The sequence below is a fragment of the Sphingomonas sp. HMP6 genome, assembly GCF_013374095.1.
Lineage (GTDB): Bacteria > Pseudomonadota > Alphaproteobacteria > Sphingomonadales > Sphingomonadaceae > Sphingomonas.
In genome coordinates this window covers 1,659,055-1,886,889 of the sequence record NZ_AP022672.1, presented here as the reverse complement: position 1 = coordinate 1,886,889, position 227,835 = coordinate 1,659,055, and the positions used below count along the sequence as shown (strand labels likewise).

Annotated in this window: 217 protein-coding genes, 3 tRNA genes and 1 riboswitch (2 of these 221 cut by a window edge); of the genes, 98 read left to right on the top strand and 122 right to left on the bottom strand. The window is 65.1% G+C overall.

Annotated elements, in window-relative coordinates:
- Positions 1 to 881, top strand: partial view of an NAD(P)/FAD-dependent oxidoreductase gene (locus HMP06_RS09370; RefSeq protein ID WP_176496852.1) — the 3' portion only. Its footprint begins 298 nt before the window's first position; only the last 881 of its 1,179 coding nucleotides appear in the window; its start codon lies beyond the left edge, outside the window; the stop codon is at positions 879 to 881.
- Here HMP06_RS09370 and HMP06_RS09365 read toward each other — a convergent pair.
- The gene (locus tag HMP06_RS09365) at positions 878 to 1,318 is read right to left on the bottom strand and encodes an HAD family hydrolase (protein WP_232089955.1); all 441 of its coding nucleotides are present in this window, start codon (positions 1,316 to 1,318) and stop codon (positions 878 to 880) included. The genes HMP06_RS09370 and HMP06_RS09365 overlap by 4 nt on opposite strands.
- 279 nt (positions 1,319 to 1,597) lie before the next feature.
- Between HMP06_RS09365 and HMP06_RS09360 the strand changes: the two genes are divergently transcribed.
- The 3 genes from HMP06_RS09360 (at position 1,598) to HMP06_RS09350 (ending at position 5,344) form a co-directional block, all read left to right on the top strand.
- Positions 1,598 to 3,340 (top strand): DEAD/DEAH box helicase, encoded by a 1,743-nt coding sequence (locus HMP06_RS09360; protein WP_176496851.1) that lies wholly within the window; start codon positions 1,598 to 1,600, stop codon positions 3,338 to 3,340.
- Between the two features lie 199 nt (positions 3,341 to 3,539).
- Positions 3,540 to 4,631, top strand: a complete 1,092-nt coding sequence (gene hisC / locus HMP06_RS09355) for a histidinol-phosphate transaminase (RefSeq protein WP_176496850.1) — start codon at positions 3,540 to 3,542, stop codon at positions 4,629 to 4,631.
- The gene (locus HMP06_RS09350) at positions 4,628 to 5,344 is read left to right on the top strand and encodes a haloacid dehalogenase type II (protein WP_332103034.1); all 717 of its coding nucleotides are present in this window, start codon (positions 4,628 to 4,630) and stop codon (positions 5,342 to 5,344) included. Before hisC ends, HMP06_RS09350 begins: the two co-directional genes overlap by 4 nt.
- A 135-nt stretch (positions 5,345 to 5,479) precedes the next feature.
- On the opposite strand, the gene HMP06_RS09345 is transcribed toward HMP06_RS09350, so the two are convergent.
- Both HMP06_RS09345 and HMP06_RS09340 read right to left on the bottom strand, forming a co-directional pair.
- Positions 5,480 to 6,724, bottom strand: a complete 1,245-nt coding sequence (locus HMP06_RS09345; RefSeq protein WP_176496849.1) for an NAD(P)/FAD-dependent oxidoreductase — start codon at positions 6,722 to 6,724, stop codon at positions 5,480 to 5,482.
- 30 nt (positions 6,725 to 6,754) lie between these two features.
- Positions 6,755 to 7,768, bottom strand: coding sequence for an NAD(P)H-binding protein (locus tag HMP06_RS09340; RefSeq protein WP_176498453.1), 1,014 nt, complete (start codon positions 7,766 to 7,768; stop codon positions 6,755 to 6,757).
- Positions 7,769 to 7,868: 100 nt separating this feature from the next.
- Here HMP06_RS09340 and HMP06_RS09335 point away from each other — a divergent pair, with 100 nt between their 5' ends.
- The 4 genes from HMP06_RS09335 to HMP06_RS09320 all read left to right on the top strand — a co-directional run bounded on the left by HMP06_RS09335 (position 7,869) and on the right by HMP06_RS09320 (position 13,711).
- Positions 7,869 to 9,539 (top strand): hypothetical protein, encoded by a 1,671-nt coding sequence (locus HMP06_RS09335; protein WP_232089573.1) that lies wholly within the window; start codon positions 7,869 to 7,871, stop codon positions 9,537 to 9,539.
- 106 nt (positions 9,540 to 9,645) lie between these two features.
- A complete protein-coding gene (locus HMP06_RS09330; RefSeq protein WP_176496848.1) occupies positions 9,646 to 10,677 on the top strand; it encodes a ferritin-like domain-containing protein in 1,032 nt (343 codons plus the stop codon).
- Positions 10,674 to 12,491, top strand: a complete 1,818-nt coding sequence (locus tag HMP06_RS09325) for a hypothetical protein (RefSeq protein ID WP_176496847.1) — start codon at positions 10,674 to 10,676, stop codon at positions 12,489 to 12,491. The genes HMP06_RS09330 and HMP06_RS09325 overlap by 4 nt, the downstream gene beginning before the upstream one ends.
- 77 nt (positions 12,492 to 12,568) lie before the next feature.
- Positions 12,569 to 13,711 carry an aminotransferase gene (locus HMP06_RS09320; protein WP_176496846.1) on the top strand — a complete coding sequence of 381 codons (1,143 nt, stop codon included), beginning with the start codon at positions 12,569 to 12,571 and terminating at the stop codon, positions 13,709 to 13,711.
- On the opposite strand, the gene HMP06_RS09315 is transcribed toward HMP06_RS09320, so the two are convergent.
- The 6 genes from HMP06_RS09315 to HMP06_RS09290 form a co-directional block, all read right to left on the bottom strand.
- Positions 13,668 to 14,960: a glycosyltransferase family 39 protein gene (locus HMP06_RS09315; protein WP_176496845.1), complete on the bottom strand. Its 1,293-nt coding sequence runs from the start codon at positions 14,958 to 14,960 to the stop codon at positions 13,668 to 13,670. The two genes, HMP06_RS09320 and HMP06_RS09315, sit on opposite strands and share 44 nt — an antisense overlap.
- On the bottom strand, positions 14,957 to 15,988 hold the full coding sequence (gene mtnA / locus HMP06_RS09310) for an S-methyl-5-thioribose-1-phosphate isomerase (RefSeq protein ID WP_176496844.1): 1,032 nt from the start codon (positions 15,986 to 15,988) through the stop codon (positions 14,957 to 14,959). Before mtnA ends, HMP06_RS09315 begins: the two co-directional genes overlap by 4 nt.
- An 88-nt stretch (positions 15,989 to 16,076) precedes the next feature.
- Positions 16,077 to 16,733: an acireductone synthase gene (gene mtnC / locus HMP06_RS09305; protein ID WP_176496843.1), complete on the bottom strand. Its 657-nt coding sequence runs from the start codon at positions 16,731 to 16,733 to the stop codon at positions 16,077 to 16,079.
- On the bottom strand, positions 16,730 to 17,266 hold the full coding sequence (locus HMP06_RS09300) for a 1,2-dihydroxy-3-keto-5-methylthiopentene dioxygenase (RefSeq protein WP_176496842.1): 537 nt from the start codon (positions 17,264 to 17,266) through the stop codon (positions 16,730 to 16,732). Before HMP06_RS09300 ends, mtnC begins: the two co-directional genes overlap by 4 nt.
- Positions 17,263 to 17,877 carry a methylthioribulose 1-phosphate dehydratase gene (locus tag HMP06_RS09295; protein ID WP_176496841.1) on the bottom strand — a complete coding sequence of 205 codons (615 nt, stop codon included), beginning with the start codon at positions 17,875 to 17,877 and terminating at the stop codon, positions 17,263 to 17,265. Before HMP06_RS09295 ends, HMP06_RS09300 begins: the two co-directional genes overlap by 4 nt.
- An 8-nt stretch (positions 17,878 to 17,885) precedes the next feature.
- Positions 17,886 to 17,959: transfer RNA gene (locus HMP06_RS09290), tRNA-Gly, on the bottom strand.
- A gap of 116 nt (positions 17,960 to 18,075) precedes the next feature.
- Here HMP06_RS09290 and rutB point away from each other — a divergent pair.
- The 11 genes from rutB to HMP06_RS09235 all read left to right on the top strand — a co-directional run bounded on the left by rutB (position 18,076) and on the right by HMP06_RS09235 (position 28,632).
- Positions 18,076 to 18,804 carry a pyrimidine utilization protein B gene (rutB, locus tag HMP06_RS09285; protein ID WP_176496840.1) on the top strand — a complete coding sequence of 243 codons (729 nt, stop codon included), beginning with the start codon at positions 18,076 to 18,078 and terminating at the stop codon, positions 18,802 to 18,804.
- 120 nt (positions 18,805 to 18,924) lie between these two features.
- Positions 18,925 to 19,308 (top strand): pyrimidine utilization protein C, encoded by a 384-nt coding sequence (gene rutC / locus HMP06_RS09280; protein ID WP_197940674.1) that lies wholly within the window; start codon positions 18,925 to 18,927, stop codon positions 19,306 to 19,308.
- The gene (rutD, locus tag HMP06_RS09275) at positions 19,301 to 20,101 is read left to right on the top strand and encodes a pyrimidine utilization protein D (RefSeq protein ID WP_197940672.1); all 801 of its coding nucleotides are present in this window, start codon (positions 19,301 to 19,303) and stop codon (positions 20,099 to 20,101) included. Before rutC ends, rutD begins: the two co-directional genes overlap by 8 nt.
- Before the next feature lie 3 nt (positions 20,102 to 20,104).
- Entirely contained in the window at positions 20,105 to 21,175 is a 1,071-nt protein-coding gene (gene rutA / locus HMP06_RS09270) for a pyrimidine utilization protein A (RefSeq protein WP_176496838.1), read from the top strand.
- A gap of 95 nt (positions 21,176 to 21,270) precedes the next feature.
- On the top strand, positions 21,271 to 22,278 hold the full coding sequence (locus HMP06_RS09265) for a polysaccharide deacetylase family protein (protein WP_176496837.1): 1,008 nt from the start codon (positions 21,271 to 21,273) through the stop codon (positions 22,276 to 22,278).
- Positions 22,279 to 22,328: 50 nt separating this feature from the next.
- Complete coding sequence (locus HMP06_RS09260) at positions 22,329 to 23,486, top strand: acyl-CoA dehydrogenase family protein (protein ID WP_176496836.1); 1,158 nt, start codon at positions 22,329 to 22,331, stop codon at positions 23,484 to 23,486.
- Positions 23,487 to 23,604: 118 nt separating this feature from the next.
- Positions 23,605 to 24,648: an enoyl-CoA hydratase/isomerase family protein gene (locus HMP06_RS09255; RefSeq protein WP_176496835.1), complete on the top strand. Its 1,044-nt coding sequence runs from the start codon at positions 23,605 to 23,607 to the stop codon at positions 24,646 to 24,648.
- Positions 24,645 to 25,418 (top strand): enoyl-CoA hydratase, encoded by a 774-nt coding sequence (locus tag HMP06_RS09250; RefSeq protein ID WP_176496834.1) that lies wholly within the window; start codon positions 24,645 to 24,647, stop codon positions 25,416 to 25,418. Before HMP06_RS09255 ends, HMP06_RS09250 begins: the two co-directional genes overlap by 4 nt.
- Before the next feature lie 103 nt (positions 25,419 to 25,521).
- Positions 25,522 to 26,397, top strand: a complete 876-nt coding sequence (mmsB, locus tag HMP06_RS09245; RefSeq protein ID WP_176496833.1) for a 3-hydroxyisobutyrate dehydrogenase — start codon at positions 25,522 to 25,524, stop codon at positions 26,395 to 26,397.
- Between the two features lie 202 nt (positions 26,398 to 26,599).
- Positions 26,600 to 27,904 (top strand): methyltransferase family protein, encoded by a 1,305-nt coding sequence (locus HMP06_RS09240; RefSeq protein WP_176496832.1) that lies wholly within the window; start codon positions 26,600 to 26,602, stop codon positions 27,902 to 27,904.
- A gap of 62 nt (positions 27,905 to 27,966) precedes the next feature.
- On the top strand, positions 27,967 to 28,632 hold the full coding sequence (locus tag HMP06_RS09235) for an HPP family protein (protein ID WP_176496831.1): 666 nt from the start codon (positions 27,967 to 27,969) through the stop codon (positions 28,630 to 28,632).
- On the opposite strand, the gene HMP06_RS09230 is transcribed toward HMP06_RS09235, so the two are convergent.
- The 3 genes from HMP06_RS09230 to HMP06_RS09220 all read right to left on the bottom strand — a co-directional run bounded on the left by HMP06_RS09230 (position 28,629) and on the right by HMP06_RS09220 (position 31,112).
- The gene (locus HMP06_RS09230) at positions 28,629 to 30,017 is read right to left on the bottom strand and encodes a glutamate--cysteine ligase (RefSeq protein ID WP_176496830.1); all 1,389 of its coding nucleotides are present in this window, start codon (positions 30,015 to 30,017) and stop codon (positions 28,629 to 28,631) included. The genes HMP06_RS09235 and HMP06_RS09230 overlap by 4 nt on opposite strands.
- Positions 30,018 to 30,067: 50 nt before the next feature.
- On the bottom strand, positions 30,068 to 30,808 hold the full coding sequence (locus tag HMP06_RS09225) for a 16S rRNA (uracil(1498)-N(3))-methyltransferase (protein WP_176496829.1): 741 nt from the start codon (positions 30,806 to 30,808) through the stop codon (positions 30,068 to 30,070).
- A gap of 148 nt (positions 30,809 to 30,956) precedes the next feature.
- Positions 30,957 to 31,112, bottom strand: coding sequence for a hypothetical protein (locus tag HMP06_RS09220; protein ID WP_176496828.1), 156 nt, complete (start codon positions 31,110 to 31,112; stop codon positions 30,957 to 30,959).
- 127 nt (positions 31,113 to 31,239) lie between these two features.
- Here HMP06_RS09220 and ubiA point away from each other — a divergent pair, with 127 nt between their 5' ends.
- The 4 genes from ubiA to HMP06_RS09200 are packed head-to-tail and all read left to right on the top strand — an operon-like array spanning position 31,240 to position 34,779.
- Positions 31,240 to 32,157 (top strand): 4-hydroxybenzoate octaprenyltransferase, encoded by a 918-nt coding sequence (gene ubiA / locus HMP06_RS09215; protein WP_176496827.1) that lies wholly within the window; start codon positions 31,240 to 31,242, stop codon positions 32,155 to 32,157.
- A 42-nt stretch (positions 32,158 to 32,199) separates the two neighbouring features.
- Positions 32,200 to 33,558 carry a TldD/PmbA family protein gene (locus HMP06_RS09210; protein WP_176496826.1) on the top strand — a complete coding sequence of 453 codons (1,359 nt, stop codon included), beginning with the start codon at positions 32,200 to 32,202 and terminating at the stop codon, positions 33,556 to 33,558.
- Positions 33,551 to 34,330: a 3'(2'),5'-bisphosphate nucleotidase CysQ gene (locus HMP06_RS09205; RefSeq protein WP_176496825.1), complete on the top strand. Its 780-nt coding sequence runs from the start codon at positions 33,551 to 33,553 to the stop codon at positions 34,328 to 34,330. Before HMP06_RS09210 ends, HMP06_RS09205 begins: the two co-directional genes overlap by 8 nt.
- A gap of 23 nt (positions 34,331 to 34,353) precedes the next feature.
- Complete coding sequence (locus HMP06_RS09200; protein WP_176496824.1) at positions 34,354 to 34,779, top strand: hypothetical protein; 426 nt, start codon at positions 34,354 to 34,356, stop codon at positions 34,777 to 34,779.
- A 45-nt stretch (positions 34,780 to 34,824) separates the two neighbouring features.
- On the opposite strand, the gene HMP06_RS09195 is transcribed toward HMP06_RS09200, so the two are convergent.
- Both HMP06_RS09195 and HMP06_RS09190 read right to left on the bottom strand, forming a co-directional pair.
- Positions 34,825 to 35,523 (bottom strand): hypothetical protein, encoded by a 699-nt coding sequence (locus tag HMP06_RS09195; RefSeq protein WP_176496823.1) that lies wholly within the window; start codon positions 35,521 to 35,523, stop codon positions 34,825 to 34,827.
- 4 nt (positions 35,524 to 35,527) lie between these two features.
- Positions 35,528 to 36,727, bottom strand: a complete 1,200-nt coding sequence (locus tag HMP06_RS09190; RefSeq protein WP_176496822.1) for a toxic anion resistance protein — start codon at positions 36,725 to 36,727, stop codon at positions 35,528 to 35,530.
- Between the two features lie 172 nt (positions 36,728 to 36,899).
- Between HMP06_RS09190 and HMP06_RS09185 the strand changes: the two genes are divergently transcribed.
- From HMP06_RS09185 to HMP06_RS09175, 3 genes are all read left to right on the top strand, one after another.
- Positions 36,900 to 39,275 (top strand): TonB-dependent receptor, encoded by a 2,376-nt coding sequence (locus HMP06_RS09185; RefSeq protein WP_176496821.1) that lies wholly within the window; start codon positions 36,900 to 36,902, stop codon positions 39,273 to 39,275.
- 120 nt (positions 39,276 to 39,395) lie between these two features.
- Positions 39,396 to 41,237 carry a translational GTPase TypA gene (gene typA, locus HMP06_RS09180; RefSeq protein WP_176496820.1) on the top strand — a complete coding sequence of 614 codons (1,842 nt, stop codon included), beginning with the start codon at positions 39,396 to 39,398 and terminating at the stop codon, positions 41,235 to 41,237.
- A gap of 259 nt (positions 41,238 to 41,496) precedes the next feature.
- Positions 41,497 to 41,970, top strand: a complete 474-nt coding sequence (locus HMP06_RS09175) for a DUF2269 family protein (protein WP_176496819.1) — start codon at positions 41,497 to 41,499, stop codon at positions 41,968 to 41,970.
- Here HMP06_RS09175 and HMP06_RS09170 read toward each other — a convergent pair.
- The gene (locus tag HMP06_RS09170) at positions 41,967 to 42,374 is read right to left on the bottom strand and encodes an EVE domain-containing protein (protein WP_176496818.1); all 408 of its coding nucleotides are present in this window, start codon (positions 42,372 to 42,374) and stop codon (positions 41,967 to 41,969) included. The genes HMP06_RS09175 and HMP06_RS09170 overlap by 4 nt on opposite strands.
- A gap of 143 nt (positions 42,375 to 42,517) precedes the next feature.
- Here HMP06_RS09170 and HMP06_RS09165 point away from each other — a divergent pair, with 143 nt between their 5' ends.
- Positions 42,518 to 42,910 (top strand): hypothetical protein, encoded by a 393-nt coding sequence (locus tag HMP06_RS09165; RefSeq protein ID WP_176496817.1) that lies wholly within the window; start codon positions 42,518 to 42,520, stop codon positions 42,908 to 42,910.
- Between the two features lie 94 nt (positions 42,911 to 43,004).
- Positions 43,005 to 43,280 (top strand): DUF3297 family protein, encoded by a 276-nt coding sequence (locus tag HMP06_RS09160; RefSeq protein WP_176496816.1) that lies wholly within the window; start codon positions 43,005 to 43,007, stop codon positions 43,278 to 43,280.
- Positions 43,281 to 43,299: 19 nt separating this feature from the next.
- On the opposite strand, the gene HMP06_RS09155 is transcribed toward HMP06_RS09160, so the two are convergent.
- Positions 43,300 to 44,097, bottom strand: coding sequence for a LytR/AlgR family response regulator transcription factor (locus tag HMP06_RS09155; RefSeq protein ID WP_176496815.1), 798 nt, complete (start codon positions 44,095 to 44,097; stop codon positions 43,300 to 43,302).
- On the bottom strand, positions 44,094 to 45,230 hold the full coding sequence (locus HMP06_RS09150; protein WP_176496814.1) for a sensor histidine kinase: 1,137 nt from the start codon (positions 45,228 to 45,230) through the stop codon (positions 44,094 to 44,096). Before HMP06_RS09150 ends, HMP06_RS09155 begins: the two co-directional genes overlap by 4 nt.
- A 168-nt stretch (positions 45,231 to 45,398) precedes the next feature.
- On the opposite strand from HMP06_RS09150, the gene HMP06_RS09145 reads away from it, so the two are divergent.
- A complete protein-coding gene (locus HMP06_RS09145; RefSeq protein ID WP_176496813.1) occupies positions 45,399 to 45,995 on the top strand; it encodes an HD domain-containing protein in 597 nt (198 codons plus the stop codon).
- Between the two features lie 82 nt (positions 45,996 to 46,077).
- Here HMP06_RS09145 and HMP06_RS09140 read toward each other — a convergent pair whose 3' ends face one another.
- The 6 genes from HMP06_RS09140 to HMP06_RS09115 all read right to left on the bottom strand — a co-directional run bounded on the left by HMP06_RS09140 (position 46,078) and on the right by HMP06_RS09115 (position 54,840).
- Positions 46,078 to 48,927, bottom strand: coding sequence for a TonB-dependent receptor (locus HMP06_RS09140; RefSeq protein WP_176496812.1), 2,850 nt, complete (start codon positions 48,925 to 48,927; stop codon positions 46,078 to 46,080).
- A gap of 181 nt (positions 48,928 to 49,108) precedes the next feature.
- The gene (gene ligA / locus HMP06_RS09135) at positions 49,109 to 51,181 is read right to left on the bottom strand and encodes an NAD-dependent DNA ligase LigA (protein WP_176496811.1); all 2,073 of its coding nucleotides are present in this window, start codon (positions 51,179 to 51,181) and stop codon (positions 49,109 to 49,111) included.
- 169 nt (positions 51,182 to 51,350) lie between these two features.
- Entirely contained in the window at positions 51,351 to 51,590 is a 240-nt protein-coding gene (locus HMP06_RS09130) for a hypothetical protein (RefSeq protein ID WP_232089571.1), read from the bottom strand.
- A 61-nt stretch (positions 51,591 to 51,651) separates the two neighbouring features.
- Positions 51,652 to 51,858 carry a cold-shock protein gene (locus tag HMP06_RS09125; protein WP_176496810.1) on the bottom strand — a complete coding sequence of 69 codons (207 nt, stop codon included), beginning with the start codon at positions 51,856 to 51,858 and terminating at the stop codon, positions 51,652 to 51,654.
- Positions 51,859 to 52,162: 304 nt separating this feature from the next.
- The gene (recN, locus tag HMP06_RS09120; RefSeq protein WP_176496809.1) at positions 52,163 to 53,827 is read right to left on the bottom strand and encodes a DNA repair protein RecN; all 1,665 of its coding nucleotides are present in this window, start codon (positions 53,825 to 53,827) and stop codon (positions 52,163 to 52,165) included.
- Positions 53,828 to 53,889: 62 nt separating this feature from the next.
- Positions 53,890 to 54,840: an outer membrane protein assembly factor BamD gene (locus HMP06_RS09115; protein WP_176496808.1), complete on the bottom strand. Its 951-nt coding sequence runs from the start codon at positions 54,838 to 54,840 to the stop codon at positions 53,890 to 53,892.
- 126 nt (positions 54,841 to 54,966) lie between these two features.
- On the opposite strand from HMP06_RS09115, the gene HMP06_RS09110 reads away from it, so the two are divergent.
- Positions 54,967 to 55,791, top strand: a complete 825-nt coding sequence (locus tag HMP06_RS09110; protein ID WP_176496807.1) for a class I mannose-6-phosphate isomerase — start codon at positions 54,967 to 54,969, stop codon at positions 55,789 to 55,791.
- On the opposite strand, the gene HMP06_RS09105 is transcribed toward HMP06_RS09110, so the two are convergent.
- Positions 55,788 to 56,015, bottom strand: coding sequence for a hypothetical protein (locus tag HMP06_RS09105; protein WP_176496806.1), 228 nt, complete (start codon positions 56,013 to 56,015; stop codon positions 55,788 to 55,790). The two genes, HMP06_RS09110 and HMP06_RS09105, sit on opposite strands and share 4 nt — an antisense overlap.
- A gap of 19 nt (positions 56,016 to 56,034) precedes the next feature.
- Between HMP06_RS09105 and HMP06_RS09100 the strand changes: the two genes are divergently transcribed.
- Entirely contained in the window at positions 56,035 to 57,201 is a 1,167-nt protein-coding gene (locus HMP06_RS09100; protein ID WP_176496805.1) for a glycosyltransferase, read from the top strand.
- A gap of 93 nt (positions 57,202 to 57,294) precedes the next feature.
- On the opposite strand, the gene HMP06_RS09095 is transcribed toward HMP06_RS09100, so the two are convergent.
- The 5 genes from HMP06_RS09095 to yajC all read right to left on the bottom strand — a co-directional run bounded on the left by HMP06_RS09095 (position 57,295) and on the right by yajC (position 61,880).
- Positions 57,295 to 58,392 carry a DUF3089 domain-containing protein gene (locus HMP06_RS09095; RefSeq protein ID WP_232089570.1) on the bottom strand — a complete coding sequence of 366 codons (1,098 nt, stop codon included), beginning with the start codon at positions 58,390 to 58,392 and terminating at the stop codon, positions 57,295 to 57,297.
- 193 nt (positions 58,393 to 58,585) lie between these two features.
- Positions 58,586 to 58,981 carry an Mth938-like domain-containing protein gene (locus tag HMP06_RS09090; RefSeq protein ID WP_176496803.1) on the bottom strand — a complete coding sequence of 132 codons (396 nt, stop codon included), beginning with the start codon at positions 58,979 to 58,981 and terminating at the stop codon, positions 58,586 to 58,588.
- Positions 58,981 to 59,937 carry a protein translocase subunit SecF gene (gene secF, locus HMP06_RS09085; protein WP_176496802.1) on the bottom strand — a complete coding sequence of 319 codons (957 nt, stop codon included), beginning with the start codon at positions 59,935 to 59,937 and terminating at the stop codon, positions 58,981 to 58,983. The genes HMP06_RS09090 and secF overlap by 1 nt, the downstream gene beginning before the upstream one ends.
- Before the next feature lie 13 nt (positions 59,938 to 59,950).
- Positions 59,951 to 61,531, bottom strand: a complete 1,581-nt coding sequence (gene secD, locus HMP06_RS09080) for a protein translocase subunit SecD (protein WP_176496801.1) — start codon at positions 61,529 to 61,531, stop codon at positions 59,951 to 59,953.
- 4 nt (positions 61,532 to 61,535) lie between these two features.
- Positions 61,536 to 61,880, bottom strand: coding sequence for a preprotein translocase subunit YajC (gene yajC / locus HMP06_RS09075; RefSeq protein WP_176496800.1), 345 nt, complete (start codon positions 61,878 to 61,880; stop codon positions 61,536 to 61,538).
- Positions 61,881 to 62,037: 157 nt separating this feature from the next.
- On the opposite strand from yajC, the gene HMP06_RS09070 reads away from it, so the two are divergent.
- The 3 genes from HMP06_RS09070 (at position 62,038) to HMP06_RS09060 (ending at position 63,219) form a co-directional block, all read left to right on the top strand.
- Entirely contained in the window at positions 62,038 to 62,349 is a 312-nt protein-coding gene (locus tag HMP06_RS09070) for a putative quinol monooxygenase (RefSeq protein ID WP_176496799.1), read from the top strand.
- A gap of 55 nt (positions 62,350 to 62,404) precedes the next feature.
- Complete coding sequence (locus tag HMP06_RS09065; protein WP_232089568.1) at positions 62,405 to 63,076, top strand: hypothetical protein; 672 nt, start codon at positions 62,405 to 62,407, stop codon at positions 63,074 to 63,076.
- A gap of 66 nt (positions 63,077 to 63,142) precedes the next feature.
- Positions 63,143 to 63,219 (top strand) — tRNA-Pro (locus HMP06_RS09060).
- Positions 63,220 to 63,262: 43 nt separating this feature from the next.
- On the opposite strand, the gene HMP06_RS09055 is transcribed toward HMP06_RS09060, so the two are convergent.
- Positions 63,263 to 63,793 carry a GAF domain-containing protein gene (locus HMP06_RS09055; RefSeq protein ID WP_176498450.1) on the bottom strand — a complete coding sequence of 177 codons (531 nt, stop codon included), beginning with the start codon at positions 63,791 to 63,793 and terminating at the stop codon, positions 63,263 to 63,265.
- 501 nt (positions 63,794 to 64,294) lie between these two features.
- On the opposite strand from HMP06_RS09055, the gene HMP06_RS09050 reads away from it, so the two are divergent.
- Positions 64,295 to 64,918 carry a response regulator transcription factor gene (locus HMP06_RS09050; protein ID WP_232089565.1) on the top strand — a complete coding sequence of 208 codons (624 nt, stop codon included), beginning with the start codon at positions 64,295 to 64,297 and terminating at the stop codon, positions 64,916 to 64,918.
- Here the strand turns inward: HMP06_RS09050 and HMP06_RS09045 are convergent.
- Together HMP06_RS09045 and HMP06_RS09040 are read right to left on the bottom strand one after the other, a co-directional pair.
- Positions 64,894 to 65,625 carry a response regulator gene (locus HMP06_RS09045; protein WP_176496796.1) on the bottom strand — a complete coding sequence of 244 codons (732 nt, stop codon included), beginning with the start codon at positions 65,623 to 65,625 and terminating at the stop codon, positions 64,894 to 64,896. The genes HMP06_RS09050 and HMP06_RS09045 overlap by 25 nt on opposite strands.
- 1 nt (position 65,626) lies before the next feature.
- Positions 65,627 to 69,553: a PAS domain S-box protein gene (locus tag HMP06_RS09040; protein ID WP_176496795.1), complete on the bottom strand. Its 3,927-nt coding sequence runs from the start codon at positions 69,551 to 69,553 to the stop codon at positions 65,627 to 65,629.
- Positions 69,554 to 69,698: 145 nt separating this feature from the next.
- Between HMP06_RS09040 and HMP06_RS09035 the strand changes: the two genes are divergently transcribed.
- The 4 genes from HMP06_RS09035 to HMP06_RS09020 all read left to right on the top strand — a co-directional run bounded on the left by HMP06_RS09035 (position 69,699) and on the right by HMP06_RS09020 (position 76,174).
- Positions 69,699 to 72,971, top strand: coding sequence for a S41 family peptidase (locus tag HMP06_RS09035; RefSeq protein WP_176496794.1), 3,273 nt, complete (start codon positions 69,699 to 69,701; stop codon positions 72,969 to 72,971).
- 197 nt (positions 72,972 to 73,168) lie between these two features.
- Positions 73,169 to 73,708 carry a glycoside hydrolase family 108 protein gene (locus tag HMP06_RS09030; protein WP_176496793.1) on the top strand — a complete coding sequence of 180 codons (540 nt, stop codon included), beginning with the start codon at positions 73,169 to 73,171 and terminating at the stop codon, positions 73,706 to 73,708.
- Between the two features lie 53 nt (positions 73,709 to 73,761).
- On the top strand, positions 73,762 to 74,175 hold the full coding sequence (locus tag HMP06_RS09025; RefSeq protein ID WP_176496792.1) for a holin family protein: 414 nt from the start codon (positions 73,762 to 73,764) through the stop codon (positions 74,173 to 74,175).
- Positions 74,176 to 74,278: 103 nt separating this feature from the next.
- On the top strand, positions 74,279 to 76,174 hold the full coding sequence (locus HMP06_RS09020) for a S9 family peptidase (protein ID WP_176496791.1): 1,896 nt from the start codon (positions 74,279 to 74,281) through the stop codon (positions 76,172 to 76,174).
- Positions 76,175 to 76,178: 4 nt separating this feature from the next.
- Here the strand turns inward: HMP06_RS09020 and HMP06_RS09015 are convergent, their stop codons facing one another.
- The 12 genes from HMP06_RS09015 to HMP06_RS08955 all read right to left on the bottom strand — a co-directional run bounded on the left by HMP06_RS09015 (position 76,179) and on the right by HMP06_RS08955 (position 91,366).
- Positions 76,179 to 77,198 carry a cell wall hydrolase gene (locus tag HMP06_RS09015; RefSeq protein ID WP_176496790.1) on the bottom strand — a complete coding sequence of 340 codons (1,020 nt, stop codon included), beginning with the start codon at positions 77,196 to 77,198 and terminating at the stop codon, positions 76,179 to 76,181.
- Positions 77,199 to 77,286: 88 nt separating this feature from the next.
- Positions 77,287 to 80,127, bottom strand: a complete 2,841-nt coding sequence (locus tag HMP06_RS09010) for a M16 family metallopeptidase (protein ID WP_176496789.1) — start codon at positions 80,125 to 80,127, stop codon at positions 77,287 to 77,289.
- Between the two features lie 246 nt (positions 80,128 to 80,373).
- Positions 80,374 to 80,571 carry a hypothetical protein gene (locus HMP06_RS09005; RefSeq protein WP_176496788.1) on the bottom strand — a complete coding sequence of 66 codons (198 nt, stop codon included), beginning with the start codon at positions 80,569 to 80,571 and terminating at the stop codon, positions 80,374 to 80,376.
- Complete coding sequence (tgt, locus tag HMP06_RS09000; protein ID WP_176496787.1) at positions 80,571 to 81,716, bottom strand: tRNA guanosine(34) transglycosylase Tgt; 1,146 nt, start codon at positions 81,714 to 81,716, stop codon at positions 80,571 to 80,573. Before tgt ends, HMP06_RS09005 begins: the two co-directional genes overlap by 1 nt.
- A gap of 48 nt (positions 81,717 to 81,764) precedes the next feature.
- Entirely contained in the window at positions 81,765 to 82,448 is a 684-nt protein-coding gene (locus tag HMP06_RS08995; RefSeq protein ID WP_232089934.1) for a DUF1013 domain-containing protein, read from the bottom strand.
- A 107-nt stretch (positions 82,449 to 82,555) separates the two neighbouring features.
- Positions 82,556 to 83,593, bottom strand: a complete 1,038-nt coding sequence (locus HMP06_RS08990; RefSeq protein ID WP_176496786.1) for a glycosyltransferase family 4 protein — start codon at positions 83,591 to 83,593, stop codon at positions 82,556 to 82,558.
- A 5-nt stretch (positions 83,594 to 83,598) separates the two neighbouring features.
- Positions 83,599 to 84,498 (bottom strand): UDP-2,3-diacylglucosamine diphosphatase, encoded by a 900-nt coding sequence (locus HMP06_RS08985; protein WP_176496785.1) that lies wholly within the window; start codon positions 84,496 to 84,498, stop codon positions 83,599 to 83,601.
- Between the two features lie 429 nt (positions 84,499 to 84,927).
- Positions 84,928 to 86,619 carry an AMP-binding protein gene (locus tag HMP06_RS08975; protein WP_176496784.1) on the bottom strand — a complete coding sequence of 564 codons (1,692 nt, stop codon included), beginning with the start codon at positions 86,617 to 86,619 and terminating at the stop codon, positions 84,928 to 84,930.
- A gap of 38 nt (positions 86,620 to 86,657) precedes the next feature.
- Entirely contained in the window at positions 86,658 to 86,855 is a 198-nt protein-coding gene (locus tag HMP06_RS08970; protein ID WP_176496783.1) for a hypothetical protein, read from the bottom strand.
- A 54-nt stretch (positions 86,856 to 86,909) separates the two neighbouring features.
- Entirely contained in the window at positions 86,910 to 88,592 is a 1,683-nt protein-coding gene (locus HMP06_RS08965; protein ID WP_176496782.1) for a GGDEF domain-containing protein, read from the bottom strand.
- Positions 88,593 to 88,711: 119 nt separating this feature from the next.
- Positions 88,712 to 91,042, bottom strand: coding sequence for an ATP-dependent Clp protease ATP-binding subunit ClpA (gene clpA / locus HMP06_RS08960; protein WP_176496781.1), 2,331 nt, complete (start codon positions 91,040 to 91,042; stop codon positions 88,712 to 88,714).
- A 126-nt stretch (positions 91,043 to 91,168) separates the two neighbouring features.
- Positions 91,169 to 91,366 (bottom strand): DUF1192 domain-containing protein, encoded by a 198-nt coding sequence (locus tag HMP06_RS08955; RefSeq protein WP_176496780.1) that lies wholly within the window; start codon positions 91,364 to 91,366, stop codon positions 91,169 to 91,171.
- Between the two features lie 80 nt (positions 91,367 to 91,446).
- Between HMP06_RS08955 and HMP06_RS08950 the strand changes: the two genes are divergently transcribed.
- The 3 genes from HMP06_RS08950 (at position 91,447) to HMP06_RS08940 (ending at position 95,873) form a co-directional block, all read left to right on the top strand.
- Positions 91,447 to 92,445 carry an NAD(P)H-quinone oxidoreductase gene (locus tag HMP06_RS08950; protein ID WP_176496779.1) on the top strand — a complete coding sequence of 333 codons (999 nt, stop codon included), beginning with the start codon at positions 91,447 to 91,449 and terminating at the stop codon, positions 92,443 to 92,445.
- A gap of 145 nt (positions 92,446 to 92,590) precedes the next feature.
- Positions 92,591 to 93,943 (top strand): IS1380 family transposase, encoded by a 1,353-nt coding sequence (locus HMP06_RS08945; protein WP_176495742.1) that lies wholly within the window; start codon positions 92,591 to 92,593, stop codon positions 93,941 to 93,943.
- Positions 93,944 to 94,499: 556 nt separating this feature from the next.
- Positions 94,500 to 95,873 (top strand): IS1380 family transposase, encoded by a 1,374-nt coding sequence (locus HMP06_RS08940; protein WP_176496778.1) that lies wholly within the window; start codon positions 94,500 to 94,502, stop codon positions 95,871 to 95,873.
- Between the two features lie 786 nt (positions 95,874 to 96,659).
- On the opposite strand, the gene HMP06_RS08935 is transcribed toward HMP06_RS08940, so the two are convergent.
- Positions 96,660 to 98,006: an NAD-dependent succinate-semialdehyde dehydrogenase gene (locus HMP06_RS08935; RefSeq protein WP_176496777.1), complete on the bottom strand. Its 1,347-nt coding sequence runs from the start codon at positions 98,004 to 98,006 to the stop codon at positions 96,660 to 96,662.
- A 93-nt stretch (positions 98,007 to 98,099) separates the two neighbouring features.
- Here HMP06_RS08935 and HMP06_RS08930 point away from each other — a divergent pair, with 93 nt between their 5' ends.
- From HMP06_RS08930 to HMP06_RS08885, 10 genes are all read left to right on the top strand, one after another.
- Positions 98,100 to 98,339, top strand: a complete 240-nt coding sequence (locus tag HMP06_RS08930) for an exodeoxyribonuclease VII small subunit (protein WP_176496776.1) — start codon at positions 98,100 to 98,102, stop codon at positions 98,337 to 98,339.
- Between the two features lie 37 nt (positions 98,340 to 98,376).
- Positions 98,377 to 99,243, top strand: a complete 867-nt coding sequence (locus tag HMP06_RS08925) for a polyprenyl synthetase family protein (protein ID WP_443026511.1) — start codon at positions 98,377 to 98,379, stop codon at positions 99,241 to 99,243.
- The gene (gene coaD / locus HMP06_RS08920; RefSeq protein WP_176496774.1) at positions 99,240 to 99,758 is read left to right on the top strand and encodes a pantetheine-phosphate adenylyltransferase; all 519 of its coding nucleotides are present in this window, start codon (positions 99,240 to 99,242) and stop codon (positions 99,756 to 99,758) included. Before HMP06_RS08925 ends, coaD begins: the two co-directional genes overlap by 4 nt.
- Positions 99,759 to 99,889: 131 nt before the next feature.
- Complete coding sequence (locus HMP06_RS08915) at positions 99,890 to 100,639, top strand: peptidylprolyl isomerase (RefSeq protein ID WP_176496773.1); 750 nt, start codon at positions 99,890 to 99,892, stop codon at positions 100,637 to 100,639.
- Positions 100,640 to 100,664: 25 nt separating this feature from the next.
- Positions 100,665 to 101,693, top strand: a complete 1,029-nt coding sequence (gene queA, locus HMP06_RS08910; protein WP_176496772.1) for a tRNA preQ1(34) S-adenosylmethionine ribosyltransferase-isomerase QueA — start codon at positions 100,665 to 100,667, stop codon at positions 101,691 to 101,693.
- A gap of 9 nt (positions 101,694 to 101,702) precedes the next feature.
- Positions 101,703 to 102,209, top strand: coding sequence for an EF-hand domain-containing protein (locus HMP06_RS08905; protein WP_176496771.1), 507 nt, complete (start codon positions 101,703 to 101,705; stop codon positions 102,207 to 102,209).
- A gap of 9 nt (positions 102,210 to 102,218) precedes the next feature.
- The gene (locus HMP06_RS08900) at positions 102,219 to 102,863 is read left to right on the top strand and encodes an HAD hydrolase-like protein (RefSeq protein ID WP_176496770.1); all 645 of its coding nucleotides are present in this window, start codon (positions 102,219 to 102,221) and stop codon (positions 102,861 to 102,863) included.
- 43 nt (positions 102,864 to 102,906) lie between these two features.
- On the top strand, positions 102,907 to 103,998 hold the full coding sequence (locus HMP06_RS08895) for an MBL fold metallo-hydrolase (protein WP_176496769.1): 1,092 nt from the start codon (positions 102,907 to 102,909) through the stop codon (positions 103,996 to 103,998).
- Positions 103,999 to 104,046: 48 nt separating this feature from the next.
- On the top strand, positions 104,047 to 104,928 hold the full coding sequence (locus HMP06_RS08890; protein WP_176496768.1) for a dienelactone hydrolase family protein: 882 nt from the start codon (positions 104,047 to 104,049) through the stop codon (positions 104,926 to 104,928).
- A gap of 67 nt (positions 104,929 to 104,995) precedes the next feature.
- Entirely contained in the window at positions 104,996 to 105,619 is a 624-nt protein-coding gene (locus tag HMP06_RS08885) for a glutathione S-transferase family protein (protein ID WP_176496767.1), read from the top strand.
- Between the two features lie 240 nt (positions 105,620 to 105,859).
- Here the strand turns inward: HMP06_RS08885 and HMP06_RS08880 are convergent, their stop codons facing one another.
- The 3 genes from HMP06_RS08880 to HMP06_RS08870 form a co-directional block, all read right to left on the bottom strand.
- The gene (locus HMP06_RS08880; RefSeq protein ID WP_176496766.1) at positions 105,860 to 106,051 is read right to left on the bottom strand and encodes a DUF1289 domain-containing protein; all 192 of its coding nucleotides are present in this window, start codon (positions 106,049 to 106,051) and stop codon (positions 105,860 to 105,862) included.
- 3 nt (positions 106,052 to 106,054) lie between these two features.
- Positions 106,055 to 107,557, bottom strand: a complete 1,503-nt coding sequence (locus HMP06_RS08875) for a DEAD/DEAH box helicase (RefSeq protein ID WP_176496765.1) — start codon at positions 107,555 to 107,557, stop codon at positions 106,055 to 106,057.
- A 97-nt stretch (positions 107,558 to 107,654) separates the two neighbouring features.
- Complete coding sequence (locus tag HMP06_RS08870; RefSeq protein WP_232089932.1) at positions 107,655 to 108,110, bottom strand: hypothetical protein; 456 nt, start codon at positions 108,108 to 108,110, stop codon at positions 107,655 to 107,657.
- A 96-nt stretch (positions 108,111 to 108,206) separates the two neighbouring features.
- On the opposite strand from HMP06_RS08870, the gene HMP06_RS08865 reads away from it, so the two are divergent.
- From HMP06_RS08865 to HMP06_RS08855, 3 genes are read left to right on the top strand one after another with little or no spacing between them, the layout of a single operon-like run.
- Positions 108,207 to 109,679 (top strand): FAD-binding oxidoreductase, encoded by a 1,473-nt coding sequence (locus HMP06_RS08865; protein ID WP_176496764.1) that lies wholly within the window; start codon positions 108,207 to 108,209, stop codon positions 109,677 to 109,679.
- A 58-nt stretch (positions 109,680 to 109,737) separates the two neighbouring features.
- Entirely contained in the window at positions 109,738 to 110,508 is a 771-nt protein-coding gene (locus HMP06_RS08860) for a SapC family protein (protein WP_176496763.1), read from the top strand.
- 1 nt (position 110,509) lies between these two features.
- Positions 110,510 to 111,070: a cytochrome b gene (locus tag HMP06_RS08855; protein WP_176496762.1), complete on the top strand. Its 561-nt coding sequence runs from the start codon at positions 110,510 to 110,512 to the stop codon at positions 111,068 to 111,070.
- Positions 111,071 to 111,244: 174 nt separating this feature from the next.
- Here the strand turns inward: HMP06_RS08855 and HMP06_RS08850 are convergent, their stop codons facing one another.
- Positions 111,245 to 112,093, bottom strand: coding sequence for an N-formylglutamate amidohydrolase (locus HMP06_RS08850; protein WP_176496761.1), 849 nt, complete (start codon positions 112,091 to 112,093; stop codon positions 111,245 to 111,247).
- Between the two features lie 107 nt (positions 112,094 to 112,200).
- On the opposite strand from HMP06_RS08850, the gene cpdR reads away from it, so the two are divergent.
- The 6 genes from cpdR (at position 112,201) to HMP06_RS08820 (ending at position 115,840) form a co-directional block, all read left to right on the top strand.
- A complete protein-coding gene (gene cpdR, locus HMP06_RS08845; RefSeq protein WP_176496760.1) occupies positions 112,201 to 112,578 on the top strand; it encodes a cell cycle two-component system response regulator CpdR in 378 nt (125 codons plus the stop codon).
- Between the two features lie 81 nt (positions 112,579 to 112,659).
- Positions 112,660 to 112,734, top strand: a tRNA-Val gene (locus tag HMP06_RS08840).
- Positions 112,735 to 112,792: 58 nt separating this feature from the next.
- Complete coding sequence (locus tag HMP06_RS08835; protein WP_176496759.1) at positions 112,793 to 114,085, top strand: Hsp70 family protein; 1,293 nt, start codon at positions 112,793 to 112,795, stop codon at positions 114,083 to 114,085.
- Positions 114,073 to 114,693, top strand: a complete 621-nt coding sequence (locus HMP06_RS08830) for a glutathione S-transferase (RefSeq protein ID WP_176496758.1) — start codon at positions 114,073 to 114,075, stop codon at positions 114,691 to 114,693. The genes HMP06_RS08835 and HMP06_RS08830 overlap by 13 nt, the downstream gene beginning before the upstream one ends.
- A gap of 243 nt (positions 114,694 to 114,936) precedes the next feature.
- Complete coding sequence (locus tag HMP06_RS08825) at positions 114,937 to 115,488, top strand: hypothetical protein (RefSeq protein WP_176496757.1); 552 nt, start codon at positions 114,937 to 114,939, stop codon at positions 115,486 to 115,488.
- Positions 115,463 to 115,840, top strand: coding sequence for a hypothetical protein (locus HMP06_RS08820; protein ID WP_176496756.1), 378 nt, complete (start codon positions 115,463 to 115,465; stop codon positions 115,838 to 115,840). Before HMP06_RS08825 ends, HMP06_RS08820 begins: the two co-directional genes overlap by 26 nt.
- Positions 115,841 to 115,852: 12 nt before the next feature.
- Here HMP06_RS08820 and HMP06_RS08815 read toward each other — a convergent pair whose 3' ends face one another.
- From HMP06_RS08815 to HMP06_RS08785, 7 genes are all read right to left on the bottom strand, one after another.
- On the bottom strand, positions 115,853 to 116,941 hold the full coding sequence (locus HMP06_RS08815; RefSeq protein ID WP_176496755.1) for a helix-turn-helix transcriptional regulator: 1,089 nt from the start codon (positions 116,939 to 116,941) through the stop codon (positions 115,853 to 115,855).
- 167 nt (positions 116,942 to 117,108) lie between these two features.
- Positions 117,109 to 117,642, bottom strand: a complete 534-nt coding sequence (locus HMP06_RS08810; RefSeq protein ID WP_176496754.1) for a hypothetical protein — start codon at positions 117,640 to 117,642, stop codon at positions 117,109 to 117,111.
- 87 nt (positions 117,643 to 117,729) lie between these two features.
- Positions 117,730 to 118,830 carry a sigma factor-like helix-turn-helix DNA-binding protein gene (locus HMP06_RS08805; protein WP_176496753.1) on the bottom strand — a complete coding sequence of 367 codons (1,101 nt, stop codon included), beginning with the start codon at positions 118,828 to 118,830 and terminating at the stop codon, positions 117,730 to 117,732.
- A 177-nt stretch (positions 118,831 to 119,007) separates the two neighbouring features.
- Entirely contained in the window at positions 119,008 to 120,009 is a 1,002-nt protein-coding gene (locus HMP06_RS08800; protein ID WP_176496752.1) for a peptidoglycan-binding protein, read from the bottom strand.
- The gene (locus HMP06_RS08795) at positions 120,006 to 120,461 is read right to left on the bottom strand and encodes a hypothetical protein (protein WP_176496751.1); all 456 of its coding nucleotides are present in this window, start codon (positions 120,459 to 120,461) and stop codon (positions 120,006 to 120,008) included. The genes HMP06_RS08800 and HMP06_RS08795 overlap by 4 nt, the downstream gene beginning before the upstream one ends.
- Entirely contained in the window at positions 120,458 to 121,783 is a 1,326-nt protein-coding gene (gene fliI / locus HMP06_RS08790) for a flagellar protein export ATPase FliI (protein WP_176496750.1), read from the bottom strand. The genes HMP06_RS08795 and fliI overlap by 4 nt, the downstream gene beginning before the upstream one ends.
- Positions 121,780 to 122,196 carry a flagellar biosynthesis repressor FlbT gene (locus HMP06_RS08785; protein ID WP_176496749.1) on the bottom strand — a complete coding sequence of 139 codons (417 nt, stop codon included), beginning with the start codon at positions 122,194 to 122,196 and terminating at the stop codon, positions 121,780 to 121,782. Before HMP06_RS08785 ends, fliI begins: the two co-directional genes overlap by 4 nt.
- Before the next feature lie 166 nt (positions 122,197 to 122,362).
- Here HMP06_RS08785 and HMP06_RS08780 point away from each other — a divergent pair, with 166 nt between their 5' ends.
- From HMP06_RS08780 to HMP06_RS08765, 4 genes are all read left to right on the top strand, one after another.
- Positions 122,363 to 123,664, top strand: coding sequence for a flagellar hook protein FlgE (locus HMP06_RS08780; protein WP_269473420.1), 1,302 nt, complete (start codon positions 122,363 to 122,365; stop codon positions 123,662 to 123,664).
- A 53-nt stretch (positions 123,665 to 123,717) separates the two neighbouring features.
- A complete protein-coding gene (flgK, locus tag HMP06_RS08775; RefSeq protein ID WP_176496747.1) occupies positions 123,718 to 125,817 on the top strand; it encodes a flagellar hook-associated protein FlgK in 2,100 nt (699 codons plus the stop codon).
- Positions 125,818 to 125,828: 11 nt separating this feature from the next.
- Positions 125,829 to 126,737 carry a flagellin gene (locus HMP06_RS08770; protein WP_176496746.1) on the top strand — a complete coding sequence of 303 codons (909 nt, stop codon included), beginning with the start codon at positions 125,829 to 125,831 and terminating at the stop codon, positions 126,735 to 126,737.
- A 136-nt stretch (positions 126,738 to 126,873) separates the two neighbouring features.
- A complete protein-coding gene (locus HMP06_RS08765; protein ID WP_176496745.1) occupies positions 126,874 to 127,455 on the top strand; it encodes a hypothetical protein in 582 nt (193 codons plus the stop codon).
- 54 nt (positions 127,456 to 127,509) lie between these two features.
- On the opposite strand, the gene HMP06_RS08760 is transcribed toward HMP06_RS08765, so the two are convergent.
- Complete coding sequence (locus tag HMP06_RS08760) at positions 127,510 to 129,336, bottom strand: hypothetical protein (RefSeq protein ID WP_176496744.1); 1,827 nt, start codon at positions 129,334 to 129,336, stop codon at positions 127,510 to 127,512.
- Positions 129,336 to 129,572, bottom strand: a complete 237-nt coding sequence (locus HMP06_RS08755) for a hypothetical protein (RefSeq protein ID WP_176496743.1) — start codon at positions 129,570 to 129,572, stop codon at positions 129,336 to 129,338. The genes HMP06_RS08760 and HMP06_RS08755 overlap by 1 nt, the downstream gene beginning before the upstream one ends.
- A 110-nt stretch (positions 129,573 to 129,682) precedes the next feature.
- Between HMP06_RS08755 and HMP06_RS08750 the strand changes: the two genes are divergently transcribed.
- The gene (locus HMP06_RS08750) at positions 129,683 to 130,063 is read left to right on the top strand and encodes a hypothetical protein (RefSeq protein ID WP_176496742.1); all 381 of its coding nucleotides are present in this window, start codon (positions 129,683 to 129,685) and stop codon (positions 130,061 to 130,063) included.
- Positions 130,064 to 130,190: 127 nt separating this feature from the next.
- On the opposite strand, the gene HMP06_RS08745 is transcribed toward HMP06_RS08750, so the two are convergent.
- From HMP06_RS08745 to HMP06_RS08730, 4 genes are read right to left on the bottom strand one after another with little or no spacing between them, the layout of a single operon-like run.
- Positions 130,191 to 130,733 (bottom strand): MotE family protein, encoded by a 543-nt coding sequence (locus tag HMP06_RS08745; protein ID WP_176496741.1) that lies wholly within the window; start codon positions 130,731 to 130,733, stop codon positions 130,191 to 130,193.
- Positions 130,730 to 131,122, bottom strand: a complete 393-nt coding sequence (locus HMP06_RS08740) for a hypothetical protein (RefSeq protein WP_232089931.1) — start codon at positions 131,120 to 131,122, stop codon at positions 130,730 to 130,732. Before HMP06_RS08740 ends, HMP06_RS08745 begins: the two co-directional genes overlap by 4 nt.
- Positions 131,119 to 132,132 carry a flagellar motor switch protein FliM gene (gene fliM / locus HMP06_RS08735; RefSeq protein ID WP_176496740.1) on the bottom strand — a complete coding sequence of 338 codons (1,014 nt, stop codon included), beginning with the start codon at positions 132,130 to 132,132 and terminating at the stop codon, positions 131,119 to 131,121. The genes HMP06_RS08740 and fliM overlap by 4 nt, the downstream gene beginning before the upstream one ends.
- Complete coding sequence (locus HMP06_RS08730) at positions 132,129 to 132,656, bottom strand: flagellar basal body-associated FliL family protein (protein ID WP_176496739.1); 528 nt, start codon at positions 132,654 to 132,656, stop codon at positions 132,129 to 132,131. The genes fliM and HMP06_RS08730 overlap by 4 nt, the downstream gene beginning before the upstream one ends.
- A 144-nt stretch (positions 132,657 to 132,800) precedes the next feature.
- Between HMP06_RS08730 and HMP06_RS08725 the strand changes: the two genes are divergently transcribed.
- From HMP06_RS08725 to HMP06_RS08695, 7 genes are all read left to right on the top strand, one after another.
- The gene (locus HMP06_RS08725; protein WP_176496738.1) at positions 132,801 to 133,547 is read left to right on the top strand and encodes a flagellar hook-basal body complex protein; all 747 of its coding nucleotides are present in this window, start codon (positions 132,801 to 132,803) and stop codon (positions 133,545 to 133,547) included.
- A gap of 37 nt (positions 133,548 to 133,584) precedes the next feature.
- Positions 133,585 to 134,367, top strand: coding sequence for a flagellar basal-body rod protein FlgG (flgG, locus tag HMP06_RS08720; protein ID WP_176496737.1), 783 nt, complete (start codon positions 133,585 to 133,587; stop codon positions 134,365 to 134,367).
- Between the two features lies 1 nt (position 134,368).
- A complete protein-coding gene (gene flgA, locus HMP06_RS08715) occupies positions 134,369 to 134,839 on the top strand; it encodes a flagellar basal body P-ring formation chaperone FlgA (protein ID WP_232089930.1) in 471 nt (156 codons plus the stop codon).
- Between the two features lie 20 nt (positions 134,840 to 134,859).
- Positions 134,860 to 135,624: a flagellar basal body L-ring protein FlgH gene (gene flgH / locus HMP06_RS08710; RefSeq protein ID WP_176496736.1), complete on the top strand. Its 765-nt coding sequence runs from the start codon at positions 134,860 to 134,862 to the stop codon at positions 135,622 to 135,624.
- A gap of 181 nt (positions 135,625 to 135,805) precedes the next feature.
- Positions 135,806 to 136,657: a flagellin gene (locus HMP06_RS08705; protein ID WP_176496735.1), complete on the top strand. Its 852-nt coding sequence runs from the start codon at positions 135,806 to 135,808 to the stop codon at positions 136,655 to 136,657.
- 137 nt (positions 136,658 to 136,794) lie between these two features.
- Complete coding sequence (locus tag HMP06_RS08700; protein WP_176496734.1) at positions 136,795 to 137,199, top strand: hypothetical protein; 405 nt, start codon at positions 136,795 to 136,797, stop codon at positions 137,197 to 137,199.
- A gap of 221 nt (positions 137,200 to 137,420) precedes the next feature.
- Positions 137,421 to 137,768 carry a hypothetical protein gene (locus tag HMP06_RS08695; protein ID WP_176496733.1) on the top strand — a complete coding sequence of 116 codons (348 nt, stop codon included), beginning with the start codon at positions 137,421 to 137,423 and terminating at the stop codon, positions 137,766 to 137,768.
- 696 nt (positions 137,769 to 138,464) lie between these two features.
- Here HMP06_RS08695 and HMP06_RS08690 read toward each other — a convergent pair.
- Together HMP06_RS08690 and HMP06_RS08685 are read right to left on the bottom strand one after the other, a co-directional pair.
- Positions 138,465 to 139,136, bottom strand: coding sequence for a flagellar hook assembly protein FlgD (locus HMP06_RS08690; protein WP_176496732.1), 672 nt, complete (start codon positions 139,134 to 139,136; stop codon positions 138,465 to 138,467).
- Positions 139,137 to 139,148: 12 nt separating this feature from the next.
- Positions 139,149 to 140,705: a flagellar hook-length control protein FliK gene (locus HMP06_RS08685; RefSeq protein WP_176496731.1), complete on the bottom strand. Its 1,557-nt coding sequence runs from the start codon at positions 140,703 to 140,705 to the stop codon at positions 139,149 to 139,151.
- Positions 140,706 to 141,244: 539 nt separating this feature from the next.
- Here HMP06_RS08685 and HMP06_RS08680 point away from each other — a divergent pair.
- Positions 141,245 to 142,228, top strand: coding sequence for a hypothetical protein (locus HMP06_RS08680; protein WP_176496730.1), 984 nt, complete (start codon positions 141,245 to 141,247; stop codon positions 142,226 to 142,228).
- 18 nt (positions 142,229 to 142,246) lie between these two features.
- On the opposite strand, the gene flhA is transcribed toward HMP06_RS08680, so the two are convergent.
- From flhA to fliG, 6 genes are all read right to left on the bottom strand, one after another.
- Entirely contained in the window at positions 142,247 to 144,328 is a 2,082-nt protein-coding gene (flhA, locus tag HMP06_RS08675; RefSeq protein WP_176496729.1) for a flagellar biosynthesis protein FlhA, read from the bottom strand.
- A gap of 10 nt (positions 144,329 to 144,338) precedes the next feature.
- A complete protein-coding gene (locus tag HMP06_RS08670; protein ID WP_176496728.1) occupies positions 144,339 to 145,598 on the bottom strand; it encodes a sigma-54-dependent transcriptional regulator in 1,260 nt (419 codons plus the stop codon).
- Positions 145,599 to 145,674: 76 nt separating this feature from the next.
- Positions 145,675 to 146,031 (bottom strand): flagellar motor switch protein FliN, encoded by a 357-nt coding sequence (gene fliN, locus HMP06_RS08665; protein WP_176498445.1) that lies wholly within the window; start codon positions 146,029 to 146,031, stop codon positions 145,675 to 145,677.
- Positions 146,032 to 146,048: 17 nt separating this feature from the next.
- The gene (gene fliF / locus HMP06_RS08660; RefSeq protein WP_176498444.1) at positions 146,049 to 147,617 is read right to left on the bottom strand and encodes a flagellar basal-body MS-ring/collar protein FliF; all 1,569 of its coding nucleotides are present in this window, start codon (positions 147,615 to 147,617) and stop codon (positions 146,049 to 146,051) included.
- 143 nt (positions 147,618 to 147,760) lie between these two features.
- Entirely contained in the window at positions 147,761 to 148,450 is a 690-nt protein-coding gene (locus HMP06_RS08655; protein ID WP_232089929.1) for a FliH/SctL family protein, read from the bottom strand.
- A 7-nt stretch (positions 148,451 to 148,457) separates the two neighbouring features.
- Positions 148,458 to 149,492 (bottom strand): flagellar motor switch protein FliG, encoded by a 1,035-nt coding sequence (gene fliG / locus HMP06_RS08650; protein ID WP_176496726.1) that lies wholly within the window; start codon positions 149,490 to 149,492, stop codon positions 148,458 to 148,460.
- 99 nt (positions 149,493 to 149,591) lie between these two features.
- On the opposite strand from fliG, the gene HMP06_RS08645 reads away from it, so the two are divergent.
- Both HMP06_RS08645 and HMP06_RS08640 read left to right on the top strand, forming a co-directional pair.
- Complete coding sequence (locus HMP06_RS08645; RefSeq protein WP_176496725.1) at positions 149,592 to 152,357, top strand: hypothetical protein; 2,766 nt, start codon at positions 149,592 to 149,594, stop codon at positions 152,355 to 152,357.
- A gap of 2 nt (positions 152,358 to 152,359) precedes the next feature.
- Positions 152,360 to 152,779: a flagellar basal body protein gene (locus HMP06_RS08640; RefSeq protein WP_176496724.1), complete on the top strand. Its 420-nt coding sequence runs from the start codon at positions 152,360 to 152,362 to the stop codon at positions 152,777 to 152,779.
- 115 nt (positions 152,780 to 152,894) lie between these two features.
- On the opposite strand, the gene HMP06_RS08635 is transcribed toward HMP06_RS08640, so the two are convergent.
- The 3 genes from HMP06_RS08635 to HMP06_RS08625 are packed head-to-tail and all read right to left on the bottom strand — an operon-like array spanning position 152,895 to position 154,703.
- Positions 152,895 to 153,317 (bottom strand): flagellar biosynthesis protein FlgN, encoded by a 423-nt coding sequence (locus tag HMP06_RS08635; protein ID WP_176496723.1) that lies wholly within the window; start codon positions 153,315 to 153,317, stop codon positions 152,895 to 152,897.
- Entirely contained in the window at positions 153,307 to 153,612 is a 306-nt protein-coding gene (locus tag HMP06_RS08630) for a rod-binding protein (protein WP_176498443.1), read from the bottom strand. Before HMP06_RS08630 ends, HMP06_RS08635 begins: the two co-directional genes overlap by 11 nt.
- Complete coding sequence (locus HMP06_RS08625) at positions 153,612 to 154,703, bottom strand: flagellar basal body P-ring protein FlgI (RefSeq protein ID WP_176496722.1); 1,092 nt, start codon at positions 154,701 to 154,703, stop codon at positions 153,612 to 153,614. The genes HMP06_RS08630 and HMP06_RS08625 overlap by 1 nt, the downstream gene beginning before the upstream one ends.
- 106 nt (positions 154,704 to 154,809) lie before the next feature.
- Between HMP06_RS08625 and HMP06_RS08620 the strand changes: the two genes are divergently transcribed.
- Positions 154,810 to 155,211: a flagellar assembly protein FliX gene (locus HMP06_RS08620; RefSeq protein WP_176496721.1), complete on the top strand. Its 402-nt coding sequence runs from the start codon at positions 154,810 to 154,812 to the stop codon at positions 155,209 to 155,211.
- Between the two features lie 17 nt (positions 155,212 to 155,228).
- Here the strand turns inward: HMP06_RS08620 and flhB are convergent, their stop codons facing one another.
- Genes flhB through flgC form a run of 5 tightly spaced genes read right to left on the bottom strand, consistent with a single transcriptional unit; the run spans position 155,229 to position 158,055 of the window.
- The gene (gene flhB / locus HMP06_RS08615) at positions 155,229 to 156,290 is read right to left on the bottom strand and encodes a flagellar biosynthesis protein FlhB (protein ID WP_176496720.1); all 1,062 of its coding nucleotides are present in this window, start codon (positions 156,288 to 156,290) and stop codon (positions 155,229 to 155,231) included.
- A 4-nt stretch (positions 156,291 to 156,294) separates the two neighbouring features.
- Positions 156,295 to 157,047, bottom strand: a complete 753-nt coding sequence (fliR, locus tag HMP06_RS08610; protein ID WP_176496719.1) for a flagellar biosynthetic protein FliR — start codon at positions 157,045 to 157,047, stop codon at positions 156,295 to 156,297.
- 1 nt (position 157,048) lies between these two features.
- Positions 157,049 to 157,312 (bottom strand): flagellar biosynthetic protein FliQ, encoded by a 264-nt coding sequence (locus HMP06_RS08605; RefSeq protein WP_176496718.1) that lies wholly within the window; start codon positions 157,310 to 157,312, stop codon positions 157,049 to 157,051.
- Between the two features lie 6 nt (positions 157,313 to 157,318).
- On the bottom strand, positions 157,319 to 157,636 hold the full coding sequence (locus HMP06_RS08600; RefSeq protein ID WP_176496717.1) for a flagellar hook-basal body complex protein FliE: 318 nt from the start codon (positions 157,634 to 157,636) through the stop codon (positions 157,319 to 157,321).
- A gap of 11 nt (positions 157,637 to 157,647) precedes the next feature.
- Positions 157,648 to 158,055, bottom strand: coding sequence for a flagellar basal body rod protein FlgC (flgC, locus tag HMP06_RS08595; RefSeq protein ID WP_176496716.1), 408 nt, complete (start codon positions 158,053 to 158,055; stop codon positions 157,648 to 157,650).
- A 114-nt stretch (positions 158,056 to 158,169) separates the two neighbouring features.
- Between flgC and HMP06_RS08590 the strand changes: the two genes are divergently transcribed.
- From HMP06_RS08590 to fliP, 3 genes are read left to right on the top strand one after another with little or no spacing between them, the layout of a single operon-like run.
- The gene (locus HMP06_RS08590; RefSeq protein ID WP_176496715.1) at positions 158,170 to 158,406 is read left to right on the top strand and encodes a FliM/FliN family flagellar motor switch protein; all 237 of its coding nucleotides are present in this window, start codon (positions 158,170 to 158,172) and stop codon (positions 158,404 to 158,406) included.
- A complete protein-coding gene (locus HMP06_RS08585) occupies positions 158,406 to 159,422 on the top strand; it encodes a flagellar biosynthetic protein FliO (protein ID WP_176496714.1) in 1,017 nt (338 codons plus the stop codon). Before HMP06_RS08590 ends, HMP06_RS08585 begins: the two co-directional genes overlap by 1 nt.
- The gene (gene fliP, locus HMP06_RS08580) at positions 159,415 to 160,143 is read left to right on the top strand and encodes a flagellar type III secretion system pore protein FliP (RefSeq protein WP_176496713.1); all 729 of its coding nucleotides are present in this window, start codon (positions 159,415 to 159,417) and stop codon (positions 160,141 to 160,143) included. Before HMP06_RS08585 ends, fliP begins: the two co-directional genes overlap by 8 nt.
- Here the strand turns inward: fliP and HMP06_RS08575 are convergent.
- From HMP06_RS08575 to HMP06_RS08505, 15 genes are all read right to left on the bottom strand, one after another.
- Positions 160,118 to 160,768: a PilZ domain-containing protein gene (locus HMP06_RS08575; protein WP_176496712.1), complete on the bottom strand. Its 651-nt coding sequence runs from the start codon at positions 160,766 to 160,768 to the stop codon at positions 160,118 to 160,120. The genes fliP and HMP06_RS08575 overlap by 26 nt on opposite strands.
- Before the next feature lie 47 nt (positions 160,769 to 160,815).
- Positions 160,816 to 161,259: a hypothetical protein gene (locus tag HMP06_RS08570; protein WP_176496711.1), complete on the bottom strand. Its 444-nt coding sequence runs from the start codon at positions 161,257 to 161,259 to the stop codon at positions 160,816 to 160,818.
- An 11-nt stretch (positions 161,260 to 161,270) separates the two neighbouring features.
- On the bottom strand, positions 161,271 to 162,140 hold the full coding sequence (locus tag HMP06_RS08565) for a flagellar motor protein MotB (RefSeq protein ID WP_176496710.1): 870 nt from the start codon (positions 162,138 to 162,140) through the stop codon (positions 161,271 to 161,273).
- A gap of 6 nt (positions 162,141 to 162,146) precedes the next feature.
- The gene (locus tag HMP06_RS08560; protein WP_176496709.1) at positions 162,147 to 162,440 is read right to left on the bottom strand and encodes a hypothetical protein; all 294 of its coding nucleotides are present in this window, start codon (positions 162,438 to 162,440) and stop codon (positions 162,147 to 162,149) included.
- Positions 162,441 to 162,487: 47 nt separating this feature from the next.
- Entirely contained in the window at positions 162,488 to 163,009 is a 522-nt protein-coding gene (locus tag HMP06_RS08555) for a chemotaxis protein CheD (protein ID WP_176496708.1), read from the bottom strand.
- Positions 163,010 to 163,013: 4 nt separating this feature from the next.
- The gene (locus HMP06_RS08550) at positions 163,014 to 163,403 is read right to left on the bottom strand and encodes a response regulator (RefSeq protein WP_176496707.1); all 390 of its coding nucleotides are present in this window, start codon (positions 163,401 to 163,403) and stop codon (positions 163,014 to 163,016) included.
- Between the two features lie 15 nt (positions 163,404 to 163,418).
- On the bottom strand, positions 163,419 to 164,447 hold the full coding sequence (locus HMP06_RS08545) for a protein-glutamate methylesterase/protein-glutamine glutaminase (protein WP_176496706.1): 1,029 nt from the start codon (positions 164,445 to 164,447) through the stop codon (positions 163,419 to 163,421).
- A complete protein-coding gene (locus HMP06_RS08540) occupies positions 164,444 to 165,334 on the bottom strand; it encodes a CheR family methyltransferase (protein ID WP_176498442.1) in 891 nt (296 codons plus the stop codon). The genes HMP06_RS08545 and HMP06_RS08540 overlap by 4 nt, the downstream gene beginning before the upstream one ends.
- Positions 165,334 to 165,828 (bottom strand): chemotaxis protein CheW, encoded by a 495-nt coding sequence (locus tag HMP06_RS08535; protein WP_176496705.1) that lies wholly within the window; start codon positions 165,826 to 165,828, stop codon positions 165,334 to 165,336. The genes HMP06_RS08540 and HMP06_RS08535 overlap by 1 nt, the downstream gene beginning before the upstream one ends.
- Entirely contained in the window at positions 165,825 to 167,981 is a 2,157-nt protein-coding gene (locus HMP06_RS08530) for a chemotaxis protein CheA (RefSeq protein ID WP_176496704.1), read from the bottom strand. The genes HMP06_RS08535 and HMP06_RS08530 overlap by 4 nt, the downstream gene beginning before the upstream one ends.
- Positions 167,978 to 168,343 (bottom strand): response regulator, encoded by a 366-nt coding sequence (locus tag HMP06_RS08525; RefSeq protein WP_176496703.1) that lies wholly within the window; start codon positions 168,341 to 168,343, stop codon positions 167,978 to 167,980. The genes HMP06_RS08530 and HMP06_RS08525 overlap by 4 nt, the downstream gene beginning before the upstream one ends.
- Positions 168,340 to 168,645: an STAS domain-containing protein gene (locus HMP06_RS08520; protein ID WP_176496702.1), complete on the bottom strand. Its 306-nt coding sequence runs from the start codon at positions 168,643 to 168,645 to the stop codon at positions 168,340 to 168,342. The genes HMP06_RS08525 and HMP06_RS08520 overlap by 4 nt, the downstream gene beginning before the upstream one ends.
- Positions 168,646 to 168,694: 49 nt before the next feature.
- Complete coding sequence (gene motA, locus HMP06_RS08515; RefSeq protein WP_176496701.1) at positions 168,695 to 169,579, bottom strand: flagellar motor stator protein MotA; 885 nt, start codon at positions 169,577 to 169,579, stop codon at positions 168,695 to 168,697.
- An 84-nt stretch (positions 169,580 to 169,663) separates the two neighbouring features.
- Complete coding sequence (locus HMP06_RS08510) at positions 169,664 to 170,476, bottom strand: class I SAM-dependent methyltransferase (RefSeq protein WP_176496700.1); 813 nt, start codon at positions 170,474 to 170,476, stop codon at positions 169,664 to 169,666.
- Positions 170,473 to 172,893, bottom strand: a complete 2,421-nt coding sequence (locus HMP06_RS08505; RefSeq protein WP_176496699.1) for an HAD family hydrolase — start codon at positions 172,891 to 172,893, stop codon at positions 170,473 to 170,475. Before HMP06_RS08505 ends, HMP06_RS08510 begins: the two co-directional genes overlap by 4 nt.
- Before the next feature lie 142 nt (positions 172,894 to 173,035).
- On the opposite strand from HMP06_RS08505, the gene HMP06_RS08500 reads away from it, so the two are divergent.
- A complete protein-coding gene (locus HMP06_RS08500) occupies positions 173,036 to 173,395 on the top strand; it encodes a flagellar biosynthesis regulator FlaF (protein ID WP_176496698.1) in 360 nt (119 codons plus the stop codon).
- A gap of 107 nt (positions 173,396 to 173,502) precedes the next feature.
- Here the strand turns inward: HMP06_RS08500 and HMP06_RS08495 are convergent, their stop codons facing one another.
- From HMP06_RS08495 to HMP06_RS08485, 4 genes are all read right to left on the bottom strand, one after another.
- A complete protein-coding gene (locus HMP06_RS08495; protein WP_232089928.1) occupies positions 173,503 to 175,089 on the bottom strand; it encodes a methyl-accepting chemotaxis protein in 1,587 nt (528 codons plus the stop codon).
- A 1-nt stretch (position 175,090) separates the two neighbouring features.
- Positions 175,091 to 175,360: a hypothetical protein gene (locus HMP06_RS17905; protein WP_232089927.1), complete on the bottom strand. Its 270-nt coding sequence runs from the start codon at positions 175,358 to 175,360 to the stop codon at positions 175,091 to 175,093.
- A gap of 74 nt (positions 175,361 to 175,434) precedes the next feature.
- On the bottom strand, positions 175,435 to 177,303 hold the full coding sequence (locus HMP06_RS08490; RefSeq protein WP_176496696.1) for a methyl-accepting chemotaxis protein: 1,869 nt from the start codon (positions 177,301 to 177,303) through the stop codon (positions 175,435 to 175,437).
- A 64-nt stretch (positions 177,304 to 177,367) separates the two neighbouring features.
- Positions 177,368 to 178,924, bottom strand: a complete 1,557-nt coding sequence (locus HMP06_RS08485) for a globin-coupled sensor protein (protein WP_176498441.1) — start codon at positions 178,922 to 178,924, stop codon at positions 177,368 to 177,370.
- A 787-nt stretch (positions 178,925 to 179,711) separates the two neighbouring features.
- On the opposite strand from HMP06_RS08485, the gene HMP06_RS08480 reads away from it, so the two are divergent.
- Positions 179,712 to 180,107: a hypothetical protein gene (locus HMP06_RS08480; protein WP_232089926.1), complete on the top strand. Its 396-nt coding sequence runs from the start codon at positions 179,712 to 179,714 to the stop codon at positions 180,105 to 180,107.
- On the opposite strand, the gene HMP06_RS08475 is transcribed toward HMP06_RS08480, so the two are convergent.
- From HMP06_RS08475 to HMP06_RS18025, 4 genes are all read right to left on the bottom strand, one after another.
- Positions 180,091 to 180,711, bottom strand: coding sequence for a response regulator transcription factor (locus tag HMP06_RS08475; protein WP_176496695.1), 621 nt, complete (start codon positions 180,709 to 180,711; stop codon positions 180,091 to 180,093). The two genes, HMP06_RS08480 and HMP06_RS08475, sit on opposite strands and share 17 nt — an antisense overlap.
- Entirely contained in the window at positions 180,708 to 183,338 is a 2,631-nt protein-coding gene (locus HMP06_RS08470) for a PAS domain-containing sensor histidine kinase (protein ID WP_232089925.1), read from the bottom strand. Before HMP06_RS08470 ends, HMP06_RS08475 begins: the two co-directional genes overlap by 4 nt.
- Before the next feature lie 389 nt (positions 183,339 to 183,727).
- Complete coding sequence (locus tag HMP06_RS18030; RefSeq protein WP_332103031.1) at positions 183,728 to 184,585, bottom strand: NAD(P)/FAD-dependent oxidoreductase; 858 nt, start codon at positions 184,583 to 184,585, stop codon at positions 183,728 to 183,730.
- 18 nt (positions 184,586 to 184,603) lie between these two features.
- A complete protein-coding gene (locus tag HMP06_RS18025; protein ID WP_332103030.1) occupies positions 184,604 to 185,350 on the bottom strand; it encodes a Crp/Fnr family transcriptional regulator in 747 nt (248 codons plus the stop codon).
- Between the two features lie 383 nt (positions 185,351 to 185,733).
- Positions 185,734 to 185,939: riboswitch (cobalamin riboswitch) on the top strand.
- Between the two features lie 124 nt (positions 185,940 to 186,063).
- Between HMP06_RS18025 and HMP06_RS08460 the strand changes: the two genes are divergently transcribed.
- From HMP06_RS08460 to HMP06_RS08435, 6 genes are read left to right on the top strand one after another with little or no spacing between them, the layout of a single operon-like run.
- Positions 186,064 to 188,016, top strand: coding sequence for a TonB-dependent receptor plug domain-containing protein (locus HMP06_RS08460; protein ID WP_176496694.1), 1,953 nt, complete (start codon positions 186,064 to 186,066; stop codon positions 188,014 to 188,016).
- Complete coding sequence (locus tag HMP06_RS08455; RefSeq protein ID WP_176496693.1) at positions 188,016 to 188,840, top strand: ABC transporter substrate-binding protein; 825 nt, start codon at positions 188,016 to 188,018, stop codon at positions 188,838 to 188,840. The genes HMP06_RS08460 and HMP06_RS08455 overlap by 1 nt, the downstream gene beginning before the upstream one ends.
- On the top strand, positions 188,837 to 189,799 hold the full coding sequence (locus HMP06_RS08450) for a FecCD family ABC transporter permease (RefSeq protein WP_176496692.1): 963 nt from the start codon (positions 188,837 to 188,839) through the stop codon (positions 189,797 to 189,799). Before HMP06_RS08455 ends, HMP06_RS08450 begins: the two co-directional genes overlap by 4 nt.
- Positions 189,790 to 190,578: an ABC transporter ATP-binding protein gene (locus HMP06_RS08445; RefSeq protein ID WP_176496691.1), complete on the top strand. Its 789-nt coding sequence runs from the start codon at positions 189,790 to 189,792 to the stop codon at positions 190,576 to 190,578. Before HMP06_RS08450 ends, HMP06_RS08445 begins: the two co-directional genes overlap by 10 nt.
- Positions 190,579 to 190,634: 56 nt before the next feature.
- On the top strand, positions 190,635 to 192,248 hold the full coding sequence (locus HMP06_RS08440) for an MFS transporter (RefSeq protein WP_176496690.1): 1,614 nt from the start codon (positions 190,635 to 190,637) through the stop codon (positions 192,246 to 192,248).
- Positions 192,249 to 192,275: 27 nt separating this feature from the next.
- Positions 192,276 to 193,304 (top strand): alanine racemase, encoded by a 1,029-nt coding sequence (locus HMP06_RS08435; protein ID WP_176496689.1) that lies wholly within the window; start codon positions 192,276 to 192,278, stop codon positions 193,302 to 193,304.
- 281 nt (positions 193,305 to 193,585) lie between these two features.
- Here the strand turns inward: HMP06_RS08435 and HMP06_RS08430 are convergent, their stop codons facing one another.
- The 3 genes from HMP06_RS08430 to HMP06_RS08420 all read right to left on the bottom strand — a co-directional run bounded on the left by HMP06_RS08430 (position 193,586) and on the right by HMP06_RS08420 (position 199,351).
- Positions 193,586 to 196,858 carry a TonB-dependent receptor domain-containing protein gene (locus HMP06_RS08430; protein ID WP_176496688.1) on the bottom strand — a complete coding sequence of 1,091 codons (3,273 nt, stop codon included), beginning with the start codon at positions 196,856 to 196,858 and terminating at the stop codon, positions 193,586 to 193,588.
- Positions 196,859 to 197,046: 188 nt separating this feature from the next.
- Complete coding sequence (locus tag HMP06_RS08425; protein ID WP_176496687.1) at positions 197,047 to 198,243, bottom strand: acetyl-CoA C-acetyltransferase; 1,197 nt, start codon at positions 198,241 to 198,243, stop codon at positions 197,047 to 197,049.
- A 28-nt stretch (positions 198,244 to 198,271) separates the two neighbouring features.
- Positions 198,272 to 199,351 (bottom strand): alpha/beta fold hydrolase, encoded by a 1,080-nt coding sequence (locus tag HMP06_RS08420; RefSeq protein ID WP_176496686.1) that lies wholly within the window; start codon positions 199,349 to 199,351, stop codon positions 198,272 to 198,274.
- Positions 199,352 to 199,370: 19 nt separating this feature from the next.
- Between HMP06_RS08420 and phaR the strand changes: the two genes are divergently transcribed.
- Complete coding sequence (gene phaR / locus HMP06_RS08415) at positions 199,371 to 199,931, top strand: polyhydroxyalkanoate synthesis repressor PhaR (protein ID WP_176496685.1); 561 nt, start codon at positions 199,371 to 199,373, stop codon at positions 199,929 to 199,931.
- An 11-nt stretch (positions 199,932 to 199,942) separates the two neighbouring features.
- Positions 199,943 to 200,122 (top strand): hypothetical protein, encoded by a 180-nt coding sequence (locus HMP06_RS08410; protein WP_176496684.1) that lies wholly within the window; start codon positions 199,943 to 199,945, stop codon positions 200,120 to 200,122.
- Here HMP06_RS08410 and HMP06_RS08405 read toward each other — a convergent pair.
- The 9 genes from HMP06_RS08405 to HMP06_RS08365 all read right to left on the bottom strand — a co-directional run bounded on the left by HMP06_RS08405 (position 200,116) and on the right by HMP06_RS08365 (position 209,006).
- On the bottom strand, positions 200,116 to 201,267 hold the full coding sequence (locus tag HMP06_RS08405; protein ID WP_176496683.1) for an aspartyl protease family protein: 1,152 nt from the start codon (positions 201,265 to 201,267) through the stop codon (positions 200,116 to 200,118). The two genes, HMP06_RS08410 and HMP06_RS08405, sit on opposite strands and share 7 nt — an antisense overlap.
- Positions 201,268 to 201,510: 243 nt before the next feature.
- Positions 201,511 to 203,037 carry a CpaF family protein gene (locus HMP06_RS08400; protein WP_176496682.1) on the bottom strand — a complete coding sequence of 509 codons (1,527 nt, stop codon included), beginning with the start codon at positions 203,035 to 203,037 and terminating at the stop codon, positions 201,511 to 201,513.
- A gap of 95 nt (positions 203,038 to 203,132) precedes the next feature.
- Positions 203,133 to 203,384, bottom strand: a complete 252-nt coding sequence (locus HMP06_RS08395; RefSeq protein WP_176496681.1) for an ATP synthase F1 subunit epsilon — start codon at positions 203,382 to 203,384, stop codon at positions 203,133 to 203,135.
- Positions 203,385 to 203,525: 141 nt separating this feature from the next.
- Positions 203,526 to 205,055, bottom strand: coding sequence for a F0F1 ATP synthase subunit beta (atpD, locus tag HMP06_RS08390; protein WP_443026501.1), 1,530 nt, complete (start codon positions 205,053 to 205,055; stop codon positions 203,526 to 203,528).
- A 3-nt stretch (positions 205,056 to 205,058) separates the two neighbouring features.
- Complete coding sequence (locus HMP06_RS08385; RefSeq protein ID WP_176496680.1) at positions 205,059 to 205,736, bottom strand: hypothetical protein; 678 nt, start codon at positions 205,734 to 205,736, stop codon at positions 205,059 to 205,061.
- Positions 205,737 to 206,618, bottom strand: coding sequence for a F0F1 ATP synthase subunit gamma (locus tag HMP06_RS08380; protein WP_176496679.1), 882 nt, complete (start codon positions 206,616 to 206,618; stop codon positions 205,737 to 205,739).
- A 1-nt stretch (position 206,619) separates the two neighbouring features.
- A complete protein-coding gene (locus HMP06_RS08375) occupies positions 206,620 to 206,913 on the bottom strand; it encodes a putative quinol monooxygenase (protein ID WP_176496678.1) in 294 nt (97 codons plus the stop codon).
- Between the two features lie 5 nt (positions 206,914 to 206,918).
- A complete protein-coding gene (gene atpA, locus HMP06_RS08370; protein WP_176496677.1) occupies positions 206,919 to 208,448 on the bottom strand; it encodes a F0F1 ATP synthase subunit alpha in 1,530 nt (509 codons plus the stop codon).
- A gap of 3 nt (positions 208,449 to 208,451) precedes the next feature.
- Positions 208,452 to 209,006, bottom strand: a complete 555-nt coding sequence (locus tag HMP06_RS08365) for a F0F1 ATP synthase subunit delta (RefSeq protein WP_176496676.1) — start codon at positions 209,004 to 209,006, stop codon at positions 208,452 to 208,454.
- A gap of 223 nt (positions 209,007 to 209,229) precedes the next feature.
- Here HMP06_RS08365 and HMP06_RS08360 point away from each other — a divergent pair, with 223 nt between their 5' ends.
- The 5 genes from HMP06_RS08360 (at position 209,230) to HMP06_RS08340 (ending at position 214,652) form a co-directional block, all read left to right on the top strand.
- Positions 209,230 to 211,011 (top strand): methyl-accepting chemotaxis protein, encoded by a 1,782-nt coding sequence (locus HMP06_RS08360; RefSeq protein ID WP_176496675.1) that lies wholly within the window; start codon positions 209,230 to 209,232, stop codon positions 211,009 to 211,011.
- A 55-nt stretch (positions 211,012 to 211,066) separates the two neighbouring features.
- On the top strand, positions 211,067 to 211,744 hold the full coding sequence (locus tag HMP06_RS08355; protein ID WP_176496674.1) for a dienelactone hydrolase family protein: 678 nt from the start codon (positions 211,067 to 211,069) through the stop codon (positions 211,742 to 211,744).
- 1 nt (position 211,745) lies between these two features.
- A complete protein-coding gene (locus HMP06_RS17810) occupies positions 211,746 to 212,570 on the top strand; it encodes a hypothetical protein (protein ID WP_197940730.1) in 825 nt (274 codons plus the stop codon).
- Positions 212,571 to 212,628: 58 nt separating this feature from the next.
- Positions 212,629 to 213,672, top strand: a complete 1,044-nt coding sequence (gene ada, locus HMP06_RS08345) for a bifunctional DNA-binding transcriptional regulator/O6-methylguanine-DNA methyltransferase Ada (RefSeq protein WP_176498436.1) — start codon at positions 212,629 to 212,631, stop codon at positions 213,670 to 213,672.
- 98 nt (positions 213,673 to 213,770) lie between these two features.
- Entirely contained in the window at positions 213,771 to 214,652 is an 882-nt protein-coding gene (locus HMP06_RS08340) for a CPBP family intramembrane glutamic endopeptidase (protein ID WP_176496673.1), read from the top strand.
- Between the two features lie 2 nt (positions 214,653 to 214,654).
- Here HMP06_RS08340 and HMP06_RS08335 read toward each other — a convergent pair whose 3' ends face one another.
- From HMP06_RS08335 to HMP06_RS08325, 3 genes are read right to left on the bottom strand one after another with little or no spacing between them, the layout of a single operon-like run.
- Positions 214,655 to 216,187, bottom strand: coding sequence for a S1C family serine protease (locus tag HMP06_RS08335; protein WP_176496672.1), 1,533 nt, complete (start codon positions 216,185 to 216,187; stop codon positions 214,655 to 214,657).
- Positions 216,184 to 217,851 carry a hypothetical protein gene (locus HMP06_RS08330; RefSeq protein ID WP_176496671.1) on the bottom strand — a complete coding sequence of 556 codons (1,668 nt, stop codon included), beginning with the start codon at positions 217,849 to 217,851 and terminating at the stop codon, positions 216,184 to 216,186. Before HMP06_RS08330 ends, HMP06_RS08335 begins: the two co-directional genes overlap by 4 nt.
- Complete coding sequence (locus HMP06_RS08325) at positions 217,826 to 220,006, bottom strand: primosomal protein N' (RefSeq protein WP_176496670.1); 2,181 nt, start codon at positions 220,004 to 220,006, stop codon at positions 217,826 to 217,828. The genes HMP06_RS08330 and HMP06_RS08325 overlap by 26 nt, the downstream gene beginning before the upstream one ends.
- Before the next feature lie 184 nt (positions 220,007 to 220,190).
- On the opposite strand from HMP06_RS08325, the gene HMP06_RS08320 reads away from it, so the two are divergent.
- Positions 220,191 to 221,075, top strand: coding sequence for a tyrosine recombinase XerC (locus HMP06_RS08320; RefSeq protein WP_176496669.1), 885 nt, complete (start codon positions 220,191 to 220,193; stop codon positions 221,073 to 221,075).
- Between the two features lie 39 nt (positions 221,076 to 221,114).
- Here HMP06_RS08320 and HMP06_RS08315 read toward each other — a convergent pair whose 3' ends face one another.
- From HMP06_RS08315 to HMP06_RS08300, 4 genes are all read right to left on the bottom strand, one after another.
- Positions 221,115 to 221,792, bottom strand: coding sequence for a type 1 glutamine amidotransferase domain-containing protein (locus tag HMP06_RS08315; RefSeq protein ID WP_176496668.1), 678 nt, complete (start codon positions 221,790 to 221,792; stop codon positions 221,115 to 221,117).
- Between the two features lie 87 nt (positions 221,793 to 221,879).
- Positions 221,880 to 222,479, bottom strand: a complete 600-nt coding sequence (locus HMP06_RS08310) for a DedA family protein (protein WP_176496667.1) — start codon at positions 222,477 to 222,479, stop codon at positions 221,880 to 221,882.
- A gap of 105 nt (positions 222,480 to 222,584) precedes the next feature.
- Positions 222,585 to 223,541 carry a glutathione synthase gene (gshB, locus tag HMP06_RS08305; protein WP_176496666.1) on the bottom strand — a complete coding sequence of 319 codons (957 nt, stop codon included), beginning with the start codon at positions 223,539 to 223,541 and terminating at the stop codon, positions 222,585 to 222,587.
- 130 nt (positions 223,542 to 223,671) lie between these two features.
- Positions 223,672 to 224,076: a YraN family protein gene (locus HMP06_RS08300; RefSeq protein ID WP_176496665.1), complete on the bottom strand. Its 405-nt coding sequence runs from the start codon at positions 224,074 to 224,076 to the stop codon at positions 223,672 to 223,674.
- Between the two features lie 398 nt (positions 224,077 to 224,474).
- Between HMP06_RS08300 and HMP06_RS08295 the strand changes: the two genes are divergently transcribed.
- The gene (locus HMP06_RS08295; RefSeq protein ID WP_176496664.1) at positions 224,475 to 224,849 is read left to right on the top strand and encodes an endonuclease domain-containing protein; all 375 of its coding nucleotides are present in this window, start codon (positions 224,475 to 224,477) and stop codon (positions 224,847 to 224,849) included.
- A gap of 68 nt (positions 224,850 to 224,917) precedes the next feature.
- Here HMP06_RS08295 and rsmI read toward each other — a convergent pair whose 3' ends face one another.
- Entirely contained in the window at positions 224,918 to 225,775 is an 858-nt protein-coding gene (rsmI, locus tag HMP06_RS08290) for a 16S rRNA (cytidine(1402)-2'-O)-methyltransferase (protein WP_176496663.1), read from the bottom strand.
- Positions 225,776 to 225,786: 11 nt separating this feature from the next.
- Between rsmI and HMP06_RS08285 the strand changes: the two genes are divergently transcribed.
- Positions 225,787 to 226,995 carry a penicillin-binding protein activator gene (locus tag HMP06_RS08285; protein WP_176496662.1) on the top strand — a complete coding sequence of 403 codons (1,209 nt, stop codon included), beginning with the start codon at positions 225,787 to 225,789 and terminating at the stop codon, positions 226,993 to 226,995.
- A gap of 130 nt (positions 226,996 to 227,125) precedes the next feature.
- Here the strand turns inward: HMP06_RS08285 and hemW are convergent, their stop codons facing one another.
- Positions 227,126 to 227,835 carry the 3' portion of a radical SAM family heme chaperone HemW gene (gene hemW / locus HMP06_RS08280; RefSeq protein ID WP_176496661.1) on the bottom strand. The gene runs 445 nt beyond the window's last position, so only the last 710 of its 1,155 coding nucleotides appear in the window; its start codon lies off the right edge, out of view; it ends in the stop codon at positions 227,126 to 227,128.

Below are 227,835 nucleotides of genomic sequence, written 5' to 3'. Positions count from 1 at the left end.
TCGGGCAACTCTTCTGCGACGGCTCGGCCAAGCAGATCGTCGCGATGTTGCAGGACGAATGTGACCGGGGAGCGGTCGAGATCGCGCTCGGCCACCCGATCCGCGATGTGGCGCACGCCGACGGCCAGTATCGCGTCACCGCGGGGGACCGCACCGCCACTGCGCCGAAACTCGTCATCGCGACCGGCGGTCCATCGATCCCGCAAATGGGCGCGACCGGTTTTGCCTATGATCTGGCGCGGAAATTCGGCCTGAAAGTGGTCGAGCCGCGCCCCGCTTTGGTGCCGCTGACGCTGGGCGGCGACGAAACGCTGTTCCGCTCGCTCTCGGGCGTCGCGGCGGAGGTCGTCGCTAAGGCGGGCAAGGCCAAGTTCCGCGAGGCCGCGCTGTTCACGCACAAAGGGCTGAGCGGCCCGGCGATCCTGCAAGTGTCGTCTTACTGGCGGCACGGCGAGCCGGTCGGGATCGATTTTCTGCCGGATCTCGCCCCCGGCTGGCTCGTCGCGGTCAAGCACGCCCGTCCGCGGGCGCGACTCGACAATACGCTCGGCAATCATCTGCCCGCGCGGCTTGCCGATACGTTGGCCGACCGGATCGGCATTGACGGCGAACTCGGCACCCACACCGACAAGGCGGTCGCGGCGGCGGCGGCGCAACTCGCCGATTGGCGCTTCACCCCCAACGGCACCGAAGGCTTCGCCAAGGCCGAGGTGACGGCGGGCGGCATCTCGACCGCCGAGCTATCGTCGCAGACGATGGAGGCTCGTAAGGTGCCGGGCTTGTACGCGATCGGCGAGGCGGTCGATGTTACGGGCTGGTTAGGGGGCTACAATTTCCAATGGGCCTGGGCGAGCGGCTGGGCGGCGGGAATGGTGGTTTAGGTCGGTAAGACGAAGTCACGCCAGCGGCGCTTCTCCAGTCGCCGCACGTTTGCTTCGTCCTTCAGGGTTTTGAGATAGGCAGTTAGTAATCTTAGCTCGTTGTCCTCGAGAGACCCTTCGAAGGGTTTAGGATAGATGGCGTTTCCGAAGTTTTGGACGCACTTTTCCGGCGTATCGTCGACGATCAACACCCGCTCCAAATTCCACCCCCCTCGTCGAACCTTTGACAGTGGCTTCCGATAGTGAAGGTGGTCCCATGGATCGAAGAAATTCCCATCGTCGTAAGGAGAGGTTCGTCGCAACGAGGCGCGGCTTCTTCCCCAAACGAAATGGAGTAAAGAAGGATCAGGGAAAATGCTCTCAACGACAGACCTGACATATTCATCCGACGCAGACGACCAGACAGCGATCTCAAAATTGCGTGCGCACTCCTCCAGGAATTCGTGGAGGAAGGGGCGCCGATATACGTGATAGCCATACGTCGTAAAATCGGCTGCTCGGTCTCCGAGGCATAGATCAGGGTCTCATCGAGATCGAGGATGAGTAAGATTCTATCGTATGGCTTTTTCTGGCGGTCCACTCGCTAGCCATAGCTTCCGACAACCCCAATTTTCAATGCTGGGCTGTAGCGCAAACCTCCCCCGTGCATTTCCCGCACACCCGTGCTAAAGGCTCGCTTTGGCGCGCGCCCCCGCCGCCCCCAGATCCGGAATATCATGCCCTTTTCAAATCTCCCAACGCTTCTCGGTGAAGCGCTCTCTGCCCGTGGCTATGCCGCGCCCACCCCGGTCCAGGCGGCCGTTATCCAGCCCGAGGCGGAAGGCCGCGATCTGATCGTTTCGGCGCAGACCGGCTCCGGCAAGACCGTCGCCTTCGGTCTCGCCATCGCGCCGCAATTGCTTGGCGAAGACGGTCTCTTGCCCCCGCCGCGCGCGCCGCTGGCACTCGTCATTGCGCCGACGCGCGAGCTCGCGCTGCAGGTCAGCCGCGAACTCGAATGGCTGTACGGAAAGGTCGGCGCGCGCATTTCGACGTGCGTCGGCGGCATGGACGCCAGCCGCGAGCGCCGCAGTCTGGCGCACGGCACGCATATCGTGGTCGGTACGCCGGGCCGCTTGCGCGACCATATCGAACGCGGCGCGCTCGATCTGTCGAACCTCAAGGCGGTCATTCTCGACGAAGCCGATGAGATGCTCGACATGGGCTTCCGCGAGGATCTCGAACTGATCCTCGACGCCTCGCCGGACCAGCGCCGCACGCTGATGTTCTCGGCAACGATGCCAAAGTCGATCGTCGCGCTCGCCAAGCGCTATCAGAAGGATGCGTTGCGCATCTCGACGGTGGGCGAGGATCGCGGGCATGGCGACATCAGCTATCAGGCTGTCACCGTCGCGCCCGCCGATATCGAGAATGCCGTGGTCAACCTGCTGCGTTTGCACGAGGCGGAGACCGCGATGCTGTTCTGCGCGACGCGCGACAATGTGCGGCATTTGCATGCCGGGCTGATCGAACGCGGTTTCGCGGCGGTCGCGCTGTCGGGCGAGCATAGTCAGAATGAGCGCAACGCCGCGATGCAGGCGCTGCGCGACAAGCGCGCCCGCGTTTGTGTCGCGACCGACGTTGCCGCGCGCGGGATCGATTTGCCCTCGCTTTCGCTGGTTGTTCACGTCGAATTGCCGCGCGATGCCGAGACACTGCAGCATCGCTCGGGCCGCACCGGTCGTGCGGGCAAGAAGGGTACGGCGATCCTGATCGTGCCGTATCAGCGCAAGCGTCGCGTCGAAATGATGCTGCGCGGCGCACGCATCGCGGTCGAATGGATGAACGCGCCGACCGTCGACGACATCCGCCATGCCGACAAATCGCGGCTGATGACGATGTTGATGGAAGACGTCGAAGTTGACGAGGACGATCGCGCGCTGGCGCAGCAATTGCTCGAGAAGAAGACCCCCGAGGATATCGCGGCAGCATTGGTGCGCAGCTATCGCGCGCGGATGCCCGCGCCTGAGGAAATGATCGAGCAGAGCAGCGCGGGCGGATCGCAGCGCGAGGCGGGCAAGGAGCATCACCGCGAGGGCTTTGACGATACGGTGTGGTTCCGCATGGACATCGGCCGTCGCCAGAATGCCGATCCGCGCTGGATCCTGCCGCTGATCTGCCGTCGCGGTCACATCACCAAGAATGAAGTCGGCGCGATCCGCATCGCCGCGAACGAGACCATGTTCCAGGTGCCACGCGGCATCGCGGCGAAGTTCATGGCGGCGATCAAGCGCACCGTGGGCGAGGAAGCCGAAGGTGCCGTACAGTTCGAGCAAGTCCAGGGCGGCCCGGCAGATGCCGAGCGGCCCAGCGCCGGACGTCGCCCCAACGGGCCTGCGCCGGTGCGGCATCAGCGTCCGACGCTGCGCCCATCGGGGGCTGGCGCTGGCGCTGGCGGGCACAAGCGGCCGCGGGGGTAATCTTCTTACTCCTCCCTCGCGAAGCGGGGGAGGGGGACCATTTGCTTCTTCAGCAAGTGGTGGAGGGGTAGCCGCAAGCGTTGCGCTCCGTAACTACCCCTCCACCACCAGCCTGAAGAAGGCTGGCGGTCCCCCTCCCCCGTTGGGGGAGGATTTGCAGGAATTGAAGGCGACGGCTTTCCCCGCTAAGCGCTCTGCCATGAACGCACCCCAACCCAAATCGTGGATCATGGACATCGCCCCGTACGTACCGGGGCGGTCGAGCAGCGACAGCGGCGCGCCCGTGGTCAAACTCTCGTCCAACGAAAATCCGCTCGGCACCAGCCCGCAGGCGCAGAGCGCGTTCGCGGCGCATTCGACCGACCTCGCGCGCTATCCCGATGCGGGCGCGGCGCTGCTGCGCGAGGCGATTGCGGCGCATCACGATCTAGATCCCGCCCGCGTGATCTACGGCACCGGGTCGGACGAGATTCTGCACCTCATCGCCGGGGCTTATGCCGGGCCGGGCGATGAAGTGATTCAGGTCCGTTATGGCTTCGCGGTCTATGAAATCGCGACTCGCCGCGTCGGCGCGACGCTGGTGATTGCGGACGACCGCGATCATGCGACGGATGTTGATGCGATCCTTGCCGCGGTGACCGACCGCACCCGCATCGTGTTCGTCGCCAACCCCAACAACCCGACCGGAACCTATGCCCCGGCCAGGCAGATCGCGCGGCTCCACGCCGGTTTGCCGTCGCACGTGATGCTGGTGCTCGATCAGGCTTATGCCGAATATCTGTCGCCCGAGGAGGATGACGGCGGTCTAGACCTCGCACGCACCCAGCCGAACGTGATCGTCACGCGCACCTTCTCCAAGATCCACGGTCTTGCCGCCGAACGGGTCGGCTGGGGCTATGGCTCGGCCGAGGCGATTGGCGCGATGCATCGCATCCGCGCGCCCTTCTGCTGCACGACGGCGGGGCAGGAAGCGGCGGTCGCGGCGCTGGGCGACGCGGCCTTCATCGCCGCCTCGCGTGAGCATAACCGCGTGTGGCGGGCGTGGTTCAACGACGAAATCGCCAAGCTTGGCAATGCGGGCCTGCGCGCCGTGCCGAGTGCGGCGAACTTCGTGCTGGTTCTGTTCGAAGGCGCGGTGACCGCCGAGACGGCGTATAAGGCGCTGATGGAGCGCGGCTATATCGTGCGCTGGTTGCCGGGACAGGGGCTTGGCAATGGCTTGCGCATCACGATCGGCACCGAGGAAGAGACGCGCGGCGTGATGGCTGCGCTGCGCGAGATCGTCGGCTGATCCCCACGCCCGACATCAAGGCGCTCGCCTTCGACGTGTTCGGCACGGTCGTCGATTGGCGCAGCAGCATCGCCCGCGAAGCGGCGGCGTTCTTTGGCGTGATCGGACGGAGCGATATCGACCCCGCCGCCTTCGCCGATGCGTGGCGTGGTTTGTATCAGCCCGCGATGGAGGAGTGCCGCTCGGGCCGCCGCTCCTATACGCGGCTGGATGTGCTCAATCGTGAGACGCTCGATACTTTGTTGGGGCAGCATGGCGTCCACGCGGAAGACGCGGCGGTCGCCGATCTGGCGATGGCATGGCGCAGGCTCGATCCCTGGCCCGATGCGGTTGCGGGGCTGACGCGGCTGAAGACGCGCTTTCCGATCGTCACTTTGTCCAACGGCAATGTCGCGTTGATCCTGGAGATGGCGCGGCGCGGCGGTCTGCCGTGGGATGCCATCCTCGGGGCCGAGGCGACCGGAGTCTATAAGCCGCTGCCGCAAGCCTATCTTAGCACGGCGGATATTCTGGGGCTCGCGCCGGGTGAGCTTTGCCTTGTCGCTGCGCACCACAGCGACCTTGCGGCGGCACGCGCGTGCGGGTTGCGCACCGCCTATGTCGATCGCCCGATGGAATATGGTGGCCGCCCGGCGCCGGACCGGGCGATGGCGCAGGATTGGGAGTATAGCGCGGGCTCGCTTGTCGAACTGGCGGCGCAGATGGGCTACTGACTTGTGCTGCCGTTCCCCGGCGAAGGCCGGGGCCCAGCAGCATTGGTGGTGGCAGGTGCGCGAACCGCTCAATAATCGAACGCCCGCGACTGGGCCCCGGCCTTCGCCGGGGAACGCCAGCGGGGGAGATAAGACTCAGCTCGCCCCCACCATCTCCTTCAGCGGCACACCCGCATCGCTCAGCAACGCCGGATCGACCACCGCGCGCGCCAGCACCAACGCACGCCCCTGCACGTAATCGCGCGTGGCATTCACGCAATCCAGCGCGATCACGTGGCCGTGTTTCAGATAGATCACCGAGAAGCTCCGCGCGGTCATATCCCCCCGCACGACCAGCGCATCGTATCCAGTCGAAAGGCCGACGGTCTGCAGCTTCAGATCATATTGGTTCGACCAGAACCACGGCACCGCGTCGTAGGGCACTTCCTCGCCGGTCAGCAGCTTCGCCACGGTAGTCGCCTGATCGTTGGCATTCTGCACCGATTCTAGCCGGATCGTTGCGCCATCGGCAAAGCCGTTGGCATGCGCGGCGCAATCGCCGATTGCGAAGATATCGGGCAGGCTGGTGCGGCACAGCGCATCAACCTCCACGCCATTGCCGCCGGCCGCACCCGCCGCCAGCAGCGGGGCGACCGCCGGGATGATCCCGATCCCGACGATCACCAACTCGCCGCGCAGCACGGTGCCGTCCGCCAGTCGCACGCCGCACGCCGCGCCGTCCTGGCCCATGATCGAATCGACCGCCACATTGGTGCGTAGGTCGACGCCATGCGCGCGGTGTTCGGCCTCGTAGAAATGCGAGAGCGGTTCGCCCGCCACGCGCGCCAGCACGCGCGGGGCCGCCTCCAGCACGGTGACATGCTTGCCGAGCTTGGTCAGCACGGCGGCCGCCTCCAGCCCGATATACCCGCCGCCGACGACGATCGCCCGCGTCACATGCGGCAGCTCGGCGATTATCCGGTCGACATCGGCGCGGGTGCGGACCCCGTGGACGCGGCGCAGATCGTGCCCCGCACAGGTCAGCCGTCTGGGACTCCCCCCGGTCGCCCAGATCAGCGTGTTATAGCCGATCATCGCGCCGTCCGCCGTCGTCACGCTATGGGCGGCGGCATCGACCGACACTACGGTGCGCCCGGGTAGCAGCGTCACGTCGCGCTCTGTCCAGAAGGCCGCAGGTCGGATCAGAATCCGTTCGAACGGCTTGTCCCCGGCCAAATACTCCTTCGACAAAGGCGGGCGTTCGTACGGCAGTTCGGGTTCGTCGCCGAGCAGCGCGATGCTCCCGGAAAATTTACGCTGGCGTAAGCCGATCGCGGCTTGCGCGCCGCCGTGGCCGGCACCGACGATCAGGACATCGTATGGTGTGGAAATTTCAGTCATTTGCCCCTTGCCCGCTGCACGGTTACCGGTTCAGAAAACCGCATGGTCGCCGCGATCGACCGACGCCTCGCCCTTGACGGCCTTGGCATAGAAATCGAACAGCGTCTCCGTGCCCGTAGAGGGCGTCGCCGCCGCATCGTAGCGCCCCGTTGCGGGATCGAGCACAAGCATCGATTCGGTCGCATAATAGCGTCCGATCCGCGCAAGCTCGGCTTTGTCGGCCAGTTTCGGTACGACGTGGCCCAGCGTGCCGAGCACCGCGATGATCGTATCGAGCAGCTTCACCGGCACCGCTTTGAAGCGCGGCTCGCGCCCCAGCAACGCGAACAAGCGCTGGCCTTGCTCGCGTGGCGTGATCGCGTCGCCGGGCCCGCCGATCGGCAGAACGCGATTATACCGCTCGTGCAGATCGATACACTGCGCCAGATACCGCCCGAGATCGTCGTCGCTGATCGGCTTGCACGCGGTCAGCGTGCCGTCACCGAACAAAAGGAACGGCTTGCCGCGCCGAACGCGCTCGATCTGGCCCGAAAGCGATTTGAAGAAGGCGGTCGCGCGGACGATCGAATAGGTCATGCCCGAGGCGATCAACGCTGCTTCGAATGCCAGCTTCGCGCGCTGAAACTCCAGCAGCGGCTTCTGTACGCAGATCGCCGAGAGCAGCACCATCTGTGTCACGCCCGCCGCCTGCGCCGCGGCCAGCGCGTCGACATGCGCGCGGTGGTCGATCGCCCAGGCGTCCTTAGGCGCGCCGGTGCGCGAGGCGAGGCAGGAGACCAGCACATCGAACCGTTCCCCGCGAAATCCGTCGCCCGCCAGCGATGCCGGATCGGTCACGTCGCCGAAACGCAATTCCGCGCCGGGCAAAGTCGCTGCAATATCGGCGCTCGACATCTTGCCGCCCGCCTCGGCCCTCGGGCGCACCAGGCACACGACGTGATGCCCGCGTTGCACCAGCGCCCGCACCGTCGCCTGACCGATCGTGCCGGTCGCCCCAAGCATGAACACGCGGCGCGGCGGGGCAGGGGTGCTTGTTTCCGACATCGTTACGCGGTGTTGCCGCAGCGATCGATCGGGCGCAACGCCGGTCGGCCGTGTGATCAAGTTTTTGCGCGATGGCGTTGGCGTCACTAGGGCTTCGGGCATGAGCGTTGAGGGGGCACCGTCAAAACCAGTGTGGCGTGGCCTTGTGCTCGTTGCGCTGACCTATGTCGTCGCCGTGTCGCTGTTTTTCCGCAAGGTGATCGCCAGTGGCTTCGATCGCGGGTTCAGCGACCGCGCGGACGGAATCATCGAGATCAGCATTCTGGAGCATTGGCGCAACGTGCTGGCGGGCGCGTCGACATGGAACGTTACCAACTACTTCCACCCCTATCCCGCGACGCTGGGGTATAATGACGGCTATTTCCTGTACGGCCTGGTCTATGCGTTCTGGCGGCTGCTCGCTGATCCGTTCCTGGCGGACACGCTCAACATCGCGACGTTCAAGACGATCGGTTTCTTCGCGGCCTATCTGCTGGTCGCGCGGTCGCTGCGCTGGGGGCGTGGCGCGGGACTGCTCGTCGCGTTCCTCTTCACCAACGCCAATGGCCTGATGGTGCAGGCGGGCCATGCGCAATTGCAGAGCATCGCGCTGTTGCCGGTGGCGCTGCTGCTGGCGGTGGCGATTCCGCGGGCCGAGCGGGAAGGGCGGCGTATGGCGGCGTGCGCGGCCGCGGCGGGTCTCGCGCTGCTGCTGGCGGCGTGGCTGTTCACCGCTTTCTACATGGCGTGGTTCACGATCTTCTTTGGCGCGGTGTTCGCGGTGTGTTGGGCGGTGACGGGCGGGCGGTGGCGGCCGATCGCGCTGCTGCGGGTGATCGTGCGGCACCATCTGGTGCTCGAGGTCGGCGGCATCGTCTTCGCGATCGCAGTCATCCCGTTCCTGACCGTCTATCTGCCCAAGGCCCGCGAGACTGGCGGACAGATGTATCAGGCGGTGCTGCATTACCTCGTCCGGCCGCTCGATCCGATCAATGTCGGGACGTCCAACTACGTTTGGGGCTGGCTGATCCGGTCGCTCGGCGATGCGATGACGGAGGGCGAACATAATACCGGGCTCCCGTTGCTGCTGTTCACGCTCGGGGTAGCCGCATTGTGGCAGGCGATCGTCCGGCGGCGCGCGCTCGGTGGCGCGCCGGTCGATCCGGCCTTTCGTGCCTTTGCGGCGGCGATCCTGCTGTGCTGGCTGCTGACGATCCGGATCGGCAGCGTTTCCGCCTGGTCGCTGGTGTATGACCTTGTGCCGGGCGCGAAGGGGATGCGCGTCGTGCTGCGGTTCCAGTTGTTCCTGATTCTGCCGGTGCTGCTGCTGGTCGTCGGGGCGTGGCGCAGGCGGGCGATGGATTGGAGCAAGCGGCGACCAATCATGCTGGCGGGCGCGCTCGCACTGCTGATCGCCGAGCAATTCGGCAGCGACGTGCCGGTGCAAGTCAGCCGTAGTCTCGACGGTGCGGCCTTATGGTCGATCCCGGCCCCGCCGAAGGACTGCGCCAGTTTCTTCGTCGTCACCGCGCGGCGGAACGAGCCGCCCTATATCAATGCCGAGCATATCGCGCTGTATCCGCATAATGTCGATGCAATGTTGCTGGCCGAACATTGGCGCTTGCCCACGATCAACGGTTTTTCGACCTTCAACCCACCCGACTGGAATTTTGCCGATCCCGCCGCCCTCGACTACGATTCGCGTATCGCCGTCTATGCGGTGCGGCATGGGCTGACTAAAATATGTCGCCTCGATGTTCGGGCGCAACAGGTCTGGAGCCTTTTACGCTGAGCCAAGCCGTGTGTTACTTGGAATTTACTCCAATCCGACCGGATTTTTGCTTCCACGAATCGTCAAAGAGTGCTTTCTTGTCGGAAAGACATCGGGGGGATGCGCTATGATCCGACTGCAGGCCAGGCCGCTCGAAACGCTGCAGGATGCGTACGATCTGCTCCAGACCGCGATCGGCGTCGAGTTCGGCACGCTGCCGCCCTATCTCTATGCGCTCTTCTCGATCCCGCCGGGCAAGAACCCGGCGGCGGGCGCGCGTATCCGGTCGGTGATGCTGCAGGAAATGGTCCACATGTGCCTGGCCTGCAACATTTTGAATGCGCTGGGGGGGGCGCCCAAACTCACCCCGCCGACCTATCCCGGTCCGCTGCCCGGCGATATCGGCCCGCACGGCACACCGCTCGATATTCACCTGCTGCCTTTGTCGCGCGATGCGATGCAGCAGGCGATGAAGATCGAGGAACCCGAGAAGGTGCCCGACTTTCCGGTGCTCAAGGCGTCGCTCGCCGCCGGGCCGCAGGCGATGACGATCGGGCAATTCTACACCATGCTCGACGCCTATCTCGCCACTCTGCCCCCTGCTGCATGGCATGTCGATCGCAACCAGATCACCGACAGCCAGTTCTTCGCCGGACAGATTTTCGCGGTGAACAGCTATGCCGATGCCAATCTGGCGATCACGCAGATCATTTCCGAAGGTGAAGGCGCGCCCGACAATCCGCTCGATTTCCAAAACGACATCGCGCATTTCTATCGCTTCGGCGAAGTGTTCTATGATCGCGTGCTGACTAAGGCACCGGGGACCGAGACGGGCTATACTTGGGGCCCCGAGCCGCTCGGCGTGGATTGGGACGCGGTGTATCCGGCGATCTCCGATCCCGGCGAGCATGATTTCTCCAACGATCCGCCCGAGGCGCAGGCGGCACAGGCCGCGTGCGATGCCGCTTATGCGGAGATGGTCGATGAATTGCAGCGCGCGATTTCGGGCGAGCCGGGGCGGATGGGCAATGCGGCGCAGGCGATGTTCGATCTGCGCATGGCGATGCTGGTTGCGTTCCGCAGCCCGCTTGCCGATCCGACCAAGGTTTCCGGCCCGACCTTCCTCTACAAACCCACCACGGAAGGAGCAGTGCTGTGAGTGTGCTCGAAACCCCGCACATCCTGTTCCGTGGCAAGGTGGCGTGGGACCCGATCACCACCAACAATTACAGCACGATGTATGACGAGGCGACCGCCTCCTGGGCGCAGATCCCGGCCGAAACCGCGCAAGGCTTTCGCGATGAGGCGATTACCGCGGTCGAGAATGGCAATTGGAACCCCGGCGGCACGCACCGATCGAGCTTTTTCGACACGCAGATCAGTGGCGTCGATACCGGCGGTGGCGTCGCCACCGTCGATCCGTTCGTCGGCGCGCCCGTTGGGTTTCAAGGCATGCTGGTCGATTGCGAGCCGTATGGCGCATTCAGTTCGCAGCTGTTTTTCGACACGCTGAGCCTGGGGATCGCCGGGGGATGCCGGATCTATGCGCCGCGCACCACGCGCTTCACCGCGCGCTACATCAATTTCCGCCGCAACGGGGCCAATCGGATGATCGCAGGCGTGGCGTCGGTCATCTGGCAGACCGCCTTCGCCAAGACTGACGGGCTGCAGATCGACGCGTTCGATTCGCCAGCGCTTCAGGCGCTCGCCACGGCGATCGAGGATCCCGACGTGCTCGGCCTGACGGTGCGGTGGAATTCCTATTTCACGGTCTATTATGACGATCCGACGCTTGGCGACGCCAGCGATCCGGTCAGACAGAAGCAGCGTCAGGCCGCGAGCGCGGCGGCGCTGCAGTCCAAATTGCGCGGCGGCGGGTTCCAGCCCAATCCCGCGCGTAGCGATGTGGTCGGCGTGGTCGGGTTGTGGCGCAAGGGCGAGCCGATCCACGAGCCGGGCGACCGCGCCTTGTTGTCGAGCGAAGGGGCGACCGCGTTCGGCACGGCCTTCGCGCGGATCGACGGCGACACGCTGACGCTCGATCTGGGCAACAGCGTCAGCGAAGTCGATCAGGCGCTGACCAAGCAGGATCTCGGGTCGATCGACGTGGTCGCGCTCGATTCCGACGGCAAGGATCTCGCCACGCTCGGCAGCCTGACCTATGCCGATTACGATCAGGCCGCGTACGAAAGTGCGTCGGGGCTGGTGACGCTTAAGCTCGATCCTGCCGCTGCGAAAATCGCCGCCGATGCCGATCTGTGCCTGCGCCAGAGTAACGGGACCGTGCTCGCCACCGAAGCCGCACTGCGCGCGATTCCGCTCGTCCCCAACCTCTATCTCGATCAGGGCGACACCGCGACTGCGGTGGCGCAAGTCTATGCGCGCGGTGTTCCCGTGGGGGCAGGGGTTCCGGTGACGATCGCGGCGTCGGCGTCGAGCGTGACGGTCACCTCGGTCAGCCAGACCGATGCCAACGGCCAGGTCTCGTTCGACGTGATCGGCAGCCAAGGGCAGGTCAACGGCTTCGTGTTCGTGCCAGGCGCGGACGCAGTGGTGCCGGTCGGCGGGATCGACCCGCAAGTCACCACCTATATGTACGCGCGCACGCTGCCCGATAACGGACTCGACCAGGCGCCCGCGACCTGGGCGAACGTCTACAATGCGGTGCTGATCAATTGGTACGCGATGGCACCGTGCATGGACAATTGGCTGCGGCTCGACGATCCGGCGCAAGTCCATGCTTATGGACCGATGCTCAAGACATTGACCGATCCGGTGAATTTCGAGCTGTTCCGCTATATGCCGGTGGTGCGCGACATGACCGCGGATTCGCGGCGGCTGCTGTATCGCTTCCTCGACGGGCCGGCTCCCGGCGCGATGAAGGTCGCGGCGATGGCGACCGCAACGCTCGTCGCGGAACCGGAGCACGAACCGACCAATGCCGAGCTCAGCCGCGCGATGCGGGGCAATTGAGCGCGGGGAAGGCCTGACGCATAGAGTTCGGTGTGATACGGCACGGGGCGAGATCAGCTTTCCCCGGGCGCTACACGATGAATCCAATTTACACCGCGCTCGGCACCACGATCTTCGAAGCGATGTCGGCGCGCGCGCGGGCGACCGGGGCGATCAACCTCGGGCAGGGCTTCCCCGACGGGCGCGGGCCGGAGGATGTGCTGGCGGAAGCCGCACGCGCGCTGCTCGAAGAGTCGAACCAATATCCGCCGATGGCGGGGACCCCCGCTTTGCGCCAGGCGGTGGCGGATCATTACCGCGCGCATCAGGGGCTCGATCTGGACCCGAGCGAAGTGATCGTCACCTCGGGCGCGACCGAGGCGCTGGCTGCCGCCATCTTCGCTTTGGTCTCGCCCGGCGACGAGGTGATGATGTTCCAGCCGCTCTACGACGCCTATCTGCCGCTGGTGCAGCGTGCAGGGGGGGTGGCGAAGCTCGTGCGGCTGGAACCGCCTGAATGGTGCATCACAGCGGAAGCGCTTGCCGCGGTGGCAAGCGATCGGACCCGGCTGGTCATCCTCAATTCGCCGCTCAACCCGACCGGATCGATGATCACGCCCGCGGAACTCGTGCTGCTCGCCGATTTCTGCGTGAGCCATGACGCCATCGCGATCTGCGACGAGGTGTGGGAGCATGTCGTGTTCGACGGCGCTATCCACCGCTCGCTGATGACGCTGCCCGGCATGCGCGATCGCACCGTCAAGATCGGGTCGGCGGGCAAGATCTTTTCACTCACCGGCTGGAAAGTCGGCTGGATGTGCGCTGCGCCCGCGATTTCGAGCGTGCTCGCCAAGGCGCACCAATTCCTCACCTTCACCACCCCGCCCAATCTGCAAGCCGCCGCCGCGTTCGGCCTGGGCAAGGACGCGGCCTATTTTGCGGAGATGCGCGCGGACTATCAGCGCTCGCGCGATCGGCTCGCGGCGGGGCTGAGCAAGCTTGGCTACGCCGTGCTGCCGAGCCGGGCGACCTATTTCCTGAACATCGATCTTGCCGCATCGGGCATCGCGATGGACGACGTCGCCTTCGCCGAATGGCTGATCGAGGAAGCTGGCGTCGCAACGATCCCGGTCTCGGCCTTCTACGCCGAGGATGCCGTCACCAACGTCGTGCGGCTGTGCTTCGCCAAGCAGGACGCTACGCTGGATGCGGCGCTCGAGCGGATGGCAAGGCGGCCCTGATCTTCGGCAGAAAGGCGACCAGCACACTGGCGGCGAAGATGATGAAATAGACGTCGAGGAAGGCGCGGTGGCTCGAATGCCCCCACAGCACGCCGGTAATCCCCGCGAACAGGACGAAATTGGCATAGACCGGCAGGAATTCGCGCCACCGCCACCGCGTCCGCCACATCCCTACCAGGCCGAGCAGCAGCATTGGACCATAGGCCAGCGCCACCAATCCGTCGGTTTTCCAGTCATGCCGCGGACTCGGCAATACGCCGAACGCAGCGAGATTTTTGCGGATCGCGCCAACGACGAAACGGCCCGGATCGGCGACGATGTAGGTCAGGCCGCGTTGCAGATACCAGTCGCTCACCGCCGCTTCGTTCCCGCGCAACGGCCGCAATTGCATGCGGTCCGCCGGGGTCAGCGCGCGAAAGCCGGCGTGACGGCTGAGATCGATGCTCTGGCGCGGATAGAAGCGGAAGGTCGCTGCATTATTGCCGCCGAACACCGCCGCGCCGAATTCGGTGCCGAGCGTATAGCGCCCTGTAATCTGCTGCGCGCGGATCAGCCAGGGCGACAGCGTCGCGCCAAGCGCAAGGAAACACAGGGCCGCCGTCAGCGCGCGCCGCCGCAGCGCGGTTCCCGCGCCGTCTGGCAGGATGAGCCAAACAACCGCAAACACCGCGAACGGCATCAAGGTCGCGCGTGTCAGGATTGCGAGCCCCAGCATCAGCCCCGTCAGCAAGGCGACGACGAACCCACGCCGCCGCTGCGTCGCTACGACCAATGCCATCGCCAGCGTGGCGAGGAAAGTGAACAGTCCCGTCTCCTGCAGCGCGGTGTCGTGCCACAGATAATACGGATAAAGCGCCGCGATCCCCGCTGCGACGATCGCCACCGCGCGCCCGAACCAAAGCTGTGCGAGCCACGCAACGCACGCCACGGTCCCCGCCGACACCAAAGCCTGCGCGATCAGCAAGGCCCAGAAATCCTGCCGCCCCTGTGTCACCGCCGCGATGAAGATAGGATAAAAGGGCACGCGAAACGCGGTGGGCGCGAAACCGGGAAAGGCGTACCCGTGGCCGCTCGCAAGCTGCTGCGCGAGCGTGAAGAACAGATAATAGCTGTTGGCCCAGAAACCGGCGGCACCGCCGGCTGCGCGCGCGCCGACGCGGAGCACGAAAGCGAACAGCACGATCCCGGCGATCGCCCAGCGGAAGCGTGAACCGGTGGAGAGTGCCGCGAAGCGCCCGGCAATGCTCATACCGTGGCGACCAGACCGCGCTCGGTCAGATATCCCGTCACCAACCGCGCCGGGGTTACGTCGAAGGCGGGGTTGGCGGCGCTCGACGCGGTGACCCGAATCCGTCCGCCTTCGCCCGCGACCCAGGTCACTTCCTCGCCAGACCGTTCCTCGATCGGCACGTCGGCGCCAGTCGCGGTATTGGGATCGAAGGTCGTATAGGGCAAGGCGACGTAGAACGGCACGGCATTGTCCTTCGCCGCCAGCGCTTTCAAATAGGTGCCGATCTTGTTGCAGACATCGCCGTTCGCGGTCACGCGGTCGGTGCCGACGATCACCGCGTCGACTTGGCCCGTCATCATCAGATGCCCGCCCGCATTGTCGGTGATGACGGTGTGCGGCACGCCGTGCCCGGCCAGTTCGAACGCCGTCAGCAGCGCGCCCTGGTTGCGCGGACGCGTCTCATCGACCCACACATGCACCGAAATCCCGGCATCGTGCGCGAGGTAGATCGGCGCGGTCGCAGTGCCGTAATCGACCGTCGCCAGCCACCCGGCATTGCAATGCGTCAGGATGTTGAGCGGACGTCCGGGGTGCTGTGCATGCAGGTCGCGGAGCAGGCCGAGGCCGTGCTCGCCTATCGCACGATTGAGCGCGACATCCTCGTCGCAAATCGCATCGGCGCGCGCGAAGGCGGCGGGCGCGCGCTCGGAATGGGGAAGGGGACGGACCGCCTCCACCACAATGTCGAGCGCCCATTTCAGATTCACCGCCGTGGGCCGCGCATCGAGCAGCAGCGTGTACGCCGCATCGAGCGCGGCATCCGACGTATCCTCAGTCAGCGCCATCGCCAGCCCGTAGGCGGCGGTCGCCCCGATCAGCGGCGCGCCACGCGTCCACATCTCGCGGATCGCGACTTCGGCCTCGCGGGCGGAGCGGAGTTCGACCCACTTCACCGCCCAGGGCAGTTCGCGCTGATCGAGAATGCACGCGCCCGCGCCATCGGCGGTGCGCTTGATCGAACGTTGGTGGATGCCTTCGAGGATCATTTACTACCTTCTCACCACCCCGGCGAAGGCCGGGGCCCAGCCGCGGATGTCTATCAATTGACGGTGGCGCTCACCAACACCCGTTTCGCTACTGGGCCCCGGCCTTCGCCGGGGTGGTGACTATCTCACTGAAATCAGAAACATCTCCGCTACCCCCCGCCCGACCGATCAACCGCGCGTCCATACCCGCCCCCCTTGCCGCCGCCACTTCCTCGGGCGTGTCGGAGAGGAACAGCACGTCCGCAGGCGCTTCCCCAATCGCCGCCGCGATCTTCGTGTAAGACCCCGCCTCGCGCTTCGGCCCCGTCGTCGTATCGAAATAGCCCGAGAACAGCGGCGTCAAATCCCCCGCCTCGCTAAAACCGAACAGTTGCTTCTGCGCCGCCACCGATCCCGACGAAAACACGTACAGCCGCACCCCCGCCGCATGCCAACGCCGCAACCCCGCGACCGCATCGTCATAGACATGCCCTCGGAACGCGCCGCTCGCATAGCCGTCCGCCCAGATCATACCCTGCAGCGACTTCAGCGGCGTCGCCTTGCGGTCCTCGTCGATCCAACGGATCAGCGTCGCGACCGGATCGCCCGGCTCGGTCGCGGCGACTTCGGCCAGGATCGCCGCTGTCTCCGCCGGATGCGTCGCGACATAGTCGGCCAGCCGCGCGCGCGCATACGGAAACAGCACGTCCGCCACGAAAGCGATGCTCGATGTAGTCCCCTCGATATCGGTCAGGATCGCCTTCACGCGGGTTCCAGCCGGGGGAAGCGCGTCGCGATATCGCTGCCGGTGAAGGCGGCGACCCACCCGTCGGGGTTCACGAACAGCCGGATCGCGGTGAAGCGCGGTGCCGCCCCCATGTCGAACCAGTGCCGCATCCCTGCGGGCACCGAAATCAAGTCGCCCGCGCTGCACAGCATGTTGAACACGCGGGCATCGTGGTGGAGCGTGAACAGCCCCTCGCCCTCGACGAAGAAGCGCACTTCATCCTCGCCGTGCGTGTGTTCGGACAGGAATTTGCCGCGCATCGCTTCGCGTTCGGGATGATCGGGCGCGATCCGCGCCACGTCGATCGAGCGATAGCCGCCTTGCGTCGTCAACCGCGCGACCTCGTCGGCATAGACCGTGAGGATGTCGCTGTCGGCAGCGAGCGGTTTGAGCGGCCAGCGTTCGAACATCACGCCGATCTCGCGCAGCGCATCGGCAATCGCGGCTTCATCCTGCGTATCGAGCAACGGCGTCGCGCCGTCCGCATCGTCGAACACTTGCAAGCGGCTCATCGAAAGCTCCTCTCGGCCAGTTCGGCGGCGATCATCCACTCGACCGCCTCGATCACGCGCTCGGCCTCGGCCATGTCCTGCCCCCAGCCATACAGGCCGTGGCTGCGGATCAGATAGGCCGGGATCGCCCACGGTGCCAGCAGGCGCGGGGTGATGGCCGCGTCGATCACCGCCATGTCTTGGCTGTTCGCGACGATTGGAAGGGTGACTGAAGTCTCGTGGGTTGTGATGCCGGGCAGCGCCTTGAGCATTTCGTGGCCTGCAAGTGTATAGCCATCGCCGACAATCGCGCGGCTCAGCCCGACGGCGGCGGGCGAATGGCTGTGCAGCACAGCGCCAGCCTCCGGAAAGGCGCGATACAAAGCGAGGTGCAGCGCGGTTTCCGCCGAAGGTCGCTTCCCGTCGAGCGATTCGCCGCCCGCATCCACGCGCATCACGTCCTCGGGCGTCAGCCGCCCCTTGTGCCGCCCCGACACGGTGACCGCGAAGCTGCCATCGTCCAGCCGCACCGAATAATTGCCCGATGTCGCCGGCGCCCAGCCCTTGCCGTCGAGCCACCGCCCGACCGCGACGATCTGGTCGCGCGCTTCGCAAAAAGGAACGGCCCTCATGCGGCGGTTGGAGCGGGTGACGGGAATCGAACCCGTGTATTCAGCTTGGAAGGCTGCTGTACTACCATTGTACTACACCCGCTCACTTTTCGCCCAGAGCGATAGCTGCGGTTAGCGCGGGGCGTGGTGCGGCGCAAGATGCCGCCTTGCGCTGATCGGGCAATCGCGACAGGATGTTGCGCTATTGCAGGAGCGCCGATGCCCGACGACCAGACCGTAACCTGCCCCGGCGGCGAAGGCGCATCGGCGATAACGCTGCCAGCACGGCCCGAAGCGCTGCGGCTGTCACCCGCGACGACCGCCGTTGTCGTGATCGACATGCAGAACGCCTATGCCTCGGAAGGGGGTTACGTCGATCTCGCGGATTTCGACATTGCGGGAGCTGCGGGGACGATCGGTAAAATTGCTACCGTTCTGGAAACTGCCCGCGCGGCGGGGGTGCAGGTGGTGTACCTGCAGAACGGGTGGGACGCCGACTATGTCGAGGCGGGCGGGCCGGGATCGCCCAATTTCCATAAATCCAATGCGCTGAAGACGATGCGCAAGCGGCCCGAATTGTCCGGGCAATTGCTTGCGCGCGGCGGGTGGGATTATGCGCTGGTCGATGCGCTGACGCCGCAGCCGGGCGACATCAGCCTGCACAAGACGCGCTATTCGGCCTTCTTCAATTCGCAGCTCGACAGCGTGCTGCGCGCGCGGGGGATCCGCAATCTCGTGTTCGTCGGCATTGCGACCAATGTCTGCGTAGAGAGCACGCTGCGCGACGGCTTCCACCTCGAATATTTCGGGGTGATGCTGGAGGATGCGACGCACCATCTCGGGCCACCCGAAATGCAGGCGGCGAGCGTGTACAACGTCGAGAAATTCTTCGGTTGGGTCAGCACGGCTGCGGATTTCTGTGGGAGTTTCGGGCAGGTGGCGCGGTGATTCCGACTACCACCGCGCTCCTGCGAAGGCAGGAGCCCTGGGTTCCAGGCGCCGCCCCCAGCAACCCTGGGCTCCTGCCTGCGCAGGAGCACGGCACCTCACTTACTTAAGGAACCCGATATGCCGTTCGAAGCCATCAATCCTCCGCAATTCCCCACCCCGATCGCGCCCTATTCGGCGGGCGCGAAGGCCGGGAACACCGTCTATGTCTCGGGCGTGCTCGCGCTGGGCGAGGGCGGTGCGGTGCTGCACGTCGGTGATGCGGCGGCGCAGACGCGGCATGTGCTCGACGTCATCAAGATCACGCTGGAAGCGGCTGGGGCTACGTTGGAGGACGTGGCGATGAACCACATCTTTCTAAAGGATCTCGCCGATTATGCCGCGTTCAACGCGGTCTACGCCGAGTATTTCCCGGGTGCGAAGCCCGCGCGTTACTGCATCCGCGCCGATCTGGTTAAGCCCGATTGCCTGGTCGAGATCGCATCGGTCGCGCACCTTGGCTGAGGCGGCCGACCTTTATTACGAAGTCCACGGAGCGGAGGATGCGCCACCGCTGATCCTGTCCTCGGGCCTCGGCGGCTCGGCGAATTACTGGGCACCCAACATCCCCGCGCTGGCTGAGCAGTACCGCGTCATCGCCTATGATCATCGCGGCACCGGGCGGAGCGACCGCACGCTGTCCGATACGGTTTCGGTCGAGGATTTTGCCGCAGACATGCTGGCGCTAATGGACGCGCTCGATATCCCCGTAGCGACAATCGTCGGCCATGCCGCTGGCGGTGTTGCAGCGCTCGCGCTGGCGCTACTGGCACCGCAGCGGATCGACAAATTGGTGGTGGTCAACGGTTGGGCGTCGCCCGATCCGCATTTTCTGCGCTGCTTCGCCGCGCGGCTTGCGCTGCTGCGCGGCAGTGGGCCGGAGGCGTATCTGCGCGCGCAGCCGCTATTCCTCTATCCGCCCAACTGGATCTCCGCGAACGACGCGCTGCTGGAGGCCGAATTGCCCGACCAACTCGCGCATTTCCCCGGCGCGGAAACGATGGAGAAGCGCATCGCCGCGCTCGCCGCGTTTGATGTGTCGGAACGCCTGCGCGACATCCACCGTCCGGTGCTGGTGGTGGTATCGGACGACGACATGCTCGTGCCGTCGAACGCCGGGGTGGCGCTCGCCAATGGCCTGCCGATCGCAGGGTTCTGCCGCGCCGAACATGGCGGGCATGCGGTCAATGTCGTCGATCCGGACGCCTTCAACAGCTTCGTGCTCGCCTGGCTGGCGGGCGAAATCGCGGAAGGGTAATCCATGCAAGTCGGCGTCTTCGTCCCCATCAACAACAATGGCTGGCTGATCAGCGAAAACGCGCCGCAATACATGCCAAGCTTCGATCTCAACAAAACGATTGCGCAATCGGCGGAAAAGCACGGTCTCGATTTCCTGCTGTCGATGATCAAGCTGCGCGGCTTCGGCGGCAAGACCGAATTCTGGGAATATGGCCTGGAGAGCTTCACGCTGATGGCGGGCCTCGCCGCGGTCACTGACAAGATCAAGATCTTCGCGACGTGCCCGACGCTCGTCATCCCGCCAGCCTTTGCCGCGCGGATGTGCAACACGATCGATTCGATCAGCCACGGGCGCTTCGGCCTCAACCTCATCACTGGCTGGCAACCGCCCGAATATACCCAAATGGGAGTTTGGCCGGGCGACGAGCATTTCCGCAACCGCTACAAGATGCTCGACGAATATGCGCACATCCTGCGTGAGCTGTGGGCCGAGGGGGTCAGCGACTTCAAGGGCGATTACTATCAGATGGAGGATTGCCGCGTCCGGCCCAAACCCGAAGGCGACATGAAGATCATCTGCGCCGGGTCCTCGGACGAGGGTCTCGCTTTCTCCGCGAAATGGGCGGATTACGCCTTTTGCCTGGGCAAGGGGGTCAACACCCCGACGGCGTTCGCCTCGAACAACACCCGCCTTGCCGCCGCGACCGCCAAGACCGGGCGCGCCGTGTCGATCTTCGTGCTGATCATGATCATCGCCGCCGAGACCGATGAAGAAGCGATGGCCAAGTGGAAATCGTACAATGACGGCGTCGATGTCGAGGCGATCGCGTGGCTCGCCGATCAGGGCGCGAAGGACACCGTGAACACGGACACCAACGTCCGCCAGCTCGCCGCGCCCGAGGGGGCGGTCAACATCAACATGGGGACGCTGGTCGGGTCGTATGAAAGTGTCGCGCGGATGCTCGATGAGATGGCGGAAGTGCCCAATACCGGCGGCGTGTTGCTGACCTTCGACGATTTCGTCGCAGGCGTGGAGAATTTCGGTACGCGGATTCAACCGCTGATGAAGTGTCGGGCTGGGGTTGTGGGGTAACGCCGCGACTGTCCCGATTTCGCGCGCACGCCTGACCATAAGGCTTTGCGCGAGCGGTAGGGTTAGGGCAGAATTAACCCTATGAGCCCCGCCCGATGACACCACTGCGCCAGATGATGTTCGTCGCCGGGCTGGTGCTGGTCGCTTTGTCGCTGGCGGCGGCGGTCGAACCGGGGGCGGTCGCCCCCGCCGCTGCGCTGGTTGCGGAGCCGGTAGCCACGGCCAAGCGCATCGCGCTGACCTTCGACGATGTCCCGCGCGGTCCCGGCGCCTTCTACACCACCAGCGAACGCACCGCCCGGCTGATCGCCGCTCTGCGCGACAGCGGCGTGACGCAAGCGGCGTTCTTCGCCAATCCCGGCCGAATCGGTAAAGACGGTAACGGTGCCGCGCGGCTCGCCGCTTATGCCGCCGCCGGGCATGTGATCGCCGACCATAGCTGGGCGCATCGCGACGTACGCGGCATGTCGGCGCACGCGTTCCTCGCCGATATCGACAAGGCGGAGGCGGTGCTGAAGGGGCGCAGCACCTATCGCCCGTGGTTCCGTTTTCCCGGCCTCAACCAGGGCGGGCGCGATGCGCGCAAGCGCCGCGCGGTGCTCGACGGCCTCTCCGCGCGCGGGCTTCAGATTGCCTGGGTTACGGTCGATGGCTCGGACTGGAACATCGAGGGGCAGACGATCGCCGCGAAACAAGCGGGCAAGCCGATCGATGATGCTGCGTTGCGCGATCTGTACGTGGAAACGATGGTGCAATCGGCCGATTTCTCTGACGCACTCCTGCGTCGCGTCGCGGGGCGACAGGTGCCGCACGTCATGCTGCTCCACGAAACCGACATCGCCGCGCGCTACATCGGCGATCTGATTGCGGCGCTAAGGCGTGACGGCTGGACGATCGTGACCGCGGATGAAGCCTATGCCGATCCGATCTATGACCAGAAAGGCGATTTCGACAGCGCCAACGGCACCTTGCTCGAAGCGCTGGCGTGGCAGCGCCGACTCCCCGGCCCGTTGTATTACGAACGCAATGACATCGCGCGCGCCAACCGCCTGTTTGCCGAGCGTGTGCTGCAAGCTCCAACCAGCGCGATTGCCGCGCGCTAGAGCGCTGCACGGGGTAGGAATCGCCGCCCAAGCGCGATAGACCGCGCTGCATGAGCCAGCTTGACCAGACCCAGTTCGACCTCACTCCCGACCAGCGCGAAATCCAGGATCTCGCCCGCAAATTCACCGCCGACCGGATCACCCCGCACGCCGCGGAATGGGACGAAAAACACATCTTCCCGCGCGACACGATCAAGGCGGCGGCGGAACTCGGCTTCGCGGCGATCTATGTGTCGGAGGAATCGGGCGGCATCGCGCTCGGGCGGCTTGAGGCGGCGCTGATCATGGAGGCGATGGCGTATGGCTGTCCCTCGACCAGCGCCTTCATCAGCATCCACAATATGGCGGCGTGGATGATCGACCGCTTCGGCAGCCAGACGGTGAAGGACAAGTATTTGCCCTCGCTCGTCACGATGGACCGCATCGCCAGTTATTGCCTGACCGAGCCGGGTTCCGGCTCCGACGCCGCCGCGTTGAAAACCAAGGCGGTCAAGGACGGCAACGACTGGATCGTCACCGGGACGAAGCAGTTCATCTCTGGCGCGGGCGAGAACGACCTCTACGTCACGATGGTGCGCACCGGCGAGGATGGCCCCAAGGGCGTGTCCTGCCTAGTGATCGAAAAGGACATGCCCGGCGTCAGCTTCGGCGCGAACGAGCGCAAGCTCGGCTGGCATTCGCAGCCGACCCGGCAGGTGATCCTCGACGGCGTGCGCGTGCCTGCCGAAAACATGGTGGGCGGTGAGGGCGAGGGCTTCCGCATCGCGATGATGGGCCTCGACGGCGGCAGGCTCAACATCGGTGCCTGCTCGCTCGGCGGGGCGCAGCGCTGTCTCGATGAAGCGATCGGCTACACCCGCGACCGCAAGCAGTTCGGCACGGCGATCGCCGATCTCCAGAATACGCAGTTCATGCTCGCCGATATGGCGACTGATCTCGAAGCGGCGCGCGCGCTGCTCTACATGGCGGCGGCGAAGGTCACCGCCAACGCGCCCGATAAGACCAAGTTCGCGGCAATGGCGAAGCGGCTCTCGACCGACACCGGCTCTGCGGTGGCGGATCGCGCGCTGCAATTGCATGGCGGCTATGGCTATCTGATGGACTATCCGATCGAACGTTTCTGGCGCGATTTGCGCGTGCATTCGATCCTGGAGGGCACCAACCAGATCATGCGGATGATCGTCGGGCGGGAGCTGACGCGGCAGTGAGCGCGCGCTTTACCCCTTTCGTCACCCCGGCCTTGTGCCGGGGTCCACTCCTAAACTTGACCGGCGGCTTGTGGCGCGGTGGACCCCGGCACAAGGCCGGGGTGACGGGGGTGGCGGCATGAGTGACGTCCTCACCTTCGTCGAGGGCAAAATCGGCCGCATCCGGCTCAACCGGCCCAAGGCGCTCCACGCGCTCACCACCCCGATGTGCGAAGCGATCCTCGACGCGCTGACCGCATGGCGCACCGACCCTGCCGTTGAGGCGGTGGTAATAGATCACGCCGAAGGCCGTGGCTTCTGCGCTGGCGGCGATATCCGGATGCTCGCGGAATCCGGCGCGAAGGACGGGGCCGAGGCGCGCGAATTCTTCCAAACCGAATATCGCATGAACCACGCGCTGTTCACCTACGCCAAGCCGACGATCGCGTTCATGGACGGCATCACGATGGGCGGCGGGGTCGGTCTAGCGTGCCCCTGCAATTTCCGCATCGCGACCGAGCACACCAAGCTCGCCATGCCTGAGACCGGCATCGGCTTGTTCCCCGATGTCGGCGGCGGCTGGTATCTGTCGCGGCTGCCGGGGCGGGTCGGGCAGTTCATGGCGCTGACCGGATATCGCGCCGATGGGGCGGATTGCCTCGCGCTTGGCCTCGCCACGCATTACGTGCCGAGCGATCGGCTGGACGAGGTGAAGGCGGCGTTGGCGGCGGGCGGGCAGGCTGATCTGCACGCCGCGATCAAGGCGTTCGGCGTCGGCGCGCCGCTTGCCCGTATCGTGGAACAACGCGGGGATATCGACCGTCTCTTCGCCTCGGACGAACTGGAAGATATTTACGCGGCACTGGAAGCCGATGGCGGCGAATGGGCCACGCAGCAGCTCGCCACGCTCAAGACCAAATCGCCACAAACGATGAAAGTCTCGCTCCGTCTCCTCCACGAAGGCGCGACGATGGCAACGTTCGAGGACGAAATGCGCCAGGAATATGCAATCGGCAGCCGAGTCGTGCAGCGCCACGACTTTCTGGAGGGCGTCCGCGCGGTGATCGTCGACAAGGACAATGCCCCGATCTGGAACCCCGCGACGCCCGAGGACGTGACGCCGCACGTGCTCGACCAGATTTTCGCGCCGCTCCCCCCATCAGACGAATGGACGCCTGCATGACCTACGAAACCCTCCTCATCGAACAGCGCGGCGCCGTGACGCTCGTCACGCTCAATCGCCCGCAGGCGCTGAACGCGCTCAACAGTCAGATCCTCGCCGATCTGCTCGCGGCAATGGCGGCGTTCGATGCCGATCCGGGCCAAGGCTGCGCGGTCATCACCGGCAGCGAAAAGGCCTTCGCGGCGGGCGCCGACATCAAGGAGATGCAGGCGCAGGGCTTTGCCGACATGTACGGCCATGATTTCTTCGCTGGGTGGGATCGCTTCACCGCGACGCGCAAACCCATCATCGCGGCGGTCGCGGGCTATGCGCTGGGCGGCGGGTGCGAGCTCGCCATGATGTGCGATTTCATCCTCGCTGCCGACTCCGCCAAGTTCGGCCAGCCCGAGATCAAGCTCGCCGTCTCCCCCGGCATGGGCGGGTCGCAGCGCCTTACGCGCGCGGTCGGCAAGGCCAAGGCGATGGAAATGTGCCTGACGGGTCGCATGATGGATGCCGCCGAGGCCGAGCGTGCTGGCCTCGTCAGTCGCGTGATCCCTGCCGCCGATCTGGTCGAGGATGCGGTCAAGACTGCCGCGACGATCGCGTCGATGGCCCCGCTTGCGGTGAAGGCCAACAAGGAAATGGTCAACGCCGCGTTCGAAACGGGGCTGAGCATGGGCGTGCAGTTCGAACGGCGGCTGTTCCACGCGCTGTTCGGTACCGAAGATCAGAGCGAGGGGATGAGCGCCTTCGTCGAGAAGCGCCAAGGGGTGTGGACGGGGAAGTAACCTAGAAACGCGTCACCCCAGCGAGGGCCGGGGTCTCGGCGAAGGGCGTACACCGCTCGCAAAGATCCCAGCCTTCGCTGGGATGACGGTTCGGAGAAGAAACATGACACGCATCGCCTTTATCGGCCTCGGCAACATGGGCGGCGGCATGGCCGCGAATTTGGCGAAGGCGGGGCATGATGTCCGTGCTTTCGACCTCTCGCCCGAGGCGCTCGCCCGCGCCAAGGCCGCCGGGTGCCTGCCCGCCGCGTCCGCGACCGAGGCCGCCGACGGCGCCGAGGCGATCGTCACGATGCTGCCCGCCGGCACCCATGTCGAGGCGGTCTATGCCGATCTGCTCCCCACGCTCGCCCCCGCAACGCTCCTGATCGATTGCTCCACCATCGACGTCGCCACCGCCAAACGCGTCGCCGAAAGCGCACACACGCACGGCGCGACCGCCGTCGACGCCCCCGTCTCGGGCGGGATCGGCGCTGCCAATGCCGGCACGCTCACCTTCATGGTCGGCGGCAGCGACGCGGCGTTCGAGCGCGCCGAGCGAATCCTGTCGGATATGGGCAGAGCGGTGATCCACGCGGGTGCCAACGGCACCGGGCAGGCCGCGAAGATCGCCAACAACATGCTGCTCGGCGCGACGATGGTGGCGACGTGCGAGGCGTTCCTGCTCGCCGAAAAACTCGGACTCGACGCGCAGACCTTCTACGACATTTCCAGCGTCGCCTCAGGGCAAAGCTGGTCGATGACGAGCTATTGCCCGGTCCCCGGCGTCGGCCCCGATACGCCCGCCGACCATGATTATCAGGGCGGCTTTGCGACCATGTTGATGTTGAAAGACCTTAAACTCGCCGCTGCCGCTGCCGCCGACACCGGCGCCGACACGCCGATGGGCGCGAAGGCTGCGGAGCTTTACCAGCGCTTCGCCGACGCGGGGCAGGGGGGATTGGACTTTTCGGGCATCATCAAGATGCTGCGGGGGTAGGCGAGGCGCGACCGAGCCGCTTAGGCTGAACCACCCCGGCGAACGCCGGGGCCCAGTAGCGCAACAGGTGCAGTCGGAGCGGCGGCCTGGAAAAAACCAGCCGGTCGCAACTGGGCCCCGGCGTTCGCCGGGGTGGAGGGAAAGGGGTGACGAAGGGGAACCTTTACCCGCCGCTAACCACTCCCGCGCTACCCATGCGGCCATGTTCCACGATACCGCCCTCGCGCGTGCGGCCAAGGCTGCCGATCCCCGCCCGAAATCCGCCGTCAGCACCGGCTGCGGGCTGGCGGGATTGGCGGGCCTGTTCCTGTGGGTCGCGGTTGCCCGTCATTACGGCATGGACGGTCCGTTCGCGGCGCTGACCAATATCGTCGCATGCGGCGTGCCGATGGTGCTGTGGTCGATCTTCGTCGACAAGGTGCAGCAGAGCCCCTCGACCGGGATCGACTGGTCCGCACCCAAGCCATGGCGCGAGACGCTCGACATTTCGCTGACCAAGCTTGCCGGCCTGTGGCTCACCTGGGCCGGGATCGCGCTGATCTATTTCACCGGGCGATTCTATTGGAGCAACCAATGGGGCGGTTTCCCGTTCGCGATGTGGTGCTTCGGCACCGCCGCGCCGGTCCTGTTCCTCGGCTCGATCCCCTACGTGCTCTGGCTTGACCGCCGCCTGGTACAGCCGAAGGACGGCGCCTGGGCGCTCGGCGCATGGCTGATGGGGCTGAAGGAAGAGATAGACCGGGAGGCGATCTACAACCATTTGCGCAGCTGGGGGGTGAAAGCCTTTTTCCTCGCCTTCATGCTCGCCGTCGTGCCCGGCGGGTTCGGCAATTTCGTGCGCGGTAATCTGTCGGATGTGCTGCACAATCCGGTCGCGCTCGCCAATTGGCTGATCGGCTTCATGTTCGTGATCGACTGTGCGTTCGCAACCGTCGGCTACATCCTCACCTTCCGCCCGCTCGACTCGCACATCCGCAGCGCCAATCCGTTCGCCGCATCGTGGATGGCGGCGCTGATCTGCTACCCGCCGTTCACACTGATGGCCGATAACGGCCCGCTCGATTATCACACTGGCAATTACGGGTCGGATGGCTGGTCGATCTGGTTCGCAGGGCATCCGGCGGTTCTGATACCCATTGGCGCCGTGCTGGTCGGCCTGACCGCGATCTACGCCTGGGCGACGGTCGCGTTCGGCTTCCGCTTCTCCAACCTGACGCACCGCGGCATATTGACCCATGGCCCCTACGCCTTTTCACGCCACCCGGCCTATCTGTCGAAGAATCTGTTCTGGTGGATCGCCACGATCCCGGTGCTGACGACGGGATCGATGGTCGATGGAGCGCGTGCCACGATCCTGATGGGGGTGGTCAGCGGCATTTATTACTGGCGCGCGCGGACCGAGGAACGCCATCTGGGGATGGACCCGGCGTATCGGGAATATAGCGAATGGATGGCCCGCAACGGCCCGGTGCCGCGCTTCTTCGCTTGGGTTGCGGGCAGGAAGTAACGCCTCGCCGGCTCGCCGCCGTCACGTTTCTTCGGGCCGGACAAGCTGTTAGAGCCTCAGGTGTGAAGCTGTTCCATCCCATTGTCGCCGGCGCGCATCTGCCCGATCGGCTTGTCGCTTGCGTCGGCTCGCTCGCCTGCGTCGCGCTCACCGTCCTGCTGTGCAGCGCGCTTGGTATCGTGCCGGTAGAACTGCCGATCATCGTCGCACCGATCGGGGCATCGGCCGTGCTGGTCTTCGCCGTGCCCGCCAGCCCGCTTGCTCAGCCCTGGCCAGTCATCGGCGGCAATATCGTATCGGCGCTGGTCGGGGTCGCCGTCGTGCGGTACGGGCCGAGCGGCGCCGCAGCAGCCGGGTTGGCGGTCGGTGGCGCGATCCTGATCATGTCCCTCCTGCGCTGCCTCCATCCGCCGGGCGGTGCTGCGGCGTTGACCGTCGTCATCGGGGGCAATGCCGTTCACGCCGCCGGATGGAGCTTCGCTTTCGTGCCTGTGGGCCTTAACTCGCTCGCGCTAGTGGCGCTCGGTATTCTGTTCCATCGGGCGACCAGGCACTCTTACCCGCATCGGCCCGCGCGGATTGCCATGTCGGATCCAACCGGCCTGCACCTGGCCGATATCGATGCGGCGCTGGAGGAGATGCACGAAAGCTTCGATATCAGCCGCGCGGACCTCGACGCACTCCTGACCCGGGCCGAAGTGCATGCCTTGGCGCGCCGCAGTCGTTAGAACCGCAGCTCGTCATACACTTTCGAAACGTCGCCGCCCCACACGCCATGATATTTGTCGAGCAGCACTTGCGCCGGAACCTTGCCGCTGCGCACGATCTCGCGCAGCGGATCGAGGAAGCCGGTTTCGTTGCTGCCGCTCGCATCCTGGCGGTTACGCGCTGAAAGTCCGGCGCTGGCGATATCGACCACTTCGCCCGCAATATCGCGCAAGCGTCGCCCGCCCGCGATCGGCGCGTCCAATCCCAGCTTCGGCACCGATGACCGCAGCGCCTCGCGCTCCTCCATCGTCCAGCCCTTGACCACATCCCACGCCGCATCGAGCGCACCCTGGTCGTACAGCAGCCCGACCCACAGCGCCGGCAGCGCGCAGATCCGCCCCCACGGCCCGCCATCGGCCCCGCGCATCTCGAGGAACGTCTTCAGCCGCACTTCGGGAAAGGCGGTCGAGAGGTGGTCGTTCCAATCGTTCAGCGTCGGTTTTTCACCCGGCAGGACCGACAAGTCGCCCTTGAGGAAATCACGGAACGAAAGCCCGGCAGCATCGATATATTTGCCGTCGCGGTAGACGAAGTACATCGGCACATCGAGGGCATAGTCGGCGTACCGCTCATACCCAAAGCCATCCTCGAACACGAACGGCAACATCCCGGTCCGCGCCGGATCGGTGTCCGACCAGATATGGCTGCGATACGACAGCATCCCGTTGGGCTTACCCTCGGTGAAGGGCGAATTGGCGAACAGCGCGGTCGCCAGCGGCTGTAGCGCGAGGCCGACGCGGAACTTCTGCACCATATCGGCTTCGGACTGGTAATCCAGATTAACCTGAATGGTACAGGTGCGCAGCATCATGTCTAGCCCCATGCTGCCCACGCGCGGCATGTGGCGTAGCATGATCGCGTAGCGGCCCTTGGGCATGATCGGCAATTCGGCGCGCGTCTTGTCGGGCCACATGCCGAGGCCGAGGAAGCCGATCCCGAAGCGATCGCCGATCGCCTTCACTTGTTCCAGATGTCGCCCGGTCTCGGCGCAGGTCTGGTGCAAATTTTCGAGCGGCGCACCCGACAGCTCGAACTGCCCGGCGGGTTCCAGGCTGATCGATCCGTCCGGCCCGTTCATCGCGATGACGTTCGGCGTGCCGTCGGGGCCCTTCTCCGTCACGGGCACCCAGCCGAATTCGGTCAATGCATCGAGCAGATCGCGAATGCCGCCCTTTTCGGTGTAGCTCGGCGCGTGATGGTCGCTGTCGGCATAGACGAACTTCTCATGCTCGGTGCCGATCCGCCAGCGCTCCGGCGGCTTTTCCCCGCCCGCGAAGCTGGCGACGAGCTGATCGTGCGATTCGATCGGCGGGGATGTCTTCACGGAGTCGAGGTGTGTCGTCATTTGCGCGCTTTAGCGCCGCAGCGCGCGCCCCGCCAGCGCGTTTCGATTCGCTACCAATCGCCTCTTGCTGCCATCCAGATCGCCACGGCCGCTGCCGCCGCCGTATCGGCACGCAGGATGCGCGGCCCGAGCGCGATGCCGATCGCACCCGGAAGGCCGCGAATCGCCGCGCGCTCGTCCGCATCGAAGCCACCCTCGGGTCCAATCAGGATTGCCGCACTGTCGCCGCCGTCTTTCATCGCGTCGAATGCAGGCACGCCACCATTCTCATCGGCGAAGAACAAGGTGCGCCCGACGGGCCAATCGCGCAGCAGCGCCACCAATTTCACCGGATCGGCAAGCGCGGGCACGGCGGTCCGCCCACATTGCTCCGCCGCCTCGATCATGTGCGCGCGCAGCCGCTCGCCATTCAGCCGATCGACCACCGTCCGCCGCGTCAGCACCGGCACCAGCCGCGCCACGCCCAGCTCGCACGCTTTCTCGGCGACCCAGTCGATCCGCCCCTTCTTGATCGGCGCGGCGCAGAGCCACAGATCGGGCACCGTCTCGGGTTCGCGAAGTTGCTCGGTCACGTCGAGCATCAGGTCGCGCTTGCCGACGCTCGCCGCCACCCCGAGCCATTCGCCGGAGGTGCCGTCGAACAGCTTGACCGGATCACCCGCCTTCATCCGCATCACGGCGACGAGGTAATGCGCTTGCGGCCCTTCGATCCGTAGCGGGCCGACCGACAGAGGTGCCTCCACGAACAGGCGCGGGGTCGATTGCGGGGGCCAGGCGGGGGTTGCGGGCATGGGGTGGCTGTAGGGCAGGGGTGGGCGGCATGGCAAATCGGCGGGCAGGCGGTTCCCCGTTGTGCTCCTGCGAAGGCAGGAGCTCAGGGTTGCAGGAGCCGACCCTTATATCCAGGGCTCCTGCCTGCGCAGGAGCACAGCGGCAGTATCACCGCCGCCGCCAAACCCTGCGCACCACCGCCACGATAACCCCTAAAACCACAACCACCAGCAAAGCCCACGCCGCCATCACCCCGACGCCGCGCGCCAGCGCCCACAGCAACGCCTCGAAGAACCGTCCGATCGCGACGGAGAGATGAACCACGCTGCCCGCCTTTGCTGACTCTGCCCGCACATCGGCACTCCGCTATCGCCGTGGTGCCGCTCGATGTCGAGCGATCGCGACGGTAGGGACTGTCTCCGGCTCGCGCGCTGGTGCATGGAGCGGAACCATGACCGCGACCGATCTCACCCCGGATACCCAGCATAGCGGCTTCGTCCGCTTGCTTCCGACGCCTGCGCGCCCGTTCGCCTTGCTCGCGCGGCTAGACCGGCCGATCGGGTGGTGGCTGTTGTTTTGGCCCGGCGCATGGGGCGTCGCGCTGGCGGGCGGCGCGGTCGCGCACTTCGATCTGATCCTGTGGTTGCTGCTCGGCAGCATCGCGATGCGCGGGGCGGGGTGCGTCTATAACGACATCGTCGACCGCGATCTCGATCGCAAGGTCGCGCGCACCGCCGCCCGGCCGCTGGCGAGTGGCGCGGTGTCGCTCAAGGCGGCTTGGGCGTGGCTGGTGATCCTGTGCCTGCTTGGGCTGGTCGTGCTGCTGCAACTCCATGTCTATGCCGCCGTCGTGGCGCTGCTCAGCCTCGCGCCGGTCGCCGCCTATCCGTTCATGAAACGCATCACCTGGTGGCCGCAAATCTGGCTTGGCCTGGTCTTCTCCTGGGCAGCTTTGGTCGGGTGGAGCGACGTGATGGGCGCGCTCACGCTGCCCGGCCTGCTGCTCTACGCCGGGTCGATTTGCTGGGTGGTCGGCTACGACACGATCTATGCCTTGCAGGACCGTGAAGACGATGCGTTGATCGGCGTGCGCTCCTCGGCGCTGCGGATGGGCAGCCGCGTGCGGCTTGGCGTAGGCCTGTTCTATGTAGGCGCTCTGGCGTTGTGGGCGGGCGCGATTTGGGTGCTGCGGCCCGATTGGCTCGCGTTGGTCGCGCTGCTGCCGGTCGCACTGCACTTCGCCTGGCAAGTCGCGACGCTCGATCCTGCCGACGGGGCTGGCGCGCTGCACCGCTTTCGCGCGAACCGCTTCGCCGGGCTGCTGGTGTTTCTGGCTTGCGCCGTCGTCGGCACGCCGTGGCCCTATTGAAGCGCGGTTGCACCGTCGCCCCCTCCAACCTAAGTCGCAAACATGCTGAACCCCGATCAAGCCCGTGAGCGCGCCGCCGATATCGTTTCCCGCGCCACGGCGGCCGGTGCCGATGCCGCCGATGCGGTCTATGCCGCCGACATGTCGCTCGATATCTCGGTGCGGCTGGGCGCGCTGGAGGATGTCGGTCGGTCGGAAAGCGCCGATCTCGGCTTGCGCGTCTTCGTGGGGCAGCGCTCGGCGAGTGTGTCGACCTCCGATCTGTCCTCCGATTCACTCGCCGCTCTGGTTGATCGCGCCGTCGCGATGGCCCGCGAAGCGCCCGAGGATGTCTGGGCCGGTCTCGCGCCCGCCAACCGGCTGATGCACGGCGCGCCCCCGTTGCTCGATCTTGATGATCTGGCCGGCGGCGGCGACGGCGCCTCGCCCGAATCGCTGCGCGATGCCGCGCTGGAGGCGGAAGACGCCGCCCGCGCCGTTGTCGGTGTCACCAATAGCGAGGGCGGATCGGCCAGCGCCTCGCGCTCGATCTGGGCGCTCGCCACCAGCCACGGCTTCGCCGCCGCTTATGCCGCAACCGGCTACGGTCTGTCCGCTAGCGTGCTGGCGGGGGAGGGCGGCGCGATGGTGCGCGATTACGCCTATACCTCGGCCCGCCATCGCCACGCGCTGGAGCCAGCCGCCGTGATCGGCGCCCGCGCCGGCGACCGCGTCGTCGCGCGCGTCAATCCCGGTCGCCTCGCCAGCGGGCCGATGACCGTTGTGTTCGATCCGCGCATCGGCTCCAGCCTGCTCGGTCATTTGATCGGCGCGATTTCCGGATCGTCGATCACGCGCAAGACCAGCTTCCTGCTCGACGCGCTCGGCACGCAAGTCTTCGCCCGCGGCGTCACCGTGCTCGACGATCCGCACCGCCCGCACGGGCTGCGCTCGCGACCGTTCGATGGCGAAGGGCTGCCGGTCTCGCCGAGTACGATCATCGCCGACGGTATGCTGGAGTCGTGGCTGCTCGACAGCGCCTCGGCCCGGCAATTGGGGCTAGAGCCGACCGGCCACGCCGCGCGCGGCGTCGGGGGCGGGCCGGGCGTGTCCACCAGCAACATGCACATGGCGGCGGGCAAGATGCCGGTCGCCACGCTGATCGAGGACATTGTTGACGGCGTGTTCGTCACCGAGCTGATCGGCATGGGCGTCAACGGCGTGACCGGTGATTACAGCCGGGGTGCGGCGGGTTTTCGGATCGAGAAGGGCGTGCTCACCGGGCCGGTCGCGGAATTCACGATCGCGGGCAATTTGAAGGACATGTACCGCAATCTGACGCCGGCCAACGACCTCGAATTCCGTTTCGGCACCAACGTGCCGACGCTCCGGATCGAGGGGATGACGGTGGCGAGTGGCTGAAGCCGGCCTCGCTAAGGCGGTCGCGGCGGTCGCCGCCGAGGCCGGCGCGCTTGCTCTGTCGCACTGGCGCACCGACTTTCACCGCTGGGAAAAGAGCCCGGGCGATCCGGTTTCTCAGGTCGATCTCGACGTCAACACGCTGATCCGCGCGCGGCTGTCCGCCTTGCTGCCCGATGCCGGCTGGCTATCTGAGGAAACCATCGACACCGCCGATCGCCTGACGTGCGGCCAGGTCTGGGTGGTCGATCCGATTGACGGCACGCGGGATTTTATTCGCGGGCGCGATGGCTGGGCGATCTCGATCGCGCTGGCCGAGGCGGGCCGAGTCACGATCGGCGTGCTCGATGCGCCCGCGCGTGGGGAAATCTGGTCCGCCGCGGTCGGGCAGGGGGCGCTGCGCAACGGCGTGTCGGTGCAGGTCGGCAGCCGACGCGACCTGGCCGGCGCGCGCGTGCCGATCGACGCTTTGCCCAAGGACAGCGATCTGGTCGCCGTCGCCAAGCCCAATTCGATCGCGCTTCGCATCGCGATGGTCGCCGCTGACGAGGCGGACATGGTCGCGACGCTGCGTTGGGGCAATGAATGGGATATCGCCGCCGCCGCGCTGATCGCGGCCGAGGCGGGCGCGACCGTGACCGATGCGCACGGCGTTCAGCTTAGCTTCAACACGGCCAGCGCTCAGGCATTCGGCGTACTCGCGACCACGCCCGCGATCCATGCCGCCGCCGTCGCGCGGCTGGCGGAACGGGCCAAGGCGTTGTCCGTCCGATGAGCACGTGCCGCAGGAGCAACCCGATGACCAAGACCCTGACTCGCCTTTCGATCGCCGCGCTCGCGATCTCGTTGATAGCGCCCTTTGCGCTCGCCGCCGCGCCAAAGCCCGCCCCCAAAAAGGCCACGCCCAAGCTGGTGCTGGTCACCGTCAAGCAGATGACGGTCGCGGTCGATCCCGCGGGCGATGAGAAAGCGATTGCTGACAAGATCGCGGCGTTTCAGCAGGCGTCGCTTGGCATCTTCTCCTGCGCCGATGTCGCTGGGGTCGCCAAGACCGTCGGCGCCAGCGTGGCCGATGCTGCGGGCGTGCCGCTTACCGCACTTCCGCCTGCTTTGCGCGACACCGTCCGCACGATGAAACTCGGCACCGCGACGCAGATGTTCGGCGATCGCAGCGAGGGCAAGGTCCGCGTGCTGGTACTCTGCGCGCGGGCGGTGGAGCGGTAACGGCTTGAACGCTCTCTAACGTGTGGGGTTGGGTCCTGCGGAACCCTAAACCCCCCGGTCGTCGCGATATTTGATCTCCAGAAACCGCCCGCGCGTCGCCAGCGAATCGAGATCGCCCTGCGCGATATGCTCGGACATCTCGCCGATCTCCGCGTCGATCAGGCGCAGGCTTTCGGCCAGTTGTGCGTCCGGGCTTTTCCCGTTGCGCGCCACGCTACGCAACGCAGGCGGCACCTTGGCGTAATCGCGCAGCAGGTCGGGCAATTGCTCGCCGATCAGTTTGCGCAATTCAGCAGCGGCCGGTTGCTGCTCGTCGAGCGTCGCGAGCTGCGGCGACAGCATATCGAGCCGTACGCCGATCCCGTCGACCAGCGTCTGCGCCGGCGCGGGCAGGGCCTTGCGCTGCGTATCGAGCCATTCGCCGGTGCGCGACGGCAGCAATTTGAGCGGCACGGCTGGAAGCTGCTCGGCGCGCACCGTCGGCGTGAAATTCGCAAACAAGGCGAACAGCGTGACCAGGATCAATAGCGCACCCACCAGCAAGGCCCCGCCCATGCCAAGCGGCACGAACCAGCCGATCAGGATCGCCGCAACAATGATCGCAAGATCCGCCCCGGCCGCCACCGCAAACCTCTTGGCAACCGAAGTCCCCCGCCGACGCTGCGCCACCATCGCGCGCCGCTCGGCGCGGGTGCGGTCGAGCAATTCACCGGCGCGGGCAATCTGGCGGTCGACATCGCTCACGGCATCACTCCGCCTCCAGCTTGAAGCCTTCGGTAGGACCGGAAAGCTGGTTCTGCGCCGCGCCCTCGGCCCGCGCGATATAACCCTTCGATTTCTCGACCTCGGTCGACAGCGTCCCGACCGTCGCCTTCATCGACACCAGCGCCTTGGCCTTGAACGAATCGATCGCGTCCATCGTGTCATAGATGTTCTGGAACGCGCGCTGCAGCGTCTCGACCGGGATGGTCGCGGCGGCGGCTTGCTCGTGGATCGTCGCGGTCTGCGATTTGAGCAGCTTGCCGGTAGCATCGATGATGTTTGCGGTGGTCGAATTGAGCGCGGTAATCTGGTCGAGCACCAATTTCTGGTTGGCGAGTGCTTGCGCTACCGTGACCGCCGTACGCAGCGCGCTAACGGTCGTGGTCGACGCGCGATCGACACCCTTCACCAGTTCGATATTGTTCTTCTTGACCAGATCGAGCGCGAGATAGCCTTGCACCGTCACCGCCATTTGCGTCAGCAGATCCTGCGTGCGTTGGCGCACATAGAACAAGGCGCTCTCGCGGATCGCTTTCGCCTTGGCCGGATCGGTGTGGTCGAGGTCGTTGGCTTTCTCTTCCAGCCGCGCATCCATTTCCTTCGACAGCACGATCATCTGTTCGAGCCGCCCCATCGCGGTCCACAGATTGGCGCGCTCGGTGTCGATCGCGGCATTGTCCATCAGCAATTCGTCCTTGCCGCGCGACAAGGTCTTGAGGATCGCTGCGATGTGCGACTGCGAAGAGCGATATTTGTCGAAATAGGTGTTGAGCCCGCCGCCGAACAGCTTGCTCATCATCCCGCGACCCGAGATCAGCTTGCCGTTGACGCTCGGGTCGAGCTTTTCGATCGTGCGACGCAGCTCGGTCAAATCGGCGCCGACGCCACTTTCGCCGTCCATCGCCTTCACCGGGCGATCGAGGAAGCGGTTCGACTGGTCGGCTGCCGCGCGGATTTCCTTCTGCCCCATCGCCGCGATCGCATCGACGCGCTTGCCGAATTCGGGTGAGTTCACGTCCTGCGCGATCAGATCGTCGACGAAATCGGCAACCTTGGTCTGCAGTTTTGAGCGCACGCCATCTTCGATTGGCACCAGCCCGATCGCCTTTTCCGGCGACACCACTGGTACCGGGGTGGGCGGGGTCAGCACCAGATCGCTTGTTTCGGTATCTGTAGCGGTCGCCATCTCGTCACTCCGGCCAATGTCGCCTCTAGATGAAGCGGATCGCCGTCCGGTTCAAGTGTGTCGTTATGGTAATACGCGTTCCGTCACGTAACTTTCACCGAAACGACGCGAACGCGTCGCATACGATCGATACCGCACCGCAACAATTCAAACACCAAAGGGGTTTTGCGTAATGCGTCGTTCGTTCTCGCTCGTTCTTGTCGGCACCTTGCTCGGCTGCTGCTCCACCGCGGCGCTCGCCCAATCGGCGGTGCAGCCGACCGAGCCGGAGGCAAGCGGCCCCGACATCGTTGTTACCGCGCAGAAGCGGGAACAGAAGATCCAGGACGTGCCGATCACCGTCACCGCGGTCACCGGCGCGAAGATGCAGGAACTCGGGGTCAATTCGCTCGCCGAAGTCGCGCTCTATATCCCCGGCCTGCGCATTCAGGAGCAGAGCGCCAACAACCCCGGGTTCGTCATCCGCGGCATCACCTCGGACAGCGGTTCGTCGCAGCAGGGCGCGCGCGTTTCGCTCTATTACAATGGCATCGACGTCTCGCGCACACGCGGTGCGTATCAGGATCTGTACGATCTCGAGCGCTTCGAAGTGGTGAAGGGGCCGCAGGCAACGCTGTTCGGCACCGCATCGGCAGTCGGCGCGGTCAACATCATTTCGGCACAGCCGCGCGCGGGAACCTCGGCTGAACTCAATGGCTCCTACGGAAATTTCAACCGCAGCCAGGTCTCGGGCTTCGTCAATGTCGGCAACGACACGCTCGCCGGCCGTCTCGCCTTCGCCTACAAATATCACGATGGCTTTGTTCGCAACATCGCCGGCGACCCGAATGTCCCCAATCAGAATCAGGGCAAGATCAATCAGGACGATCTGAACGGTCAGGATCAGCGCGGCGTGCGCGGCTCGCTGCGCTGGGCGCCGACCGATGCGCTCACCGCCAGCCTGGTGCTAACCTATGACGGTCAGCGTAACCCCGGCACCGCTTTCCGCTCGCGGGCCCTGGCGCCGACGGGCGGCAATGGCGGCGACTATAGCTATGCCGAACTGTCGGGCTCGCCGTTCAGCGCGGCGGTGCTCGGTGACGCCAAGCTCGGCCTGAAGCGCGACGTGTACGACGCCAATCTAACCGTCACCGCACAGCTTGCGCCGGGCGTCAGCTTCACCACCGTCAACGGCTATCGCAAGTTCAACAGCAACGAAGTGTTCGATGCCGATGGCGGTCCGGCCTGGTACCTCGAATTCGCCGAGGATGCGCGCGGCGATCAGTGGAGCCATGAAGGCCGTTTCAACTTCACGGGCGACAAATATCGTGCGTCGTTCGGCTGGAACGCCTTCTTCGAAAACAATTTGCAGCGCGTTCCTTTCTCGACCGAGGAAGGCACGTACCTCGGCTGCTCGGTCTCGCCGAATTTTGCGGCGATTCGCACTTCCCTTGCTAACGCGGGCGTCGCGGGCTGCGTCGCGGCCAATGGCACGGTGACGGCGGCGCGCGCGACCGCGGTGCTCACCGGTGGTGCGGCAACGCAGCTTCCGTATCAGTCGGTGTTCACCAATTATGGCACCAACGATACCTATTCGGTCTTTGCCGACGGCACCTGGCTCCCGACCCCGCGGCTGGAAATCACCGCAGGGGCCCGGCTGCTGATCGAACAGCGCAAATCCGGCTATAGCTCGGTTCAGCCTAATTCGACGATTCTCGCGTCGCTCGGCATCCGCTCCAGCCTGCTCGGCACGGCCAATACCAATGGCCAGATCTTCACCGCGCGGAAGAGCTTCACCGCAGTCCTGCCGCGCGCGAACGTGCTGTATCGCGTGACGGACAGCGTGAATGTCTATGCGACGATCAGCAAGGGCCGCCGGTCGCCGGTGGTGCAGCTCAATGGGGCAAATATCGGCGGGGTCGTGGTACCCAACCTTCAAGTCGTGCCCGACGAAGTGGTGTGGAACTATGAAGCCGGGATCAAGGGCAAGGTCGGCCCGTTCACCGGGTCGCTCGGCGTGTTCTATCAGACCTATAATGGCTTCCAGGTTTCGGTCACCAATAACGGCGTGACGACCACGCAAAGCGCGGGCAGAGCGCGCAACCCCGGTGTCGAGTTCGAGGGCAACCTCAAGCTCGGGCGGTTCGTGAACGTGTTCGGCAACTTCGCTTATGTCGATGGCAAGATCGAGAAGAATGCCGCCACCGGCGCCTTCTCCGGCGCGCAATTCCGGCTCCAGCCGAAATATAGCGCCTCGGGCGGCATCACGCTGCGTGCGCCGGTCGGCAGCATGACGATCTACGCGACGCCCTCGGCCACCTATCAAAGCAAGGTGTTCTTCGAGCTTCCGAACAATCCGGCGATCAGCCAGGACGGCTATACGCTCGTCAACGTCCGCGCGGGCGTCGAATTGGCCGGTGGGAAATATCGCATCGGCGGCTTCGCCCGCAACGCGCTCAACAAAAAGTATCTGATCGACGCAGGCAATACCGGCGGCGGCTTCGGCATTCCCAGCTACATTCGCGGCGAGCCGCGCGTGTACGGGATCGAAATCGGCGGCAAATTCTGATCCGGTCGGGCGGGCGGCGCGAACCGGCGCGCCCGCCCGCCTGCTCGCGCACCTTGTTGCCGTGCAACATTTGCGCTAGGGGCGCGCGCTACATCTCAAGCTAAAGCACCGGACACACCTATGAGCCTCCGCAATGTGGCCATCATCGCACACGTCGATCATGGCAAGACCACTCTCGTCGATCAATTGTTCCGTCAGTCCGGCACCTTCCGCGACAATCAGCGCATCGAAGAGCGCGCGATGGATTCGAACGACCTCGAAAAAGAGCGTGGCATCACCATTCTCGCCAAGCCGACATCGGTCGATTGGACCCCGCCGGGTGCGAGCGAGAGCATCCGCATCAACATCGTCGACACCCCCGGCCACGCCGATTTCGGCGGTGAGGTCGAGCGCATCCTGTCGATGGTCGACGGCGTCGTTCTGCTGGTCGATTCGTCGGAAGGCGCGATGCCGCAGACCAAGTTCGTCACCGGCAAGGCGCTGGCGCTCGGCCTGAAGCCAATCGTCGTCGTCAACAAGGTCGACCGCAACGACGCGCGCATCCAGGAAGTGCTCGACGAAGTGTTCGACCTGTTCGTGTCCTTGGACGCGAATGACGAGCAGCTCGATTTCCCCGTGCTCTACGCCTCGGGCCGTAACGGCTATGCCTCGACCGACATGGACGCGCGCGAAGGTACGCTGATCCCGATGTTCGAAACGATCGTCGCCCACGTTCCGCCCCCCGCGGTGGAAGTCGCCGGCGTGCCGTTCACCTTCCTCGTGACGCTGCTCGATCGCGATCCGTTCCTCGGCCGCATCCTCACCGGCCGCGTCAATTCGGGCGTGGTCAAGGTCAACCAGCCGATCCACGCGCTCAACAACGACGGCAAGATCATCGAGACCGGCCGCGCGTCGAAGATCATGTCGTTCCGCGGTCTCGACCGCGTACCGGTCGACGAAGCGAAAGCGGGCGACATCATCAGCCTGGCCGGCCTGTCGATCGCGACCGTCGCCGATACGATCGCCGACACCAGCGTGAGCGAGCCGCTCCATGCCCAGCCGATCGATCCGCCGACGCTGTCGATGCGCTTCGCCGTCAACGATTCGCCGATGGCGGGCCGTGAGGGCACCAAGGTGACCAGCCGCATGATCCGCGAGCGCCTGTTCCGCGAAGCGGAGTCGAACGTCGCCGTGAAGGTGACCGAAGCGGCCGACAAGGACAGCTTCGAAGTCGCCGGCCGCGGCGAGCTTCAGCTCGGCGTGTTGATCGAGACGATGCGCCGCGAGGGCTTTGAACTCGGCATCAGCCGCCCGCGCGTGCTGTTCGGCGAGGATGAGGACGGCAAGAAGACCGAGCCGTACGAAACCGTCATCATCGACGTCGACGACGAATATTCGGGCACGGTCGTCGAGAAGATGAACATCCGTAAGGCCGAGATGACCGACATGCGTCCGTCGGTCGGCGGCAAGACGCGTATCACCTTTTCCGCGCCGTCGCGCGGCATGATCGGCTATCATGGCGAGTTCCTGTCGGACACGCGCGGCACCGGCATCATGAACCGGCTGTTCGAGAAGTACGGGCCGCACAAGGGCAACATCGAAGGCCGCAAGAACGGCGTGTTGATCTCGAACGGAGCGGGCGAAGCCAATACCTACGCGCTCGGCCCGCTCGAAGAGCGCGGCATCCTGTTCGTCGCGCACGGCGAGGCGCTGTACGAGGGCATGATCGTCGGCGAGAATGCCAAGCCGGACGATCTCGAAGTCAACCCGATGAAGACCAAGGCGCTGACCAACTTCCGCGTCAGTGGCAAGGACGACACCGTGCGTCTTACCCCGCCGAAGCGCGCGACGCTCGAGCAAGCGATTGCCTATATCGACGATGACGAGTTGGTCGAAGTGACGCCGAAGTCGATCCGGTTGCGCAAGCGGTATCTCGACGCGAACGAGCGCAAGCGCGCCAGCCGGGCGAAGCTGCAGAGCTGAGCCTCGGGGTATAGAAATGCGAAAGGGGCCGGGCGTGCGAACGCCCGGCCCTTTTCATTTGCGCTGCACGGTGTTTCGCCGAGGCTGCACCCCCATCCCGTTCGCCCTGAGCCTGTCGAAGGGCCCCGTGCCGCACGTCTGGCATCGCTTGTGGCACGCAGGGCTTCGACAGGCCTAGCCCGAACGGGGGGGAGTTATCTACGACACCGCGCTTGGCTTTGGCGGTTGATCGCGCCGGGATCGCGGATAGAAACCGTACATGGCGTACGAAACCGCGAAATTCATCCACATCATCGGCATCATCATGCTGCTCGGCAACGTCACCGCGACCGCGATCTGGAAATTCTTTGCCGATCGCAGCAAGGACGCGAAGATCGTCGGCTTCGGACAACGCCTCGTCACTTTGACCGACTGGAGCCTCACCGTCTGGGGTGCCGCGCTGACGATCATCGGCGGCTACGGCGCAGCGCTGATCGCGCGGATGGATCTCGTCGGCGAACGCTGGCTGTTGTGGGGTCAGATCCTGTTCGTCGTCTCGGGGCTGCTGTGGCTGGGCATCCTGGTGCCGCTGCAAATCCGCCTGGCGCGCATGGCCAAGAGGTTTCAGGCGGGCGGCGACATTCCGGACGCTTATTGGCGCGCCAGCCGCTGGTGGTTCATCGTCGGCCTGTTGATCACCGTGCCGTTGGTGGCGGCGGCGTGGGTGATGGTGGTCAAGCCGAACGGGTTTTAGAGCGGCGGCGTTCCGGCGCGCAGTATCACATCCCATTCCTGCTCCCGCACCGGCGACACGCTGAGCCGCGACTGGCGCAGCAGCTCCATTCCGGCGAGTGCCGGATCGGCCTTGATCGCCGCCAGCGTTACGGGCCACTCCAATGCCCCGAGCGGCGCGATCTCGACCGAGACCCAGCGCGCTTCCTCGCCATCCTGCTGCGCGGTGCGCATCACTTCAACCGTGCCGACGATCTCCTTGGGCTTGCCGCTGTGATAGAAGAAAGCCCGATCGCCGACCTGCATCGCCTTCAAATGCAGCGCTGCAGCGGGATTGCGCACGCCGGTCCATTCGGTTCGCCCCTCGGCCAGCAGATCGTGCCAGCCGTAGGTTTCGGGTTCGGATTTCAACAGCCAGAAGGCCAATGTTTGTCTCCTTCGCTGAACGCCGGTTAAACGCGACGTTCCGCAGCTATTCAGGGCGACTCGGCTAGTCGATGCAACAGCCTAACCCGTTGGTGCGTTCTTTGGCGATGCACGCACGGCGGCTGGAACGAGGAGGTTTTGCAATGAACGTCATCATGAAGAAGATCGGTCTCGCCGTGGCGCTCGGCGCGACTGCGCTAACGGCAGCGGCTCCGGCTGAGGCGCAGCGCTGGCGCGGCGGCGGGTATCGCCACTACGACCGCGACAATGGCGGTACCGCGATCGTCGCGGGTATCGCCGGTCTGGCAATCGGCGCAGCGATCGCTTCGAACCGCAACGATCGCTACCGCGACGATTATTATCGGCAGCAGGGGTTCGATCCCTATTATGACGATCGCTATTACCGCTCGCACAATTATTATCCGATGGACGGCTATTATGCCTATCAGCGTCGTGGCGGGTACAACCGCTGTTTCGTAGAGCGGCGCTACGATCCCTATTATGATGAGGTCGTTCGGGTCCGCGTTTGCCGCTGAGCCGATACTTCGATCGCAACACGGCGCCGGGAGCAATCCCCGCGCCGTTTTCGTGTCTGGCGTTGCTGCGCGATTTGCGTCATGAGCCGCGACCATGAGCGACACAGATCTCCCGCCCGACCGCCTTTCGTCCAACCCGCGCAGCCCGCATTATGACGAGGCCGTGCTGGCACGCGGCATCGGCATCCGCTTCAAGGGGCAGCAACGCACCGACGTCGAGGAATATAGCCGTTCCGAGGGCTGGATCCGCGTCGCCTTGGGCAAGAAGGTCGATCGCCACGGCAACCCACTGACGCTGAAACTGTCGGGCGAGGTCGAATCGTTTTTCGAAAATCCAGCACCGGGCGGCGAGGGCGAAGCGACCGAATGAAGGCCGCTTCGCCGCGCGCTTAGTGAACGAACCGCGCGACCACGTCGCGATAGGACCGCGACACCTTCACCTGCGCATTGGACTGCAGCACCAGGAAGCACTCGCCATTGGTGTGCGGTTTCACCTCTTTCACCAGATCGAGGTTGACGATCGTCGAGCGGTGGACGCGCTGGAAGCGGCGCGGATCTAAGCGGCGTTCGAGGTCTTTCATGGTCTCGCGCAGCACCAGCGAATTGTCGCCGGTCTTGATCACCATATAATCGCCGGCCGCCTCGATCAGTTCGATCGTATCGACATCGACGCGGAAGATCTGGCCGCGATCCTTGATGTTGATTAGCTTTTCGAAGCGGTTCGAGGAGACATGCTCGGCCTCGCCGAGATTTTCGACGGATTCGGGCGCGATCTCGGCGATCACTTCCTTCAGCCGGTCTGCCTCCTCGACGCCGCGCTTTTCGGTCAGGCGTTGGCGCACGCGATCGAGCGTATCGGCAAGCCGCGCTTCCTCGACCGGCTTCATCAGATAATCGACCGCGTCGGTCTCGAACGCCTTCAACGCATGGTCGGAATAGGCCGTCACGAACACGAACAGCGGGGGTTCGACCTCCATCAGCCCCTGTACGACGGAGAAACCGTCGAAGCCGGGCATCTGGATATCGAGAAAGACGAGGTCGGGTTTGTTGGTTTTGATCGAACGGATCGCCTCGCGGCCGTTCTGGCAGGTATCGATGATTTCGACGTCGTCATGCGCGGCAAGGCGCAAGGCGAGCCCTTGTGTAGCAAGCTTTTCGTCGTCGACGAGGATGGTGCGGATCGTCATGCAAACTCTTTCTTCGGTTCCTCGAGCTGGAACGGGATTTCAATCTCGACCCCGAAACCGCCCCCCGGGATCGATCGCATCTCGAAACTATGGTCAGGCCCGTAAGCCTGAGCCAGTCTCTCCCTGATATTGGCGAGCCCAACCCCGGTTGAAAGGGATTGAACCGCCAGCGAAACGCTTGACCGGTTCTTCGCCTCGTTCAAGCCGGGTCCGGTGTCGGATACGACGATCTGCACCCGATCCCCGGCGAGCCGCGCGACCACCGCGATTTCGGCGCCGTCTTCCTGCGGCGTTACCGCGTACTTAATCGCGTTCTCGACCAAAGGTTGCAGCAACAGCGAGGGTAAGCGCGCTTTCGCTACCCGGGGATCCACCTCAAAACTCGGGCGCAGGCGCTCCTCGAAGCGCATCTTCTCGATCTCGAGATACAGTTTCAGCGTCTCGAACTCCTGCTGCACCGTCACATGCGCGGTCGGTTCGTTGGCCAGGGTATAGCGCAGGAAAGACGACAACCGCCCGAGCATCGCATTGGCGCGCTCGGTTTCCTTGAGCAGCACCAACGTCGAGATCGAATTGAGCGTGTTGAACAGGAAATGCGGGTTGAGCTGATAGCGCAGCATCGCGAGCTGCGCGGAGGAGGCGGTGCTTTCAAGTGCTGCGAGCTGGTCGATCTGATCCTCGACGATCAGATAGAAATTGATCCCGAAATAGAGCGCGGTCCACCCGGCGAGGACGGTGAAATTGAGAAAGATCGTGCCCAGCACCAGTGGCAGCGTCAGCCCCGGCGACGAATCGCCGACAAAGGAGAAGGAAAACGCGTCGAGCACAGCGTAGAGCAACGTCGCCACCGCCAGCGTCAGCACCGTCAGCACCGCCATCGCGAAGCGCGGCTGGCGGCGATAGATATGATACAGCGTCGAGAGCAGCAGCGTGACGCTGTACCCGATGATCGATTCGAACACGACCGGCACCAGTCGCTTCAAATCCTCCGCCCCGGCGATGCTCGACACGGTCGAGACGCCACGCAGGATCAGATACCCCGTCCACCCAACGGCTTGCAGCGTCCAGAACGCGCGGCTCTTGTCTTCGAAGAAGGGCCGCGAGAAGATCGTGGGGCGGGAGATTAGCGGCATAGGGCCTTCTAGACCGGCTGGGATCGATGCGCAAAGCGATGGGTAGCCTTGCTTCCGTTCGTGTCGAGCGAAGTCGGGACACCTGTACGCGGGCTCGGTCTCGACTTCGCTCGACACGAATGGCCTTTGGTGGTTCATTGACCGCAAACGACGATCGAGGAGAGAGCCATGAACCACCAGCCAGAGCGCGCGCAGTTCACCGCGATGGAAGACGGCACGCAAGCCGATTGGACCCTCATATCCGGCCACTTCGGCCAGTTCGCGCGCACTTTGCCAAGCCGCGTGCTGACGCATCTCAGCTTGCTCGACGGCGATTATGGCGGCTTCCCGGTCGATCGGCTGCAGCATTCGCTCCAGACCGCGACGCGCGCGCACCAGGACGGCCGAGACGAGGCCTATGTCGTCATGGCGCTGCTCCACGACATTGGCGACACGCTCGGCACCTATAACCATCCGGAGATCGGCGCGGCGATGCTGCGGCCATTCGTGTCCGAGGAACTCCACTGGATCGCCAACACGCACGGCGTTTTTCAGGGCTATTATTTCTTCCACTACATCGGCGGCGATCGCGACTTGCGCGAAAACTACCGCGGCCACCCGCATTTCGAGGCGTGCGCGGAATTCTGCGAGAAATACGATCAGGCCGCGTTCGACCCGACCTATGAAAACGCACCGCTCAGCTTCTTCGAACCGATGGTCGGCCGCGTCTTCGCCCGACCGATAAACTCGATCTACGCCAAGATCGGGGAGACGGAGGCGGCCTGAAACCCATCAGGCCCGTCCGCTGAAACGAAAAAGGCCGCCGCTCCTTTCGGAACGGCGGCCATTTTCTTGACCTGACGGTCGATCAGAAGGCGACGTTGAGCGTGCCCACGATCGCGCGCGGCGAACCGATCTGGACGAACGGCACGTTGAACTGCGTGGTCGAACCACCCGAGAAACCGCCAACGTAATAGTTGTTGAACAGGTTCTGGACGTTCAGCTGCAGGTACGTCTTGTCGTTCAAACCAGCCCAGCCCATCGACAGCCGCGCATCGATATCAACCTGGGTGTAGGCCGAGGTCTTCTCCGGGGCCACCTGGTACAGGAAGCCGCGCGTACCGGCGAACGCGGTGGTCGTGCCGGTCGTGTTGGCAAGCGTCGGGCAGAGCTGGTTCACCAGCGCCGCGGTGCACTGCAGGTTCGGCAGGTTTTGGTCGTTATAGAAGCGCGGACCGGTACGCTTGGCCTGAATACCGATTTCGAGCGGACCAACGTCGGCCTGCGCGCGGCCGCCAAAGGTGAAGACCGGTGCGCCCGATTCACGCTTGCCAGCGGTCAATGCCAGGATCGGCGCGCCGACCGTGGTGCAGTTGATCGTCTGGGTGTTCGCGCAAGTGCCGAGGACCACGTTGTCCTTGATCTCCGACTTCAAATACGAACCGTAGGCATAGAGCGTGATTTCACGGATTGGGCGATAGGTGACGCTGCCGTCGATGCCATACTTATCGACGCGACCGAGGTTGCGGTAGAAGGTCTGCTGCGTATCGGGGTCGAATGCGCTGGCCAGACGGTTGGTGAAGCGCGTGTACCACGGACCAAACTGCGCTTGCAGCTTGCTGGTGGTGTAGCGCAAACCGAGGTCGAAATTGTCCGTCGTTTCCGGGGCAGGGTTGGCCAGCGACGAGTTCCGCGGAAAATAGAACGCGTTGTAGAGATTGTCCGTACCCGGAACCTGGATGCCCTTGGAATAATTCGCATAGAGCGAGAAGACATCGGCGAACTTGTAAGTGAAGCCGCCGCTCGGCAGCACGCGCTTGTAGTTGTAGACGCGGTTCTGCGGCGGGGCAAAGCCGGTCACGCGGTTGGTCGTGCTGTCGAACGAATAGGGGTTATACCCGGCAATCGCACCTTGCAGTGCCGCATCGCGGCCGAAGCATTCGACGAACCCACCCGAGCTGCTGGCGAAGCAATAGTTGGTCAAGTCGCGGCGGAAGAATTTCGCGGTCAGGCCGAGGTTGACCACCAGCTTCTTGTCGAAGAACTCACCGCGATACTCGGCCGAACCCTGCTGCAGCGTTGCGATCGAGGCACGGTCGCGCTTTTGCAGGACGGAGTTGTTCACGCCCGCGATCGGGTTGTTGACCGGGAACACGTCGAACGGCTGGCCGTTGAGTTGCAGGAAGCCGGTTTCGCCAGTCTGGCGGTGACGACCGTAATCGAGCGTGTAGCCGACGCGGACCGTCTGGCCCGTTGCAATGTCATAGCGCAGCGAAGCGATGACGCCGTAACGACGGGTCTGCGTCTGGCTCGGCGCCAGCACGTTGATGGTGTCGAGCAGATCGCCGTCACCATTCAGATCCTTGCCGAAGTATGGGTTGCCGGCGAAATAGCCGACCTGGCAGTTGTTCGCTGCGGTCTGCGGTGCGGTGATGCACTGCGTCGGGGTTGCCGTGTTGGGCGTGCCAACAACCGTGCCTACCGGATTGATGTCGCGCAGGCCCTCACGTGCGGTGACGGTGCCGCCACCATTCGCCTTGGTGTACTGATAGCTCGGATCGACCGTCAGGACGAGGTTCGGTGCCAGCGTGAAGCGGGCATTGACGCGGATGCTGCCGGTGTTCGACGGATTGTAACGCTCATCGAAGGCGGTACCGCACGCCGAGCCATTGTTCGAAGCGCCGGGCGCGACGACGTTGGCAGGCGCGTCGGCAACGCCGGGCGTGCCGCCGTTGATCGTGCAGCGCGCGACCGAATACGGCAGCTCATCGCGGCCCAGCGGGAATCGGTTGGCCGAACCCGTGCCGGCGAAGCGTGGCGCACCGGTGATCAGCAACGGATTGAGCGTCGTGATAATGTTGGTTGGCGTGTTCGGGTTGGCGGCGTTCGGCGCCGTGATCTGCGAGAACACATTGGTGTCGAAACGCAGCGGGGCGGACCCGAAGAAGTTGTTGCGGTTCTGGTTGTAATTGCCCGAAACCGAGATGAAGTCGCCGTTATTGCCGATCGGCTGATAGACCTTGGCATTGTACTGCTGCTTGCGGATCTTGCCGAAGTCGTTGAAAACAACATTGTTTTCAGCCGAGCTGGCGGAGAACCACGCCTTGGTGCCGAATGGCGTGAACACGCCGGTGTCGACCTTACCGAAGATGCGGAAGAACTGATATTCGCCAGCTGAACCTTCGAGGCGTGCGCCGAAATCGTCGGTCGGGTTCACGGTGCGATAGTTGACGGTCGAACCGGTCGCTGCAGCCGAAGGGCTGTCGACGTCGGTCGAGCCGTAATTGACGTTGACTTGCTCGATCAGCTCGGGGTCGAGCTGCTGGTTCGAATAGAGCGCATAATTGCCGGTGTCGTTCAGCGGAATGCCGTCGAAGGTCAGCGAGATGCGCGACGCGTCGAAACCACGAATGGTGAGCGTGCCGCCGGCCGAACCGAACGGATCGTTATTCTGGAAGCTGACACCGGGCAGGTTGTTGATCGTGTCGAGGATCGAGTTGCCGGGAGTTTGCTTGGCGATGAACTCCTGGGTCAGCACACCCTTTGCCTTGGACGTGTCGGGCGATTGGATGCCTTCGATGCCCTTGGTCGTGCGTGCGGTCACGACGATGTCTTCGCCGCCCTTTTCGAAATCGACCGAGCCGGTCGACTGCGCGAACGCTGCGCCTGGAATCAGCAGCGCGGCGAAAGCCACGCTCGTGAACAGCTTCATCTTCATGGTATTCCCCTTAGGATTCGAATCGCATCCGGGGGTCGGCGTTACCGGCCGTACAACCCCATTGGCGCTGCCCTTGCACCTGATATATTTCGGTTGGATGACAGTCGAGTCATGTCGCAGCAATCCTCGGAAACGATTCATGTTGCGTTGCAAAAAGGCATCACCTCCACGGGCGGGGGGGTTATCGTGCGGCGGCGACGATCTCCGCCCATCCGGCCTCATCGATCACCGAAATCCCTAGGTCTGCGGCCTTTTTCAGCTTCGATCCCGCTCCGGGGCCAGCCACGACTAAATCGGTCTTGGCCGAAACCGATCCCGACACGCGCGCGCCCAGCGTCTCGGCCTGCGCCTTGGCTTCGTCGCGACTCATCGTCTCCAGGCTGCCGGTGAACACCACCGTCTTGCCGCTCACCGGCGACTCGCGCACGGTCGAGACATAGGGGGTGGGGGACACTTGGCCGAGCAGATCGGCCCAGGCGTCGCGGTTATGCTGTTCGGCGAAGAAATCGATCAGCGCCTCCGCGACGACCGGGCCGACGCCATCGACCGACTCAAGTTCGGCGCGGGCCTCGGGCGCGTCATGGGCGGCGGTGGCGATCTCGGCGATCCGTTCGACCGTGCCGAACGCCTTGACCAGATCGCGCGCCGTCACTTGCCCGACGTGGCGGATCCCCAGCCCGAACAGGAAGCGCGCGGGGTCGGGCGACCGCTTGGCTTCGATCGCCGCGAGCAAATTCGCGGCCCACACGCGGCCGTCTTTCTTGCGCGCGAGCAATTGCGCTTCGCTAAGGCGGAAGATGTCGGCGGGGCTATGGATCAGCCCGTCGTGGAAGAAATCCTCGATCTGCTTCAGGCCCAGCCCCTCGATATCGAGCGCGGCGCGGCTGACGAAATGGCGCAGCCGCTCGATCCGCTGCGCCGGGCAGATCAGCCCGCCGGTGCAGCGGATATCGACTTCGCCTTCTTCGCGCACCGCGTCGGATTGGCATTCCGGGCAGACCGTGGGGAAGGGCCAGGGACCGCGGCTGGCGTCGGGCGTGCGGTTCTCGACGATCTGCGGGATCACGTCGCCCGCGCGCTGCAATACGACGCGGTCGCCCGGCCACACGCCCAGCCGCGCGATCTCGTCGGCATTGTGCAGCGTTGCGTTGGTTACGACGACGCCACCGACCGTAACGGGCGTCAGCCGCGCCACCGGGGTCAGCTTGCCGGTACGCCCGACCTGAATGTCGATCCGTTCCAGCGTCGTCTCGGCGCGCTCGGCCGGGAATTTGTGCGCCAGCGCCCAGCGTGGGGCCTTGGCGACCGCGCCGAGCCGATTTTGCCAGTCGAGCCGGTCGATTTTATAGACCACGCCGTCGATGTCGAATGGAAGATCTGCGCGCCGATGTTCGATTTCGGCGTAGTGCGTGAGCGCCTGCTCCATGCCGTCGCAGCGGATCAGCAGATCGCTGACCGGCAAGCCCCAATCGGCGATCGCGCGCATCACGCCGAACTGCGTGTCGGCGGGGAGGGCGGATGTCTCGCCCCAGCCATGCGCGAGGAAACGGAGCGGCCGGCTCGCCGTCACGGCGGCGTCCTTCTGGCGCAACGATCCGGCGGCGGCGTTGCGCGGGTTGGCGAATTGCCGCGCGTCCTTGCCCGTATCTTCCGCCTCGGTCAGCAAGCGGGCGTTGAGCGCAGCGAAATCGGCCTTGGCCATATAGACCTCGCCGCGGATCTCGAAAATGTCGGGCGCGGCACCGTTTAGGGTTTGCGCAATGTCGCGGATCGTCGCGACATTGGCGGTGACGTCCTCGCCAACCTGACCGTCGCCGCGCGTGAGCGCCTGCACCAGCCGACCGCGTTCATAGCGGAGCGAACAGGACAGGCCATCGATCTTGGGCTCCGCCGTCAGCGCAACGGGCGCATCCTCGGGCAAATTGAGAAACCGCCGCACGCGCGCGACGAATTCGCTCGCCTCGTCAGCGGAGAAGGCATTCTCCAGGCTCATCATCGGCCGCGCGTGCGCAACCTTGGCGAGATGCGCGGCGGGGGCTGCCCCCACCACAAGTGAGGGCGAATCGGTGCGGACGAGATGCGGGAATGCCGCCTCGAGTCCGGCATTGCGCCGCGTCAGCGCATCATAGTCGGCATCCGAAATCTCGGGTGCGTCATCGGTATGATAGGCGCGGTTGTGGTGCGCGATCTCCGCCGCCAGCCGCGCCAGTTCGGCGGCGGCGTCTTCATCATTGGCGGGGAGGGCGGTGCTCATGCCTGATGGGGTAGCGGAGGGCGGCGCGCCGGATCAAGCGCGCGTTCGTCATGCTGCCCGTTCGCCCTGAGCCTGTCCAAGGGCTGCGTGCCACACGTCGAGCGTCGTTTGTGGCACGCAGGGCTTCGACAGGCTTAGCCCGAACGGAATAGAGTTAGAGCTCGAGTGCCTAATCCTCGCTCGCATCCATTTCGGCGAGATGCTTGGCTTCCTCGTTCACCGAGCGGCGCTCGGCGGTTTTCTCGGCGCGCGTCGCCATTTCATCCCAGGCCTTGGCGGCGCGCAGGAAACGGCTGCGAACATTGTCGAGCGTTGCGGTGGAAGCGTCGGACTCGGCCTGGCGGGCGCGGTCGCGATAGAAGATGGCGGTGGTGTTCGTCGGAGGTCTCCGCGAGAATATGAGGGGCAAGATGGGGTGTCGTCACCCTGCCGAAGCAGCGGCGCGACACCCCGGTTCGCGTAAACGCGGGTTATGCCTGGGCGAGCTTGACCGCCGACATTTTGCCGCGGCGGTCCTCTTCCAGCTCGTACGAAACGCGCTGGTCACGATCGAGCGTTGCCATACCGGCCGCTTCGACCGCGCTGATGTGAACGAACGCATCGCCGCCGCCACCCTCGGGCGCGATGAAACCATAACCCTTGTCGGCGTTGAAGAATTTAACGGTGCCGATAGCCATAACTGCTTCCTTTGGTCCCGGTGCCATTGTCAAAATGCACTGGATGGGGCCGAGATCGAAGACGGATGCGACGTCCGGCCCCGGCCGGCGCATCCGATCACGTCAGGTCAACGTCGCGCGGAACAACCGCAGCGGACAGGCTGACCGAAAAGAGCGGAACGAGAGAACAAGAGCACGCATCCGATGCCAGGCAAGCGGGAGCGCAGAAGGTCTCTCAGCCGCGCGATGCTTGAGGGCAGACTCGCGCGATGCGGTGACGATAGCAGATTGTTACGGGAATGTCGCGGAGTTTAGCGGGCGCGGCTCATGCCGTCTCCAGCAACCGCTCCGCCTGCGCGCGGGCCTCGGGCGTGATCGTCGCGCCCGACAGCATCCGCGCGATCTCCTCGCGGCGGGCATCCTCGTCGAGCGACGTTACGCCGGTGCGCGTGACCGTCCCGTCATGGCTTTTGGCGATCAGCAAATGATGTCCGCCGCGCGCCGCGACTTGCGGGCTGTGCGTCACGACGAGCAATTGCGTGCCGCCCGCCAGCCGCGCCAGACGTTCGCCGATCGCGCTTGCGACGGCACCGCCGACACCGCGGTCGATCTCGTCAAAAATCATCGTCGCAGCACCGCCTTGCTCGGCAAGTGCGACCTTCAGCGCCAGAATGAAGCGCGACAATTCGCCGCCGCTCGCGATCTTCACCAACGGCGCGAACGGCGCGCCCGGGTTGGTCGAGATTTCGAACTCGACGCGGTCCTTGCCCGCCGCCGACCAATTCTCCGACGGGGCCGCAGCGACGACAGTGCGGAAGCGCGCCGCGTCGAGCTTTAGCGGCACGAGCTCCCCCTTGACCGCCGCATCGAGCCGCAACGCCGCCTCGGTCCGAACCGTACTCAGCGCATCGGCCGCAGCATCATAGCGCGACCGCGCGGCGGCGAGTTTGTCTTCGAGCGCTGCCAGCCCTTCCTCGCCCGCCTCCAGCGCCGCCAGCTTGCCCGCCAGCTCGCTTGCCAGATCGGCCAGCTCATCCGGCTGCACCCGGTGCTTGCGCGCCATCCCGCGCAGCTCGAACAGCCGCGTCTCATCCTCTTCCAGCGTCGCCGGATCGAACCACAGATCGGCCTTCGCCACGCGCAGCCGCTCCTCGGCGACCGCCCCCTCGATCACCGCGCGATCGATCGCCGCCAGCGCATCGGCAAAGGCGGCGTGGTCGCCCGCGATCCGTTCCAGCACCCGCGCCGCCTGGCGTAGCTGCGACAGCCCGCCATCCGATCCTTCGAGCCAATTGTCGATCGCCGCCAAACCCTCGGCGATCTTCTCCGCGCGCTGCATCGTGCGGCGGCGATCGGCGAGCGTCTCCTCTTCACCCGGTTCAGGGGCCAGCGCGCGCAGTTCGCCGACGGCATGTTCGAGCCATTCGCGGTCGCGCTGCGCCGTATCGATCCCGGCGCGCGCGGCGGCCAGCGCCCCCTCGGCCTCGCGCCACGCCTTGTACGCCGCGGCGGTCGTGCCCGCATCGACGCGCCCGAACGCATCGAGCAGCGCACGATGCCCGCGCGCATTGAGCAGCCCGCGATCGTCATGCTGCCCGTGGATTTCCACCAGCCACGTTGCCAGTTCGCGCAGCAACCCCGCCGACGCCGGCTGATCGTTGACGAAGGCGCGGCTGCCGCCATCGGCCTTGACGATGCGGCGGATCAGCAGCGGCTCGCCCGGTTCCACGTCGAGCCCGTTTTCGGTCAGCAGCGCGACGATCGGCCCGTCGGCAGGCGGCGTATCGAAGGTTGCGGTGACGACGGCCTGCGCCGCGCCCTGCCGCACCAGCCCGGCCTCGCCGCGCGCGCCGAGCGCCAGGCCCAGAGCGTCGAGCAGGATCGACTTGCCCGCGCCGGTCTCCCCGGTCAGCACGCCAAGGCCTGCGCCGAACTGCAAATCGAGTGCTTCGATCAGCACGACATCACGAATGGCGAGAGAGTTCAGCATCGTGCCGCTCCCTTTACCCGAGCTTTGCGTGTTCCGGTATCGTTCTTTTTACGCGCAGCGCATCAATTGCCGCGGTTGGGACTGCTCGGGTTGTTCGTCGCGGAGGTGCCGACCGGGGCCGCGCTGGTGTCGCGGTTGATCTCGCGCTTTTTCTTGAGGTCGACCGGCGCCGGGGTCCCGACATTGGGCACGACCGGCTGGCCCGTCGCGATCGCCGCGACGGCGACCGGCGGATGCTCGCCCGACAATTTGTAGGCGCGCGCATACCATTGCGTGCCCGGATAGTTCGCGCCCAGCACGGCGGCGGCCTTGCGGGCTTCCTCCGGTACCCCGAGCGCCAGATACGTCTCGGTCAGTCGCATCAGCGCCTCGGGCGTGTGCGTGGTCGTCTGATAATCGTCGACCACCTTGCGGAACCGCCCGGTCGCCGCGAGCCACTGCCCGCGCGTTTCGTAGAAGCGCCCGATCTCCATTTCCTTGCCGGCCAGATGGTCGCGCACCAGATCGACTTTCAGGCGGGCATCGGCGGCGTAGCGCGTGTTGGGATAGCGCCGCATCAATTCGCCCAGCGAATCGAGCGCTTGCTGCGTGATCTTCTGGTCGCGCGTCACATCGCTGATCTGCTCGTAATAGCCGAGCGAGATGAGATAATAGGCATAAGGCGCGTCGCGGTTGCCCGGATGGACCGACAGGAAGCGCTGCGCCGACTGGATCGAGGCGGTGTAATCGTGCGCCAGATAATAGCTAAACGAACTCATCAACTGCGCGCGGCGTGCCCATACCGAATAGGGATGCTGCCGCTCGACCTCGTCGAACAGCGCGGCGGCGAGCTTATATTCCTTGTTATCCAGACGCTTGCGTGCCGCCGTGTAAAGGGTCCCGACATCGCGCGCGACGTAGGGAATATCGCCCTTGTTGCGGTTCTGCGCGCAGCCGGTGGTGAGCGCGCATCCGGCGATCAGGACGACCGCAAGGCTGCGGGCGAGGGGCGAGCGGGTAAGGGGGGTACGCATCGCGAGCGGTCTTAGCGCAAGCGCGCGGCCGCGAACAATGTTTTTCAGTGGGCCGTTTCGGTGAACGGATCACTTGGCCGTAACGATGCGTTTGCATTACTGTCCGACCACAGGAGATCGCCCACCGTGACCGCAACCCTGCTCGCCACCAAACGCGTCGAAAAGCCGTGGGGCCGCACCCATTTGTGGCCCGGTTTCGCCGATCCTGCACCCGGGGGCGCGAAAGTGGGCGAAGTCTGGTTCCAGACGCCGCACGCGGGCGAACCCGAATTGCTGATCAAATATCTGTTCACCAGCGAGAAATTGTCGGTGCAGGTCCATCCCGACGATGCGCAGGCGCAGGCCGCCGGCTATCCGCGCGGCAAGGACGAGGCCTGGCTGATCCTGGCGGCGGAACCCGATTCGACGATTGCGATCGGCACGCTGGCGCCGATGACGCACGAAGACCTACGGGTGGCGGCGCTCGACGGTTCCATCGCGCACAAGCTCGACTGGAAATCGGTCAAGCCAAGTGATTTCATCTACAACAAGGCCGGCACGATTCACGCGATCGGCGCGGGGATCACCTGCGTCGAAGTCCAGCAGAATGTCGACCTGACCTACCGCCTCTACGATTATGGCAGCGACCGCGAACTGCACCTCGACGCCGGCGTCGCGGTGTCGGATGGCGACCCGTTCGTGCCCTTGCCGACGCCCGCGTCTGACGGCGGTGATCGCCAAATTCTGGCCGAAGGTCCGAAATTCGTCGTCGAACGCTTCGCGGGTGGCCATCGCGTAGTCGATCTGCCCGAGGGCGTGACCGGCTGGTTCGTCCCCGTCGCTGGCGCGGGTGCAGCCGACGGCGTGGCTTGGACAGCAGGCGAATGCCTGACCCTCACCGGACGTAGCGAGATCACTGCGAACGCGGGCAGCGACCTGTTGCTGGCGTATCCGGGGGACAAGCGGCTTTAGAAAAAGAGGTTCACGCGAAGGCGCGAAGAGAAGGTAAGAGCGCGAAGGTTTTTTGCTTTGCCGAAGGCGATAGCGCGACCCGTTGCTCCATCCTTCTTGCTCATAAAAGGGCATGCGACGGCCACGGCGATATCGCCTTCGCGGCCTTTTCTGCTCTTCGCGCCTTCGCGTGAACCACCTTCTTCTGCAGCGGCCCCGACACTTACAAACGCCGCGTAAAGCATTTCAGCCTATAAACGCACGATGCTCCGCGTCCTCACGCTCTCGACCCTGTTCCCCGACGCGACGCGCCCGAATTTCGGGGTTTTTGTCGAGCGGCAGACGCTTGGGCTGGCAGCGCATCCCAATGTCGAACTCCGGCTGGTCGCGCCGGTTGGCCTGCCGCCTTGGCCGCTCAGCCGCCACGCGCATTATGCCGACCTCGCCCAACTGCCCGAGCACGAGACTTGGAAAGGCCTCGACACCTACCGCCCGCGCTTCACCACGCTGCCCGGCACTGGCGGGCGTTTCCATGCGGGCGCGCTGACGCGGCGGTTGATCCCGCTGCTCACCCGCCTCCGCCGCGATTTCGCGTTCGACGTGATCGACGCCGAGTTCTTTTTCCCCGACGGCCCCGCCGCCGTCGCGCTGGGACGGCATTTCGGCGTGCCGGTGTCGATCAAGGCGCGCGGCGCGGACATCCATCATTGGGGCCGTGCCGCCCCCACCGGCACGCAAGTCATCGCCGCAGGTCAAGCAGCGGACGGCGTGCTCGCGGTCAGCCAGGCGATGCGCGCCGACATGACCGCACTCGGCATCCCGGCCGATCAGATCCGTGTGCATCACACCGGCGTCGACCTCGACCGCTTCGCCCCGCGCGACCGGATCGCGGCCAAGGCGGCATACGGAGTCACCGGCCCGCTGATCGTCTCGCTCGGCGCGCTGATCCCGCGCAAGGGGCACCACATCGTCATCAACGCGCTGGCCGCGCTGCCGTCCGCCACCCTGCTGATCGCAGGGGATGGCCCAGAGCGCACCGCGCTCACCGCGCAGATCGCGGCGCTCGGGCTGGGGGAGCGCGTGCGACTGCTCGGATCGGTGCCACATGCTGATCTTCCGGCATTGCTCGGTGCGGCCGACGTTATGGCGCTGGCCTCGTCCTCCGAGGGCCTCGCCAACGCCTGGGTCGAGGCGCTGGCGTGCGGCACGCCGATCGTCGTAACCGATGCGGGTGGGGCTGGGGAGGTGGTGACCGATCCCGCTTACGGCCGGATCGTCCAGCGCAGCGGGGACGCTTTCGCGGCTGGGATCGCCGAGCTTCTGGTCAATCCGCACGCACCTGACGCCGTCCGCCGCGGGGCGGAGGGGTTCACGTGGGACGCCAACACCGCCGCGCTATATGAGCATCTGGCGGCGCTGGTCGCGCAATAATCCCGCTTGCGCTCCGGCGCAGGCCGGAGCCTTGGGTGCACGCGACACGCCTTACTCCCAGCGCTCCGGCGTTCGCCGGAGCACAGCGGCCGATTACTGCTTCGCCGCCCCCTGCTTACCCAACCACGCCTTCGCCTGCACCGCGCTCAGTTCGACCAGATCGCCCATCACCACTGGCATGTCGAGCAGATGCAGCCCCCAATCCTTCAGGATGCCGCCACCGAACGCGATATCGCCGACGATCGTGTCGGTGCGTGCATCGCTCGATACGGCGTTGACCGTCATCGCGAGGTAGCTGAACTTGCCGCTGGCGGTGCACGCAACGCTGAGCAGCCCCGGCACCTTGACGAACGGGGTGGTGACCGGCGCGCCATCGCTCGACCACGGCCCCTGCGGCGCGCTCGACAAGCCTGCGCCCTTCGCGCCGAGATAGGCGTCGGCGGTCGTCGTCTTGCCGCGCAGCGCCACCGGATTGACGCACGCCGCGGTCATGCCTGGTTGCGCCACGCCGCCGAAGCGGCTGTTCGGCGGGGGCGGGGCATCGGCGCGGAACGTGACATAGCTGACCACGCAGCCCGTCTCGCTCGCCTTGCGGCACAACGGCGTGGATTTCAGATCACCGCCCACGTCCTTGCCAACCGGCACGGCCACGTTGGTGCCGGGGATCAGCACGGAGATGATCTGCTTCTGTACCGGCGTCCCCTCGATCGCATCGGCGACCAGCGTCTTGAGCACGCCCGACCCCTGGCTATGCCCGATCAGCACGACGCCGCGGCCGTGATTGTCGTACGCCAGATATTCCTCCCACGCGGCTTTCACGTCGCGATACGCCATTGCCCGGTCGATCGCGACCGGACGCCCGCTCAGCGCGGCTTGCAAGCCGGACAGGGTCACCTGGCGATAAAGCGGCGCGAACACGCGGCAATGTTTGGTGAAACGCGCCGCCTGGAACGCGGCGACGCTATTCTCCTCCGGTCCCGCCTGCATGTCGCTGTTAGGCGTGCGGTCCATCGAGACGGTGGGATAGACGTAAAAGCAATCGAATCGCGCGTCCTTTGCCGGGGTAAAGCGTTCCAGGCTGCGCGATCCGTCGGCCTTGACGATCGTCGCGCTCTGGTCGGCGCTGCACGGGTCGGCGCGGCCGGGGCGGCACAGCCAGTTTTGCGGCTGGGTATAGTCGGGCGTGGTCACCGGAGCAGGGCTGGGCTGGGGCGCCGCCTGGGGGGCGGGCGTCGGAACGGGCGCTGGAAAAGGCGCCGGGGCGGTGGGCGCAGTTTGGGCCCATGCCGGTGTCGCGACCAGCGCAAGCGTGGCCAAAAAGGCTTTCATATCCGACTCTCCCCATTACCCGATCCGGCGACAGATAGCCGCCCGTACGGCGCGATTAAAGCGGATACAGCGCGCCCACCACCCAGCGGCCTTCGCCACGCAGCACGGCCCAGGCGCGCGCGGCGGCGCGGCTGTCCATTGCCTCGACGCCGATGCCCAGCGCCTCGACCGCGCGGACGAAGGCAGGGGGCGGGCGCTGCATCGTCGCGCCAGTGCCGAGCAGCAGGAATTCGGGACGCGGATCGATCGCGAGCAGCGCCGCCAGTGCGTCGGCACCGATCATGTCGAGCGGCGGTGGTGACCATTCGGCAACCGCGTCGGGTGAGATCGTCAGCGCGCGGTACACGCCCTTGAAACTGCCCGCCTCGACCTTGAACCCGCCCCCGGAAACCTCACTGCGCGAAAAGCCGGTAATGATCGGCCCGGCCCCGCGTTCGGCATCGATCCGCATCAGCGTGCGGCGTTTTTGCTCGGTACCGCAGCTTCGTCCGCCAGCTTCGGGTCGGGCCGCAGTCCGAGCGAGATGAGCAGCGACGACGACACGTAGATCGATGAATAGGTGCCGACGAAGATGCCGAGAATCATCGCGGCGGTGAAGCCGCGCAGCACATGCCCGCCAAAGATCAGCATCGCGAACAGCGCGAGCAGGATCGTCAAGGAGGTCATGACGGTACGCGGTAGCGTCTCATTGACCGACAGATCGATGATCTGCGGCATATCCATCTTGCGATAGCGGCGCATATTCTCGCGGATCCGGTCATCGATCACGATCTTGTCGTTGATCGAATAACCGATGATCGTCAGCACCGCGGCGACGATGTTGAGGTCGAATTCGAACTGCGTCAGCGCGAAGAAGCCGAGCGTCATCAACACGTCGTGGACGATCGCGACGACGGTCGAGACGCCGAACTGCCATTCGAAGCGGAAGATCGCGAACAGGCCGATACCGAGCACCGCGAGCACGACCGCGAGGATGCCGTTCTGGATCAGTTCGCCCGATACCTTGCCGCTGACCGAGCTTTGTTGCGAGAAGGTCGCGTCGGGGAAATCCTTCACCACCGCGGCATGGACGGTATCGACCACGCGCGCAGTCGCGCCTTCATCGGCGCTTTTCACCGGGGGCAGTTTGATCGACACGGTCCTGCCATCGAGGCCGACCGCCTGGAGCCGCGGTTCGCCGAGGTTGAGCCGTTCGACCGTCTCGCGCAACTTTTCGACCGAAGGCGGCGTCTGGAACTTCTCCTCGATCGTCAGGCCGCCGACGAAATCGACGCCGAGGTTCAGACCCTTGGCGAAGACGATGGCGACCGCCGCGATCGTCAAGGCCACCGTCAGCGCAAACGCCCAGCGGCGCAGCGATACGAACGGCAGATTGGTGTTGTCGGGGACGAGTTTCAGCAAGCGCATCGTATCTGGCCGATCAAATGTTCATGTCGGTCGGGCGGTTGCGGCGGATCCACAACACAACCAGCATCCGGGTAAAGGTGACGGCGGTGAACACCGACGTCGCGATCCCGATCAGCAGCACGATCGCAAAGCCCTTAACCGGGCCGGAGCCGAGCACGAACATGATGATGCCCGAAATCGCGTGCGTCGCATTCGCCTCGAAAATCGTGCGGCTCGCTTCCTTATACCCAAGCTCGACCGACTGGATGACCGATCGCCCTCGCCGCCGTTCCTCGCGGATGCGCTCGTTGATCAAAACGTTCGCATCGACCGCCGTACCGATCGTCAGCACGAAGCCCGCGATCCCCGGCAGCGTCAGCGTGCCGCCGATCAGCGCCAGCACGCCCATGATGACGACGACGTTGATGACCACCGCATAATCGGCATAAAAACCGAAGCGCCCATAGGTCGCGATCATGAACAGGACGACCAATACGACCGCGAGCGCCGAGGCGGTGAGGCCGGCATTGATCGATTCCTGTCCGAGATCCGGCCCGACGCTTTGTTCCTGCACCACCTTCAGCGCGATTGGCAGCGCCGAACTCAGCGCGATTGCCAGGTTGTTGGCGGATTCGACGGTGAAGCCACCCTCGATATAGCCTTGCCCGCCCAGGATCGGCGTGTTGATCGACGGCGCGGAAATCACCTGACCATCGACCACCACGGCAAAGCGCTTGCCGACATTATTCTGCGTGATCCGCGCGAACTTCGCACCACCTTCGCTGTTGAAGGTGAAGTCGACGATCGGGCGATTGTCCTCCTGTTTGAACGACTGCTTCGCGCTCACCAAGTCGCTGCCGGTCAGCACGGCTTGCCGCCGCACGATGATCTGTGCGCCCGGTCCCTGTTCGGGATAGGGAAGGACCTGGGTACCCGCCGGCAGAATCACGCCGGGGCTGTACGGCGTGTCGGACACCATCTTGAATTCGAGCTTGGCGGTCTTGCCGAGCAATTCCTTGAGCTGCTTCGGGTCCTTCAACCCCGGGACCTGCACATCGATCCGGTCAGCGCCCTGACGGCGGACGTCGGGTTCCTTCGTACCAAGCTTGTCGATGCGCGAGCGCACGACGTCGGTCGCGGTCTTCATCGCATCGTCGATTGCCTGCGTGATGCCGGCCTGCGTCGGTGTCATCACGATGCGACCGCCGTCGATCACCTGCAAATCCCAGTCGCGCTGTGCGGTGTAGCCGACGCCGTTGGTCTGCTTGTTCAACCGCTCACGCGCGGCATCGATCTGCCGGACATCGCGCAGCAAGAAGGTCAATTTGCCGCCATCGGTCGCGATGTCGCCGATCGAGATCGCAGGTTTCGCGGCCATCGCGGTGGCGATCTGCTCGCGCTTGGCCTCAACCCGGTCGTCGATGAACTTCTTGGTATCGGCCTCGAGCAGCAGATCGACGCCGCCCGCCAGATCGAGCCCGAGGTTGATCCGCGGCAGCGGCACGCCCCAATTGGCGGTGACCGATGTCGGGATTACGCTCGGCACCGCGAGCGCCATCAGGCACCCGAGGAACAGCAGGATCGAAACGACCTTCCAGCGCGGGAAATCGAGCATCGTATCAGTCGTTCGCTGGCTTGCCGGAGCCCGAAGGCGTCACGTCGGCGAGCGTCGCCTTGACCACCTTCACCTTCATCGTCGGCGCGATCTCGACTTCGACGAAGCGTTCCTCGACCTTCACCACCTTGCCGACGATGCCGCCCGCCGTGATGACCGAATCGCCCTTCTTGACGGCGGCGATCGTCGCGGCCTGCGCCTTGGCGCGCGCCTGCTGCGGCCGCAGGATCAGCATATAGAAGACCACGAAGACGAGCAGCAGCGGCCCGAAGTTAAGCAGCATGGCAAGGAAGCCGTCGGGCTGCACGGCGGCACCGGCGGTTTGGGCAAAAGCGGGCGTTGCGAACATGGGCTACCTTGGTAAAGCAGGGTTCACCTGCGCGGAAACGCAAGCGGACTGGCGCGACCTTGCGGCCTCGCTACAAGCGGCGCGCGCTATCATCACTTGCGCGGCGTGGCAACGGGCGTTGCTGTTCTACGCCCGCGCGCCGACCACGGAGTCCGCCATGACCATCCTCGTAATGGGCCACATCAAGACCGCCCCCGGCGACGCTGCCCGGATGACCGACTTGCTCACTGCGCACATGGCGACCACCGCCGCCGAGACGGGGTGTGACTTCTACAACTTCGCCTTCGACGCGGTCGACCCCGACATCATCCGCATCTCCGAACGCTGGGAAAGCGGTGAAGCGCTCGCTGCCCATGGCACCGCCGATCACCAAAAGGCGTTCGGCCGCGCGCTGCGGGATTTCACGGTTCTGGAAATGAGCGTGAAGGCCTGGGACGGGACTTTCTGGCGCACGCTCATCGGGGATTGAGGTTGTTTGAGGCCAAAACGCGCGTGCCGCGTTGAGCCAGGCGATGGGAGACCGCATGTTCAAATATCTTGCCGCCGCCGCAATGGTGATCGCCCCCGCCGCCGCATTCGCGGATTCGGGGCGCGAGCAACTGACGCAAACCGCCTTCGCCGCACGCGATAAGGCTGCCGCGCTTGCCCAGATTGCGAGTGTCGAGGCGGCGGCGAACGCAACGCTGGCGCGCGCGCCGGGCGATAGCGAGGCGCAGATGACGCGTGCAATGGCGGTCAGTTACCGCGCGAAACTGTCGAAAAGTCGCACCGATGCGCTCGCCGCAAAGGCGCAGTTCGAGGCACTCGCCGCCAAGAACCCGCGCGATGCCGAGGCGCAGGCGGCCATCGGTGCATGGCATTTGAACGCGGTCGAGGCGCTTGGGGGATTCGCGGCCCGTGCCGCGCTCGGCGCGCGCAAAGCGACCGGCGTGGTCGCGATCGATCGCTCGGTCGCGCTCGGCGGTGGCCGTGCGCTGTTCCCCGGCCTCGCGGCGCTGCTACGCCTGTCGCTTGACCCCAAGGATGCGGCCGCACCTGCGTTGCTCGACGCGGCGGCGAAGGGCTCGACCCCGACGACGCTCGACCGCCTGATCCAGCGCCGCGCGGTGCAGGTGGCGGCGGTGGTCAAAGGCGGCGATCCCCGACTGATCCAAACCCTCGCCAAGCGCTTGCTGCCGCTCGGCCAGTTCAAATGAAGCACGGTTCCGCCACACAGTGGGTTGCATCTCAGCGCCGCCCGGCTTAAGCGCGCTTCCCTCGGTCGGGGCGTAGCGCAGCCTGGTAGCGCATCACACTGGGGGTGTGAGGGTCGCAGGTTCGAATCCTGTCGCTCCGACCAAGTTTTTCCAACTGGCAGGCCATCGGCTGGCCGTCCGCTTCCGTCACCGGCGCGCAGCGGCAGCGCTAGCTTCGTTTGGGCGATCATCGAGCGCGCGTTGGATAACCAGGTTCGCGCGGCGTTTTTCCAAAAGCACCATCACTTGCGCTGCCATCGCCTCGAGCGCTGACGTATCGTCGCCGCTCCACTGCGGGCGGGCGACCGTGACGATCACGTTCAACGTTCCAAGGCAGCGCTTCAGCGGCGTTATCAACGGCGCCCCTGCATAGAAGCGGATCCGGGGGCCGGCAGCCACCAGCGGATTGAACGCAAAGCGGCCATCCACTGCCGCATCGTGTACAATCAGCGTCTTCCCGCTCGCGACGACATGCGTGCAAAAAGCTTCCTCGCGATCGGTTTCGGCCAAACTGATGCCGATCCGGGCTTTGAACCATTGACGCTGTTCGTCGATCAGCGAGATCGTTGAAATCGGAGCCTTAAAATGCTTGGAGGCAACCCGTACGAAATGATCGAAATCGATTTCTGGCGGAGTATCAAGAATACCGTAGCTTTCCAATGCCGCCAATCGAAGCATTTCGAAAACCGGATGTTCTGGGTTTTTTCGGTTAGAATTCATAGCTAATATTCATAGAACAATCCTTCATCAAAAGATAAAACGATGAAGATGATCGAATGTTCCGCTCTATAGCTTTGTATATATTATTACCAGTAGTATCAGCAGTTTTATTTGAAATTAGGTCCGCGACACTGAATTATCGCAAGTATGTAACCCGTGGCGTCGTCAGAATTCAGGTCGCGGCTCACACCAACCCCAGCCGCACGTCGCGTCGCTGGACGCCATTGCCCCACGGATTCGGCTGGGACGATGCCCGGCCAGAAGACCAGTGTATGATGAAGGCGGGCAGGGCGAGTTCGACAGCCGCGATGGCGATCGGTCGCGGCAGGCGGTCGATCGGTAGGCCTGTCGCCGCTTACCATTCCACCCGCGCGATCGACACTTGCAAACCCATTCTAAAGTATGACAGCAAGTCAGACCAATTTTTCGTACACGTGTATCGCTGAGGAGAGAGTAGCGTTGGCTAAAGCCATCTTGATTGCAGACGACCATCCGATGTGCGCCGCCGCCTTGGGCATGGCCGCGCGCGAGGTTGCGCCCGATGCGACGATCGAACAGGCCGGAACGCTGGCGGCCGCGGTCTCCCGGGCAGAGCAAGGCCCGTTCGACCTCATCCTGCTCGATCTCATGCTACCCGATGTTCAGGGCCTCGCCGGACTTCTGATGCTGAAGCGGTTACAGCCGACCGCACGCATCCTGATCGTCAGCAGCAGCGATCAACCCGCCGTAATGCGCCGCGCCGCGCGCGAAGGGGCGAGCGGCTTCATTTCCAAAAGCGCCGCGATGAGCGCGATGATCGCGGCGATTGCGGCGGTTTGCGCAGGCGGGCAATCCTTCCCGGACGAAATGTATGTCGATAGTGATGCCGATGCGGGCGTCTCGCTGATCGGGGAATTGTCGCCGGCGCAGTTTCGCGTCCTGCGCGCCGCCGCTGATGGCAGCCAAAACAAGCAGATCGCGTATGAACTCGGTATCGCCGAGACGACGGTCAAGACGCATTTCGCCCAGATTTTCCGCAAACTCGGCGTCACCAATCGCACGCAGGCGATCCTGGCGCTTCAGGCGCTCGACGTCGCCGCCTGATCGCGCGACGCGACGCGCGCCAGCGCGATCGCTTTGACGGTGGCGGCCGCGCAGGCCGCGATCGCCGTATCATCGCGCTGGCCCTCGCGTTCGATCTGGTGACACAAATGCGCAAGCTCCGTCGCGCCGATTCCTTCGGATGCGCCACGCAACGCATGCGCCTGCGTCAATGCGGTGGCGGTGTCCCCCGTGGTCAGCGCCGCGACGATCACCTCGGCGCGCTCGGCAATGTCGCGCTCCATCATCGACAGCAGGATGTCGGCTTGCCGTTCGCCGAGCGCGATGCGTAACTCGGCGACGCGGGCCTCGTCGAGCAGGCGCGCGCTCGGCTGCGGCACGGTTGCAGCGGCAAGCAGGCGGTCGATCGTGGCGATCAACTCCGCTGCGTCGAACGGCTTGCGGAGATAGTCGTTCGCGCCCGCCGTGATCGCCATCTTGGCGTGCCATTCGCTGCGCCGCGCGGTGAGGATGAGCACGGGCAGCGTGGCGAACATGGCCGATTGCCGCAGCTCGCGGAGGATCGTCAGGCCGGTTTTGCCCGGCAGCGCGCAATCGAGAATCACCAGATCGGGTCCGTTTTCCCACAGCGATTCGAGCGCATCGTCGCCGTCGCGCACCGCCACCACGACATGGCCGGCCGGGGTCAGCGTGCGGGCGACGATCTGGCAGAACAGTTCGTCGTCATCGACGATTACGATCCGCGCCATCTCAATGCTTCCCGTGCGCCGCACGGCGGAGCTCGGCTCGCGCGGTCTCCAGCATTTCGGGCGTCGCCGTCAGGCGGCTCAATTGCTCGTCATACCTGGCGGCCATCGTGCCGAGCGCAGCCTTGCCGAAGAAGGCCGCAGTCCCCGCCAGCCGGTGCAAAGCCTCGCGCAGATCGTCAATGACATCTGGGGTCAGGGGTGCTGCAAGCGCGGCGTCGAGCAGAGCGAACATGCGCTGCATCCGCGCATCGAACTGCGCGATCATCTCGGGGTCGGCGCCTGCCGGTACGGGGGCGGGCGCAGGCGCGGCGGCGGTCGGCGCGACTGCCCATCGCCGCACGAGCTGATCGAGCGCGGCAAGCTGCACCGGCTTGGCGAGATGGTCCTGCATCCCCGCCGCGCGGCACGTGTCCACGTCACTGGCATAGGCATTTGCTGTCAAGGCGACGATCGGAAGCGTCGCCGCGGTCGTCCCGCCGCTGCGGATCCGCCGTGTCGCTTCGATCCCGTCAATCTCCGGCATCTGCATGTCCATCAGTACCAGCCCAAAGGGCTGTCCTTGCATAAAAGAGTCCTGAACCATCGTCACGGCCTCAACACCGTTACGCGCGATCACTGGACTGTGCCCGAGACGTGTCAACATAGCCTTTATGAGCAGTTGATTCACGTCGTGATCTTCAGCGACCAAAATCCGCGTCCGTGCGATCGGCGGCAGGTTTTCGATCGGACCGGCGGCGGGCGGTTTATCCTCCACCGCAGCGGGCGCGGTAATCAGCGGGATGCGCAGCGTGACGGTCGTGCCCACCCCAAGTGCACTGAACAACGACAGCCGTCCTCCCATCAGCTTGGCCAGTTCGGTCGAAATGGCCAGGCCCAGGCCCGTTCCGCCATAGGCGCGATTGGTCGCGGCATCGGCCTGGACGAAATTGTCGAAGATCGCGGTCTGCCGGTCGGCGGCAATGCCGATGCCGGTGTCGCCGACCGAAATCACCAATTCCCCCCCGGCCACTGCGACGCTCAGCACGATCGCCCCTTCGGCGGTGAATTTCGCGGCATTGCCCAGCAAGTTCAGGATGATCTGGCGTAGCCGCAGCCCGTCCCCGCGCACCGTTTCCGGGACATCCTCGGCGATGGTCGTGCTGAGATCGATACCGGCGCGCATCGTCAACGGCATGATCAGCGCGGCACACCCTCGTGCCAGATGCCGCAGATCGATCCGGTCGTGCGCCAATGTGACATGCCCCGCCTCGATCTTCGACAGATCGAGAATGTCGTTGAGCAGCCGCATCATCGACTGGCCGGAATCGGCGATCATCTGGAGTTTCTGTTGCTGATCCGGGCGGGGCTCCTCCGCCAGCAGCAGTTCGGCAAAGCCCAGCACGCCGTTCATCGGGGTACGAATTTCGTGGCTCATATTGGCCAGGAAGCTCGACTTCGCCTGCGCTGCCACCTCGGCATGGCGGCGTGCGCGGTCTAGCGCGAATTCCAGTTCCTTGCGGAGCGTGATGTTGCGGACCGAACAAATGATCTCGCGCGGCGCTTGCGTGTCCGGGTCGCGGACCAGTCCGCTGTTCGATTCGAGCCAGATCCATGTACCCGCCCGCGCCGTATCCAGCGGTTCCGAACGATAGGCGATGACGAGCCGGTCGACTTCGCCCGTCGTCAAGGTACGATAGGCGGCGTTCACCGCTTCATTGTCGTCGGGGTGGAAGCGGGTGAGCATATTATGCCCAACCACGTGGCGCGGCGGGACGCCGATTAGATCCTCCACCGACGGCGAAGCGTACAGGCACGTCCCATCGAGTGAGAGTCGGAACACCGCGTCGGTGGCATTCTCGGCCAGCAGGCGCAATTGCTCCTCGCGCTCGGCCAGCACCTCTTCAGCCCGCTTGCGCTCCGATATGTCGATGTTGACGCCGATAAAGCCGATACGCTTGCCCGCGGAATCGACCTCGGGGGCAGTCATCACCTCCACCCAGAGATCGTGGCCGTCTCTGTGCTGGAAGCGGAACTCGGTGCGCAACTCGCCCGTGCCGTGCACGACCTCTGCCCATTGTTGCGATACGCGGGCCAGATCGTCCGGGTGGATCGCGGCACCCCAATCCGATCCCATCGCCTCATTTTCCGCCAGACCGGCAATCGCCTGCCAGGCCGCGTTAACATAGGTCACGCCGCCCTCGCGATCCGCCCGGAAAATCCCGGCCGGCGACAGTTTTGCGAGCGCCTCGAACAACCGCTGGCTCTTGGCCAGCGCGTCGCGCGATGCACGCTGCTCGGTGATGTCGACGATCGCGCCGATGAAGCTGCTGACGTTGCCCTCGTCGTCAAACTCGGCGGTGTTCACCACTTGTACCCAGATGATGCCGCCATCGGGGCGAAGAAACGGGACTTCGCGCCTGCGGACTTCGCCGGGAGTGAAATTCACCCACGGAGGCTGGCGGAAATACTCCTCCGGATCGGCCAGCGCCTCCATCCAGCGGTGGCCGACCAATTCCTCGATCGGGCGATCGATCATGTCTGCCCACGCCTTGTTGACATAGCTGATCGTGCCATCCGCCGCGCCGAGATAGACGCCCACCGGTGCTGCTTCTGCGACCCGGCGGAAGCGCGCCTCGCTGTCGGCGAGCGCACGCTGCGTGACGACGGACTGGGTTATATCGCGGATCGTGCCGATCGTGCCGTCGAACGCACCGTCATCGCTCGCGAGACGGCGCAGCGTTACTTCGATTTGGCGGGTCTCGCCGGATTTCTTGCGGAACCGCTGGTTCAGCGTCGCCTCGCTTACCGCGCCGCTGACGATGTTGGGATAGCCTCTGCTCGCGAGGGCCAAATCGTCCGGCAGGAGCAGGCGTGAGGTCTGCCAGCCGAGACTTTCCGCGACGGTATAGCCGGTCAGCGTTTCCCACGCTGGATTGAGGAAGATCCACCGTCCCGCCGCGTCCGAACGAAACACTGCCTCCTGCATGGTCGACACGAGCGTGTCGGAAAAATCGCGGCTCCGCTTCAAGTCGCGTCGCACCCGGTCGCGCCCGGCCAATGCCGAGGCGAAGGGCAGGCCGATCGCGAATGCGATGACCAGGAACAATTGCAGCATGTGGATTTGCGCGGGCAGCGTCGCCTGGATCATCGCGATCGGGCCGGTCCCAGCGATCGTCGCCGCCGTCGCGATGACCGATACGACCAGGATCGCCGCCGCCGTGCCGAGCACGCCTAGCCGGAACGTCGCGACGATCACCATCGGCAGCGCGAGGAACAGCAGCGGATAGGTCGATTGCCCGAAGACGACCGCCGACACGATCGCGTTCGCGCCGAGCACCAGCACGATCTCGCCGAAGCGGGCGGGGCTGATCGTGTCGCGTTGGGTCCACGCATGCATTCCGATCAACAGGATCGGCCCGAGGATCATTGTGCCCAAACCGTTGGCGACCGTCCATTCGAACCACAGGCTGAAAATCGGGCGGCCCGATCGCACGCCCATGAACAGCGCGGCGGCCAACCCCGACACCACCGGCGCCACCACCGCACATCCCAGCACGAAACGGAGTACGTCGGGCAAGTGCGTCATGTCCGGGACATGCTTTTTCCAACGCAAGACGAGCCAGCAGCCAATGGCTGCCTCCGCACAATTGAACGCCGCCAGCACGACGGAGCCGGGCAATCGATAATGGCCGAAAATATTCGACAAGACGTATCCGACGAACGCCGCAGCGACCCAACTGACTGCGCTACGCCGATTGCTATGCAGCAGCACCACCGCGAGTACGCCGTTTGCCAGCCACAACGGGGAAATCGTCGTGCCGTTGCGCGACAGCGCCATGCCGCCTGCGGACAGCAGGAAAATCAGCGCGGCGAACGTCCCGCGTGTCACGATCCAGCGTATGCGCTGCTCCAGCGGGGACCGTCTGGCCAGTTGGTCGATCGTCTCCATGCGCTCCCTGCTGGACGGCTTAGCTTAACCAAACCCTAATTGGGTCCGTGGCCGCTTGTGGGGCGGGCGGATTTGCGCTTTGTTGCCGGTAATTGCCGGACCGCAAACCGCTAATCTCCACGAGCTTGAAAAAGGGGCTTTTTTGATGACATTCCGACGCCTGGCGCTGGCGGCTGGTTGCCTCCTCGCGACGACCGCTTTGGCGGCACCGCCGGCCCGCGCGCAGGTCGCCCGCCCTGCCTTTGCCGAGCCGAGCCTTTCGCCCGACGGCAGCCTGATCGCATTCGCATCCGGCGGGGATATTTGGGAAGTCGCGGCAAGCGGCGGGATCGCGCGTCCGCTCGTCTCCGATGCGGCCACCGAAGGCCGCCCGTTGTATTCGCCCGACGGGACACGCCTCGCCTTCACTTCGACACGCGGCGGCAGCGCCAACATCTATGTGCTCGATCTCGCCAGCGGCGCGGTGACGCGGCTGACCTATGCCGAGGCGGGGGAGGAGCTCGATGCCTGGTCGCCCGACGGAAAATATCTCTATTTCGCCAGCGGCGTGCAGGACGTCGCTCGCCAAGCCGACATCTTCCGCGTGAGCGCCGATGGCGGCACGCCGATGCAGGTCAGCCGCGAAAAATTCCTCGCCGAATTCCAGGCCGCGCCGTCGCCTGATGGCAGCACGCTCGTCATCAACGCGCGCGGCATCAGCGGCGGGCAATGGTGGCGCAACGGCACCAGCCATATCGACGAGACCGAGCTGTGGCTGAAGCCCGTGGCCGAGGGCACGCCCTATCGCCGACTGCTCCCCGGCGGTGAAAAGCACGCCTGGCCGATGTGGAGCCGCGACGGCCGCAGCATCGTCTATATGTCGGCGCGCGGTGGGGTCGAAAACCTCTGGCGCGTCGGGCTCGCCGACGGGGCGGCGCCCGAACAACTGACGCGCTTCACCGATGGCCGCTTGCTCTATCCGTCAATCGCGGCGAACGGCGCGGGGATCGTGTTCGAACGCGATTTCGGCGTGTGGCGCTTTGACCCGGCGACCGGCCAGACCGCTGCCATCCCGATCACGCTGCGCGGTGCCGCCAGCGCCACGCCGAAGCGCCACGAAACGCTCGCCAGCTTTCAGCGCCTCGCACTGTCATCCGATGGGCAAAAGGTCGCCGTCATCGGCCATGGCGAGGTGTTCGCCGCCCCCGCCAAGGACGGCGGCCCGGGCCAGCGCATCACCACCACCGCGGGCGCGGAGCGCGAAGTCACCTGGTCGCCCGACAGCCGCCGCGCGCTCGTCATTTCCGAACGCGGGCTCGATCATCGGCTGGTCGAATATGATGTGGCGAGCGGGCGCGAGACGATGCTGACACAAAGTGGCATTGCCTCCACCCCGGCCTACGCCCCCGACGGCAAGTCCGCCGCCTATGTCCTCGACGACCGGGAACTCCACGTCGTCACGCTTGGTGGTGTGGGCACCGCCCGAACCGACCGGATCGTCTTCACCGGCGCCATCTCGACCGACGAGCGCGACGGCCCGCGCCCGGTCTGGTCGCCCGACGGCCAGTATATCGCCTTCCCCGTGCTCGACGCGCGCGCCTTCGTGAACGTCCACGTCGTGCCCGCAGCAGGCGGCGCAGCGCGACCGGTCAGCTTCCTCGGCAACGGGCAAATGGGTGGCATCGCCTGGTCGCCCGACGGCAAATACATCCTGTTCGACACCGCGCAACGCAGCGAGGATTCGCGGATCGTGCGGATCGATCTCCTGCCCAAGGTGCCGAAGTTCAAGGAAGACAAGTTCAACGATTTGTTCAAGCCCGGCAAGCAACCGGGCACGACCCCAGATACCCCCGGTACCCCGGCCGAAACGCCCGCGCCCCCCGCTCCCAAGCCGTTGCCGGTGGCGGCAAAGAAGGGGACCGCGGCGCCACCACCGGCGCCGAAGGTCCCGCCGGTCACGATCGTGTGGGCGGGCTTGCGCAACCGCGCGACCATCCTCCCGCTCGGGGTCAACGCCGATACGCCGGTCATCAGCAGCGACGGCAAGACGCTCGTCTTCCGCGCCCAGGAAAAGGGCCGCGCGAACCTCTACAGCTACAATCTCGATGAACTCGCCGACGAACCCCCGGTGGCGCAGCAACTCACCCAAAGCGACCGCCCGAAGGGTGATTTCGCGTTGGCCGGCGACGGCAAGACACTCTTCTATCTCGACGGCGGTCGCGTCATCTCGACCCCGCTCGACACCCCCAAGCCCAAGCCGATCCCCGTCGCCGCCGAAATGGACGTCGATTTCGCGACCGAAAAGCAGATCGTGTTCGATGAGGCGTGGAGCATCCTCGACCGCAAATTCTTCGATGCGGGCTTTAACGGCCATGATTGGAAGGCACTGCGCGCGCGCTATCAGCCGTTCGTCACCGGCGCGCGTACGCCCGACGAACTGCGTCGGATCATCGGGCTGATGATCGGCGAGCTGAACGCCTCGCACACCGGCATCAACCGCCCGCCCGGCGGCCCCGGCGCGCTCCCCACCAACCGCGTCGGCGATCTCGGTCTGCGCTTCGATCGGGATGCGTATGAAAGCGGGCGCGGGCTGATCGTGCGCGAGGTCGTTACGCTCGGCCCGGCGTCGATCGAGAAGATCGTGCCGGGCGACCGCATCGTCAGCGTCGGCGGCGTCGCGGTCGGCGGGAAGGGAAATCTTGATGCTATGCTCGAAAACACCGTTGGCCGCCGGGTGCGGCTGGGCCTGGTCGGCGTAAGCGGGCCCCGCACCGTCACCGTGCGCCCGGTCTCGGTCGGCAGCGCGGCGGGCCTCGCCTACCGCCAATGGGTCGACGACCGCCGCGCTTTGGTCGATCGCCTGTCTGGCGGTAAGCTCGGCTATGTCCACATCGCCGACATGTCGTCCGACTCGCTCGATCAATTGTATCTCGATCTCGATGCCGAAAATCAGGGCAAGCAGGGCGTTGTGGTCGATCTGCGCAACAACAATGGCGGCTTCGTCAACGGCTATGCGATCGACGTGTTCGCGCGCAAAAACTATCTGACGATGACGCCGCGCGATCTGTTCCCAATCCCCGGTCGTCAGGCGCTGGGACAGCGCGCGCTCGGCAAGCCGACCGTCCTCGTCATCAACGAATCCTCGCTGTCGGATGCCGAGGATTTCACCGAAGGCTATCGTTCGCTCGGCCTGGGCAAGGTCGTGGGGCAGCCGACCGCGGGCTGGATCATCTTCACCGGCGGCGAGCAACTCATCGACGGCTCCTCGGTCCGCACGCCGAGCACGCGGATTCAGGATGGGCGCGGGCAGGACATGGAAATGCACCCCCGCCCGGTCGATCTCGCGGTCGAACGCCCGCTGGGGGAAAGTGCGGCTGGTACCGATGCACAGTTGAGTGCGGCGGTGGACGTGTTGCTGGGGGAGGTGGGGGCGAAGTAGGCGGACTCGGCCACCTTCACAGCGTCGTCACCCCGGCCTTGTGCCGGGGTCCACCGCGCCGCAACGCGCGACCTTTGCCATCGACGGCGACGCTTGCTGCTTGGTGGACCCCGGCACAAGGCCGGGGTGACGATTAGTCATGTCCTACGTAAAACCAAATAGGTTACTATTCCGCCTCCCCAAGCAGGAGGCACCGTATGACAATCGACCAACTCATCGACGCCGTACTCGATCGCGAAGGCGGCTATTCGAACCATCCGGCCGACCGTGGCGGCGAAACCAAGTTCGGCATCACGACCGCCGTCGCCCGTGCCAATGGCTATGACGGCGTGATGCGCGATCTGCCGGTCGGCACCGCGCGCGCGATCTATCGCCGTCTCTACTGGCTCCGTCCGCGGTTCGATGCGGTCGCCGCCCAAGCGCCCCTGGTGGCAGCAGAACTGTTCGACACCGGCGTCAACATGGGGCCGCCCGCTGCGGTCGCCTTCCTCCAGCGCGCGCTCAATGCGCTCAATCGCGGCGCGACCGATTATCCCGACATGCCGGTCGACGGCCGTATCGGCGCCATCACGCTCGCCGGGCTCGCTGCCTTCCTCGCGCGGCGCGGGGCAGGGGGCGAGCGCGTCCTGCTCAAGGCGATCGAGGCGTTGCAAGGCGAACGCTATCTCGCGCTCGCCGAACGACGCCCCGCCAATGAAGCCTTTCTCTATGGCTGGCTCGCCAACCGCATCGGTTAAAAGACCACCGTTGGTGTGACTCGTGTGACTTTACGGACAATAGGAGACGAAAAATGGGACTTCTCGACGGCAATATCGGCCCGATCGCGGCGATCATCGATAAGATCATTCCCGATCCCAAGGCGCGCGACGAGGCCAAGCTCAAACTGCTCACGCTGCAGGGGTCGCAGGAAATGGAGCAAGTGAAGACGCAGATCTCGGCGATCATGGCCGAGGCGCAAAGCACCGACCCCTGGACCAGCCGCGCGCGGCCGAGTTTCCTTTATGTGATGTATGCGCTGCTGCTCTGGGCGATCCCGATGGGATTGATCGCGGCGGCGCAACCGCAAATGGCCAAGGACATTGCAGCCGGCATGAATGCCTATCTGAACGGTATTCCGGAACCGCTCTATGCGCTCTTCGGCACGGGCTATCTCGGCTACACGGCAGCCCGGTCGTGGGGGAAGGCCAAGGGGGTGGATCGGTAAGGCGGTGTTTAGCCCCTCCCCTTCAGGGGAGGGACTTTAGAAGAATTGCCCCGACCCGCCACTATGCTATCCCGCTCCATCGCTTATCCGTGGAGCCTGCCCAATGCGTCTCACTCTCACCGTTGCCCTTTTGCTCTCGGCTGCCGCGGCTCCGGCGCTCGCTGCACCCGTAGTGCAATATCGTGGGCTGGTGATTGCGCCAAAAGGCGATGTGATTGCGACGATCGACGTGGATTCGAACGATCGTTCGGTGATCGCGGTCCGCTCGGTAAAGACCGGCAAGATCATCCGTGCGCTCGATCCGTGCGCAAAGTGCAGCTACACTGCGCTCGCTTTCGCGCCCGATGGCAGCCTCGCCTGGCTCGCGCGCGATCGCGCGGCGGGCACGGTCACACTGGCGGTCGATCGCGCCGGCAAGGCGCATACGGTCGCCACCGTGAGAGGCATCGCGCAGACGCCGCGCTTCTCGCCCGATGGCAAGCGCATTGCGCTCTTGGTGACGATCGGTGCAGCCAAGGAAGCGGGCGCCGCACAAGCGGGCGTGCGCCAAGTGGGCGAGATTGGCGAGAAGAGCGACGAACAGCGCCTTGCGGTATTCGCCGTGGTCGGGGCGCCCGTCGCGGCGGATGCGGTTAAGCCCGTCTCCCCGGCGGACCGCTACATCTACGAATATGACTGGACCCCCGATGGCGCCGGTTTCGTCGTCACCTCGGCACTCGGCAATGGCGATAACAATTGGTGGGTCGCGACCCTCGACGCGGTCGATGCGACGACCGGCGCGGTCCGGAACATCGCCAAGCCAAGCACCCAAATCAATGCGCCGCGTGTGTCGGCCGATGGCCGCAACGTCGCTTATATCGGCGGTCTGATGAGCGATTTCGGCGCGGTTGGCGGCGATATCTGGAGTGTGCCGTTGGCCGGTGGCGAACCCGCGAACATGACCGCCAAGGCCAATTACACCGTCACCTCGCTCGATACGACGAGCGGTGGCTTACGCGGCACGACGCTGCGCGGGGCCGATGCGACGCTGCTCACCAACGCTGCGATCGGCTGGAGCCGTCCGGCCACTTTCTCGGCGGGCGACGGCAAGGCCGCGTGGAGCGCCGATGGCAAGACCGTCGCGATGGTCGTTCAGGATTACACCCACGCCCCCGCCATCTTCGCCGGACCCGCCGCCGCACCCGTTCAGATCACCCACGACAATGACGCGGTCCGCGCGACGCTGACCGCGCGCAGCATCAATTGGAAGAATGACGGCTTCAACGTGCAGGGCTGGCTGCTCAGCCCGCTCGGCGCCGATCCGCAGAAGAAAGCGCCGATGATCACGATCGTCCATGGCGGCCCGTCGTCCGCCAGCGTACCGAGCTTCGGCGGCGGTGGCGCACAGGCTTTGCTCGACAAGGGGTATTACGTCTTCCTGCCCAATCCACGCGGCAGCTATGGCCAGGGCGAAGCCTTCACCGCCGCCAACAAGCGCGATTTCGGCGGCGGCGACCTGCGCGATATCCTGACCGGGGTCGATGCGGTCGAGAAGGTCGCGCCGATCGACGATGCGCGGCTGGGCCTGATGGGCGGCAGCTATGGCGGCTTCATGGCGATGTGGGCGAACACCCAGACCAACCGCTTCAAGGCGATCGTCGCCGGCGCCGGCCTGTCGAACTGGGTCAGCTATTACGGCACCAACGGCATCGATCAGTGGATGCTGCCATTTTTTGGCAAGACGCTGTACGAGGATCGCAAGGCGTATGAGGACGTTTCCGCGGTCAATTTCATCAAGAATGCCAAAACGCCGACCTTCATCTACGTCGGCGAACGCGACATCGAGGTTCCGCCGACCCAGTCGACCGAATATTGGCACGGCCTGAAGGACATGGGCGTGCCGACCAGCCTGGTGATCTATCCGGAGGAGGGCCACGGCATCCGCAACCCGGTCAACGCCGCCGACGTCCGCACGCGGACGCTGGCATGGTTCGATACGTATCTGGCGGAGAAGAAGTAACACCTCACCGCAGCGCCTTGCCCGAATCCTTCCACCGGTCGAGGATCTGCGAGTCGCCGGGCAGGGCGTCGGCGGCGGGCTTTGCCGCCGAGGCCAGGGGGGGCCCGCTCTGGGCATAGGAGGGCTGGATCGCGGCGGGCGGCGTGACGGGTGCCTGCGCTGCGATCAGGGTCTCCGTCGCGCCGATCCGCGCGTGCGGCCCGGGCACCGGTTCGCCCCCGGCATAGCCCTGGCGGAAGGCGGCGGGGGTGCCCCAATAGCCCTGCCAGCGATGGAAGAAATGCGCGCCGATCGCCGCCGTCATCACCAGTTTCCGGTTCCACGACGGCGTCACGGCATAGGTATGATAATGCGTCGCCATGCCGACTTCGGCCATGACCTGCCCGTTGAGCGCGGCGACCGCGACCTTCATCGCGCGCAGCCAATAGGCTTTGGACGGCGTGCCGCGGTTCATCGCCCCATCGCAGGCGAAGCTGAACTGGCACCCGGCATGCTCCGACCCCTGGAACACCACGCCGCATACGGTCGCCGGGAAAGCGGGATGCCGTGCCCGATTCAGGATCACCTGTGCAACGGCTTGCTGCCCTGCATCGGGCTCGGTCGCGGCTTCATAATAGATCGCGGTGGTCAGGCATTGCAGCGCCCGCCCACGGTCCACCGCACTCGCCCGCGCCATCGAAAAGGGCGGGGCGGGGCGGATCGAGGTATCAGGCGTCAGCACCGCGGCTTCGGGCGGCAGCGGCAGATCGGGCAGCGCGATCGTGCCCGTGGCGCCCGGCGTGTGCACCGGTGGCGCCGCTTCCTCCTCGGTCGCGTAGAAATAGGCGGCGCCGGGGAAATGATCCTGGCTCTCATATCCGACCGGCGGGGCCGCCGCGCGGCTCGCCTTGGCGCTCTGATCGACGATCGCGCGGATCGCGGCGTGCGCCGACACGCCCGCCAGCACGAGCGCGACCAGCCCCAACACGCCGAGCTTGCTCAGCCGCCGCATCTTGAACCAACCGATGATCGCGCGCGCGTCCATTGGCCGCGCATAGCCGATCCGGGCGTGCGCGGATGCTACTGAATCTGCGGCGTCTCGCGCTGAAACAGTTGATAGTTAACGTAAGTTTTTACTTCAACGCCGCACCATCCAATTTGAGCGCATCCGCCGCGATCACTTCGGCATCGGGATAGGTCTTGCGCAGCTCCGGCAGGAACAGCTTGGCGTCGCCGACCACCACGATGCTCGCCGCCGACGGATCGAGCAGCGTCGCCGCTGCCGCCTGCACCGCGGCCGGATCGACCGCCGAGACGCGCGCGGTATAGGCCCCCAGTTCGCTGAGCGGCAGGCCCTGCACGACATAGCCGCCGACCGTGCCGGCGATGCCTTCGGTCGTCTCGGTCGCGCGACCGAAATTGCCGACCAGCACGGCCTTGCGCGTTTCCAGCTCGGCGGGCGTCACCGGCTCCGCGCCGAGCCGCTTCATCTCGGCCAGGATGATCGACACCGTTTCGGGGGCGCTGGGGTTCTTGGTCGAGGTCCGCCCGCTGATCGTGCCGGGCAAGCGGCCCGCCTGGACCGAGCTGCCCGCGCCGTAGGCAAGGCCACGCTTGATGCGGATTTCCTGGTTCAGGCGCGACGAGAAGCCCCCGCCCAGAACCGTGTTGGCGACCGCGGCCGGATAGAATTGCGCATCGCTCCGCGCGATGCCCGGACGGGCGACCACCACGCCGGCTTGGCCCGCGCCCGGCATGTCGACGACGATCACGCGCGGTTTGGGATAGCTCATCTGGCGGTCGTCCTCGCGGACCAGCATGTCCGCGACCTTCCAATCTGCGAAGTTGCGCTCAGCCAGCGCACGGGCAGCGGGGACCGTCACGTCACCGACCAGGACCAGCGTGGTCTTGGACGGGCGCCAAGTGCGTTGATATGTCGCCCGAATGTCGGCCGGCGTGATCGCCTTGAGCGAGGTCGGCGTGCCCGACAGCGGGTGGCCATAGGGCAGATCGCCCAGCGCAGCGCGCGCGGCGACGAGAGCCGCCAACTGGCTCGGGTTCTTGATCGCCACCTGCACCCCGTCGATCGTCTGCGCCCGCGCGCGTTCGATCTCGTCGGGCGCGAATACCGGATTGCGCGCGACATCGGCCAGGATCGCCAGCGCAGGTGCCGCCTGATCGGCCTTGACCGTTACACCGACACTCGATCCGTCGAAGCTCGCATCGCTCGAAATCGATCCGCCCAGCGTCTCGATCTGGCGCGCGATTTCGGTCGCAGAGCGCGTCTTCGTGCCCTTGGTCATCAAATCGGCGGTGAGGTTGCCGACGCCCGCGCGCTCGGCCGGGTCGGTCGCGCCGCCGCCCTGCGCCGTCAGCAGCGCAGTCAGCAGCGGTAGATCGTGCTTTTCGACCACGACGACGCGCAAGCCGTTGGCCAATGTGAACTCGTTGGTGACGGGCGCGCTCGCGGCAATGGCGGGGCCAGCCGGCGGCGGCGCGACGCGTTCAGCTTCGCTCGCCGGGGTGACGATCTCGACCTTGCCCGGAGCGACCAGCTGCTTGGTCACGACCGAGCCCTCGACCTCGATCCGGTCGTTCTGCGGTGCGACGACGGTCTTGTCCTCGGGCAGATAATGGATCGTGGCCGAGCGCTGGTCGCGCAGATATTTGGCGGCGACGCGCTGCACGTCGGCGGCGGTCACCCGGCCGATTGCGGCAAGCTGCCGGTCGGCGGCGCGCGGATCGCGGTCGATGATCACCGAAGACGCGATGGTGCGGCCCTTGCCCTCGGCGGTTTCGCGCCCGCGAAGCGCACTGGTGAGGATTTCGTTCTTCGCCTCGGCCAGTTCGGCTGCCGTGACCGATTTGGTCCGCACCCGCGCGATCTCGCGGCGCAGGGCAGCCTCGCCCGCGTCCGCACTCTTGCCGCTCGCCATGATCGCGATGACGGCGAGATTGCCGGGGCCTTGCTTAGTATCGAGATAGGTCTCGGCGCTTTGCGCAAGCTGATCGCGGTACACCAGGCTCTCGTACAGCCGCGAACTTTCCCCCTGCGACAGGACGGCGTTGAGCACCGACAGCGCAGCGCTGTCGGGATGGCTGTCGGCCGGGATCGGATAGCTGATCAGCACTGCAGGCAATGGCGTATTGGCTTCGCGCACGACGTAATGCGTCGCGGTGGTCCGCTCAGGCTCGGTCACCGTCACGCGCGGGATCGATGCGGTCGGGCGCTTGATCTTGGCAAAATATTGATCGACCCAGCCGTCGAGCTTGGCCGCATCGAAATTGCCCGACACCACCACGATCGCATTGTCAGGCCGGTAATAGGTGGCGTGGAAGGCGCGAACGTCGTCGATCTGCGCGCTTTGCAGATCGTCGAGGCTCCCGATCCCGCCGCGCGCATAGGGGTGTTTCGTATACGAAATCGCGGGGAAATAGAGCGAGAACAGCTTGCCGTAAGGCCGGGCGTTGGTGTTCTGGCGCAGCTCTTCCTTCACCACGTCGCGCTCCGAGGCGAAGCTCTTCGGCTCGACCACGAGCGCGGCCATGCGGTCGGCCTCGGCGAACAGCAGGCGCTGCAGATGGTTGGCCGGGATCGTCTCGTGATATTCGGTATAATCGTCATTGGTCGAGGCGTTGTTGTTGCCGCCGACATCCTCGGTCAGGCGGTCCATCTGTTCGGACACAAGGTTGCGCGTCGCCTTGAACATGAGATGCTCGAACATGTGCGCGAAGCCCGATCGGCCGGCCGGATCGTCCTTCGATCCGACATCGTACCACACTTGCACCGACACGTTGGGCGTCGAGGTATCGCGGATCGCATAGACCCGCAGCCCGTTGGCGAGCGTGCGTTCGGTAAAGGCGATCGGCTTGATTGCGGGCGCGGTGGGGCGGGCCTTTGGCGCAGTCTTCGCATTGGCGGCGAGCGGCAGCAGGGCGGCGCCCAGCAAGAGGGCGGCACGGAAAAGGCGCATGGAGGACTCCGGACGGAGGAAATCGGATGAGTCCAGTGTGTCGCGCTCAGGTGCGCCGTGTCAATCGGATAGGACACGGGGCGTTCTCGGTACAGCGCCGCTGATCCCGTTCGCCCTGAGCCTGTCGAAGGGCTGCGTGCATCACGTCCGGCACTATTTGTGGCACGGAGGGCTTCGACAAGCTCAGCCCGAACGGATTTGCTCAGTACTAATTGCGTAAGACGCTGCCGGTGAAGCAGCCGACGGCTATTTCTTTCGCCCGCGCCCCGCGTAGAGCAATGCCGCCGCTAAGGCAGCCGATCCGACGCCGACGCCGATCGCGATCGGCACCACCGGCCAATTCTCCTGGGCTCTCGCGCCAGCGGCGACGGCTGCTTCGGCGGCATCGCGGACGCGCTTGTGCTCGCGCGCGGCGGCTTCGATCTCGTTGATTTTTTCGGCCATCACTCTCTCTCGTTCCGGCTCTTATACGCCTCCCGGAACGCGTCCGCGAAGGTGGTGAGCCTTCCCGCAACAATGGCATCGCGCAGATCGGCCATCAAGGCCTGATAGAAATAGAGATTATGTTCTGTCATCAGCATTGCGCCAAGCAGCTCGCCCGCACGGTCGAGGTGATGAAGGTAGGCGCGCGACCAGGTGGCGCATACCGGGCAGGCGCAGGCCGGATCGAGCGGACCCTCATCCTCGGCGAACTTGGCGTTGCGGATGTTGATCGGGCCGTTGCGCGTGAACGCCTGACCGGTCCGGCCCGAGCGGGTGGGCAGCACGCAATCGAACATGTCGATCCCGCGTTCGACTGCACCGACGATGTCGTCGGGCTTGCCCACGCCCATCAAATAGCGCGGCTTGTCTGCCGGCAATTGCCCGGGCGCGAAATCGAGGCAGCCGAACATCGCCTCCTGCCCCTCGCCGACCGCGAGGCCCCCGACGGCATAGCCATCGAAGCCGATGTCGATCAGCGCCGCCGCACTGTCGCCGCGGAGCGTCCGGTCGAGCGCGCCTTGCTGGATGCCGAAGATCGCGGCGTTCTCGGCATGTGCACCGCCACTATCAAACGCGTCGCGCGACCGCTTCGCCCAGCGCATCGAGCGCGCCATCGCCGCCGCCTGAACCTCGGGCGTGGAGGTGGTCGGCACCAGCTCGTCGAACGCCATCACGATGTCCGATCCGAGCAGTCGCTGGATCTCGATCGAGCGCTCGGGGCTGAGCGTGTGGCGCGACCCGTCGATGTGCGACTTGAAGGTGACGCCGTTCTCGTCGCGCTTGGTCAGGTCGCTGAGGCTCATCACCTGATAGCCGCCGCTGTCGGTCAGGATCGGGCGATCCCACCCCATGAAGCCGTGCAGCCCGCCAAGCCGCGCCATCCGCTCGGCCCCTGGGCGTAGCATCAGATGGTAGGTGTTGCCGAGGATGATGTCGGCACCCGACGCGCGCACATCGGCGGGCTTCATGCCCTTGACCGTGCCGACCGTGCCGACCGGCATGAAGGCGGGCGTGCGGATGATGCCACGCCGCATCGCAATCTCGCCGGTGCGGGCGGGACCGTCGGTCGCGTGGATGGTGAAGGCGATGCGGGGATTTTCGTTCATTGTATTTCCTCCCCTCCCTTCCAGGGAGGGGAGGGCGTCAGTCCGAAATCACCGCTTGAACAGCGTCTCTGCGGTCGGCTCGGCGGGTGCGCCCGGAAGCTCGCCATTCTCGGCGGCTTCGGCATCGCGTGCCAGTTGCAGGCGCTGTGCGCGCAGTTCCGTGATGAGCGCCTCGCGATCGCCCTCGAGCCGCGTGTCGACGGGCGCTTCGAGGCCCGCCGCCTTCGCTGCCTTGGCGACTGCGGCGTCAAGCTCGCGCTGCGTCGTAAGGCCGAGCGTGACCGGGTCCTTCGGCGTGATGTTGGCGATGTTCCAATGGCTGCGATCCCGGATCGCGGCGATCGTGGTGCGCGTCGTGCCGATCAGATTGCTGATCGCGCCGTCGGTGATTTCCGAGTGATTTCGGATGATCCAGGCAATGCCGTCGGGCTTGTCAGAACGCTTCGACACGGGCGTGTAGCGCGGGCCCTTGGTCCGGCGGACCTGCTCGGGTCCTTTCAGGATCTGCAGGCGATAATCGGGATCGGCCTGACCCTTGTCGATTTCGTCCTGCGTCAGTTCGTGCGCGCGGATCGGGTCGCGCCCGGTCAGCTTGGTCGCTGCGGTGTCATCGGCAATTGCCTGGATTTCCAGGATGTGCAGCCCGCAAAACTCGGCAATCTGTTCGAAGCTGAGCGCGGTATTGTCGACGAGCCACGATGCGGTCGCATGCGGCATGAGCGGCTGGGCCACGGGAAACTCCTTCAGAAACGGAAAGGGCCGCCCCTCTCGGAGCGGCCACTGTGCTGGCGTCAGGTGTAGTGCGGTTGCGCGACGAGGGCAAGCGCGGGTTGGGGGCGCTAAGCGGCAATCGCCTCGGGATGATCGACGGGCACCAGCGCACCCAGGAATTGCCGCGCGCTTGCCTCCCAGGTGAAGGTCTGGCCGTAAGCGGCGCAGGCGGCGCGGTTGCGGGTGAGCGCTGTCGCGATCGCAACGGCGAGGTCCTCATCCATGGCGCCGACCGTGCCGTTCAGCACATCGACCGGCCCGGTTACCGGGAATGCCGCGACCGGCGTGCCGCACGCCAGCGCCTCGATCATCACCAGCCCGAACGTGTCGGTCCGGCTCGGGAAAACAAAGACAGCCGCCGCCACATAGGCTGCGGCGAGCTCGTCCCCAAACAGCGGCCCGAGGAAATGCGCATCGGGGAAGCGCGCGGTCAGCGCGGCGCGCGCTGGCCCGTCACCGACGATCACCTTGGTGCCTGGATGGGTCGCATTAAGGAAGGCCTCGATATTCTTCTCGATCGCGACGCGGCCGACATAGAGTTGGATCGGCCCTTTGCCCGCCGCTTTCAGCGCGGCGATGGCGGGGTGGGGGGAGAGATCGGGCGAGAAGGTAGAAAGATCGACGCCGCGGCCCCAATGTCGGATCCGCGTCAGGTCATGCGACTTGAGCGTCGCGGCGATCGACGGGGTCGAGGCGAGGATCGATTGCGCGGGCCAGTGGAACCAGCGGATGTAGCGCCATACCCATTCCGGGTTCACGCCGGTGCGCGCCGATACGTAATCAGGGAATTGCGTGTGATAGGCGGTGGTGAAGGGAAACCCCCGGGTCAGGCACCAGCGCCGCGCGGCGAGGCACACCGGCCCTTCGGTTGCGAGATGGATCGCATTCGGGGCGAAATCGGCGAGCATCTTGCCGACGCTTGCGGTGCTGGCGAAGGCCAGGCGAATTTCCGGATAGGTCGGGCACGGCACTGAATAAAATTGGTCGGGCGATACGATCAGAACGTCGTGCCCTTGGCGTTCGAGTTCCGCGCGCACGGCCTGCAACGTGCGCACCACCCCGTTCACCTGGGGGCTCCACGCATCTGTGGCGATCGCGATGCGCACCCCGGTCAGGCCGCCATCATCTCGATCTTCGCCATCGGCCGGGACGCATCCCGCGCGGCGATTTCGTCGGCCCAGTGGAGCAATTCCATGCGACCGTCGAAATGTTCGACCAGGGCGGTGCAACCCTCCACCCAGTCGCCGTCGTTATAATATTCGATCCCGTCAATATCGCGGAACTCGGCGGTGTGGATGTGCCCGCACACCACGCCGTCGACCCCGCGCGCGCCAGCGGCCTGCGCCACGATTTCCTCGTAATTCGAAATGAACTGCACCGCGTTCTTAACCTTGGCCTTGGCGTGCTTCGACAGCGACCAATAAGGCAGGTTGAAAGTGCGTCGGTACGCGTTCACCCAGCGGTTCAGACCCATCATGAATTCATACGCCACATCCCCGACATGCGCCAGCCAACGATGCGCAAGCGTGATCGCGTCGAATTCATCGCCGTGCAGTACCAGCAGGCGCCGACCGTCCGCGGTTTCGTGGATCGCTTTGTGCCGGATCGCGACCCCACCGAAGTCGAGCCCGGTGAACTGCCGCATCACTTCGTCGTGATTGCCGGGAATGTAGATCACCTCGGTCCCGCGCTTGGCGCGCTTGAGCAGGCGCCACACCACGTCGTTGTGCGCGACGGGCCAGTAGAATTTCTTCTTCAGCCGCCACCCGTCGATGATGTCGCCAACCAGATACATCCGCTCGCTATCGACATGGTCGAGAAAGTCGATCAGCATCTCGGCATTGCAGCCGCGCGTGCCAAGATGAATGTCGGAAATCCAGATCGTGCGGTACCGACGCCGTTCGGTCGTGGCGCGTTCGGGGATGACGGGCTGCGAATTGGCGAAATCGCCGAAATCGGCGATCGTGGCGCCGGCAAGTCCCGTCAGATCGATCTTGGTTACTGCATTCATCGCGACACCCCGAAGTCGTTGAATGCTTCGAGGCTATGGCCGCAGATTGTTACAATCGGAATCGTTGGCCTTCACGCAAGTGTCACATCGGATGTGTTCGGCTGCTTAGCCACCCGCGCCTGCCATGCGGTCACCGCGGGATAATGCCGCAGCGCGAAGACACCGTCTTCGGTCACATGCGTGTAGGCGTAAAACGCGATGTCGGCGACGGTGAAGCGACCGGCGCCAGAAAGGCCGTTTTACGAGGTGCGCGTCCATGAGCGCGGGTGCCGCTTCGCCCGGCGCTTGTTTGGCGAAATTTGCGCAAGCTGCGGGTCGCTCACCCGCTCCTCGCCCACAAACGCCTGCCAGAAGCGCAGCGTGGTGAGGGGAGGCGGATTTTGTAGCAATTCCCCGACTGCGCATGTTCATGCAGGATCAAGTCGGACGTCAGACATTCGCCTCCGCCATCACCTCGGCGATCAAATCCTTGCGGCTCAACTTGCCAATCATTGTTTTCGGCATGGTCAGGCGGATCACCACCTCGTCGACGCGTTCGTGCCGTCCTAGTTGCGGGTTGAGCCAGTCGCGCAGCTCCGCACTCGTCACGCTCGCGCCGTCATTGAGCGTGACATAGCCGCGCGGCTGCTCGCCGCGATAGGCATCGGGCAGGCCGATCACCATCGCCTCCTTCACCGCCGGGTGGCGATGGAGTAGCGCCTCGATCTGGCTCGGGAAGACCTTGAAGCCCGAGACCGAAAGCATGTCCTTCAACCGATCGACGATCTTGACGAAGCCGTCCGCATCGATCGTCCCGACATCGCCGGTCCGCAGCCAGCGGCCCGCGGCGTTGGTCACGAATACCTCGGCATCGGTATCGGCGCGGTCCCAATAGCCCTTCATGATCTGCGGGCCCATCGCGACGATCTCGCCGGGTTCGCCTGCGGGCGGATCCTGCGTCGGGTCGGCTTTGTCGACCAAGCGGAGATAGGTACCGGGGATCGGCTGGCCGATCGTGCCGGTCTTTCCTTCCTGCTGATACGGATTGGCGGACAACACGCCCGAACTCTCCGACAGGCCGTACCCCTCGACCACGGTCGCGCCGGTCACGCTTTCGAACTTTGCCTTCAATTCGGCCGCGAGCGGGGCACCCCCCGAAATACACACCCGCAGCGAGGAGAAATCGGTCGAACCGATCTTAGGGTGATCAAGCAGCGCCTGGTACATGGTCGGCACGCCGGGCAGCGCGGTCGCCTTGGTCCGATCGATCGCGGCGAGCACCGCGCCGGCCTCGAAGCGCGGCAGCATCACGATGCAGCCGCCGTTCAGCACAGTGCGGTTGAGGACGCAGGTGTTGGCGAAGACGTGGAACAGCGGCAGCACGCCGAGGATGCGGTCGGGCTTGCCCGGCTCGGGGTCGATCGCCATGACCTGGCGCGCATTGGCCGAAAGATTCTGATGCGTCAGCATGGCGCCCTTCGGCGTGCCGGTGGTACCGCCGGTATATTGGATCAGCGCAACGTCGCGGTCAGGGTCAATGGTTGCTTGCGGGTGCGCCGCGTCGTTGGCGATCAGTTTCGAAAAGGCCATGATGCGCGGGTCATGCGGGCGGGGGGTGACCTCCTTGCGCTTGAACAGGCGATACAGGATCGACTTTGACGTCGGCAGCGCACCCGCGATCGATCCAACGATCAGGCGTTCGAGCGTGCTGCCGTCGAGCACTTTGAGTGCTGTCGGCAACAGCGCAGTCGCCGACAGCGTAAACAGCAGTTTGGTCCCCGAATCGGCGACTTGATGCTCGAGCTCGGCGACGGTGTAGAGCGGCGAGAAGTTCACCACCGTCGCGCCGATTTTCAGGATGCCGTAATAGGCCGCCAGATAGTGCGGGACGTTGGGCAGGAACAGGCCGATCCGGTCGCCCGGTCCATAGCCCAGCGCGGTCAGTCCTGCGGCAACGCGATTGGCACCATCTTGGGTATCTGCAAAGCTGTAGCGGCGCCCGAGGAAGTCGATCAGTGGCGCCTTGCCCATCCGCGCGCAGGAATCATCGAACAAATCGACCATCGATTGCGGCGGAAACGCGCTGTCCCACGGGTTGGGGTGACGATAGGATGTGCGCCAAATGGCCTCGGGAGAGTTCATTGACACAGGTGTAAGCAAGCAATCGCTTGCTCGCAAGGCTAGCGAATGTGTTCGCCGGTCCAAGTGACGAGAACCGACACCGCGACCAGGCCTAGATCGAGTGCTGCCATGACCTGATGCGGCGTGGGATCCGATGCGTCATGAGTCAGGATGCGGATATCGGCGCTCGGGTGGCGCGCGACCGCTACCATCGCGAGCAATGCGAACATTCCGATCATGATCCGACGATTACGCATGAGCGTTTCCTAACACAATTCTTGTATCGTGAATCGCCGTGCCGGGCAAGACCGTTACGCAGCCAGCCGGTCCGGCAGGGAGCGACCGCGCGCCCGGTCCCGCCCGGCACTTTTCGCCTCGAACAGCGCACGATCGGCACAGGCGTAGAGCGCTTTCCAGTCGGTTTCGCGCAGCAATGGCCCGCGACACGTGCCGATGCTGGCGGTGACGGCGACATCATAGGGCATACGACCGCCGCGCAGCCGGGCGAGAATTTCACTGGGTTCGGCCGCCACCGCGCTGGGCAAGACAATGGCAAATTCCTCGCCCCCGATCCGCGCGACAAGTGCCTCGGGTGGCAGTGCCTGGCGCAGCGTGCGGGCGAACACGCGCAGCACTTCGTCGCCGCCGTCATGACCGATCGTTTCGTTCACCCGCTTGAAATGGTCGAGATCGGCGATCATCAGAATTTGCTCGCCGTCGCGGCCGATCGCTTGCGTCAGGAAAGCGCGGCGGTTGAGCAAGCCGGTCAGCGGATCGATATCGGCGAGCAAACGGGCAGCAATCTCGCCGTCGCGTGCCTCGTCCCGCTCCGCGCTCAACAGGCGCAGGCGGTAGGCGATGGCGAGGCTGGACAACAGCGCCTCCAGCGACATCGACAGAATGGTCGAATTGTCGAGCCAGAAGCTGCTCCCGATCAGATTGATCGAATTGGCGACCCGCAAAGAGGCTAAGCCGATCGGTGCTGCCCATGCGACGGCGAACAGCCACAGATAGTTGCTCCGCAATTTCCAGGCGCGCCACAGGATCGGCGGGATCACCGCGATTTGCCCGACGAAGGCCCAGCAGTAGAGCGTGTCGAACAGATGCACGTCATATTGCGCAAACAGAACATAAGCGAGCGTCGCGGCCAGCATTGTGGCCGACGTTACAACCGCGATTCGACCGAACCGTCCGGAGAACACGCGCGGTTCGAAAAAGGCGCGGGCGAAGGCGAACGCCGCGATTGAGGAGAGGCCGAGGGTTAGATAATTGAGGCGGATGCGATCGGTATTGGCGATCGCCGGCCAAGCCCAGGCAAGCGCGCCCGAGGTCGAGAAAGCGTACATCAGGAGGCCGGCCACCATCGCGCAATAGGCAAGCTGAAAGCGGTGCCGAAGTGCTGTCCACACCGCAAAATTATAGCATAGCAGGGTGATGCACAGGCCGGCGAAGCCCGCATAGATTGCGCTCATTGCCAGATTGAAGCGTTCGCTCTCGGCCGGAGTCGCGATCCGCGGTTCGCGCACGATAGCGCGCAAATTGGGCGAGCCTTCGACATGCCAAAGCAGCCGCACGAGTGGAGCCGGCCGCGCTGGAAGGGGTTGTTCTAGGATCGCGCCGAGCACAATGTGCCGGCTTGCCGCATGATCATCGATGGCCTCCGCAAGGACTGCACCATCTGCATATTGCGCATAAAGCGTCACTCGCTGCTGCCACACGCTCATCGAGCGGATGCGGAGCGGCCCGGAGCGCGAGACAGGTCCGCTGCGCACCCAGAAATTGCCCGGTCCCAGGCTGGTCTGCCGCGAGCTGCAATCGAACCGCGCCTGGCCGGCCAGCAGCGCGGCTGGCGTCATTCCCGGCTCCGCACGGGCGACGCAGAGCGAAACCGGCTCCCCGACAAAATCGATTTGCGCCTGTGCCGGGCGCGCCGTCAAGGCACCGATCCCCGCGATCAGAACGGCTAAGATATTGGAAAAAAGGGCTCGGTGCATATCGCGTCATAGCCCGCCGTTTCCCAATAGATGGTAAACACCGTGCCCGGTCCGTAACCGACCGCCAAACGCACGATGGGCCCGACGCTGTCGCACCGGGCCCATCCGAGAAGGTGATTCTACTTGGCTGAGGTCGTGTCCTTGTCGATCTTGGCCGACGCGCCCTTTTTCTTGGGCTTCTTGGGCGGGGCGGGCGTGATTTCGAAGGACAGGGCGCCCTCCTTCATCTTCACCGTCACCTCGCCGCCATGGACGAGCTTGCCGAACAGCAACTCCTCGGCGAGCGGCTGCTTGATCTTCTCCTGGATCAGGCGGCCCATCGGTCGTGCGCCGTAGAGCTTGTCATAGCCCTTGGTGGTGAGCCACGCCTTCGATTCGTCGTCGAGATTGATGTGGACGTTGCGGTCCGCCAGCTGCAATTCGAGCTGGAGGATGAACTTGTCGACCACGCGCGCGACCACTTCGGTCGGTAGATAACCGAACGGCACGATCGCATCCAAGCGGTTGCGGAACTCGGGCGTGAACATCTTCTGGACCGCTTGCTCATCCTCGCCCTCGCGGGTGAGGTTGCCGAAGCCCAAGGTCTCGCGCGCCATATCGGACGCGCCCGCGTTGGTCGTCATGATCAGGATGACGTTGCGGAAATCGACCGTCTTGCCGTGCTGGTCGGTCAGCCGCCCGTTGTCCATTACCTGCAGCAGGATGTTGAACAGGTCGGGATGCGCCTTCTCGATCTCGTCGAGCAACAGCACCGAATGCGGCTGCTGATCGATCGCGTCGGTAAGCAGACCGCCCTGGTCAAACCCGACATAGCCCGGAGGCGCGCCGATCAGCCGCGAGACCGAATGCCGCTCCATATATTCCGACATGTCGAAGCGCTGGAGCGGAATGCCCATGATGTGGGCAAGCTGCTTGGCGACTTCGGTCTTGCCGACGCCGGTCGGCCCGGTGAACAGATAATTGCCGATCGGCTTCTCCGGATCGCGCAAGCCCGCGCGGCTGAGCTTGATCGCCGAGGCGAGCTTCTCGATCGCGGCATTCTGCCCGAAAACGACGCGCTTGAGATCCGTTTCGAGCGATTCGAGCGCCTTGGTGTCGTCGGTCGAGACCGATTTCGGCGGGATGCGCGCCATCGTGGCGATGACCTGCTCGATCTCACGCGTGGTAATCGTCTTCTTACGCTTGGCGAGCGGCACCAGCATCTGCATCGCGCCGACCTCGTCGATCACGTCGATCGCCTTGTCCGGCAGCTTGCGGTCATTGATGTAGCGCGACGACAGCTCGACTGCGGCCTTGATCGCGTCGGGGGTGTATTTCACCTTGTGGTGATCCTCGAACGCCGAGCGCAGACCCGTGAGGATCTTGATCGTGTCCTCGATCGTCGGTTCGTTCACGTCGATCTTCTGGAAGCGCCGCAGAAGTGCGCGGTCCTTCTCGAAATGGTTGCGGAATTCCTTGTACGTGGTCGAGCCGATGCAGCGGATCGTCCCGCCCGACAGCGCGGGCTTGAGCAAGTTCGAGGCGTCCATCGCCCCGCCGCTGGTCGCGCCGGCACCGATCACGGTGTGGATCTCGTCGATGAACAGGATCGCGTCGGGCATCTTTTCGAGCTCGGTCACGACGGCCTTGAGCCGCTCCTCGAAGTCACCGCGATACCGCGTGCCCGCCAGCAACGCGCCCATGTCGAGCGAGTAGATGACGGCGGGCAGCAGCACTTCGGGCACGTTGCCTTCGACGATCTTGCGCGCAAGGCCCTCGGCGATCGCGGTCTTGCCGACGCCGGGATCGCCGACATACAGCGGGTTGTTCTTCGATCGGCGGCACAGGATCTGAACGGTCCGATCGACCTCGGGGCCGCGGCCGATCAGCGGGTCGACCTTGCCCTTCTTGGCCTTCTCGTTGAGATCGACGCAGAATTGCTTGAGCGCGCTCTCGCTCTTGCCCTTCTCGCCGACCTTTTGCGGCTTCTCTTCCTCCGCACCCTTGGGCGCCGCGGCTTCGGGTCCGGCACCGCCCTTGCCGACGCCGTGGCTGATAAAGCTGACCGCGTCGAGGCGGCTCATGTCCTGCTGCTGCAGGAAATAAACGGCGTAGCTCTCGCGCTCGCTGAACAAAGCGACCAGCACGTTGGCGCCGGTCACTTCATCGCGGCCCGACGATTGGACGTGGAGGATGGCGCGCTGGACCACACGCTGGAACCCGCTGGTGGGGGAGGGGTCGGTGGCCGCGTCGACCTTCAGCGCCTCAAGCTCGGTATCGAGATAATGGCGGACCGTCGTGGTCAACTCGGCGGTATCGACGCCGCACGATTCCATCACTTTCGACGCATGTTCATCATCGATCAGCGCGAACAGCAGATGTTCGAGTGTCGCATATTCGTGGCGGCGCGAGGAGGCCGCTTCGAGCGCCTTGTGAAGCGTGGTTTCCAGCGCAGAGGCGAAGGATGGCATCGGTTCTTTACTCCATGCGGGTCGCTGGGGACGCGCGACCCTTTGCGCCTATGTCGGAAGCCAAGTCCGGTGTGACAAGCACTTGAAAACCGCATCCGGATTTCCTGTCTCCCGGATGCACCCTCGTCATGACTTGAACAGATCGTGCGCAGACGCGCGGTGCGTTACGGCGGTCTGCATTTTTCGGCGGGTTCGCGCGATTTCGCCTTCGAGCGCCGCGATCCGCGCGTCCAGTTCCTTGACCGACAACGGGTCGAGGTCCTGCGCGATCAGCGCAGCGAGCGGATCGCCCGCATTTTTCGGGAGAAACTCGTCGAGGTCCATGGACACGATCGTTGACCCGACGCGGCCCCATGTCAATAAGGCGCCGTACGTAGTGACAGGTAAAACGAGGCGCGCGACCGATGGACGGAATAGCCAAAACGATGCGCGCGATCGATCCCGCGGCCCCCGGTGGACCGGAGGTGCTGTGCGTGGTCGATCGGCCGGTGCCGGTGCCCGGCCCTGGCGAAGTGCTGATCCGTGTGGCGGCGGCGGGGGTCAACCGGCCCGACGTGCTGCAGCGCAAGGGCGGCTACGCCCCGCCGCCGGGCGCGCCGTCGATCCCGGGACTGGAAGTCGCCGGCACGGTCGTTGCGCAGCATGACGATCTGGCGATCGACATGACCGGGCAGCCGGTGTGCGCCCTGCTCGGCGGCGGCGGCTATGCCGAATATGTCGCGGTGGCGGCGGGACAGGTGCTGCCGGTGCCCGAGGCGCTGTCGATGATCGAGGCGGCGGCCATTCCCGAGACCTTGTTCACCGTGTGGACCAATTTGTTCGAACGCGCCTACGCGACCGAGGGCGATACCGTGCTGGTGCATGGCGGCACCAGCGGGATCGGTACGATGGCGATTGCCTTGGGCACGATCTTCGGGCTGCGCGTGATCGTAACGGCGGGATCGGACGAGAAGTGCGCGGCGTCGCGCGGCCTGGGCGCGGCGCATGCGATCAATTACAAGACCGAGGATTTCGTGGCGCGGGTGGCGGAGATCACCGACGGGAAGGGCTGCGCGGCGGTGCTCGACATGGTCGGCGGGGACTATGTGCCGCGCAATTTGCAGTGTCTGGCCGATGACGGGCGGCACGTGTCGATCGCGGTGCAGGGCGGGCTGATGGCGACGATCCCGATCTTCGAGGTGATGCGCCGGCGGCTCACGCTGACCGGATCGACGCTGCGGCCAAGGGACGCCGCGTTCAAATCGATGGTCGCCGACGAGTTGCACCGGATGGTGTGGCCGCATGTCGAGGCCGGGCGGTTGAAGCCGGCGATCGACCGCACCTACCCGCTGGAGGAAGCCCCCGCCGCGCATGCGCGGATGGAGGCGGGCGATCATGTCGGGAAGATCGTGCTGACGCTGTAGGTTAGCGCGGAAGGTTAGGCTAACCCGGATTATTCATCGGGAGCGATAATCGGTGGTGGCGATCGTGGTCTAAGTCTTTGGTTTGGAGTAGAGAAAGGGTGCTTACGCCATCCCTCTGCTCCAGACAGAAAGTGCCACGACCGCCATGGCCGACGATAGTGGGTTCTCCTTCACCTTCCCAGCCATTCGTGGTCGAAAAATCACCGCCGCGTTCGACGGCGGTCGGCTGACGTCGGACGGCGGCGTGCTACTGCTCGCACAGGCCGAGCGGCGGTTGGGGATCGCGGATCGGCTCGCCGCCTGCATCGCTGATCCGCGCGATCAGGGTCGGGTGATCCACCGGGTCGCCGACATCTTGCGCGCCCGCATGCTCGCGATCTCGTGTGGGTATGAAGACGCCAATGATCTCGACGCCCTGCGGCATGATCCAGGGTTCAAGCTGGCGCTCGGCAAACTGCCGGGTGATCCGTTCGGGCTGGCCAGCCAGCCGACGATGAGCCGGTGGGAAAACGCGCCGACTACGCGCGAGTTGATCCGTCTGACCGGTACGCTGGTCGACCTTTATTGCGCGAGCTACCCCGTGCCACCTGCGGCGGTGACGCTCGACATCGATGATACCGTCGACGTCGTACACGGCGCGCAGCAGCTCTCTTTCTGGAACGGCCACTACGGCGAGCGCTGCTTCCTGCCGATCCATGTCTACGACACCGCTACCGGGCGGCCGGTTGCGATGCTGCTGCGCACCGGCAAAACGCCGTCGGGCAAGGAAGTCGCCGGCCATGTTCGCCGGCTCGTGCGACGTATCCGTCGCCACTGGCCCGATACCCGGATCACGCTGCGCGGCGATGGTCATTACGGTCGGCCAGAGCCGATGGCCTGGTGCGAGGCGAACGGAATCGACTACATCTTCGGGCTGCCCGGCAACCGCACGCTCCACGCCGATCCCGTCATCGTTCGGGAAGGCGATGCCTGCGCGACCGACCGGGCATTGCAGGGACTGGTCGAACTAAGGCGTTACGCAGAGACGCGCTACGCTGCGAAAACCTGGGGGAATACCGAACGTCGCGTCGTTGCTCGCATCGAGGCGAGCAGCCTCGGCCTCGACATCCGCCTCGTTGTCACCTCGCTTGCCGAGGGCAGCGCTGAACGGATCTATGACACGCTTTACTGCGCCCGCGGCCAGGCGGAAAACTTGATCAAGCTGCATAAAACGCAGCTGAAGAGCGACCGAACCTCCTGCTGCTCGGCCAACGCCAATCAGATGCGGCTCATCCTTCACACCGCCGCCTACTGGCTGATGTGGGCCGTGCGGCACGCTATGCCCGCAACCGCCACGCTCCGCACCGCCGAGTTCGCGACCATCCGCCTGCGGCTGCTCAAGGTCGCCGCGCGCGTCGTCGAAACCACCAGCCGCATCCGCATCGCCTTCGCAAGCGCCTGTCCCGATGCCGCGCTGTTCCGATCCATCGCGCTCAACTTGCGCACCACGGGACCATGATCGATGCGGCAGTGGCCGCCAAACGAACCCCGCCCATCAACTCCGCCCCAAACTGTGAACCCGCGATGAGACAGGCGCTTGGGACCCATGCGCCCTGCCTGCGGCTACACGACGCCTGCGCTGACCCATCGGCTGAGAAACGCTGCCGGTGAATAGATCAGGCTAAGGTTAGGCGTAAACCGGTTGCTTCCGCCAGTTGTGGAGGGGCGTAGCGGCAGGCGACGAACAGCATTCGTGTGGAACGCGGGGTTGAAGATGAGAAAGAGCCGAGCGGGCAGTGTCGCAAATTTTTGCGGTGTAGGACAGTCGCCGGACTTCCGCTTTCGCCCAACCTATACCTTGCATCAGTCCTCAAGGCTTGCCGTAATCCGGTTGTTTGATAAGCTCACGCAAATGAGTTTGCGCCACCACTCAGTAGTCGATAGTAATCTGGCGGTCGCCCTCCTAGCCCGGATAATTCACCGGGGGGGTGATTTTGGGTTGGCGGATGTAGCGTAAGCCTTTGCTTTGCAGTAGGAATATGGGTGTCTAAACCAGTCCTGCCACGAGGCAAAAAATGCCACAGCCTACATCCGCCGAAAGCGACGATAAGCGAGCCTGCTTTGGCTTTCCAGCCATTGGTCGCAAGAAAGTGTCTGCTGCCTTTGACGGCGGCAGGTTGACGTCGGACGGCGGCGTGCTGCTGCTCGGTCAGGCCGAGCGGCAGATGGGGATTGCCGATCGGCTCGCCGCCTGCATTGCCGATCCGCGCGACCAAAGCCGCGTCATCCACGGCAAGGCGGATATCCTGCGCGCTCGGATGCTGGCGATTGCTTGCGGCTACGAGGATGCCAACGATCTCGATGCCTTGCGCCATGACCCGGGCTTCAAGCTGGCCCTGGGCAAATGTCCCGAAGGACCGGTTGGCCTGGCGAGCCAACCGACGATGTGTCGCTGGGAAAACGCCCCGACGACGCGCGAGCTGGTGCGCCTGACGGGGGCGTTGGTGGATATTTACTGCGCGAGCTATCCCGCGCCGCCAGCGGCGGTCACGCTCGACATCGACGACACGGTCAATGTTGTTCACGGCGCGCAGCAGCTGTCCTTTTGGAATGGCCATTACGGTGAGCGGTGCTTTTTGCCGATCCACGTTTACGACACGGCGACGGGCCGCCCGGTGGCGATGCTGTTGCGCACCGGCAAGACCCCCTCGGGCGCCGAAGTCGCCGGACATGTCCGGCGGCTGATCCGCCGTATCCGCCGCTACTGGCCTGATACCGCGATCACGCTGCGCGGCGATGGCCACTACGGCCGACCCGAGATCATGGCGTGGTGCGAGGCCAACGGCGTCGACTATATTTTTGGCTTGCCGGGCAACCGAGCGCTGCACGCCGATCCCGTCATCGTGACCCAAGGTGATGCCTGCGCGACTGACCGCGCGGTGCGCAAATTAGTCGAACTGCGCCGCTATGCCGAGACGCGCTACGCCGCGAAGAGCTGGGGGGAGGCCACACGCCGGGTCGTGGCGCGCATCGAGGCCAGCACGCTCGGGCTCGATATCCGCTTCGTCGTCACTTCGCTTCAGGACGGCAGCGCAGAGCGGATCTATGACACGCTGTATTGCGCCCGTGGTCAGGCCGAGAACCTGATTAAGCTGCACAAAGCGCAGCTCAAAAGCGACCGCACCTCGTGCCGCAGCGCCAACGCCAATCAGATGCGCCTGATCCTGCATACTGCCGCCTACTGGCTCATGTGGAAGCTGCGCCACGCGATGCCTGCGACTGCCGCGCTGCGAACCGCCGAGTTCGCCACCATCCGGCTGCGCCTGATCAAGCTCGCCGCCCGCGTCATCGAAACCGCCACCCGCATCCGCATCGCCTTCGCCAGCGCTTGCCCCGAGGCGGATACGTTCCGGCAGATCGCTCGCGCCCTCTGCCCGGCGCCGACCTAGCCAGTGCGGCCGTGCCGCCGACACCGCCCCCGTCCAGAAGCTCCGCAAACCTCTCGAAAACCCGCGATGAAACAGGCGTCGTGATCAGGTGCGCCTTGCGCCGAGAGAGCCCACATCCGAACCGCGCAAAACCCCAAAACCAACAGCCTCGTGAATTTTACGGGCTAGCCTTTTTGGCGTGTGCTGGCTGTGACTACGGAAGCGCACCGAACAACCGCAGTGCAAATATGCCGCGCGGCGCCCCGAATAAAAATTCTTCAGTTTCCTATGCAGTTTGCATGCACGACATGCGAGGTACCGCGACAGAAGCCGCGCGTCGTTCTGTTCGGGACGGCGATAGTAGGGTTTTTATCTTCAATCATAATGGCTATCAATCCCATTGGCGCGTGCCGGGGATCGAGCCCACATCGCGAGGTGACTGCTCGCCCGGTCTAACGACAAATAGTGTCGAATTCGTGCAGTCCAAATTGTTAAAAGAACTTTATACTTCAGAGCAATACATGGACGACGCAGAGCCCCCATACTCCAAGTGCGGAATAACACGGCTCAACTGGGCACGGGCATTTAATAGGGAAATTGCCCGATTGAAACCGCGCTCTGTCAAGATAGTTTGTGGGTCATTTAAAATCTCTAAGCACGACCTTGGCGACGAGTCTTCCTACTTTTACGAATCCTACGCTCCTGCGAACGGTCTGTAAGAGGGAGCGAAAGTCTGCTTCTGGTCCGTTGCATCGTGGAAAAGATGGGCTGGAATCTACGAAAAGCACACACTCGTCCCGCCCCGCGTCACCCCAGCACGGTCTTCAAATTCATGAATTCGTGCAGGCCGTAGGGACCCAGTTCCCGCCCATGCCCTGAGCGCTTGATGCCGCCGAACGGGGCGTGCGGCTGGCTCGCCAGCATCGCGTTGACGGCGATCATGCCGGCTTCGATGTCGCGTTCGAAGCGGGCGCGTTCGTCTGCGTGGTTGGTCCAGACCGAGGAGCCCAAGCCGAACGGGACGGCGTTGGCGAGGGTGATCGCGGCGTCGATGTCGTCGGCCTTGAACAGCATCGCGACGGGGCCGAATAGTTCCTCCTGCGCGACCGCATGGTCGATCGGCACATCGACTAGGATGCCGGCCGACATAAACGCGCCTTTACCGGGGAGCGCTTCGCCACCCAGCAGCAGCTTGCCGCCCTCGGCTTCGATCATCGCGATTTGGTCGAGCACAGTCTGCCGCTGCGCCGCGCTCGACAAGGGGCCCATGTCGGTGACCGACTCCATCGGATCGCCCGCGACGACGGCTTTCATGCCAGCCGCGAATTTCTCCAGAAACGCATCATACACGTCGGCGTGGACGATCATCCGCTTGGCGCAGATGCAGGATTGGCCGGTGTTCTGGATTCGCGCGGTCACTGCGGTCTTGGCCGCCAGATCGAGATCGGCCGAGGGCATGACGATGAACGGGTCCGATCCGCCGAGTTCGAGCACGACCTTTTTCAGCGCGCGGCCTGCCGCCTCGGCGACTTGCATGCCCGCGCCCTCGCTGCCGGTCAGCGTCACCGCGACGATGCGGTCGTCGGCGATGAGCGCGGCGACCTTGTCCGATTTGATCGGCAAATTCTGGAACAGGCCCGCAGGCGCGCCCGCCGCGATGACCATTTCCTCGATCGCGGCGGCGACGCCCTGGACGTTGGACGCGTGCTTCAACAGGCCGACATTGCCCGCCATGATCGTCGGCGCGAGGAAGCGCACCACCTGCCAATACGGGAAGTTCCACGGCATCACCGCGAGCACGGCGCCGAGCGGATGCCAGGTCGCGGTGCCGCCGGGGAATTCGCGCGGTGCCAGCATCGCCGGGCCTTCCTGCGCATAATGGCGGAAGCCGGCCGCGCATTTCTCGACCTCGGCCAGCGCGGATTTGAGGGTCTTGCCCATTTCGCGCGTGGCGATCTCGGCGAGGCGGTGTGCGTTGGCGTCGAACTGCTCGGCGATCCGCTCCAGCAAGTCGGTTCGCGTCGCATGGTCGGTGATGCGCCAGGCGCGGAACGCGTCGTGCGCGCGCTGCACTTTGGTTTCGAGCTCGGCGGTGGTGAGTTCGGCGAAGGAGGCCCCCGGCGTGCCGGTGGCGGGATCGATGCTGGTGAACATTGGGTATGGTTCCTGATCAGTGTCGCGCGACAAACGCACAGTAAGGCCAGCGTATCCTTGACCCCAAACGCTTGCCTGCCGCATAGCTGCGTCATGGACATACCGATTGAAGAGCTGACGTTCGAAGCGGCGTTGAAAGAATTGGAGGGGATCGTGTCAAGGCTAGAGAGTGGTGAGGCACCACTCGACCAAGCAATCGCGCTGTACGAGCGCGGAGACCGGCTGCGACGTCGCTGCGACGATCGGCTGAATGCGGCACAGGCCCGGATCGAAGCGATCCGTGCCGATGGGGAGGGCCGGGCCATCGGCACGCAGCCCTTTGTCGCAGGTTGATCGCGTGACGCTTGTCTCCCCGTCGCTCGATGCGGCCATGGCCGACGTCGCCAGCGATATCGACCGCCGGCTCGACCTGTTCCTGACAGTTCCCGAGGACCCGCGCGCCGATCTGTATCGTGCGATGCGCCATGCCGCGATCGGGGGCGGCAAGCGCCTGCGCCCGCTGCTGGTGTTCGCGACTGCACGGCTGTTTGCGGTCGACCGCGACTGCGCGGGCCGGGTGGCGACCGCGATCGAGTGCATCCATGTCTATTCGCTGATCCATGACGATCTGCCGGCGATGGACAATGACGACATGCGCCGCGGCAAGCCGACGGTACACAAGGTTTTTGGTGAGGCGACCGCGATCCTGGCGGGCGATTGCCTGCACGCGTTGGCGTTCGAAATCCTGTCCGACCCGGTGACGCATGCCGACCCGTTCGTGCGCAGCGAATTGGTGCTCGACCTCGCCCGCGCGGCAGGCCCCACCGGCATGGCCGGCGGGCAGGCGCTCGACCTCGAAGCCGAGAAGTCGAGCTTCGATTTGCCGACCGTCACCCGGTTGCAGGCGATGAAGACCGGTGCGCTGATCGCTTGCTCGGTTGAGGCGGGGGCGATTCTGGGCAAGGTGCCGCCCGAGGGGCGCACGGGCCTGCGCGGTTATGCCCGCGACGTGGGGCTCGCCTTCCAGATCGTCGATGATCTGCTCGATGCCGAGGGTGACGAGGCGGCGGTCGGCAAGGCGCTGCGCAAGGATGGCGAGGCCGGCAAGGAAACCTTCCTGTCGCTGCTCGGGCTAGACCGTGCGCGGGCGCAGGCGGAGATGCTGGTCGATCAAGCGATCGAACACCTCCAGCATTTCGGGCCGGAAGCCGATCTGCTTCGCGATATCGCGCGCTTCACGCTGGAGCGTGATCGTTGAGCAAGCCCGGCGGCGAGCGGGTGGGCGTCTATCCCGGCACGTTCGATCCGGTGACGCTGGGGCATATGGACATCATCCGGCGCGGCGCGACGCTGGTCGACCGGTTGGTGATTGGGGTTACGACCAATGCGTCGAAATCGCCGATGTTCTCGGCCGGTGAGCGGATCGCGATGATGGAGCGCGAGACGGCAGGAATCTCCGGCGTCAGCGTCGTCGGGTTCGATTCGCTGCTGATGGATTTCGCCGAGGCGCAGGGCGCGAGCACGATCCTGCGCGGGGTGCGCGGCGTGACCGATTTCGAATATGAGTATCAGTTGACCGGCATGAACCGCGCGATCAACCCGCGGATCGAGACGGTGTTCCTGATGGCAGACGTCTCGCTGCAGCCGATCGCCAGCCGCCTGGTCAAGGAAATTGCTTTCTATGGCGGACCGATCGACCGGTTCGTGACATCGACGATTGCCGTCGAGGTGGCCGCGCGCGTCCAGCAGATCGGGCGCAAGGGCAGCGTCTGAGCGGGGGCGGATCGGGGGCCGGATCGGCCTGGCCCTAATTCCGTCGCCTTTGGCGGCGACACGTTCAGTTTGGCGCAAGCCGCCAGTTGGTCTAAGCGACCGTTCACCACCAGCCGTACCTGCGGGGACTCATGCGCTTTTTTACCCTTTTTATCGCTTTGTTCGCGCTGCTTGCGGGGCCTGCCTTTGCCGCCAAGAAACCGAAGCCGGTGCAGACTGCGGCGACTACGACCACCGCGGGCCGTCCGCCGGTGCCATCGGCGACCGACCCGGAAAACCTGCTCTATCTCGATCTGTCGACGGGTGGCCGGGTCGTCATCTGGCTGCGTCCCGATGCCGCGCCAAAGATGGTCGAGCGGATCAAGACGCTGACGCGGCAGCATTTCTATGACGGTCTGCTGTTCCACCGCGTGATTGAAGGCTTCATGGCGCAGACCGGCGACCCCAAGGGCGACGGCACGGGCGGATCGAAGCTGCCCGATTTGGCCGCCGAGTTCAATTTCCTGCCGCACGTACGCGGTGCCGTATCGGCGGCGCGCGAAGGATCGGCCGAGGGCGCCACGGTCGAGGAAGTGACCAAGGCCGAGAACAGCGCGAACAGCCAGTTCTTCATCGTGTTCAATCCCACGCTGAAGCTCGATCGCAAATACACGATCTTCGGCCGCGTCATCTCGGGCATGAACTATGTCGATGCGATCGCGCGGGGCGAGCCGCCGCTCAATCCGTCGCGCATCCTGCACGCTTATATCGGCGCGGATTCGCCGCCGGCGTATGCACCGCCGCCACCGCCAGTCGCCGTACTGCCGCCTGCGACGCTGGCCCCGGTGAAGCCTGCGCCGAAGGCGCCGGTGGTGCGCGCCTCGGGACGGAAGAGCGGCTGAAGCCGACGCCAGCGGGGCTTCGTCCATGAACGTCGATCTGTTCGACTTCGAATTGCCGCCCGAGCGGATCGCGCTGCGCCCGGCGGTGCCGCGCGATGCGGCGCGCTTGCTCGTGCTCGACGGCGACGCAACGCACGATCGCAGCGTCGGCGACTTGCCCGCGTCGCTGCGGCCAGGCGATCTGCTGGTGTTCAACGATACGCGCGTCATCCCGGCGCAGCTTGAGGGCACGCGCGGTGATTCGCGGATCGGCGCGACCTTGCACAAGCGCGAGGGGCCGCGCCGCTGGCGCGCCTTCATCCGCAACGCGCGGCGGCTGCGCGACGGCGATGCGATCGATTTCGGGAATGGCGTTTCCGCGACCGCGCATGATCGCGGCGCGGATGGCAGCTTCGCGCTGGAGTTTGCGGGCGACGAGCCAGTCGAGCTGTTGCTCGAGCGCGCCGGGCGGATGCCGCTGCCACCTTACATCGCCGCGCGCCGCCCGGCCGATGCGCAGGATGCCGAGGATTACCAGACGATGTTCGCCGCCGAGAAGGGCGCGGTCGCAGCCCCCACCGCGGCGCTGCATTTCACGCCCGACCTGATGGCGCGGCTGGACGGGGCGGGGATCGAACATGCGACGCTGACGCTCCATGTCGGGGCGGGCACCTTTCTGCCGGTGAAGGCGGAGGACACGACCGAGCACAAGATGCACGCCGAATGGGGCCGGATCGACGCCGCGACCGCCGACCGGCTGAACGCGGTGCGGGCCCGCGGCGGGCGCGTCATCGCGGTCGGCACGACCAGCCTCCGGTTGATCGAAAGTGCGACCGGCGAAGACCGCATGATCCGTCCGTTCGAAGGCGACACCGCGATCTTCATCACACCCGGCTATCGCTTTCGCGGGATCGACGGGTTGATCACCAACTTCCATTTGCCGCGCTCGACGTTGTTCATGCTGGTCTCGGCGCTGATGGGGCGAGAGCGGATGCAGGCGGCGTATGCGCATGCGATAGAAGACGGCTATCGATTCTACAGCTATGGCGATGCGAGCCTGTTGTTGCCGGCCTGAGGAGCGTTGATGCGCGTGCTGCCCTTTCTGATCCTCGCGCTCGCCGCCGCGCCGCTTTCGGCGCAGACGGTGCCGCCGGTCGCGCTGTCACCGCAGCAACGCCAGCCCGCCGCGACGATCGTCGCCGAGCCCGCCGCGATGTTCATTGCGGCGTGCGATGCGAATGGTGATGGCCGCACGACGCGCGACGAGTTGAACGCTTGCGTCGCGCGGACCTTCGCCGATGTCGATGGCGGCCATGCCGGGTCGATCGGTTATATCGGCTATGCCGATTGGGCGCTGAAATGGCTGGGGGATCGCAACGCGCTGCCCAGCCCGTTCGGGGTCGATCGCGACGGCGACAACCGCATCACGCTGCCCGAGTTGGAGGCGCAATTCGCCAGCCTGTTGGACCGGTTCGATGTCGACAAGGATGGCGCCACCACGCGCGCCGAGTTGCTGACAATCCGCGCGGGCGCTTTCCCGGAGGGCGGCCCGGCCAAGAAGGGTCGCGGGCGCGGCCCGGACCCGCGCTGAGCGTATTCGGTGACGCCGCGCTATCGCCTCGTCATCTTCGATTTCGACGGGACGCTGGCCGATAGCGGCGACTGGTTTTTGTCGATCGCCGATCATCTTGCCGATCGCTTCAAATTCCGGCGGGTCGCGGCGGATGACGTCGAGATGTTGCGCGGACGGACGTCGAGCGAGGTGATCCGCCACCTTGGCATTCCGCGCTGGAAATTGCCCGCGATCGGGCGTTACGTCCACGCGCTGCTGGCGCAGCAGGCCGACCGGATCGCCTTGTTCGACGGGATCGTGCCGGTCTTGCAGCACTTGGCGGCAAACGGCGTGCGGATCGCGCTTGTCACCTCCAACGCCGAAGACAATGCGCGCGCGATCCTCGGGCCGACCAATGCTGCGATGTTCGAGCGGTTCGAATGCGGCGCGTCGCTGTTCGGCAAGGCGCGCCGCTATCGCCGAGTGCTGCGCAAGACCGGGATTGCGGCGTCGCAGGTGATTTCGATCGGGGACGAGACGCGCGACGTGGTGGCCGCCAAGAAGGTGGGTGTCACCTCCGCAGCGGTGCTGTGGGGCTATGCCAATCGTGCGGCCTTGACGCAGTTGCAGCCCGACTTCCTGTTCGAACGGCCCGATCAGGTGCTGGACGTGGTGCTGGGCGCGCCAGATTAGGAAGTGCGTGACTCGCGCGGCGCGGGCGCGCTAGTCGCGGGTGATGTCCATATCAGCAGCGGCGCAGGCGCCCGACCAATCCTTCGTCCCCACCAGCCATAAAGGTCTGACCTACCCATTCGGCGGGGCCGAACCGGCAGCGGGCGAGGTGATGACCGTGGCCCCCGGTGTGCGCTGGGTACGGTTGCATGTTCCCGGGCCGCTGAAGCACGTCAATTGCTGGCTGCTCGATGACCAGGACGAACAAGGCGTGGGTGTGGCGCTGGTCGATACTGGCATGAACACGTCGGACGCGCGGGATGCTTGGAAGACGTTGTGGAAGGGGCCGCTGGCGGGCGTGCGCGTGACGAAGATGATCGGCACGCATTTCCACCCCGACCATATCGGTCTCGCCGGATGGATGCACGACAAGCACGGTTGCCCGGTGGTGATGACGCGCGGCGAATGGCTGACCGCGCAGATGCTGGTGGCGGACGCACGCGATGCGGTGCCGGGCGACGTGACCGCGATGCGCGTGGCGGCCGGGTGGGATGAGGATCAGATCGCGCATGCCGCCGCGCGCGGCTGGGCCGGGTTCCGCCATATCGTGACGCCGATGCCGCTCAGCTTCACGCGGATCAAGGATGGCGACACGCTGCGCATCGGCACGACCGACTGGCAGATCGTCGTCGGATCGGGTCATAGCCCGGAACATGCCTGCCTCTACGATCCTGCTGGCAAGGTGCTGATTGCGGGGGACCAGGTGTTGCCGCGGATCAGCCCGAACGTCTCGCTCGGCGTGACCGAGCCCAATGCCGATCCGCTGGGCGAATGGTTCGATTCGATCGCGAAGCTGAAGACGTTGCCCGACGATCTGCTGGTGCTGCCGGGGCATGGCGATCCGTTCACGGGGCTGCACGCGCGGCTCGAGGCAATGGACCGCGAACATCGCGAGCGGCTTGACGAGCTGGCGGTGTTTCTGGCCGAACCGCGCCGCGCGATCGATTGTTTCGGGCGGCTGTTCCGGCGCGCGATCGGCCCCGACATGTTGGGCATGGCGACGGGCGAATCGCAGGCGCATCTACGGCGGCTCGAGGTCGAGGGGCGCGCGACCAAGAGCGTCGAAGACGGCGTGTGGTGGTATCGCGCGGCCTAGGTTAGGCTCGCGGGGACGCCGGGGGTTGAATTGCGAGGAGATACAGCGATGTGCGACGAGTTTACCGCAGCCGACAATGACGCGCATCTCGGAATCGTAACATCGGCGGTTACGCGGCGTGGGTTCGCCTCGCTTGCGGGTGGTGCGGGCCTAGCGATGCTGCTGCCGGTCCCTGCCAATGCCGCTATGATCAGCGGCAAGGACGTGTCGATCGCGACGCCCGATGGCACCGCCGACGGTTATTTCGTCGCGCCCATGAAGGGCAAACATCCGGCCGTGCTGATGTGGCCTGACATCATGGGCCTGCGCCCTGCGTTTCGGCAGATGGCCGACCGGCTGGCGCAAAGCGGCTATGCCGTGCTGGTCGTCAACCAATTCTACCGCTCGACCAAGGCGCCGTTCCTGGCACCCGGCGAAAGCTATGATCAGCCCGCGGTGCGCGCCAAGATCGGCCCGTTCGTAGCGGCGCTGAGCCCCGCCGGGACGGTGCGCGATGCCACGGCGTTCGTCGCCTTCCTCGATGCGCAGAAACAGGTCGACAAGAAGCGCGGCGTGGGCACCAGCGGATATTGCATGGGCGGGCCGATGGTGATGCGCACGGCGGCGGCGATCCCCGGCCGGATCAAGGCGGGCGCGAGCTTCCACGGCGGCGGGCTGGTCGGCACGCAGCCTGACAGCCCGAACATGCTGATCCCGCAGATGAAGGCCAGCTATCTGATCGCGATTGCCGAGAATGACGACGCGCGGGCACCCGGCGACAAGGAGGTGCTCCGCGCTGCCTTCGCCGCGGCCAAGCTGTCGGCCGAGATCGAGGTCTATACCGGGACCAAGCATGGCTGGTGCCCGCCCGACAGTCGCGTCTACGACGCCGCACAAGCTGACAAGGCGTGGGGGCGGATGTTGGAGTTGTTCAAGACGTCCTTGGTCTGAAGGTTCTTGACCGTCGGCGCCAGAAATGTTCCACTAATGTTCTCATTGATCGATTCGGGGGCGGACTATGGCGCTGACGTTTTACACCAATCCGATGTCGCGCGGGCGGATCGTCCGCTGGATGCTTGAGGAAGTCGGTGCGCCGTATGAAACGGTGGTGCTCGATTATGCGACGACGATGAAGGCGGAGCCGTATTTGTCGATCAACCCGATGGGGAAGGTGCCCGCGATCGTCCATGATGGCCATGTCGTCACTGAATGCGCCGCGATTTGCAGCTATCTGGCGGAGGCGTTTCCCGAGGCTGGGTTGGCGCCGACCGTGGATGAGCGCGCGGAGTATTACCGCTGGATGTTCTACGCAGCGGGTCCAGCGGAACAAGCCGTCACCAATCGCGCGATGGGCTTCACGCCGACCGCCGAACAGGGTCGCATGGCGGGGTATGGCAGTTTCGATCTGATGGTCGATACGCTGGAGCGCGCGGTGTCGGCGCATCCCTTTTTTGCGGGCGAGCGGTTTACCGCGGTGGACGTCTATGCCGGATCGCAAGTCGCGTGGGGCGTGCAGTTCGGGTCGCTGCCGAAGCGGGCGGCGTTCGACGATTATCTCGCGCGGGTGCTGGCGCGGCCTGCGTATCAGCGGGCGGGCGAGATCGATGATGCACTGATTGCGGCGGCGGCCGCGGCGGGGTGATGGGGCGCCGAGCCCTGTCGATACGGTGACCTCGTGCTCCTGCGAAGGCAGGAGCCTTGGGGCCGCGCGCCGTCTTTCGTGACGCAGGGCTCCTGCCTGCGCAGGAGCACAGTGCCAAGCGATAAGGGGGCAATTTTCCCGTTCGGGCTGAGCCTGTCGAAGCCTGCTTGCAGCAATCACCGCTCGACGTGTGGCACGCAGCCCTTCGACAGGCTCAGGGCGAACGGAAACGGGGCGGTGTCAGCGCGTCTCACGCCGACCCGGCAGCGCCGCCATCACCGCCGCACGCCATTCGGTCGTGCTGCTGCCCCAGGCGGCGATTTCATCGAGCGTGCGGGCGCAGCCGAGACACTGACGGCTCGACGGGTCGATTTCGCAGCGATTGATACACGGGCTTGCGATCGCCGGGATGCGCTCGATGAACCCGCTCACGGCTCAGTCGGTCAGCTTGGCCATCAGGAAGCTCGGCATCGGGCCGTTCCAGCCGCCATCGTCGACCGCATCGGCAAGCTGGGGTTGCTCGGTCCGCGCCGGACGCTCGTCGCGTGGCGGGCGGCTGTCGCGAGCGGGGCGTTCTTCGCGGGCTGGCCGTTCCTCGCGGGCGGGGCGCTCGTCGCGCGGCGGGCGAGCCTCACGGGCGGGCCGTTCTTCGCGTGGCTGGCGCTCTTCGCGTGGCTGGCGCGGCGTGCGGGCCGGGCGTTCGGCTTCCACCGGAGCAGCCTCGACGGCGACTTCAACCGGCTTGGCGGCGGGTTTCCTGCCACGCCCACGACCGCGGGGCGCTGCCTCTTGCGGGGCTTCGGCTTCGTCCGCCACCGGTGCATCGCCCGCTTCATAGCGTTCGATCTTCAGCCCGGTCAGCTTCTCGATATTCTGGATGTTCTCGGCATCGTCGGGCGTCGCGAAGGTGAAGGCGATGCCGGTCGCGCCCGCGCGGCCGGTGCGGCCGATGCGGTGGATGTAATCGTCCGGATGCCACGGCGCGTCATAGTTGAAGACGTGGCTGACGCCCTTGATGTCGATCCCGCGGGCGGCGACGTCGGACGCGACGAGGATGTTGACCTCGCCCTTCTTGAAGCGGTCGAGCTCGGCGATGCGCTGCGATTGCTCCATGTCGCCATGGATTTCGCTCGACGCGAAGCCGGCGCGTTGCAGCGCCTTGTTGAGCTCGCGCACGGTCGTCTTGCGGTTCGAGAAGATGATGCCGGTCTTAACGTCTTCCTGGCGCAGCAGCGAAACCAACCGGTCGCGCTTCTTGGCGGCGGTGACGTGCACAAGCCATTGCTTGATGTTGATGTTGGCGGTGGCGGGGCGAGCGACCTCGATCGTCTTGGGATTTTCGAGGAATTTGTCGGCCAGCTTCTTGATCGGCGGCGGCATCGTCGCCGAGAAGAGCAAAGTCTGGCGGGTCTTGGGCAGCTTGGTGCAGATTTCCTCGATATCGGGGATGAACCCCATGTCGAGCATCCGGTCGGCCTCGTCGATCACCAGCATCGAGCAGCCCGTCAGCAGGATTTTCCCGCGGCCGAACAAATCCATCAGCCGGCCGGGTGTGGCGATCAGGACGTCGACGCCCTTTTCGAGCGCGGCGGTCTGGTCGCCCATCGATACGCCGCCGATCAGCAACGCCATCGAGAGCTTGTGATATTTGCCGTATTTCTCGAAATTCTCGGCGACCTGCGCGGCGAGTTCGCGCGTCGGCTCGAGGATCAAGGTGCGCGGCATCCGGGCGCGGCTGCGGCCCTCGCCCAAAATGTCGATCATCGGCAGCACGAAGGCAGCGGTCTTGCCCGTGCCGGTCTGTGCGACGGCGACAAGGTCGCGGCCCATCAGGATCGAGGGGATTGCGCTCGCCTGGATCGGAGTCGGTTCGGTATAGCCCGACTCATTGACGGCGCGTTGGAGTTCATCGGAAAGGCCGAGGTCGGCAAAAGTCATGCGGTGTCCGGAAAATGCGTCTCGGCGAGAGCGCCAGGACCAGGAAAGCGCTTGCCGATCAGGCGCGAAATGTCAAGGTAAACGGGTAAACCACGCCCTATCGTTTTGCCACCAGCCGCTTGAAACCATCGATTCGGCACACGCTGCCCGATCGCGAACGGATCGAATCGCGGTCGGCGCAGACCATCCCGTCGGTGGTACCCTTCACATACAGGCCGGAATAGAAATCGAGCGCGGGGCAATCGTCGTCGAACAGGGCGCGCAGCCGGGTGCCGTCCGCCACGATGAGATCGACGCTGTCGCTGCCGGTGATGATCGCGCCTTCAACCGCGCTCATCGGCACGCAGCGCGGGCCTTTTTTCTCGGTCCAGCGGACGGTGGGCGGTTCCGACCGCTGTTCCGGCCGCCGCCCGAGAATGCGCGGGATGCGGATCACGATGCGCTGGTGAATCGAGAGCTGCGCCAGCTCGGCACCATCCCACGGTCCAACCTGGGCTGAGGCAGCCGGGGTGAGCGACAAGAGCAGCAGGACGGGGAAGGCGGCGTGGGGCATAGGTCGAAGCCAGCGATACCTTCCATGCTTGAACGTCGGATGAATTGGCAACGTGCATGTCGCAATGATAGACCGCCCGCAATGACGAACGCCAGCATGACCGACCCCGCACGCCTGCGCCAGACCCACATGATCGACGCGGTCCGCGCCGCACTTGGCGAAAAGGCGGTGGTGACCGACCCGAACGACATCGCGCCGTGGCTCGATGACTGGCGCGGGCGCTATCACGGCGCGAGCGCCGCGATCCTGTCGCCGGACACGACCGCAGGCGTGGTGACGATCGTGCGGTTGGCGGGGGAGTTTGGCGTGGCGTTGGTGCCGCAGGGCGGAAATACGTCGATGGTGGGCGGGGCGACTCCGCCCGCCGATGGTTCGGCGCTGATCCTGTCGCTGCGGCGGATGAACCGGATTCGGTCGATCGATCCGGCGGCGCAGCTGGCTGTGGTCGAGGCGGGGGTGATTCTCGAGACGCTGCACGACGCCGCCGATGCGCAGGGGATGCGTTTCCCGCTGACGCTGGGCGCGCGGGGGAGTGCGACGATCGGTGGCCTGACCTCGACCAACGCCGGGGGCACGCAAGTGCTGCGATTCGGAACGATGCGCGCGCTGGTCGCCGGAATCGAGGCGGTTCTGCCCGACGGATCGATCCACGACGGTCTTGCCGCGCTGAAGAAAGACAATCGCGGCTATGACCTGACGCAATTGTTGGTCGGGGCCGAGGGAACGCTCGGCGTCATCACCGCGGCGACGCTGCGACTGGTGCCCGCCGTGCACGATCGCGCGACCGGGTGGCTCGCAGTCGAATCCCCCGCCGACGCTTTGAAGGCGCTGCGCGTGATGGAGGCGCAATCGGGCAGCGCGATCGAGAGTTTCGAGCTTGTGCCGAAGATCGCGCTCGATCTCGTGCTGAAGCATATTTTCGGTACGCGCGCGCCGTTTGCGGTCGTGCCGCCGTGGCTGGTGCTGGTTGATTACGTTTCCCCAAGCGCCGAAGCCCCGGCGCAAGCGGCGCTGGAGGATGTGATGCAATGCGTGCTCACCGCCGGTCTGGCGCAGGACGGCGTGGTCGCGGCGAGCGAGGCGCAGGCCGAGGCGTTCTGGCGCTTACGCGATTCGATTTCGGAGGCGGAACGCGCCGAGGGGCCGACCATGGCGCACGACATTTCAGTCCCGGTCGATGCGATGCCCGGTTTCATGCTGCACGCTGCGGCCCAGGTCGAGGCGGCGTTTCCCGGCGTCCATGCCAGCGCCTTCGGGCATCTGGGCGACGGCAATGTCCATTTCCACGTCAACGCGCCGCCCGGTCTGGGGGGGGGTGTCGATGCGGCCCGCTGGCGTGCGGAGGTGGGCGAACTGGCCAGCCACATGGTGTATGATCTGGTCGTGGCGGCGGGCGGGTCGATTTCGGCCGAACACGGGATCGGCCAGATGAAGCGCGACGAACTGGCGCGGCTTTCGTCTCCGGCGCGGATGGCGGCGCTGCGGGCGATCAAGGCGGGACTTGACCCGCACGGATTGATGAACCCCGGAAAATTGCTCGCCCTTGCGGAAAGCCCGTCTGCACCATAGAGCCAGCGGCCATTCGGCGTAGCGTTAGCGCGCTTTCATTTTCGATGGAGAAACTACGATGGCCAGCGCGCCGCAATCGCTTCCGCTGTTCTACAACGCGCTTGAGCCGCTTTCGAGCGATACCCACGCCGCCTTCAAATTCCGCGGCATGGACCGTGCGAAGTTCCTGGTCGGGCAGCATGCCATTCCGATCACGGTCGATGAATTCGTGGCGGCCCAGCGTAGCCTGCCGATCGTCTTCACCACCGGCGACGATGCCATTCCGATCGCGCTGATGGGCCTGAACGAGGGCGTCAACGTCTTCGTCGACGACGAGGGCAAGATCATCGAGGAACAGTTGTACGTTCCCGCCTATGTCCGCCGCTATCCCTTCATGCTTGCGCGGCTGCGCCCGGAAGCCGAGGAATTGTCGCTGTGCTTCGATCCGACCGCCGAGACGATCGGCGCTTTCGACGACGGCGAGCCGCTCTTCGAGGGCGGCAAGCCGACCGAAGTCGTGCAGAACATCCTGACCTTCAACGAGCAGTTCGAACAGGCCGGGGCACGCACCGCGAACTTCATGACCGAACTGCGCGAGCTCGGCCTGCTGATGGACGGCGAAGTGACGCTGCAGATGCAGGGCTTCGAACAGCCGTTTATCTATCGCGGTTTCCAGATGATCAACGAGGAGAAACTCAACGATCTGCGCGGCGATCAACTGCGCAAGATCCAGAAGTCGGGGCTGCTCGCGTTGATCTACGCGCACATGTTCTCGCTTGCCGCCTTGCCGCAGGTGTTCGAGCGTCAGGTCAAGCTGGGCAAGGCACCGACCGCGCAAATGGCGGTATGAGGTGGCGCGCAGCGCGCTGATCCGGATCGATCGGTACTCGCGCGGCGCGATCTGGTTTCACTGGATCATCGCCGCGCTGGTACTGGTCAATCTGGCGATCGGCTTGCTGCACGAATCGCTGCTCGATGGCGTGAAGCGCGCGATGCCGCTGCACTTCTCGATCGGCATCACCGTTCTGGTGCTGACGCTGGGCCGGATCGCGTGGCGGCTGGCACATCGGCCGCCGCCACTGCCCGCGGGCATGGCGGCGTGGGAACGGATCACCGCGGGCGCGACGCATGCTGCTTTCTATGCGCTGCTGCTGATTCTGCCGCTTAGCGGCTGGATGCTCGTATCGGGCAAGGCGACGAGCAAGCCGTTCGCCTGGTTCGGCCTGTTCGATGTGCCGACCTTGCCGATCTCCAAGGCCGCGAGCGGAATCGCGCATGAGGCGCATGGCCTGCTCGGTTATGGGATGGCGGCGCTGGTCGTGTTGCATGTCGTCGCTGCACTGCGGCACCATTTCGTGCTGCGCGATGGGGTGCTGGGGCGGATGCTGCCGGGTGTGTCGCCGCGCTCGTGATACGGTTCATTACCTAAGACGAATTTCTCCCTTGAAGCGCGAAAACGGCTTCCCTATATCCAAACCACGCGGTTCGTGTTCCCCCCCCTTTCGCGGGCCGCGCGGCGCCCTTTCAGGGCGCCTCCTCCCTGAACCTTGGCCACCGCGTGCATCGCACGCGGTGGTTTTTTTTGGCTATTCCGCAGCGACCGAAAGTGGTCCCGCTGCCGCTTCTGCAAGCGTATCGATGATGCGGCGCAGCACCGCGGCGGTCGCCGCCAGACCGTCACCGGGGCCGTCTCCGGCGGGATCGAGATAGAGGCTGCGGTCGAATTCGATCTGCACGGCATGAACGCCACTGGTCGGCCGTGCGTGCGATTCGAGAATGTGCCCGCCAGCATAGGGCGTATTGAGTGCGACGGGGTGTCCCGTCGCCTCCACCACCGCCTCGATCGCCGCGACGAAGCACGCGTTGGCACTGCGCCCGAAACGGTCGCCGATAACGATTCGCGGCTTGCCCGGCCCGAGCGAGGGCATCGAATGCAGATCAAGCAGCACCGCCGCGCCGAACCGCGCCTGCGCCGCCGCCAAAGCCGTGGCCAATTCGGCGTGATACGGTCGGTGATCCTCGCGAATGCGTGCGGCGACATCATAGGCATCGAGCCGGCGCCGCCACAATTCCCCCGCACCCGCCACGCGCCGGGGCACCAGCCCGAGCCCACCGCGCACCTTGGACGATGTTTGCGAGAGCGCGGTCCACACGGCGCCCTCATCGATCGCGGGGTCGCGCTCCAGTTCGGAGCGATTGAGATCGATCCAGGCGCGCGCGCGGCGCTGGATCAGCATCGTCTCGCCGCTGTGTGCGGCCAGCGCCACGGCATCGATGTGGCGGTCCTCAAGGATTGTTACCGCCGCCATCGGCACGCGCAGCGCCGCACGCAGTGCCAGCGGATAATCGCGTCCGGCATGCGGGACCGACAGGACGACCGGGCTGGCGGGAAGAACGCTGCCGTAACGGTCGAAAGATGGGGACGAAGCGGCCATAATCTGCGCATGCTATCACACGTCGCGCGACGACCCGGCGAGAAAATCTTAAGGGCTTTGCGCTTACACGTTCGACACCGGCAAACGCCGCGGGGCAGGGTTGGAACATGATACGGATTTTGCTTGCCGAGGATGATCGCGTGATGCGGGAATACCTCACCCGGGCGCTCGAACGATCGGGTTATGCGGTGTCGGCGGTGGACCGTGGCACCGCGGCGATCCCGCTGCTGGAAACCGAGCATTTCGACTTGCTGCTGACCGATATCGTAATGCCCGAAATGGACGGCATCGAACTCGCGCAAAAGGCAGGCGAAATGGTGCCGGATTTACGCGTGATGTTCATCACCGGCTTCGCCGCCGTCACGCTGAAGGCGGGCAAGACGATGCCGCAAGCGCGTGTGCTGTCCAAGCCGTTCCACCTGCGCGATCTCGTGCTTGAGGTCGACCGCATGTTCGAACTGGAGCGTGTGAGCGACAATATCTGACGCATACCGTGCGGCAGCGCTTGCGTAGGCGTGAGCCCTTCGTTAAAGGCCGCCCCTCGCCCTGCAACTGCACGGCGTCGTGGGCGTGTAGCTCAGTGGTAGAGCACTGTGTTGACATCGCAGGGGTCGCAAGTTCAATCCTTGCCACGCCCACCATTAAAAGCCCGCTGACCTAATAGGTTGGCGGGCTTTTTTGTCTTCCGGAGGGAGTTTCGTGACGACCGCAACCGCGCTTGGGCTCGACTTTGGCACGACCAACACCGTCGTCGCGCGCAGCGATGGCGCGGGCGGATCGCAGCTGATCGATTTCGTCGGTGCCGAAGCGACCGGCGCGGTGTTTCGCTCGGCCTTGTGCTTCTGGGAAGAAGAGCGCGGCTGGAACGGGGTCGCGCACGATGCCGGGCCGTGGGCGGTGGCCGAATATTTGCAGTCGCCGCTCGACAGCCGCTTCGTGCAATCGTTCAAGACGGTGGCGGCAAGCCCGTTGTTCGAACGCGCGCAAATCTTTGGGCGCAACTTCCGATTCGAGGATTTCGGTCGGCTGTTCCTGCAGAAATTGGTGACGCATGCCGGTGGCGCGCTAGATTCGCGACCGCCGCGCATCATCGTCGGGCGTCCGGTGGTTTATGCCGGCGCGCGGCCCGATCCGGAGCTCGCGCGGTCCCGCTACGACGCGATGTTCGCCGAGTTCGGGGTCGATCTGCACTATGTCTATGAGCCGCTGGGCGCCGCGTTCAGCTATGCCGCGCGCCTAACCGAACCGGCGACGGTGCTGGTCGCCGATTTCGGCGGAGGCACCACCGATTTCTCGGTCGTGCGCGTCGCTGCGCCTGGTGCCGCGCGGCGCTGTGTCCCGCTGGCGTCGTCGGGCGTGGGGATTGCGGGTGATCGGTTCGACCGGCGCATCATGGACCGGCTGGTGCTGCCGTTGCTGGGCAAGGGGAGCAGCTACCGATCGTTCGGCAAGGAGCTTGAGATCCCGGGCGGCTATTTCGCGGACTTTGCGGATTGGTCGCGACTCGCGCTGATGCGCAACCGCCGCACGCTTGAGGAACTCCGCAAGCTGCAACGCAGCGCCGTCGACCCCGCGCCGATCGGGCGGATGATCGCGCTGATCGACCATGAGCAGGGCTTCCCGCTGTACGACGCAGTCGGCAAGGTGAAGCGCGCGCTGTCGCAGGCGGAGGACGCCGAACTGACCTTCAGTGGCGGTGGTATCGATATTGCGGCTCCCGTCCGGCGCGCGGATTTCGAAAGCTGGATTGCCGACGACCTGCGGCTGATCGAGGAAGCGCTCGATCTCGCGCTGTCCCGCGCCGACATGCCGACGGATGCGATCGACCGCGTGTTCCTGACCGGCGGTTCCTCGCTGATCCCCGCGATCCGCGCGATGTTCGACCGGCGCTTCGGCGCAGACCGGATCGCGACCGGCGGGGAATTGACCTCGATCGCGCACGGGCTCGCTCTGATCGGCGACGAACCCAATCTGACCGAATGGACCGTGTGAACACGCCGATCCTCTATAGTTTCCGGCGTTGCCCCTATGCGATGCGGGCGCGGCTCGCGCTGGCGGTGAGCGGAGTCCGCTGCGAACTGCGCGAGGTGAAGCTGTCGGACAAGCCGGCCGCGATGCTGGCGCTCTCACCCAAGGCGACGGTGCCCGTGCTGCACCTGGCCGACGGAAGGGTGATCGACGAGAGCCTCGACATCATGCGCTGGGCGCTTGCGGCGCACGACCCCGAAGCGTGGCTGTCGCGCGACGATCCGGCGCTGATCGCCGCCAACGATGGCGGGTTCAAACATGATCTCGACCGCTATAAATATCCCGAGCGGCATGGCTCCGATGCGCGTGCGCACCGTGAAAGCGGACTGACATTCCTGGCGGTGCTCGAGCGGCGGCTGGCCGTCGAGCGCCATTTGTGCGGGGCGCAGCGCGGGCTGGCAGATGCGGCGATCCTGCCGTTCGTGCGGCAATTCGCGGGCGTCGATCCGGCATGGTTCGCGCATCAGCCGCTAGCGGGCGTCCAGACGTGGCTCGCAGGCCACCTCGAATCCGATCTTTTCGCGGCGATCATGACACTTCGACCGCGCTGGGTGCCGGACCGCCCCGCCTGAGGCGGCGGTCGGATTCCGCGCGGATCGCGCGCATCCGGAACGCCGTTATAGCGCGGCTGCGATACTAATTCAGCTTTTTGACCATAAATTGTTTGTATTAGGGAAACACCGTAAGGGTTTGTCCGATATACAAATACACATTTTGTTATGGTTATACCCCTTCACCGATACGGGAGAAGGAAGATGAGTCGCTTATTCGTTGGAAGCGCGATTTGCGAAGTTGGGGCGAAGGGCAATATTACATTGCCGACGGCATTCTGTATTGCGATCACATCGCGAAAGGCGAACGATCGTCTTTTCGTCTGCCTACGTGATACTGTTCGTCATCTGGTCGTCTATGACGAAAGCGCGGTCGAGGCGCGGATGGAACGCTTCCAGCGCCGCCGCCTTGCCGAAGGCGGGATCGTGCAGGCGGAACAGCGGGTCGGCCTGCGCCGGGACCTTGGTTTCACGGCACCGGGCTGGCTGAACGGCAAAGGCCAGATCGCTATCGCGCCGTGGCTCAACCTGCGCCACGGCGAAGCGTATCGCACGCTTGTCGTCGGCATGGGCGACAGTTTCGAAATCTGGGACCTCGACCAGATCATGACGGGCAAGCACGACGAATTGCGCCTGCTCGCCTCGCTGCATCTCGACCTCGCCGCTGCCGGCCATCGCACGGGAACCGACCATGAATCTTCTTTGCCTACTGTCCGGCCACGCCATCGCACCCCGGTCGCTGGAAAACCAAGGCTTCCGCTTCACCCGGTGCACCCGATGCAGCCGCGACATGATTCGGTCATCGACGGCGCCTGAGGCGCAGTGGATCGCCGTCCCCGCCGGATTTCAGGTGGCATGGCGCAATGTCGATCTAGCGATGTTCAAGCACCGCTCGCGCGTGGCGGTACGGCTGGATGCGATGCGCCAGAACGTCATCGGTGCGGCGCAGGCGGTGCGGATCGGCTGCGCGGTGGTGCGTTGGCGCGCAGTCGATCGACTACGGCACGCACGCGACCGGATGCGGCGACGGTCGGCTTATGCGCTAGCGGTGGGCGGGCGCATTATTCGGCTCGGTCCACCAAAGCCGCCCAAGCAGAGCTGGAACGTCACGGTGCGAATCAGCTTCGGCCAGGACAATGGATTGGAAACGCAGCGTATCGCGGCATGAGCGCCCGGCGCCTCACGCAAAAACAGCACCGATGACCGCGGCGACATCGGCCGGATCGAGCGCGTCGAGGTTGATTTCCATGTCGGGTGTGACGCTATACCCGGTCGTCGCCCCGTTTCGATCGAACGTGACGGTCACCAGCCGATACGCATCGCCGGTGCGGATCGCGGCGAGCCCGCCGACGGTCGGGAGCCGGTCAGGATCGGCGATGACCACGGCATTCGCGGGCAAGCCGGCGCCGAGCGTCGCCCGGCAGACCCGCAGCGCGAAGGCGCGCGGTCCGGCACGCGACGGTGCCTCCACCCTGTCATCGGTCGCGGTGAAGCCGATCAGGCCCCCCGCGAGCGGCGCGCCATGGACGCGCAGCTCGCGCGGTTGATCGCTCGCAAGCGGCGCCGGGGTGCCTTGCGCCGCCTTTTTAGCCGCCACCGGCGTGGCCGGGCCGCCTGCCAGACTCGTCAGCTCAGTGCGCAACGCGGCGATCCGCTCGCGCGTGCGCGCCAGGCGCATCTGCGGGTCGCTGATGGTCGTGACGAAGCCGGCGAGTTCGCCCCGCCGATATTGCGCCGTGATCATTTCCTGCAGGGCCGGCACGCCGCTCACCCCGAACACGCGGCACAGCGACGCGAGCGTTGCCGAATTCCAGCGATCAAGCGGCTTTTGCGCATTTTCGATCCGCGACAGGATGACGGCGGGAAGGCCATAGTCGCGATCCAGCACCGCGATCGTCAGCCCGCGATCCTGATTGCGCCGCACGCGCAGCGCGGCGGCGAGCAAGACTGCCTCGCGTTCGTCGGCCTCATTCCAGGCGGTCATGTCGCGGAACGGCTCGGCCCAGGTCGCAATGTCGAAGCCGCGCGCCGCGACGTCGAGCAGCAGCGCCTCCGGTGGGATGTCGAGCGCGCGCGCAATGCGGGTCAGTTCATCCGCCCGCGCAACGACTTCGCCACGCTCGATCTTCGACAGGCGGATATAGGGGATGTCGCCAATGAGATTGCTGAGCGCCATCAGCTTCTGGAGCCCGTGGCGCTGACGCTGTTCGCGCACGCGATTGGGAAAGATGAAGGCGCGGTTGGGATCGAGAACGATATCGTTCGGCATCGCGGCGGGTGATGGCGCCGTGTTCCTTGCAGGCGGCGTGCCCGTCGTCACGCGCGGCTTCGGCGACCTTGTTTGCGATCCCATGCGATTATCGACCCCATTTTTTTGAGGGTTAATCCCTCTTAGGGCGATCCTTTATAGGATGGTATACCAAATTTCAATCGCGCTTAGTGGATGAAAGGCTCCATCGTCGGTGCGATTAGCCGTGCCCACGCACCATTTGGGCGGAAAGGCAGCAGCGTCGTGGTCGGGCACAGCCCCGCCTGATGGTGCGCCAGCCAGTTGGACGACAGTGGCGAGGGATAATCGGAAGAAAAGGCGACGCCGCCGCCGTCGGTGAAGATCCCGACCACCGGCGGAATCGCATTGGCGGGCCAGCGGCAGATCAAATCCGACAATAGAAGGACTCCCGCCGTCTCGAGCGCGGCGAAGTGTCGTTGCGCCGTGCCACTGCGGGGCGCCGGGGGGAGGGGGGTAAGCGCGCCGCGCGTATCCCAGAAGCCGGTCCACAATGGTGCCTGCTCATCCCGCGTGTTGGTTGTCATCGTCAGGAGGAAGGCATTGTTCGCCCGGAGTAGCGGACGGGCGTGGCGGACCAAGCGCGTCGCGATGCGCGTCAGCGCGCGGTCCATGCCGGGCAAACTGCGCGGCGGCGGCATTGGTACGTGGCCGATAAACGATTTCGTCCGGGCCGAATTCATGCCGCGCGCCTTTTCCTAGAGAGGGAATTGCGGCACGCGGGCTGCCGCATCGGCAGCAGCACCGCGCTCCGATAGTGTCTCTTCGGATCAGTGGCGCGCGTTGCTGCCCGGCGCATTCCCGTCGAGCAGGTCGGATGCGACCGTCGGGACGATCGCCGCGACGATCGATTCGAGATCATGGGGCGCGCGCTGCGACGGACGGGCAGTCTGCGCTTCGATCGCGACGACGCGGGCAAGCGTGTTGTGTGGCTGGCCCAGCGCCGGCAGGAGCGCCACGGGGGCGGCATCCAACGGGCGCTTCGCCGCGCGGGCGCGGAGCGGGCGAAGGGGAGTCTTGCGATACTCAGCCATCACCGCGAAGCGCGGATTGGTTGCGGCAAGCTCTGCGATCGTGCGCGATGCGCGCTTGGTGATCTGACGGACGCGTTCCTTGGTGACACCCGTGTTGGCACCCAGTTCGTCCAGCGTCGCGGCATCGAACACGCGGCGCTCGACGATTTCCTTGTCGCGGCCGAGCTTCTGTTCGAGCTTGGCAACTTCGATCGGGCATACGCCGTGCGTGCGCGGGCGGCGGAGCATCGCTGCGGCGTGATCGACCGGCTCGGCGCCGACGATCCGCTTGGGCCGCGGCCGCTTGCGCAGCTGTTCGATCCCGGCGAGGCGCTGATGTTCGATATACTCCTCGACCAGCGAGCGGGTGGCGGCCTGTGCCAAATAGTCGGAGGCACCGGCTTCGGTGCGGGCCAGCGCGCCTTCGTCCTCGATGATGGCTTCGAGCGTTGCTTCGTCGCCTTCGGCTCCCGACACGACGGAATGGAGCGACACGGTCGTCGCATCGACCTTCTTGGCGGAGGGGCGCTGGTCGGTCATCACGCGGAAGCGCAAGCTCTGGAGCTCGCCGCGGATCTGCCAATTGACGAACGTGGTGAACATCGCCTTTTCAGGATCATAGCCCAGGATCGCGCGGTGGACGGCGATCGCGCAGCACTGCTCGGCGTCTTCCCAATGGGCGACCAGGCCGTATTGGCGGATGAAATGACGGATGCGGGGGGCGATCAGTTTGAGGATCGCGGAGAAGGCTTTGTCGACTGCGGCGCGCTGGCGCGCAGGGGAAATGTCATCGCCCTTCGGCATGTTCGCAATGACGGCGGAAACGGCTGCTTCCAGTGCGACGGTGGTCTTCGACATCCTATGTCTCCCCAAACAAACTGTGGGATGGCGGCCCCTTGCCAACCCTTCCCTGTGATGGGTCTATCTGGAGGGGTGTCCTTTAACAGGATAGTTATTGTCCTATAAGAAGTTCTACCTAATCCTTCTGATGTATGCTTTCAAAATACTGATAATAAACGATCTTCTGAGATCTGCTCAGGCTGAAAAGCGCGCGGGGGTGATGTGGCGGTCGATAAATCCCAAAAGCCACGAACGGTGCGCTGCGGCGGCATCGCCGCTCTGGGCGATTCGCTGATTCGCGCTGGCCGTGCCGATCTGCGCGTCGAGCAATACCTTGGCGCGACTGGGGTCCAGCCCGCCTTTGAGAAAGCGGATCGCGTCGCCGGTTCCCAAGTGATGGCCAAGATAGGCGGCCCGCGCGACGGTCACGACATCGTTGCCGATCGTGATCCCGGCACGCTTCAACTGGGCGACGCTGCGCAGTGCATAGTCCGCAGTCGCATTGATCGACGCCGTGGCATCATAGCGTAGCGCGAGCAGCGACGAGCGGGCGGCTGGGAGCACCCGGCCATCATTACCCAGCCAGCCCTGCTTGGTGGCGACATCGTGCAGCCAGGTGCCGGCGCGCTCAGCTTCGCCTTGCCAGGTGCCGCCGAGGAATTGGCCAAGGCCCGCCGCGCTCGACCGCGGGTTGCGCGACGTGGTGTTCCAAACGCCGTCGCAGTTTTTGCCGGCCTCGGCATCGACGATCGCCGTGAGGGCTGCGACCGGGATCCCGGTACGCGCCGCTGCGGCATCGAGCGTGGCGCGGTAGCGGGCGTTCGGGCCGAGACCGGTGACGGCACTTGCGTGCAGCGGCACCATAGCGACGGTTGGCTCGCCCGGGGGCAGCGCAGCCGGGGGCACCGCGCCTGGGGACGGCGCGGTTGAGGTCGGCCCGTTCGGGGTCGGCCGGGCCACGACCGGTTCGGGAACGCTCGCCGTGCTGGAATCGGCCTTTGGCATCAGCAGCGACAGCAACGAATCGAGATTGAATTCGGGGCATTGCGACGATGCTGATGAATTACGCTCGGCGTTGTCGTCGCTGCCCAATGCCGCGCGCCACAGCCGCGCGGACACGTCGCTCTGCGCCTGGGCATAGATCAACGCGGCCTTTTCGGCCGGCGCAAGGCGCGTGAGATCGGTGGCTGCAATCATAGCTCATCGCGATCCGCGGCAGCGCGGGAACGACGAATCACATCCTGCGCCCGGGAAAAACGTGCAGCGGAAAAGTCATCGGCGCGGCTCTGCTCGGCCGTGGCCGCGACGCGGTCGGCCTCGGCGCGAAAGCGTGCCGCCGCGCCCTCGATTGCGCGCAAAGCGCCATAGGCTTCGGCCGCTTGCGCGCGCAGGCCGGTCAGCCGGGCGTTGACGGTCGCGCGCTCGCGCAGCAGCCGCTCCCGCTGTGTGCGCATGCGGGCCATGAAGGCGTGCGCCGAGCTGCCCCAATTGCTTGCGGCGATTTCCACTTCGCGTGCGACCGAGCGATCGACCGTCTCGCGGGTTTCCTCGATCACCATCAAGTGATTGACCTGGACGCTGATCGACACGCGCATCGCATCCATCTCGCGCTGGCGTAGCCGCAGAGCTGCATCGAACGGGGTGTTCATGACGGGTCCTCCATGATCGCGCCAAGCGCCGCGAAGCTGTCGGTCAAATCGCCGCGATCCTGCTTGGTCTGGGTCAGCAGCGTCTCGATTTGTGGGGCGAGCGCGATTGCGCGATCGACCTCGGGATTGGCGCCGGTCTGATAGGCACCGAGCCGGACGATCTCTTCCATGTCGGCATAGGTCGACAGGACCGATCGCGCGGCAAGGCGCAGCGTGTTCTGATCGGGATCGAGCGCCCCTGGCAGCGTGCGCGAGACCGATTTCAGAATGTCGATCGCGGGGTAACGTCCGCGCTCGGCAATGCGGCGCGTGATGACGATATGCCCGTCCAAGATGCCGCGCACCGCATCGGCGACCGGCTCATTGTGATCGTCGCCATCGACCAGCACGGTGAACAGGCCGGTGATCGATCCCTGTCCGGGAAGCCCAGGACCGGCACGTTCGAGCAAGCGCGGCAGCTCGGCGAACACGGTCGGCGTATAGCCCTTGGTCGCGGCGGGCTCACCACTGGCGAGACCGATCTCACGCTGCGCCATGGCGAAGCGGGTGACCGAGTCCATCAGGCACAGCACGTTCAGCCCCTGGTCGCGGAAATGTTCTGCGATCGCGAGCGTGGTCCACGCGGCCTGACGTCGCATCAGCGCGGGTTCGTCGGAGGTGGCGACGACCACGACGCTGCGCGCGAGGCCCTCTGGCCCGAGATCGTCCTCGACGAATTCCTGCACTTCGCGGCCGCGCTCGCCGATCAACCCGATCACCGCGATATCGCAACCGGTCCAGCGCGCGAGCATCGACAGCAGCACCGATTTGCCCACGCCTGAGCCGGCAAACAGGCCGAGCCGCTGGCCCTGGCAGAGCGGCGCGAACAGATCGAGCGCGCGCACCCCGGTAGCGATACGTGCGCCGACGCGCGCACGCTGTGCGGCGGGGGGCGGCGGAGCCTTGATCGGACGTGGATCCGGCCCGACCGGGAGCGTCCCCTTGCCATCGATCGGACGGCCGAGCCCATCGACCATGCGGCCGAGCCACGCGTCGCATGGGCGGACGACGAAACGCCCTGCGATCAAATCGGCACGCGCGCCCGAGGCGATCCCCTGCGGATCGCTGAACGGCAGGCAGTGCGCCACCCCACGGTCGAGCCCGGTGACTTCCGCCGCGACCGCGCCCTCGGCACCGGCGACGGTGATGTGCGATCCGATCTGCGCGGCGCCGGTCAGGCCCTCGACCTCGATCAAAGCACCGCGCACGCCGATCACCCGGCCAAAGCGTTGGTCGGGGGACAAGTCACGCAAACTGCGCGCGGCGGCGGCAAGGGCTTTCATGCGGCGGCTTGGGCGACCTGCGGCGCGGTGCGGCCGATCGCCGCCGCTTCATAGTCGATCAGCGCGCGGCAATCCGCCAGCGCGCGGTAGAAATCGCCGGTCGCGACCTTGCGCGCGAAGCTGGCGCACGCCGCCTTGGCTTCGGGCGCCTCGAGTGCGCCGAGTAGATCATGCAGATAGCGCACGATCTCGTCATGGTGCGCGGTGGCGCCGTGCGGATCGATATAGGCGATCATGCACGCGTAATAGAGCCGCCGCGCGGGGGTGACGGCGTCGTCTGGCGACATCACTTCGCGGCCGCGCAGCAGCGAAACGGAATTCTCGACGCACAGGTCGGTGCGGCCGATCGCACGCAGCACCGCACCGTTGACGATTAGCTTCTCGCCGTCGCGCAGGGAAATTCGCAGGGTCATCGGTAAAATCCTCCTGAATATATGCCATCTTATAGGATGGCCGCCGAAGCGCCGGAGCGATTTCAGGAATTTCGCGCTGAATCACGATTCCGCGCCGAACCCCTCCTACAATTGAGGGAGCCGAGCGCCGCTGATGTCGCGCGGACCTTCTTTCCGGAGATTATCCTTGAGCCTCTACTCAGCCCTATATGCCGGTGTGTCCGGTTTGAGCGCGCAATCGACCGCGATGGCGAGCGTCGCCGACAATATCACCAACATCAACACCGTCGGCTATAAGAACGCCGATACGCAGTTCCGCACTTTGGTGTCCGACGGGCGCGGCGGGCAAGCCTATGCCGCAGGCGGCGTCACTGCAGTAACCCGCTCGCTCGTGTCAAAAGACGGGGTGCTGCAGGCATCGAGCAGCGCGACCGACGTCGGCATTGCCGGGGCCGGCTTCTTCGTGACGCGCAACGGTACCGGCGCTTCCGCCGATATCAGCTACACGCGCGCCGGATCGTTCACCCCGGACAGCCAAGGCTATCTCAAGAATTCGGGTGGCTATTATCTCCAGGGTTGGCCGCTCGATGCGCAGGGCAATTACGTCAACAATGGCGATCTCGGCGCACTGGTGCCGGTTCGCGTTACCCAGTTGACCGGGACCGCTGCGGCGACGAGCAAGCTGCAGATGCGCGCCAACCTCGACGCGACCGCGACCGCCTTCACCGGTGCCTATGTGGCCGGCGATTTGGCGGCGGGCACGACGCCGGCGCAATTCTCGCGCCCGCTCGACATTACCGACGCGCAGGGCGGCAAGCACACCGTGACGCTCGCGTTCCTGAAGACCGGGCCGAATGCCTGGAAGGGTGAAATCTACGCCACCCCCGCGACCGACGTTACCGCAGCCGGCGGTTTGCTCGCCAGCGGGAACATCCTGTTCAACGCCGACGGATCGCTTGATCGCGCCGGTTCCTCGCCCGCGATGTTCGCCGCGCTTACGCCCGGCTGGACCAGCGGTGCGGGTACCGGGCCGATTCAGCTTAGCCTCGGCACCGACGGCGGTCTCGATGGCCTGACGCAGTTCGGCGGCGCATCGGCGGTCATTTCGTCGAGCGTAGACGGCGGCTTGCTCGGCAGCGTCGCGTCCACCCGCATCTCCGATGGCGGCCTGGTCAGCGCCGTGTTCGAAGACGGCACGTCCCGCACGGTGTTCCAGCTGCCGCTCGCCAGCTTCCAGAATCCCGACGGCCTGACCCGCTTGCCGGGTAACGCTTATGGCGTTTCGGACATGTCGGGCAGCGTCGCGATCAATGCGCCGGGTTCGCTTGGTGCCGGTACTATTTCGGCCAACACGCTCGAAGCATCGACGGTCGATCTTGCGCAGGAGTTCACCAACATGATCCGGTTCCAGCGCGCGTATAGCGCGTCGTCCAAGATCATCACGACGGTCGACGAGATGCTCCAGGAAATCGGCAATCTGAAGCGATAATCGCAGGGTAATTGGGCGGGCCGGTCGGCCCGCCCGAGTGAGGAAATATCGGCGTGTCGTTGAACGAGATTCTGGGATCGGCAGTATCGGGGCTTGCGGCGTCGCAGGCGGGCCTGCGCTCGGTTTCGAACAACATCGCCAATGTCAGCACGCCAGGATATGCGCGCGAGAAGGTCGCGCAGACGACCGGTGTTACCGCTGGCCAAGTCAACGGCGTGCGGTTCGGCGAACCGAGCCGGATCGCCGATCGCTTCCTCGAGGCGACCGTTTTCCGGCGCGCGGGTGACATGGGATCGGCGGAGGTTACGTCTTCCTATCTCGGTCGCCTGCAATCGCTGCTGGGGGCACCCGGTGCCGAATATGGCCTGCCGTCGCGGCTCGATGCGATCGATGCCTCGGCCGTGGCGATGACGGGCGTGCAGGCTTCGCCACAGTCGGTCGCGGCGTTCACATCGAACGTCCAGGACGCGATTTCCTCGATGAACCAGCTCGGGTCCGACGTCGCGTCGCTCCGGGCCGACGTGCAATCCGAAGTCGGGGACAGCGTCGACCGGATCAATTCGCTGCTGGTGCGGATCAACGATCTCAACGGCACGGTCTCCCGGCTCGACGGTTCGGGCCACAGTTCGGCCGGTGTGCAGGATCAGCGAATGTCGGCGATCGAAGAATTGAGCGGACTGGTGAAGATCAACGTCCGCGAACAGGGCGATGGCCGGGTCGCGATCGATACCGCGTCGGGCACGCCCTTGCTCGATAACCGGCTGCGGCAATTGTCGTTGCCGCTTTCTGGCGGCGGGGTGACCCAGACGAACTATCCGGTCATCACGCTGCGCTTTGCCGATACCGGCAGCGGCGCTGGTATAGCGACCGGCGACAAGATCGATTCCGCGGCGGTCGGCGGCAAGCTTGGCGGATTGATCGATCTGCGGGATCGCGCGCTGCCCGTCTTCACCGAAAAGCTTGGCGTGCTGTTCACCGGTCTCGCGCAGACGCTGAACGCCGTTTCCAACGCCGGAACCACCGTTCCCGCACCGAACCAGCTGACCGGACGCGCGTCGGCGCTTACGGGTACGGATCGGCTGGGCTTCACCGGTTCGGCGGTGTTCGCGGTGACCAAGGCGAATGGCGAGTTGGTCGCGTCGACTACGGTCGATTTTTCTGCACTCGGCGCCAGCGCAACGGTGGACGACGCCGTGACCGCGATCAACGCCGGCCTCGGCGCGACCGCGACCGCGTCGTTTGCCGGCGGCGCGTTCTCGATCAAGGCAACCACGAGCAGCAACGGCGTCGTCATCGCGCAAAGCCCGACCGCGCCGAGCGAGCGCGCCGGCATCGGCTTTTCGCAATATTTCGGGATGAACGACGTTGTCCGCAGCGCAAGCAGCGCGCTTGTCCCGTCGGGTTTCACCCCGTCGGACGCGCACGGTTTCGCAGTGGGACAGGCGACGAACCTCGTGCTGCGTGACGCCTCGGGCCGCACGCTGACGAGCCATACGATGACCGGCTCGGTCGGGCCGACGTTCGGCGATCTCGTGACCGAGCTCAACGCCAGTCCGATCGGATCGTTCGGCAACTTCGCAATGGACGACAAGGGCCGGATCCAGTTTGCGCCGAATGCCAATCTCGTCGGGGCCGCTTTGTCGGTCGGGTCGGATTCGACCGACCGGCTGGGCACCGGGCAATCCTTTTCGAGCATCGTCCAACTGACCGGTGCGCAAAGCGGCCTGGCGAAGGCTGCGGTCCGCCCGGATATTCTCGCGAGCCCCGGCAAGCTCGGCCTCGCGCGCTTTCAGATCGGTACGGCGATCGGCGCGAAGGCGCTGGGCGCGGGCGACAATCGCGGCGCGACCGCGTTCGTCGATCAGCTCGCCGCCAATGTCGATCTCGGCAAGGATGGCATCACCACCACCGCCGCGCGCACCGCGGATCTGCTCGGCAATGCCGGGACCGCGGCGTCGCAGGCGGCATCGACGCTGGCCGATGCGACGGCGCGGCGCGACGACGCGGCCAACCGCCGGGACAGCTTTTCAGGCGTCAACATCGATGAGGAGCTGGCGAACATGGTCGTGCTCCAGAACAGCTATTCGGCATCGGCGCGCCTCATCACCACGGCGAGCGAGATGTACGACACGCTGCTCGCGATGATCAGATAAGGACACCGCACATGACCCGCGTCGCCACCATTCCGCTCCAACGCAGCATGTCCGCTGCGATCCAGCAATCGCAGCAAAAGCTCGCCACCACCCAAGCGCAATTGGCGACCTCCAAAAAGGCACCGGACTATGCTTCGCTTGGGACCGAGGCGGTGCGCAACCTATCGACTCACTCGCTGCTGGCGAAGCAGGAGGCTTATGTCGCCGCGGCCGATCGCGTCGCCACCACGCTGTCGTTCAACGACGCCAATATCGGCGCGATCGATACCAGCGCGATGTCGCTGAAGCAGGATCTGCTGACGGCGATCGGCACGGGCAAGGGTGTCGGGCTGAACGATGCGATCAAGGCGGCGTTCAACCAGTTCCGCGCCGCGCTTAATGCCGCCGAAGGTGGGTCGTCGTTGTTCGGCGGGTCGCAGACCGAAGGGACGCCGTTCCTGCCGGGCACGCTGGCGGATACGATCGCGACCCCCGCATCGGCCGCCTTCGTCAATGATAGCATCAAGGCGTCGGTGCGCCTGTCCGACGGTGTCGACGTGGAATATGGCGTCACGGCAAGCGACATCGGTTCGGGCCTCTATACCGCGTTCCAGACGCTCGCCGGGGCCAGCCCGATCGGCGATCCGCCGACCGCGGCCCAGCTTACCGTGCTCACCCAGGCAGCGGGCGAGATCGACACCGGCCTGAAAAGTCTTCGCGCCGTCAATGCCGACAATGGCCGCAGGCAGGCCCAGGCGGAAACGCTCGGCATCCGCGCAGAGGATCGTGCGACACTGATGCGGGGCATTATCTCGGGCAATGAGGATGCCGATCTCGGCCAGGTCGCGATCGATCTGGCGCAGCAGAAGACGATCCTGCAGGCCAGCTATTCGGTCTTCTCGCAGCTCTCGGGGCTGAGTTTGGTCAGCTATCTGCGGTGATGCGCTTGGGGGGCGTGGGCGATCGGCTGAAACTACAGCCAGTTGCGGTCGTTGAGGCGTTCGGTAGAATGCGCAGATGAAAAGGCATCGATGGCGCAATCTAGGGCCACTAAGCCTTGTCGGCTTAGCCCTGGTCGTGAATGTTGCCGTAGCACTGCGTCCGAACCCTGTGATTGATCTAGGTTCTATTGATCTCACACCCGGAGTGACGACGCGGGCCACCTTTCGGGCCGGCTATGCCGAGCGTTATGCGATTGGCGTCAGGATGGACCAAAGGGTAGCTGCGCAACTTTATCCTTGCTACGTATCAGCCGAAGTAATGTCCAAGCCTGAATGCAAAGACCCGGCGTTGCGCTGGCCGGTGGCGTTATCGCTAAAAATATCGGCGGACGGACGTGATCTATCCGGTGAGATCGAACCAGGCGCGGCGTTAGCTGGCGGCGAATATGAGGGAGCAAGTACTTTTACTTGGGTTGCGGCATATATTCGCCCTGATCTCCGAAAGAATTACCATTTGGATGTGCGCTCGATAGGACGTGCTTCATCGCTTGGCCTCGCGCAACCGCACCTCGTCGTGTCCGCGGCGGGGGCTCCGGGCGTTTTGGAAAGCAACGCTATTGAGCAGGCCGCAGCAGGGCTGTTTGGTGCCCTTTTGGTATTGGGGGCAGCTATATGGGCGGCCTTGGGTTTACGCAGTCGTCAACGATCAGCTATCTAAACGGCACTCGCGATGTCCGCTTGCTGCCAATCCCTACCGTCCAACGCCCGCGCATCACCCAGTCGGCCCAGCCACCACCGGCGCCGCATCGACCAGATCGGCGATGTCGCCCGCCGGGCTGGCCGAGGGGATCGCGGCCATTGCGGCGCTGACGGTGGCAGGATCGATCGCGCCGATCGCGGCGGTCAGCGTTTCGAACGTCGCTGCGGTCGGCAGCTTTCCGAATGCCGCGCGGTAGCGCGCGTTGAGGCGGGCCAGTGCATCCTCGCGCCCCAGCATCGCCAGCGCGATCGCGTAGCGCAGCACCTTGGCCTGCATCACATCGGTCATCTTTTCGCCGCCGGTCAGCGTCGGTTCGGTGACGGCCGCGAGCGCCTTCCAGTCACGGCGCTTCCAATAGAGCTCGCCGCGAATGGCGAGGCCGTCGGGCACCTCCTGCAGCACCGCCATCGCTTCATTGGTGCGGCCGAGCTGATCGAGCGCAACCGCTTCGACGCGGTGCCGGTCCCACAGCATCGCATCGGGATAGGCGTTCTCCTCGGTCGCGCGGATCGCCGCGAGCGCACGGTCGGGCTCTCCGGCGAGGATGAAGAGCGACGCGACCCGTGTCGATAGCGGCCCTTGCGCAATATCCTTCGTGCGCATGATCAATTGATGTTCGAGCAATTCGGCGGCGCGCGCATACAGGCCGGCGGCTTGCAGCCGATCGGCGAAGTGCGACACCAGCAGATCGCCGGCCGCCGCCGCGGGCGCGAGATCGCGATAATCCCAATACAGCCCGGCGATCTGGTCGAGCGGCATCGGATTTTCGGGCGCGAGCGCGGTGGCGATCGTATCCTGGAGTTCGGCGACGAGGGTCGGCCGCGCGCTGCCGCCGTTGAAATAGCGGAACAGCGTTGCGCCGGCCTCCAGCGTGCCGCGTAAATCGCGCCGGTGGCGGGCGAGCCGATACGACAGCATCAGCGCGCGCTCCTCGATAGCGCCGCCGCGCCAGACGTAGCGGATGTGGCGCAGCTGTTTTATCGCATCGGCCGGGGTCGCGCCGCGTGCCACTGCCGCCTCCAGCACGCTCAAGTCGACATCGAGTCGTTCGGCTCGGTCGCCCGTGGAGGCCGCGCGCGCGAGCAGTAAATTGCCTTCCGCGACATGGCCGAGCGCAATCTGGGCGCGGGCGCGCAGCAGCTCCGCCGAAACATTGCCCGCGGGCAAGGTGCGCAACAGCATGACGACCAGCGCGGGCTTGCCCAGCCGTTCGGCACCACGTGCGATGGCGAGGAGAAAGCGCGCGCGCACCGCCGGGGACCGTGCGTTGAGCGCCGGGATGGCGCATTGCACCTGGCCGAGCGCCTGCGCCGGCTGATCCGCCTCGGCCAGTGCCAGCATCCGCCATGCGCAGGCCTCCGGATTGTTGGTCAGCGCCTCGACCGACAGCGCCACCACCGCCTCGGGCGAGCGGTGGAGCAGCGTCAGCGCCGCGCCGAGCGCGAGCTGGTACGAGGGCACCAGCACGATGTCGGGCTCGTCCTGCCGCATCACCGCAATCGCGCCGATCGCTTCGGCGGCATGGCCAAGCCCGATCTGGCTGCGCGCATAGACCCAGCGCGCGGCCTGGCGATTGTTCGGATTCGACCGCATCAGGCCGCGCCATGCCGTGTCCCGGCTGACGATCGCCCAGCCGTCCGGCCGCGTGATCGTCGGCAAGGTGGAAAATTGCGGCGCGAACGGCGTCACCTTCGGGGCATCATTGACCGGCGTGACGGCGATATCGGTCGCCGCGCCGTTTTCGGTGTCGGCCGGGTTTGCCGGCGGGGTGGCCACCGGCGCGGGGGTGGGGGCCGCCGCCGACGCGGCAAGCAGTGCAAGCGCAAAGATCGGCCGCATCAGCCGGTGCCGAGCAGCGGCATTAGCGTGACGACCGCGGCACCGGTGATGCAGGCGATCAGGAACAGCGCCGACCACGCCATGGTGCGCGATTTTGCGACGGGCAGGTCGGCGACAGCCGGCGCGGTCGAATCGACGATGGCGGTGCCCGGGATGTCGCCGACCCGGCGCGTCGGGACGGCCTCTGCGGACGAATCGATTAGCTTGACGCGGCCCGGCCTTTGATCGCGGCTCATGAAATGTCCTTCTGGGGCGTGTATCCTCTATTATAGGTGAGTGGATGCGGCGGGCGTGTCCGCCGCGCGGAGTTCGACCGATCGCCCATCTGTTTTCGAAGGCCGCGGCCATGATCGCGCTCGCCACGGTGGCGGGCGCGGCGGATGGTGCCGCGCCGGAACACGCCGCATCAGAACATGCCGCCCCGGAGTTTCTGACGATGGACCAGATCGTCGTGCCGATCGTCGGGTCGGACCGGATCGAGGGGGCGCTGAAAGTCAAACTCGTGCTCGCGGCCAAGGACACCGCCAGCCTCGAACGGCTGACCGCGCGGCTACCCGAACTGCGTGCGGTGTCGGTGGCCGGTGCGATCGAATTCTCGCGCCTGTTCGCATCGCCGCAAACGCCGGTCGATGCGCTTCGGCTCAGCGCCGATCTGACCGCTGCCTTGCGCGCCGCCGACCCCGGCATCGCCCGCGTCCTGATCGTCGAGGTTTGCGCAGAGGGGTGAGGCCGCAAACCCCCGCCGGACGGCGGGGGCTTGCCCTTAGAGACCATTTGTAAAGTCGCGGAAAAGCGAATTTCAAGAGCGGGCCGGTGCCGCGAAAGGCGCCATGGCGCATTTTCCAAAAACGCCCTTACGGCTGGCGTCGTGCCGGGGCCGACACGGCTATCTCCCGCGCCTTGCTCGCTTCCTTATGCGCCAGCGACATGCTGAGATCGGCGGCACCCTTGGGCGTCATCGCCGCCAGGATCATTGCCGTGGAGCGGTCGCGCATCCTTCCTGCGACCTTCATCTGCACGTCCATGTCGAGCTGTTCGAACACGAGCGCGGCCTTGGCGGGTTTCATCGCCTGATAAATTCGCGCGAGGTTGTCATATTGCGCCTCCTGCGCGGTGGGTCCGGTCGCCGAACTGGCGCTCGCGGCCGCCTCCTGGCGCGCGCGCAGCTCGCTCTTGATCCGTTCCTCGGTCGCGCGGGCGGCCTGCTCGCGCAGGGCAAGGGCACGGTTTCGGCGCTTTGCCGATTGATCGCGCGCGGCAATATCTTCCTTGATCGCAGTGCCGAGCCGGGTGGCCGGCGCATCGGCTGCCGGTGCCGCCACGCCGACGGCATGCGCGACGCCCGAAATCGCCGCAGCGGCGGCCGTCAGCATCAGTAGCGATGGCTTGCGGATCATGCCGCGGCCTCGGCGACGGCGCGCGCACGGGGCCGCGCTTTTGCCTTTGGCGCCGCGGCCTTGGCAGACGTCGCGCTGCTTTTCTCGACCGCCTCGACGATTCGTTCGGCGACGGCGTCGGCGATGCCCGCCATCACGGTTAATTCCTCCCGCATCGCGGTGCCGGTGGCGATGACGCGCGCATTCGCGGCGCAATCGATGCGGAGCGTTTCGCGCAAGTCATCGAGGACTTCGCGGGCTTCGGCGGTCGCGGTGTCGAGCGCCTTGACCATCGTGCCGAAATCGTCGCCCTTCACCGCGCGCAGCGCACGGATCAATCGCACACTTTGCACCAGGACCGCGATGCAGAACAGCATCGTCACGATGTTGGTTAGGGTGGCAAAGCTCATCGCTCGATCTCCTTGAACATGTCGGCCACCATGCGGACCGCGATATTGTTGCAGCGTTGCCCGATCTGGGCGCGGCCCAGCGGTATGCCGCCCGACTGAATTTCGAGCGGATCGTCGGGCGCGGTGTGCAGCGCGATCGTCTGGCCGACTGCGAAGCTGCGGATCTCTTCGAGCCGCAGCGTCCGCTCGCCCAGCACGACATCGATCGAGACGTCGGTCTTGAGCAGCTCGGCGGCCATATGCGCCTCCCAGATATTCCCGCGCCCGATCTTTTGGCCCATAAAGCGTTGGAGCAGTTGGTCGCGCACCGGCTCGATCGTCGCATAGGGCAGCAAGACGCTGAACTTGCCGCCGCGCCCCTCCATATCGACGCGGAAGGTGGCGACGGCGGCGATATTGGTCGGCCCGGCGATCGCGGCAAAGCGCGGGCTGGTCTCGACGCGCTCGAGCAGCATCGAGATCGGCGCGATCGGCTCGAACGCAGCCGACAGATCGGTAAGCGCCAGCTCGAGCATCTGCGACACCAGGCTCGTCTCGATCGTGGTGAAGGCGCGCCCCTCGATCCGCATCGGTCCGGCGCCGCGCCGTCCACCCAGCAACGCATCCACAACCGCGTAGATCAAGCTCGATTCGACGGTAATGACGCCGTAATTATCCCATTCGGGCACGTTGAACACGCCGATCATCGCCGGCATTGCGAGGCGCCCCATGAAATCGCCGAAGCGAATCGACGTGAGTTCCTCCAGGCTGACATCGATCGCGTCCGAGGTCAGGTTGCGCATGCTGCTGGCAAAGCTGCGCACCATATGCTCGCACACCACTTCCAGCATCGGCAGCCGCTCGTGGCTGATGATCTTGGACTCGATGACCGCCTTGAGCCCGCTCTTCTTGGCGACCGGTTCGTTGCCGCCGAACATCGCATCGATACTGGCCTGGTCGAAGTCTTCGCCGTCGCCAAGCGTCATGCTCGGCGCAGCGATCTCGAAATCCATGAAGTCGTCGTCACTCATTGCTGAATAAGATCCTGGATCAGAATATCCTTGATTTCGCCTTTTCCGAGCGCGTCGTTGGCGCGGACCAGCATTTCTTCCTTGATCCGGAACACCGCGGCGGACCCGGCAAGATCCTCGGGCCGCAACTCCCGCAGGAACGGCTGAAACGCATCGACGACCGCCGGGAGTTTGGCTTTGATCTCCTCAACCTTGCCGGCCGATTCAGGGACGAGCGTGAAACGAATTTTCAGGAACCGTGCCGTCCCATCCGCGCCGCGCAGGTTCACCACGATCGCCGGCGCCTCGATATAGGTGGCACCAGCTTCACCATGCCCGCCTTCGGCGGGGGCGGCTGCATGCTCGCCTTTCTCCTCGCCTTTGGGGAAGAACATCACCGCTGCCACGCCGCCGATGACCAGCAGCAGGACGACAGCACCGATGATGATCTTAAGCTTCTTGCTGAAGCGCGGCGGCTTGGTCGCGACGACGGTCTCGCCCTCGGCGCTTTCGGCGATTTCGCTCTCGCTTTGGGGGTCGGACACGGGATCGCCTTTCGTTGGGCGGCGACTTTGCGAGAAACTGCCCGCCGCCGCGCCATTCGTTCAATTCCCCTCTAATATAGGATAAGCGTGCGGCAATTTCTGCCTAGTGCGCTCCGACCGACGATTTATCTGGAGCGAACGGAAATGGATGTCTCCTCCTATGTTCTGTTGAGCCACGAACAGGCGCTGCGACGCCGGCTCGACGTGACCGCCAACAATATGGCCAACAGCAGCACCGTCGGCTTCAAGCGCGAACAGCCGGTGTTTCACGAATATGTCGAGCAAAGCGGTGACGCGAGCGTACCCACGGCGGCGACCACCTCCTATGTGCTTGATTACGGCGCGATCCACGACAGCTCGATGGGTGCGTTCCAGTCGACCGGAAACCCGCTCGACGTGATGATCGACGGCCCGGGCTATTTTGGTGTCGAGGCACCGGGCGGTGGCGATGCCGCTTATACGCGCGCGGGCTTCGTCAAAGTGCTGGGATCTGGCGATCTTGCGACGGCGGGCGGGCAGCGGCTGCTGGGGGATAATGGCAAGCCGATCAACGTGCCGCCGGAACAGCAGGTCAATTTGACGATCGCCAGCGACGGATCGGTGATGAGCGGAGCGAATGTGCTCGGACGTCTCGCAGTGACGGTTTTCCCCGACGAAGCGACGGTCGCGCCGCGTGGCGACGGACTGATGGCGGGTAGCGCGGGACGCATTCTCAGCGCAGCCGAAACCAAGCTGACCGCCGGCGGGGTCGAGGGATCGAACGTGCAGCCGATCGTCGAGACGACGGCGATGGTCGACATCCTGCGGTCCTATCAATCGAGCCAGCGCCTGTCGCAGTCGATGGACGACCTGCGCAAGAACGCGATCGATCGACTCGGCCGCTTCACCTGATCCTGCTCTTCCGTTTTACTTTTCCGAAAGGATTTCCATGCGTTCGCTCTCTATCGCTTCCACCGGCATGCTGGCCCAGCAGACCAATGTCGACGTCATCTCGAACAACATCGCCAATATGAGCACGACTGCCTTCAAGCGGCAGCGCGCCGAGTTCCAGGACTTGCTGTATCAGCAGGTCGCACGCGCCGGTGCCGCATCGGGCAGCGATTCCAAACTGCCGACCGGCATTCAGATCGGCGCGGGCGTGAAGACCGGCGGCGTCTATCGCATTGTCGAGCAGGGGTCTTTGGCGCAGACCGACAACCCCTATGATCTGGCGATCCAGGGTAAGGGCTATTTTCAGATCACCATGCCCAGCGGCGAGACCGGCTATACCCGCGACGGATCGTTCCAGCTGTCCGACCAGGGCGAATTGGTGACGGCGGACGGCTATATCGTGCAGCCCGGTATCACGATTCCGCAGGGTGCGGTGGCAGTGACCGTATCCAAGACCGGCGAAGTGCAGGTCACGCTCGCCGGCACGCCGGCGCCGCAGACGATCGGACAGCTACAGCTTGCCACCTTCGTCAACGAAGCTGGGCTCGAGGCGCTGGGCGGCAACAATTTCCTCGAAACCGCGGCCTCGGGCCAGGCGACGATCGCGGCCCCGGGGGAGCCGGGATTCGGGATGCTAACGCAAGGCTTCGTCGAGCAATCGAACGTCAATCCGGTGAGCGAGATCACCGCGCTGATCACCGCGCAGCGTGCCTATGAAATGAACAGCCGGGTGGTGAAGACCGCCGATGAAATGCTGGCCACCACCAGCCAGTTGCGCTGAGATGCAGCTGTCCCACGCCCTCGTGCTGAGCGCGTTGTTCATGCTCTGCGCAGCGCAACTTCATGCGCAAGGGCCAGAAGCGCCCGCGCCGCAGGTGAGTGTGCCGGTACTCGATCACGCGATCGCCAAGGGCGATCTGTTGTCCTCCGGCGACTTTACGACGCAAGATGTGGCCGAGACCGCCGCGCGGGGCTTGCCGCGCGCGAGGGACATCATCGGCATGGAGGCGGCGCGCGCGTTGCCGGCCGGGGCGATGGTGCGCAGCAGCGATGTCATCCGCCCGCAATTGGTGCGTCGTGGCGAACCCGTCACGATCGCGCTGCGCGACGGCGGTCTTTCGATCACGGCGCAGGGCAAGGCCTTGAGCGGCGGCGCAGCCGGGGATTTCGTCCGCGTGGTCAGTCTCGCCACCAACCATACGCTCGATGGCGTCGTGGAGGGCACGGGCGCGGTCCGCGTTTCGGCCCAGTGAAGCATTTCGGGAAACCTGCCATGAAGAAGATTGTATCGCTGATCGCGCTGGCGGGCGCGCTTTCGGGTTGTGGCGCCGTCGGGCATCTGAAGGCGATCGGCAAAGCCCCGAAAATGACCCCAATGGAGCAAGGCCCAAGCCCCTCGATCGAGGCGTCGCTCGGCTTGCAAGGCGCGACCAACCGCGCTGGCGGGCCAACGGTGGCAGCGGTCGCGCCGTCCCCGCCCAGCGCATCGCTGTTCCGAACCGGGGCAGGCGCGTTCTTCCGTGATCAGCGCGCTGGCCGCGTCGGCGACATCCTGACCGTGCGCATCAACATTGCCGACAAGGCCGCAGTCGACAACAGCACGACGCGGACCCGTGCGGGAACCGAGAAGTCCGGGATCGCAGCGCTGTTTGGCCTGCAGACGCCGCTCGCCAAGCTGCTGCCCGGCGCTGTCGATCCGGCCAAGCTGGTTGATACCAGTTCGACCTCGCAATCGAACGGCGCCGGCAACACCTCACGCAGCGAGACGATCAACATGACGATCGCCGCCACCGTGGTCGGCGTAATGCCAAACGGCAATCTGCTGATCCGCGGCAAGCAGGAAGTGCGCGTTAACTTCGAGCTACGAGAGCTCGTCGTTTCGGGCATGGTCCGGCCCGAGGACATCAACCGCGACAATTCGATCCTCCATTCGCAAATTGCCGAGGCACGGATCAGCTACGGCGGGCGCGGTCAGCTGACCGACGCGCAGCAGGCGCGTTGGGGCCAGCAGATCTACGACGCGCTGTTCCCGTTCTGACGGTGTCCGGGGCGTCGGCCGGTAACGTCCCGCTAACCTTAAATAAACTCCGCGGGCCGTTTTGGTTATCCCATATTTCTTCCCACAATAAAGGGCGAGCCGGAAGCGTTTCCGGGCCGCCGTGGGTCAGCGTTTCTGGCCCAAGCTGCAGAAGCGGCTTTTTATCCAAGAAGGAATGATCATGGCTCTTTCGGTCAACACCAACACCGGCGCAATGGCAGCTCTCCAGAGCTTGACCAGCACGACCAAGGCACTCAGCACGACTTCCAGCCGGATCACCACCGGCATGAACGTGGCATCGACCAAGGACAACTCGGCAGCCTATACGACTGCCCAGAGCCTCCGCAGCGATCTGGGCGGCCTGCAGTCGGTCTCCTCGTCTTTGTCGCGCGCCAAGAGCGTGACGGACGTGGCTATCGCCGGTGCGGAGCAGATCTCCGACGTCGTCAACCAGATGAAGGCGAAAGCCTATCAGGCGGCCGACACGGGGATCGACCAGGCGTCGCGTGACGGCATCAACAAGGACTTCACCGCCCTTCGCGATCAGATCACGACGATCGTCAATGCGTCTGATTTCAACGGGACCAACCTGTTGAAGGCAAGCGGCGGGGCGGTTTCGGCCCTCCAGTCGCTGCAGGACGGTACCTCGGGCGGCACCTGGCAGCCGGATTCGCTGTCGGTCGCCAACCAGGGCCTCGACCTGGGCGGTTCGGTCATCACGGTTGCCGCAAGCGGCAACATCAGCAGCGCTGCTGCTGCCACGACGATGATCGACACGCTGACCACGACCCAGACCAACCTCGCCACGTCGCTCAGCAACCTGGGTTCGGCTTCGCGTCAGATCGACGCGCAATCGACCTTCACCAGCAAGCTGTCGGATGTGATCGAGTCGGGCATCGGCAGCCTTGTCGATGCCGATCTGGCGAAGGAATCGGCAAAGCTTCAGGCCCTTCAGGTCAAGCAGCAGCTTGGCGTGCAGGCTCTGTCGATCGCCAATCAGGCGCCGCAGACGATCACGTCGCTGTTCCGTTAAGGGGCGGAGATACCCCGGGTTCGCCCGGGGGATCGCAGGAGGGCCGGGATGGTTTGCCATCCCGGCCCTTTCCTCTTCAGGTGGCAGCGCTGGATCGGATCCGGCTGCAATCCCCGTCATAACTGAAGGAATCCGCGGTGTTTCCCAGAATTCGCGAGATCACGGACGCCTTTGGTGCGCGTCTGCGGGTCAGCGTAGAGGCACATCCGACCGGAGCGCTGGTCGTCTTCGACCGCCCCGATCGCAAGAATTACAGCACGGCCGTACTCGACCATTACGGCGTCGAGGTCTTTTGCGGCTACATCATGGCCGCGCGGCTCGCGCTCCCGAACGATCTCGCCGATGAGTTCGTCGATGGCCCGTTCGCCGCCAGTTTTGGCCTGGAACGCGGCGACCACGTCGCGTTGGTGATGAAACAGACCGGTGCGCGCCACGATTTCGCGATACCTGCGCCCTTTTGGGACCGGCTCTATGCCGAGCTCTGCGTCGTGATCGCCCATTCGCGCGAACTCGGCCGCCGGGCGACGAAGCGGCTGCAATAGCGCGGCAGGGCATCATCCGTCTTGGTTAGGGACATTCCCTCAATATCGTCGGGCGTGCGACAAGACCATTGCGATCCTCAGTTGCTCAGGGCTCAACGCGTGCCGCCTAGTTGATGATAAAGAGGGATATTCTCGTGTACTCGGAAAATCTTCCCGGTTCTTCAAACGATTGCAAAACCCTGCCAGACGGTCTCCAACCGCAGTACCGGATCAGCCTGACGTTGGCCGTATCCGATGGACGCGCACTGTGGGCTGCGGCTGCCGCCCGCTTGCTTGCAGCCCCGGGAATGACGCTCGATGACGTGGTCGAGGTGATTGGCCCGTGCGAGGATCCCTCGATCAGCGACTGTATCGCCACCGTGCTCAAGCCCGCCGACGTGCCGGGGTGTCTGCTTGACGACTTCTGGATCGATGCCTTCGCCAAAACCCCGCCGCGCCTGGTGCAGGGCGACGGGCGATCTGACGGTGGCGAGCGCCCGGTACGACGCTCCGCGGCGCGGCGTACCGCTGGGCCCCCGGCGCTGCACTTGCTGGTCCCTGGCCAGGCCAGTCGCACCCACCTCGACTAAGCGCTGCATCCTGCTGTCCCCACGACCCGCGTCGCATTCGTACCAAAACAAAAAAGACAGGCTGAGGGGGCAGCCTGTCTTTTCCATTTTGTGATCGAACGACACGCGATGTAGCGAGACCCGGATGCAAGGGGGGCGCATCCGGGTCTCTCTTCTATAATAGGAACCAATTCCTCTGCGTGGTGCGCGCGGGCAAATAAATTTCGCGAGCGCGGGCTGCGCCGCTTCGGCCAGCCGAGGCCAGCCTGATGCGCGGTGCATTCCCGTTCACAAAGTGGGGCCGATGCCGGCGCTGGCGGTTTGTCCGCTGCGCTGCCGACGAAGGTGCCAGCGCGATCTTCGGTTTGCCACTGGATCATATTGCCCTGTACGTGGATCGCACTGGGCAGGACCGAATTGGCGCCCGCAGCGGCCGCCCCCCTCGCCGAGGGGTGGCAGGCCGGAATGATCGATGTCGCAACGACATTGCGCTCAAGGAACGGCGGCGCATCGGACCCGCCGGAGCGCTCGAAGCTGCGGTCATTTATCATGGTGCCGAAACGGACGTCGCAGGAAAGGCTGCAGTCTTTGCCGAGGTTATCGCGCCAGCCGACGAACATCGCGCAGCAGCTCATTATGATGCATTTTCCGTAACTGGATCGGAATCGGTCGTGCGATGCGCGCGCTAGAAGGCGCCATCGCGCGCTGTGCGCGGCGTCAGCCGACCGCGACCAGACTGAGGAGCGCGCTGATCGGCATCGTCACGCCGTTCACGCCAAGCGAGACGATCCCGTTGAGCGCACTCACGCCGCTGACCGTGCCCACGCCGCGGATCGTCACGGGGACGTTCGCCCCGGCGGCGTTCTTGGCGCTGAGCGACAGCGAATAGGCACCGTCCGCAGCCTTCGTCCCGTTCGGCAACATGCCGTCCCAGCTATACTTGCCGTTGCTGCCGTCCAGCGTCACCGCGCGCGTATCGACAACCTTGCCCGACGCATCGGTGATCGTCGCCGTGGCGGCGTTGAGCTCGCCCGACGCGGTGTAGGACCAGCGCGCCGGCGCGACACCGAGGCCGGAGACCGCCGTATTGAATTCGGCATCACGCCCGATGAACCCCGCCGCCTGCGTCATCGTCTGCGTCGAAAGACTGGCGAGGATATCCTTCAGCGCGCCGGTCTGCTGTACGCTTTGCTCGACTTGCGAATATTGGACGAGCTGCTGGGTATATTGCGCGCTGTCCATCGGGCTCAGCGGGTCCTGATTCTGCATCTGCGTCGTGAGCAGTTTCAGGAACATGTTGAAGTCCGCGCCGATGGTGCTCTTGGCGGTGGCGCCGGGTGCCGCGACCACTGGGGTCGTCGTCGTGGGAGTGTTTGCGATGATGGCCATGTTGGCGGGCTCCTATGCCATGAGGTCGTAGCGGCCGCTGGTGCGCAGCTGGCGGTACGGGGTTTGCTCGAAGTCGCTGGCCGCGCCGAAATCGTCCGACGGGCCCGATTTCTGCGTTGCGGTCTGCCACGGGGTGCGGGGCTGGCCGCCACCGCGATCACCCCCACGGTCGCCACCGCCGTCGAAACGCAGACTTTGCGCGTCGCTGCGGAAGCCCGCGTCGTTCAGTGATCGGCTGAGATCGGCGCTGTTGCGGCGCAGCATGTCGAGCGCGATGGGGCTGTCGGCGGCAATCACCGTCGTCAGGCCGCCGCGATCGTCGAAGGCCATGCGGACCTCGATCCGGCCGAGTTCGGCAGGCGCAAGCCGCACGAGCAGCTCATTGCCGCCGGCCGATACGCGCCGCGCGATCTCGACCCCCAGCTCGCGGCCGATCTGGCCGGGATGTGCGGTGACGGTGGGGGTCGGGATCGTTTCCGACTGATGCGCGCGGGGGGCCACCGGTGGGGGATTGGGGGTGCGAAGTGGCTCTGCGCTCAGCAGGGGCGCGGGGGCTGGCCTGGCATCGCCGGTGTCGGCAGGGGCAGGCGGCAGCGTGTCGGCAAAGTTCGGAGCATCCGATGGTGCAGCCGGTTGCGCGGTATCGTGCGCGGCCACGGGTATGTCTTGGCCGCGCGGGGGCGGCGCTGCCACGCTCGCCATGCCGAGCGCGGGCGCTGCGCGCTGGACGCTGATCGGCTTCGTCCTGTCCGCTGTGTCCGCCGTACGCGACGCAGCGGCGGGCAGTGACGTCGCGACCGGGATCATCTGGGGAAGGATCGATGGTGCGACCGTGGGCACTGTGGGGGGCGCGGATTGATCTGCCGCCTCGTGCCGATCCGGCGCGGCGCGGCGCGGCGGATCTGCGACCGCTGGCTCACGCACGGTGGATCGCAGCGGGATCGTTGCCGTTACATCCGGCGTCGACACGAATGGCGTGGAAAGGACCGGCGTCGCCCGGACTGGTGCGACGAGATCCTCTGGCGATTGCGGTTGGATCGCCGCCGGCTTCGCGCGGGATGCCTTGCCGGCAGGCTGCGCTTCGGGCGCTTCGGGTTCCCTTGGCGCGGCTGGTGCCGCTGGCACGGTGAATACTGCGGGTGCGCCTGGCGCGGCGTGCGCCGCCGGCAGTGCGGGCGCTGCGTGGGTCGCAGGCCCCGTTGGCCTCGCTGGCACGGCGGATACTGCGGGGGCTACGACTGGCGCATCCGGCTCGACCGGTGCGGGCGGCAGCGGCGCGGCCTCGGCGATCGGAGACCGGGTTAGCGTCGCCGCGCCGCTGGCCGAGACAGGGACTGCGTTGGCGACGGGTGCGGGGGCTGCGTGAGCGGGTGGCGCCGGAACCGGGGCGATCGCCGTCATATCCGGCGATGCGGGGGCAACCGGTACGGCAATGCGCGGCGGGCCGACTCGCATCAGCGGAACGGTCTGGGCGGCAAGAACGCCCGGCAGCGCGGGACGCTCCGCGATTGGCGCGGTGCTGGCCGTAATCGGCGCGATGATATGCGGGGTGACCAGGGGAACCGACACCGTCACGATCGGCGTGGCCGGGTGCATCTTTTCCGATGCGGCGGGAAGCGGTCGTTCGGCAGCGCCGGGTCCGGCGGGTGAAGCGGCGGCGGCAGCGGCGGCTGGGGCTGGGCCGGGGCCGGGCCGGAGCGGGGGGCGCGGCTGCTGCTCGAGTGGGTGCGGCTGCGGGTGCTTTCGCTTGGGCAAGCGGTTCCGCCGCGGGCGCGACGGATGGCGTTGCACTCCCGATCGGCGCGGGTGCCGCGACCGCCGCTGATATCGGCACCGACGCTTCTGGTGTTTCGACAGTGGGTGGAGCGGCCGCCACGACGACCGTGGCGGGTCTCGAGTCGGGCTTGGCTTGAACGGGCGCACCGTCGTTAGGCGCGAGCTTGCGCAGGGGAGCGTCGTCCGGCGACGCGGCGCGGCCATCACCGACAGCGCGATCCGTACGGCCGAGCGCGCCTTCCTTCACGGCAAGCGCCACTGGCGCGAGTGAGACCGCGACGATCGCGGGCGCCCGGGCGCTCACTTTTGGCAAGGCAGCCGTCTCGACTGCCATGTCGATCGCTGGCGCGGGGGCCTCGGCAAGACGCGGTCGCGCGGTCTCCGTTGGAAGTTGGGGCAGCGGCGTCGGCACCGGCGCCTTCGGGTGTGCGACGACACGATTGGGGACGGCTTGCTCCGCTGCCGGGGTGGGCGCGGGTGAATTGGGTGCGGCAGGGCGCGGCGCGTCCTGCGGGGGCGGCATAGCGGACGCGGCCTTCACGCGCACGGGGGCGACGGTTGCGAGGACCGGGGCCGGAGCAGGAGCGGTTACCGGGGCAGGATCGCCCGCGCTGCGCGGCGTCGGCGCAGTCGGGGCCGTGACGTCGCGCGCCGCAGCATCGACGCGCATCGCCGCCTTTGCCGTCGGCATTGCCGGTTGCTCCGGTGCTTCCGGAGTCGCCGTCGTCCGCTCGGCCACCGGTGCTGCGGCGGCGTCGCGGGCGTCAGGCCGCGCTTGGCCTGCGTGTTTCTGCGCAATCGGCGTTGCTGGCTTCAACAACGCCTCAGCCGGAAGCGGTCCAGCGGCAGCATCCTTCATCGGCGCGGCACTCGAAGCGGCGGCGGTTAGCGGGGGCGGGGCGGTAGCCGGTACGGTTGCGGGCATTGGCCCAGGCGCATCGCGCGTCGGCTGCGGCATACCGGCTGGTGTCCGGACCGGCGCGGTCGGGTTTGCGGTGCGCGGGATGCCGGTCGGCGGCGCGGTGGGAACGGCGTCCGGCGCGGTATCGCCAAGTGCAATCGGTGCCGAGCGCCGCGCAGCACCTGCGGCAATCGCGTCTGCCGTAAGGGGCGTCGTGTCCTCCACCGCCGCCTGCAGCGCCATCGCCCCGTCGATCGCGAGTGCGAAGTCGTCGCCGGTCACCACCGGCAATCCGGCGGAGCGGGGCGAAGCCTGGGGCCAGGCGGGCAGTCCAGTCGATGGGCCCGTCGAGGAGAAATTCATGCAGGGCCTTTCCGTCCGGCACGCAGGCCGACCCATCCTTTATAGGAGATAAGCCGGGTCGGCGGCGCTTTTACGCAATCGATCCCAGGGCGCGGATGCGCGCGCGCGCGTGGATTTCGTTCTGGCTCAGCACGACGGTGGCAGGGCGAACCCGCTCGATGATCGAACGGACGAACGGGCGGATCGCCGGGTTGGTCAGCATGCACGGGATTTCGCCGCCCGCCGCGAGCCGGTCATAGGTCTCACGCACCGAGGCGATGAAGGCTTGCAGGCTGGACGGCGCCATCGCGAGATGCCGGTCGTCGCCCACGCCGACAATGCTTTCGGCGAATTCGGCATCCCAATGCGCCGACAGCGTGAGGATCGGGATCGCCCCCTCGCGCGTCTGTTGCGCCGAAATCTGCCGCGCGAGGCGACCGCGGACATGCTCGGTCATCTGCGTGAGGTTGTGGCTGAGGGGGGCGGCCTCGGCGATGCCCTCCATGATCGTTGGAATGTCGCGGATCGAAATCCCCTCCGACAGCAAATTCTGCAGGATCCGTTGCACGCCCGAGATCGAAATCTTGGCGGGCACGATTTCCGAGACGAGTTTCTCCGAATCCTTGTGGATTTCGGTGATCAATTTGTGCGTCTCGGTGAACGAAAGCAGGTCGGCGATATTGTCCTTCACCAACTCGGTCAGGTGCGTGGTGATGATCGTGCCGCAATCGACCACGGTCAGCCCGCGCACCCCCGCCTCGTCGCGCAAGGCGCGGTCGATCCACAAAGCGGGGAGGTTGAACACCGGCTCGCGCGTTTCTTCGCCGACGATGCCGAGATTGCCGCCGCCAGCATTGATCACCAGCAATTTGTCGAGCCGGATCTCGCCGCGCGCGGCCTCCGTTTCCTTGATGTAGACGATATATTCATTGGCCTTGAGCGCCATATTGTCGATGATGCGGACCGACGGGAGCACGAAGCCGAAATCGAGCGCCATCTGTCGCCGCAGCGCGCGGACCTGATCGTCGAGCCGCGGCTCGGCATTCGAATCGTTGATCAGCGGCAGCAGCGCATAGCCGATCTCCAGCCGCACCGCGTCGATCGACAGCGTGCGCGATACCGGCTCATCGACTTGCTGCGCGGCGAGTCCGGCGGTCGCCTCTGCCATGCGGGCGGCGCTTGCCTCCGCATCAGCGCGCTTGCTCAGCGTCCAGGCGACCCAGCCGCACAGCCCGGAAAAGGCGGCGAAGGGCACGAACGGCAGGCCCGGCATGATCGCCAGCGCGCCCATCAACAGCGCGACCATCCCGAATGCCTTGGGATAGCGCCCGAGCTGTACGCCAAGCGCCGCGCCGGTCTTGCCGCTGATCCCGCCCTTGGAGACGAGCAGACCGGCAGCGGTCGAGACGATCAGCGCGGGGATTTGGCTGACCAGGCCATCGCCGACGGTCAGGATGGTATAGGTATGAAACGCATCGGCGACCGGGACGCCGTGGATCACAACGCCGATGATGAGACCGACCAGGATGTTGATCGCGGTGATCATCAACCCGGCGACGGCATCGCCCTTCACGAATTTGGAGGCACCGTCCATCGCGCCATAGAAGCCGCTTTCGGCCTCGATCTCGGTCCGCCGTTCGCGGGCCTGAATCTCGGTGATCATCCCGGCCGACAGATCGGCGTCGATCGCCATTTGCTTGCCCGGCATCGCGTCCAGGCTGAAGCGCGCGGCAACTTCGGCGATGCGGCCCGAACCCTTGGTGATGACGACGAAGTTGATCACCACCAGGATCGCGAAGATCGTCAGGCCGATGACGGGCTGACCACCCATCAGGAATTCGCCAAACGCGCCGATCACGCCGCCGGCCGCCTGCGGCCCCTCATGCCCGTGCGACAGGATCAATCGGGTCGAGGCGAGGTTGAGGCCGAGCCGCAGCATCGTCGCGATCAGCAGGATCGTCGGGAAAGCCGAGAGCTCGAGCGGCTTTTCGATAAATAGCGCGGTCATCAGGATCATCACCGACAAGGTGATCGACAGTGCCAGACCGAGGTCGAGCATCCAGGCCGGCAAGGGCAGGATCAGCATCGCGATAATCGCGACGACGGTGCCCGCAAGCGCCAGATCCTGGCTGAAGCCGAAGCGTTTGATGAAGGTGGCTAGCTCTGGTGGCATGCTCAGGCGGTCACGATGCGGGCAGGACGGGGATGCCTGCCTCGATGAAGGTCTTCAGCTTGTTGCGCATCGTCCGCACCGAAATGCCGAGGATCGTCGAGGCAAGCGTCCGGTTGCCGCGGCAATGGCGCAGCGTGTGCAGGATCAGGTCGCGCTCCATATCGTCGACCGTGCGACCGACGAATGCGGCGCTGTCGGCATGCGGTGCCGCTGCGGTCGGGGAGCCGAGCGCGGAGCCATCGGCGGTGACGAGGGCGTCTGCAGAGATGTGCGCGTCGCGGTTGAGCAGGACGGCGCGGTGCACCGTATCCTCCAGCTCACGGACATTGCCGGGCCATTGGTGTTGCAGCAGCAACGCCGTCGCCGCGTCATCGAAAGGGCGGGGAGGCAGATCGTTGGCGAGCGCGAAGCGTTCCGCGAAGAATGTCGCCATCGGCACGATGTCGCCGACGCGTGCGCGCAGCGGCGGCAGCGCGATCCGCACCAACCCGAGCCGCGCGAGCAGATTGCCCTGGAACAGGCCTTTGGTGACCAATCCGTCGAGATCGACGCCGGTGCTGGCCATGATCCGCGCGCGGATTGCGACTGGATCGGCGGCGGGGCGGGTGGCGTGGGTTCCTTGCAAGACCGTGAGCAGGCGCGCCTGGATCGCGGGGGTGAGCGCCTCCACGTCGCGCAGAAAAACGGTGCCATCGACCGCTTCATCGATCCGTCCGCGCCGCCGTGCGAGCGCGCCGGGGAAGGCACCGGCGGCATGGCCGAACAATTCGGATTCGAGAATTTCGGCGCTGTTGTTCGCGCAATCGATGACCAGGAAACGGCCGCGCCGGCCCGACGCATCGTGCATCGCGCGGGCGAAGAGTTCCTTGCCGCAGCCGCTTTCGCCGACGATCAGCATCGGTGCGCTGGAATGCGCCATCGCCAGCCCGAGCGCCATCGCGCGCCCAAGCGCCGGATCGTCGCCGACGATGCGCGTGACGTTCTGCGACACCGACAGGATCGCCGCTGCGATCAGGTCTGCTTGCGGCGGCAAGGGCACGTAATCGCGCGCACCGGCGCGGATCGCCGCGACCGCGCGGTCCGCCGCCGCGTCGATCCCGCACGCGAGCACCGGCACCGCGATCCGTTCGGAGCGCAGTTGCGCGATGAAGCGCGCGACGTCCTGATCGATATCGATCATCACGATGTCACCACCATCGTCGCGCAGGATTTGCAGCGCCATCGCCGCATTGTCCGCAAGCGTGACGTGCGCGCCGCTTTCGCGTGCCATCGCGGCGGCGGTACGGAATTCGGTGCCGGGAGCGCCGACCAGAAGTAAATGAACAGGCCCTGTTGCGTGCACGTGCTCAGCGCTCCTGACGGACGATTTCGGTCAGCGTCACGCCGAGCGAATTGTCGATCATCACCACTTCGCCGCGCGCGATCAGGCGATTGTTGACGAAGATGTCGACCGGTTCGCCGACGCGCCGATCGAGCTCGATCACCGCGCCTGCCTTCATCTGCATCAGCGCGCCGATCGCGATGCGCGATCGGCCAAGCACCGCCTGTACCTTGACCGGCACGTCATAGATCGCCTCAAGGCTCGTCGGCGCGCTTGCGGCTGCGTTTCCGGCGGGGGCCGCGCTGCCAAAATCTTCAAGCGGCGGAAAGTCATCCGGCCCGGTTTCGCTTGCGATGATCATGTCGCGCTGATCGCTGTCCATGGGATTGGAGCTTTCCATCATGAGTTCATCCATTGCCGGATCACCGACGCGGCCTCAGCCGGACTGCCGTTGATCGAGTCACCGATCTTCTTGAGCGACGAGAGCTTGATGCGTCCGTCGACCTGGGCGAGCGCGATTTCCTGATCGAGCAGCGAGGTATCGTCGCCTGCCTCGCGCATCGCCTCGATCTGCAGCAGCGCTTGGGGATCGCCTTCCGCCGCGCGCGTGGCGAGGGCCTGCGCCTCGGCGGTCTGCGCCGTCAGCTGTCGCGCTTCTTCGGCGAGTTGCCCGGGCGTGACCTTGGGGCGCAGCATTCGGAGCGCGATCAGCCCGACGCCCGCGATTACGATCAACTTGAGCAGGCTGAACACCTGATCCATCGAAACCCAGGAGAACCAGCTGCCCTTGGCATCGGCGAACGGGTCGACCGCGGCGAAGGTCATGTTCTCGACCACCACGCTGTCGCCGCGCGCCGCGTCGAACCCGACGGCATTCTGGACAAGCCGCGTCAGCCGCGCGATCTCGGGTGCGGGCAGACCCTTCTTGCCGCCATCGACCATCACTGCGACGGTCAACCGGGTGAGCTTGCCGGGCGCGCGGACGGTTACGGTGCGCGTCTGGCTGTTCTCGAAGGTCGTGTCCTCGGACGTCTCGTTGCGCGCCGATTTGCGGCTGTCGCCGGTGCCACCCGCAGCGGGCGGAGCACCCTTGTTTTCGGGAAGCTGCGCGCCAACCGAGGCACCGGGGGCGGTCGCTCCGCTCTCATTACTCTGGTCGCCGCTTTCGACGGTAACCTGATGCCCGATCACTTGCTTGTCGGGATCGAAGACGTTGCTTTCCTCGCGCGTCTGATCGCGCGCGACCTGGGCGGAAACCTCGGCGCGCACCTTGCCCGCGCCGACGATCGGCTCGAGCATACCTTCGATCTGCCCACGTAGCCGGTTTTCGATACCCGTTTGGCGGTCGTCGGCTTGGGCGGCACCCCCGTCGTCGGCCTCGCCCGCCCGCGCGAGCAGCGCGCCGGTCTGATCGACGATCGAGACCTGATCGGGGGACAGTTCGGGGACGGAGGAGGATACCAGATAGCGGATCGCCTGCACCGCCGTTGCGGGCAGTTTCCCGCGTGTCTTGAGCGTGACCGACGCGGTGGCCTTGCGCGATTCGGTGGCGAACATCGCGCGTTCGGGCATCACGATATGGACGCGCGCGCGGTCGACACTGTCGAGGCTTTGCAGCGACTTTTCGAGTTCGCCCTCGATCGCGCGCGTCTCGTTCATGCGCGCGCGCGAGGAGGAAACGCCGAAGGGTTGCTCGGCGTCGAGTACATCGTACCCGACCTTGCCGCTCAATTTGTCGGCGGCCATCGCCATCCGCAATTCGGGCAGCTTTTCCTTGGGTGCCAAAATCGCGCTGCCATCGGGGGAAAGCTGGAACGGCACGTTCTGCGCGGTCAGTTTGGCAGTCATCGACTGCGCGACCGAAGGATCGAGATCGGTATAAAGATACCCCATCTCGCTCGATCCGCCGCGCATCGCGACCGCTGCCAGAACGCCGAGCAAGGCGATGGCGACGCCGCCCATGATCATCAGGCGGCGCGTGCCAAGCTGCGCAAAGAACTTTCGCAATCCGTCCAAGATCGGCCCCACTGGTGCAATCGGGGCGATGACCCCTCCCGATCATTATAGGAGGATGTGGGCGGAAGATTTTGCCGGGTAGGTAATTCTTGCCGTCAAGCGGCGTTTTGGTCCCGGCCTGCCTCGTCCAGGCCAAGCTCGGTCAGGATCGCGGCACGCCGCGCGGCGGCATCGAGGGTCAAGCCGCCTTGCTCCCATGAGATCAACGCATCGCCGATCGCCAGCGTATCGTCGGCGATGACGGTCAGCGACAGGCGGCGCCGGTCGCGGCTCTGCCGTCCGGCGATCAGCGCCTCGGTCGCTTCGATCAGCGCGGGGTGGACGCGAATCTGCAGTTCCTGACCGCGCGCCACTTGCGTGAGCACGCGCCCGATCGCGTCGTCAATCGCGAGCGCGGGGTCGGCGGCCAGGGCGCGCGCGGCCAATCCATCGGCGGCGGCAAGCGCCACGTCGGCCGCAGCGCGCGAGGTTCGCCGTTCGATTTCCTCGAATTCCTGTTCGACCGCCTCGATCGAGGCGTGCAGCGCATCGGTCGCGGCGAGCATTGCCGCGGCGGTCTCGTTGCGGGCCTGGGCGAGACCGCCTTCGAAGCCGTCGGCGCGTGCCACGGCGGTGGCGGTTTCGAGCTGCGCCTTCAGCAGGTCGATCTCGGCGCGCAGCACGATGATCGTTTCGATATTGTCCGCCGCGTTCGGCACCTGCGCGCCCTTTTGCATGGCGAAGACGCGGTCGAAGGCGAACGGTTTGATGTGGAAGGACGAGTCCATCGTATATCCCGGGTTCATGGCGCGGTTACAGAATCATCGCATCGTCGTTCTTGGGATCGACCAGCATGATCTGGCCGCTGTCGGCGAGCGATTTGGCCAAGCGCACCAGCGCGCTCTGCGCTTCTTCACATTCGCGCGCGCGCACCGGACCCATGCCAGCCATGTCTTCCTTCAGCAGCTTGGCCGATCGTTCGGTCATGCCCGAGAAGAACAGCTCCCGCATCGTGGGCGGCGCACCCTTTAGCGCCAGCGCCATTTCGCGCTTGTCGGCATTGCGGACGATCGTCGCGATGGCTGGCAGCATGAGGTTACCGAGATCCTCGAACGTGAACATCAACGCGCGGATGCGTTCGGCGGCTTCGGGCGCCTTTTCGTCGAGTGCGGTCAGCATCGCTTCCTCGGTCGCGCGGTCGAGCGCGTTGAACACTTCGGCCATCGTCTCGTGCGGGTCGCGCCGCTGCGATCGCGACAGATTGCTCATGAATTCGGTCTTGAGCGTGGTCTCTACCTCGACCAGCACTTTCTTCTGCACCGTGTCCATCCGCAACATCCGCAAGATGACGTCGACCGACAGTTCGCGTGGTAGTTCGGAGAGCACGCGCGCCCCGTGATCGGGCTTTAATTTGCTCAGGATCACCGCGACCGTCTGCGGATATTCGTTCTTCAGATACGTCGCGAGCACGGTTTCGCTGACATTGGACAGTTTGTCCCACATCGTCCGGCCGGAGGGGCCGCGGATATCTTCCATGATTTCCTTGACGCGGTCCTCGGGGAGGATGCCGTCGAGCAGCCGCTCGGTCGTTTCGAACGAGCCATGGAGCGATGCCATGCTCGAAATTTCTCCCGAAAACTGCACGAGCAGATGCTCGACTACAGTCGATGGCACGCGTCCGAGCTGCGCGATCGCGGCGGAGAGTTCGCGGACTTCGTCGTTGGTCAGCAATTCCCAGATCGGCGCGCCATGGTCCTTGCCGAGTGCGAGCATCAGCGCCGCAGCGCGTTCCTGCCCGGAAAATTTCTTGAGTTCGGCCGGCTGGGCGATTGGCGCCATCATGCTCATTCGGCATCCAGACATATATTGAGGGTTAACGCGCAGCGGCGTCGGTGGATGCCTCTATTATAGGATAGATGAGCAGCGCGGAGCCAGAGCGACAATGTCGTGACGATAAATCTTTCTAGCGGGCTGAGCGCCCTTTCGATGCTGACGGGCACGAACAGCTATACCGATTTCGGGGTGCCGACCGCGGCCGAGTCGCTTGCCGTGCGCAAGGCCAAGGCGCAGTTCACACTCGCGCCCACCACCCCGCCGTGGAAGCAGGCAGCGGCCAAGACACCGGAGTCGGCGCAGGTCTCGGCGATCAAGGCGCTGAAGAGCATCGTCGACACAAACGCAACCTCACCGACGGCCGGGTCGCCCGACGTGGAGACGACCTTTACCGCCTATAAGGCGCTGGCCAAGCTGCAGCTACTCGCCACCGCTGCCGCCCGGACGACGACGACGGACGCGGAACGTACCTCGCTGCAGGCGGCGTTCGGCAACGGGCTGGCCGACCTCCAGACCTTCCTCGGGCAGGCTAAAGCAGACAAGGTCGAATTGTCGTTCGCGCTGCCTACGCGCCGCGCCGAAACGGTGTCGGTTGCATCGTCCGATCCGACCAAATTCAGCGGGACCGGAATTCTCGACAAGCGCGATTCACCGCTGCCGGGCCTGAGTGGGAATGAGGTGTTTCGCATCGCGCTCGACAAGCCGGGGGCGAGCGATATCGTCGTGATCGATCTTGCCCAGACTCCGCAGCCGCCGACGCTCGATTCCGTCGCGACCGCAATCAATGCGGCGATCAACGCGATTCCGCTGCGCAATCCGGACGGGTCAGTTGTGCTCGACAAGGACGGTAATCCCAGCCCGCGCTGGCTGGTGCATTTCGTACCCGACAAGAAATCCGACAAATGGGGCTTTTCGGTGCAAGCCCCCAATGGGGCCGAGCGTGTGTCGATCGATCAAGTCGGCGCGCCCGATTCGCTCGTCGTCGCCAGCGGCCAGACCGCGCTCGATGCACCGACCGTGACGCAGCTCCTGCGGATCGACGACCTAACGGGCGAGATGACGCGCAAGCCGCTCGCGACGATCGCTGGCATCGATCAGGCCGCGACCGACCGCGCCAAGCTCACCTACGTCAAGCCGCCCGCGTTGAAGCCGATCGCGGGGGTGACCCCGCCGGCAGTGGCGCCGCCCGGTCCGGTGCAGGCGAATACGACGACACAGGCGATCGCGACGGATGCATCGGGCTTCAGTTATGCCGTCGGCACCTCGGACGGCAATCTTCAATCCAACCGGCCGGGCGGGACGCAGGATCTGTTCCTGACCAAATTGAACAGCGAAGGCGCGATCGTGTGGCAGCGCAGCCTCGGCGCGTCTGGCGGCGCGCAAGGCGCCGCCGTAGCGGTCGCCGCCAATGGCGACGTCACCGTCGCGGGAACGGTCAATGGCAGCTTCGACGGCGTGAGTAGCGACGGCGACATGGTCGTCGCGCGCTTTTCCGCGCTGGGCGACGAACGTTTCGCCACGGTCATCCATGCCGCCGGCGCCGACCGCGCGAATGCGATTGCGGTCGGCACGGACGGGACGGTTTTCGTCGGCGGCAAATCCGCCACCGGCAATGGCGACGCCTTCCTCGCCCGGATCGATTCCGCCGGAAAGCTGCAGGAACGCCGCACGATCGACGGCGGCGGGACCGATAGCGTGACCGCGCTGGCGATCGGCGCGGACGGAAACCTGCTCGCGCTGACCAATCAGAGCGGTGAAGCGCGCTTGCGCAGCATCAGCGCGACGTCGATCAGCAGCGATCTCGGCAGCCTCTCGCTCGGCCAGGCCGATGCGCGCGCGATTGCGGTCGCCAGCGACGGCACGATCGCGGTGGCAGGCTCGACCAGCGCGGCGCTCGCCGGCGCGCAAGCCAACAGCCTCGGCGGCGGCCGCGATGGTTTCGTCACCCGGATCGACAGTGCGCTCAATAGCGCCAGCACCTCCTATGTCGCCACCGCGGCCGACGATCAGGTCGACAGCGTCGCCTTCGTCAACGGCGCGCTGTATGTCGGCGGACGGACCACCGGCGCGCTCGACGGAGCAAAGCGCGGCTCGGTCGACGGTTTCGTCGGCCGGATCGATGCCACCAGCGGCGCGATCGAAAACGTTACGCAGTTTGGCCAGATATCACTCCGGACCGAACCCGTCCGCATCTCCGCCGGGGCGGGGGGCGATACCGTCCTCGGCGCGCTCGGGCTTCACCGTGGCGCGCTCAATCCCGAGGCTTCGATCAAGCTCGTGGCGCAAACCAGCTTGCGCGCCGGCGATGAATTCTCGTTGCGCATTCAGGGTGGCGCGGCGAAGAAGGTCGTAATCCAGGCGGACGATACGCTGACCACGCTGGCCGACCGCATTCGCGGTTTGACCGGGTCCAAGGCAGTGGTCGCGACCGCGATCGTGTCGGGTTCGATGGTATTGCGGATCGATGCCAAGGCCGGTTCCTCGGTCGCGCTGGTCGCCGGTGCTCCGGGCAAGGATGCGCTCGAGAAGCTCGGGCTCAATCCGACGCGTCTGGCCGTCCCTGTCATCGCCGCGCGCGGCGCGCCGAAAGTGCGGCCGGGCGGCAATTTCGGCCTCGCCCTGACCGAGGCGCTCAATCTCTCGACCAGCAAGGATGCGGCGGCGACGCTGACCATCATCAAGAGCGCGATCTCCACGACGCAGACCGCCTATCGCTCGCTATATTGGGATGACGGAAAGGCGCGGCTCACCGACGGCGTCAAGCCGGGCGCCGGTGCCATGACACCCGCGCAAGCGGCGCAACTCGCCAGTTACAAATCGGCGCTCGCGCGGTTGACGCCGGCCGCCGACAATACCCTCGGCGGCTATACGGGATTTTGATCATGCCGGTTTCGACTCCCCCACTGCTCGCCGGAATTGGCGTGGCGATGAAGAATTTGTCCGAACGCCAGCGCGTGATCGCGCAGAACATCGCCAATAGCGAAACGCCGGGCTTCAAGGCGCGTGAGGTCAACCCGCCGAACTTCTCGAGCCTGCTGTCGGCGCAAGATACCGGCAAGCCTGCCGTCGCGCGGCCGCACATCACGCTGACCAGCGGGATGACCGCGCTCGGCGCGCATCAGATCATGGCGGGGAATGTGGTCGCCGACCGCGACGTGTCCGAAACCAAGCCCGACGGCAATAATGTCGTGATCGAGGATCAATTGCTCAAAATGGGCCAGATCCAGGCCGATTTCGCCACGATGACCAGCCTGTATCGCAAGCAGATCGGCTTGCTGAAGGCGGCGATCGGGAAGCAGTAGGACTGGCTGAGGCCTTAGAACACGTTCGTTTCGAGCGCAGTCGAGAAACCCCACACGTACGCTACTACGTGTGTCTCGACTTCGCTCGACACGAACGGACGATTTTAATCAGCGCTCACAAACTCGCATTCACCGAAATCGGGGTCGCCACTTCGGTCCGCGATACGATGCCGCTCGCGCCGTAAATCGCGCTGCGCGTCCCCGACAGGCGGCGCGCTTCGGTGGCGACCGCACCCATCATTTCGGTCGACAAGTCGATCTGGCGTTCCAGGACGCGGGCATTGACCTGGGCGGCGGCCCCGAGATGACGAATCGCGGCGCTCAGCGCCTCACGCCCCTCATCATCGAGCGTTGCCATCCAGTCTGTCCCGGTCCGCTCATGCGCGGCCGTCATCGTCTCGAGCGTAGCGACCAGCTTGATCTTTGCAGCCGCCATCTCGGCGAAATCGCGGTGCCGGACCGGCGACAACAGCCGCGCGGTCTCTTCTTCCATGATTGCGGTCAGCGATACGATGGTGTCGATGAACTCACTGGCCATGGCCGGATTCTCCCTGCATCTTGATAATCTGCGCCAGCACGGACGGCGCCAGGCCGATCCCGCCGGTCTTGGCCATTTCGGTGCCGAGCTTCTCGGCCAGCACGCCGCGAAACATCGCCTCGCCGTGCCCGCCGGAGAATTGATCGCCCATCTCGACGCTCTCCATCATCAGCTGCGTCATCTGGCCGAGGAAGACCGCTTCGAATTTCTCGGCGGTCTGCTTGGCCGTTGGCAGCTTCGGGCCAAGCGCGGCAGGGGCGGCCGCAGAAGGCGTGGTAACGGGGGGCAGGGACATCATTGCACCTCGATATCGGCCTGAAGCGCGCCCGCGCTTTTGACCGCTTGCAGGATCGTGATCAGGTCGCGCGGGCTGACGCCGAGGCGGTTTAACCCACTGACCAGCGATTGCAGCGAGGTGCCGCCGCCCAGAATGGCGAGCGACTTGCCGCCGCCGTCATCGACCGCGATCTTCGTGCGTGGCAGCACTTCCGTCGTGCCGTTCGAGAAAGGCGCGGGTTGCGAGGCGACGGGGGTTTCCGAGATGCTGATCGTCAGGCCGCCCTGCGCAATGGCGACCGGGCTGATCTTGACGTCTGTGCCCATGACAACCGTGCCCGACGCCTCGTTGATGACGATCCGCGCACGCTGGTCGACGGTGACTTCGAGATTCTCGATTGCCGAGACCAGATTGATCATCGATCCGCCGAGATCCCCTCGCGCCGACACCTCGACTGTCGCCGGGTCGAGCACTTCGGCGGCACCGCCGAAGCGACCGTTGATCGCGGCGGCGATGCGCTGTGCGGTGGTGAAATCGGGGTTTTTCAGCGCCAGCTTCAGGCTGGTTGCCGATTTGAAGGCGAAATTGACCTCGCGCTCGACGATCGCGCCCCCGGCGATCCGCGCCGACGTGGTGACGCCGCGCGTGATGCTCGCCCCCGCGCCCTGCGCCTTGAAGCCCGAGAGAGCGACGGGGCCTTGCGCCACCGCATAGATTTCCCCGTCGAGCGCGCGCAGCGAGGAGACGAGCAAGGTGCCGCCCTGCAGGCTGCTCGCATCGCCGAGCGAGGAAATCTGCACGTCGATCTGCGATCCGGCGCGCGCGAAGGGCGGCATTGTGGCGGAGATCGACACCGCGGCGACGTTCTGGGTCTGCATCCTGGTGCCGCGGATGTTGACGCCCATCCGCTCGAGCATTGCCTGCATCGATTCCTCCGTGAACGGCGCGTTACGCATCCGGTCGCCTGTGCCCGCCAGCCCGACCACCAGGCCGTAACCGACAAGCTGGTTGGGGCGGACGTTCTCGATGTCGACGATGTCCTTGATGCGTGGCCCTGCCTGCGCCGTCGCTGGAACCAGCGTCGCGGTGAGTGAAAGGAGAAACGCCATCGTAAGATGGGCCAAACGCATAAAACACTCCGAATTCGTGGAAATAGTGTCGTTAGTTTCTTATAGGATAGTATGCGCTGGCATTGCCGCGCGGACAGGAGAAACCTTGCGCATCACCGCCAATCCCGCGCTCGTGGCTAATCTGCTGCAAACGGCCTTGCCGAAAGCAGCCGAGTTCGCCGTGGCGGAGAAGGCTGCGGTGCCGACGTCCCCCGCGACACCGGTTGCGCAGCCCGTCAGCGTCGAGATGCTGGTGACGCTCGCCACGGCGGAACCGTCGATCGAGCGGCGCCGCCGGGTCGCGGCCGATGCCGAGCGCGGTTTGCGGGCGCTCGAAAGCCTCGACCGGGCGCTTGCGGCGGGTCTTCCGCCGGTCGAGCGGCTGGAGGAAGTCGCCGCCTGGGCGGCCGAGGAGCATGCACCGCAGGACCCCGAGCTTGCCACGTTGCTCAAGGACATCGAACTCCGCGTCCGGATCGAACTGGCCAAGCACGAATACATCGTCTGACCGTAACGGTCGCGCGCTTACGCCCGCTTCTTGGCCAACCGCATGACATAGCCGATGATCTCGGCCACGGCCTTAAAATGCTCGGTCGGGATCGGCCGGTCGATCATCGCGCTGGCATAGAGTGCGCGCGCCAGCGGGGGGCTTTCGATGATCGGCACGCCCGCCGCCTTCGCCACGTCGCGGATGCGCAGCGCGATCTCGTCCATGCCCTTTGCCACCACCACCGGCGCGGCCATCGTGCCATGTTCGTATTTCAGCGCGACCGCATAATGCGTCGGGTTGGTGACGATCACGCTCGCGGTCGGCACCGCTGCCATCATGCGCCGCCGTGCGCGCTGAATGCCGATCTGCCGGATCTTCGCCTTGATCTTGGGGTCGCCTTCGCTTTGTTTATGTTCGTCTTTCACTTCCTGCAGCGACATTTTCATGCGGTTGAAGAAGGAGCGGCGCTGATAGATAAAATCGAACGCGGCCAGCGCGCCGACCAGCATCGCGACCGATTTGATCATCGCGCCGACGATATCACCCGCCGCCTCGGCGATGGTCAGCGGCTCGGCACCGACCAATTGGTCGAGCCCGATCAGCCGCGGACGGACGACCAGAATGGCGATCGTGATGACCATGACGAACTTGGCGAATGTCTTGGCGAATTCGATCAATGCGCGCAGGCCGAGCATCCGGCCGACCCCGGTGATGGGGTTGAGTTTCGAAAATTTCGGCGTGACCCGCGACCAGGACAACGTCGGGCGCCCCTGCACGAACAGGATCAGCAGGGCGAAGCCAAACAGAAGCGCGAGAATAGGCGCTAGCCCCTGCAGTACCGCCAGCGCGACACCGGTAGCGAACGCCTGCGCGCCGGCGGGTTCCAGCGCATAATCGTCGGCGCTGCCCCACAGCCGTACCAGCATCGGTCCGAGCTGTGTCAGCGTCCAACTGCCGAGGCCGCCTGCCACGATGATCATCGCGATGAACATCACCGCGTGTCGCATCTCGGTCGAGGTTGCGACGTCGCCCTTGGCGCGCGCGTCGCTGAGCTTCTTGTCGGTTGGATCCTGGGTCTTCTGGTCCTTGTCGGCCATATCGTCAGACCAATCCCGTTTGCAGCCAATCGACCATCGCCGAAGCAAAGGTCGTCAGGATCGTACCGATGAGCATCGCGAACAGCCCCAGGCCAAGCAGCAGGTTGAGCGGCTGCGCGATGAAGAAGACCTGGATCGCGGGCGCAAGGCGCGCCGACAGGCCGAGCGCCATGTTGAAGACGATGCCGTAGATCAGCAGGGGTGCGGCGAGGCTGATCGACAGGCTCATCGCCTTGCCGATGGTGAGGATCGCGAGCTGCGCGAAGTCGCCAGCGGGCGGCAGTCCGCCGACCGGGAACATCGCGTAGGAATGCACGATCGCGATGATCCACAGGTGATGGACGCCCATGCCCATGCACACCACCGCCGCCGCGACGGTCATCAGTTTCGACAGGACCGTGGCCTGGCCGCCTTGCGACGGATCGTTGATCAATGCGGAGGATAGGCCGACTTGCAAGCTGATGATCGACCCCGCCATCGCGGCGGCCAGAAACATGATCTTGATGATCATCCCGATCGCAAGACCGGTGAGAAATTCGGCAATGATGATGCCGGGCAACCCCGCGCTGTTCTGCGCCAGCGGCATGATGCGCGGCCCGAGCAGACCCCATAGGCCCGCCGTCATGCCGAGCGAGAGCATCAGTCGGATCTTGGCGGGAATGGCATCGTCGGAGAAGACCGGCAGCAACATTAGCACCGCCCCCACCCGCACGAAGAGGATCAGGAAGCCAGTGCCTTCGACCGGGAGCAATTCCATGTCAGTGCGACACGATCATGGCCGCGAGCTGCGTCATGAAATTCGACAGCGCATGGCCGATCATCGGCAGCGACAACAGCATCACCACCCCGATCGCCAGCAATTTGGGCACGAAGGTCAGCGTCATTTCCTGCACTTGGGTCAGCGCCTGGAACAGGCCGATCACGACCCCGACCACGAGCGAGGTGATCAGCATCGGGCCGACGATCGTCAGCACCAGGATCATGCCGGCTTTCGCCAGCTCCATCGCGTCGAACGGAGTCATGGCGTGTCAGATCTGCATGCGCATGATTTCGGAATAGGCGTTTACCATCCGGTCGCGCACCGCGACGACGGTGTCGAGCGCGGTTTCGGCAGCGCCGACCGCGGTCACTACGTCGATCAGATCGCCTTTGCCCGCGACTTGCTTGGCGCTGGCGCTTTCGGCGGCGCGCATGTTGGTGGCGGCGTCGGCAACGAGCTTTTCGACCATCCCGCCAAAGCCGCCGCCAGCGCCCGGCGTGGTTTCGGTTTCGGCGATCTTCGGGATCTTGGTCGTGCCGAGAATGCGGCCATAGGCCGAAGTTGCTTCTAATGCTCCGATCGACATGATCCGGTTCCTTATTTGAGGAGGTCGATGGTGCGCATCGTCAGGCTCTTGGCCGCTTCGATCGCGCTGAGATTGGCTTCGTACGAGCGCTGCGCCGCCTTCATGTCGGCGCCTTCGACCAGGGAATTGACGTTGGGCTTCTTGACATAACCATTGGCGTCGGCGGCCGGGCTGCCCGGCTGATAGACCCGCTGGAAGTCGCTCTTGTCCGACTGGATCGAATCAACCTTTACCCCCGCCGCGCCGGTCTGGCGGTCGACTTCGGAGGAAAAGGTCGGGAGCCGTCGGCGATACGGATCGCCGCCCGGCGTCCGCGCGACCGAATCCGCATTCGCCAGATTTTCGGCGATCACCCGCATGCGCAGCGATTGCGCACGCAATCCCGATGCGGAAACCGCCATCGTCGTTTTCAAATCCATGGTTCAGCCTCCGGCGCCCGTTCGGCGCACTTCCCCGTTATAGGCAAATATTGCCTAGCCCGGGCCGTATGCCGGAAAGATTTTCCTATAACGATGGAAAGGAGCTTTTTGGCCATGTCCGTTCTCGAGAGCATTTATGTCGATATGTCGGTCGTCCTGGGCTCGGCCCAGGTACCGATCCGGCAGATCCTGAAAATGGGCCGCGGCGCGATGATCCCGCTCGATTGCGGGCATGACGATCCGACGCTCGTCTATGTGAATGACGAACTCGTCGCGCGCGGGAAGGTGCTGGTCGACGGCGACCAGATGTCGCTTGAGGTGACCGAGATCGTCCAGCGGGCGCGCAGCTAATGGATCTCGCATCGATCGTACGCACCCTGGGCGGCCTCGCGACCGTCCTTGGCATAATGAGCGCGGCGCTGTGGATGGTGCGTCGGTACGACATTCGCTTGCCGGGACGGACCGGCATGTTGCGCGTCAGCCGGCTCGAACTGGTCGAGCGGTTGCCGCTGGATGCGCGCCGCTCAGTTGCGCTGCTTCGCCGCGACGGGCGCGAACACCTCATCCTGATCGCGCCGGAGGGGCATTTGATCCTTGAAAGCGCGGTCGTTCGAGACGCGGCGGACGTCGCGGCCACCGCAGCGATTGCAGACGCGCTGCCGCGTGCAGTGCCGCAGTTCCGCGCGGAGCTCGCCGCTGCCGGCCAAAGTTTCGGCACGCTGGTCGACCACGCGCGCAAGCGTGCCAGTCCCTTTGGTGGCGAACTCGGACGCATGGTCGCGCGGTTCGTCGCCGGTATCGCGTCCGCACGCGCACGCGCCAAGGATTTACCGATCCCGCCGCCAATCGCGCTGCGACCGATCGCAGGCCGTATCCTGCGCGACGCTCGCCAGCAGGGCGCGCGCCTTGGCGGCGCGTGTGCGGCAGTTTGGGCGAGATCGAAGCGGGTCGATCCCCTGGCGGTTAACCCCTTGGAAACTTTTGTTGCCATGGGCAAATGCTGTGTCCGTCGAGCAGCATCGTTCGACGCGCTGAGGATAGACGTCGGTCGATCTCTCGCTCGGCGATCAACGCCGCTGTCGCTATCCGCGCGACGCGCACTTATGCAGGTGGGGGCGGCGGCCCGAGCGGCATATGGCACTGTGCATAACGCACGACGCCTGCTGGCGCGCCAGCAGCGGCACGTTTCGGCCCAGGTGCAAGCGACGATCCGGCGGGTGACCGGCCCGAACGCCGCCTTTGCCGTGGCGGCACCCCCGATTTTCCACGATCCGCCCGTGCCGCTGCGCTCCAGCACGTCACGCAAGCCGAGCCGCAAGGCCGCCCGAAAGGCGCACGCCGCCAGGCGAGGGGTGCGGCATGCGTAAACTCCGCATCCTGTTGTTTACGCTGGCGGTCATGCTGCCGACGGCGGCGCTCGCCCAGTCCGCCTCGGTCGACCTCGGCAAGGGGTCGGTGTCCGGGCAGGCGATCACGCTCGTCATGATGCTGACGGTGCTGAGCCTGGCACCCGGAATCCTGATGACGGTGACGTCGTTCACGCGCATCGTCGTGGCGCTATCGCTGCTGCGCACCGGGATCGGCGCGCCGGGCGTCCCGCCCAACCCGGTGCTGATCAGCCTCGCGCTGTTCCTGTCCTTCTTCGTCATGGCACCCACTTTCCAGCAGGCGTACGAAAAGGGAGTGACACCTTATACCGAGGGCAGGCTCACCGAAAAGCAGGCGTTCGTGCGGACGTCCGAACCGTTCCGTCAGTTCATGCTGAAGCATGTCCGCAATGACGATCTGCAAATGTTTGTCGATCTGTCGGGACAACCGCCGGTGACGCGCGCGGAGATGCCGCTCACCACGTTGATGCCGGCCTTCATGATCTCCGAATTGCGCCGCGCGTTTGAGATCGGGTTCCTGCTGTTGCTGCCGTTCCTGATCATTGATCTGGCGGTGTCGGCCGTGCTGATGGCGATGGGTATGATGATGCTGCCGCCGCCAACGATCGCGTTACCGATGAAGATCATCTTTTTCGTGCTGGTCGATGGGTGGGCGCTGGTTGCGGGGTCGCTGATCAGGAGCTTTGGCGGGTCGGGCTGAGGGGTTCGTCAACGACCGCCGTCTGGCGCTGTTCGGTCGACAACCAACGCGAGAGTTCCTCGAACGCGATTACCTCCGAGAACGCCAGACCAACCAAGCCGGATTTGGCCCAGCGGACCGTGGCGCGCCGCGAATCCAACCCCGGGATGCCCAGCATCACCTGGTCGCCAGCGCGCGCGGTTCCGCTCAGTGATATGCGCGCGCCCCCCAGCGAAATGTCCTTCAGAACACCCGACATGAGATGCCCGTCGCGTCGTACGATCACCGGGCAGCGGGTTGCCAGGCGCAGCGAACGCGGCAAATGCGCCGCGGCATTGCGAACCGGCGGCTTCAGCAACTCGGAGATATCCACCGGCTGATCGAAACGCAGCCCGATTTCGGGGTGTTTGGACCATACGACGACGCCTTCAACGGTCGCGCCGTTCTTCAGCTCGACACTCGCCCGCGCGCCCATCGAGACCGGGGAGAGCGTTTCGATCCGCATGCCACCCGAGGACAGGTTGCGCACGCGGCACAGATCGTCGCGACTCTCGGTGGACAAACGCGCGATCAACAGGATCGTCGTCAGGCGGGCTTCACGCTGCGCCATGGCGCTATCGTTGGGCATGAGCGGCGATGGGGTCATCGGAGCAACTCCTATTTCTACCGGGGGTGGTGCGGTGGTGCCGGGGGTCATGCCGGCGTCGCCTGCATGATCACCGCGCGCCGCACGACTTTGCCGCCGAACGCTTCGGCGGCGGAGGCCATCACGACCTTGCGAAACACCGCGAGATCGGGAAGCATTCCGCCCGGTCCACTCGACATGGGCGTGCGGAACGTGCGCATGTTGATTGCATCCATCAGCAGTGGCAGCCGGGCGGTGACGAATTCGACGTCACCGTCCGCGGTCTCCAACTGCACTTCGAACGATACATAGCCGGCCAAGCGACCATCCGCCGAAACCAGCGGTGCCAGAATCTTGCCTGTGGGGACGAAGGCGGTTTCGATCTTCGGGCGCGGGGCTTGCCGCTCCGCTGCGGCCGGGGTGGGCAGCAGCTGGCGCAAGCCGAACGCCGCGCCGCCGCCGACGCCGACGCCGGCGGACAGAAGGATTGGGATGAGGAGGGCTGTTTTCACCGAAGACCCGATCAGAACTTGAAACTGGCGTCGCTGGGCAGCGCTGGCGCGGCTCCCAGCGCGACGATGGTGATCCGGCGATTTTCCGGTCGGGTCGGCTCGCCGGGATAGACCGGCTGCGTGCCTGCCAGCGCGACGACTTCGGCGAAGCGATCCGGCGTCAGTCCCGCCGCGATCATTGCCGATCGCGCGGCCAGCGCGCGTTCCGCCGACAAGCGCCAGTTCGCTTCGCTTTGCCCGCCGGTGGCGTCGGTATGCCCCTCGATCGCGATTTGCGCGCCCGATTTCGTCAACTTTCGCGTCACCGCTCCAAGCATTGCCGTGGCGAAGGGGTTGAGCACAGCCGTCGTGCCGATGAACATCGGGCGTCTCGCCGTGTCCATCAGGCTGATGCGCACGCCGTCACGATCCGGCTCGACCTTGATGCTATCCTGCGCGCCTTGTCCGGACGCCGCGGCTTCCAGCGCGACGCGCATTTCCTGTGCCATCACGCGCATCGATGCGTCGGGGATGTTGGCGGTGCCGCCGCGCGAGATGCCGCTTTTGGCGGATTCTGAAGCGGGCTGCCCGGTCGAGGTTTTGCTGTCCGCCTGCGCGCGGCGCGTGCGGCCGCCCAGCCCGGGCTGATCGCCGGGATTGCTGGTCAACGTCGTCGATGACGATGCGTTGGGTGAGGCAGGGGAGAAATATTCGGCCAGTCCCTTCAACCGCTGCTTGTCCGGATTGGCGAGCAGCCACAACAGCATGAAGAACGCCATCATCGCCGTAACGAAATCGGCATAGGCCACCTTCCACGCGCCGCCATGATGCGCCGCGTGGCCGCCCTTCTTGATCTTGCGAATGACGATCGTTGGTTGGTTCGCCTTGGGGGAGCGGGCCATGGCGGTCTAGGCTGCGATCGATAGCGCGGAACGTAACCTGTCCTGGACAATGCCCAAACGCACCTTGCTGATCGCGTCGAGCGACCCCGATCCCCCCGCCATGCGGTCGATCAGATCGGCGCTTTCATCGGCGCGCTGAATCACCAGGTCGAAGGTCTGGAGCTGCTCCATATAGGCCATCGCAAACGCCTCGTCGGACACAAGCGTGTCCGCGAGATGCTCGATCAGGGCGCGCATGTCGCGAATTTCCGCTGCAATTGCCACGTAGAGCGACGCGGCAAGATCGTCGATATGTGCCATGCTCTATAGTGCCCGTTCGAGAGGGAGGAGATACGGTCGAGCGCTCATCAGAACAGCTCGAGATCGCCATCATTGCTGACCGGCAGAACCGGTGCGGCGATGATCTTGGGAATTTCGGCGACGGCGCGGCAGCGTGCCTTGCCCTCGTACGGCACGAATTCCACGCGCCGGGCTTGAGTGCCGCCCAGATCGCAATGGCCGATCGCAATTCCTTCCGTCTCCATGAAGCGGCGGGCGAAGGCGGCATTACTGCTGCCGATCGAGCCGAGGCCGGCGACGATGTTGGCGCCACCGTAGAGATGCGCGCGGAACCGCGATCTGACGCCGCCTCTGCGCATCAGCTCGTTGATCAGCAATTCCATGGCATGCACGCCGTAGCGCGCCATGTCGCGGTGGCTGACCTGATCGTCCTTGCCCGGCTCGCCGAGCAGGAAATGGTTCATGCCGCCGACGCGACCGACCGAATCCTGCAGGCATACCGACACGCACGAGCCGAGCAGCGTCGAGATGATGAGATCGGGCTCGCCCGAGACGTGGTTTTCACCCTGGATGATGGAGACGCGGCGCATCGGATCAGGTCAACTCGCCGAACACGCGCTCGATCTTTTCTTTGAGCGCGGCAGCGGAAAACGGCTTTACGACGTAGTTGTTGACACCCAGCCCCGCAGCTTTCTGCACGATCTCGCGATCGGCGGAGCCGGTGAGCATGATGAACACGGTTTTCCCGATCACGGGATCCTTGCGGACCTCCTCGAGGAACTGGAGTCCGTCCATGTCGGGCATGTTGTAATCGGAGATGATCAAGTGGACGCGATCCGAGCGGATCGCGCCGAGCGCCTCGACCGGCCCCGCTTTGTCACGAATATCCTTGAAACCAAGATCCTGCAGCGTTCGGCGGATCATGGCGCGCATGCTGGTCTGATCGTCGACCACCATCACTTTTATTGCTGCTGCGGCTGGCATCGATCGCTCCCAAACTTACTTGCGGCAAGCGCCGAGGATCGCCTCGGCCATTGCTGATAGATCGACTTCCCGATCGACCGCGCCCAAAGCGAACGCTGCGCGCGGCATTCCGTAGACCACGCACGTTTCCTTGCTCTGACCGAGCGTTCGCGCGCCGGCCGCCCGCATCGCGAGCATCCCTTGCGCGCCGTCCGACCCCATGCCGGTCAGCATCACGCCGACCGCGGCTGCGCCGAGCTGGCTCACCGAATGCAAAAGCACATCGATTGACGGCCGGTGTCCGCCGACGGGATCGCTGGGCCGAAGCTTGATCCGACCGTGAATGCCGCCTGCAAGCTCCATGTGCGTGTGTCCCCCTGGTGCAATATAGACGGTTCCACGTGCGATCGGGGTGCCGTCACTGGCTTCGACGACGCGCAGCGCGCATTCTTTGTCGAGCCGAGCGGCAAAGCCCGGGGTGAAGGCGGCGGGCATGTGCTGGACGATCAGGATCGGCGGGCAGTCGCTCGGCAACGCCTTCAGGATGGAGAACAGCGCCTCAACTCCACCGGTGGACGCGCCAATCGCGATTACCACGTCGCGCAGCGATCCGGGAGCGGACGGTTTGACCGGAACGATACGATCCGGCGCCCGGCGCGCGGTCGATCGTGCGGCACCCTTCACGGTTGCGCACAGGCGTGCCGCGTCGAGTTCGATCTCCAGCGGATTGCCGGTCGGTTTGGCGATGCAATCGACCGCGCCGAGACGCAGCGCCTCGATCGTCGCCTCCGCGCCGCGCGCGGTGAGGGTCGAGCACATCACGACCGGCATTGGGCGCAAACGCATGATCCGCTCGAGGAAGGACAGGCCGTCCATCCCCGGCATTTCGATGTCGAGGGTCAACACGTCGGGATTGAGATCCTTGATCATCGTGCGTGCCGCATTGGGTTCGGGGGCCACGCCGATGACTTCGATCTCGGGATCGGCGGACAGAATCCGTTTGAGGGCGGCCCGCATCGACGGGCTGTCATCGACGATCAGGACGCGGACAGGAGTGCCGCTCATCGCACTGCTCCAGTAGGTTTACGATAAATCGTTTGGCCGCAATTGGTCATGCCGCTGGTCGCGGGACCGATCAGCCGTTCGGAATGCCCAATGTACAGATAGCCGCCTGGCGCGAGCATTCCGACGAAGCGTGCCTCGAGCTCTTCTTTGGCGGCTTCGTCGAAATAGATCATGACGTTGCGACAGAAGATGACGTCATATTGCTGGCGCATCGGCCACTGATCGAACAGGTTCAACACCCGCGCGGTGACCAGCGAACGGGCCTCTTCCGCCATCACGAAATCGGCACCGGCGGGCCGGATCCAATTCGCGCGATAGGCGGCGGGCACCGGTTCGATAGACTCCGCCGAATAGACGCCGCGTCGCGTGCTTTCCACCACATGCGGCGCAAGATCGGTGGCCAGCAGCCGCACGTCGCCATGGCGTAGCCACGCTGCGGAAGTGCGGTCCTGCCCGAGCAAGCACATCGCGATCGTGTAGACTTCCTCACCGCTCGAACAGCCGGCCGACCAGATCCGCACCGGCTGGCTCCGCGCCCGTTCCTGCAGCCACGGCAGCGTGGTCTGGCGGAGATGTTCGAAATGGTGATTCTCGCGGAAGAAATGCGTGTGGTTGGTGGTCAGCGCGACGATCATCGCGCCGCGTTCGACCGGGTCTGACTCGACCAGTCGGATGTAATCGCGGAATGTCGCCAGACCATGATCGCGCAAGCGGCGGCTGAGCCGCGACTGCACCAATGTCGTCTTTGCCGATGTCAGATGGATCCGCGCATCGCTTTGCATGATCCGTGCGATCGCAGCGAACTCGGCACTACCGAGCTCGGCCGAAACCGATGCGCGTAACGCGCCTGATCCGCCGCCATCGGCGCGTGTCGCCGCGTCTTGCATCACGCAGCCAGATCGAGATGGCGCGTGAGGCTGAGGGCGTCGAGATCGAGCAGCAGCACCATGCCCGCGGCTTCGACCGACGCGACGCCTTCCTGGGCGCGCGGCACGACTTGGATCAGCCCGGCGATCACGTTCTGCTCACCGATCTCGACTTCGGGTGCAGGTTGCACGTCGTCGTCGTTGATCACGATGATGTCGGCGACTTCGTCAACCAGAAACCCGGCCTGCTTGCCGGCGATCGTGACCACCAGGATGCATGAGCGCGAGTGGAGGACGCTCGGCGTCCATCCCAGCCGCTCGGCCAGGCCGACGACCGGAACGACGGTGCCGCGCAGATTGGTGACGCCCTTGATGAAAGCGGGAACGCCCGGCAGCGGGGTCGGCTCTTCCCATTCGCGGATTTCGATCAGCGCCTTCATGTCGATGCCGAACATCTGTTCGCCAAGCGAGAAGGTCACGATCTTGCGTTCACCGGGCGTATTGAGAGTGCTCATGCTGCCAGTCCTTTGAGGGGGAATTTCGAATTTACCTGGCCGGGCGTTGCGACCAGCGCGTCGATGTCCAGGATCAGGGCGATTGAGCCGTCGCCGAGGATCGTCGCGCCGCCGAGGCCGCGAATGGGATGCAGATTCTGCTCGAGGCTCTTGATCACCACCTCGCGCCGGTCGTCGATCGTGTCGACCATCAGGCCGACATTGCCCGCGGTCTCGCTCTCGACGATGATCACCAGCGATTCCTCGGGATCGCGGCGCGTGTCGGCCGAGAAGCCGAACAGGTCGGTGAGGCGCTTGACCGGCAGATAGGCACCGCGCAGTTCGATCACTTCGCTGGTGGGTGTCATCGTGCGGACCTGACCTGGCTCCGGCCGAACCGTCTCGATCACGTTGGCAAGCGGCAGCACGAAGCGTTGGCCGGCAAGCCGCACAATCATTCCATCGAGAATGGCCAGCGTCAGCGGCAGGATCATCGTGAAGCAGGTGCCCACGCCAGGGGTCGACGTGATGTCCACCCGGCCACCCAGCGCCTCGACGTTGGAGCGGACCACGTCCATTCCGACGCCGCGGCCGGAAATGCTGGAGATCGTCTCTGCGGTCGAGAAGCCCGGCGCGCAGATGAGCTGGTCGATTTCCTCGTCGGACAGCACCGCATCGGCAGGGATGATGCCCTTTTCGATCGCCTTTGCCTTCACGCGGACGCGGTCGATGCCCTTGCCGTCATCGCTGACCCGCACGAAGATGCGCGCGCCCTTCTGTTCGGCGGACAAGGTGATGTGGCCCTCGGCAGGCTTCCCCGCGGCGATGCGATCGGCCGGACGCTCGATGCCATGGTCCATGGCATTGCGGATCATGTGCGTCAGCGGGTCGCCGATCTTCTCGATCACGCCCTTGTCGACTTCGGTCGTCTCGCCGTTGATTTCGAGCACGACCTGCTTGCCCGTCTCGGCGCCGAGATCGCGCAACATGCGCGGTACGCGGGAGAAGGCCTGGCGGATCGGCTGCGCGCGCAGCGACATGACATTGTCCTGAATCTCGCGCGTCAGACGTGCGAGTTCGGGCAGTTCGACACGCTCCTGATCGGCCGGAGACAGCCGGTCGGACAGAATAGAGCCACGGATCACGAGCTCGCCGACCAGGTTGAGCAGCATGTCGAGCTTGGTCAGATCGACGCGGATGGTCTGCTGTACCGGGTCCATCGGCCGCGGTTCGGGCGGGGCGGCGGCGGCGCGCACGGCCGCCGGTACCACCGCTGCAGGGGCCTTCTCGACCAGGGTCAAGGTCGGCGCGACCGCAACTGGCTCGGGCTCGCGCTCGGGCGTCACCACGGCGAGCGGCGCGCGTTCCTCGCGCGTGATCTCGACGCGCGAATCCGGCGCGACGAAATCGAAACATTCGGCGATCGCGCTTTCCTCGATCGTCGCCGGGACCGACATGATCCAGACGAGATAGCTCTCTTCCGCATCCAGTTCGCGCAACGGCGGCAACGCCGAATAATCGACGCCGACAATCGTGCCACCCAGCCGCTCGAGTTCGCGGACGCTGAGCAGTGGCTCCGCACCATTGGCGAGCGCGGCGCGCGACGGCGCGAAATGCACGATCCACGGCGCAGGCGTATCCGACTCCAGATCGAGCGAAACCTCGACCGGCTCGAAGCCGAACGGATCGAAATCCTCGACCGCCGCGATCACCGGAGTGAACCCGAATTCGTCGCCCGCCACTTCGGGGGCGGCTTCTGCCGTGGCGGGGGCCGGTTCGTCGCCGGCACCCTTGTTCGCCAGCACTTCCTCAAGCGCCGCCAATGCGGCTGCATCGGCAGGGAGCGGTGACGTGCCTTGTGCTGCCGAAACGTGATCGGTCAGGATGTCGAAGGCGGTGAGCATGACCTTGGTGACCGCAGGTGTCGCCGGAATTTTGCCGCTGCGAACCTCATCGAGCACGTTTTCAAAGCAGTGCGAGAACGCTCGCAACGCTTCATGACCGAATGCGCCGGATCCGCCCTTGATCGAATGCACCGCACGGAACACGCCAGCGATCACCTCTTTCGAGACATCGCCAGCCGCCATTGCCGACAGCCCCTGTTCGGCCACGGCCAGCCCCTCGGCACATTCTTCAAAGAAGATGCCTTGGATCTCGTCGAGTTCCTCGCTCACGGGCAGACGCGACGGATCGCCGCCCCCAGCTTTTCGGCGTCGAACGGCTTGGTGATCCAGCCGGTCGCCCCGGCCGAACGGGCGCGGGTCTTCTTTTCGTCGGAGAATTCGGTCGACAGCACCAGGATCGGCGTGCCGCGAAAGTGCGCGACGGCGCGGACGGCTTCGATCAACTCGAACCCGTCCATCTTGGGCATGTTGATGTCGGTAATCAAAAGATCGGGTTTGACGTCGTGCATCCGTTCCAGACCGTGAACGCCGTCATTGGCGCTCTCGATGCGAAAGCCTTGTGCGGTGAGCGAGGTCTTAAGCAGCATTCGCATGCTGGCCGAGTCATCGACGGTGAGGATAAGTTTGCTCACAAAGACACTTCCTTTCCGGCTTCGAGGCCGATCGCTTCGGCCAGTTGGCAGCCAACGACGCGTTCTGAAAAAGCGGCGCTTGCGCCGGTGAAATGAAACAGATGATCGTTTTGCAGGGCGTCTTCACGCGCCGCGATCAGCAGTTGCAGCACAGCTTGACCGACACTGAGCAGCTCCGATGCGTCGATCGCGGTCGCCGACGCACAATCTGCCGCGAGCATTAGCTCCGCCCGAATGGCTTCGGCCGTTACCGTCGTGGCATGGCCGGTCAGCACGATGGTGCCGGGATCAGTCGCGGCCATGCTCGGAACCACGGCCGCAGCCTCGGTCCCATCGGTGGCGAGTGCGAGATCAGGCGGGTTGGGCGTTAAGGTCATTTTTTGCCTCATCGAGAGTTTGCTCGAGTTGCTGGAAGGAGGGGGCGAAGCTCGACGGAACCATCCGCCGGGCGATGTCGATGGCGACCTGTGTGGGCAGACCTTGGGCGTGGGCGAGGATCGCGGTCTTGGCGATCGCGAACGGCTTGCAATCGTCCTCGACGACCGACAGCAATTTCGAAGCGAGCGGTCCGACCAGGCAATATGCGAGCAGCACGCCCAGGAACGTGCCCACCAGTGCGCCGCCGATCATCCCGCCGAGCACCTCGACCGGCTGGTCGATCGACGCCATCGTCTTGATGACGCCGAGCACGGCGGCGACGATGCCGATCGCGGGCAAACCGTCCGCCATCGTCTGCAATGCAGTTTGCGGCAGCAATTCCTCGGCGTGGTGTTTGTCGATATCGTTTTCCATCGCTTCGGCGAGTTGGTTCGGATCTTCGAAGTTGATCGTCATCATCCGCAAATAATCACAGATGAACTCGATCAGATGGTGGTCGGCGAGCAGCCGCGGATACGGCTTGAACAGTTTGCTTTCGGCGGGATTGTCGAGATGCGGTTCGATGCCCGTGGCGCCCCCTTTCTTGAAGGTGGCCAGGATGCCGAACATCATCGTCAGCAAATCGCGATAATCGCTGTCCTTCCAGCGCGACCCTTTAAAAGAGCGCAGCAGACCCTTGCCTGCGGCCTTCACCGTCGCCAGCGAATTGCCGACGATGAACGCGCCGATTGCAGCTCCGCCGATCGCCATCATCTCGTGCGGCAACGCATGGAGGATAACCTCCATCTTGCCCCCCGACATCAAGAAGCTGCCGAAGACGCATCCGAGAATGAGGAGGAAACCCACACCGTTTAACATGATACGCCAAAACTCTCCGGACTGAACGCTCTGTATTAATTATAGGAGAGGCGCGCCGGGCGGGGTGCGGCGGGCGGCAATTCTCTACGCCGCGCGATCCTGCCACTCGATCACCTTCATATAATTGCGCAGGCGGTTGCGCTCCATCGCGGCCAGCAAGCCGTTGTTGTGGAATGGCGCTACCAGCGTGGCCACTTCGGCGCTCCATGGCGCGGTCGCATCGAACACGATGCCGAGGCCGAATACCGCGGGAATATGCGCCCAAGCGAGCTCCCGACCCGTGGCGCGAGCATCGCCGATAAAATCCTCGACCGCTGTCAGCACGCCGTTGCGCGGTCCGCCGCTATGATTTGCCATCGCCCAGTCGGTGCCGCCACGGAAGCCCTGGCCAGAGACAAGTTCGGCGCGATCGAGCATCGTCCCGGCACCGAAGGTATGCGGATGGCGGTATTCGGCGGGGATCCGATCAGGCGCGTAATACATGTCGCGCCGCGCGGTGGGCCAGCATACGTCGTGCAGAAACGCCAGCAAAGGCCTCCCGTCCCGGGTTCCGAGGGCGTCGGCGGCCTGTAGCTCATGCAATACGGTATAGTAATTATGGTCGCCGTCGATCACCCACGCATCGACGTCGCGCAGCGCGTGCATGACGTCGAGACTTGCCGCGGCAAGGTGCGTAACTCCGGGGGCGGTACGGGCCCAGGCGATGAATTCGGGCCGTGGGGCCGGGTCGATGCTCGTCAGGCAGCCGTCCGCGGCAGCGGCATAATCCGCCAGCAATTCCGACATGCCGCCGAACTCCGCCCCGATCTCGACGATGTTGCGCGCACCCGACAGCCGCAGGCTGCCCAGGATGAGGTCCGAAAATTCGGACATCGAATGAATCAGCAAATTGCTCATCGCGAAATTTCCATGGTGGCATTGGCGGGTATGGGTTGTGAAAGTGCGTTCACCACGCGCAGCGCGATCGGGCGGAACACGACGGCGAGCATCATCGGACGTGCATCGCGCCGCGGCGGCGGGGGGATCATCATGAAGGCGGCGGAATCCTCGCAGCGATAGAGATGCGGTGCGGGCTGCTCGATCCCCTCAAGCGTCGGCACCGCGACGATCTCCTCGAGACCCGAGCGTTGTTGATCGCTCAGAAAGCGTTCGACCGGCATGAAAGTGACACTTTCGATCTGAACCCAGTCATACAGGCGGCCGAACTGCAGCCCGATCGAGAAGCGAAAATCGTCGATCGGGATCGGCGCGATGTAATATCCGTCATGCGTTGGCGTCGCAGTGATCGTTGCGGTATCGACCGTGCGGCCATCGGCGATCAGGATCGGCAGCGTGATCGTCTGGTCGATGAAATCGGCATATTTCAAACCCAGGCCAAAACGCTTCTGTGCAAGCAGCGTGAGTTTGACGGCGAGCCCTTCGCCCTGCAACTCGGCCGGAAGGTACATTCGCTCCGACCCGCGCATGTAAAACAGCCCGCGCTGACGCAGACCGCGGCGGCCGATCGCCGGATCGAACAGCGGCACGACATCCTGCACACCGAGGTTCACGTCATGCTGGAATTGCGCCAGCACTGCCAGTTCCTGCGGCATCGGCAAGAACATGAGACGGGCGAGCACGGCGACCGCGGAACTGCGCATTGCCGCCATGTCGATCGCGCCGGCCGGGCGAACGATTGCACGACTGGCGTCCCGCACATACCGCACGGTGCCGCGTTGAACGGCGTCGCGCGTTTCGCTTTGCCGGCCCTTGATCGCATTGGCCGAGCGGACCGGCGCGCCATCGGCGGTATAGTCGATCACCGACCCCTGCGCGGCGGTGCAAAGCTGTTCGAGCACGGCAACGTTGCCGCACAGCGCCTCCAGCGTGGCCGCGTCATAATGCTGCGGGTCGACGAAGCCGGTCTTGTCGAGGCCGGGCATATCCTGCTCGCGCAGCAGCAGATAGCGGCCGGCAATGCCGACCTCGAGCGTCTCGCTCAGGACGCGGTCGATCCGATTCTGGACCGATCCATTATAGCCAAGGTCGACCAGCATCAGAACATCGCCCTGGGCTGGCGCCACGGTGGCGCGCAGATAGCCCGCGAGCCGATCGGCAAATGCGCTGGATCGGGCGAGAATGCTTTTCATGCGCGGGGCCGATCGCACCGCGCGGAGCAAGGCGGGGAAGGGCGCCTGTCTCGGCAAATCGCGCAGGATCACGGCGATTTCCTGCGGTTTGAATAGTAACTGCTTCAGGATCGCCTCGATGTTCGATCCCATCTCACCGCTCAGATAGGCCAGCACGTCGGCCTCGCTGCGAAACGAGGACGCGGTCGCGGTGAAGCGGCTAATCTCGGTCGCGTGCGTCGCCGCTTCGCCTTGCTGGCAGGCGTCGAAGGCGAGCCGGGGTAAATGCCCGTCACGCATCAGGAACAGAATGTGGACCTGGCCGCCGTCATTCTTCGCACGCAGGCGTTCGGCCTCGGCGCGGACCCAGCGCGCAAAGCCGTGAAGCAAGGGCCCGATCGTGGTATAGCCAAGCACCTCGGCGGTATCGTCGATATCCGGCTCGCCGAGCGCGATGGTGGCGCGGTGCGGCTGACTGTGGCGATCAGGCGGTGTGGTGCCGACGTGGATCATTGCGCCGGTTGCCGCCTCGAGGCGAAGGCGCTGTTCGGTGGTTTCGGTAAATTGCTTCAAGTGAAGCGCCTGAACCCCGGCTTTTTGCCCGCCGATCAGATCGGCGGCGCGATTGTCGCCAATGTGCAGGATCGTTTGCGCCGGCACGCCCAAGTGCTTGATGACCGCATCGAGCAGGCCCTCGCCCTTGGATACGCCGAATTCGGACGAACAGAAGATCTGGTCGATCAGCGCGCGCACGTCGTCGCCCGCAGCATTAGCAATCAGCGTGCCGAGCTGCGCCGCATCGAGATACGTGTCGCTGACGATGATCACGCGGAGCCCGCGCGCCTTCGCGTCACGCATCAGCGCGATGACCGGCGCGAAGCCGAAGCAATGCTGCGCTTCCGCCGCCAGTTCCTGCGCGACCAGCATCGCCCGTTTGTCTGCCGCGGCATTAGGCAGCAATTGCGCATAGATGTCGGCGATGCCGACTTCGTTGCAGCGGCGGCGCAGCATCGCTTGCGCTCGTGCGCGCTGTTCGGCCCAGATCCGTTGCATCGGGCTCGGCCCGTCGAGGACGCGGAACACGTCGCTCGGCGCGTGGGTGTCGCGCCACAGCAAGGTGTCGAAGCAATCGAGCGACAGAATCCGGACGTCTGGTCGCGTTTCAAGCGCGATCGGCAAGTCACGGGCTAGGATCGAGTCGTTCATGCGGGATGGTCCTGCAAAGCCTTTGGGGACGGCGGCCGCACGGCGCGCCCAGCTCATTATAGGACGATGCATCCGCAGCGGCGGCTTCGCGCCGCCTGCACGGCAAATCGTCTAGAATAGACTATCAGCCGGAGGAAATTGCATGTCTCTCAACGCCTATCTTCGTGCGCGAACTATCGCGGAAAGCCCGCGCCAGGCCGAACGGCGTCTCATGCTGGAAATTACCGGGGAGATGATCCAGGCGCGCGACGCTGGTCTAATGAAGGGCGCGTTGATGCCCGCGCTGCATCGCAATCGCGAAGTGTGGAGGACGTTTTCGGCGGTGTGCGGCACCGTCGGCAACACCCTGCCCGACGGTCTGCGCGCAAGCATCATCTCGCTTGCTTTGTGGGTCGATCACTTCACCAGCGATGTGATCACTGGCCGGGAGTCGATCGATGATCTGATCGAGGTCAATCGCGACATCATCGACGGATTGTCGGGAACGGGCATGGCCGGCTGAACCGGCGGGCTAATTCTCCCCGATCCAGAACGAAATCTGCCGCGGCGCCCAGGGGCGCCGCGGCAGTTTTGTTTCTGCGAGTAAGCGGCGCCGACGCGACGCTCGGCCTATCGCCCGACTTGGGTTTTTCCGGTACGCGCCGCCAGCGTTTCCGCCGAAGGACGGAAGTGGACGGGGGCGCCGCGCGACTTTGTCTCGACCCGAAACTGCGCAGCCTGGTTGGTGAGCGAGATCACTTCGGTCGTCAGGTTGCGTGCGGCGGCAGAGGTTTCCTCGACCATTGCGGCATTTTGCTGGGTCGCCTGGTCCATCGTGTTGATCGCCGCGCTGATCTCCGAAATCGCGTTCGATTGGGCGGCATTGTCCGATGCCATGTCTCCGAGCAACGCGTGCACCCCGGCGACTTCAGCCGAAATATCGACGAACGATCCGTCGACCTTCCTGACGGCATCCACCGCAGTCCCGATTTCACTCTGCGTGACGCTCAACTGATCGCGTGCGCGCTTTGCTTCTTCCTCGGCGCGCATCGCAAGCGCCGATACGAGATCGGCAACGACCGCGAAGCCGCGCCCGGCATCGCCCGCTCGGCCTGCTTCGACCGCAGCATTCATTGCCAGCACGCGGGTCTGAAAGGCGATCTTATCGAGCCCTTCGATGACGCTGTCGATGCCCTTGGCGCTGTCCGACACGCGGCCCATCGCCTGTACGGCTTCCTCGACGGTTGCGCGACCGACTGCGACCGTGGCGATGGCCCCATCGGCGCGCTGCACGGTGGTAATGGCAGATGCGCTCGTCGCCTTGATGCGCGATTCGATCTGGCACAGTGCCGCGGAGGTTTCTTCGAGGCTCGCGGCACTGCTTTCCGTGCGGCGCGCCAGATCTTCGGATGCTTGAGCGATCTGGCTCGATCCGGTGCGGATCCCGTCGGCGCTTTCGCTGACCGATCCGATCAACTGCCGCAAGCTGGTCAGCGCGCCGTTGAAGTTGCTGCGCAGCATCCCGTAACCTTCGGGATATTCGGCGTGGATCTCCGCGGTGAGGTCACCCTCGGTCAGGGCCATAAGCCCCTCGCCCAGTGACGCGGTAACGACGGCAACGGCGTCGGCCTGCTCGGTGCGTTCCGCTGCCAATGCGTCCGCGGCGCTCTTACGCTCCTCATTCTGGCGTTCGATCGCAGCAAGCAGCGCCACGATTCGCGCGCCGAGCCACATCAACGTCACTGCCTCGACGATCAGGATCACAGCGTGGAAGCCGACCCGACCGACCGAGCCAGTTCCCGTGAAAATCCATTGCGGGATCAACAATCCGAAGCCGATATGGTGGACCGCGACCACGCCGGCCGCAGCACAGACAGCCTTCCAGTCGCACAGGATCGCGACAATCGCGAGCAAGGCGAAGAACGTCATGTGCAGGTCGACTTGCCACGGCTCCCCTTCGAAAGCGAAGAGCAACAGCACCGGCATGATCATGACGGTGATGCTTGTCAGCATCCGCGCGGACGCATCGGTGCGCTGTTGCATCGCCATCGCGCCGGGCAGGATCGCGAGCAGAACGGCCAGCACCGCAGCGGGCCATTTGCCGGGCAGGGTGACGAAGAGCGCGCCCGCCACGACTGCCACGGCCAACACCGTAATCAACCCGGCCAGCACGCGCATAGCTGTCAGGCGAAGGGAGGTGAGATCGATCGTGGGCATGTCAAAGGTCCTTGGAGCGGGCAGCGCCACACGCGGTGAAGCGTGTGGTAACGAGCACGGTGCCGTGCGAAAGTGCGGGTAAGAGCAAAGCGGCCAGCGAGCCGTTGACGACGTAGGATCCGGCATAGGGGCCAGGCGCAATCAGCGTGGCTCCTGCGTCCCGTACCCAGCCGATGCTGGCGGCGGGATCGCCGGGCAGCAACGGTGCGATCAGGATCATGCCTTCGGCTGGTGGTGCCAGCGCGAACGCCGATCCGATCGTGAGCAGCAAGCCCTGAACAATGGTTGCCCACCGTCGGCTAGAACGCGGTGCTTTCATATGAAGCGCAAGGCTCGCCGACTGGCTCAAAAGGCGTTCCAGTCGTCGCCGCCAGCCGTGGCAAGCGCCGCGACGGGTGAGCGATAGGGGGCAGGGGCCGATTTCGCCTGCGCAGGCGCCGCCACAGTTGCTCTCTCCGCCGACGCGCGCCGCCGGGTCGATCCGCCGTCGATCGTGAACATCGCGGTCTGACCGGAGAGCGAGGTTACCTCGGCCGTCAGGTTGCGCGCTGCGGCCGATGTTTCCTCGACCATCGCGGCATTTTGCTGGGTCGACTGGTCCATCGCGCCGATCGCTGCCGAAATCTGCGTGATCGCGGAGGATTGCGCGGCGGCATCGTCGGCCATCGCGCCAAGCAATTTATGCACTTCCCCCACATCGCCCGAGATATTGGCGAGCGCGCCATCGACATTCTGCACCGCCTGCACCGCAGTGCCGATTTCGGCCTGGGTGACGGTCAACTGATCACGCGCGCGCTTGGCTTCTTCCTCGGCGCGCATGGCGAGCGCGGAGACGAGATCGGCAACCACCGCAAACCCGCGCCCGGCATCACCCGCACGCCCAGCCTCGACCGCCGCGTTCATCGCCAGCACCCGCGTCTGGAAGGCGATCTTGTCGAGGCCCTCGATCACGCTGTCGATGCCCTTGGCGCTGTCGCTGACGCGGGTCATTGCCTGGACGGCTTGCTCGGCGGTCGCGCGCCCACCACCGACGGTGGCGATCGCCTGATCGGCGCGTGCTACGGTCTGGCCAGACGATACCGCCGTTGCTTTCAGCCGGGTGTCGATCTGCACCAAGGCGGCGCTGGTCTCCTCCAGGCTCGCCGCATTGCCCTCAGTCCGCCGCGCCAGATCTTCCGATGCCTGCGCGATTTCGTGCGAGCCCGTGCGGATTCCGTCCGCGCTTTCGGTAACGCCGCTGATCAGGCTGCGCAATTTGTTCAACGCCATGTTGAAGTTTGTTTTCAGCGTTTCGAAATCACGCGGGAAGGCGCGATCGATCTCGGCAGTCAGATCGCCTTCGGAGAGTCGGGCCAGGCTGCCAGACACGATATTGATGACTTCCTGCTGCTGCGCGTCGTTCTCAAGCTTGGTAGCGGCGGCAGCCTCCTGCGCGACCGCTGCATCACGGAACAGCAGAACGGTTTTCGCCATCGCGCCGACCTCATCGCCGCGCCCGACGCCGGGTATCTCGACGCGGTTTTCCCCCGAAGCGATGCGCCCCATGGTTTCGCGCAGTGCATTGAGCGGGCCGGTGATCCCGACGCGGGCGACTAGCACACTAACGGCCATGCCAATGATCGCACCGACGATACTGGCGATCATCACGGTCCAGGCGGTCGCAGCGGCGGCATCGCTGAGCTTGGCGCTTCCAGTCTGCGCGGCGGCGATACTCGCTTCGTTATAATCGGCCAGGCTCTTGGAGAAATCGTGCGCGACGATATCGGCTTCCTGAAGCACATTCTTCGCGTCGTCGTCGCGATTCTGCCTGCCGAGCGCTGCGGCCCGCGCCGTCAGGCGATGCAAATTCTCCATCGCGGCGCGAAATTCCGCAACTTTGGACGCAGTTTGCGGGGACGTCTTTTCCGCAAAGGCAAAACGGTCAAGCGCGCTTTCATACGCTTCCTTTTCGGCAGCGACCGCGGCCTGAGCCTCCTTGCTGGCACCATCATAGACCAACGCTTGATACGCCGATCCGGTCATCACCGCGATCCGGCGGTTAACCTGGGTCAGTTTGACACCCGAGATTAGATCGTTCGTCAGGTTCAAATAGACTGCATCGGAATTGCGCAACTCGCGTGATCCGATCCAGGCGACCGCGACGGTCAAGAGGCCGAGCATCCCCAGCAAGGCGATGATCTTCGTCGCGATTTTCGTGTCTTCAAGAATTTTCATGTCGAGGTCCTGGGGTTTTGATAGGCGATTGTCGTCGCTGGCGACGGTGGCGGGGAAATCTGCGTCAGAAGGCGTTCCAATCGTCGCCGCCCGCCGGAGCAAGCGCCGTGTCCCGCGCCTGGAGCGCCGCGACCGGGGAGCGATAGGAGCGTGTGGGCACCGGGGTGCTGGCGGTGTGCGGCACGTGCGCTTGCATGCTCGGCCTGCTTGCGCCGGGATCGATCGTGAACATCGCCGTTTGGCGGGCGAGCGAGGTAACCTCTGCGATCAGGTTGCGCGCGGCCGCCGACGTTTCCTCGACCATTGCGGCATTTTGCTGCGTTGCCTGATCCATCGCGCCGATCGCCGCCGAGATTTGCGTGATCGCGGAGGATTGCGCGGTCGCATCGTCGGACATCGTGCCCAGCAGCGTGTGGACTTCACCCACGTCGACCGAAATGTTCGCCAGTGCGCCATCGACCTTCTGCACCGCCTGCACCGCGGTAACGATGTCGGTCTGGGTGAGCGTGAGTTGATCGCGTGCGCGCTTGGCTTCTTCCTCGGCGCGCATGGCGAGCGCGGAGACGAGATCGGCGACGACCGCGAAGCCGCGCCCGGCATCGCCGGCACGACCCGCCTCGACCGCAGCATTCATGGCGAGCACGCGTGTCTGGAAGGCGATCTTGTCGAGGCCTTCGATCACGCTGTCGATGCCCTTGGCGCTGTCGCTGACGCGCGTCATTGCCTGCACCGCTTGCTCCGCCGTCTCGCGGCCACCCCCAACCGTCGTGATCGCCTGATCGGCGCGCGTCACGGTTTTGGTGGAGGAAGCGGCGGTCGCGCGCAGCCGTCCGTCGATCTGCGCCAGTGCGGCACTGGTCTCCTCCAGGCTGGCGGCATTGCTCTCGGTGCGGCGCGCAAGGTCTTCGGACGCTTGGGCGATTTCGTTGGAGCCGGTGCGAATGCCCTCGGCGCTGTGAGTCACGCCGCCAATCATGTCGCGCATCGAGGACAGAGTCTGGTTGAAGCTGCCCTCGAGTGTTGCAAAGTTGCTCGGCAGACCGCTCAGCACGGTGACGAGATCGCCCTCGGAAAGTGCCTGCAACGCTTGGCCGAGCTTCGCGATGGCCTGGTCGCGCTCGGCCTGACTCTGTTCGAAATAGATCGAAACCGACATTTCCAGATCGAGCAGTGCCGCCTTGACGATCGCAACGCTGGCGACGCTGGCGGGCGGGGTGCGGAACCGAGAAAGCAAGCGACGCCATGGCGAACAGCGCTTGGCAACTCCGAGCAGTAATTTTTCCAGAACGAGCGCATACGCACCGACATACCAGCGGGGCTCCAGCCCGATCCGCGCATGCACCCCGCCGATCCGGCGGACGCTCGAATGAAATGCGTCGTCGAACCGGCCGCTCGCAATGCGCATCCAATGCGCGTCCTGCGCCGCCTTCGCTTTGGCCATATGAGCTTCGTCGCGGAAGAAAGCCGCCGTCTCGGGCGTCGCGCGCGCATTGGTGTAGAAGTGATCGAGCCCGTCACCGATCGTCGCGGCAATCATCGGCGCAATCTCGGCCAGCGTTGCCTGATCCTGCTGGGTGATGCCCATGAACTTCAGGCGCGCCAGCACATGTTCGTTAATCATCTTCGGCATACTCCAGTCGCGCAGGGTCGGTCGCTGAGGACGCGGTCAGGGCCACGGATGTAATATAGGATGATGTTGGCTAGATCGGTCCGTTAGGGCAAGAAGCAGGCATCTGGTTTGAGGTATGAGGACTAAGCCCTCGAGCTCCGATCGTTCGTCCTTGGCGATCCTATAAGATCGGCATGGTTACCCGTGATAACGATCGAGCGGCCACGCCGTCGGACACGGCCCGTGCCCAACTCCTGCGTCGAACGCTGTTTACCAATACGATCGGGGCCCAGAGCTTGCTCTTACCTGCGGCATACGCAGCGAAAGAGGCCAGGCCGGGTCCGCTGCCCAAGGCGATCGCGGCCCCCGAGGGCGTCGAACTCACGGGATCGGTGCGCTCGCGGGTGGAGGTGATCGGTGGGCAGTCTCATACGGCGCGGGCGACCTCCGATCTGCTCTGGTCGGCGCGCGCACCACGCTGCCCGCCGCATATATGCGCGGCGCCGTTCGCATCGGCAGTGAAATCGTCGATGCGCGGGGCCTTGGCGGAGAAGCGAACTCTTCGGCGGGCAGCGGCAAAATCGATGCGCTCGAACTCTCGCCAGCGTTGGCGGCAATCGACTTGGGGGACGGCTCCGTCCGGGCGTCAGCGGCGAACTCTATGGGTATCGTCTGACCGAGCGCGGTTCCTCGGCGGGGCGCTACGAGGATCGCGCCAACTAGGTAATTCCCCTTAAGCGACATCTCCCGCGCTCAATCTATCCTCATCGATAGCGAAAGATATGCTATTCCAATGGTTATGGACGGATTGAGCGCGACGCGACGACCGCTCGTCCTGGCAATTGCCGAGGGCGCGCTGCGTGGCGTGCTTGCTGCGCATCTCACGCTGCATGATCATATGCCGATCATCTGCACCGATCACCTCGACCCCGCATTGGGGCCGGCGTTGCGTGCGGCAGCGATCCTCGTCATCGAAGAAACCCTGATTGCCGCGGCACCCGAGCAATGGGCCGAGACGCTGCGCGATCAATGCTGGGGTGGTGCGCTGATCGTTATCGTACACTTTATGCCCGACGGTGTTCGGGAGACCGAAGGGATTGCACTGGTCGATCGCGCCATGGCTGTCTCGGCCGTGCCGGAGCTGGTCGCGAAATGGCAGGCAAGCGGGACAAGATTGCTCAATCTGCCAGATTGAAATCCGCTGCGAATGCGACGCGCAACGCCTCGGACAGGCTCCGTACCCCGAGCTTGTCCATCAGATTGGCGCGGTGGATTTCTACCGTGCGCGGGCTGATGTCGAGTTCGTAGCCAATCACCTTGTTGGCGCTGCCGGCAACAAGCCCGGCGAGCACCTCGCGTTCGCGCGGCGTCAGTCTGGCGATCGCCTGCTGTGCCGTTTCGATGCGGGCGGCGGCGTGCTGATCCTGCTCGAGCTTTGAAAAGGCGTTCTCGACCACTTCCATCAGGACCAGCGGGTCGCACGGCTTTTCCAGGAAATCGAGCGCGCCCAATTTCCATGCCTGTACCGCCACGGAGGTCGCGCCGCGACCGGTCAAGATGATCGCCCCAAATTTGGGGCTGACGGTCGAAAGTTCGCGCAGCACCTCTAGGCCGTTGGCGCCCGGCATGTCGTAATCGAGCAGCACACACCCCGATTGCATATCGTCAAGCGCCGCGAGAAACTCATCGCCCGATCGGTAGGGAAAGATCAGCAGGTTGGGCTTGATCGATAGCAGCGCCTGCATCCCGGCGCGAACCGCTTCGTCATCATCGACGATATAGATGCTTCGTGTGCTCATGCTGTTTCCCCCGTAGCTTTATCCATTTTAGGAAGTGTGAAGCGAAAAATCGCTCCGCCTGCAGGATTGTTGCCCGCGTGGAACGTTCCGCGGTGCGCTTCGATGATGCGGCGGCTTATCGAAAGCCCGACGCCCATGCCCTTTTCTCCTTTGGTTGACACGAACGGCTTGTACAGGCCGGCGAGAACATCCGGATCAAGGCCGGGGCCAGTATCGGAGACGCTGCATTCGATCATGTCCCCGTCGATCTGCGCCGTTCGGATCGTAATCTCGCGCCCATCCGGCGCGCAGGCGCGCAATTCTTCGATCGCGTTGCGCAGCAAATTGGCGAGGACTTGTTGAATCTGAATCGCATCGGCGAGCACAGTGGTGGCTCTCGGGTCGAATTCATAGCGGAGTCTGATATCTGACTGTGCGCCCCCAACAAACGATAAGGCGACCGCATCGTCGATAACCCGGACGATCTCCACCGCACCCGTATCGACTTCTGCCTTGGTGATGAATTCCCGCATCCGGCGGATGATCGCGCCGGCCCGCAGCGCCTGTTCGCTCGCCATCTTCACAAAAGCCTGTCCACGAGCGGAATTCGTCGGATCCGCGAGGACAAGGTCGGCCGCGCCCAGGAAATAGACCGTGGCGGCGAGCGGCTGATTCAGTTCATGCGCGAGGCCGGTCGCCATTTCGCTCATCGCGCTGAGGCGGGAGACGTGGAGCAATTCGGCGCGCATATCGGATAGGCGCTCTTCGGCCGCATAGCGCTCGGAAAGGTCAATGCAGAAGGCGGTGAAGAAGTGGCTCTTCCCGCCGTCCGATTCACCCAGCCACAGCTCCACTGGCACCAAACGGCCATCGCGCCGTTCCGCAGAAAGCAGACGCGGCCCCTCGGCTAGACGCTTTTTTCGCGTCGCCAGATAGCGCGGAATAAAATCGTCAGGCTTGGCCCGGATCGCGCTGGGCGTAAGGAGTTTGACATGGGATCCGATAACCTCTTCAGCGGTATAGCCGAACATCTGCTCTGACGATGCGCTGAAGGCCTTTATGAGACCCTGATCGTCGAGGATGATCATCGCCGAGGGCACGGTCGCAAGCGCTGAGCGGAACAGCTCCTCCTGAACGCGCAGGGCCTGTTCGCGTTCGACGCGATCGGTGACATCAATGATGACCCCTAGCCCCCGCACGAACTTTCCCGCTTCGTCATAGAGGAACCGCGCAGATCCTTCGATCGATCGCATGCCACCCGCGGGTGGGTAAAAGCGATATTGATAGCTCACGCGCTCGGCCTGCACCTCGGTGGCTAAAACGATCGATCGCTGCATCCCGGCGAAGTCTTCGGGATCCACACAGTCGATCCATTGCGCGTGCTCGCCGATCTCCCCGTGGCGCAGCCCAAGACGCTGCTCCGCGCCAGCGGAGAAGATTATCCGACCGGATGGAACGTCCCACTCGAAGCTGCCAATCTGATGCGACGCGAGTGCCAGTTGCAGATTGGCCTCGGTTTCTTGCAATGCCAAATCGGCCGCCACACGCGCCGAAATATTGGTCATCGAATGGGCATAGACGGGCGATCTGCCCATTTCCTCGACGCGCCGTACGCGTTCGACGACGTGAACCGGCGTACCATCACGATGATGCTCGACGACTTCGCGATCCGAATCCTGCACGTCGTCGCCGCGCCGCAGCGGTATGCGCGTTTGTGCATCGACCGTGCGCAACAATTCGTATTTGCGCCGGCCGATCGCTTCAACCGCGGTCCAGCCATACAGGTCCTCGCAGCCGCGCGACCAATGTTCGATCTCTCCGGTGGGGGAGGTGAGCGCGATCGGTGCGGCGTCCATCGCATGGGTAACTTCGATCAAAGCGTCATGCTCGGCAGATATGCGCGCTATCGACCAGAAGACGAGGCCGGACATTATGAGAATATTGCTTGCTGCCGCGACGAGATCGATGATCGCCGGCGGCAACAGTCCGGACTCCTCAGTGGTAATTTCGGCAAGTGCCGTCAAGGCGGGAAGCAATATCACGATCGGCAGGACCGTTCGCAGCCTCCTTCCCGAAGTGGCTTCGACTCGCAGCAGCTGGAACCAGCCAACACGTCCGCGCCAAAGCAGCAGGGCTGCGGATATGAACATCGCCTGTAGAGAGGCCGGTGCCGACAGCAGAGCGACTTTGCCGTCTGGGTTAACATGGAAGATGCCCAGATAAACGATGCAAGCCCCCAGTATCGCGACACCGAGTGTGAGGCTGGCCAGTGCGATGACGGTTTGGCCGGCCGCTCGATCCGTTCGGGTCGATATAGCCGTCGCGGTCGCAAGGACGGCGATGATAGCGACGGTCACACTGTATGGCGGACCGTTGGCCATCGCATATTGGGTCATCTGATGCGGAAACAGCCATCTCTCGTACGGGATATGGCTCCCCGATATTGCCTGGTACGTCCAGCCGGCCACAAACATCGCGGGAATCGCCAGCAGTGATCTCGACAATCGCCGATGCCCGCGCATCGCCGCCAGTAGGGAAAGCGCAATTCCAATGTAGGTGAGTGCAGAAAGCGGGTGGACTGGCTGACTGTCACGTCCAAAGCCTCGCAGCCAGGCATCGTCCAAAGCCCATCCGGTCAACCCGGCCATCCCGGAGAGGATTGCTGCTGCAGCACAAAGCTGCGGTAGCACAACACGGATGGGTGACGTCGAGATCGCTTCGGCGGCTCCTGCGAGTGGCTTTACGTTTTGGGCAAGCTTTATACCACTCGATATGTTGCGACGCACAATGCGGCCCCCGATGACGCAAAACAACGCGATACTTAAGGAGAGACTACCGCGCTTAAAACGCCTTCTGCAAACTAAAAGATAGAGCGCTGCCGCAACGAGATCTTCATTGTAAATTCTTGAGCAGGTATCGGGTCCGACAGCGTCAATTGTGTCTTGAGTCAAATTTCAATATTTGACGCAAGGCGATGGTACAATGTCTCATTAAGCTGTTGTCGGAGCGGTCACCTACGTGCTGTTTGGAGCAACATTCAGCCCGCACTGGCGGTCAAATATTCCCATACCTTTGAGATAACGACCGACCCCTCGCCCACTGACGATGCGACGCGCTTGACCGATCCGGCGCGAACGTCGCCTACCGCGAAGATACCCGGATGCGACGTTGCGAACGGAGACGCGGTATGCACATCGGGTCCGGTCAGCACGAAGCCCTTTTCGTCGAGTTCCACCAGGCCGGACAGCCACGCCGTATTGGGGGCCGCGCCGACCATGACGAAAACGGCGCGCGTCGCGACGGTTTCGGTCGCGCCGGTCACCGCATTGCGGATCGTCACGCCGTCCAACTGATCCTCGCCATGGAGCTCGCTGACCTCGGCCTGATAGTGGATCGTGATCGCCGGATCGGCTTCAAGGCGGCTGGAGAGGTAATTCGACATCGACGCGGCGAGCGAAGTGCCGCGCACCAGGAGCCGGACGCGGCTGGCCGCGCGGCTCAGGAACATCGCGGCCTGGCCAGCGGAATTGCCGCCACCAATCACGATCGCTTCGGTTCCCCGGCAATAGCGCGCTTCGATTTCGGTCGCCGCATAATAGATGCCTGCGCCCTCCAACACCTCAAGCCGTGCGATCGGCAGGCGGCGATATTGCACGCCGGTCGCCACCACCACGGAGCGACCGCGTACGCGGTTGCCGGTGTCGAGCGTTGCGCAGAAGGTGCCATCGTCCAACCGTTCGAGCAGGCTGACGCGGCACGGCATGGCGAAGCGCGTGCCGAACTTCATCGCCTGAACCTCGCCCCGCCAGACCAGATCGGCGCCTGATATCCCGGTCGGAAAGCCCATGTAGTTTTCGATTCTGGACGATGTGCCCGCCTGGCCGCCGATCGCCACATCTTCGATGACGAGTGCTTACAGGCCCTCGGCGCCGGCGTAGACACCCGCCGCCACGCCGGCGGGGCCGCCGCCGACGATCAGCACATCGAACACGGCTTCCTCGGCCAGATCGCGGTTTAGGCCGAGCAGGCGCGCGACGGTTTGCGGGGTCGGATCGGGCACCATCTCGCGCCCGAAAATGACGCACGGGCCGGTCAGCGTGATCCCGCAATTCTGCGCCATCGCCCTCGCTTCGTCCGTATCGAGCGCGATCGCGGAATAGGGAATGCGGTTGCGGCTGGCGAATTCCGCGATCCGGCGGATCTCGCGATCGGCCTCCTCGCCGATCAGGATAAGCGCGCCGTCATGGTCATCGAGCTGCCGCCGCCGCCGGGCCGATAACACCGAAATCACGATGTCGGACATTTCAGGGATTTGCGACATCAGCGTCAGCATTATCTCGCGCGGTACCTCGATCACTTCGGTATCGACCGTCGCACGCAGCGGCATTGACCAATTGCCCCCGTTCAAAAAAGAAATTTCTCCCATGAATTGCGCCGGGCCGAGCGTGGAGGGCAAATGGCGTTCGTCGGTATAGAGATTGACCACCTCCACCTCGCCCGAGAGGACATAGGTGAAGCGATCAGCAGGCGTGCCGGGGCGCGACAAAAAGGTGCCGGCGGGATAGCGGACGATCGATCCAGCGGCACGGAGCGCTGCGACATGGCTTTCGGACAAGGGCGTCCGCTGCATGTGGCGAAGGTCGCCGCCGATCGTTTCCATGCTGAGCCACCCCTATGTTCGGTTGGCTCGATCCACATCGAATCCGGTGCCACGTCAAGCGGCGCAGTGGTGCGCTCGGTGACTGGGCAGGCAGAACGCGGCGCCGTCAGACGATAACGGCGATCCCGGCAATAATCGCCCACATCAGCAACGACGCGGCACCGGCAATCAACACACCCGTTCCCGGCGGAAACGGAGGTTTATGGCGCGGATGCCCGGCAGCAAGGTGGTTTGTCGATCGAACCCTCATCCCGGTTGCTCCTGTCGAAGCGTGTCATCTTCTTATGACCACGCTTGGATTCCCAGTTAATATAGGAGGTGACAAGACTTGGTTACGCGCCGCGCACGCCTTTTTCTTTCTTGCGTGTGCTGCGTCGCAACCCTAAGCGATCCTAGTGAAGGGTTCCCGGAGACGGGATCAATAGGGAAACCGGTGCGTGGGGGCGACCTTGCAAGACCGGTGCTGCCCCCGCAACTGTGACCGGATAGCCGGCGCGCCATTATGCCACTGGGTCTTCGCCGACCTGGGAAGGCGGCACGTCAGCAGCGACCCGGGAGCCAGGAGACCTGCCCCTCACGGTCGATCCACTGCGCGGGCGGGTGAACCGTGCGGACGAGGCGAAACCTCGAGCGAACGACGGAACCGGGGCCATTGCTCCGGGCGTCGCCGCACCGGCGCGTCCGGCGTTCTGGCCCTCTTTGAGGGTAACGTCATGATACACTACCGAAAAATTCTTCCCGCCGCTTTGGCTTTCGGCCTTGCCGGGACGGCGCAGGCGCAAACCACGCCATCAGTGGCGACCGACACGGACGCCACCAACGACATCGTCATCGCCGACAGCCGGATCGAACCCGACATCATCGTCGCGGCGCGCGTGCCGCAATATAGCTATCAAGTGGGACAGGCCGTCACCGTCCTGACGCGCGCCGAAATCGAGCGCCGCCAGACCATCGTGCTGTCCGATCTGCTCGCCACGACGCCCGGCGTCACCGTAACGCGCACGGGTGGTATCGGGACCGTAACGGCTGTTCGCATCCGCGGCGCAGAGGGCGAACAAACTTTGACGATTATCGACGGCATTCGCGTCAATGACCCGTCTTCCCCGGGCGGCGCGTTCGATTTCGGCACCTTGCTCGCCGGATCGATCGACCGGATCGAGGTTTTGCGCGGGCCGAATTCGGTACCCTGGGGCAGCCAGGCGATCGGCGGGGTAGTCAACATCGTCACCGCATCCCCGACAGAAGGGCTGCAGGCGCGCGGCCGGATCGAATATGGGTCGCATGACTCGGTGTATGCAAATGCGGGCCTGTCGGGCGGCACGGGGCCACTGACCGCGTCGTTCAACGGCGGCTATACGCGCACCGACGGGATATCCGCGGCCGCCAATGGCACCGAGCGGGACGGCTTTCGCCAATATGGCGCGACCGGCAAGGTCGGGCTTGAAGTGGCCCCCGGAATCGGCATCGACCTGCGCGGCTATTATGCCGACAGCCGGACGCAATATGACGCGGCCTTCCCCGCACCCAATTATGTCGTGTCGGACAGCCCGGCCTATTCGACCGCGAAGGAAGCCTATGGCTATGTCGGCGCGCACGCCAATCTGCTCGACGACCGCTTCCGCAACCGGATCGCCTTCACCATCGCGGATATCAAGCGAGACAATTTCGATGCGCCCAGCACGCCGGTGTCGTTTTTCTCGCGCGGGCGAACCGAGCGGTTCGAATACCAGGGCGATTTCAAAATTGTCGACCAAGTCCGCATCGTCGGCGGGGTCGAACATGAAAATAGCCGCTTCAACGACGGCAGCACTTTCGCCTCGACTGCGATCACCTCGGTTTACGGCGAGGCGATCGTCACACCGATCCGCCAACTGACCATCACCGGCGGCGTACGGCATGACGATCACCGCACGTTTGGCACCCGTACCACCTTTGGCGCGGACGCTGCGCTCGCGCTCGACACCGGCACGACGTTCCGGGCGAGCTATGGCGAGGGATTCAAGGCCCCGACGCTGTATCAACTCTACAGCTTTTACGGGAACACCCGGCTCGCGCCCGAGACCGCGCGCAGCTACGATGTCGGCATCCAGCAACGGCTGCTCGGCAATCAGGTGAGCGCAAGCGTGACCTATTTCCACCGTGATACGCGCAACCAGATCGATTTCGCATCGTGCCCGGCGGCGAATGTCACGGTGATGAGCTCGATTTGCTATCAGCGCCCGTTCGGCGTCTACAACAACATCGCCAAGGCAAGCGCCGAGGGGGTCGAGGTCGAACTGGCAGTGCGTCCGGTCGAGGCGCTGACGGTGACGGGGAATTATTCGTATATCGACGCGAAGAACCGTTCGTCGGGTGCCAATCTCGGCAAGGATCTGGCGCGTCGCCCGAAGCAGACGGTCAGCCTGTCGGGCGATTACCGCTTCCCGTTCGGCCTTTCGATCGGCGGTACCGTCAGCCATGTCGGCGACAGTTTCGACAATGCCGGCAACACCGTTCGGCTCGACGGATACGTGCTGGCGGGCTTCCGTGCGGAAATGGCGATCGGGCGGCGGTTGTCGGTCTATGGCCGGATCGACAATGCGTTCGACGAAAAATACCGCACCGTCGCCAATTACGGCACCGACGGCCGCGCGGCGTTTGGCGGCATCCGCGTGAAACTCGATTGATGCGGCTGGTCCCGCTGCTCGCCGTGATGCTTGCCGGGTGCGCTGCCCCGGCGCGCGTGTCGGTGAGCGGCGGGCCAAACTTGGGTGGCATCGTTTCGACCAATCCGTGCGCGGACGCGATGCTGGTCGAACTCGCGCCCGAGCGGCTGACCGCGATCAGCCAATACTCGCATGATCCGGCGGCAACCTCGCTGCCACTCGACGTTGCGCGGCGCTTTCGGGTAACGGCGGGCACGGCGGAGGAAGTGATCGCGTTGCGGCCGGCGCTAGTTGTCACGTCGAGCTTCACGCCACTCGCCACCCGCACCGCGTATGACCGCGCCGGATTGAAGACGCTGCTGCTCGATTCCCCCGCGACGGTGGCGGCGAGCGAAGCACAGATCGCCTTGGTCGCCGACGCCGTCGGCCAGCCCAGACGCGGCGCGGCGATGATCGCGCGGATCGAAGATGCGCTGGAAAGGGCCAAACAGCGCGACTCTGCACCCGCACCGTCGGCTCTGCTCTTCATCGGTGGCACATTGGCGAATGGCCCCGGCAATTTGCTCGACGAGCTGCTGACGCACGCCGGGTTCCGCAACGCCACGCGGGACTATGGGCTGCCTTACACTTCCACCGTCGCGCTGGAGACGATCGCGGCGGATCCCCCGGCGCTGATCCTCACTCCCGGCCCATCGCGTCCCGCAATGCTGCGCAGCAAAGTCCTGGCCCGAATGCACGCGCCGACCCGCTTCGCCACCTTCGCGCGCACGCTCATCAATTGCGGCGGCCCGACGATCGCCCCCGCTATCACGCGGTTGGCGCAGCTTCGGCGCGGCCAGTCATGAGAGGGAAGATCGCGCTGCTCGTTGGGCTGATGGCCGCTTCCTTCGCGCTGTCGCTGATGGCGGGCAAGCTGTGGATCCCGCCCAGCGGCTGGTTCGGCCATGACACCAACGCCGCGATCCTGTTCGAACTGCGTTTGCCCCGCGCGGTGCTGGGTCTCGCGATCGGCGCGGTGCTCGGCCTGTCGGGGGCGGTGCTGCAAGGATATTTGCGCAACCCGCTCGCCGATCCGGGCGTGGTCGGCGTGTCGTCGAGCGCGGCGCTCGGCGCGGTCACGGCGATCGTGCTTGGAATTGCCAGTAATCCGTTGGTCGTGTTCGTCTGCGCGATGGCGGCGGCGGGCGGATCGATGGCGCTGCTCGCCGCGCTGACCTGGCGGCAAGCGAGCGCGGTCCAGTTCATCTTGGCAGGAACCGTGCTTGCCAGCCTGTCGGGCGCGCTGACCGCTTTCGTCATCTCGATCGCGCCGAACCCGTATGCCGTGGCCGAAGTGATCGACTGGCTGATGGGTGCGTTGACCGATCGTGGGATGGATGACGTGCTGGTTGCGCTCCCGTTCCTCCTGCTCGGCGCGGTTGTGCTGGCGGCGACCGGCCCGTCACTCGACGCGCTGAGCCTGGGCGAGGACACGGCGCGCTCCCTCGGTATCCGGCTCGGGCGGGTGCAGGCGCTGGTCGTGCTCGGCACCGGGCTGACCGTCGGGGCGAGCGTTGCGGTAACGGGCGTGGTCGGTTTCGTGGGGCTGATCGTCCCGCATTTGCTGCGTCCGCTGTTCGGCGCGCGACCCTCGGCCTTGTTGCTCCCCAGCGCGCTCGGCGGCGCGGCACTGGTATTGATCGCCGACAGCATGTGCCGCCTGATACCCGGCGCAGGCGAAGTGCGGCTGGGCGTGGCGATGGCGCTCATCGGTGCGCCGTTCTTTCTGTGGCTGCTGCTCAAGGGGCGCGTCGCGTGGAATTGAGCCTGACCCAACTTGGCGTGACGCTCGACGGTCGGCGAGTGCTGGACGGCGTCGATGCGGTGCTGTGGCCGGGCCGAGTGACCGCGATTTTGGGGCCCAACGGTGCAGGCAAGAGTACGCTCCTGAAGGCGATGGCGGCGTTGCTGAGCCCGAGCGACGGCACGGTGTCGATCGGCAATCGCGCGGTCGCGACGCTCGACCCGCGCGAGCGGGCGCGCCTGATCGGCTATCTGCCGCAGGAAGCGCGTGTCCATTGGAACTTGCGCGTGCGCGACGTGGTGGCGCTTGGTCGTACCGCGCATCGTTCGCCCTTCGCCGCGGCGGGGCCAGCGGACCGTGCCGCGATCGATGACGCGCTCGGCGTGACGGCGACCGCAGAGTTCGCCGATCGCGGTATCGCGACGCTGTCGGGCGGCGAGCGCGCGCGCGTCCTGCTTGCGCGCGTGCTCGCGGGGGAGCCGGACTGGCTGCTCGCCGACGAGCCGATGGCGAGCCTCGATCCCGCGCACCAGCTCGATCTACTCGATCAACTGCGCGGCGTGGCGGCGCGTGGGCGCGGCGTTGCGGTAGTACTGCACGATTTGCTCCACGCCGGACGGATCGCCGACGATGTCCTGCTGCTTCAGCACGGCCGGGTCGTTGCGCACGGGCCGACCGCCGAGGTGCTGACCGCCGAAATGCTCGCGCGGGTATTCGATATCGCAGTGCGCGTCTCGCATGATCCCGACGGTCGCCCGGTATGCGTGCCGACCGGGCGGGTCGGATCATCCTTGCCGTAAGGCGCAAACCCCGTATCGTGCGGCGCGCCGGAACAGCGGCGAGGGTGGGGGACGGTATGACGACGAATTTGGCGGGCGATGTGGGGGCGGAGACGGGCACATCGCCCAGCCGCAAGGACATCCAGCTCGTCATTACAGCGTCGTCCCTCGGCACCATCTTCGAATGGTATGATTTCTTCATCTACGGCACGCTCGCCGCATCGGGGATCATCGGGCGGACGTTCTTCCCCGCGCAAAACGAGCTGTTGCAGACGCTATACGCCTGGGCTGGGTTTGCCGTCGGCTTCGGGTTTCGCCCGCTGGGTGCGATCCTGTTCGGGTTTCTCGGCGACAAGCTCGGCCGCAAATATACCTTTCTGGTGACGATCACCGTCATGGGGCTGGCGACCGCAGCGGTCGGCATGGTGCCATCGGCAGCGGCGATCGGGCTGGCCGCGCCCTTCATCATCATTGGGCTGCGCGTGCTGCAGGGGCTGGCACTCGGCGGGGAATATGGCGGGGCAGCGATCTACGTGGCGGAACATGCCCCGCCCGGCAAAAGCGGCTATTTCACCAGCTTCATCCAGGCGAGCGTAGCGGGTGGCTTCATCCTCAGCCTCGTCGTCGTGCTGCTGACCAAAGGGTTGATGCCGACCGCGATGTGGGAGGCATGGGGCTGGCGCGTGCCGTTCCTGTTCTCGCTCGTCCTGCTGGCGGTGTCATTGTGGATGCGGTTGAAACTGTCGGAAAGCCCCGTGTTCAAGAAGATGAAGGCGGCTGGCGAGACAGCCAAAAACCCGTTCGTCGAAAGCTTCACCTATCCCGGCAATCTCAAGCGGCTGTTCGTTGCGTTGTTCGGCATTGCGGCGGGGCTGACGGTGATCTGGTATACCGCGATGTTCACGGTGCTGTCGTTCCTGCAAGGCACAATGCGCGTGCAGGAAACCGCGGCGCAGCTGATCGTCGGGTTCGGTGCGCTTGGCGGGTTGGGCTTCTTCGTGTTCTTCGGGTGGTTGTCGGACCGGGTCGGGCGCAAAACACCGATCGTGGTCGGCTATGCGCTAACGCTGGTACTGATCTTCCCGATCTTCTGGGTGATGGGAGCTGCCGCCAATCCCGAACTCGCCCGCGCGGCAAAGCGCGCGCCGGTCGTCGTCTCGGGCCCCGCCTGCCAATATGAGCTGATTCCCGGTAAGCCGAGCGAGTGTCGGCGGCTGCTCGATTTCCTGTCGAAAAAGGGCGTGCCCTACACCAAGGCGCATACGCCGGTGACGCTCGTTCTCGTCGGTGGGGTCGGCGTCAATGATATGACCAATGAAGGGGTGGAGGCAGCGCTGACCCGGAGTGGTTACGACCTGAGACCGGTCATCCCGTCCCCCGGTAACATCGTCGTGATCCTGATCGCGATCCTCGCGATGAGTGCGCTGTCGGGCATTACCTATGGACCGGTCGCGGCGTTGCTGACCGAGCTGTTTCCGCCGCGCATCCGCTACAGTTCGATGTCGATCCCCTACCATATCGGCACGGGCTATTTCGGCGGATTTCTGCCGTTGATAAGTCAGGTGATCGTCGCGCGGACCGGGGACCCTTATGCCGGGCTGTGGTACACCGTCGCGGTGGTGGCGATGGCACTGGTCGTCACCGTCTTCATGCTCGATGAAACCAAGCCCGGCACCGCGCACGTAGACTAGCCGCGCGCGCAGCGCTAACCGCCGGGAATGTCCGCGCCCCTCCGTCTCCGGCTCGATGCCGCCGCCCTGATCGCCAACTGGCGCGCACTGGACCGGATGAGCGGCGCGGCCGCCTGTGGCGCTGCGGTCAAGGCCAATGGTTACGGCCTTGGCGCCGCTGGCGTGGTCGAAAAATTGGCTGGGGCGGGGTGTCGGGACTTCTTCGTGGCGACCTGGGCCGAGGCGGCGGTTTTGGAACAATTGGACGTCGATGTTGCGGTCCTGCACGGGATTCGCGCGGAGGATCTGGCTGCGGCGCTTAGGAGCCGCGCGCGACCGGTACTGAACACCGCAGCCCAGGTCGCGCGGTGGCGGGCGGCAGGCGGCGGGCGGTGCGACGTGATGGTCGATACCGGCATGAACCGGCTGGGCGTCTCGGTCGAGGAGGTCGGGCAGGGACTGCTCGACGGGCTTCAGATCGACACGCTAATGAGCCATCTCGCCTGCGCCGACGAGGACTCGTCCACCAATGCCCGGCAATGTGCTGCGTTGCAGGCGCTGAAGGGGCGCACCACGGCGAAGCGGCTCAGCCTCGCCAATTCGGCCGGTATTGCCTTGGGCGCCGCTTATGCGTTCGACCTGACCCGGCCCGGCCTGGCGCTTTACGGCGGCGTTCCGCGCGGAGAGCTGACGGGCGTGGTGCGGCAAGTCGTCACGCCCGAGGCACAGGTTCTCCAGCGCCGCACGCTCGCGGCGGGGGAATCGATCGGGTATAACGCGTGCTACACCGCCACCGAACCGACCGAGGTTGCGATCCTCAATATCGGCTATGCCGATGGGTATTGGCGCGGCTTCAGCAATTGCGGCATCGCGCGCGCCGGTGACGCTGTTCTGGACGTGCTCGGGCGCGTGTCGATGGATTTGACCGCGATCTGTGTCAACACAGCACCGACCCTGTGTGAAGGCGACTGGGTCGCTATCGATTACGCCCTGCCGCAGGCGGCGGCGCTGTCGGGCATGTCGCAATATGAACTTCTGACCGGCCTCGGGGCGCGATCCGATCGCGTTTGGAGCTAATCCGCCCAGACACCAAGGCCCCCGCTGTTGTCAGGCCAACACGGTAGCATAGCCTGCGCATAACTGGCTAAGGCCGTCTTGCGTCCGTTTTGCAGCATCGTCGACGGTCAATGTAAACGGGCATCCGCACGCATTACAGACGGTCCGGCGCGGCCTGCGTTACCTGATCGACGCCAACCTGACGCCAAAAATCGCTCAAGCTATGCGCCACGAAAGCATTCCAAAAAAAAGGCGCGGGAATTACCCCGCCCCTTCTTTTCACACTGATCGCAGAAGCGAAGTCAGAAGCGCGCCCGGAACCCGGCGTAGAGATTGCGTCCGCGGATGTTGAAAATCCCCGTACCGGCACCCGTGCCCGTCGTGCCCAACGGCGGAAGCTGGTTCAGGACGTTGTCCGCACCGACGAACAGATTGAACGAGTCCCTGCCGGCCTTACCGTCGCCGATCTCGAAGTTAAGCCGGATGTTGTGATAGAAAGTAGCCGGATATTCTTCGATATCGAAAGCATCCGCGTTAAGCGGAAGGCCGGTAGCTCCCGTAACACCAGCATTGTTGGGGAAGGTGTTCTCATACGCACCAACCAACTGCGACCCCAAAACACGCATCTGATAGCCGAACGTAACACGATCGACAGTCAGATCGAGATCCAAGCGACCTTCATCCTGAGGATCGCCAACTTCGCGAATGATATAATTCTCGAAGTTGGGACGCGTTGGATCTTGGAAGTTACTGTTGGTAAACGAGTGGGTGTAGATCAAACGCGCATTCAACTTGGCGTTCGCCGACAGGTTTGTGCGATATCCTGCCTCAACGTCGAGGCCGCGGCGAACCCGGCTTGCAAAGTTCTGCGGACCCGAAACAATCGAGTTGAACAAGATCTGCCCAGGCAATTCGCCCGACGCCCCTGCTGACCCCGTGAGGTTGCGCTGGAACGTGCTGCACAGCGGGCTCGAAAGGCTGGGCGAGTCGTAGCAGGTATTGACGATGGTCTGTGCCGTCAGCGAGACGATCACGCCCGAAACCTTGATGTCATAATAATCAACGCTCAGCGAGAAGCCTGGCAGGAAGCGGGGCGTGAAGACACCGCCATAAGTGAACGAGTCAGAGGTTTCTGCCACAAGGTTCGGGTTACTGCCGGAGATGATCCCGATCGAGTAGCCAGCCGGTGGCAAGTTCGCGAGCTGCGCCGTGGAAAGCTGCGCAACGCAGTTCACGCCGCGGATAGGATTGCCGCCGATCGCGTTGACGTTGCAAGGGTCGATAAACCCGTTTGCAAAGTTCGGTACGGACGGGAAGCTCGATTCCGACACGTTTGGTGCTCGAACTGCGCGACCGTAGCTGAAGCGCAGACGAAGGCCGTCGAACGGCGAGTATTGCGCACCGGCATTGTAGGTATAGGTCGTTCCAGCACCAGTGTTATACTTCGAAATACGGCCGGCACCACTCAGCGTCAGCTCCTTCAGAAGGAACACGTCCTTCACGATCGGCACGACAAGTTCACCAAAGCCTTCGGTAACGGTCAGGGGCGGCGCGTTAACGTCGCCCAGGAACACGGCGTTGGACAAGAGATTGTCGGCTGCTGCATCGCTGTTATTGAACGCCTTTTCACGCCGATATTCACCACCGAGAACGAAGCTGACCGGGCCGCCGGGCAGGCTGAAGAGCTGGCTGGAGTCACCCGAAACGAAGCCCTGAATGTCGAGCTGCGAAAGGTAGGCGCTGTTCGCGAGCGGGATGCGGAAGTAGCTGGTCGCCGCGGCGTTATTGGGTTGACCGAAGGGGTTGTACGGAACGCACGCTGCGATGTCCGACGCGAGCTTTGCAGCCGCAGCCGTGTTACCAGCAAGGCCGGTTGCCGAGGCCGTGTCAAACTGCGCGCGACACTGAATCTGGTTCGTCAGTGGATTCAGGCCGGCGTCGAGCGAGAGCAAGAACCGCTGACGATCAACAAAGCCCTGGAAATCGACGGACTCCTCGAATCGGCCGTAGTTGGCCGAGACTTCATACTTCCAGTCGTCGTTGAACTGACCACGCAGACCCGCAACCACGCGGTAGGTCGTGCGGCGGAAAACTTCGTCGCGGTCAGGCGAGTCGGTAAGGGTACGCGCAAAGGCAAAGCGATAGGAGCCGTTGGCGATGTTGGTGCGCTGCGTCGCCGTGAGCGGCGTGCAGGTCAGTGCGGCAATCGCGTTGCCTACGGTCGAACCGCAACCCGAAGCCAAAATCGCGTTCGAAATGAGCGTCCGATCTGCAGCGTTCAGGAACGGGTTATCGAGCCGCGGCGAAAGGCGGGAATCGACCGAACCTGCGAGGGGACCATTGTTGATGAACGTTGGCCCAAGCTGGTTACCAACCGAATCGGTCCGCGAATACTTCGCCTCCAAGAACGCTTCGAGGGCCGGGCTGAACTCATACCGGGCAAGCAAGTTAGCGTTGATGCGCTGGTTCGACGGCAGAATGGAGAGGAGGTTGCCTTCGCGACCGGTCTGGCCGTTGCCGCCGACGAACGTACCGCCAGGGCCGGTGCCGAAACGCGTTCCGGTCTGCTGAACCAAACGCCCTTCGGGGGTGAAGAAGTAGTTGCAGTGGAATGCCGTACCGGAAGTGTTTGCGGGCCCGTTATTTGCCAACGTCCCAGTTCCGCATAGCCCGCCAGTGCTAGGCTGAATGATCGGGACGAGACCGAAGCGGTGCGTGGTCGAGCTACGGATGTCACGGACAAAGACTGCGTCCGGGAAACCGTCGCTGCCAAGCGCCAAGCCGGGGCTGTCAGCATCGACCGTTGCAAAGCCATCAGCCCGAGTAAATGCCGGAATGTCACTGGCGTAGACGCGCGCTTGGTTCGCATATTCGATTTGTGCAGTGATGTTACCGCGTCCATCACCAAAGTTCTTGCCAGCGATACCCGAAATGAACTGGTTCGCGCCAAAGCCAGCCTCGGAGACGGCGGCGTTGCCACGTACCTGAAACCCATTGAAATCCCGCTTGAGGATGAAGTTGACAACGCCACCGATTGCGTCGGAACCGTAAACGGCTGACTTGCCACCGGTCACCACTTCGACGCGTTCGATGATGTCATTTGCAATCGTGTTGACATCGACCGACGAGGCATTCGACAGGATGTCCGACGCAACATGTCGGCGGCCGTTCACCAGCACCAGAGTACGACTCGTACCCAGACCGCGAAGATCGAGCAAATTGAGGCCGGCGATGCCGACTCCGGCACCTGGGTTTTGCTGCACGAAGGTGCTGCGAAGCTGCGGCAGATCGCTCAGCGTATCGCCGAGGTTCGTCTGGCCCTGGTTAAAGAGCTCTTGGCCAGTGATCGACGTGATCGGGGCATCCGATTCGACGTTCGGGCGACGAATACGCGACCCGGTAACGACGATGTTCTCGTCACTGGCCTCTTCATCGCTTTTGGTCACCGGTGCGGCTTGCAGCGTGGCAGCGGCAGCGGTGGCCTGCGGGGCGGGTTCAGCAGCCCAGGCGGCGGTCGGGATGATGAACGACGCGCTGGTTAGCGCAGTCGCAGACAACAGGACTCGGAGCTTCATGGTTTCCCCCATTTACGGTTCAACGCGGCAGATTCTGCTCGGTTGACGGGGAATGAAGTGGAATTTTCACTGCAGCGCAAGCGGAACCTGTCTGGCAGATGAACGAACTATGACAGTTTGAGACAAGTGTGGCGCTTATACAACAGCCGGATCGGGACCATTTTGTTGCGGTGGGGGCAACGACCCCATTACCGCTCGACGCACATCGCAATGCCCATTCCGCCGCCAATGCAAAGCGTGGCGAGGCCCTTCTTGGCGTCGCGCTTGCCCATCTCGTACAGCAGTGTGGTCAGCACGCGCGCGCCGCTTGCGCCGATCGGGTGGCCGATTGCGATCGCGCCACCGTTCACGTTGACGCGCTCGGCGTCCCAGCCGAGTTCCTTGCCGACCGACAGCGCCTGCGCGGCAAAGGCTTCATTGGCCTCGATCAGATCGAGCTCGGCGATGCTCCACCCGGCTTTTTCCAGCGCGCGGCGCGTGGCGGGGACGGGGCCGATGCCCATGATCGACGGATCGACCCCGGCCGAGGCCCAGCTCGCGATCCGCGCGAGGATCGGCGATCCTCGGCGTTCGGCCTCGGCGCGGCTCATCACCACGAGCGCGGCGGCGCCATCGTTCAGGCCGGAGGCATTGGCGGCGGTGACGGTGCCGTCCTTCTTGAAGGCGGGGCGGAGGCCCGACACGTTGTCGATCGTAGCACCGCTGCGGATATATTCGTCATCGGCCACAATCGTATCGCCCTTGCGGCCGGAAATCGTGACGGCGGCGATTTCGTCACGGAAGCGGCCGGAACTCCGGGCCGCTTCGGCCAGATTCTGCGATCGGACCGAGAACGCATCCTGCGCCTCGCGCGTGATCTGATATTGCTCGGCGAGATTCTCCGCGGTGATGCCCATGTGGTAGCGGTTGAAGGCATCGGTCAGGCCGTCCTTGACCATCGTGTCGATCAGGCTGAGGTCGCCCATCTTCTGACCTGCCCGAAGCATTTGCGCGTGCGCGCTCATCGACATGGATTCCTGACCACCCGCGACGACGATCGCCGCATCGCCGCTCGCAATCGCCTGATACGCCAGCGCCACCGCGCGCAGGCCGGAGCCGCACACCTGGTTGACGCCCCAGGCCGGGATTTCCTTGGGGATGCCTGCCGCCATCGACGCCTGGCGCGCCGGGTTCTGGCCCTGGGCTGCGGTGAGGACTTGGCCGAGGATGACTTCCGAAACCTCCTCGCCAGCGACGCCTGCTTGCGCGAGCGCGGCTTCGATCGCGATGCGGCCGAGTTCGTGCGCTGGCGTCGCGGCGAAGGCGCCGAGGAAGCTGCCGACCGGGGTGCGCTTGGCGGCGGTGATGACGATATCGCGGCTTGGGTCGCGGGCGGTGTCTTGCATCGGGTCTCTCCGGGAAATGACGTGGCCGCTATCTAGGCCGGGGGAGGGCGTTTAACCAGCCCGACAGCGGCTCCCACAGTTGCGCCTTGGCGGAACTGCCGACGATCATGCCGACATGCCCCGCGCCAAGATCATGCCGGTCGGGCAAATCGGCCGCGCTGGCGGCGGGGACGATCCGGTCGTTGCGCGACACGAATTCGATCGCCGGGCAGGGGAGCGCGGCGGGGGTGATCGTCGTGCCCGCGATCTGCCAGTGGTTGGCCCCGGTGACGTCTGCGCCGACGAAATCCTCGAATAACTGCCGTCCGGTGGCGTAGGGCAAAGGCGCACCGGCATTGGCCCAATCCTCCATCGCCACGAAACGGCGCGCCGCGGCACTCGCCGGGTCGATGGTGGCGAAGGATTCATATTTGCCGATCGTCCGGGCGGGATCGAGCCGCCAAAAGCCTGATTGCAGGACTTCCATCGGCACCAGCCCGATCGCCGCACACATCGGTTGGGCGGCATGCCATAATCCGGCGATCTCGCCCCGTGCCGCCGAACCAAAGCCGGCAAAGGTCCAGGGCGACGCGATCAAGGCGAGGCCGGCGACGGGTGTCAGGCACGCCGCCGCGAGCGCCATCGTGCCGCCGAGGCAATAGCCGACCAGCACCGGCGGTTCGGCGAATTTGGCGATTAGCGGGAGCAGCACGCGTGTCACATGCGCGCTTACATCCATGTCGCGGGCTTTTGGGGACGGTGTCCCCCAATCGAGCAGGAACGGGCGATGCCCTTGCTGTGCCAGCCAGCGCAGCAGCGAGATGTCGGGCAACAGATCGAGGATGTGCGGTGGGTTGATCAGCGAGGGGACGAACACGATCGCCCGACCGGTGGCGCCCTTCGCACCATAGTCACGCAAGCGCGCCGTGCCTCTGCGAAACCGCGCGGGGGCGGGTTTGGGCGGGCGGCCGCGCGGAAACGCCTGATACGCGCGTAAACCCGCCAGTGCCGCAGCGCGGCGATCGGGCGAGGCTGCGGTCTGTTCGCGCAGCATGTCGAGGAAGAGCGGCAACGGACGCGGTCCGTGTTGCGGTGCGGTATCGAATGGTGGTACGACCGAGGCAACCATAGGGCGGGGAGCCTTTTCCATGAAGAAGACCACGCCGGGCGATGGCCCGGTCACGATCAAGAAGTACGCGAACCGCCGCCTCTATAATACCGAGACCTCGTCTTACATCACGCTTGACCACCTTGCCGCGATGACGCGCGAGGGGCGCGATTTCAAGGTCATCGATGCGAAATCCGAAGAGGATATCACGCACAATATTCTGACGCAGATCATCATGGAAGAGGAACAGCGCGGGCAGACGATGCTGCCCGTCAATTTCCTGCGCCAGTTGATCGCGATGTATGGCGATTCGATGCAGGCGATGGTGCCGGGCTATCTCGAAGCGTCGATGGACAGCTTCCGCCGTAATCAGCAGCAGTTCAAATCGGCGGTCGAGGGCGCGTTCGCCAACTCGCCCTTCGCCGAACTCGCCAAGCAGAACATGGCGATGTTCGAAGCCGCGACGCAGGCTTTCAAGCCGGGCGCCAAGGGCGGCGTCGGCGGTACGGCGCAGACGTCGGCGAGCAAGGACGACGAGATCGCCGCGCTCAAGGCCGAGCTCGGCCGGTTGAACGAGAAGATCGAAAAGCTCGGCGACTGAACGACGCGGTGATGTGGTGGATGGCGGCGGCCGCTGCGGGGGGCGTGGCGATTGCTGCGGGCGTCGGCGACTGGCGCCGCTCGAAACGGCGTGATCTTGATTCGATCGGTTGGGTCGACTGGCGGACGCTGCAGATGTTTGCGCTGATCGCCGCCGCCTGTTGCGCGATCGTGGCGACGCACCTTCAGTAGAAGTGGCGCAGCGTCAGCGTTCTGGTGGCGCCGTTGCACAGGCCGAGCCGGACCGCGCGACCCGGGTGGTCTACCGGCCACGTTAATGGCGCATCGCGTGTGATCGCTGCGTCATCGACACGGCAAATCTGCTCGCCTGCGCGCCATCCGCTGGATTCGGCCGGCCCACCACGCATCACATGTAGCACGGTCAGCCGGTCGGCCTCGGCGCGCAGGATCAGGCCGCTGGTCGAGCGCAACGGCGGCGCGTCGGCTTGCCTGCCGGGGCTCAGCACCATGCGCCCGGCACCGGGATCGAGCAGCACGCGGTAGCCTGCAAGGAAGCCCGATCCGATCCGGCCGTTCATCCCGATCGCCTCCGTATAGCCGCCGCGCGGCTCGACCCGAACTTCCACCGCGCGGGCGGTGAGCGTGGCGCTGCGCAGCAGCGGCACGATCGCGAGGTCAACCACGCTCGCGCCGCCGATGCCAAAGGCAATGGTAGACGTCGTCGCGCGGCGTGCCTCCGGGAGCGTGGCCCAGGCGTTGTGGGTCAGCGTCACCGCGCTGCCATCGCCCGTGTCGACCGCCATCCGCGCGATCGCACGGTCGCCGACCGAAATTTCGGTCACGTACCCCGGCCATGTCCCGGCAACGCGCAGCGGAGCGGTGCTCCCGCGAAACGGCAAGCGCCCCGAGGGCAGCAGGCGAAAGCGCCGCGCGTCATAATCGATGTCGAGCGCATAGCCTTGCGTCAGATCGCGCCCGACGAGCAGATCGACCGCCGCTCCGCCCGTTGCCGCATCGGGCAGGACGGCGGTCGCGAGTTGCGCGCGATGTCGGGTCAATGCGCCGATCGCAATCTCGCGGACATCGACCCAGCCACTCGCGACCGTCCCGCCGATCGCGACGGCGGCGGGGCCGGAGCGGATGCGCAGTTTCGTCCGGTCGACGAAGCTGCGCGACAGCAGCGAGGTGCTCACCCCGGTATCGAGGATGGCGACGACGGGTTGGCCATCGACAGTCGCGGTGAAGCGGATCTGGTTGGCGGGGGTGAGTTGGAACGCAACCCAGCGTGCCTCGGCGTCTGGCGCGAGCGTGTCGAGCGCTGCCGATTGGGGCGCGGCCGCTGTCAGCAGCGGGAGGGTTAGGACAAGCGCGCACATCGAGATGGTCTTAAAGCATCGTTCGGTTAATGTGACTCATATCCCGTTCGCCCTGAGCTTGTCGAAGGGCTGCTTGCCACCCGTCCAGCATCTTGTGTCGCGCTCAGGGCTTCGACAGGCTCAGCCCGAACGGGGTTAGGGTTGCGTCAGATTTGCAGCAAGACGCTCTCGACCGTGCGCGCGCCGTCGTCGATTTGGGTAGCGGTCTTTTACGAAAGGTACGTGCCTAACGAACGGTGACGCTTAGAGGCACGCTTCCAGATAGGCCTGATCGAACCCGAACGTCCGTGCCTTTTCCAGCGTGTAGGGCCGCAGGCCCATCGAGCGATATTCGCCGATGATCTTGCCGTCGGCGGACTCATCCAGATATTCGAACTTGAACAGCTCCTGCGTGACGATCACCGGGCCTTCCATGCCGATCACTTCGGTGACGTTGGTGACGCGGCGCGAGCCGTCGCGCAGGCGCTTGACCTGGATGATCATCTCGACCGAATCGGCGATCTGGCGCGAGATCGCTTCCTTCGGCACCTTGATGTCGGACATCATCACCATATTTTCCATACGTGCGAGCGCCTCCCGCGGGGAGTTGGCGTGGAGCGTACACATCGATCCGTCGTGGCCGGTGTTCATGGCGGCGAGCATGTCGAAACACTCGCTGCCGCGGATTTCGCCGAGGATGATGCGATCCGGGCGCATACGCAGCGCGTTCTTGACGAGATCGCGGATGCTGATTTCGCCCTGGCCTTCGAGGTTGGCGGGACGCGTTTCGAGTGGGAGCCAGTGCGGCTGCTGCAGGCGAAGTTCGGCCGCGTCCTCGATCGTCAGCACGCGCTCGCCGGGGTCGATCATCTTCGACAGCGCGTTGAGCATCGTGGTTTTGCCCGAGCCGGTACCGCCCGAGATGACGACGTTGAAACGGCACGCACCAGCGATCTTCAGCGCGGTCGCCATTTTCGGACTCATCGAGCCGAAGCCCGCCATCATGTCGAGCGTGATCGGCTTGGCGGAGAATTTACGAATCGAGATCGCGGTGCCGCGCAGGGAGAGCGGGGGTACGATGACGTTGACGCGGCTGCCGTCCTTGAGGCGGGCGTCGGCGAGCGGCGTGGTCTGATCGACGCGGCGGCCGACCGAGTTGCAGATGCGCTGCGCGATCTGGAACAGATGCTCCTCGTCGCGAAACTGGATTTGCGCGAGTTCGAGCTTGCCCTTGCGCTCGACATAGGTCTGCTCGGGGCCGTTGACCATGATGTCGGTGATGTTCGGATCGGCGAGCAATTCCTCGAGCGGCCCGAGGCCGAGCAGTTCGTCGACCAGCACCTTTTCCAGCGCGAATTGCTCGCGGCGGTTGAGCGTCAGCTTCAGTTCGGCGAGCACTTCACCGATGATCGGGCGGAATTCCTCGGCGAGTTCGTCCTTGTTGAGCGTTGCCGCCGCCTCGGGATCGACGCGTTCGAGCAAGCGCGGGAGGACCTGTTCCTTGATCTTGTGGATCGAGCTTTCGAACCCCTCGACCTTCGAGCTGCCCGATTCGGCGGACGAGGCCTGCCTGTCGGCGAGGCGCTGCATTGCGTCCTGCTGCGTGCCGGGCATGTTACCCATCGAATCGCTATCGGAGAGGGTCGGCAGCGGCGGGAACTGTTCGCCTGCGCCGGGCGCCGCTTCACCGTCGGAGGGGCGTGCGCTCCCACCGTGCATCGGGCGCGCAACGCCGAATGCGGGTCGCGTTCCCGCTCCGGCCGCTCCGGGTCGACGTCCAAATGCACTCATGCTGCCCGCTTCCTAATGGTCACGGACCATTGGTACGGGCGAGTGTTTGACAATTTACTAACCAAACGCGCCGCTTGCGGCGCTTCGTAGGCTTATTAAGCGGCGCGTTCCGCCAGCACGGTGAGGCCTGCCGCCGAAACCTCGGCGAAACCGCCTTCGATCGCGATCGTCTCGGGCTCGCCCTTTTCAGTGCGATAGACCGACAGCGCGCCGTCGCGGATCGTCGACATGACCGGGGCATGGCCCTCCAGCACGCCAAAATCACCCTCGGTGCCGGGGACGACGACCATGTACACGTCCTCGCTGCGGACGAGACGTTCTGGGGTTACGAGTTCGAAGTGGAGCATTGTTTCTTTCCTTCTCCCTCTCCCCTCCGGGGAGAGGGCCGGGGAGAGGGGCAGTATCGAGCGTGTTGCCCTGATTACTGCCCCTCTCCCGACCTCGCTGCGCTCGGCCACCCTCTCCCCGGAGGGGAGAGGGAGAGTCGATTACGCTTCCTTGGCCATCTTCTCGGCCTTGGCGATCACTTCGTCGATGCCGCCGACCATGTAGAAGGCGCTCTCGGGCAGGTGATCGTATTCGCCGTCCACCACAGCCTTGAACGACTTCACCGTGTCTTCGACCTGCACGAACTTGCCGCTGATGCCGGTGAAGACTTCGGCGACGTGGAACGGCTGGCTCAAGAAACGCTGGATCTTGCGGGCGCGCGACACGGTCGACTTATCTTCTTCCGACAGCTCGTCCATGCCGAGAATGGCGATGATGTCCTGCAGCGACTTGTAGCGCTGCAGCGTCTCCTGGACGCGGCGGGCCGTGTCGTAATGCTCCTGGCCGACGATCGCCGGGGTCAGCACGCGGCTGGTCGAGTCGAGCGGATCGACTGCCGGGTAGATGCCCAGCTCCGAAATCGCGCGGTTGAGGTTGGTCGTCGCGTCCAAATGGGCGAACGAGGTTGCCGGCGCCGGATCGGTCAAATCGTCGGCGGGAACGTAGATCGCCTGCACCGAGGTGATCGAGCCCTTGTTGGTCGACGTGATGCGCTCCTGCAGCGCGCCCATGTCGGTCGACAGCGTCGGCTGATAGCCCACCGCCGACGGGATACGCCCGAGCAAAGCCGACACTTCCGAACCCGCCTGGGTGAAGCGGAAGATGTTGTCGACGAAGAACAGAACGTCCTGGCCTTCGACGTCGCGGAAATATTCGGCGATCGTCAGGCCCGACAGCGCGACGCGGGCACGTGCGCCTGGGGGCTCGTTCATCTGACCGAACACCAAAGCGACCTTCGAACCCTCGGGGGTCGGGTTGCCGTCGGCATCCTTGGCGATGACGCCTGCGTCGAGGAATTCGTGGTACAGATCGTTACCCTCGCGGGTGCGCTCGCCGACGCCCGCGAACACCGAGGTGCCGCCATGTCCCTTGGCGATGTTGTTGATCAGTTCCTGAATGAGCACGGTCTTGCCGACGCCGGCGCCGCCGAACAGGCCGATCTTGCCGCCCTTTGCGTAGGGTGCGAGCAGATCGATGACCTTGATGCCGGTGACGAGAATCGCGCTCTCGGTCGACTGATCGACGAACAGCGGGGCAGGGGCGTGGATCGGCATCGTCTCGGTGTGGCCGACGGGGCCACGCTCGTCGATCGGCTCGCCGATGACGTTAAGGATGCGCCCAAGCGTCTGCGGGCCGACCGGAACGCGGATCTGCGAGCCGGTGTCGGTGACTTCCTGACCGCGGGTCAGGCCCTCGGTCGCGTCCATCGCGATCGTGCGGACGGTGTTCTCGCCCAGATGCTGCGCGACTTCGAGCACGAGGCGGTTGCCGTTGTTCGACGTCTCGAGCGCGTTGAGAATCGCGGGGAGGCGGTCCTGCTCGAAGGTCACGTCGACGACGGCGCCGATGACCTGACTGATGCGGCCGACGCTGTTGGTCGTGGCGATCGGCGCTGCGGACTCGGGCGCTGCGGCTTTGGGAGCGCGCGGCTTGCGGGCGGGCTTGTCGGCGGTTGGGGCTGCGGTGGCCATCGGTTACTTCCTCGTCACTGTGTCGGGGGTCGCTGTATCTGGAGCGGCTTGAGCTTGGGTCGGGTTTTTTGCGCCGGGGCGGATGATTGTGATCATCGAACTCCGATCGCGTTTATACTTGGGGTCGGCAACCGGCCCCGGATCGAACACGATCCGCGCGCCAGGGAGGGCGGCGTCGATCGGCTGCATTGCTTTGATCGCGGCCTTGATCGGGTCGGTTGGCTGGACGTCGAAACGACCGAGGAAGCCCGACAGAACGCGCAGCGGCGTCTTGTCGGCATCGCTGGCGGATTTGCTGTCGCGCCCGTCATCGCCGGTCGAGGTGAAAGTGAAGACGTAGCGATCGACCAGGTCGGCCTTGGTCCCCGATGCTTCCAGCGTGCTGCGCGTCTTGATGGGCGAACGCGGGAGCTGGATCACCTGCTCGTCGCTCTTCGCCGCGAACGTACCGGGTGCGCCAGCGGTCATCGGCCCGATCGCATAGCCAAGGTCCTTGGCGGCGCGGACGCGAAGGTCGGCGTCGGTGAACACCGTGCCCCAGCGCCGTGCCATTTCCTTGGCGGGATCGAGCAAATCGTTCGCCATCATATTGGCGGCATCGACCGTATTGGACACAGGCGCGCCGCCGCATGCGGCGAGTGCCGCACACAGGATCATCGGCAAGGCGCGCGCGATCTTCACTTACTTGAGCGCCTCGGCACCCGAGATGATCTCGACCAGTTCGGTGGTGATCGCAGCCTGGCGGCTGCGATTGTACTGGATCGTCAGGCGGTTGATCATGTCGCCGGCATTGCGCGTGGCATTGTCCATCGCGGTCATGCGGCTGCCCTGCTCCGACGCGGCGTTTTCGAGCAACGCGCGGAACACCTGGATCGCGACGTTGCGCGGCAGCAGCTCGGCGAGGATCGTTTCCTCATCGGGTTCGTATTCCACCGCTGCGCCGCCGTCGGAGACGGGGGCGGCGTTGAGGTCGATCGCAACCGGGATGATCTGGCGACCGGTGGCTTCCTGCACCAGTGCCGACTGGAAGCGGGCGTAGAACAGGTGGGCGATATCGAACTCGCCTGCCTCGAACCGGGCGATCACATCGTCGGCGATCGCGCGCGCATCGGCGAAAGCGACGGTCTTGATGTGGCTCATCTCATGATCGGCGGCGATCTGGTTGGGGAAGAAGCGCTTGATCACGCGGCCCTTCTTGCCGGCCACGTAGAATTTCACGGTCTTGCCGTGCGCTTCGAGCTCCTCGGCCTTGCGGCGGGCGGCGCGAACGATGTTCGAGTTGAACGCGCCAGCGAGACCGCGCTCGGAGGTCGCGATGATGATGAGGTGCGTCTGGTCCTTGCCGGTGCCCGCGAGCAGCTTGGGCGAGGATTCGCTAACCGACACTTTCGACGCGAGGCTCGCCATCACGGCTTCGAGCCGTTCGGCATAGGGACGCCCGGCGACCGCGGCCTCCTGCGCACGGCGCAGTTTTGCAGCGGCGACCATCTTCATCGCCTTGGTGATCTTCTGCGTCGACTTCACCGAGCCGATGCGGATCTTGAGGGCTTTAAGGCTTGCCATGTTACGCCAATCCGTCCCCGAGTTCGGTCATGTGGACGGGCTCGGCGAGCCAATCCTCATACTGTTTGAACACCGCGCGCGTGTAGGGTTGCGCGTGGTGAAAATCGAACGCGGCACGGTCGTGCCAGCGTTCGTAGATGTACAGCGTTGGCGATCCGTCCGCCGCAGGATGCGGATCGAACCGCTCGCACCCTTCTTCCGCCTGCGTCTGCGTGACGATTGCGGCGACGGCAGATTGTGCCGCGTCGAAATCGCCCGACTTCAGGCTGATCCGTGCAAGGTACGTCAACGCCATTGCGTTTACGCGAACGTCTTCGAAAACGCACCCAGCGCGGTCTTCAGCGCTTCGGTCGTCTCCTTCGACAGATCGCGCTTTTCGCGAATGTCGGTGAGGAGATCGGCGTGGTCGGTGCGCATCGCGGTCAGCATCGCTTGCTCGTAGCGGACGACGGCGTTGACCGGCACGGTATCGAGGAAGCCTTGCGTGCCCGCGAAGATCGACACCGTCTGCTCTTCGAACGGCATCGGGCTGTACTGGCCCTGCTTGAGCAATTCGGTCAGGCGCGCACCACGATTGAGCAGCTTCTGCGTCGAGGCATCCAGATCCGAACCGAACTGCGCGAACGCGGCCATTTCGCGATACTGCGCGAGCTCGAGCTTGATCGAGCCCGAGACCTTCTTCATCGCCTTGGTCTGTGCGGCCGAGCCGACGCGGCTGACCGACAGACCGACGTTGATCGCCGGGCGGACGCCCGCGAAGAACAGGTCGGTTTCGAGGAAGATCTGGCCGTCGGTGATCGAGATCACGTTGGTCGGGATGTAGGCCGAAACGTCGCCAGCCTGGGTTTCGATGATCGGCAGTGCCGTCAGCGAGCCGCCGCCATTGTTGTCGTTCATCTTTGCAGCGCGCTCGAGCAAGCGGCTGTGGAGATAGAAGACGTCGCCGGGATACGCTTCGCGGCCCGGAGGACGACGCAGCAGCAGCGACATCTGGCGGTAGGCAACGGCCTGCTTCGACAGATCGTCATAGACGATGACGGCGTGCATGCCGTTGTCGCGGAAATATTCGCCCATCGCGCAACCGGTGTACGGCGCGAGGAACTGCAGCGGGGCCGGGTCGGACGCGGTTGCCGCGACGACGATCGAATAGTCCATCGCGCCCTGCTCGGTGAGCGTGCGGACGAGCTGCGCCACCGTGGAGCGCTTCTGGCCGACCGCGACATAGATGCAATAGAGCTTCTTGCTCTCGTCATCACCCTGATGCGCCGCCTTCTGGTTGATGAAGGTGTCGATCGCGACCGCCGACTTGCCGGTCTGACGATCGCCGATGATCAGCTCGCGTTGGCCGCGGCCGACGGGGACGAGCGCGTCGATCGCCTTGAGGCCGGTCTGGACCGGCTCGTTGACCGAGGTGCGCGGGATGATGCCCGGTGCCTTGACTTCGACGCGGCTGCGCTGGTCGGAAACGATCGGGCCCTTGCCGTCGATCGGGTTGCCGAGGCCATCGACGACGCGCCCGAGCAGGCCCTTGCCGACGGGAACGTCGACGATCGTGCCGGTGCGCTTGACGACGTCGCCTTCCTTGATCTGGCTGTCCGAGCCGAAGATCACGACGCCGACGTTATCAGCCTCGAGGTTGAGCGCCATGCCCTGCACGCCGTTCGAGAACTCGACCATTTCGCCCGCCTGGACGTTGTCGAGCCCGTGGATGCGGGCGATGCCGTCACCGACGCTGAGCACCTGGCCGGTTTCGGAAACCTGGGCGTCGGTGCCGAACGAGGCGATCTGGTCCTTGATGACCTTCGAAATTTCTGCGGCGCGGATGTCCATGATTTAGCCTTTCATCGCGAGCGCGAGTGAGTTCAAACGGGTGCGGATCGACGAATCGATCCGTTGCGAGCCGATCTGGACAACCAGACCGCCGAGAAGTGCGGGATCGACCGCGAGATCGACCGAAACATCGGTGCCGATGCGGGTGCGAAGCTGTGCTTTCAGCGCGTCGACCTGATCGTCGCTGAGCGGGTGGGCCGACGTGACCTCCGCCGTCGTCTCACCACGGTGGCGCGCGGCAAGATTGCGAAAATCGCGGATGATCGCCGGAAGCTTCGCCAGACGACGATTCTCGGCGAGAACGCCCAGAAACTTCGCCGTCGTATCATCGACGTCGATCAACTCGGCCGCAGCAGCGATCGCCTTTGCGGCGGCGCCGCGCGATACGATCGGGCTGGCGATGAGCGCTGCGAACTCAGCCGATTGCGCAATCGTCTCGCGCACGCGGCCCAGGCTGGCTTCGACTGCGTCGATCGCCTTGCTGTCACGCGCGAGCTCGAACAACGCGGTCGCATAGCGTCCGCTTAAGCTTGCTTGAATACCGCCGGATGTCTCCACGCGATTGGGGTCCTCTGAATTTCGATACCGGGGTGCACGAATGGTGGCCCCATGCAGATGGAAGGCGCTTTAGGAAGCACCTGCCGATGGGCTGGCGGGCGGTTAGCATCGGGTCGGGGCGGATGCAAGCGGTGCGGCGGGGCAATCTGATCGGACGGCATTTCATGCAACTGTAACATTCGCTTAACCATTCGTTGGCGGCTTTGCGCGCAGAAGGCCGGACATGAACAGCATCGCCCGGCTACGCTTGCCCCCGATTCTTGCTGCAACTCTCGGTCGCTGGGTCGATCGGTGGGAGGCGGGCGGTCGCAACATGCGCGTACAATTGCGGCGGATTGTCTTTGCGTTGCTTGGAATTCAGGCACTGCTTGCGCTGGCGTTAATTGGAACCACGCTGACAACCAGTCACCGCGTCACCGCGCTGGTGATGGATCGGCTGTACCCGATCGGTGAGTTGCAGCGGGTGAACGCAAGCTATGCCACCGCGCTGCTCACCGCGCACAAGGTCCGCAGCGGAAATCTTTCTCCGGTCGGTGCGATCGCGACGATCGAGGGAACCCGCGCGGAGATCGCGACGAGCTGGGCGGCGTTCACCCGTCACAATCTCGATACGCGTCGCGCCGCCGAAGTCGCGCAGGTCGCGACGGCGCGGCGGGATGCCGACGCTGCGCTCGATCGCCTGCTGGACCTGCTGCGCTCGGGCCGCACCGATCAGCTCGATTTCTTCGTCAGCGGCGCGCTCTATGCCGCGATTGACCCGCTGACCGGCACCAGCAGCACGCTGATCGCCGATCTGCGCAGCGACGCAGCACAGGAGCGTGCCGCGCTCGAGCGGGCCTTTGTCCAAGTCTATATTCTCGTCGCCTTCGTCACGGTTGCCGCGATCCTCGTCGCCTGTTGGGGGATGCGGATGCTGAGCCGCCGAGTCGAGCAGCCGCTTGCCCAGATCGCCGAGGCAACGCGCGACATCACCCTGGAACGCGCCGACGCGCCGATTCCCGCGCTCGACCGCAGCGACGAGATTGGCGACATCGCGCGCGCGCTTGCGTTTGCGCGGCAACGCTCGGCCGATGCGCGGCGCTTGCGCGAGGAGGCGCGCCAGACCGCCGATGCGGTGGGCATGCGCGAGCGCCACGAGCAGGCCGCGCGCGCCCGCCGCGCCGCGCATCTCGACGCGCTGTTCGAGGCGTTCGAAGGTGAGGCGGGGGCAGCCGTCCGGCAATTGGCGTCGGCCGGGCCTGCCTTGCGCGAGACCGCGAGCGCCATGTCGGGCGAAGCCGGTGCGACCGAACAGCAAGCGATGGCGACCGCCGCGATCGCCGAGCAGAGCGCCAACAACGCGCGCACCATCACCCATTCCGCCGCTGCGCTCGCCGGGGCGATCGAGCGGATCAGCCGCGAGGCGAACGAATCGCGCGCCAGCGTCGCCACCGTTCGCGCCCGCACGCTGGAAGGGCGCGACCGCGCCGAATCGCTTGGCGAGATGATCGTCGAGATCGCGGCGGTGCTCGACCTGATCGCGGCGGTCGCGGGGCAGACCAATTTGCTCGCGCTCAACGCCACGATCGAGGCAGCGCGCGCGGGTGAGGCGGGGCGCGGCTTCGCGGTCGTCGCCGATGAAGTGAAGGGGTTGGCACGCCAGACGCAATCGGCCGCCGGGCGGATCGAGGCGCGCCTTGCCGCCGTGCGCAACGCCAGCGACACCGTGCTCGCGACGATCGAGTCGGTCGATGCGCTGGTGGCCGAGCTCGACCAATCGTCGGCGAATGTCGCGAGCGCGGTCGACCAGCAACGCGGCATGACGCAAGCGATTGCGCACGCGATTGCCGAAGTGGAGGACGGCACCGCCGACGCCGCCGCCAACATGCAGACCTTGCGCGAGCGCGCCGAACGATCGCGCCACACCGCCGACCAGGTGACGCGCACGGCGGGGGATGTTGCCGGCGGGGTCGAGCAATTGCGCGGCCAGATCAACCGCTTGATCGCCGACGTCCGCGCGGCGTAGCGCGGCGCGTCGAACCTCGCTAGCGAGTCTGCGGAGCGACAGCAGGAGCGATTCGATGACCGGCGCGATGGAAAAGATGACGATGTCGGATGGCGCGGAGGTCGCCGTCTATCATGTGCAACCTACGGGCGTGCGCAAAGGTGGCCTTGTGCTCGTCCAGGAAATCTTCGGCGTGACCGATCATATCCGCGATCTGTGCGACGGCTATGCCGCCGACGGCTATGAAGTGCTGTCGCCGGCCTTGTTCGACCGCGAGCATCCCGGGTTCGAGGCTGAGTATTCCGGCGACGGTTTCGCCCGCGCGGTGCAACTGGCGCGCGAACTCCACCCGTTCGACCTGTCGCTCGCCGATGTGCAGACCTGCGTCGATGCGCTTGCCGCCACGGGACCGGTGTTCGTCGTCGGCTATTGCTATGGCGGGTCGGTGGCCTGGTTCGCGGCGACCCGGATGCACGGTGTGGCGGCGGCATCGGGCTATTATGGCAGCTTGATCCCGGCGGCGGCGGATGAGGAACCGAAGGTGCCCGTCATCCTCCACTTCGGCCGTTTCGACACCGGCATCCCGATGGAGGGCGTGGACACAGTGATCGCCAAGGATTGGCCCAAGGCGACGGTACACGTGTATGAGGCCGGTCACGGTTTCAATTCGGACCGGCGCAAGGACTATCATGAGCCGAGCGCCGATCTTGCGCGGGAGCGGACGTTGGAATTGTTCGAGGCGAATGGGGGGTAAAATGCATTTCACGCCGGAGCAGCGCGGGGCCTGGACCGAGCAAACCCGCGATAGTCCGTTTAATCGCTGGCTGCGAGACGAAGTGAACAATCGGGATGGAACGCTGGACCTCGCCAAGCTCCACGCGCTTGCTGCGCGGTTCGAAATTGATGCCGGTCGTTATGCCCATCTGAATCCGGGCCAACAGCGCATGAACATAGGCAATCGGCTGCGGAGGATTGTTAGGCCGCATCATTTTCAAGGCTTGGGCCCCCAGATGTCCACAGTTGCGGAACCGCGCGGTAGCGAGCCGGTCACGCCCCAGCCTCAACAGTCGATTCTGGACGAAGACTTGCACCCGGACCGTTCGATCGTCGAACTGCTGCAGCTGCACGCCTCTGCGATCGAATCTTTGCGGCTACGCGGCATCGTAAGGACCGCCAATGCACCAATCGGCGATTATGCTGAACATCTGTTTGCGCAGGCTTTTGGCTGGGAGCTCGAAGTGAACTCTGCGGCTGGTCACGATGCCGTCGATCCGACGACCGGCACCAAGTATCAAATCAAAGCACGACGGCTTCGGTTGGGCCTTCCTAGCGAACGGCAATTAAGTCAGATTCGGGCGCTACCCGAGCTAAAATTCGATCAACTAGCCGTCGTCCTGTTCAACACCGATTTCGGAATTCGTCGCGCGGCGCTCGTCCCGCATGCAACAGTTTCCGCTCTGGCAATCTATGTCGCGCACGTGAACGCGTGGCGTCTGATCATGGATGACGCGATCTGGTCGATCAACGGAGTGATGGATGTGACCGATCAGCTAAGAGCTGCTCAAGCCTTCATGGCGTAGCGCTTTGATCGCAATCGGCGGGATGTCCGACGCCGTCGTTACGCTCTATCCCGATCGCATGACGCAGATCGCTCCCCTCCCGCTTGACCCCGATGCCGCCTGGCGTGCCTTCGAAGCGCGGGACCGGCATTCCGACGGCCGCTTCGTCGGCGCGGTGAAGACGACCGGCATTTACTGCAAGCCGAGTTGCCCGGCGCGCCACCCGAAGCGTGAGAATGTGCTGTTCTTCCGTACGCCGGAGGAAGCGCGCGACGCGGGGTTTCGCGCGTGTCTGCGGTGCACGCCGGACCAGGTCGGGCGCGACCGGATCGCGGTCGCGCGCGCGGTCGCGCTGATCGAGGGTGCGGAGGAAACGCTGGGGCTCGAGGAGCTGGCGGCGCTGGTGGGCTATGCGCCGCACCATTTTCACCGGCTGTTCAAGCGCGCGACCGGGGTGACCCCGGCGGCGTACGCGCGCGGGTTGAAGGCGCGGGCCGCCGCGCACGCGCTGACGCGGGAGACGAGCGTGACCGAGGCGATCTACGAAGCGGGCTATTCGGCACCGAGCCGTTTCTACGAAGGTGCGGGCAAGCGGCTGGGCATGACGCCGAGTGCGTGGAAGCGCGGCGGGGCGGGGGTGACGATCCGCTGGACGATCGCCGCTACCAGTCTGGGCCCGATGCTCGTCGCCGCGACCGACAAGGGGCTGTGCCGCGTGTCGTTCGACGAAGGCGAGGACGCTTTGCACGCGCGTTTTCCTCATGCCGAGATCGTCCCCGGCGGGGCGGCGCTCGCCGATCTGGCGGCGCAAGTCGTCGCCAGCGTGGAGTCGCCGGATCGCGATCAGGATCTGCCACTCGATGTGCAGGGCACCGCGTTTCAGGAGGCGATCTGGCAAGCACTCCGCGCGATCCCGCTGGGCGAGACGCGCAGCTATGCAGAACTCGCGGCGGCAGTCGGCAATCCCAAAGCGGTGCGCGCGGCGGGGACGGCGTGCGGCGCGAATCCGGTGTCGATCATCGTGCCCTGCCACCGCGCGCAGCGCAGCGACGGGACGCTCGGCGGCTATGCTTATGGGATCGATCGAAAGGTTGCGCTCAGGACGCGCGAAGGCGTCGAATGAGCTGGCGTTAGGGTTTCATTCGGCGCGGATCGGGCACGCCTGACCGGTTGCCAAGTGATTCTCGCGTGTTACGGGTGTGGCACAGCAGGGGGAATGCGATGCTACCGACCGAACCGAACACGCCGCCGAACAGCATCATTTGGCGGGTGGTGCATTTTCCGCTGACGCTGCTGGTCATCGCGATCGCGCTGATTATTGCGGGCAGCATGGCTGCACATCTCGTCCTGCCGAGCAATCGATCGGGCGACGTTAGCGGCTGGGTGCGAGTCGCGGTCAGTGCGGCGAATGCGGGCATTATCGTCCTGGCCTATTGGATCTTGGTGCGCTTCGTCGAGCGTCGGCGTGAGGTCGCCGATTTCGCGACGCGCGGGTGGTTGGCCGAACTCGGTGGGGGCTTTGGCGCGGGAGTTGTGCTGTTCTCGCTGGTGTTCGGGATCATCCTGGCGCTCGGCGGATATCGGATCGTCGGGACAAACTCGCCGTCGGTACTGTTGCTGCCGCTCGCCACGTCGCTGCTGACCGGGCTGGTCGAGGAGACGCTGTTCCGGGGCATCTTCTTTCGGTTGATGGAGCGCTTGGTCGGGAGCTGGATCGCGCTGGCGCTGTCGGGCGCGTTGTTCGGGGCGGCGCACCTCGCCAATCCCAATGCGACGCTGTTCGCGGGAATCGCGATCGCGCTCGAAGCAGGGATCATGCTGGCGGCGCTGTACATGCTGACCCGGCGGTTGTGGGCGGCGATCGGGCTGCACGCGGCGTGGAATTTCGCGCAGGGCGCGCTGTACGGCATTCCGGTTTCGGGGTTTCAGCAGGTCGGCCTGCTGAAACCCTCGGTCAGCGGATCGACGCTGTTGACCGGCGGCGCGTTCGGCGCGGAGGCGTCGCTCACCGCCGTGATCGTCGATACGCTGTTCGGCGTGGCCTTGCTCGTCATTGCCTATCGCCGCGGCAACTTCGTCGCGCCGATGTGGGCGCGGCGCTGACCTCAGGGCGCGGGCGTGCAGCTATAGACAATCTTCTCGTTCGGGCGCGCCGGTAGCGCCATGCGGATCGCCGCTTGCTGGGTCGCCAGATTGGCGCGACCGGCCTCGTCGGGCGAACACGCCTTGAGCTTCACCGTCGTGCGAATCTTGCGCAGACCCTCCATCTGCTCCGCGCTGAGGAAATAGCGCGCGTTGACATAGCCGCGCGTGGCGGGGTCGAATTGCAGGACCGAGACGGTCTGCTCCTCCGATGGCACCAGGATACGGTCCCATTTGCTGCCATTTTCGGCATATTGCGTGCGCCCGTTCATACAGCCCGCCTTGCCCCAATCGATCGTTACATCCTGCGTGGTGGAGGACACGACGCGGCTACGCGCGCTGACGAAGCCGCATACCATCTTGCCGAGCGGTGCGGTCGAGGAGACGGGCGGCGCGGGCGGCCGGCTGGCGGCGGCGACCGCTTCGGGCAGGATCGGCGCACCGGTCGGGCGCAGCACGAACAGCACGATCGCGCCTAGCATCATCAGCGCGCCCGCGACCCATGCCCAGATCGCTTCACGCCGCAGCGCCTGCGCATCGAGCAGCCCGCCGGCCCCAACCGCCATCGCGCCGAGCACGAGGATCAGCCCGGCCAGCCCCATGATATTCTCGCGGTGCCGGTCGCCCGCGGCGCGCGCGGCGGTGAGGGCCGCTTCGCGCGCCAGCACGGCCTTGCTCGTCGTCTCACGCTTCGCCGCGTCGGCCAGCGCGGCTGCCTGCGCATCGGCGGCCTGGTCGATCTTTTCGATATCGGCGATGCTGGTGCACGGCGTGCCGACCGCGACATACGGCTGTTTCGCCTTGTTCAGAAACGCGGCGACTTCGCTGTTTGCGATGGCGAACCCGAAGCTGGAATCGCCTTCCTCGCCCCGCGTGATCGCCGAATTGATCCCGATCACGCGCCCGCATGGATCGAGCAGCGGCCCGCCCGAATTGCCGCGCGCGATCTGCGCGGTATGGAGCAGCACATCCGTCCCGGTCATTTGCCGACGCCCGGAAAAGACACCTTCGGAACGGATCGGCGCGAGCGGATGGATGTAATCCGCCGCCGATTTCGCGGTCGCCAGATCGACATTGCCGGGATAGCCGAGCGCGGTGACCATGCTGCCCTCCTCGAGCGGGCCGGTATAGAGCGCGACCGTCGGCAAGCGCGTGCCGGTGAATTCGATCAGCGCGAGATCGTGCGCGACATCGACCGCGATGATGCGGCCCTGATAGCTCTTGCTGCCCTCCGACGGGACGATCCCAACCACGACATTGCCGGGATAACGCGCGAGCAGCTCGACGACATGCGCGTTGGTGACGATCCGGTTGGGCGCGACCGCGACGCCGCTGCCATGGCCGAAGCCGACCACCTCATCATCGACGATCGCGATCGTGACGACGCGCACGACGCCGCGCGCGGTGGCGGAGATATCGTCGGCATGGGCGGGGGTGGAAAAGCCAACCGTGGCGACCAATGCGAAGGACAGGAGCCAGCGTATGATGGTGATCATGATTTTTTCGGGTCCGATGGTTCGTGGCCGGCACCCGTGGCCCCGGCCGGCCGATCCTTGGCGTCGCCTCTCGTGTCGGGCCTGTCTAGCAGCGCCAGTGCAGCGGCCGTCCCCTTCTGGTCCAGCGTGGCGAGAAGCTGCTGGACGACGTTCGCATCGCCGCCATGCGCGCTGTAGGCGAGTGGAACGATCGCGCGCCGCGCCTCTGCGGCATTGCCCTGCTGCAGATAGACTCGTCCCGCCTGCATCCGCAGCCCGAGATCATAGGGGGCGAGCGCATAGGCATAGAGCAAGGCGGCATCGGCGTTCTTGCTCGGCACCTGCCCGGCATCGGCGAAGCTCTCGTAGAACAAGGTCAGGGGTAGCGGGTCTTCGGTATCGACCTTGTTGGCGACCTGAAACCAGCGGCGTACCGCGCTCCAAATGGCCGCGTCGGTCTTCTTCGCAGCCCGCGCCATCGCCCCCATGGCCATGCCCTTGTAGATCATCGCGTGCATAGATCTGGGCGCAGCGGCAAGGGCACGGTCCGCCGCGGCCTCGGCAGCGGCATAATTGCCCGCATCATATTCGGCCTCGGCCAGCACGTTCTGCGCCGCCGCATCCTGTGGATAGGGCGCCGCGAGCCGACGGGCGAGCATCGCGATCGGTTGCGCCTGCTTCCGGTTTACCCCGGCGTTGGAGCGAATGCGCGCAGGCATCACTGCCGCCTCCGCCGCGGTCAGCGCGCGCACCGTCGTCTCCCCGACCGCCAACGCCGTCCCCGTCAGCGTCCGTGCCGGCAAGCGGGATTGTTCCGCATATTTGTCGAGCACGCGATCGAGCTTGTCGACGTCCTTCAGCTCTCGCATGGCCGTGGCAACCGGCTTTCCGTCGTTGATCGCGGCGATGTAAGCGCTCAACTGCCCCGCGCGGCTCGGCTCGAAAGTCAGATAATGCGTCAGGAGCCATCCGCGCCCGTAAAGCACATTGGTCTGGTCGGGATTCAGGTGGCCGGGATACGGGCTCAGCACGCGGCGGATGGGCAACATATTCGCATTGAAGATCCCGAAAGCGCGATATTGCGGCGGAGCACCAAGCGTGATTCCGCCGTCGTCGCCAAAGATCGCGGTCGCGTTAAATTCGGCGAACCCTTCCACAAACCAGGCGGGAAACGCCACGTTGGTCCAGTTGCTGAGCATGAAGTGGTGGGTATATTCGTGCAGCAATATCTGTTGCGCGGTCAGAACGGTTTTGGCGGTGCCCGACTGGCGCGGCACGAATGCGACCGGATGTGCGCGCGGAGCGTAAAAACCCGCCACGTTTTCCTGTCCCCGCACGAGTTTTTGCACGTCGTCAGTATCGTCGACGACATAGACGGTCAGCCGTGTTTCGGGGCTGATCGGCTCATCGGGCATCCCGCGCTGGACCCGCAGCGCCTTGTCGAAGCGCTCGAGTTTGGTCGTAAACGCGCGCACCCGATCGGGCTTGTCGTTCGAATAGAGCACGAAATGGCGCGAACTCGCCTCCTGCCATTCGGCGTGCGCGACGCCCGGGATCAAACAGGCGCAGAGAAGCAAGGCTTTGCGAAACATCGGTTTGGTTCCCCTTGCGGCGATCGTACGGAGCGCCGGGTTGGGCGGCAAGCGCGTCTGCACCGGATCACACAAAGCTGTACGGATCGACATCGACCACCACCCGCACCTTAGCGGGCCATTCCACGCCGCCGAGCCAGTCGCGGATCACGTCCTGCACGTCCAATCCGCGCTTGGCATGGACCAGCAAGCGGTAGCGGTGCCGCCCGCGTAGCATCGCGAGCGGGGCGGGGGCGGGGCCGTAGACTTCCATCGCCCCGTCCAAAGTGTCTGGGTGGGGCGCGGCACGACCGATCAGGCGGGCGGTTTCCAGCGCGGCGGCCTGATCCTCGCTCGACACGACGATCCCGGCAAAGCGCCCGAACGGCGGGGCGCCCGCCTCGCGGCGATGCTCGGTTTCGGCGGCATAGAACGCCTCGGCATCGCCCGAGACCAGCGCCTTCATCACGCTCGCATCGGGGCTGTGCGTCTGGATATAGACATGGCCGGGCTTGGCACCGCGCCCGGCGCGACCCGCTACCTGCATGATTTGCTGGAAGGTGCGCTCGCTCGCGCGCAGATCGCCGCCGTCGAGACCGAGATCGGCGTCGATCACCCCTACCAGCGTGAGGTTGGGGAAGTGATAGCCCTTGGTGACGAGCTGCGTGCCGACGACGATGTCGATGTCGTGCGCCTCCATCCGGGCGACGAATTCGGCGGCCTTGGCGGGGGACCACATCGTGTCCGACGTGACGACCGCGATCTTGGCGTCGGGGAAGAGCGCGGTGACTTCGTCGGCGATACGCTCGACCCCGGGGCCGACGGCGGCGAGCGTATCCTCATTCTGGCATTCGGGGCAGACCTTCGGCACCGGCTCGGTATGGCCGCAATGGTGGCAGGCGAGGCGGCGCACCAGGCGGTGCTCGACCATCCAGGCGGTGCAATTGGGGCATTGGAAGCGGTGGCCGCAGGTGCGGCACAGGGTGAGGGGCGCATAGCCGCGGCGATTGAGGAAGAGCAGGACTTGCTCGCGCCGTTCCAGCGTCTCGGTCATTGCGGTGAGCAAGCGCGGCGCGATCCAGCGGCCGCGTTCGGGCGGTTCCTTGATCAAGTCGATCGCGGTGATGCTCGGCATTTCCGCCGCACCCCAGCGGCCGGGCAATTTGACCTCGGCATAGCGGCCGAGCGCGACTTGCTGGCGCGTTTCGATCGCCGGCGTGGCGGAGGCGAGGATGACGGGGATCTGCTCGAACTTGCCGCGCATCACCGCCACGTCGCGGGCGTGGTAGTGGACGCCTTCCTCCTGCTTGAAGCTCGTCTCATGCGCTTCGTCGACGACGATCAGGCCGAGATTGGCATAAGGGAGAAACAGCGCCGAGCGCGCGCCGACCGTGACGAGCGCTTGCCCGCTGGCGATGCCCCGCCACGCGCGGCGGCGTTGTGATTGGCGCAGGCCCGAGTGCCATGCGACCGGCTGAACGCCGAAGCGCGCGGCGAAGCGTTTGAGGAACGGCTCGGTCAGCGCGATTTCTGGGAGCAGGACGAGGCATTGGCGGTTGTCGCGGATCGCGGCGGCGACCGCTTCGAAATAGACTTCGGTCTTGCCCGAGCCGGTGACGCCGTCGAGCAGGGTGGGCGCGAAGCTGCGCGCGGTGACGTCTGCCACCAGCGTTGCGGAGGCGGCGCGTTGGTCGGGGGAGAGTGCGGGGGCGGCGAAATCGGGGTCGGGGGCGGGGAAGGGGCTGTCGATGTCGACCTCGACTGCTTCGAGCGCGCCGGTTTTGACGAGGCCACGGATGACCGCGTCGGACACTTCAGCGATCGCGGCGAGTTCGCGGATCAAACCTTGCGTCGCGCCGATCCGCTCCAGCGCCTGTTGGCGTTGCGGGGTGAGGCGGTCGGGCAAATCGCCGGTTGCGCGATATTCGGTGATCGTCTTGCTGCCCTCCAGCGCCGAGGTCGACGACAAGGCCATCCGGACCACCGCAGCGGGCGCGGCCAGGTAATAATCGGCGGTCCATTCGATCAGGCGGCGCAAGGGGGCGGCGAGCGGCGGGACCGGGAGTACGCCGACGAGATTGCGGAGGCGATTGTCGCCGACCTCGGCATCGGAGGGCATCCGTTCAGGCTCCCACACCACGCCGAGCAACTGGCGCGGGCCGAGCGGGGCGACCACCACCGAGCCTGGCTCGACGCTCATGCCGTGCGGCACGCGGTAATCGAGCGGGCCGAGCGCGGAGTTCAGGACGAGGACGCGGGCGCGGGACATGGGATGCATATGGCGGGTTGGGGGGGCGGGGTGAAGGGGGGCTTAACCGTCACCCCCGCCTTGTGCCGGGGTCCACTGTGCGGCGCGCGCAGCACCCGATATCGGGCGTTCACCGGGCGGCGTGGTGGGCCCCGGCACAAGGCCGGGGTGACGAAGGGGCGTGAAGCTCGCTACACCACCCGCAATGTCCGACCACCCCCGCCTCTATGCCGATCACCTGGCGCGCGACCGGCGGCGTTCGGTGCATACGGTGCGCGCCTATGAGGCGACCGCGACGCGGCTGTGTGGCTTCCTCAGCCAGCATTGGGGCGACGCGATCGATCGCGCTGCGCTTGGCAAGGTGACCGCTGCCGACCTGCGCGCCTTCCTCGCGATGCGTCGCACCGAGGGGCTGGGCAATGCGTCGGCCGCGCGCGAATTGTCGGCGGTGCGCGGATTTCTGGCGTTTGCCGCTGACGAGGGCGCCACGCCACGCCTGAAAGGGCCGCGCGTCAAGAAAGGCGTGCCGCGCCCGGTCTCGCCCGATGAGGCGGTCGCGCTCGCCGAAGATGTCGCCGAGGATGCCGCCGAACCGTGGATCGGCGCGCGCGATCTGGCGGTTTTGCTGCTGCTCTACGGCGCGGGGTTGCGCGTGGCCGAGGCGCTCGGGCTGACCGGCGCGGTGTTGCCGCTCGGCGCGACGCTCAGCGTGACGGGCAAGCGCGACAAGACGCGGATCGTGCCGCTGCTGCCGCAAGTGCGCGAGGCGATCGAGGCGTATGTCCGCCTGAGCCCCTATGGCACCGCCCGCGACGCGCCAATTTTTCGCGGGGTCAAGGGCGGGCCGCTCAGCCCGCGGTTGGTGCGGCGCGCGGTGCAGCAGGCGCGGGTGCGGCTGGGGCTGCCCGATCGCACGACGCCGCATGCGCTGCGTCATTCGTTCGCCACGCATTTGCTGGGGCGCGGGGCGGATTTGCGGGCGCTGCAAGAACTGCTCGGTCATGCGAGTTTGAGCTCGACGCAGGTCTATACCCAGGTCGATGCGGCGCATTTGATGGACGTGTATCGCAACGCCCATCCGCGAGCGTGACGGGTCGGCACCCGGCGGCGATCCGGGTGCCGAACGGTATCAGGCCAGCGCCTCGACCAAGGCGGTCGCCGCCGCGCCCGACGAGGCCGGGTTCTGCCCGGTGATCAGCAGGCCGTCGCGCACGACATGCACGCCCCAATCGCCGGTCTTCGAGAAGATGCCGCCATTCTGCGTCAGCATATCCTCGACCAGGAACGGCACCACATCGGTCAAACCGACTGCGGCTTCCTCGGTGTTGGTGAAGCCGGTGACCTTCTTGCCCGACACCAACGGCGTGCCATCGGCGGCCTTCACATGGCGCAGCACGCCGGGCGCATGGCAGACGAGCGCAACCGGCTTGTCAGCCGCGATCGCGCCTTCGATCAGCGCGCGCGAGGTGGCGTCTTCGGCCAGATCCCACAGCGGGCCGTGGCCGCCGGGATAGAAGATCGCGTCGAAATCTTCGAGCTTCACCGAATCGAGCCGGACGGTGCTGGCGAGCTGGGCGGTCGCCTCGGCATCGGCTTCGAAGCGGCGGGTGTCGTCGGTCTTGGCGCTTTCGTCGGCGCTCTTCGGGTCGAGCGGCGGCTGTCCACCCTTGGGCGAGGCCAGCGTAAGATCGGCTCCCGCCGCCTTCAGGACATAATAGGGCGCGGCCCGCTCTTCGAGCCAGAAGCCGGTCTTGGCCGCGGTGTCGCCGAGCTGGTCGTGCGAGGTGAGGACGATAAGAATTTTCATGATTGATGCTCCAGCGGTGATCTCCCCGCGATGGATGCCAGATAGGAAGTGCCGCGCGCGGTTTCCACCGCAGTGCAGCACATCGCGTCAGCCGCGCGGCTTCCAGCGCAGCAGCCGCCAGACGTAACCGATGACGATCGCGACGGTCAGCGCGATGGCCGCCGGGCCGATATAGGCGTCGAGTTCGCGGAAGTTGCTGCCGAGATACAGGCCCGCGTAGGCAAGGCCGGTGTTCCAGATTGCCGATCCCGCCGCCGTCCACAGCAGGAAGCGCAGATGCGGCATCCGCGCCATGCCGGCCGGGAGCGACACCATCGTGCGGAAAGCGGGCATGAAGCGGAACACGAAGACGACCCATTGCCCGCGGCGTTTGAAGAAGCGTTCGAGCTGTACGACATGCTCCCAATCGAGCGTGAGCCACGCGCCATAGCGATCTACGAACGGGCGCAGCCGTTGGTAGCCGAAGCGCCACCCGATCGCATACCAGAAGTAATTACCCGCGACCGTGCCCGCGGTGCCCGCGATGATCAGCGGCAGCATCTCCATCTGCCCGCGCGCGACCGCGATGCCGCCGAGCCCCATGATGACTTCGGACGGGATTGGCGGGAACACGTTTTCGAGCACCATCAACAGGAAAATGCCGAAATATCCGCCCCATGCGGTGAGATTGACGATGAAGTCGGTCATGCCAAATTCCCCTCCCGCTTGCGGGAGGGGTCAGGGGAGGGGCTGTTGGGCGATGTGTATTGTACAGGCCCTCCCCCAGCCCCTCCCGCGAGCGGGAGGGGAGTTTCACGCACGCGCCGCGACCTTGCGCTCGATCGCGTCCCAGATCAGCCCGGCGACATCGGTTCCGTCGAACTTTTCGATCGCGACGATGCCGGTGGGGGAGGTGACGTTGATCTCGGTCAGCCATTCGCCGCCGATCACGTCGATGCCGACGAACAGCAGCCCGCGCCGCTTGAGTTCTGGCCCGAGCACCGCGCAAATCTCGCGTTCCTTGGCGGTCAGCTCGGTCGCGACCGCCGACCCGCCGACTGCGAGGTTGGAGCGGATTTCGCCTTCGCCGGGCAAGCGGTTGATCGCGCCCGCAACCTCGCCATCGACCAGGACGATGCGCTTGTCGCCCTTGGCCACGTCGGGCAGGAACGCCTGCACCATATGCGGTTCGCGCCACATCGTGTTGAACACTTCGATCAGCGCCGAGAGATTCGCGCCGTCCGACCCGACCTTGAAGATCGCCTTGCCGCCATTGCCGTGGAGCGGTTTGACGACGATTTCTTTGTGCTTCGCGAGGAAGGCGCGCGCTTCGTCGAGGCTGCGGGTGACGAGCGTCGGCGGCATGAATTGCGGATAATCGAGCACGAACACCTTTTCGGGGGCATTCCGCACGCTGGCCGGATCGTTCACCACGAGCGTTTTGTGCGCGATCCGTTCGAGCAGGTGTGTGGCGGTGATGTAGCCGAGGTCGAAGGGCGGGTCCTGCCGCATCAGGATCACGTCGGCTTCGTCGCCGAGATCGAGGCTGACGGGGTCGCCAAAGCTGTAATGGTCGCCGACGACACGCTGCACCGTGACCGGATCGGCCTTCGCCCAGACGCGTCCGTCGGCATAGTTCAGGTCCTCGGCGGTGTAATGGAACAGTCTATGCCCGCGCGCCTGCGCCGCGAGCATCAGCGCGAAGGTCGAATCGCCTGCGATGTTGATGTGCGCGATCGGGTCCATCTGGACGGCGACGGTGAGGGACATGGCAGACTAACCTTCCGTTCGCCCTGAGCTTGTCGAAGGGCTGTTCTTCTTTTGGGGCGTTAGAGCGAAGGGCAGGGCTTCGACAAGCTCAGCCCGAACGGAAGGTGGGTGGTGTGATGCGTTTTGTCACCTAGCCAATCCAAGCGTTCTCGATATGGCGTGGCCGCACGCCCGGTGCGATCAGGATGACATCGACGCGGATGTCATCGCCCGGCCCGGCATAGGTCGGCATCAGATATTCCGCCGCCGCCGCGACGCGGGCCAGGCGGCGTTCGTCGATCGCGAAATCGAGCTCGGCGGCGGTCTTGCGCAGTTTCACTTCGACGAAGGCGACGAGATTGCCCTTCTTCGCGACCAGATCGACCTCTCCGGCAGGGGTGCGTACGCGCCGGGCGAGGATGCGCCAGCCCTTCAGCCGCAGCCACCACCCGGCGAGGCGCTCCCCCCGGCGGCCGGAGGCTTCGGCGGCTTGGCGCTTAGGATTCCCCTCCCGCTTGCGGGAGGGGCTAGGGGAGGGGCTGTTGGGACGGGGCACAGCCCTGACATGCCCTCCCCCAACCCCTCCCGCAAGCGGGAGGGGAGTAAGAAGGCGCTCCCGCCTTCAACGCGAATTCGTCACTCCGGCCTCGTGCAGGGGTCCACTGCGCGCGATCAGTTCCCGGGCTTAAAGTCCCACAGAGTCGCACCATCGGTGGGTCTATCCGGCGGCTTGCGTGCGGCCAAAGTCACAAAAGTTAGGCATCCGCGCCGTTTGCCGGGCGCGCGGTTTGGGGCTGTTCGACAGTTTGAAAAAGCGGATGGCGAGGGTGGCAGAGTGGGGGTGAGTAGGACAGCGGAATGTCGTGGGATTAGTGGGGAAGCGACTGGTGCTGCATAATCCTCCCCCGCCAGGGGGAGGTGGCACGCGAAGCGTGACGGAGGGGGAGGTCGGCGATGCGCTTGGAAGGGTCACCCAGCGGGAAACGCAACGCAAAAAAGCTCCGGCGTGAGATGACGCCGCCCGAAATCGCACTCTGGCTCGCGCTCCGTCAAAACGCCGAAGGGCTGCGTTTCCGCAAGCAGCATGGGGTCGGGGATTATGTTCTGGATTTCTATTGCGCGCCTGCACGCCTCGCCATCGAGGTTGACGGCGAGGCGCATGGTAGGGGCGACCGGCCGTTGCGGGATGCGCGGCGCGATGTGCAACTCGCCGCGCTCGGGCTGCTCGTAGTTCGGTATCCCGCGAGCGACGTGCTGCGCGACTTCGAAAGCGTTGCGCGCCAGATTATCGCGGTCGCGGTTGAGCGACGGTGCCAGTTTCAGGGCTGATCGCTGACCTCCCCCTCCGTCGCCTTCGGCGCCACCTCCCCCTGGCGGGGGAGGATTTCTTCGAGGTGTCAGCGACTGCCAACCCCCTTCATCTCCAGCGCCCGTGCGTACAGCGCCTTGCGGTCCACCCCCAGTGCCTTGGCCACTTCGCTCGCCGCTTGTCCGGTCGAGAGGCGGGTGAGCGCCTCGGCGAGTGCGGCGTCGGCGTCCGCTGCGCTCGCTGCCTGAGGCGCGCCGGGCGGGGCGATGACCAGCACGATCTCGCCCTTGGGCGGCGCATCGGCGTAGCGGGCGGCGAGATCGGACAGCGTTCCGGTTACGGCTTCCTCGAAATGCTTGGTGATTTCGCGCGTCACCGCTGCCTCGCGGTCGCCCAGGCCTTCGGCGAGCGCGCCGAGGGTCACGGCCAAACGCGGACCCGATTCGTACAGCACCAGCGTTGCGCGGATGCCCGCGACCTCGGCGATGGCGGCGGCGCGGGCTTGGGCCTTGGAGGGGAGGAAGCCGAGGAACATAAAACGATCGGTCGGCAAGCCCGCCAGCGTCAGCGCCGCGACCGCCGCGCACGGGCCGGGGATCGTCCAAACGGTATGCCCCGCCGCGCGCGCATCGCGGACCAATTTATAGCCGGGATCGGAAATCAGCGGCGTGCCCGCGTCCGACACCAACGCCACCGCCTCCATGCCCATCCGCGCGATGAGGCCGGGGCGGACGTCCTCGGCATTATGGTCGTGATACGGCGTCATCGGGCGCTTGACGCCGATATGGTTGAGGAGTTTGCCCGTAACGCGGCTGTCTTCGACTGCGATTACAGCGGCATGGCTCAGGATGTGTGCGGCACGCGGCGACAGATCACCGAGATTGCCGATCGGGGTGGCAACGATGTAGAGGCCCGGGGCCAAATGCGGTGTAAGAACAGATGTCATCAGGAGCGGTCATGGCAGAGCGGGTATCGATAGGGCAATTGCCGAGTAGCTGGCGGCGCTTTGCAGGCGTGTTTGCGGCGGCCGGCGCGCTCGTGCTCGGCGGCTGTCAGACGGTCGTTCCGCGCGGCCCCGCGCCGGTGCGGCGTCCTCCGGTGGTGCGTCCGGCCCAGCCGCAACAGCCGATCGTCGAACAGGGCATTCCGAGCGATTCGCAGCGGCATCGCGTCGCGTTGCTCGTGCCGCTGACGGGTCCGAATGCGGGCGTCGGGCAAAGTCTTGCCAATGCGACTCAGCTTGCTTTGCTCGATTCGGGGAACGACCGCGTCCGCATTACGACCTACGACACTGCGGGCGGCGCTGCGCTTTCCACGCAAAAGGCGCTGGCCGATGGCGCGCAACTGATCCTCGGGCCGTTGCTGGCGGAGGACGTGCGCGCGGTGACACCGATCGCGCGACGCGCCGGAGTGCCGGTGGTCAGCTTCTCCAACGATTCGTCGGTGGCCGGTAACGGCGCCTATCTGATGGGCTATGTGCCCGCGCAATCGGTGGCGCGCGTGGTCGATTATGCGCGCGACAAGGGCGTGACGAGTTTCGGTGCGCTGGTGCCCAACGGCATGTATGGCGAGCGCGCATCGACCGCGTTCCTGCGCGCGGTCGAGACGGCGGGCGGGCGCGTCGGATCGCTGCAGACCTATGACCGGGCCAGCGGATCGATGACCGCAGCGATCCTCCGCCTGACCAAGAGCGCGCCGTATCAGGCGATCCTGATCGCCGATGGCGGCGGCATGGCGGCGGCGGGTGTGCCGGTGCTGCGCAAGAACGGTATGGGCGGCGCGCGCGTGCTCGGCACGGAGCTGTGGAATTCGGAATCGTCGATCGCGAGCAAGCCCGCGCTGGAAGGCGCGTGGTTCGCCAGCGTTTCGGACGGGCTGTACCGTCAATATGCCACCAAATATCGCGCGCGCTTCGGCGTCGCGCCGTTCCGGCTGTCGAGCCTCGGGTATGATTCGGTGCTGCTGACGATCCGCATCATGCGCGATTGGCCGATCGGCGCGCCGTTCCCGGAAGACCGCCTGCACGACCGGGGCGGCTTTGCCGGGATCGACGGCGCGTTCCGCTTCGGGCGCGACAATGTCGCGGAGCGGGCGCTGGAGGTGCAGGAAATTCGCGGGGGGACGACGGTGACGGTGTCGCCTGCGCCGGGTGGGTTCGGGGGGTAAGGCCCCGCCTTTAATTCCCCTTTTTGCCACCCCGACGAAGGCCGGGGCTTAGTTGCGAGGGCGAGGAAGCGAGCGTGTTGCTCTCCAACCGCCACTGCGCAACTGGGCCCCGGCCTTCGCCGGGGTGGAGCTATGCTTTGACGATCAAAGGCAGAATTGCGTCGAGAAGGAGCATCCCCGCGTCGGTGACCGTAAGATGCTCCCCATCGCGCGCGAGCAAGCCCTGCGCCTCCAGCCGTGCGGCCGCGGCCCAGTCGATCAGCGCATCCACCGACGTCTCGCCCAACCCAGCGATTCGCGCGAGATCCACCCCCTCGCGCAATCGCAGCCCCATCAGCAACGCCTCGGTCGCGCGCTCGCTCGGGACCAGCGGCTCTTCGATCTGCGCGCCGTGGCCGTTGCGGGCGACGGCATTGATCCAATTCTCGGGCTTCTTGTGCCGCGCGGTGGCCAGACCGCCGCGTCGCCCGTGTGCGCCGGGGCCGACCCCGGCATAGTCGCGGTAGCGCCAATAGACGAGATTGTGGCGGCTCTCCGCGCCCAGCCGCGCGTGGTTGGAGATTTCATAGGCCGGCAGCCCGGCGCGTGCGGTGGTCTCGCGCGTCAGTTCGAACAAATCGGCGGCGTAGTCGGGGTCGGGCAGGGTCAGCCGCCCTTCGCGTTCGTCGGTGGCGAAGCGCGTGCCTTGCTCGACGGTGAGCTGGTAGAGCGAGAGATGTTCGGTGCCGAACGACAGCGCGCGGGTCAGCTCGCCGTGCCAGTCGCCGAGCGATTGACCGGGGCGGGCGTAGATCAGGTCGAAGCTGACGCGCGCGAAGGCGGCTTGCGCGGTGTCGAGTG

Coding starts and splice junctions, on each gene's coding strand:
- HMP06_RS08340 (WP_176496673.1), top strand. CDS start 213,771: ATGCTACCGACCGAACCGAACACGCCGCCGAACAGCATCATTTGGCGG.
- HMP06_RS08955 (WP_176496780.1), bottom strand. CDS start 91,366: ATGGACCTCGACGAGTTTCTCCCGAAAAATGCGGGCGATCCGCTCGCT.
- HMP06_RS09230 (WP_176496830.1), bottom strand. CDS start 30,017: ATGACGACACACCTCGACTCCGTGAAGACATCCCCGCCGATCGAATCG.
- fliG (WP_176496726.1), bottom strand. CDS start 149,492: ATGAGCATGATGGCGCCAATCGCCCAGCCGGCCGAACTCAAGAAATTT.
- atpA (WP_176496677.1), bottom strand. CDS start 208,448: ATGGACATCCGCGCCGCAGAAATTTCGAAGGTCATCAAGGACCAGATC.
- HMP06_RS08885 (WP_176496767.1), top strand. CDS start 104,996: ATGGCGCTGACGTTTTACACCAATCCGATGTCGCGCGGGCGGATCGTC.
- HMP06_RS08670 (WP_176496728.1), bottom strand. CDS start 145,598: ATGGCACGCGAAAGCGGCGCGCACGTCACGCTTGCGGACAATGCGGCG.
- HMP06_RS08810 (WP_176496754.1), bottom strand. CDS start 117,642: ATGAATTCGGCCCGGACGAAATCGTTTATCGGCCACGTACCAATGCCG.
- fliR (WP_176496719.1), bottom strand. CDS start 157,047: ATGGAATTGCTCCCGGTCGAAGGCACTGGCTTCCTGATCCTCTTCGTG.
- HMP06_RS09115 (WP_176496808.1), bottom strand. CDS start 54,840: ATGCGTACCCCCCTTACCCGCTCGCCCCTCGCCCGCAGCCTTGCGGTC.
- HMP06_RS08925 (WP_443026511.1), top strand. CDS start 98,377: ATGGCCGACGTCGCCAGCGATATCGACCGCCGGCTCGACCTGTTCCTG.
- HMP06_RS17810 (WP_197940730.1), top strand. CDS start 211,746: ATGCATTTCACGCCGGAGCAGCGCGGGGCCTGGACCGAGCAAACCCGC.
- HMP06_RS08540 (WP_176498442.1), bottom strand. CDS start 165,334: ATGCAAGACGCGGCGACACGCGCCGATGGCGGCGGATCAGGCGCGTTA.
- HMP06_RS08600 (WP_176496717.1), bottom strand. CDS start 157,636: ATGTCGATCGGAGCATTAGAAGCAACTTCGGCCTATGGCCGCATTCTC.
- HMP06_RS09175 (WP_176496819.1), top strand. CDS start 41,497: ATGGCGTACGAAACCGCGAAATTCATCCACATCATCGGCATCATCATG.
- HMP06_RS08975 (WP_176496784.1), bottom strand. CDS start 86,619: ATGAACTCTCCCGAGGCCATTTGGCGCACATCCTATCGTCACCCCAAC.
- HMP06_RS08320 (WP_176496669.1), top strand. CDS start 220,191: ATGTCCGACCACCCCCGCCTCTATGCCGATCACCTGGCGCGCGACCGG.
- HMP06_RS08905 (WP_176496771.1), top strand. CDS start 101,703: ATGCGCGTGCTGCCCTTTCTGATCCTCGCGCTCGCCGCCGCGCCGCTT.
- HMP06_RS08295 (WP_176496664.1), top strand. CDS start 224,475: ATGCGCTTGGAAGGGTCACCCAGCGGGAAACGCAACGCAAAAAAGCTC.
- HMP06_RS08480 (WP_232089926.1), top strand. CDS start 179,712: ATGGACGGATTGAGCGCGACGCGACGACCGCTCGTCCTGGCAATTGCC.
- HMP06_RS09250 (WP_176496834.1), top strand. CDS start 24,645: ATGACCTACGAAACCCTCCTCATCGAACAGCGCGGCGCCGTGACGCTC.
- flhA (WP_176496729.1), bottom strand. CDS start 144,328: ATGCCACCAGAGCTAGCCACCTTCATCAAACGCTTCGGCTTCAGCCAG.
- HMP06_RS09125 (WP_176496810.1), bottom strand. CDS start 51,858: ATGGCTATCGGCACCGTTAAATTCTTCAACGCCGACAAGGGTTATGGT.
- HMP06_RS08725 (WP_176496738.1), top strand. CDS start 132,801: ATGGATGTCTCCTCCTATGTTCTGTTGAGCCACGAACAGGCGCTGCGA.
- HMP06_RS09210 (WP_176496826.1), top strand. CDS start 32,200: ATGCTGAACCCCGATCAAGCCCGTGAGCGCGCCGCCGATATCGTTTCC.
- HMP06_RS08485 (WP_176498441.1), bottom strand. CDS start 178,924: ATGATTAACGAACATGTGCTGGCGCGCCTGAAGTTCATGGGCATCACC.
- HMP06_RS08940 (WP_176496778.1), top strand. CDS start 94,500: ATGCCACAGCCTACATCCGCCGAAAGCGACGATAAGCGAGCCTGCTTT.
- flhB (WP_176496720.1), bottom strand. CDS start 156,290: ATGGCCGACAAGGACCAGAAGACCCAGGATCCAACCGACAAGAAGCTC.
- queA (WP_176496772.1), top strand. CDS start 100,665: ATGAACGTCGATCTGTTCGACTTCGAATTGCCGCCCGAGCGGATCGCG.
- HMP06_RS08285 (WP_176496662.1), top strand. CDS start 225,787: ATGGCAGAGCGGGTATCGATAGGGCAATTGCCGAGTAGCTGGCGGCGC.
- HMP06_RS08395 (WP_176496681.1), bottom strand. CDS start 203,384: ATGCTCCACTTCGAACTCGTAACCCCAGAACGTCTCGTCCGCAGCGAG.
- HMP06_RS09315 (WP_176496845.1), bottom strand. CDS start 14,960: ATGAGCATTGCCGGGCGCTTCGCGGCACTCTCCACCGGTTCACGCTTC.
- HMP06_RS08545 (WP_176496706.1), bottom strand. CDS start 164,447: ATGAGCGGCACTCCTGTCCGCGTCCTGATCGTCGATGACAGCCCGTCG.
- HMP06_RS08435 (WP_176496689.1), top strand. CDS start 192,276: ATGTCCGCGCCCCTCCGTCTCCGGCTCGATGCCGCCGCCCTGATCGCC.
- HMP06_RS08915 (WP_176496773.1), top strand. CDS start 99,890: ATGCGCTTTTTTACCCTTTTTATCGCTTTGTTCGCGCTGCTTGCGGGG.
- rsmI (WP_176496663.1), bottom strand. CDS start 225,775: ATGACATCTGTTCTTACACCGCATTTGGCCCCGGGCCTCTACATCGTT.
- cpdR (WP_176496760.1), top strand. CDS start 112,201: ATGATACGGATTTTGCTTGCCGAGGATGATCGCGTGATGCGGGAATAC.
- motA (WP_176496701.1), bottom strand. CDS start 169,579: ATGTTAAACGGTGTGGGTTTCCTCCTCATTCTCGGATGCGTCTTCGGC.
- HMP06_RS08850 (WP_176496761.1), bottom strand. CDS start 112,093: ATGGCCGCTTCGTCCCCATCTTTCGACCGTTACGGCAGCGTTCTTCCC.
- HMP06_RS08820 (WP_176496756.1), top strand. CDS start 115,463: ATGATTCGGTCATCGACGGCGCCTGAGGCGCAGTGGATCGCCGTCCCC.
- HMP06_RS09020 (WP_176496791.1), top strand. CDS start 74,279: ATGCGTCTCACTCTCACCGTTGCCCTTTTGCTCTCGGCTGCCGCGGCT.
- ada (WP_176498436.1), top strand. CDS start 212,629: ATGACGCAGATCGCTCCCCTCCCGCTTGACCCCGATGCCGCCTGGCGT.
- HMP06_RS09035 (WP_176496794.1), top strand. CDS start 69,699: ATGACATTCCGACGCCTGGCGCTGGCGGCTGGTTGCCTCCTCGCGACG.
- HMP06_RS08785 (WP_176496749.1), bottom strand. CDS start 122,196: ATGACCCTGCGAATTTCCCTGCGCGACGGCGAGAAGCTAATCGTCAAC.
- phaR (WP_176496685.1), top strand. CDS start 199,371: ATGAAGAAGACCACGCCGGGCGATGGCCCGGTCACGATCAAGAAGTAC.
- HMP06_RS08360 (WP_176496675.1), top strand. CDS start 209,230: ATGAACAGCATCGCCCGGCTACGCTTGCCCCCGATTCTTGCTGCAACT.
- gshB (WP_176496666.1), bottom strand. CDS start 223,541: ATGTCCCTCACCGTCGCCGTCCAGATGGACCCGATCGCGCACATCAAC.
- ligA (WP_176496811.1), bottom strand. CDS start 51,181: ATGAGCACCGCCCTCCCCGCCAATGATGAAGACGCCGCCGCCGAACTG.
- HMP06_RS08870 (WP_232089932.1), bottom strand. CDS start 108,110: ATGCCCCACGCCGCCTTCCCCGTCCTGCTGCTCTTGTCGCTCACCCCG.
- HMP06_RS18025 (WP_332103030.1), bottom strand. CDS start 185,350: ATGGAAACGATCGGCGGCGACCTTCGCCACATGCAGCGGACGCCCTTG.
- HMP06_RS08935 (WP_176496777.1), bottom strand. CDS start 98,006: ATGTTCACCAGCATCGATCCCGCCACCGGCACGCCGGGGGCCTCCTTC.
- HMP06_RS09140 (WP_176496812.1), bottom strand. CDS start 48,927: ATGAAGATGAAGCTGTTCACGAGCGTGGCTTTCGCCGCGCTGCTGATT.
- HMP06_RS09360 (WP_176496851.1), top strand. CDS start 1,598: ATGCCCTTTTCAAATCTCCCAACGCTTCTCGGTGAAGCGCTCTCTGCC.
- ubiA (WP_176496827.1), top strand. CDS start 31,240: ATGACCGCGACCGATCTCACCCCGGATACCCAGCATAGCGGCTTCGTC.
- HMP06_RS08860 (WP_176496763.1), top strand. CDS start 109,738: ATGGCCAGCGCGCCGCAATCGCTTCCGCTGTTCTACAACGCGCTTGAG.
- fliP (WP_176496713.1), top strand. CDS start 159,415: ATGCGTAAACTCCGCATCCTGTTGTTTACGCTGGCGGTCATGCTGCCG.
- HMP06_RS09025 (WP_176496792.1), top strand. CDS start 73,762: ATGGGACTTCTCGACGGCAATATCGGCCCGATCGCGGCGATCATCGAT.
- HMP06_RS08970 (WP_176496783.1), bottom strand. CDS start 86,855: ATGCGTAATCGTCGGATCATGATCGGAATGTTCGCATTGCTCGCGATG.
- flgC (WP_176496716.1), bottom strand. CDS start 158,055: ATGGATTTGAAAACGACGATGGCGGTTTCCGCATCGGGATTGCGTGCG.
- HMP06_RS08930 (WP_176496776.1), top strand. CDS start 98,100: ATGGACATACCGATTGAAGAGCTGACGTTCGAAGCGGCGTTGAAAGAA.
- HMP06_RS09260 (WP_176496836.1), top strand. CDS start 22,329: ATGAGCCAGCTTGACCAGACCCAGTTCGACCTCACTCCCGACCAGCGC.
- HMP06_RS08705 (WP_176496735.1), top strand. CDS start 135,806: ATGGCTCTTTCGGTCAACACCAACACCGGCGCAATGGCAGCTCTCCAG.
- HMP06_RS08565 (WP_176496710.1), bottom strand. CDS start 162,140: ATGGCCCGCTCCCCCAAGGCGAACCAACCAACGATCGTCATTCGCAAG.
- HMP06_RS08625 (WP_176496722.1), bottom strand. CDS start 154,703: ATGGCGTTTCTCCTTTCACTCACCGCGACGCTGGTTCCAGCGACGGCG.
- rutA (WP_176496838.1), top strand. CDS start 20,105: ATGCAAGTCGGCGTCTTCGTCCCCATCAACAACAATGGCTGGCTGATC.
- HMP06_RS09030 (WP_176496793.1), top strand. CDS start 73,169: ATGACAATCGACCAACTCATCGACGCCGTACTCGATCGCGAAGGCGGC.
- HMP06_RS09070 (WP_176496799.1), top strand. CDS start 62,038: ATGACCATCCTCGTAATGGGCCACATCAAGACCGCCCCCGGCGACGCT.
- HMP06_RS08635 (WP_176496723.1), bottom strand. CDS start 153,317: ATGGCCAGTGAGTTCATCGACACCATCGTATCGCTGACCGCAATCATG.
- HMP06_RS08750 (WP_176496742.1), top strand. CDS start 129,683: ATGATCGCGCTCGCCACGGTGGCGGGCGCGGCGGATGGTGCCGCGCCG.
- HMP06_RS08815 (WP_176496755.1), bottom strand. CDS start 116,941: ATGCCGAACGATATCGTTCTCGATCCCAACCGCGCCTTCATCTTTCCC.
- secD (WP_176496801.1), bottom strand. CDS start 61,531: ATGCTCGATTTCCCGCGCTGGAAGGTCGTTTCGATCCTGCTGTTCCTC.
- HMP06_RS08520 (WP_176496702.1), bottom strand. CDS start 168,645: ATGGCCGCGACTGATCCCGGCACCATCGTGCTGACCGGCCATGCCACG.
- HMP06_RS08560 (WP_176496709.1), bottom strand. CDS start 162,440: ATGGCACATATCGACGATCTTGCCGCGTCGCTCTACGTGGCAATTGCA.
- HMP06_RS09190 (WP_176496822.1), bottom strand. CDS start 36,727: ATGGCGACCGCTACAGATACCGAAACAAGCGATCTGGTGCTGACCCCG.
- HMP06_RS08505 (WP_176496699.1), bottom strand. CDS start 172,893: ATGAACGACTCGATCCTAGCCCGTGACTTGCCGATCGCGCTTGAAACG.
- HMP06_RS08575 (WP_176496712.1), bottom strand. CDS start 160,768: ATGACCCCATCGCCGCTCATGCCCAACGATAGCGCCATGGCGCAGCGT.
- HMP06_RS08875 (WP_176496765.1), bottom strand. CDS start 107,557: ATGACTTTTGCCGACCTCGGCCTTTCCGATGAACTCCAACGCGCCGTC.
- HMP06_RS08950 (WP_176496779.1), top strand. CDS start 91,447: ATGGACGGAATAGCCAAAACGATGCGCGCGATCGATCCCGCGGCCCCC.
- HMP06_RS09240 (WP_176496832.1), top strand. CDS start 26,600: ATGTTCCACGATACCGCCCTCGCGCGTGCGGCCAAGGCTGCCGATCCC.
- HMP06_RS09255 (WP_176496835.1), top strand. CDS start 23,605: ATGAGTGACGTCCTCACCTTCGTCGAGGGCAAAATCGGCCGCATCCGG.
- HMP06_RS09150 (WP_176496814.1), bottom strand. CDS start 45,230: ATGCCGCTAATCTCCCGCCCCACGATCTTCTCGCGGCCCTTCTTCGAA.
- HMP06_RS08745 (WP_176496741.1), bottom strand. CDS start 130,733: ATGATCCGCAAGCCATCGCTACTGATGCTGACGGCCGCCGCTGCGGCG.
- HMP06_RS08475 (WP_176496695.1), bottom strand. CDS start 180,711: ATGAGCACACGAAGCATCTATATCGTCGATGATGACGAAGCGGTTCGC.
- HMP06_RS08690 (WP_176496732.1), bottom strand. CDS start 139,136: ATGGCCATCATCGCAAACACTCCCACGACGACGACCCCAGTGGTCGCG.
- HMP06_RS08555 (WP_176496708.1), bottom strand. CDS start 163,009: ATGCGCCGCGTCTCCATCATCCAGGGTGAAAACCACGTCTCGGGCGAG.
- atpD (WP_443026501.1), bottom strand. CDS start 205,055: ATGGCCACCGCAGCCCCAACCGCCGACAAGCCCGCCCGCAAGCCGCGC.
- HMP06_RS08985 (WP_176496785.1), bottom strand. CDS start 84,498: ATGAATGCAGTAACCAAGATCGATCTGACGGGACTTGCCGGCGCCACG.
- HMP06_RS08410 (WP_176496684.1), top strand. CDS start 199,943: ATGTGGTGGATGGCGGCGGCCGCTGCGGGGGGCGTGGCGATTGCTGCG.
- HMP06_RS08310 (WP_176496667.1), bottom strand. CDS start 222,479: ATGACCGACTTCATCGTCAATCTCACCGCATGGGGCGGATATTTCGGC.
- HMP06_RS09330 (WP_176496848.1), top strand. CDS start 9,646: ATGATCCGACTGCAGGCCAGGCCGCTCGAAACGCTGCAGGATGCGTAC.
- mmsB (WP_176496833.1), top strand. CDS start 25,522: ATGACACGCATCGCCTTTATCGGCCTCGGCAACATGGGCGGCGGCATG.
- HMP06_RS08805 (WP_176496753.1), bottom strand. CDS start 118,830: ATGTCGAAGACCACCGTCGCACTGGAAGCAGCCGTTTCCGCCGTCATT.
- fliM (WP_176496740.1), bottom strand. CDS start 132,132: ATGAGTGACGACGACTTCATGGATTTCGAGATCGCTGCGCCGAGCATG.
- HMP06_RS08590 (WP_176496715.1), top strand. CDS start 158,170: ATGTCCGTTCTCGAGAGCATTTATGTCGATATGTCGGTCGTCCTGGGC.
- HMP06_RS09055 (WP_176498450.1), bottom strand. CDS start 63,793: ATGCTTCGATTGGCGGCATTGGAAAGCTACGGTATTCTTGATACTCCG.
- HMP06_RS08430 (WP_176496688.1), bottom strand. CDS start 196,858: ATGAAGCTCCGAGTCCTGTTGTCTGCGACTGCGCTAACCAGCGCGTCG.
- HMP06_RS08335 (WP_176496672.1), bottom strand. CDS start 216,187: ATGATCACCATCATACGCTGGCTCCTGTCCTTCGCATTGGTCGCCACG.
- HMP06_RS08460 (WP_176496694.1), top strand. CDS start 186,064: ATGATACACTACCGAAAAATTCTTCCCGCCGCTTTGGCTTTCGGCCTT.
- hisC (WP_176496850.1), top strand. CDS start 3,540: ATGAACGCACCCCAACCCAAATCGTGGATCATGGACATCGCCCCGTAC.
- HMP06_RS09295 (WP_176496841.1), bottom strand. CDS start 17,877: ATGAGGGCCGTTCCTTTTTGCGAAGCGCGCGACCAGATCGTCGCGGTC.
- HMP06_RS08655 (WP_232089929.1), bottom strand. CDS start 148,450: ATGAACCCGGGATATACGATGGACTCGTCCTTCCACATCAAACCGTTC.
- clpA (WP_176496781.1), bottom strand. CDS start 91,042: ATGCCATCCTTCGCCTCTGCGCTGGAAACCACGCTTCACAAGGCGCTC.
- HMP06_RS08890 (WP_176496768.1), top strand. CDS start 104,047: ATGTGCGACGAGTTTACCGCAGCCGACAATGACGCGCATCTCGGAATC.
- HMP06_RS09320 (WP_176496846.1), top strand. CDS start 12,569: ATGAATCCAATTTACACCGCGCTCGGCACCACGATCTTCGAAGCGATG.
- secF (WP_176496802.1), bottom strand. CDS start 59,937: ATGCGCTTGCTGAAACTCGTCCCCGACAACACCAATCTGCCGTTCGTA.
- HMP06_RS09040 (WP_176496795.1), bottom strand. CDS start 69,553: ATGGAGACGATCGACCAACTGGCCAGACGGTCCCCGCTGGAGCAGCGC.
- HMP06_RS09345 (WP_176496849.1), bottom strand. CDS start 6,724: ATGACTGAAATTTCCACACCATACGATGTCCTGATCGTCGGTGCCGGC.
- HMP06_RS08500 (WP_176496698.1), top strand. CDS start 173,036: ATGTCTCTCAACGCCTATCTTCGTGCGCGAACTATCGCGGAAAGCCCG.
- HMP06_RS08605 (WP_176496718.1), bottom strand. CDS start 157,312: ATGACTCCGTTCGACGCGATGGAGCTGGCGAAAGCCGGCATGATCCTG.
- HMP06_RS08740 (WP_232089931.1), bottom strand. CDS start 131,122: ATGAGCTTTGCCACCCTAACCAACATCGTGACGATGCTGTTCTGCATC.
- HMP06_RS08965 (WP_176496782.1), bottom strand. CDS start 88,592: ATGCACCGAGCCCTTTTTTCCAATATCTTAGCCGTTCTGATCGCGGGG.
- HMP06_RS08895 (WP_176496769.1), top strand. CDS start 102,907: ATGTCCATATCAGCAGCGGCGCAGGCGCCCGACCAATCCTTCGTCCCC.
- HMP06_RS09090 (WP_176496803.1), bottom strand. CDS start 58,981: ATGCGGATCGATGCCGAACGCGGGGCCGGGCCGATCATTACCGGCTTT.
- flgA (WP_232089930.1), top strand. CDS start 134,369: ATGCAGCTGTCCCACGCCCTCGTGCTGAGCGCGTTGTTCATGCTCTGC.
- HMP06_RS09340 (WP_176498453.1), bottom strand. CDS start 7,768: ATGTCGGAAACAAGCACCCCTGCCCCGCCGCGCCGCGTGTTCATGCTT.
- HMP06_RS09005 (WP_176496788.1), bottom strand. CDS start 80,571: ATGGCCGAAAAAATCAACGAGATCGAAGCCGCCGCGCGCGAGCACAAG.
- yajC (WP_176496800.1), bottom strand. CDS start 61,880: ATGTTCGCAACGCCCGCTTTTGCCCAAACCGCCGGTGCCGCCGTGCAG.
- HMP06_RS09300 (WP_176496842.1), bottom strand. CDS start 17,266: ATGAGCCGCTTGCAAGTGTTCGACGATGCGGACGGCGCGACGCCGTTG.
- HMP06_RS09225 (WP_176496829.1), bottom strand. CDS start 30,808: ATGCCCGCAACCCCCGCCTGGCCCCCGCAATCGACCCCGCGCCTGTTC.
- HMP06_RS08755 (WP_176496743.1), bottom strand. CDS start 129,572: ATGAGCCGCGATCAAAGGCCGGGCCGCGTCAAGCTAATCGATTCGTCC.
- HMP06_RS09155 (WP_176496815.1), bottom strand. CDS start 44,097: ATGACGATCCGCACCATCCTCGTCGACGACGAAAAGCTTGCTACACAA.
- rutB (WP_176496840.1), top strand. CDS start 18,076: ATGCCCGACGACCAGACCGTAACCTGCCCCGGCGGCGAAGGCGCATCG.
- HMP06_RS09100 (WP_176496805.1), top strand. CDS start 56,035: ATGCTCCGCGTCCTCACGCTCTCGACCCTGTTCCCCGACGCGACGCGC.
- HMP06_RS08510 (WP_176496700.1), bottom strand. CDS start 170,476: ATGAGCAATTTGCTGATTCATTCGATGTCCGAATTTTCGGACCTCATC.
- rutC (WP_197940674.1), top strand. CDS start 18,925: ATGCCGTTCGAAGCCATCAATCCTCCGCAATTCCCCACCCCGATCGCG.
- HMP06_RS08945 (WP_176495742.1), top strand. CDS start 92,591: ATGGCCGACGATAGTGGGTTCTCCTTCACCTTCCCAGCCATTCGTGGT.
- HMP06_RS08470 (WP_232089925.1), bottom strand. CDS start 183,338: ATGGCCGGGTTGACCGGATGGGCTTTGGACGATGCCTGGCTGCGAGGC.
- HMP06_RS09015 (WP_176496790.1), bottom strand. CDS start 77,198: ATGGACGCGCGCGCGATCATCGGTTGGTTCAAGATGCGGCGGCTGAGC.
- HMP06_RS09200 (WP_176496824.1), top strand. CDS start 34,354: ATGACCAAGACCCTGACTCGCCTTTCGATCGCCGCGCTCGCGATCTCG.
- flgG (WP_176496737.1), top strand. CDS start 133,585: ATGCGTTCGCTCTCTATCGCTTCCACCGGCATGCTGGCCCAGCAGACC.
- HMP06_RS09165 (WP_176496817.1), top strand. CDS start 42,518: ATGAACGTCATCATGAAGAAGATCGGTCTCGCCGTGGCGCTCGGCGCG.
- HMP06_RS08440 (WP_176496690.1), top strand. CDS start 190,635: ATGACGACGAATTTGGCGGGCGATGTGGGGGCGGAGACGGGCACATCG.
- HMP06_RS08330 (WP_176496671.1), bottom strand. CDS start 217,851: ATGTCGATCCGTACAGCTTTGTGTGATCCGGTGCAGACGCGCTTGCCG.
- fliI (WP_176496750.1), bottom strand. CDS start 121,783: ATGAAAGCCCTTGCCGCCGCCGCGCGCAGTTTGCGTGACTTGTCCCCC.
- HMP06_RS09145 (WP_176496813.1), top strand. CDS start 45,399: ATGAACCACCAGCCAGAGCGCGCGCAGTTCACCGCGATGGAAGACGGC.
- HMP06_RS09160 (WP_176496816.1), top strand. CDS start 43,005: ATGAGCGACACAGATCTCCCGCCCGACCGCCTTTCGTCCAACCCGCGC.
- HMP06_RS08830 (WP_176496758.1), top strand. CDS start 114,073: ATGGACCGTGTGAACACGCCGATCCTCTATAGTTTCCGGCGTTGCCCC.
- HMP06_RS08865 (WP_176496764.1), top strand. CDS start 108,207: ATGACCGACCCCGCACGCCTGCGCCAGACCCACATGATCGACGCGGTC.
- HMP06_RS08770 (WP_176496746.1), top strand. CDS start 125,829: ATGACCCGCGTCGCCACCATTCCGCTCCAACGCAGCATGTCCGCTGCG.
- fliF (WP_176498444.1), bottom strand. CDS start 147,617: ATGATCATGGGCGGCGTCGCCATCGCCTTGCTCGGCGTTCTGGCAGCG.
- HMP06_RS08535 (WP_176496705.1), bottom strand. CDS start 165,828: ATGAGCACTCTCAATACGCCCGGTGAACGCAAGATCGTGACCTTCTCG.
- HMP06_RS08680 (WP_176496730.1), top strand. CDS start 141,245: ATGTCGATCGCTGGCGCGGGGGCCTCGGCAAGACGCGGTCGCGCGGTC.
- HMP06_RS09185 (WP_176496821.1), top strand. CDS start 36,900: ATGCGTCGTTCGTTCTCGCTCGTTCTTGTCGGCACCTTGCTCGGCTGC.
- HMP06_RS08400 (WP_176496682.1), bottom strand. CDS start 203,037: ATGAGTGCATTTGGACGTCGACCCGGAGCGGCCGGAGCGGGAACGCGA.
- HMP06_RS08760 (WP_176496744.1), bottom strand. CDS start 129,336: ATGCGGCCGATCTTTGCGCTTGCACTGCTTGCCGCGTCGGCGGCGGCC.
- tgt (WP_176496787.1), bottom strand. CDS start 81,716: ATGAACGAAAATCCCCGCATCGCCTTCACCATCCACGCGACCGACGGT.
- HMP06_RS09105 (WP_176496806.1), bottom strand. CDS start 56,015: ATGCTTTACGCGGCGTTTGTAAGTGTCGGGGCCGCTGCAGAAGAAGGT.
- HMP06_RS08640 (WP_176496724.1), top strand. CDS start 152,360: ATGCCGGTTTCGACTCCCCCACTGCTCGCCGGAATTGGCGTGGCGATG.
- HMP06_RS08325 (WP_176496670.1), bottom strand. CDS start 220,006: ATGTCCCGCGCCCGCGTCCTCGTCCTGAACTCCGCGCTCGGCCCGCTC.
- HMP06_RS08585 (WP_176496714.1), top strand. CDS start 158,406: ATGGATCTCGCATCGATCGTACGCACCCTGGGCGGCCTCGCGACCGTC.
- HMP06_RS08550 (WP_176496707.1), bottom strand. CDS start 163,403: ATGCCAGCCGCAGCAGCAATAAAAGTGATGGTGGTCGACGATCAGACC.
- HMP06_RS08795 (WP_176496751.1), bottom strand. CDS start 120,461: ATGAACACCCCGTTCGATGCAGCTCTGCGGCTACGCCAGCGCGAGATG.
- HMP06_RS08375 (WP_176496678.1), bottom strand. CDS start 206,913: ATGGCGTTGACGTACCTTGCACGGATCAGCCTGAAGTCGGGCGATTTC.
- fliN (WP_176498445.1), bottom strand. CDS start 146,031: ATGGACAGCGATCAGCGCGACATGATCATCGCAAGCGAAACCGGGCCG.
- HMP06_RS08450 (WP_176496692.1), top strand. CDS start 188,837: ATGAGAGGGAAGATCGCGCTGCTCGTTGGGCTGATGGCCGCTTCCTTC.
- recN (WP_176496809.1), bottom strand. CDS start 53,827: ATGCTGAACTCTCTCGCCATTCGTGATGTCGTGCTGATCGAAGCACTC.
- flgH (WP_176496736.1), top strand. CDS start 134,860: ATGAAGAAGATTGTATCGCTGATCGCGCTGGCGGGCGCGCTTTCGGGT.
- HMP06_RS08455 (WP_176496693.1), top strand. CDS start 188,016: ATGCGGCTGGTCCCGCTGCTCGCCGTGATGCTTGCCGGGTGCGCTGCC.
- HMP06_RS09010 (WP_176496789.1), bottom strand. CDS start 80,127: ATGCGCCTTTTCCGTGCCGCCCTCTTGCTGGGCGCCGCCCTGCTGCCG.
- HMP06_RS08630 (WP_176498443.1), bottom strand. CDS start 153,612: ATGTCCCTGCCCCCCGTTACCACGCCTTCTGCGGCCGCCCCTGCCGCG.
- HMP06_RS08380 (WP_176496679.1), bottom strand. CDS start 206,618: ATGGCAAGCCTTAAAGCCCTCAAGATCCGCATCGGCTCGGTGAAGTCG.
- HMP06_RS08405 (WP_176496683.1), bottom strand. CDS start 201,267: ATGTGCGCGCTTGTCCTAACCCTCCCGCTGCTGACAGCGGCCGCGCCC.
- HMP06_RS08490 (WP_176496696.1), bottom strand. CDS start 177,303: ATGAAAATTCTTGAAGACACGAAAATCGCGACGAAGATCATCGCCTTG.
- HMP06_RS09265 (WP_176496837.1), top strand. CDS start 21,271: ATGACACCACTGCGCCAGATGATGTTCGTCGCCGGGCTGGTGCTGGTC.
- HMP06_RS09065 (WP_232089568.1), top strand. CDS start 62,405: ATGTTCAAATATCTTGCCGCCGCCGCAATGGTGATCGCCCCCGCCGCC.
- typA (WP_176496820.1), top strand. CDS start 39,396: ATGAGCCTCCGCAATGTGGCCATCATCGCACACGTCGATCATGGCAAG.
- HMP06_RS08420 (WP_176496686.1), bottom strand. CDS start 199,351: ATGGTTGCCTCGGTCGTACCACCATTCGATACCGCACCGCAACACGGA.
- HMP06_RS08355 (WP_176496674.1), top strand. CDS start 211,067: ATGACCGGCGCGATGGAAAAGATGACGATGTCGGATGGCGCGGAGGTC.
- HMP06_RS09045 (WP_176496796.1), bottom strand. CDS start 65,625: ATGGCGCGGATCGTAATCGTCGATGACGACGAACTGTTCTGCCAGATC.
- HMP06_RS08800 (WP_176496752.1), bottom strand. CDS start 120,009: ATGATTGCAGCCACCGATCTCACGCGCCTTGCGCCGGCCGAAAAGGCC.
- HMP06_RS09335 (WP_232089573.1), top strand. CDS start 7,869: ATGAGCGTTGAGGGGGCACCGTCAAAACCAGTGTGGCGTGGCCTTGTG.
- HMP06_RS08495 (WP_232089928.1), bottom strand. CDS start 175,089: ATGCCCACGATCGATCTCACCTCCCTTCGCCTGACAGCTATGCGCGTG.
- mtnA (WP_176496844.1), bottom strand. CDS start 15,988: ATGATCCTCGAAGGCATCCACCAACGTTCGATCAAGCGCACCGCCGAT.
- HMP06_RS08425 (WP_176496687.1), bottom strand. CDS start 198,243: ATGCAAGACACCGCCCGCGACCCAAGCCGCGATATCGTCATCACCGCC.
- HMP06_RS08315 (WP_176496668.1), bottom strand. CDS start 221,792: ATGAAAATTCTTATCGTCCTCACCTCGCACGACCAGCTCGGCGACACC.